204 protein-coding genes, 2 tRNA genes, 3 pseudogenes and 1 other annotated feature (1 of these 210 cut by a window edge) are annotated in these 230,686 nt (G+C 55.2%); of the genes and pseudogenes, 96 read left to right on the forward strand and 113 right to left on the reverse strand.

Features of this window, described 5'->3' with window-relative positions:
* The 3 genes from IBT47_RS04215 to hrpA all read right to left on the reverse strand — a co-directional run.
* A partial coding sequence (locus tag IBT47_RS04215) for a filamentous hemagglutinin N-terminal domain-containing protein (RefSeq protein ID WP_200559427.1) occupies positions 1-7,521 on the reverse strand: 7,521 nt, incomplete at its 3' end.
* Between the two features lie 14 nt (positions 7,522-7,535).
* Positions 7,536-9,215: a ShlB/FhaC/HecB family hemolysin secretion/activation protein gene (locus IBT47_RS04220; RefSeq protein ID WP_200559799.1), complete on the reverse strand. Its 1,680-nt coding sequence runs from the start codon at positions 9,213-9,215 to the stop codon at positions 7,536-7,538.
* A 271-nt stretch (positions 9,216-9,486) separates the two neighbouring features.
* Positions 9,487-13,386: an ATP-dependent RNA helicase HrpA gene (gene hrpA / locus IBT47_RS04225; RefSeq protein WP_200559429.1), complete on the reverse strand. Its 3,900-nt coding sequence runs from the start codon at positions 13,384-13,386 to the stop codon at positions 9,487-9,489.
* Positions 13,387-13,617: 231 nt separating this feature from the next.
* Between hrpA and IBT47_RS04230 the strand changes: the two genes are divergently transcribed.
* Positions 13,618-14,223: an FMN-dependent NADH-azoreductase gene (locus IBT47_RS04230; RefSeq protein ID WP_105594672.1), complete on the forward strand. Its 606-nt coding sequence runs from the start codon at positions 13,618-13,620 to the stop codon at positions 14,221-14,223.
* A 111-nt stretch (positions 14,224-14,334) separates the two neighbouring features.
* On the opposite strand, the gene IBT47_RS04235 is transcribed toward IBT47_RS04230, so the two are convergent.
* Genes IBT47_RS04235 through IBT47_RS04245 form a run of 3 tightly spaced genes read right to left on the reverse strand, consistent with a single transcriptional unit; the run spans position 14,335 to position 17,480 of the window.
* Entirely contained in the window at positions 14,335-14,664 is a 330-nt protein-coding gene (locus IBT47_RS04235; protein WP_105594673.1) for a YdbL family protein, read from the reverse strand.
* A 10-nt stretch (positions 14,665-14,674) separates the two neighbouring features.
* Positions 14,675-14,866: a YnbE family lipoprotein gene (locus tag IBT47_RS04240; RefSeq protein WP_105594674.1), complete on the reverse strand. Its 192-nt coding sequence runs from the start codon at positions 14,864-14,866 to the stop codon at positions 14,675-14,677.
* The gene (locus IBT47_RS04245; RefSeq protein WP_200559431.1) at positions 14,850-17,480 is read right to left on the reverse strand and encodes a YdbH family protein; all 2,631 of its coding nucleotides are present in this window, start codon (positions 17,478-17,480) and stop codon (positions 14,850-14,852) included. The genes IBT47_RS04240 and IBT47_RS04245 overlap by 17 nt, the downstream gene beginning before the upstream one ends.
* 193 nt (positions 17,481-17,673) lie before the next feature.
* Here IBT47_RS04245 and IBT47_RS04250 point away from each other — a divergent pair, with 193 nt between their 5' ends.
* The gene (locus tag IBT47_RS04250) at positions 17,674-18,660 is read left to right on the forward strand and encodes a 2-hydroxyacid dehydrogenase (protein WP_200559434.1); all 987 of its coding nucleotides are present in this window, start codon (positions 17,674-17,676) and stop codon (positions 18,658-18,660) included.
* Positions 18,661-18,695: 35 nt separating this feature from the next.
* Here IBT47_RS04250 and IBT47_RS04255 read toward each other — a convergent pair whose 3' ends face one another.
* Entirely contained in the window at positions 18,696-18,962 is a 267-nt protein-coding gene (locus IBT47_RS04255) for a DUF333 domain-containing protein (protein ID WP_105594738.1), read from the reverse strand.
* Positions 18,963-19,148: 186 nt separating this feature from the next.
* On the opposite strand from IBT47_RS04255, the gene IBT47_RS04260 reads away from it, so the two are divergent.
* Both IBT47_RS04260 and IBT47_RS04265 read left to right on the forward strand, forming a co-directional pair.
* Positions 19,149-19,805, forward strand: a complete 657-nt coding sequence (locus IBT47_RS04260; RefSeq protein WP_200559436.1) for an MgtC/SapB family protein — start codon at positions 19,149-19,151, stop codon at positions 19,803-19,805.
* Positions 19,806-19,907: 102 nt separating this feature from the next.
* Positions 19,908-20,195 carry a putative quinol monooxygenase gene (locus IBT47_RS04265; RefSeq protein ID WP_200559439.1) on the forward strand — a complete coding sequence of 96 codons (288 nt, stop codon included), beginning with the start codon at positions 19,908-19,910 and terminating at the stop codon, positions 20,193-20,195.
* 77 nt (positions 20,196-20,272) lie between these two features.
* On the opposite strand, the gene dbpA is transcribed toward IBT47_RS04265, so the two are convergent.
* Together dbpA and IBT47_RS04275 are read right to left on the reverse strand one after the other, a co-directional pair.
* Positions 20,273-21,652 carry an ATP-dependent RNA helicase DbpA gene (gene dbpA / locus IBT47_RS04270; RefSeq protein ID WP_200559441.1) on the reverse strand — a complete coding sequence of 460 codons (1,380 nt, stop codon included), beginning with the start codon at positions 21,650-21,652 and terminating at the stop codon, positions 20,273-20,275.
* Entirely contained in the window at positions 21,606-21,863 is a 258-nt protein-coding gene (locus IBT47_RS04275; protein ID WP_200559443.1) for a hypothetical protein, read from the reverse strand. The genes dbpA and IBT47_RS04275 overlap by 47 nt, the downstream gene beginning before the upstream one ends.
* Before the next feature lie 52 nt (positions 21,864-21,915).
* Here IBT47_RS04275 and ttcA point away from each other — a divergent pair, with 52 nt between their 5' ends.
* Entirely contained in the window at positions 21,916-22,845 is a 930-nt protein-coding gene (gene ttcA / locus IBT47_RS04280) for a tRNA 2-thiocytidine(32) synthetase TtcA (RefSeq protein ID WP_200559452.1), read from the forward strand.
* 23 nt (positions 22,846-22,868) lie between these two features.
* Entirely contained in the window at positions 22,869-23,564 is a 696-nt protein-coding gene (locus IBT47_RS04285; RefSeq protein ID WP_200559454.1) for a YafY family protein, read from the forward strand.
* Positions 23,565-23,571: 7 nt separating this feature from the next.
* On the opposite strand, the gene IBT47_RS04290 is transcribed toward IBT47_RS04285, so the two are convergent.
* From IBT47_RS04290 to IBT47_RS26960, 3 genes are all read right to left on the reverse strand, one after another.
* Positions 23,572-23,718, reverse strand: a complete 147-nt coding sequence (locus tag IBT47_RS04290) for a hypothetical protein (protein ID WP_200543658.1) — start codon at positions 23,716-23,718, stop codon at positions 23,572-23,574.
* A gap of 275 nt (positions 23,719-23,993) precedes the next feature.
* On the reverse strand, positions 23,994-24,977 hold the full coding sequence (zntB, locus tag IBT47_RS04295; RefSeq protein ID WP_200559457.1) for a zinc transporter ZntB: 984 nt from the start codon (positions 24,975-24,977) through the stop codon (positions 23,994-23,996).
* On the reverse strand, positions 24,958-25,194 hold the full coding sequence (locus tag IBT47_RS26960) for a hypothetical protein (protein WP_172606654.1): 237 nt from the start codon (positions 25,192-25,194) through the stop codon (positions 24,958-24,960). Before IBT47_RS26960 ends, zntB begins: the two co-directional genes overlap by 20 nt.
* A 47-nt stretch (positions 25,195-25,241) precedes the next feature.
* Between IBT47_RS26960 and IBT47_RS04300 the strand changes: the two genes are divergently transcribed.
* Together IBT47_RS04300 and IBT47_RS04305 are read left to right on the forward strand one after the other, a co-directional pair.
* Positions 25,242-26,636: an amidase gene (locus IBT47_RS04300; RefSeq protein ID WP_200559459.1), complete on the forward strand. Its 1,395-nt coding sequence runs from the start codon at positions 25,242-25,244 to the stop codon at positions 26,634-26,636.
* Positions 26,637-26,748: 112 nt separating this feature from the next.
* On the forward strand, positions 26,749-27,696 hold the full coding sequence (locus tag IBT47_RS04305) for a helix-turn-helix domain-containing protein (protein WP_200559461.1): 948 nt from the start codon (positions 26,749-26,751) through the stop codon (positions 27,694-27,696).
* On the opposite strand, the gene IBT47_RS04310 is transcribed toward IBT47_RS04305, so the two are convergent.
* From IBT47_RS04310 to IBT47_RS04335, 6 genes are all read right to left on the reverse strand, one after another.
* Entirely contained in the window at positions 27,697-28,284 is a 588-nt protein-coding gene (locus IBT47_RS04310) for an ANTAR domain-containing response regulator (protein WP_200559463.1), read from the reverse strand.
* A 148-nt stretch (positions 28,285-28,432) separates the two neighbouring features.
* Complete coding sequence (locus IBT47_RS04315; protein WP_200559465.1) at positions 28,433-29,137, reverse strand: ABC transporter ATP-binding protein; 705 nt, start codon at positions 29,135-29,137, stop codon at positions 28,433-28,435.
* A complete protein-coding gene (locus IBT47_RS04320) occupies positions 29,130-29,855 on the reverse strand; it encodes an ATP-binding cassette domain-containing protein (RefSeq protein WP_200559473.1) in 726 nt (241 codons plus the stop codon). The genes IBT47_RS04315 and IBT47_RS04320 overlap by 8 nt, the downstream gene beginning before the upstream one ends.
* Positions 29,852-30,883, reverse strand: a complete 1,032-nt coding sequence (locus IBT47_RS04325; RefSeq protein WP_105594687.1) for a branched-chain amino acid ABC transporter permease — start codon at positions 30,881-30,883, stop codon at positions 29,852-29,854. The genes IBT47_RS04320 and IBT47_RS04325 overlap by 4 nt, the downstream gene beginning before the upstream one ends.
* Entirely contained in the window at positions 30,883-31,752 is an 870-nt protein-coding gene (locus IBT47_RS04330; RefSeq protein WP_200543670.1) for a branched-chain amino acid ABC transporter permease, read from the reverse strand. The genes IBT47_RS04325 and IBT47_RS04330 overlap by 1 nt, the downstream gene beginning before the upstream one ends.
* An 11-nt stretch (positions 31,753-31,763) precedes the next feature.
* On the reverse strand, positions 31,764-33,005 hold the full coding sequence (locus IBT47_RS04335; protein WP_200559482.1) for an ABC transporter substrate-binding protein: 1,242 nt from the start codon (positions 33,003-33,005) through the stop codon (positions 31,764-31,766).
* Between the two features lie 725 nt (positions 33,006-33,730).
* Here IBT47_RS04335 and bglF point away from each other — a divergent pair.
* The 3 genes from bglF (at position 33,731) to IBT47_RS04350 (ending at position 38,511) form a co-directional block, all read left to right on the forward strand.
* A complete protein-coding gene (gene bglF, locus IBT47_RS04340; RefSeq protein WP_200559484.1) occupies positions 33,731-35,608 on the forward strand; it encodes a PTS beta-glucoside transporter subunit IIABC in 1,878 nt (625 codons plus the stop codon).
* A gap of 21 nt (positions 35,609-35,629) precedes the next feature.
* Entirely contained in the window at positions 35,630-37,024 is a 1,395-nt protein-coding gene (locus tag IBT47_RS04345) for a glycoside hydrolase family 1 protein (protein WP_200559486.1), read from the forward strand.
* A 179-nt stretch (positions 37,025-37,203) separates the two neighbouring features.
* Complete coding sequence (locus tag IBT47_RS04350) at positions 37,204-38,511, forward strand: carbohydrate porin (RefSeq protein WP_234471727.1); 1,308 nt, start codon at positions 37,204-37,206, stop codon at positions 38,509-38,511.
* 78 nt (positions 38,512-38,589) lie between these two features.
* Here IBT47_RS04350 and licT read toward each other — a convergent pair whose 3' ends face one another.
* Together licT and IBT47_RS04360 are read right to left on the reverse strand one after the other, a co-directional pair.
* Positions 38,590-39,456, reverse strand: a complete 867-nt coding sequence (licT, locus tag IBT47_RS04355) for a BglG family transcription antiterminator LicT (protein ID WP_200543680.1) — start codon at positions 39,454-39,456, stop codon at positions 38,590-38,592.
* 161 nt (positions 39,457-39,617) lie between these two features.
* Positions 39,618-41,237 carry an ABC transporter substrate-binding protein gene (locus IBT47_RS04360; RefSeq protein ID WP_200559490.1) on the reverse strand — a complete coding sequence of 540 codons (1,620 nt, stop codon included), beginning with the start codon at positions 41,235-41,237 and terminating at the stop codon, positions 39,618-39,620.
* A 207-nt stretch (positions 41,238-41,444) separates the two neighbouring features.
* Between IBT47_RS04360 and mpaA the strand changes: the two genes are divergently transcribed.
* On the forward strand, positions 41,445-42,152 hold the full coding sequence (mpaA, locus tag IBT47_RS04365) for a murein tripeptide amidase MpaA (RefSeq protein ID WP_200559492.1): 708 nt from the start codon (positions 41,445-41,447) through the stop codon (positions 42,150-42,152).
* Here mpaA and ycjG read toward each other — a convergent pair.
* A complete protein-coding gene (ycjG, locus tag IBT47_RS04370; RefSeq protein ID WP_200559495.1) occupies positions 42,132-43,115 on the reverse strand; it encodes an L-Ala-D/L-Glu epimerase in 984 nt (327 codons plus the stop codon). The genes mpaA and ycjG overlap by 21 nt on opposite strands.
* A 118-nt stretch (positions 43,116-43,233) precedes the next feature.
* Between ycjG and tpx the strand changes: the two genes are divergently transcribed.
* Positions 43,234-43,737 (forward strand): thiol peroxidase, encoded by a 504-nt coding sequence (gene tpx / locus IBT47_RS04375; protein ID WP_200543691.1) that lies wholly within the window; start codon positions 43,234-43,236, stop codon positions 43,735-43,737.
* A gap of 47 nt (positions 43,738-43,784) precedes the next feature.
* On the opposite strand, the gene tyrR is transcribed toward tpx, so the two are convergent.
* The 7 genes from tyrR to pspA all read right to left on the reverse strand — a co-directional run bounded on the left by tyrR (position 43,785) and on the right by pspA (position 49,499).
* Complete coding sequence (tyrR, locus tag IBT47_RS04380) at positions 43,785-45,350, reverse strand: transcriptional regulator TyrR (protein WP_105594707.1); 1,566 nt, start codon at positions 45,348-45,350, stop codon at positions 43,785-43,787.
* 113 nt (positions 45,351-45,463) lie between these two features.
* Positions 45,464-46,519 carry a YcjF family protein gene (locus tag IBT47_RS04385; protein ID WP_200559497.1) on the reverse strand — a complete coding sequence of 352 codons (1,056 nt, stop codon included), beginning with the start codon at positions 46,517-46,519 and terminating at the stop codon, positions 45,464-45,466.
* On the reverse strand, positions 46,516-47,913 hold the full coding sequence (locus IBT47_RS04390) for a YcjX family protein (RefSeq protein ID WP_200559499.1): 1,398 nt from the start codon (positions 47,911-47,913) through the stop codon (positions 46,516-46,518). The genes IBT47_RS04385 and IBT47_RS04390 overlap by 4 nt, the downstream gene beginning before the upstream one ends.
* A gap of 53 nt (positions 47,914-47,966) precedes the next feature.
* Positions 47,967-48,197, reverse strand: coding sequence for a phage shock protein PspD (gene pspD, locus IBT47_RS04395; RefSeq protein ID WP_200559501.1), 231 nt, complete (start codon positions 48,195-48,197; stop codon positions 47,967-47,969).
* Positions 48,198-48,223: 26 nt separating this feature from the next.
* On the reverse strand, positions 48,224-48,574 hold the full coding sequence (gene pspC / locus IBT47_RS04400) for an envelope stress response membrane protein PspC (protein WP_200559512.1): 351 nt from the start codon (positions 48,572-48,574) through the stop codon (positions 48,224-48,226).
* A complete protein-coding gene (pspB, locus tag IBT47_RS04405) occupies positions 48,571-48,798 on the reverse strand; it encodes an envelope stress response membrane protein PspB (protein ID WP_105594712.1) in 228 nt (75 codons plus the stop codon). Before pspB ends, pspC begins: the two co-directional genes overlap by 4 nt.
* A 35-nt stretch (positions 48,799-48,833) precedes the next feature.
* The gene (gene pspA, locus IBT47_RS04410) at positions 48,834-49,499 is read right to left on the reverse strand and encodes a phage shock protein PspA (protein ID WP_200559521.1); all 666 of its coding nucleotides are present in this window, start codon (positions 49,497-49,499) and stop codon (positions 48,834-48,836) included.
* A gap of 187 nt (positions 49,500-49,686) precedes the next feature.
* On the opposite strand from pspA, the gene pspF reads away from it, so the two are divergent.
* The 9 genes from pspF to IBT47_RS04455 all read left to right on the forward strand — a co-directional run bounded on the left by pspF (position 49,687) and on the right by IBT47_RS04455 (position 58,970).
* The gene (pspF, locus tag IBT47_RS04415) at positions 49,687-50,676 is read left to right on the forward strand and encodes a phage shock protein operon transcriptional activator (RefSeq protein ID WP_234471708.1); all 990 of its coding nucleotides are present in this window, start codon (positions 49,687-49,689) and stop codon (positions 50,674-50,676) included.
* Positions 50,677-50,981: 305 nt separating this feature from the next.
* Positions 50,982-52,610 (forward strand): ABC transporter substrate-binding protein SapA, encoded by a 1,629-nt coding sequence (gene sapA, locus IBT47_RS04420; RefSeq protein WP_200559523.1) that lies wholly within the window; start codon positions 50,982-50,984, stop codon positions 52,608-52,610.
* Complete coding sequence (gene sapB / locus IBT47_RS04425; RefSeq protein WP_200559525.1) at positions 52,607-53,572, forward strand: putrescine export ABC transporter permease SapB; 966 nt, start codon at positions 52,607-52,609, stop codon at positions 53,570-53,572. The genes sapA and sapB overlap by 4 nt, the downstream gene beginning before the upstream one ends.
* Positions 53,573-53,862: 290 nt before the next feature.
* Positions 53,863-54,144: a hypothetical protein gene (locus IBT47_RS04430; protein WP_200559527.1), complete on the forward strand. Its 282-nt coding sequence runs from the start codon at positions 53,863-53,865 to the stop codon at positions 54,142-54,144.
* Positions 54,145-54,278: 134 nt separating this feature from the next.
* On the forward strand, positions 54,279-54,482 hold the full coding sequence (locus tag IBT47_RS04435) for a hypothetical protein (protein ID WP_200559528.1): 204 nt from the start codon (positions 54,279-54,281) through the stop codon (positions 54,480-54,482).
* Positions 54,483-54,906: 424 nt separating this feature from the next.
* Positions 54,907-55,797 (forward strand): putrescine export ABC transporter permease SapC, encoded by an 891-nt coding sequence (sapC, locus tag IBT47_RS04440; protein ID WP_105594717.1) that lies wholly within the window; start codon positions 54,907-54,909, stop codon positions 55,795-55,797.
* A complete protein-coding gene (gene sapD / locus IBT47_RS04445; protein ID WP_200559532.1) occupies positions 55,797-56,789 on the forward strand; it encodes a putrescine export ABC transporter ATP-binding protein SapD in 993 nt (330 codons plus the stop codon). Before sapC ends, sapD begins: the two co-directional genes overlap by 1 nt.
* A complete protein-coding gene (sapF, locus tag IBT47_RS04450) occupies positions 56,789-57,595 on the forward strand; it encodes a putrescine export ABC transporter ATP-binding protein SapF (RefSeq protein WP_200559534.1) in 807 nt (268 codons plus the stop codon). The genes sapD and sapF overlap by 1 nt, the downstream gene beginning before the upstream one ends.
* Before the next feature lie 229 nt (positions 57,596-57,824).
* The gene (locus IBT47_RS04455; protein ID WP_200559536.1) at positions 57,825-58,970 is read left to right on the forward strand and encodes an oxidoreductase; all 1,146 of its coding nucleotides are present in this window, start codon (positions 57,825-57,827) and stop codon (positions 58,968-58,970) included.
* 148 nt (positions 58,971-59,118) lie between these two features.
* On the opposite strand, the gene IBT47_RS04460 is transcribed toward IBT47_RS04455, so the two are convergent.
* Together IBT47_RS04460 and IBT47_RS04465 are read right to left on the reverse strand one after the other, a co-directional pair.
* On the reverse strand, positions 59,119-60,015 hold the full coding sequence (locus tag IBT47_RS04460) for a LysR family transcriptional regulator (protein WP_200559801.1): 897 nt from the start codon (positions 60,013-60,015) through the stop codon (positions 59,119-59,121).
* Positions 60,016-60,118: 103 nt separating this feature from the next.
* The gene (locus IBT47_RS04465) at positions 60,119-61,708 is read right to left on the reverse strand and encodes a PTS transporter subunit EIIC (protein WP_200559539.1); all 1,590 of its coding nucleotides are present in this window, start codon (positions 61,706-61,708) and stop codon (positions 60,119-60,121) included.
* A 241-nt stretch (positions 61,709-61,949) separates the two neighbouring features.
* Between IBT47_RS04465 and IBT47_RS04470 the strand changes: the two genes are divergently transcribed.
* The 4 genes from IBT47_RS04470 (at position 61,950) to pdeR (ending at position 70,814) form a co-directional block, all read left to right on the forward strand.
* Complete coding sequence (locus tag IBT47_RS04470) at positions 61,950-64,256, forward strand: FdhF/YdeP family oxidoreductase (protein ID WP_200559541.1); 2,307 nt, start codon at positions 61,950-61,952, stop codon at positions 64,254-64,256.
* 109 nt (positions 64,257-64,365) lie between these two features.
* Positions 64,366-66,315, forward strand: a complete 1,950-nt coding sequence (locus IBT47_RS04475) for an exoribonuclease II (protein ID WP_200559544.1) — start codon at positions 64,366-64,368, stop codon at positions 66,313-66,315.
* Between the two features lie 177 nt (positions 66,316-66,492).
* Positions 66,493-68,574, forward strand: a complete 2,082-nt coding sequence (locus tag IBT47_RS04480; RefSeq protein WP_200559546.1) for a carbon starvation CstA family protein — start codon at positions 66,493-66,495, stop codon at positions 68,572-68,574.
* Between the two features lie 254 nt (positions 68,575-68,828).
* Positions 68,829-70,814, forward strand: coding sequence for a cyclic di-GMP phosphodiesterase (pdeR, locus tag IBT47_RS04485; protein ID WP_200559548.1), 1,986 nt, complete (start codon positions 68,829-68,831; stop codon positions 70,812-70,814).
* Between the two features lie 19 nt (positions 70,815-70,833).
* On the opposite strand, the gene IBT47_RS04490 is transcribed toward pdeR, so the two are convergent.
* Positions 70,834-71,703 carry a crotonase/enoyl-CoA hydratase family protein gene (locus IBT47_RS04490; protein ID WP_105594726.1) on the reverse strand — a complete coding sequence of 290 codons (870 nt, stop codon included), beginning with the start codon at positions 71,701-71,703 and terminating at the stop codon, positions 70,834-70,836.
* 176 nt (positions 71,704-71,879) lie between these two features.
* Positions 71,880-72,578, reverse strand: coding sequence for an L-ribulose-5-phosphate 4-epimerase (araD, locus tag IBT47_RS04495; RefSeq protein WP_200559559.1), 699 nt, complete (start codon positions 72,576-72,578; stop codon positions 71,880-71,882).
* A gap of 316 nt (positions 72,579-72,894) precedes the next feature.
* Between araD and osmB the strand changes: the two genes are divergently transcribed.
* The gene (gene osmB / locus IBT47_RS04500) at positions 72,895-73,110 is read left to right on the forward strand and encodes an osmotically-inducible lipoprotein OsmB (protein WP_200559561.1); all 216 of its coding nucleotides are present in this window, start codon (positions 72,895-72,897) and stop codon (positions 73,108-73,110) included.
* A gap of 169 nt (positions 73,111-73,279) precedes the next feature.
* On the opposite strand, the gene yciH is transcribed toward osmB, so the two are convergent.
* The 5 genes from yciH to pgpB form a co-directional block, all read right to left on the reverse strand.
* The gene (gene yciH / locus IBT47_RS04505) at positions 73,280-73,606 is read right to left on the reverse strand and encodes a stress response translation initiation inhibitor YciH (RefSeq protein WP_200559564.1); all 327 of its coding nucleotides are present in this window, start codon (positions 73,604-73,606) and stop codon (positions 73,280-73,282) included.
* Positions 73,606-74,322, reverse strand: coding sequence for an orotidine-5'-phosphate decarboxylase (gene pyrF / locus IBT47_RS04510; RefSeq protein WP_200543729.1), 717 nt, complete (start codon positions 74,320-74,322; stop codon positions 73,606-73,608). Before pyrF ends, yciH begins: the two co-directional genes overlap by 1 nt.
* A gap of 302 nt (positions 74,323-74,624) precedes the next feature.
* Positions 74,625-75,794 carry a lipopolysaccharide assembly protein LapB gene (lapB, locus tag IBT47_RS04515; RefSeq protein WP_105594731.1) on the reverse strand — a complete coding sequence of 390 codons (1,170 nt, stop codon included), beginning with the start codon at positions 75,792-75,794 and terminating at the stop codon, positions 74,625-74,627.
* A gap of 6 nt (positions 75,795-75,800) precedes the next feature.
* Positions 75,801-76,109 carry a LapA family protein gene (locus IBT47_RS04520; RefSeq protein WP_200559566.1) on the reverse strand — a complete coding sequence of 103 codons (309 nt, stop codon included), beginning with the start codon at positions 76,107-76,109 and terminating at the stop codon, positions 75,801-75,803.
* 171 nt (positions 76,110-76,280) lie between these two features.
* The gene (gene pgpB, locus IBT47_RS04525; protein WP_200559568.1) at positions 76,281-77,042 is read right to left on the reverse strand and encodes a phosphatidylglycerophosphatase B; all 762 of its coding nucleotides are present in this window, start codon (positions 77,040-77,042) and stop codon (positions 76,281-76,283) included.
* Positions 77,043-77,271: 229 nt separating this feature from the next.
* Here pgpB and ribA point away from each other — a divergent pair, with 229 nt between their 5' ends.
* The gene (gene ribA, locus IBT47_RS04530; RefSeq protein WP_105594734.1) at positions 77,272-77,862 is read left to right on the forward strand and encodes a GTP cyclohydrolase II; all 591 of its coding nucleotides are present in this window, start codon (positions 77,272-77,274) and stop codon (positions 77,860-77,862) included.
* Positions 77,863-77,969: 107 nt separating this feature from the next.
* Here the strand turns inward: ribA and acnA are convergent, their stop codons facing one another.
* From acnA to topA, 5 genes are all read right to left on the reverse strand, one after another.
* Positions 77,970-80,654 carry an aconitate hydratase AcnA gene (acnA, locus tag IBT47_RS04535; RefSeq protein ID WP_200559570.1) on the reverse strand — a complete coding sequence of 895 codons (2,685 nt, stop codon included), beginning with the start codon at positions 80,652-80,654 and terminating at the stop codon, positions 77,970-77,972.
* Between the two features lie 488 nt (positions 80,655-81,142).
* Positions 81,143-81,310 carry a hypothetical protein gene (locus tag IBT47_RS04540; protein ID WP_200559572.1) on the reverse strand — a complete coding sequence of 56 codons (168 nt, stop codon included), beginning with the start codon at positions 81,308-81,310 and terminating at the stop codon, positions 81,143-81,145.
* Positions 81,311-81,312: 2 nt separating this feature from the next.
* Complete coding sequence (locus IBT47_RS04545) at positions 81,313-81,477, reverse strand: YmiA family putative membrane protein (protein ID WP_105595190.1); 165 nt, start codon at positions 81,475-81,477, stop codon at positions 81,313-81,315.
* Positions 81,478-81,967: 490 nt separating this feature from the next.
* Positions 81,968-82,942 carry an HTH-type transcriptional regulator CysB gene (cysB, locus tag IBT47_RS04550; protein ID WP_105595191.1) on the reverse strand — a complete coding sequence of 325 codons (975 nt, stop codon included), beginning with the start codon at positions 82,940-82,942 and terminating at the stop codon, positions 81,968-81,970.
* 262 nt (positions 82,943-83,204) lie between these two features.
* Complete coding sequence (topA, locus tag IBT47_RS04555; RefSeq protein WP_200559574.1) at positions 83,205-85,802, reverse strand: type I DNA topoisomerase; 2,598 nt, start codon at positions 85,800-85,802, stop codon at positions 83,205-83,207.
* A 398-nt stretch (positions 85,803-86,200) separates the two neighbouring features.
* On the opposite strand from topA, the gene IBT47_RS04560 reads away from it, so the two are divergent.
* The gene (locus tag IBT47_RS04560) at positions 86,201-86,452 is read left to right on the forward strand and encodes a DUF2498 family protein (RefSeq protein ID WP_200559576.1); all 252 of its coding nucleotides are present in this window, start codon (positions 86,201-86,203) and stop codon (positions 86,450-86,452) included.
* 30 nt (positions 86,453-86,482) lie between these two features.
* Here the strand turns inward: IBT47_RS04560 and sohB are convergent, their stop codons facing one another.
* Positions 86,483-87,532 carry a protease SohB gene (gene sohB / locus IBT47_RS04565; protein ID WP_200559588.1) on the reverse strand — a complete coding sequence of 350 codons (1,050 nt, stop codon included), beginning with the start codon at positions 87,530-87,532 and terminating at the stop codon, positions 86,483-86,485.
* Positions 87,533-87,754: 222 nt separating this feature from the next.
* Here sohB and IBT47_RS04570 point away from each other — a divergent pair, with 222 nt between their 5' ends.
* Complete coding sequence (locus tag IBT47_RS04570) at positions 87,755-88,516, forward strand: YciK family oxidoreductase (protein ID WP_200559590.1); 762 nt, start codon at positions 87,755-87,757, stop codon at positions 88,514-88,516.
* Positions 88,516-89,106, forward strand: a complete 591-nt coding sequence (gene cobO / locus IBT47_RS04575; protein ID WP_200559592.1) for a cob(I)yrinic acid a,c-diamide adenosyltransferase — start codon at positions 88,516-88,518, stop codon at positions 89,104-89,106. Before IBT47_RS04570 ends, cobO begins: the two co-directional genes overlap by 1 nt.
* Before the next feature lie 51 nt (positions 89,107-89,157).
* Here cobO and rluB read toward each other — a convergent pair whose 3' ends face one another.
* Complete coding sequence (rluB, locus tag IBT47_RS04580; protein WP_105595197.1) at positions 89,158-90,057, reverse strand: 23S rRNA pseudouridine(2605) synthase RluB; 900 nt, start codon at positions 90,055-90,057, stop codon at positions 89,158-89,160.
* Positions 90,058-90,762: 705 nt separating this feature from the next.
* On the opposite strand from rluB, the gene IBT47_RS04585 reads away from it, so the two are divergent.
* Positions 90,763-91,389, forward strand: coding sequence for a serine protease (locus IBT47_RS04585; protein WP_105595198.1), 627 nt, complete (start codon positions 90,763-90,765; stop codon positions 91,387-91,389).
* Between the two features lie 49 nt (positions 91,390-91,438).
* Here IBT47_RS04585 and IBT47_RS04590 read toward each other — a convergent pair whose 3' ends face one another.
* Positions 91,439-92,059 carry an L-threonylcarbamoyladenylate synthase gene (locus IBT47_RS04590; RefSeq protein ID WP_200543754.1) on the reverse strand — a complete coding sequence of 207 codons (621 nt, stop codon included), beginning with the start codon at positions 92,057-92,059 and terminating at the stop codon, positions 91,439-91,441.
* Between the two features lie 52 nt (positions 92,060-92,111).
* The gene (locus IBT47_RS04595; RefSeq protein ID WP_234471709.1) at positions 92,112-92,990 is read right to left on the reverse strand and encodes a PHP domain-containing protein; all 879 of its coding nucleotides are present in this window, start codon (positions 92,988-92,990) and stop codon (positions 92,112-92,114) included.
* Between the two features lie 156 nt (positions 92,991-93,146).
* Positions 93,147-93,245 (forward strand) — a sequence feature (Trp leader region).
* Between the two features lie 23 nt (positions 93,246-93,268).
* Here IBT47_RS04595 and IBT47_RS04600 point away from each other — a divergent pair.
* The 6 genes and pseudogenes from IBT47_RS04600 (at position 93,269) to IBT47_RS04630 (ending at position 100,336) form a co-directional block, all read left to right on the forward strand.
* Positions 93,269-94,831 carry an anthranilate synthase component 1 gene (locus IBT47_RS04600; protein WP_105595201.1) on the forward strand — a complete coding sequence of 521 codons (1,563 nt, stop codon included), beginning with the start codon at positions 93,269-93,271 and terminating at the stop codon, positions 94,829-94,831.
* Positions 94,831-96,423, forward strand: a pseudogene (trpD, locus tag IBT47_RS26965) (bifunctional anthranilate synthase glutamate amidotransferase component TrpG/anthranilate phosphoribosyltransferase TrpD). Before IBT47_RS04600 ends, trpD begins: the two are co-directional and overlap by 1 nt.
* A gap of 2 nt (positions 96,424-96,425) precedes the next feature.
* Positions 96,426-97,790 (forward strand): bifunctional indole-3-glycerol-phosphate synthase TrpC/phosphoribosylanthranilate isomerase TrpF, encoded by a 1,365-nt coding sequence (trpCF, locus tag IBT47_RS04615; protein WP_200559602.1) that lies wholly within the window; start codon positions 96,426-96,428, stop codon positions 97,788-97,790.
* Between the two features lie 83 nt (positions 97,791-97,873).
* Positions 97,874-99,064 (forward strand): tryptophan synthase subunit beta, encoded by a 1,191-nt coding sequence (trpB, locus tag IBT47_RS04620; RefSeq protein WP_200543762.1) that lies wholly within the window; start codon positions 97,874-97,876, stop codon positions 99,062-99,064.
* Entirely contained in the window at positions 99,064-99,870 is an 807-nt protein-coding gene (gene trpA, locus IBT47_RS04625) for a tryptophan synthase subunit alpha (protein ID WP_200559603.1), read from the forward strand. Before trpB ends, trpA begins: the two co-directional genes overlap by 1 nt.
* Positions 99,871-100,021: 151 nt before the next feature.
* Positions 100,022-100,336, forward strand: coding sequence for a BON domain-containing protein (locus IBT47_RS04630; RefSeq protein ID WP_200559604.1), 315 nt, complete (start codon positions 100,022-100,024; stop codon positions 100,334-100,336).
* Positions 100,337-100,388: 52 nt separating this feature from the next.
* On the opposite strand, the gene ompW is transcribed toward IBT47_RS04630, so the two are convergent.
* The gene (gene ompW, locus IBT47_RS04635; RefSeq protein WP_200559605.1) at positions 100,389-101,021 is read right to left on the reverse strand and encodes an outer membrane protein OmpW; all 633 of its coding nucleotides are present in this window, start codon (positions 101,019-101,021) and stop codon (positions 100,389-100,391) included.
* Between the two features lie 275 nt (positions 101,022-101,296).
* Here ompW and IBT47_RS04640 point away from each other — a divergent pair, with 275 nt between their 5' ends.
* From IBT47_RS04640 to yciA, 4 genes are all read left to right on the forward strand, one after another.
* Positions 101,297-101,716, forward strand: coding sequence for a YkgJ family cysteine cluster protein (locus tag IBT47_RS04640; protein ID WP_200543770.1), 420 nt, complete (start codon positions 101,297-101,299; stop codon positions 101,714-101,716).
* 23 nt (positions 101,717-101,739) lie between these two features.
* Complete coding sequence (locus IBT47_RS04645; protein WP_200559606.1) at positions 101,740-102,477, forward strand: YciC family protein; 738 nt, start codon at positions 101,740-101,742, stop codon at positions 102,475-102,477.
* A 74-nt stretch (positions 102,478-102,551) separates the two neighbouring features.
* Entirely contained in the window at positions 102,552-103,091 is a 540-nt protein-coding gene (locus tag IBT47_RS04650) for a septation protein A (RefSeq protein ID WP_200559607.1), read from the forward strand.
* 13 nt (positions 103,092-103,104) lie between these two features.
* A complete protein-coding gene (gene yciA / locus IBT47_RS04655) occupies positions 103,105-103,527 on the forward strand; it encodes an acyl-CoA thioester hydrolase YciA (protein ID WP_105595212.1) in 423 nt (140 codons plus the stop codon).
* 92 nt (positions 103,528-103,619) lie between these two features.
* Here yciA and tonB read toward each other — a convergent pair whose 3' ends face one another.
* Positions 103,620-104,342, reverse strand: coding sequence for a TonB system transport protein TonB (gene tonB / locus IBT47_RS04660; protein ID WP_105595213.1), 723 nt, complete (start codon positions 104,340-104,342; stop codon positions 103,620-103,622).
* A 205-nt stretch (positions 104,343-104,547) separates the two neighbouring features.
* Here tonB and IBT47_RS04665 point away from each other — a divergent pair, with 205 nt between their 5' ends.
* Both IBT47_RS04665 and dsbG read left to right on the forward strand, forming a co-directional pair.
* Positions 104,548-104,844, forward strand: a complete 297-nt coding sequence (locus IBT47_RS04665) for a YciI family protein (RefSeq protein WP_105595214.1) — start codon at positions 104,548-104,550, stop codon at positions 104,842-104,844.
* 158 nt (positions 104,845-105,002) lie between these two features.
* Positions 105,003-105,761, forward strand: a pseudogene (dsbG, locus tag IBT47_RS04670) (thiol:disulfide interchange protein DsbG).
* A 191-nt stretch (positions 105,762-105,952) separates the two neighbouring features.
* Here dsbG and IBT47_RS04675 read toward each other — a convergent pair.
* Positions 105,953-106,126: a YciY family protein gene (locus tag IBT47_RS04675; protein ID WP_146114199.1), complete on the reverse strand. Its 174-nt coding sequence runs from the start codon at positions 106,124-106,126 to the stop codon at positions 105,953-105,955.
* A gap of 184 nt (positions 106,127-106,310) precedes the next feature.
* Between IBT47_RS04675 and cls the strand changes: the two genes are divergently transcribed.
* Both cls and IBT47_RS04685 read left to right on the forward strand, forming a co-directional pair.
* Positions 106,311-107,771, forward strand: coding sequence for a cardiolipin synthase (cls, locus tag IBT47_RS04680; protein ID WP_105595216.1), 1,461 nt, complete (start codon positions 106,311-106,313; stop codon positions 107,769-107,771).
* A gap of 51 nt (positions 107,772-107,822) precedes the next feature.
* Positions 107,823-108,146: an HI1450 family dsDNA-mimic protein gene (locus tag IBT47_RS04685; protein ID WP_105595217.1), complete on the forward strand. Its 324-nt coding sequence runs from the start codon at positions 107,823-107,825 to the stop codon at positions 108,144-108,146.
* 19 nt (positions 108,147-108,165) lie between these two features.
* Here the strand turns inward: IBT47_RS04685 and IBT47_RS04690 are convergent, their stop codons facing one another.
* From IBT47_RS04690 to IBT47_RS04720, 7 genes are all read right to left on the reverse strand, one after another.
* A complete protein-coding gene (locus tag IBT47_RS04690; RefSeq protein ID WP_200559608.1) occupies positions 108,166-109,026 on the reverse strand; it encodes an ion transporter in 861 nt (286 codons plus the stop codon).
* 136 nt (positions 109,027-109,162) lie between these two features.
* Positions 109,163-110,164 (reverse strand): murein tripeptide/oligopeptide ABC transporter ATP binding protein OppF, encoded by a 1,002-nt coding sequence (gene oppF, locus IBT47_RS04695; protein WP_200543792.1) that lies wholly within the window; start codon positions 110,162-110,164, stop codon positions 109,163-109,165.
* Positions 110,161-111,177 (reverse strand): ABC transporter ATP-binding protein, encoded by a 1,017-nt coding sequence (locus IBT47_RS04700; protein WP_200559609.1) that lies wholly within the window; start codon positions 111,175-111,177, stop codon positions 110,161-110,163. Before IBT47_RS04700 ends, oppF begins: the two co-directional genes overlap by 4 nt.
* 10 nt (positions 111,178-111,187) lie before the next feature.
* Positions 111,188-112,096: an oligopeptide ABC transporter permease OppC gene (oppC, locus tag IBT47_RS04705; RefSeq protein WP_200559610.1), complete on the reverse strand. Its 909-nt coding sequence runs from the start codon at positions 112,094-112,096 to the stop codon at positions 111,188-111,190.
* A 13-nt stretch (positions 112,097-112,109) separates the two neighbouring features.
* Positions 112,110-113,030: an oligopeptide ABC transporter permease OppB gene (gene oppB / locus IBT47_RS04710; protein ID WP_105595222.1), complete on the reverse strand. Its 921-nt coding sequence runs from the start codon at positions 113,028-113,030 to the stop codon at positions 112,110-112,112.
* Between the two features lie 85 nt (positions 113,031-113,115).
* A complete protein-coding gene (gene oppA, locus IBT47_RS04715; protein ID WP_200543796.1) occupies positions 113,116-114,756 on the reverse strand; it encodes an oligopeptide ABC transporter substrate-binding protein OppA in 1,641 nt (546 codons plus the stop codon).
* Positions 114,757-115,584: 828 nt separating this feature from the next.
* A complete protein-coding gene (locus tag IBT47_RS04720) occupies positions 115,585-116,232 on the reverse strand; it encodes a YchE family NAAT transporter (protein WP_105595224.1) in 648 nt (215 codons plus the stop codon).
* A gap of 473 nt (positions 116,233-116,705) precedes the next feature.
* On the opposite strand from IBT47_RS04720, the gene adhE reads away from it, so the two are divergent.
* Entirely contained in the window at positions 116,706-119,384 is a 2,679-nt protein-coding gene (gene adhE, locus IBT47_RS04725) for a bifunctional acetaldehyde-CoA/alcohol dehydrogenase (RefSeq protein ID WP_200559611.1), read from the forward strand.
* Between the two features lie 158 nt (positions 119,385-119,542).
* On the opposite strand, the gene IBT47_RS04730 is transcribed toward adhE, so the two are convergent.
* Complete coding sequence (locus IBT47_RS04730; protein ID WP_200559612.1) at positions 119,543-120,166, reverse strand: thymidine kinase; 624 nt, start codon at positions 120,164-120,166, stop codon at positions 119,543-119,545.
* Positions 120,167-120,464: 298 nt separating this feature from the next.
* On the opposite strand from IBT47_RS04730, the gene hns reads away from it, so the two are divergent.
* Positions 120,465-120,872: a histone-like nucleoid-structuring protein H-NS gene (gene hns / locus IBT47_RS04735; protein ID WP_105595227.1), complete on the forward strand. Its 408-nt coding sequence runs from the start codon at positions 120,465-120,467 to the stop codon at positions 120,870-120,872.
* A gap of 116 nt (positions 120,873-120,988) precedes the next feature.
* Here the strand turns inward: hns and IBT47_RS04740 are convergent, their stop codons facing one another.
* From IBT47_RS04740 to rssA, 5 genes are all read right to left on the reverse strand, one after another.
* The gene (locus tag IBT47_RS04740) at positions 120,989-121,996 is read right to left on the reverse strand and encodes an NAD-dependent epimerase (protein ID WP_200559613.1); all 1,008 of its coding nucleotides are present in this window, start codon (positions 121,994-121,996) and stop codon (positions 120,989-120,991) included.
* A gap of 14 nt (positions 121,997-122,010) precedes the next feature.
* Entirely contained in the window at positions 122,011-123,351 is a 1,341-nt protein-coding gene (locus IBT47_RS04745; protein WP_200543804.1) for a UDP-glucose/GDP-mannose dehydrogenase family protein, read from the reverse strand.
* A gap of 24 nt (positions 123,352-123,375) precedes the next feature.
* Complete coding sequence (galU, locus tag IBT47_RS04750; protein ID WP_105595230.1) at positions 123,376-124,284, reverse strand: UTP--glucose-1-phosphate uridylyltransferase GalU; 909 nt, start codon at positions 124,282-124,284, stop codon at positions 123,376-123,378.
* 193 nt (positions 124,285-124,477) lie between these two features.
* Positions 124,478-125,491, reverse strand: a complete 1,014-nt coding sequence (gene rssB / locus IBT47_RS04755) for a two-component system response regulator RssB (protein ID WP_105595231.1) — start codon at positions 125,489-125,491, stop codon at positions 124,478-124,480.
* A gap of 95 nt (positions 125,492-125,586) precedes the next feature.
* On the reverse strand, positions 125,587-126,492 hold the full coding sequence (gene rssA / locus IBT47_RS04760) for a patatin-like phospholipase RssA (RefSeq protein WP_105595232.1): 906 nt from the start codon (positions 126,490-126,492) through the stop codon (positions 125,587-125,589).
* 174 nt (positions 126,493-126,666) lie between these two features.
* Here rssA and IBT47_RS04765 point away from each other — a divergent pair, with 174 nt between their 5' ends.
* The 6 genes from IBT47_RS04765 (at position 126,667) to IBT47_RS04790 (ending at position 129,812) form a co-directional block, all read left to right on the forward strand.
* A complete protein-coding gene (locus IBT47_RS04765) occupies positions 126,667-127,128 on the forward strand; it encodes a YchJ family protein (RefSeq protein WP_200559614.1) in 462 nt (153 codons plus the stop codon).
* Between the two features lie 39 nt (positions 127,129-127,167).
* Entirely contained in the window at positions 127,168-128,016 is an 849-nt protein-coding gene (purU, locus tag IBT47_RS04770) for a formyltetrahydrofolate deformylase (RefSeq protein WP_105595234.1), read from the forward strand.
* Positions 128,017-128,160: 144 nt separating this feature from the next.
* Positions 128,161-128,245, forward strand: a tRNA-Tyr gene (locus tag IBT47_RS04775).
* A gap of 117 nt (positions 128,246-128,362) precedes the next feature.
* A tRNA-Tyr gene (locus IBT47_RS04780) sits at positions 128,363-128,447 on the forward strand.
* A gap of 163 nt (positions 128,448-128,610) precedes the next feature.
* Positions 128,611-129,417 carry an exodeoxyribonuclease III gene (xthA, locus tag IBT47_RS04785; RefSeq protein WP_200559615.1) on the forward strand — a complete coding sequence of 269 codons (807 nt, stop codon included), beginning with the start codon at positions 128,611-128,613 and terminating at the stop codon, positions 129,415-129,417.
* Positions 129,417-129,812 carry a pyrimidine (deoxy)nucleoside triphosphate diphosphatase gene (locus tag IBT47_RS04790; protein WP_200559616.1) on the forward strand — a complete coding sequence of 132 codons (396 nt, stop codon included), beginning with the start codon at positions 129,417-129,419 and terminating at the stop codon, positions 129,810-129,812. The genes xthA and IBT47_RS04790 overlap by 1 nt, the downstream gene beginning before the upstream one ends.
* A 74-nt stretch (positions 129,813-129,886) precedes the next feature.
* Here IBT47_RS04790 and IBT47_RS04795 read toward each other — a convergent pair whose 3' ends face one another.
* The 3 genes from IBT47_RS04795 to IBT47_RS04805 form a co-directional block, all read right to left on the reverse strand.
* Complete coding sequence (locus IBT47_RS04795; RefSeq protein WP_200559617.1) at positions 129,887-131,848, reverse strand: DNA topoisomerase III; 1,962 nt, start codon at positions 131,846-131,848, stop codon at positions 129,887-129,889.
* An 18-nt stretch (positions 131,849-131,866) separates the two neighbouring features.
* Complete coding sequence (selD, locus tag IBT47_RS04800) at positions 131,867-132,913, reverse strand: selenide, water dikinase SelD (protein WP_105595238.1); 1,047 nt, start codon at positions 132,911-132,913, stop codon at positions 131,867-131,869.
* A gap of 153 nt (positions 132,914-133,066) precedes the next feature.
* On the reverse strand, positions 133,067-133,618 hold the full coding sequence (locus IBT47_RS04805; RefSeq protein WP_200559618.1) for an NAD(P)H nitroreductase: 552 nt from the start codon (positions 133,616-133,618) through the stop codon (positions 133,067-133,069).
* 191 nt (positions 133,619-133,809) lie between these two features.
* On the opposite strand from IBT47_RS04805, the gene sppA reads away from it, so the two are divergent.
* From sppA to pncA, 3 genes are all read left to right on the forward strand, one after another.
* Entirely contained in the window at positions 133,810-135,672 is a 1,863-nt protein-coding gene (gene sppA, locus IBT47_RS04810) for a signal peptide peptidase SppA (RefSeq protein ID WP_200559619.1), read from the forward strand.
* A 90-nt stretch (positions 135,673-135,762) separates the two neighbouring features.
* Complete coding sequence (gene ansA, locus IBT47_RS04815; protein ID WP_200559620.1) at positions 135,763-136,776, forward strand: asparaginase; 1,014 nt, start codon at positions 135,763-135,765, stop codon at positions 136,774-136,776.
* A 14-nt stretch (positions 136,777-136,790) separates the two neighbouring features.
* Complete coding sequence (pncA, locus tag IBT47_RS04820) at positions 136,791-137,405, forward strand: bifunctional nicotinamidase/pyrazinamidase (protein WP_200559621.1); 615 nt, start codon at positions 136,791-136,793, stop codon at positions 137,403-137,405.
* 73 nt (positions 137,406-137,478) lie between these two features.
* On the opposite strand, the gene IBT47_RS04825 is transcribed toward pncA, so the two are convergent.
* On the reverse strand, positions 137,479-137,757 hold the full coding sequence (locus tag IBT47_RS04825) for a YeaC family protein (RefSeq protein ID WP_123329494.1): 279 nt from the start codon (positions 137,755-137,757) through the stop codon (positions 137,479-137,481).
* A gap of 10 nt (positions 137,758-137,767) precedes the next feature.
* Positions 137,768-138,178, reverse strand: coding sequence for a peptide-methionine (R)-S-oxide reductase MsrB (gene msrB, locus IBT47_RS04830; protein ID WP_200543827.1), 411 nt, complete (start codon positions 138,176-138,178; stop codon positions 137,768-137,770).
* 341 nt (positions 138,179-138,519) lie between these two features.
* Between msrB and gapA the strand changes: the two genes are divergently transcribed.
* Both gapA and IBT47_RS04840 read left to right on the forward strand, forming a co-directional pair.
* Positions 138,520-139,515 (forward strand): glyceraldehyde-3-phosphate dehydrogenase, encoded by a 996-nt coding sequence (gene gapA, locus IBT47_RS04835; RefSeq protein ID WP_172606669.1) that lies wholly within the window; start codon positions 138,520-138,522, stop codon positions 139,513-139,515.
* Between the two features lie 80 nt (positions 139,516-139,595).
* On the forward strand, positions 139,596-140,468 hold the full coding sequence (locus tag IBT47_RS04840) for a D-hexose-6-phosphate mutarotase (RefSeq protein WP_200559622.1): 873 nt from the start codon (positions 139,596-139,598) through the stop codon (positions 140,466-140,468).
* Between the two features lie 72 nt (positions 140,469-140,540).
* Here IBT47_RS04840 and IBT47_RS04845 read toward each other — a convergent pair whose 3' ends face one another.
* Positions 140,541-141,392 (reverse strand): aldo/keto reductase, encoded by an 852-nt coding sequence (locus IBT47_RS04845; protein WP_200559623.1) that lies wholly within the window; start codon positions 141,390-141,392, stop codon positions 140,541-140,543.
* 81 nt (positions 141,393-141,473) lie between these two features.
* Entirely contained in the window at positions 141,474-142,223 is a 750-nt protein-coding gene (locus IBT47_RS04850) for a MipA/OmpV family protein (RefSeq protein ID WP_105595248.1), read from the reverse strand.
* A 433-nt stretch (positions 142,224-142,656) separates the two neighbouring features.
* Here IBT47_RS04850 and yeaG point away from each other — a divergent pair, with 433 nt between their 5' ends.
* The 4 genes from yeaG to IBT47_RS04870 all read left to right on the forward strand — a co-directional run bounded on the left by yeaG (position 142,657) and on the right by IBT47_RS04870 (position 149,279).
* Positions 142,657-144,591: a protein kinase YeaG gene (yeaG, locus tag IBT47_RS04855; protein WP_105595249.1), complete on the forward strand. Its 1,935-nt coding sequence runs from the start codon at positions 142,657-142,659 to the stop codon at positions 144,589-144,591.
* A gap of 126 nt (positions 144,592-144,717) precedes the next feature.
* Positions 144,718-145,998 carry a YeaH/YhbH family protein gene (locus tag IBT47_RS04860; RefSeq protein ID WP_200559624.1) on the forward strand — a complete coding sequence of 427 codons (1,281 nt, stop codon included), beginning with the start codon at positions 144,718-144,720 and terminating at the stop codon, positions 145,996-145,998.
* A 252-nt stretch (positions 145,999-146,250) separates the two neighbouring features.
* Entirely contained in the window at positions 146,251-147,978 is a 1,728-nt protein-coding gene (locus IBT47_RS04865) for a potassium/proton antiporter (RefSeq protein WP_200559625.1), read from the forward strand.
* Positions 147,979-148,088: 110 nt separating this feature from the next.
* Positions 148,089-149,279, forward strand: coding sequence for a multidrug effflux MFS transporter (locus IBT47_RS04870; protein WP_200559626.1), 1,191 nt, complete (start codon positions 148,089-148,091; stop codon positions 149,277-149,279).
* Between the two features lie 10 nt (positions 149,280-149,289).
* Here the strand turns inward: IBT47_RS04870 and dadX are convergent, their stop codons facing one another.
* Together dadX and IBT47_RS04880 are read right to left on the reverse strand one after the other, a co-directional pair.
* On the reverse strand, positions 149,290-150,360 hold the full coding sequence (dadX, locus tag IBT47_RS04875) for a catabolic alanine racemase DadX (protein ID WP_200543841.1): 1,071 nt from the start codon (positions 150,358-150,360) through the stop codon (positions 149,290-149,292).
* Positions 150,361-150,390: 30 nt separating this feature from the next.
* A complete protein-coding gene (locus tag IBT47_RS04880) occupies positions 150,391-151,692 on the reverse strand; it encodes a D-amino acid dehydrogenase (protein WP_200559627.1) in 1,302 nt (433 codons plus the stop codon).
* 524 nt (positions 151,693-152,216) lie between these two features.
* On the opposite strand from IBT47_RS04880, the gene IBT47_RS04885 reads away from it, so the two are divergent.
* The gene (locus IBT47_RS04885; protein WP_105595255.1) at positions 152,217-153,755 is read left to right on the forward strand and encodes a SpoVR family protein; all 1,539 of its coding nucleotides are present in this window, start codon (positions 152,217-152,219) and stop codon (positions 153,753-153,755) included.
* 83 nt (positions 153,756-153,838) lie between these two features.
* Here the strand turns inward: IBT47_RS04885 and fadR are convergent, their stop codons facing one another.
* Positions 153,839-154,558 (reverse strand): fatty acid metabolism transcriptional regulator FadR, encoded by a 720-nt coding sequence (gene fadR, locus IBT47_RS04890; RefSeq protein WP_105595266.1) that lies wholly within the window; start codon positions 154,556-154,558, stop codon positions 153,839-153,841.
* 312 nt (positions 154,559-154,870) lie between these two features.
* Between fadR and dsbB the strand changes: the two genes are divergently transcribed.
* Complete coding sequence (gene dsbB / locus IBT47_RS04895) at positions 154,871-155,401, forward strand: disulfide bond formation protein DsbB (protein WP_105595256.1); 531 nt, start codon at positions 154,871-154,873, stop codon at positions 155,399-155,401.
* 55 nt (positions 155,402-155,456) lie between these two features.
* On the opposite strand, the gene IBT47_RS04900 is transcribed toward dsbB, so the two are convergent.
* From IBT47_RS04900 to IBT47_RS04915, 4 genes are all read right to left on the reverse strand, one after another.
* On the reverse strand, positions 155,457-155,906 hold the full coding sequence (locus tag IBT47_RS04900) for a YcgN family cysteine cluster protein (protein WP_105595257.1): 450 nt from the start codon (positions 155,904-155,906) through the stop codon (positions 155,457-155,459).
* 63 nt (positions 155,907-155,969) lie between these two features.
* A complete protein-coding gene (locus IBT47_RS04905; RefSeq protein ID WP_200559628.1) occupies positions 155,970-156,629 on the reverse strand; it encodes a fumarylacetoacetate hydrolase family protein in 660 nt (219 codons plus the stop codon).
* A 57-nt stretch (positions 156,630-156,686) separates the two neighbouring features.
* Complete coding sequence (locus IBT47_RS04910; protein WP_200559629.1) at positions 156,687-157,724, reverse strand: lytic murein transglycosylase; 1,038 nt, start codon at positions 157,722-157,724, stop codon at positions 156,687-156,689.
* An 83-nt stretch (positions 157,725-157,807) separates the two neighbouring features.
* Entirely contained in the window at positions 157,808-158,083 is a 276-nt protein-coding gene (locus tag IBT47_RS04915) for a YcgL domain-containing protein (RefSeq protein ID WP_200559630.1), read from the reverse strand.
* A 157-nt stretch (positions 158,084-158,240) separates the two neighbouring features.
* Between IBT47_RS04915 and minC the strand changes: the two genes are divergently transcribed.
* The 3 genes from minC to minE are packed head-to-tail and all read left to right on the forward strand — an operon-like array spanning position 158,241 to position 160,087.
* Positions 158,241-158,960, forward strand: coding sequence for a septum site-determining protein MinC (gene minC / locus IBT47_RS04920; RefSeq protein WP_200559631.1), 720 nt, complete (start codon positions 158,241-158,243; stop codon positions 158,958-158,960).
* A 41-nt stretch (positions 158,961-159,001) separates the two neighbouring features.
* Positions 159,002-159,814: a septum site-determining protein MinD gene (gene minD / locus IBT47_RS04925; RefSeq protein WP_105595262.1), complete on the forward strand. Its 813-nt coding sequence runs from the start codon at positions 159,002-159,004 to the stop codon at positions 159,812-159,814.
* Between the two features lie 3 nt (positions 159,815-159,817).
* A complete protein-coding gene (minE, locus tag IBT47_RS04930) occupies positions 159,818-160,087 on the forward strand; it encodes a cell division topological specificity factor MinE (RefSeq protein WP_105595263.1) in 270 nt (89 codons plus the stop codon).
* Between the two features lie 55 nt (positions 160,088-160,142).
* Here the strand turns inward: minE and rnd are convergent, their stop codons facing one another.
* The 5 genes from rnd to IBT47_RS04955 form a co-directional block, all read right to left on the reverse strand.
* Positions 160,143-161,252: a ribonuclease D gene (rnd, locus tag IBT47_RS04935; protein WP_200559632.1), complete on the reverse strand. Its 1,110-nt coding sequence runs from the start codon at positions 161,250-161,252 to the stop codon at positions 160,143-160,145.
* Positions 161,253-161,422: 170 nt separating this feature from the next.
* Positions 161,423-163,111 carry a long-chain-fatty-acid--CoA ligase FadD gene (gene fadD / locus IBT47_RS04940; RefSeq protein ID WP_200543860.1) on the reverse strand — a complete coding sequence of 563 codons (1,689 nt, stop codon included), beginning with the start codon at positions 163,109-163,111 and terminating at the stop codon, positions 161,423-161,425.
* A 216-nt stretch (positions 163,112-163,327) separates the two neighbouring features.
* The gene (locus IBT47_RS04945; RefSeq protein WP_105594141.1) at positions 163,328-163,924 is read right to left on the reverse strand and encodes a Slp family lipoprotein; all 597 of its coding nucleotides are present in this window, start codon (positions 163,922-163,924) and stop codon (positions 163,328-163,330) included.
* 57 nt (positions 163,925-163,981) lie between these two features.
* Positions 163,982-164,683 carry a tRNA (adenosine(37)-N6)-threonylcarbamoyltransferase complex dimerization subunit type 1 TsaB gene (tsaB, locus tag IBT47_RS04950; protein ID WP_200559633.1) on the reverse strand — a complete coding sequence of 234 codons (702 nt, stop codon included), beginning with the start codon at positions 164,681-164,683 and terminating at the stop codon, positions 163,982-163,984.
* 69 nt (positions 164,684-164,752) lie between these two features.
* Positions 164,753-166,651 carry an ATP-dependent DNA helicase gene (locus IBT47_RS04955; RefSeq protein ID WP_105594143.1) on the reverse strand — a complete coding sequence of 633 codons (1,899 nt, stop codon included), beginning with the start codon at positions 166,649-166,651 and terminating at the stop codon, positions 164,753-164,755.
* Between the two features lie 172 nt (positions 166,652-166,823).
* On the opposite strand from IBT47_RS04955, the gene IBT47_RS04960 reads away from it, so the two are divergent.
* A complete protein-coding gene (locus tag IBT47_RS04960; RefSeq protein ID WP_105594147.1) occupies positions 166,824-167,168 on the forward strand; it encodes a RidA family protein in 345 nt (114 codons plus the stop codon).
* 35 nt (positions 167,169-167,203) lie between these two features.
* Here IBT47_RS04960 and IBT47_RS04965 read toward each other — a convergent pair whose 3' ends face one another.
* Positions 167,204-167,440: a YoaH family protein gene (locus tag IBT47_RS04965; RefSeq protein ID WP_105594148.1), complete on the reverse strand. Its 237-nt coding sequence runs from the start codon at positions 167,438-167,440 to the stop codon at positions 167,204-167,206.
* Between the two features lie 116 nt (positions 167,441-167,556).
* Here IBT47_RS04965 and pabB point away from each other — a divergent pair, with 116 nt between their 5' ends.
* The 4 genes from pabB (at position 167,557) to IBT47_RS04985 (ending at position 172,911) form a co-directional block, all read left to right on the forward strand.
* A complete protein-coding gene (pabB, locus tag IBT47_RS04970) occupies positions 167,557-168,927 on the forward strand; it encodes an aminodeoxychorismate synthase component 1 (protein WP_200559634.1) in 1,371 nt (456 codons plus the stop codon).
* Complete coding sequence (locus tag IBT47_RS04975; RefSeq protein ID WP_105594150.1) at positions 168,914-169,501, forward strand: CoA pyrophosphatase; 588 nt, start codon at positions 168,914-168,916, stop codon at positions 169,499-169,501. The genes pabB and IBT47_RS04975 overlap by 14 nt, the downstream gene beginning before the upstream one ends.
* Positions 169,502-169,671: 170 nt before the next feature.
* The gene (gene sdaA / locus IBT47_RS04980; protein ID WP_200543871.1) at positions 169,672-171,036 is read left to right on the forward strand and encodes an L-serine ammonia-lyase; all 1,365 of its coding nucleotides are present in this window, start codon (positions 169,672-169,674) and stop codon (positions 171,034-171,036) included.
* A 312-nt stretch (positions 171,037-171,348) separates the two neighbouring features.
* Complete coding sequence (locus tag IBT47_RS04985) at positions 171,349-172,911, forward strand: EAL domain-containing protein (RefSeq protein ID WP_200559635.1); 1,563 nt, start codon at positions 171,349-171,351, stop codon at positions 172,909-172,911.
* A 31-nt stretch (positions 172,912-172,942) separates the two neighbouring features.
* Here IBT47_RS04985 and IBT47_RS04990 read toward each other — a convergent pair whose 3' ends face one another.
* The gene (locus IBT47_RS04990) at positions 172,943-174,508 is read right to left on the reverse strand and encodes a TerC family protein (protein ID WP_200559636.1); all 1,566 of its coding nucleotides are present in this window, start codon (positions 174,506-174,508) and stop codon (positions 172,943-172,945) included.
* A gap of 570 nt (positions 174,509-175,078) precedes the next feature.
* Between IBT47_RS04990 and manX the strand changes: the two genes are divergently transcribed.
* The 4 genes from manX to IBT47_RS05010 all read left to right on the forward strand — a co-directional run bounded on the left by manX (position 175,079) and on the right by IBT47_RS05010 (position 178,278).
* Positions 175,079-176,038: a PTS mannose transporter subunit IIAB gene (gene manX, locus IBT47_RS04995; RefSeq protein WP_200559637.1), complete on the forward strand. Its 960-nt coding sequence runs from the start codon at positions 175,079-175,081 to the stop codon at positions 176,036-176,038.
* A 56-nt stretch (positions 176,039-176,094) separates the two neighbouring features.
* Positions 176,095-176,895 (forward strand): PTS mannose/fructose/sorbose transporter subunit IIC, encoded by an 801-nt coding sequence (locus tag IBT47_RS05000; RefSeq protein ID WP_200559638.1) that lies wholly within the window; start codon positions 176,095-176,097, stop codon positions 176,893-176,895.
* Positions 176,896-176,910: 15 nt separating this feature from the next.
* Positions 176,911-177,753 (forward strand): PTS mannose transporter subunit IID, encoded by an 843-nt coding sequence (locus IBT47_RS05005; RefSeq protein WP_105594156.1) that lies wholly within the window; start codon positions 176,911-176,913, stop codon positions 177,751-177,753.
* 66 nt (positions 177,754-177,819) lie between these two features.
* A complete protein-coding gene (locus tag IBT47_RS05010) occupies positions 177,820-178,278 on the forward strand; it encodes a DUF986 family protein (RefSeq protein ID WP_105594157.1) in 459 nt (152 codons plus the stop codon).
* On the opposite strand, the gene rlmA is transcribed toward IBT47_RS05010, so the two are convergent.
* From rlmA to IBT47_RS05035, 5 genes and pseudogenes are all read right to left on the reverse strand, one after another.
* Positions 178,259-179,113, reverse strand: coding sequence for a 23S rRNA (guanine(745)-N(1))-methyltransferase (rlmA, locus tag IBT47_RS05015; RefSeq protein ID WP_200559639.1), 855 nt, complete (start codon positions 179,111-179,113; stop codon positions 178,259-178,261). The two genes, IBT47_RS05010 and rlmA, sit on opposite strands and share 20 nt — an antisense overlap.
* A 167-nt stretch (positions 179,114-179,280) precedes the next feature.
* Positions 179,281-179,490 carry a transcription antiterminator/RNA stability regulator CspE gene (cspE, locus tag IBT47_RS05020; RefSeq protein ID WP_001062678.1) on the reverse strand — a complete coding sequence of 70 codons (210 nt, stop codon included), beginning with the start codon at positions 179,488-179,490 and terminating at the stop codon, positions 179,281-179,283.
* Positions 179,477-179,646, reverse strand: a pseudogene (locus IBT47_RS05025) (DUF2627 domain-containing protein). The gene cspE and the pseudogene IBT47_RS05025 overlap by 14 nt, the downstream one beginning before the upstream one ends.
* Before the next feature lie 517 nt (positions 179,647-180,163).
* Positions 180,164-181,168 carry an MBL fold metallo-hydrolase gene (locus tag IBT47_RS05030; RefSeq protein ID WP_200559640.1) on the reverse strand — a complete coding sequence of 335 codons (1,005 nt, stop codon included), beginning with the start codon at positions 181,166-181,168 and terminating at the stop codon, positions 180,164-180,166.
* Positions 181,169-181,192: 24 nt separating this feature from the next.
* Complete coding sequence (locus IBT47_RS05035; protein WP_200559641.1) at positions 181,193-181,468, reverse strand: YebO family protein; 276 nt, start codon at positions 181,466-181,468, stop codon at positions 181,193-181,195.
* Between the two features lie 238 nt (positions 181,469-181,706).
* Between IBT47_RS05035 and IBT47_RS05040 the strand changes: the two genes are divergently transcribed.
* Positions 181,707-181,943: a YobH family protein gene (locus tag IBT47_RS05040; RefSeq protein ID WP_200543887.1), complete on the forward strand. Its 237-nt coding sequence runs from the start codon at positions 181,707-181,709 to the stop codon at positions 181,941-181,943.
* A 49-nt stretch (positions 181,944-181,992) separates the two neighbouring features.
* Here IBT47_RS05040 and kdgR read toward each other — a convergent pair whose 3' ends face one another.
* Positions 181,993-182,784 carry a DNA-binding transcriptional regulator KdgR gene (gene kdgR, locus IBT47_RS05045; protein WP_200559642.1) on the reverse strand — a complete coding sequence of 264 codons (792 nt, stop codon included), beginning with the start codon at positions 182,782-182,784 and terminating at the stop codon, positions 181,993-181,995.
* 188 nt (positions 182,785-182,972) lie between these two features.
* Between kdgR and IBT47_RS05050 the strand changes: the two genes are divergently transcribed.
* Positions 182,973-184,352, forward strand: coding sequence for an MFS transporter (locus tag IBT47_RS05050; RefSeq protein ID WP_200559643.1), 1,380 nt, complete (start codon positions 182,973-182,975; stop codon positions 184,350-184,352).
* 191 nt (positions 184,353-184,543) lie between these two features.
* On the opposite strand, the gene htpX is transcribed toward IBT47_RS05050, so the two are convergent.
* The 4 genes from htpX to IBT47_RS05070 form a co-directional block, all read right to left on the reverse strand.
* A complete protein-coding gene (gene htpX / locus IBT47_RS05055; protein WP_105594163.1) occupies positions 184,544-185,425 on the reverse strand; it encodes a protease HtpX in 882 nt (293 codons plus the stop codon).
* A 213-nt stretch (positions 185,426-185,638) separates the two neighbouring features.
* Positions 185,639-187,684, reverse strand: coding sequence for a carboxy terminal-processing peptidase (gene prc / locus IBT47_RS05060; RefSeq protein ID WP_200559644.1), 2,046 nt, complete (start codon positions 187,682-187,684; stop codon positions 185,639-185,641).
* 19 nt (positions 187,685-187,703) lie between these two features.
* Positions 187,704-188,408, reverse strand: a complete 705-nt coding sequence (proQ, locus tag IBT47_RS05065; protein ID WP_105594165.1) for an RNA chaperone ProQ — start codon at positions 188,406-188,408, stop codon at positions 187,704-187,706.
* A 96-nt stretch (positions 188,409-188,504) separates the two neighbouring features.
* Positions 188,505-189,005, reverse strand: a complete 501-nt coding sequence (locus IBT47_RS05070) for a GAF domain-containing protein (protein WP_200559645.1) — start codon at positions 189,003-189,005, stop codon at positions 188,505-188,507.
* Positions 189,006-189,214: 209 nt separating this feature from the next.
* Between IBT47_RS05070 and yebS the strand changes: the two genes are divergently transcribed.
* The 3 genes from yebS to rsmF all read left to right on the forward strand — a co-directional run bounded on the left by yebS (position 189,215) and on the right by rsmF (position 194,615).
* The gene (gene yebS / locus IBT47_RS05075) at positions 189,215-190,459 is read left to right on the forward strand and encodes a membrane integrity lipid transport subunit YebS (protein WP_105594167.1); all 1,245 of its coding nucleotides are present in this window, start codon (positions 189,215-189,217) and stop codon (positions 190,457-190,459) included.
* Positions 190,428-193,061, forward strand: coding sequence for a PqiB family protein (locus tag IBT47_RS05080; protein ID WP_200559646.1), 2,634 nt, complete (start codon positions 190,428-190,430; stop codon positions 193,059-193,061). The genes yebS and IBT47_RS05080 overlap by 32 nt, the downstream gene beginning before the upstream one ends.
* Positions 193,062-193,178: 117 nt before the next feature.
* Positions 193,179-194,615 (forward strand): 16S rRNA (cytosine(1407)-C(5))-methyltransferase RsmF, encoded by a 1,437-nt coding sequence (gene rsmF, locus IBT47_RS05085; protein ID WP_200559647.1) that lies wholly within the window; start codon positions 193,179-193,181, stop codon positions 194,613-194,615.
* A 246-nt stretch (positions 194,616-194,861) separates the two neighbouring features.
* Here rsmF and IBT47_RS05090 read toward each other — a convergent pair whose 3' ends face one another.
* On the reverse strand, positions 194,862-195,155 hold the full coding sequence (locus tag IBT47_RS05090; protein WP_105594170.1) for a hypothetical protein: 294 nt from the start codon (positions 195,153-195,155) through the stop codon (positions 194,862-194,864).
* 237 nt (positions 195,156-195,392) lie between these two features.
* Here IBT47_RS05090 and IBT47_RS05095 point away from each other — a divergent pair, with 237 nt between their 5' ends.
* A complete protein-coding gene (locus IBT47_RS05095) occupies positions 195,393-196,187 on the forward strand; it encodes a fused MFS/spermidine synthase (protein ID WP_200559648.1) in 795 nt (264 codons plus the stop codon).
* Between the two features lie 99 nt (positions 196,188-196,286).
* Complete coding sequence (locus IBT47_RS05100; RefSeq protein ID WP_105594172.1) at positions 196,287-197,402, forward strand: AI-2E family transporter; 1,116 nt, start codon at positions 196,287-196,289, stop codon at positions 197,400-197,402.
* 39 nt (positions 197,403-197,441) lie between these two features.
* Here IBT47_RS05100 and IBT47_RS05105 read toward each other — a convergent pair whose 3' ends face one another.
* A complete protein-coding gene (locus tag IBT47_RS05105) occupies positions 197,442-197,825 on the reverse strand; it encodes a bleomycin resistance protein (protein WP_200559649.1) in 384 nt (127 codons plus the stop codon).
* 505 nt (positions 197,826-198,330) lie between these two features.
* Here IBT47_RS05105 and IBT47_RS05110 point away from each other — a divergent pair.
* On the forward strand, positions 198,331-199,167 hold the full coding sequence (locus IBT47_RS05110; protein ID WP_200559650.1) for a hypothetical protein: 837 nt from the start codon (positions 198,331-198,333) through the stop codon (positions 199,165-199,167).
* A gap of 317 nt (positions 199,168-199,484) precedes the next feature.
* Here IBT47_RS05110 and IBT47_RS05115 read toward each other — a convergent pair whose 3' ends face one another.
* From IBT47_RS05115 to IBT47_RS05125, 3 genes are all read right to left on the reverse strand, one after another.
* On the reverse strand, positions 199,485-200,690 hold the full coding sequence (locus IBT47_RS05115; protein ID WP_200559651.1) for an MFS transporter: 1,206 nt from the start codon (positions 200,688-200,690) through the stop codon (positions 199,485-199,487).
* Positions 200,680-201,723, reverse strand: a complete 1,044-nt coding sequence (locus tag IBT47_RS05120; protein WP_200559652.1) for an alcohol dehydrogenase catalytic domain-containing protein — start codon at positions 201,721-201,723, stop codon at positions 200,680-200,682. Before IBT47_RS05120 ends, IBT47_RS05115 begins: the two co-directional genes overlap by 11 nt.
* Before the next feature lie 155 nt (positions 201,724-201,878).
* On the reverse strand, positions 201,879-202,655 hold the full coding sequence (locus IBT47_RS05125) for an SDR family NAD(P)-dependent oxidoreductase (RefSeq protein WP_200559653.1): 777 nt from the start codon (positions 202,653-202,655) through the stop codon (positions 201,879-201,881).
* 176 nt (positions 202,656-202,831) lie between these two features.
* On the opposite strand from IBT47_RS05125, the gene IBT47_RS05130 reads away from it, so the two are divergent.
* Both IBT47_RS05130 and IBT47_RS05135 read left to right on the forward strand, forming a co-directional pair.
* Complete coding sequence (locus IBT47_RS05130; protein ID WP_200559802.1) at positions 202,832-203,746, forward strand: LysR substrate-binding domain-containing protein; 915 nt, start codon at positions 202,832-202,834, stop codon at positions 203,744-203,746.
* A gap of 218 nt (positions 203,747-203,964) precedes the next feature.
* Positions 203,965-205,107, forward strand: a complete 1,143-nt coding sequence (locus IBT47_RS05135) for an FAD-dependent oxidoreductase (protein ID WP_200559654.1) — start codon at positions 203,965-203,967, stop codon at positions 205,105-205,107.
* A gap of 340 nt (positions 205,108-205,447) precedes the next feature.
* Here IBT47_RS05135 and IBT47_RS05140 read toward each other — a convergent pair whose 3' ends face one another.
* Positions 205,448-205,783, reverse strand: a complete 336-nt coding sequence (locus IBT47_RS05140) for a YebY family protein (RefSeq protein WP_105594242.1) — start codon at positions 205,781-205,783, stop codon at positions 205,448-205,450.
* Positions 205,784-205,838: 55 nt separating this feature from the next.
* A complete protein-coding gene (gene copD / locus IBT47_RS05145; protein ID WP_200559655.1) occupies positions 205,839-206,717 on the reverse strand; it encodes a copper homeostasis membrane protein CopD in 879 nt (292 codons plus the stop codon).
* 189 nt (positions 206,718-206,906) lie between these two features.
* On the opposite strand from copD, the gene IBT47_RS05150 reads away from it, so the two are divergent.
* From IBT47_RS05150 to exoX, 3 genes are all read left to right on the forward strand, one after another.
* Entirely contained in the window at positions 206,907-207,137 is a 231-nt protein-coding gene (locus IBT47_RS05150) for a DNA polymerase III subunit theta (protein ID WP_200559656.1), read from the forward strand.
* Between the two features lie 79 nt (positions 207,138-207,216).
* On the forward strand, positions 207,217-207,975 hold the full coding sequence (locus IBT47_RS05155) for a carbon-nitrogen hydrolase family protein (RefSeq protein ID WP_200559657.1): 759 nt from the start codon (positions 207,217-207,219) through the stop codon (positions 207,973-207,975).
* A gap of 12 nt (positions 207,976-207,987) precedes the next feature.
* Positions 207,988-208,653 (forward strand): exodeoxyribonuclease X, encoded by a 666-nt coding sequence (gene exoX / locus IBT47_RS05160; RefSeq protein WP_200559658.1) that lies wholly within the window; start codon positions 207,988-207,990, stop codon positions 208,651-208,653.
* Here exoX and IBT47_RS05165 read toward each other — a convergent pair.
* Together IBT47_RS05165 and IBT47_RS05170 are read right to left on the reverse strand one after the other, a co-directional pair.
* Positions 208,650-210,713, reverse strand: a complete 2,064-nt coding sequence (locus IBT47_RS05165; RefSeq protein ID WP_200559659.1) for a S9 family peptidase — start codon at positions 210,711-210,713, stop codon at positions 208,650-208,652. The two genes, exoX and IBT47_RS05165, sit on opposite strands and share 4 nt — an antisense overlap.
* Before the next feature lie 118 nt (positions 210,714-210,831).
* Positions 210,832-211,128, reverse strand: coding sequence for a YebG family protein (locus IBT47_RS05170; protein WP_200559660.1), 297 nt, complete (start codon positions 211,126-211,128; stop codon positions 210,832-210,834).
* Positions 211,129-211,266: 138 nt separating this feature from the next.
* Between IBT47_RS05170 and purT the strand changes: the two genes are divergently transcribed.
* A complete protein-coding gene (gene purT, locus IBT47_RS05175) occupies positions 211,267-212,445 on the forward strand; it encodes a formate-dependent phosphoribosylglycinamide formyltransferase (RefSeq protein WP_200559661.1) in 1,179 nt (392 codons plus the stop codon).
* Between the two features lie 1,245 nt (positions 212,446-213,690).
* Here the strand turns inward: purT and IBT47_RS05180 are convergent.
* Both IBT47_RS05180 and zwf read right to left on the reverse strand, forming a co-directional pair.
* Positions 213,691-214,329: a bifunctional 4-hydroxy-2-oxoglutarate aldolase/2-dehydro-3-deoxy-phosphogluconate aldolase gene (locus tag IBT47_RS05180; protein ID WP_105594251.1), complete on the reverse strand. Its 639-nt coding sequence runs from the start codon at positions 214,327-214,329 to the stop codon at positions 213,691-213,693.
* Between the two features lie 245 nt (positions 214,330-214,574).
* A complete protein-coding gene (gene zwf, locus IBT47_RS05185; protein ID WP_105594252.1) occupies positions 214,575-216,050 on the reverse strand; it encodes a glucose-6-phosphate dehydrogenase in 1,476 nt (491 codons plus the stop codon).
* A 387-nt stretch (positions 216,051-216,437) separates the two neighbouring features.
* Here zwf and IBT47_RS05190 point away from each other — a divergent pair, with 387 nt between their 5' ends.
* From IBT47_RS05190 to IBT47_RS05200, 3 genes are all read left to right on the forward strand, one after another.
* A complete protein-coding gene (locus IBT47_RS05190; protein ID WP_105594253.1) occupies positions 216,438-217,304 on the forward strand; it encodes a MurR/RpiR family transcriptional regulator in 867 nt (288 codons plus the stop codon).
* A 121-nt stretch (positions 217,305-217,425) separates the two neighbouring features.
* Positions 217,426-218,868 (forward strand): pyruvate kinase, encoded by a 1,443-nt coding sequence (pyk, locus tag IBT47_RS05195; RefSeq protein WP_200544012.1) that lies wholly within the window; start codon positions 217,426-217,428, stop codon positions 218,866-218,868.
* Positions 218,869-218,975: 107 nt separating this feature from the next.
* Positions 218,976-220,208 (forward strand): MFS transporter, encoded by a 1,233-nt coding sequence (locus tag IBT47_RS05200; RefSeq protein ID WP_200559662.1) that lies wholly within the window; start codon positions 218,976-218,978, stop codon positions 220,206-220,208.
* A 126-nt stretch (positions 220,209-220,334) separates the two neighbouring features.
* On the opposite strand, the gene lpxM is transcribed toward IBT47_RS05200, so the two are convergent.
* The 3 genes from lpxM to znuA all read right to left on the reverse strand — a co-directional run bounded on the left by lpxM (position 220,335) and on the right by znuA (position 223,775).
* Positions 220,335-221,306, reverse strand: a complete 972-nt coding sequence (gene lpxM, locus IBT47_RS05205; RefSeq protein WP_200559663.1) for a lauroyl-Kdo(2)-lipid IV(A) myristoyltransferase — start codon at positions 221,304-221,306, stop codon at positions 220,335-220,337.
* Positions 221,307-221,489: 183 nt separating this feature from the next.
* Positions 221,490-222,815 (reverse strand): murein DD-endopeptidase MepM, encoded by a 1,326-nt coding sequence (gene mepM, locus IBT47_RS05210; RefSeq protein WP_200559664.1) that lies wholly within the window; start codon positions 222,813-222,815, stop codon positions 221,490-221,492.
* Positions 222,816-222,827: 12 nt separating this feature from the next.
* Positions 222,828-223,775, reverse strand: coding sequence for a zinc ABC transporter substrate-binding protein ZnuA (gene znuA, locus IBT47_RS05215; RefSeq protein WP_200559665.1), 948 nt, complete (start codon positions 223,773-223,775; stop codon positions 222,828-222,830).
* A gap of 76 nt (positions 223,776-223,851) precedes the next feature.
* On the opposite strand from znuA, the gene znuC reads away from it, so the two are divergent.
* Together znuC and znuB are read left to right on the forward strand one after the other, a co-directional pair.
* Positions 223,852-224,610 (forward strand): zinc ABC transporter ATP-binding protein ZnuC, encoded by a 759-nt coding sequence (gene znuC, locus IBT47_RS05220; protein ID WP_105594258.1) that lies wholly within the window; start codon positions 223,852-223,854, stop codon positions 224,608-224,610.
* A complete protein-coding gene (znuB, locus tag IBT47_RS05225; RefSeq protein WP_200559666.1) occupies positions 224,603-225,388 on the forward strand; it encodes a zinc ABC transporter permease subunit ZnuB in 786 nt (261 codons plus the stop codon). The genes znuC and znuB overlap by 8 nt, the downstream gene beginning before the upstream one ends.
* A gap of 131 nt (positions 225,389-225,519) precedes the next feature.
* Here znuB and ruvB read toward each other — a convergent pair whose 3' ends face one another.
* The 6 genes from ruvB to aspS form a co-directional block, all read right to left on the reverse strand.
* Positions 225,520-226,524, reverse strand: a complete 1,005-nt coding sequence (gene ruvB, locus IBT47_RS05230; RefSeq protein ID WP_105594260.1) for a Holliday junction branch migration DNA helicase RuvB — start codon at positions 226,522-226,524, stop codon at positions 225,520-225,522.
* Between the two features lie 8 nt (positions 226,525-226,532).
* The gene (gene ruvA, locus IBT47_RS05235) at positions 226,533-227,147 is read right to left on the reverse strand and encodes a Holliday junction branch migration protein RuvA (protein ID WP_200544026.1); all 615 of its coding nucleotides are present in this window, start codon (positions 227,145-227,147) and stop codon (positions 226,533-226,535) included.
* 83 nt (positions 227,148-227,230) lie between these two features.
* Positions 227,231-227,755 (reverse strand): crossover junction endodeoxyribonuclease RuvC, encoded by a 525-nt coding sequence (ruvC, locus tag IBT47_RS05240; protein WP_105594262.1) that lies wholly within the window; start codon positions 227,753-227,755, stop codon positions 227,231-227,233.
* 64 nt (positions 227,756-227,819) lie between these two features.
* A complete protein-coding gene (locus tag IBT47_RS05245; protein WP_105594263.1) occupies positions 227,820-228,563 on the reverse strand; it encodes a YebC/PmpR family DNA-binding transcriptional regulator in 744 nt (247 codons plus the stop codon).
* A 178-nt stretch (positions 228,564-228,741) separates the two neighbouring features.
* Complete coding sequence (gene nudB, locus IBT47_RS05250) at positions 228,742-229,176, reverse strand: dihydroneopterin triphosphate diphosphatase (protein WP_200559667.1); 435 nt, start codon at positions 229,174-229,176, stop codon at positions 228,742-228,744.
* Positions 229,176-230,686: the 3' portion of an aspartate--tRNA ligase gene (gene aspS / locus IBT47_RS05255; protein WP_200559668.1), read on the reverse strand. 271 nt of this gene lie beyond the right edge of the window; 1,511 of the gene's 1,782 nt are visible here — the last part of the coding sequence; its start codon lies off the right edge, out of view; its stop codon occupies positions 229,176-229,178. The genes nudB and aspS overlap by 1 nt, the downstream gene beginning before the upstream one ends.

Raw genomic sequence — 230,686 nt, forward strand, 5'->3', positions numbered from 1 at the left:
GAAGGATTTGCCGCTGCTGAGCAGCGCCCGGTACTGGCTTTCATCGTCGCTGTAGCCGGAAAGATAGCGCTGGCCGGTGGCCTTCATCACCTGATCCCGCACCAGCGACTGCTCGTAGAAACCGTCCCCCAGCCGCTTTTGCAGCTGGTCCTGGCTGTAGAAGGCACTGCTGCTCAGCGCCTGTTTACCGTCGGTGAAGCGCGGATCGGTTTCAACCAGGTAATGGCTGTCAGAGCCGGGATGCAGGCTGAACAGGCTGTTATCCGGCAGTTTCACCGGCCCGGTCACGCTGCGCAGCACCCAGTTATCCTTCGAAGGAGACGTCACCGGCAGCCCGCTGTGCGTATCATCAATCTGAGCGCCGTCCTGCGTGCTGCCGGTATTGCCCGCCGAGGTGGCCGTCAGGTCCGCCGCGCCGGTGAGCGCGGCATCCGTCATGCCGTCCGCGGTTTTCCGCATTTGCAGATCGGCAGCGCCGCTGCCGTCGGAAAGGGCATCCGACACGGGTTTCAGCTGCGTATCCCCGGACGGCCCGGACGGCAGCGGCACTTCGCTCACCAGCGTCTGCTGCCCAAGCCGAGCCAGAGTTTCAGCGCCGTTCAGCCCCGATGCCTGCCCGCCCGCACCGGATGTTGACTGCTGTTGGGCGATCGTCCGGCCTTCACCCGCTCCCTGCCCCTGTTGCTGAACGGTCAGATGCAGCGGCAGATCCGTTTCCTGCACCGGTGCCTGATAAACGCCTTGCCCCTCAAAGTGGGTCTGCTTGTGACTCTTGCGTTTACCCGCTCTGACCACCACGCCGTCTTTGGTGATTTCCTGCCGGACGGTGGTTTCATCATTATCGACGCTGCCGTTAATCAGCAGATCCTGCCCGGCCACCACCTGGCTGTCTTTATTGTGCAGATCGCCGTTCAGCGTTAAATCGCCGCCGCTGCGGATCACCGCGCTGTCCTGACCGCTGACCTGCTGCTCTTTTACGCTCTGGGTGTAGGAGAAAATATCGAATCGACGCCCGTCACCGGACACGCCCGGCAGATTAAAGCGGATGATATCCTTATCGTTATCCTGCCAGAGGTAGATGTACTGCGGCTTTCCGTCAACGTCGACGGTGATGCGATTACCCTGTTCATCCAGCGCGTAGCTGCGCCCGTCCTGGTCGAAGTCAAAGGCAACGGGGCTGGTTTCATCCTGGTTGAATTCAACCAGATACCCTTTGAAGCTGTAGTGCTGGCCGTCCGTCCTGCCGCAGCCCTCGGTCCATTTTTCCCCGGTGCACAGCTCAACTTCCAGCACGTTCGGGGTAACGGAGACGGTTTTCAGATCGCTGCTGACCGTTAAGTGGATGTCACGGTTTTCCGTCTTCGCGGCGTCAATGCGCAGATCGCCCATCGCCTCAATGGTGGCGCTCAGGTTCTCAACCTGCGATGCCTGGTCGGTCAGTTCGCCCGCAGCGTTCAGCCTGCCGCCAATGCTCAGCCCGCCGTTACTGTAGATCAGGCCGTGATCCTGATTACTCAGCCGATCGGTGGCGATTGTCAGATCGTCGCGGGCGGCAATCGTCGCAGCCGTTTCTCCGGACTTATCATTCAGCAGCGTGCGCGCATCAATCACCAGCCGGTCGCCGTACAGTCGCCCCGTTCCGGTGTTATGCAGCGTGTCGGTGCGCAACAGCACATCGCCACCGTCGATCAGCCCCTGATTGAGGATGCCGGAAGCATTGATATGGGTCGTGCCCGCATTGATGTCGCCGCTCTGCTGATTGTTCAGCTGTCCGGTGGTCAGCGTCAGCTGCTTGCCCGCGCTCAGCGCGCCGCTGTTGCTCAGTGCGTTGCCGTGGGTATTGAAAGTCAGATCGTCACCCGCGGCCAGCGTCCCGCTCTGGTTTACAGCGGAAGTGATATCCAGGCCAAGACTGCCGCCGCTGACGATCCTCCCGGCACCGTCAAACGCCCCAAGCCACAGGCTGGCGTCGCCGTTGGCAACGATGTCGCCGCCCGCGTTGCTCAGCACCAGTTTTGATCCCGGCTGGCCCACTTTCAGGCTGTTCTGCGACGAAATCAGGCCGTTCTGGTTATTAAGCTGCTCGCGCACGCTGGCCTGCAACGTATCGCCCGCACGCAGGGCACCGTCCTGATTGTTGAGGCTGCCGACGCTCAGCGTCAGATCCTGCGCCTCAATGCCCTGTTTGCTGCCGCGCGTGTGCTGATTGTCAATCTGGCTGGCGCTCAGGTTCAGCGCCTGGCCGGCTTTGATCAGCCCCTGTTGGTTTTGTACGTTCTGCCGGACCGCCAGCTGCGCATCCCCGGCGGCAAACAGCAGGCCATCGGTGTTGTCCAGCGAATCCACGCTGGCCGTCAGATCCGCGCCCGAAAGCATCTGGCCGTGCTGATTATCAACGCGGCTCCCCTGCACAGACAGGCCAGCGCCACCCTGGATCAGGCCCTGCTGATTACTCAGGCTGCCGCTGTTGATGGCAAGCGATCCGTCGGCCAGCAGTTTTCCCTGCTGGTTATGCAGATCGGCACCGTGCGTATCCAGGCTGAGGTCGCCGCCGGACTGGATCGCGCCATTCTGATTATCCAGCGCGCCGCTGGCGATCTTGCTGCCTTCAGCGCTGCCGATAGCACCCGCGCGGTTATTCAGGCTCCTGAGGTTAAGATCCAGCAGTTTCCCGGCAATCAGCCCGGCCTGGTTGATCACATCGCCCGCGATCAGATTCAGCGCACCGCCGCTGCGTAGCCCGGTTTTCTCACCGTTAGTGTAGCTGTTGTCGAGCTGCTGACCGTGGGTATCAATACGCAGGCCATCGCTGCCCTGAATTAATCCCGCCTGGTTAGTTAACCGCTGGCTGCTCAGATCGAGGGAATCCGCCAGCAGCACCCCTTTGCGGTTATCGATATCGCCGCTGTTCAAGGTCAGCGCCCCGCTGGCGACAATGCTGCCCAGCTGGTTGTCCACCGAGCCAGCGATCGTCAGCAGCCCGTCTCCCTGAGTGGACTGAATGGTTCCGCGCGCGTTGGTCAGGCTGAGCGTATCAAGTGACAGATCGCCGCTGCTTTGCAGCGTTCCGTCGCTATTGTCCAGGTTCTGCCCGCCGTGAACCGTCAGCGTTTCGTCAACGGCGGTCACTGTCCCCTGCTGATTATTCAGCCCGTCGGCGCTCAGCGTCACGTTTTTACGGGCGGCAATGTGGCCCTGCTGATTGTTCAGGTTCTGTGCGGTGCTGACCGTCAGCGATTCGTTTGCCGAGAGGATTGATGCCTCACGGTTGTCGAGGCTGGTGCTGCTAATCTGTACCGGTCCCGCGGCCTCCAGCGATCCCCGCTGGTTATCGATCGCGCCGTTAACCTTAACCTCGAGCGCGCCGTTTTTACTGCTGACGGCACCGTCCTGGTTGCTCAGCGATGCAGCGTGCAGCTCGGTCGCCCCGCCGCTGACAATCTGCCCCTGCGCATTATTCAGCTCGTTGCTTACGGTAATCTGATTTTTCCCGGCCACGGCCAGCACTTTACCGCTGCGGTTATCCAGCGATGCGCCGGTAAGCGTGACGCTATTTCCGCTTTGCAGCACGCCGTGCTGGTTATCAATCCCCGCATCCAGCCGGGCATTCAGCGCACCGTCCACGCTGGTGATGGTCCCTTCACGGTTGTCCAGCGATTGAGCGCCAATCTGCACATCCTTCTGCGCCGCCAGGCTGCCGAGCCGATTGTTCAGGGTTCCGGCTGAGAGGGTTAACGATCCGCTGGTTGATACCATCTGGCCGTTACCGTTATCAATGTTGCCAGCGTTGAGCAGCAGATCGTCTTTCGCCAGCAGCTTACCCTGCTGGTTAGTTAACACGTTCTGCACCTTAACACTGGCGCTGCTACCCGCCGCCAGCAGAGAACCGCTGGTGTTATTGAGCGCGGCGGCCGTAACGTGCAGGCCCTGGCTGCTCTGCATCGTGCCTTGCTGATTATCGAGGGCCTGGCTCAGCGATATTGTCAGGTCACCGTCTCCGGCGCTAATCAGCCCCTGGCCGTTACCGAGCGTGGTTCCGCTCAGGCTCAGCGCATGAAGGCTGTCGATCTCCCCGGCAAGGTTGTTCCACGCCAGACCCTGGCCTGTGAACGTATCGCCGCTGATTAAACCGTTATGGTTATCCACGTTGCCAGCGCTCAGCGTCAACGCACCGCCAGCGCGAATTCCGCCGGTTTCGGTGAGCGTATCAGTGTTAATCAGCGCCCCGCCGTGGGTGTTAATATCCAGTGCCTCGCTGGCCTGGATCAGACCGCCTGCGTTGTTTATCTCTCGGGTGGAAATCTGCATCGCGTCACCGGCCAGAAGCTGGCCCTGGCTGTTTTTTACGCTCGCGGCATCCAGGGTTAAGCGCTGGCTGCTTTCAATATCGCCGCCCTCGTTATTAATCTGGCCCGCCGCATTCAGGGAGCTGTCTCCGTTGGTAGCAGCAATAACCCCGTTCTGGTTATCAACCGATCCGGCATGCAGTTCCAGCGAGGTGCCTGCCAGCAGGTTTCCCGCCAGGTTACTCAGCGCGCCGCTGAGCTGGCCGATAATCTGCGCCGTGGCAGACAGCACGGTGCCGCCGTTGTTATCAAGCGAGGCGGCCTGAAGAGTCAGCGCCTGCTGGCTTTGCAGCGTACCCAGCCGGTTGATCAGCTGGCCGGACAGCGCCAGCGATGCCGCCCCGTTATCGGCACTCACCATACCCTGCGTATTATTCAGCGAGCTGCCTTTCAGGTTCAGCCGGTCGCTGGCCGCCAGTACACCCGACTGGTTATCGATATGAGCGGCGGAGAGATCCAGGCTCTGCGCCTGTAGCTTGCCCTGCCGGTTATTGAGGTCGCCGGTGTTAAGCGCCAGCGCCTTTCCGCTGAGAATACCCAGCCCGTCGGCGTTAGTTTGCGCGTTAATCAGCTCGCCGCCGCGCAGATCGAGGCGGATAGCTCCCGGTGTGGCGATGCGTCCGGCGGTGTTATCCAGCGAGGAAGCCGCCAGCGTCAGCTCACTTCCCCCTTCCAGAGTTCCGCCGCGATTGTCCAGCGCGCCCGAGAGGTCCAGCTTACCCTCGCCGGAAACGGCACCGATCGCGCCCTGCTGGTTGTTAAGATCGGCAGCCTGTATCGCCAGCTGCTGCGCAATAAATTTACCGCTGCGGTTATCTACGCTGCCGCTGAAATCCCCCTGAAGCCTGCCGTCGGCCGCCAGCACTCTGCCGTCCTGGTTAGCCAGCTGCGCCGCGCTGAGGTGCAGATTTTTCGCGCTTTGCAGGTTTCCGCCACGGTTGTCGATCTCCCCGCTGACGGACAGATTCGCATCACCGTTATCGGCGCTGATAAAGCCCTGCTGGCTGTCCAGTGAACCGGCGGTAATATTGAGCGACTGAAGCGCTTCCAGCGTGCCTTCGCGGTTGTTCAGCACGTCCGCGCGGACGTCAAGATGCTCGCCAAGCAGCGTTCCTGAAGCGTTGTTAAGATTACCGGTCGCCACCCGCAGCGCGTTGTTGCTGGCAATGCGACCCTGGCTATTGTCCAGGCTGGCCGCACGCAGATCGATGGCTCCCGCACTCTCAATCACGCCCTCGCGAGCGTGAAGATCGCCGGTCGCCTTTATCTGCATCTCGCCCTTACCGGTTTGCAGTAGCTGGCCGTTCTGTATCGACAGCGACGTTCCCTGTACGCGAACCTGCCGCCCCTGCGTCAGACCGCCGTCCAGCAGGATCTGCTGGCCGCCAATCGTCAGATCCTTAGCGGCAAGAATTTTGCCCTGCGCGCCGCTGATATCATCGCTTTGGATCGCAACACTGCCGTTTTCGGAGCCCAGCTCGCCACCGGTATTGTCCAGAGAATGGCTGCTGAGGGAAAAGTCCCCGGCGCTGGCCAGCGTGCCGCCACGGTTATCTATCCGCTGGCTGTTCAACGCCAGGCCCCGATCGCCGCGTGAAATCAGCGTTCCGCCCGTGTTATCGATCTTTTCAGCCGCATGGATGTTCAGCTGGTCCGCAGCGATAGCGCTCCGCCGCGTGGTTAAGGTATGCGCCGTACTCAGCGTGGCCTGCCGTGCGTCAATCAACGTATCGTCAGCGTTGATATCCCCTTCACGGGCGGTCACGGTAACCGTTGCTGCCCGGCTCTGACTACCGGAGAGATCCACTTCGCGACCGGAGGCGATAAAGCCGTCGTGGCTCAGATGTGTGCCGTGGCTGGCAAGACGCTGTTCCGCCTTGACCGTCAACTGCCCGGTGCGCGTTGCTTTTCCGCTGCTGTCGACTCCTGCCCCCATCGCACTGCCTGCATCCGCTTCTATACTGCGGGCCGTCACGGTGGCGTTACCACCCGCCGTCAGCGCCGATCCGGCCTGGCTGTGCAGCCTTCCGCCGCTGTCCAGTCGCAGATGACCGTCGGCACTCAGCGCCCCCTTATTCGTCACATCGCCCTGGCTGGCAATCTGCAGGTTGCTGCCGGTCGAGATATGCCCCTGGTTATCGAGCTGGGATGCTTTCAGCGCCAGATCCTGCTGCGCATAAAGCGTGCCGCTGTTGGAGATTTTCCCATGCGCATTGAGCGTGAATTTTCCCTGCATCGCGCCGATTTCTCCGGCGTTGCGCACCCCCACGCCGCGCTCGGTTCCCACCAGCGTGATGCGCCTGCCGTACATGCCGCCCAGCGATGAGGTATCCACCGCAAACTGCGGCCGCCCTTCAGGATCGTCAGCTTTCACTACCACGACGTTGCCGTTGGCATCCGTCTGATTGCGGCCGGTGGTCACCTGCAGATCGCCGGTCTGTAATCGGGCGTTCACCTCCACCGCGCGGGCAATCAGATGGGTATAATCCTGACGGCTGCCGTCCATACCGCCGCCGCTGATGATGATCCGCCCGCGATCGACGTCATAGCCCGCCACCTGGCCGTTTTTCACCTGTACGCGCCCGGCCGCCAGGGTGTTGTGCCCGGCGTTAATAAAACCGCATCCGCTACAGGTAATCCCCGCCGGGTTAGCGATAATCACATCCGCTTTCTTGCCCGCCACCTCAACAAAACCGTGGAGCTGGCTGGGGTTCATACTGTTGACTTCGTTGAGGATAACTTTGGCCGATCCCTTCGCCAGCCACGGGTTACCCGCTACCTGACCGGCCAGCTGGGTCTGGGTGCTGTGCTGGCTGTTATTTAAAATCGCCCCCCGCTCGCCAACGTCAAACTGGCTGTATTTATTGTGGGAAAGCCCCTGGCCGTTAGGGGTTTGAATGTTGATCTGCGGCAGACCGTTGCCGGTTTGCAGTACGGTTGGTCGCTGCCCGCCGGGCGCGCCGCGATCGGCGGTAATCGTGCCAGCCTGCGCGGCGCTGACCAGCCCCCCGGCCAGCCATAACGCCACGGTAAGAGGCCGCAGAACGGCCACGCAGGAAGCAATGCCGCCCGGGCCTCGAGCCGAATCGCCAGCGCGGCAGCGGGCCAGTTCGGAAACGACCATCAGCATGCGACGGGCGCGATTAAAAATGATGCGGTAACAGTGTTTGTTCATGATTCATCCCTGTATCAATACTGCCAGCTGACGCTGAAGCCAAAGGTCACCGAGTCGGTTTTAAAACCCTGTGGCTTATAGATCGGTATGCCGCTGAAGGCGTCATAGCTTGCGCCCAATAAGTCGAGGTTGCCCCGCAGGCCCGCCACGCCGCCCGCCAGCTGGTGCCCCAGCAGCGTGGAACCGTCGCTGCGCCCGCTCACTTCGCCGTAGTCTGCGCCGAGATAAAACTCCTGCTGCGGCAGCGGTGTACGCCATGCCAGCGTATTTTGTACATACCAGCCACGACTGGCGCTGAGGGTGCGTTCACCGTCAAAGCCGCGCACCGTCCAGCGGTTACCGATAGCGATTTGATCGGGCGAGGTCAGCGGGGTGGAGCTGGCCTGCTGCAGGTAGTTAACCTGATAAGAAAAGTTTTGATTTCCCAACGTAAACGGCCAGTTCAGGCCCGCCGTCAGGGTGAAAATTTTACTTTTTTCGGTAGCATCGTAGCCGTCTTCATATTGCTCTTCATAAGCGGGCAGCGCGCCAAACCAGCGGGTGCCGCGCTGGAAGCTGACGCCGCCGTCAACGGTCACGTCGCCAAAGTAATGACGATGATCGAGCCCGAGCAGCCAAGCGCTGGTGCGCCGACGCTGAACCTCAATTTCGGTACGATCGATGTAGTTACGGATCTCGCGAACCAGCACGCTGCCGCGCATCGTCGTTTTGCCGCTGGCGTTGCGCTGAATAACCCGGCTCAGGCCAACGTTCAGGTTTTTACTCTTACCCGAATAGCGAATGTCGCCATTGAACCCCGCCACGTTTTGCACGTAGTTGTACTGCCCGGCGTTGACCTCAAACAGCCAGTAGCCCAGCGGCAGCGAGTAGTGGCCGTTAATATTTTTGCTCTGTTCGTGGCTTTTGAAGCCGAGATCGTGGCTGGCGGAAACATACAGCAGATCGCTGAGGGCGAACGGATTATCCAGCGCCAGCATGGCACCGCCCTGATAGCGCCCGGTGCTCTTCGTGCCGGAGTCATCGGCCCACAGATTAACCCGCCAGATTTTGCTCTGCTGTCGGCTGATGATCACATCGCTTTCGCCGGGATTATCGCCGGGGACAATCTCCATATTGTCCTGCACCGTCGGCAGGCGCTGCTGATTCTCCAGCCCCTGCTCGATATCGCGCAGATCCAGCAGTGCGCCTTCGCGGGCGGGAATAGAGGTATAGAGCACGGCGCGTTTATCGGAACCGTCGGCATAGCGAATATGGCGAATCATGCCCGGCACAAGGGCAACGATTAGTGTTCCGCTGCTGAGTTCCTGCTCGGGGATCAGCACCCGCGATGTTACCCAGCCGCGATCGACCAGCCGGTTTTGCAGCCGGCTCATCAGCTGGTTGATGCCCATCACGCCGAGGCAGTGTCCTTTTGCACCGTCAGCCACCCGCTGTGCCGGAAACCAGTGTGGAAAGGCCTCTTTGCCCATCAGCTGAACGTGGTTGATCGGAAAACAGGGCGTTTCCTGCGGAAACGGACCTTCGGCATCGGGCTGCGGCTGTTCAGTCAGGGTAATATCCGGCGCATCCGGGGTTAACTGCGCCTCTTTCGCCGACTGCTGGGTTTTAATGTGCTGCTGCTGCTGATCGATAAACGGGGCAGCCTGAGCGGTGAAGTGAAAACAGGTAATTACAGAAAGCGTCGCCAGAATAATATGGCGACACCGGGGGGCATTTGCGATCCTTGCCAAAAGTTACAGCTCCATTAAGTACAAACAAACTTAAACAAATATTAATGTATTTAGGTTTGTGAAGCCTGTACGGAGCGCAAAATATCCATAAAATCGTAATTTATCTATAAGCCATACAACTGAATAGTACTCGTTTTCATCAGCCGTCTCGTGCTCGGTCATACGGCGCAAAGCATGATTAAACCCGGCAAACGTTTCGAGAGCGATCGCCGGAACGACCGCTCTCTTTTTATGGCTAAATGACCAGCTGTTCCATCGCCTGGGTAATCCGCTTTTCCGAAACGGGATACGGCGTGCCCAGCTGCTGCGCAAAGAAGCTGACGCGCAGTTCTTCAGTCATCCAGCGAATATCCTGCACGTCGTCATCGTCGCGTCGCTGCGGCGGCAGTTTGTTGAACCAGGTGTTCCACGCCTGCTCAACGTTCTGCACCTTGATCATCCTGGCGCGGTCGCTGTGGGGGTCCACCGCCAGCTTCTCCATGCGCCGTTCAATCGCCTGCAAATAGCGCAGCGTGTCCGCCAGCTTTTTCCAGCCGTTGCCGGTGACAAAGCCGCGATACACCAGCCCGCCCATCTGCGCTTTGATATCGGAAAGCGCCAGCGCCATAGTCATATCTACGCGCCCTTTCAGCCGTTTATTGATGTTGAACACCGCAGTGAGGATCTGCTCGACCATTTTGGCGATCTCCACCACCGTGTCGTTCAGCTCGGCGCGCACCACATCGTGCAGCCGGGTATAGCCAGATTCCTGCCAGCTCGGGCCGCCGTGTTCGGCAATCAGTTTATCAATGCCGCAGGCGATGCAGTCGTCAATCAGATCCAGCACCTTGCCGTACGGGTTAAAGTACAGCCCCAGCTTGGCCTTGTTCGGCAGCTTCTCGTGCAGGTATTTGATTGGCGAAGGCACGTTCAGCAGCAGCAGGCGGCGCTGGCCGCGCCACATCGCTTTCTGCTGTTCATGCTGCGAGTCAAACAGCCGGATGGCCACGCTGTCTTTTTCATCCACCAGCGCCGGCCAGGCTTTCACGCTGTAGCTGCCGCGCTTCTGCTCGAAGTGGTCCGGCAAATCGCCGAAGCTCCAGATATGCAGACCGCTCTGCTCAAGGCCGTCGTCGGCCACCTGCGATAGCGTTTCCTGCACCTTGCCCTTCAGCTGCAGCTTCAGCGCATCGAGGTCTTTGCCTTCCGCCAGCTTACGGTTATTTTCATCGATCACCCGGAAGGTGATTTTAAGATGATCGGGCACCTGATCCCACTGCCAGGCTTCGCGGTCCACCGTCACGCCGGACATACGGCGGAATTCGCGCTCCAGCGATTCCAGCAGCGGCAGCACCAGCGGTTCAGCGCGGCCGAGGAAGGCTTCGGCGTAGTTTGGCGCGGGAACAAAGTTACGGCGTAACGGCTTCGGCAGGGATTTGATCAGCGCGATAACCAGCTCGCGGCGGATGCCGGGGATCTGCCACTCAAAGCCTTTTTCTTCCACCTGATTCAGCAGCGGCAGCGGCACGTGGACGGTCACGCCGTCAGCATCCGCGCCCGGTTCAAACTGGTAGCTGAGCTTGAGTTTCAGGTTGCCCTGATGCCAGAAGTTCGGGTAATCCAGTTTGCTGACGTTTTCCGCACCCTGGCGGATAAGCATCTCTTTGGCGAAGTTCAGCCGTTCCGGCTCCGTGCGGCTGGCATTTTTCCACCAGCTGTCGAAATGGCGGGCGGATACCACGTCGTGAGGAATGCGCTGGTCGTAGAACTCGAACAGGATCTCGTCATCCACCAGAATATCGCGGCGGCGGGATTTATGTTCCAGCTCCTCCACTTCTTCACGCAGTTTAAGGTTGGCCTTGAAGAAGCCGTGGCGCGTCTGCCAGTCGCCCTCCACCAGCGCATGGCGGATAAATAGTTCGCGCGACAGCACCGGGTCAATCTGGCTGTAGTTCACCTTGCGCGCCGCGACGATCGGCAGGCCGTACAGCGTCACTTTCTCCATCGCCATCACCGCGCCCTGCGCTTTCTCCCAGTGCGGCTCGCTGTAGCTGCGCTTCAGCAAATGCTGCGCAAGCGGTTCAATCCATTCCGGCTCTATGCGCGCAGCAATACGCCCCCACAGGCGGCTGGTTTCCACCAGTTCGGCGACAATCGTCCACTTCGGCGGTTTTTTAAACAGCCCGGAACCGGGGAAGATGGCAAAGCGGGCATTGCGCGCGCCGGTGTACTCCTGCTTGTCGCTGTCTTTCTGGCCGATATGCGACAGCAGGCCGGTCAGCAGCGCGGTATGTACCTCGCGGAACGGGGCCGGTTCGCTATTTACCGGCAGTCCCTGTTCACGCACCACCTGGCGCAGCTGGGTATAGATATCCTGCCACTCGCGCACGCGCAGATAGTTAAGATAGTCCAGCTTGCACTGGCGGCGGAACTGGCTGGATGACAGCGCTTTCTGCTGCTCCTGAAGATAGTTCCACAGATTAACAAAGGCGTTGAAATCCGACTCTTTGTCAGCAAATCGCTGGTGTTTCTCGTCCGATGCCTGCTTTTTCTCGGCCGGACGCTCGCGCGGGTCCTGAATCGACAGCGCGGAGGTAATAATCATCGCCTCGCGCACGCAGCCGTATTTCTGCGCTTCCAGCACCATTTTTGCCAGGCGCGGGTCTACCGGCAGCTGAGCCAGCGATCGGCCGGATGAGGTCAGTTTATAGTGCTGGTTATCATCCAGGGTAATCGCACCCAGCTCTTCCAGCAGGCGCACGCCGTCCTGAATATTGCGCTGGTCCGGTGCTTCCACAAACGGGAAGGCGGCAATATCTCCCAGCCCGAGCGAGGTCATCTGCAGAATGACCGAGGCCAGGTTGGTGCGCAGGATTTCCGGGTCGGTAAACTGTGGGCGACTGAGGAAATCATCTTCGGAGTACAGACGAATACAGATCCCCTCAGAAACGCGGCCGCAGCGCCCTTTACGCTGGTTGGCTGACGCCTGCGATACCGGTTCAATCGGCAGGCGCTGCACCTTGGTGCGGAAGCTGTAGCGGCTGATGCGCGCGGTGCCCGGGTCGATCACGTATTTGATGCCCGGCACGGTCAGCGAGGTTTCCGCCACGTTGGTGGCCAGCACGATGCGCCGCCCGACGTGCGACTGGAAGACGCGGTTCTGCTCGGCATTCGACAGTCGCGCGTAGAGCGGCAGCACCTCGGTATGCGGCAGATCGCGCTTCATCAGCGCGTCGGCGGTGTCGCGAATTTCACGCTCGCCGCTCATAAAGATCAGAATATCGCCACGGCTCTCCTGACCCAGTTCATCCACCGCGTCGAAGATTGCCTGTAGCTGGTCGCGGTCGGTATCGTCGGCATCTTCCACCACCGGGCGATAGCGCACTTCTACCGGATAGGTGCGGCCCGAGACTTCAATCACCGGCGCATTGTTGAAATGGCGCGAGAAACGCTGCGGATCGATGGTCGCCGAGGTGATGATGACTTTCAGATCGGGGCGCTTTGGCAGCAGCTCGCGCAGGTAGCCGAGCAGGAAATCGATGTTCAGGCTGCGTTCGTGGGCTTCATCGATAATGATTGTGTCGTACTGCATCAGCAGACGGTCCTGCTGGATTTCCGCCAGCAGGATACCGTCGGTCATCAGCTTCACCTGGGTGGTGTCACCGACCTGATCGTTAAAACGAACTTTGTAGCCCACGCAGCCGCCCAGCGAGGTTTCCAGCTCGGCGGCAATACGGTCGGCAACGGTGCGCGCGGCCAGGCGGCGCGGCTGGGTGTGGCCGATCAGGCCGCGAATGCCACGGCCCAGCTCCATGCAGATTTTCGGCAGCTGGGTGGTTTTCCCCGAGCCGGTTTCACCGGCGACAATCACCACCTGGTTATCGCGGATGGCATTGGCGATGTCCTGCTTCTTCTGGCTGACCGGCAGATTTTCAGGGTAGTTAATGGTCGGTACGGCGGCGCGGCGCTGGGCAATTCGCAGCTCGGCGGCGGTAAAATCCTGGTTTAGCTCTTCGGTAATCGCCTGAAGTGCGGCCGGGCTTTTAACTTTTTTTGCCCCGTGCAGACGACGCTGCAGGCGCTGGCTGTCGCGCAGCATCAGCGAGTCCAGGCGCGGCCAGAACGCGGTCAGGGCAGATTGTGGTGTATCAGACATAGGTCAAACTCACTTTGTTGCGCGGTTAACCGACAACATGGATGTATTGTGATAAAAAATTTTGCGTATAGTAGCACAGACAAGAACTTAGCGTTTTACCTGCGCGGCTATCCTTATTCAATATTTTCGAACATAGATAACAAAAACTCGCACTTACACTCATCGGCATATCGCAGTAGAGTGTTTCACATCAGGCGGACAGCATTCCGCGACTCAACAGGAAATGAAGACATGAGCAAAGTACTCGTTTTGAAATCAAGCATCCTCGCCGGTTATTCTCAGTCAGGCCAACTGGCCGATCATCTGGTTTCAGAGTGGAAAGCCGCTCATCCTGGTGATGAAGTCACCATCCGCGATTTAGCTGCAAACCCAATTCCGGTGCTGGACGGTGAGCTGGTTGGCGCACTGCGCCCTTCCGACGCTGAACTGACTGCCCGTCAGCAGGACGCGCTGGCGCTGTCCAACGAGCTGATTGAAGAACTGCAGGCGCACGACACCATCGTTATCGCTGCACCAATGTACAACTTCAACATCCCAACTCAGCTGAAAAACTACTTCGACCTGGTTGCCCGTGCAGGCATCACTTTCCGCTACACCGAAAACGGTCCTGAAGGCCTGGTGAAAGGTAAAAAAGTGGTTGTTCTGACCAGCCGCGGCGGCATCCATAAAGATACCCCGAACGATCTGCTGACGCCGTACCTGACCATCTTCCTGGGCTTCCTGGGGATGACCGACGTGCAGTTCGTGTTCGCTGAAGGTATCGGTTACGGTCCGGAAGTGGCACAGAAAGCCGCTAACGATGCAAAAGACGCTATCTCTAAAATCGTTGCAGCCTGATTTTAATCACCGGTGGCAAATCGCTGCCGGAGCGTAATAACAACGCGATGCCCGCTGCATCGCGTTTTTTTTAGGCCATAGCAATACTTTTCGCTACGGTCATACTTTTCGCTACGGCTGTTTTTTCAGCCACTGGCCGTTGATCCCGCGCACGTACTCACCCGGTTTTGCCCGCGTCACCAGTTTTTGTCCGGCGATTCTGGCCACCTCGGCCGCCGTCATATTATTCTGCTCCGCCAGCAGCTGATACTGCCTGCTGCGGCCTTCGTTGATCTGTTTTACCAGCGCCTGAGTTTCCGCATCAGTCTGTCTGGGGGCAATATAGCCGTTAAGCGTTTCGCCCACCCGGCCCTGCTGCCTCGCTTCGTCAAGCGTCAGCGCCATGGCACCGGAAGATATCATCAGACAGCCCAGCAGGAGTGCTCTGTTCAGCAGTTTCATTGTTTTATCCTCAGAACAGGCCGCTCTGGTTTTTTAACAGCGCTTCCACGTCTTTATCGACCTTGATATGGATCTCGTGCTCGATTTTAACGTTCATATTGATGGTGATCGGTTCTTTCGGCGCCGCCACTTCAATGCGCGGAATACATCCGCACAGCAACAGCATCGCGCCAGCCATCTGCAGGCTATTCAGGGCTTTCATCACGTTTTTCCTTCTGCGACGGCAGGGTGGCGTTATCTTCCACCCAGGATTGCAGGTTATCGCCAAAGCGCAGGCTGCGCCAGAGTTGAAACAGGTTTTCCCGCTGGGAATAATTCAGCGTAACGCGCTGATCGCGGTCGCTAAATCGACTGGTGCCGTCGACTTTTGCCGTCAGGCTCATCCAGCCAAGGTTATCAAGGTCGAGCGTCGCCCAACTGCGCGAAATTTCCATATAGCGCAGCCAGTCGATGGCCGCACCGGCAGCAATATTATTGCTGCTGATGGCATCGGCCATATCTTTATCCATGCGTACGGTCAGAGACCCGCTGTTGGCGATCCAGCCGTCCTTCACCAGCCACTGGCTGTTATTAAGGAACAGCGGCAGCTCGCCGTTGATATGGCCGGACAGCGCAATCTGCTTGAGCTTCATCGCCGTAATCAGCTGCGACAGTGCAAGATGCTGCACGCGGATTTTCGCCGCCTCGGTCTGCGGCATCTGTAAACGGTCAAGGCTCAGCGTACCGCCCAGCATATCCAGGCTGACATTGCTCAGGCTCAGCGGCTCCGCTTCGCTCCACGGATACCAGCCGCGCAGATCCGCAGTAACATTCTGCATGGCAAACTGGTTTTTGATCTCGCCGATGCGCAGCGAAACCGGGCCGTGGGTGCCAAAGTACCAGCGGTGGGATTGCAGACGGAACGGCAGCGAGAAATCCACGCCGTTGAATTCATTATCCGGCAGCAGCGCGCGGCCGTTTCGCACCAGCCAGTGGCCACCGGCTTCCAGTCCCTGATCGGCCGCGGCTGAAAATGCCACCTGCGCCTTCAGCGTGCCGCTCTGGATCGACAGTTTGAGGTCCGGGCTGAGCAGCGGCTGAAAGACCCGAAGCGACTGTTCCGGCCACCAGGCCTGGCCGCGCAGGCGTTCGCCGTCCCAGCGCCCACGTACCTGAACCGGACCGATTTTTTGCGCCTGGAGTGCACCGTTAAACAGAAACGCGGCCGGATCGCGGCCCTTTACCACCAGGGTTAACGTTGAGGGCGGCAGATAGCCCCCGGCGCTGAAGCGGGTTTCGCGCGCTTTTAGCGCCAGCTCGCCGTCGAAGGATGGATTCTGCTCATCGCGCTGCCAGCTGACGGGTTTCACCAGCGTCAGGCGCGGCGCAGCCATGTTCACGCTGCCGTAGCTGATGCGATCGAAGCCGGTGGAAAGCGTGGAGAGTTCGATCAGCGAATCCTGCCAGCGCCCGGTGCCGGTCACGTCCCACTTTGCCGCCAGCGGCTTCAGCCGCCCGTCGCCCCAGTAGCGCCAGCGCCATTCACCTTTATCCGGCCAGAAATCGCTGGCCCGCCCGTCAAGATGCAGACGGAAATTGCCCATCTGCACGTCGTGCGCACTTAGTATCGCCTGCAGACGACCGTCGATCCCCGCTGAAGAGATCTTCACCCCGGCCAGCGGCCAGCGGGCCTCATCGACTTCCAGCGTCGATAGCAGGCGGCCTTTCATCCGCAGCAGCGCGCCGGGCAGCATTGCCAGCTGCGGATCGGCCAGCGGCCCGCGAAGTTCGCCCACCAGGCTGGCGTAAAACTGCAGCGCATCGAGTTTGCTTTCGCCGTAAAGGCGCAGCGGCAGGCTGCTTTCCTGCCAGCCAAGATGCCCCGGCCCCACCGACAGCACCACGTTGCCTTTGCCGCCGCGCCCCGAGGTCAGCAGGTTCAGGCGGCCGTTAAGCTGAGTGGCGGTCAGCCCCTCCTGCCAGTTTTCGGCCAGCAGCGAAACCCCGCCGGAAAGCGGCTGGGTGCCCCACGGCCAGCTCCAGCTGCCCTGCTGTATCTGAATATTCTGCGGAGTGATCTGCCATGGCAGGTCCAGCAGCGGCTGCGGCTGATTTGCTGCACTGACCCGCAGCGTGCCGCTCTGCTGCTGCCAGTCAAGCTGCACATTCAGCGGCTCCGCAATGCCGTCCAGCGCCAGATTGCCATGCAGCACGCCGCTTTGCGGCAGCGCATCAGGAATGCGCGGCAGCGTCAGCGTACCGTCAAGCGTGACCGGCTGAGCGATACCCGGTGCCAGTACGGTCAGGGTTTTTAGCGTCAGCTGCTGCTGCCGCAGTTCAGCCTCAAGAGAGAGATTGTCACCTTTATAGTGCAGCTGCTGGCTGTCGGGTTCGAAATCAAGCTGGAGCTGCCCCGCCCACTGCGGCCAGGGTTTGAGGGTCAGCTGGCGGATGGTCACGCTGGCACCGGGCAGCATCTGCTGCCATTCGGCCAGCGTGCGGGGAGCATCTTGGCTGTCACTGGCCGGGAGTTTGGCCGCGCACTTGCTGTCGATAATCACGCTGTCTGCGTTGGCCAACCAGCGCTGATGGCGGTAGGTGAGCGAGACGTTTTTCACCGCCGCCAGTTCGCAGTCGCCGATAGTGTAGTGGACGCCGGGCAGGTTAAGCGCACCGTGCTGCCAGCGCGGTCCGCCATCAATGGAAATGAAGGTATCATTCGGCAGCCACAGCCCTACCAGCCTCGGTAGCCACTGCGTTACCGTGAGTAAAAGTCCTGTCAGCAGCAGGATCGCTGCCAGCAGCGCGGCAAGCGCGCGTTTCCAGCCCCTGTTCATGGCAGCAAAATCCTGTTCGGTCCGTGATTATCAACGAAATGATGGCACGGAATCGCTTCATCGTGAAGTTTTTCACCGTTTTACGGTGGATTCGATGCTTTTTACAGCAGTAGCCACCATCAGGTTCTCGCTCGCTGAGAATAGTTGATAAACTGCAGCTATTCATTCTGCAGCGGTAAAAGGAACTATAACGATGAAACTTGCGGTGTACAGCACCAAACAGTATGACCGGAAATACCTGGAACAGGTGAATCAGGATTTCGGTTTCGAACTGGAATTTTTCGACTTCCTGCTGACCGAACGTACCGCGAAGAACGCCACGGGATGTGACGGCGTGTGTATTTTCGTCAACGACGACGGCAGCCGTAAGGTGCTGGAAGAGCTGGCGGAACTGGGGGTAAAGTTTGTTGCGCTGCGCTGCGCCGGGTTTAACAACGTCGATCTTGATGCGGCAAAAGAGCTGGGAATGCAGGTGGTTCGCGTGCCGGCCTATTCGCCTGAAGCGGTAGCTGAGCATGCCGTCGGCATGATGATGACGCTGAACCGCCGCATTCACCGCGCGTATCAGCGCACCCGCGATGCCAACTTTTCGCTGGAAGGCCTGATCGGTTTTAACATGCATGGCCGTACCGCTGGCGTCATCGGCACCGGTAAGATCGGCATCGCCACCCTGCGCATCCTGAAGGGTTTCGGCATGCGCCTGCTGGTTTCCGATCCCTATCCTAATCCACTGGCGCTGGAGCTGGGTGCGGAATATGTGGATGTGAAAACGCTGTTTGCCCAGTCGGACGTGATCAGCCTGCACTGCCCGCTGACCCCGGAGAATCATCATTTGCTCAACGAGAGTGCCTTCGCTCAGATGAAAGATGGCGTGATGATTATTAATACCAGCCGCGGCGGCCTGATCGATTCGCAGGCAGCAATCGACGCGCTGAAAAAGCAGAAGATTGGCGCACTGGGGATGGATGTTTACGAGAACGAGCGGGATTTATTCTTTGAGGATAAGTCGAACGACGTGATTCAGGACGACGTTTTCCGCCGTCTGTCAGCCTGCCACAACGTGCTGTTTACGGGCCATCAGGCGTTTCTGACCGCCGAAGCGCTGACCAGCATCGCACAGACCACGCTGCAGAATCTGCGGCAGCTGGAAAAAGGCGAGCCCTGCGCTAACCAGCTCTGATCCGCCTATTGCCCCCGCTGTCGATAAGCGGGGGTTTACCGCGCGCAGGTGCCGTTAAGTAATGCACTTTCGCCGCAGCGACGGCCGTTCGCCAGCTGACACATTCCTACCGAAGATCCATCCAGCTGACGTGAAAGCGCCAGCGTTCCTCCTGCATTTTCACAATTACTCGCTGCCAGATCGGCCATCTGTACTCTTGCCGGGACGTGAGCGGCGGTTGCCTGCTGCGGCGGTTCGTTGTCGCTGCTACAGGCCGACAGCACCAGCGTTGCCGCTGCAAGCAAAAAAGTGGCTGCTTTCATTGTGTAAACTCCGATCGGTGAAGGGTCAAAGGCGCCAGCCAGCATATGCCAGGTTTTGCGACAGGTCGATAGCTGTCATCCAATTTTACAAAATCAAAATTGATAAAATATCAATACCCTCAGGTCTTAATTTACAATCGATAAGAAAAAATCAAGGAAAATCTCTACAATACAGGAGGATAGATAGTGGTCTTCGACTTATTACTGCGCATCGCGCTTGCCGGTGCGCTTGGCGGTCTGATCGGTATGGAGCGGCAGCTGCGCTCGAAAGAAGCCGGGCTGCGCACCCACGTGCTGGTGGGGATTGGCAGCGCGATGTTTATGATCGTGTCTAAATATGGCTTTAGCGATATCCTGGGAGCCTCGCATATTGAGCTGGACCCCAGCAGGATCGCTGCTCAGGTCGTCAGCGGCATGGGTTTCCTTGGTGCCGGTACTATCATCATTCAAAAACAGATGGTCAAGGGGCTGACCACCGCCGCCGGGCTGTGGGTCACGGCGGCTATCGGGCTGGTTGTCGGAAGCGGCATGTATGAGATCGGCATTTACGGCACCCTGCTGGCACTGGTGGTGCTGGAAACCTTCCGCCGCATCAGCTACCGGTTTATCGGCCGTAATCTTACCCTAATCTTCCAGCTCAAGCCGAAAAGCGTGCCGCTTGTGCTGATTGCCCTACAGCGTCGGGAAGTACGCACCGGCAAAGTCATCCTCGCCCACCGCGATGGCGAAACCGGACTGTGTGAAATGATGGTGGATGTGACATTGTCACGAAAGGTGGCACCGGAAAAAATGTATGACGTACTGCTGGAGATAAACGGCGTGCAGTCGCTGGAAATTCATTAGCCATAAATGCTCATGGCAAAAAAAGCCGAAACGGTTACTCTTACAGCCAGGCCTGTTTGTGTCTGGCCCTGCGCCAGCAACGTTTTTTAAATGGAGATTATAATGTCTGAGAAATCCGTACTGATTATCGCCACATTTTCCGCTAAGCCGGGCAAAGGCGATGCGCTGTTTGACGTGCTGAACCCCTGTGTGGCCCCGAGCCGCCTTGAGGCCGGTAACGTGCATTACGATCTGTACCGCAGCGTAGAAAACCCGGATTCGTTCCTGTTCCACGAAACGTGGAAAAGCCATGCGGCTATCGAAGAACATGAAAAGCAGCCGCATTTCCAGAACCTGATTGCCGGCGTTGAATCCCTGCTCGCCGCGCCGCCGGTGATTACCAAAATTTAATCGCCCTTTCGATCGGATAAAAAAACGGCCCCCGGATTTCACCCCGGGGGCCGTTTTGTTTTGTGCGGCTGACGGCTTTACTTGACGATGCGGGCGCGGCAGGTTTTCCCTTTAATTTTCACCTGCGTAAGCTGCTGCATCACCTTGCGCACCAGCTCCTGACGAATTGCCACGTAGGCAAGCGTAGGTGCGATATCAATTTTACCCACCTGATCGCCGCTCAGCCCGCCGTCACCGGTCAGCGCCCCCAGGATATCCCCCGGACGGATCTTGGCTTTACGCCCGCCGTCAAGGCTGATGGTGGTCATCTCCGCGCGCAGCGGTTTTGGTGCCACGGACTTCAGCTCGCTGACGTTACGCCACGCCAGGCGCTGCTGCAGGAAATCTTCCAGCGCGTGGGCGCGCTGCATTTCATCCGGCGCAACGAAGCTGACCGCACAGCCCTCTGCGCCTGCGCGAGCAGTACGACCAATGCGGTGGACGTGAACTTCCGGATCGAACGACAGCTGGTAGTTCACCACCATCGCCAGCGATTTGATATCCAGCCCGCGCGCCGCAACGTCGGTCGCCACCAGCACCCGGCAGCTGCCGTTGGCAAAGCGCACCAGAACGCGATCGCGTTCGGCCTGTTCCAGATCGCCGTGCAGCGCCAGCGCGCTGATCTGCGCATCTCCCAGCGAGGCGGCAATGTCATCACATTCGCGTTTAGTGTTGCAGAACACCACGCAGGAGGCGGGCTGGCGATCGCTGAGCAAACCGATTAGCGCGCTCATTTTTTCACGCGCGCTGGTTTCATAGAAAGTCTGCTCAATGGACGGCAGATCGGAAACGTCGCCGGTTTCCACCGTCAGCGGATCGCGCTGCACGCGCTGGCTGATGCGGGCGATGTCCTCAGGCCAGGTGGCGGAGAACAGCAGTGTCTGGCGCTGCTGAGGGCAGTAGCTGATTATCGCATCGATATCATCGCGGAAGCCCATCTCCAGCATACGGTCGGCCTCGTCCAGCACCAGCGTAGCCACGCCGTCCAGCTTAAGGGTTTCACGCTTGAGGTGCTCCAGGATACGCCCCGGCGTACCGACGACCACATGCGGTGCATGCACCAGCGAATCGCGCTGCGCGTTCATCGGCTGGCCACCGCACAGCGTCAGGATTTTGATATTGGCGGTAAAACGCGCCAGTCGGCGCAGCTCTTTCGACACCTGATCAGCCAGTTCACGCGTCGGGCACAGCACCAGCGACTGAGTGACATACTGGCTGACGTCCAGCCGGTGCATCACGCCAAGGCCAAACGCGGCGGTTTTGCCGCTGCCGGTTTTTGCCTGCGCGCGTACGTCACGCCCTTCCAGGATCGCCGGCAGCGATGCGGCCTGTACCGGCGTCATGGCCAGATAGCCAAGTTCATTAAGGTTTTCAATCTGGCTGGCGGGCAGCAGGTTCAGGGTAGAAAAAGCAGTCACGGGTATAATCTCTGATAAATCGGGCGGGAATTTTGCCGCTGATTGTAGCAGATAATCCGCTGGAAACGTTACTTTCAGGGGCAAGACGGCGCAGCGGCAGGGTTTGAGGCTTCGCACAGTTATTGTTGCGTAAAGTTTGTACAATACACATGTAAAACAAGCTGGCATTCGTCGTCGGAATCCGTACCATAGCACGCCAGTCAGTTTTCATGCCGGGCCTGCCGATGTTCTCGCCCACTTCTGCAATACGAGATAGCTAATAAATGCAACCGAATCCGGAAACCAGTAAAAAAGAGCAATACAACCTCAACAAGCTGCAGAAGCGTCTGCGCCGTAACGTCGGCCAGGCGATTGCTGACTTTAATATGATCGAAGAGGGTGACCGGATTATGGTGTGCCTTTCCGGCGGCAAGGACAGCTACACCATGCTGGAAATTCTGCGCAACCTGCAGCAGAGCGCGCCGGTTTCCTTCTCGCTGGTGGCGGTGAACCTCGATCAAAAACAGCCGGGTTTCCCGGGGCATATTCTGCCGGAATACCTGGAAGCCCAGGGCGTGGAATATAAGATCGTCGAAGAAGACACTTACGCCATCGTTAAAGATAAGATCCCGGAAGGCAAAACCACCTGCTCGCTCTGCTCCCGTCTGCGCCGCGGCATTCTGTACCGCACGGCGACTGAACTGGGCTGCACCAAGATCGCGCTGGGACATCACCGTGACGATATCGTGCAGACGCTGTTCCTCAATATGTTCTACGGCGGGAAAATGAAAGGCATGCCGCCGAAGCTGATGAGCGACGACGGTAAGCATATCGTGATCCGCCCGCTGGCCTACTGCCGCGAGAAGGACATTGAGCGTTTCGCCATCGCCCGCGAATATCCGATCATTCCGTGCAACCTGTGCGGTTCACAGCCTAACCTGCAGCGTCAGGTGATTGGCGATATGCTGCGCGACTGGGATAAACGCTATCCTGGCCGCATCGAAACCCTGTTCAGCGCCATGCAGAACGTGGTGCCTTCGCATCTTGCTGATACCGAACTGTTCGATTTCAAAGGCATCGTCCACGGCAGCGAAGTTGTTGGCGGTGGCGATCTGGCCTTCGATCGCGAAACCCTACCGATGCAGCCCGCCGGCTGGCAGCCGGAAGATGAAGACGACGCGCCCGTTCGTCTTGATATCCTTCAGGTCGGCTAAGCTCAACGTTTCACGGGGGAAGTGTGTCGCGATCGCAACGCCTGCTGGATCTGCTGCAGCTACTGCGCAATCACCGCTTCCCCGTTCCCGGCGCTCAGCTCGCCGCCACGCTCGGCATCAGCCTGCGTACGCTCTACCGTGATATCGCCACCCTGCAACAGCAGGGAGCCGATATCACCGGAGAGCCGGGCATGGGCTACGTGCTGAAACCGGGATTTACCCTGCCCCCGCTGATGTTTAGCGAAGAAGAAATTGAGGCGCTGGTGCTGGGTTCGCGCTGGGTTGCCAGCCGCACCGACACCGGGCTGAGCCAGTCGGCCAAAAGCGCACTGAGCAAAATAGCCGCCGTGCTGCCTGAAGACCTGCGCCACAGCCTCGACAGTAACGGTCTGATGGCCGCGCCCTCCGCTAGTCCGCTTGCTGAAAGCGTGGATTTTGTCTCCATCCGGCGGGCAATCAGGCACGAACTGACGGCGACCCTCACCTATCGCGACGGCAAAGATCAATCTTCCCGCCGCGTTATCTGGCCGTTCCTGCTGGGCTATTTCGATAACCTGCATATTCTCGGCGCGTGGTGCGAGCTGCGCGGCGACTTCCGCCATTTCCGCACCGACCGCATTATCTCCCTGGAATTAAACGCAACCCGCTATCCCCGCCGCCGTGCCGCGCTGATCAAGCAGTGGCGCGAGCAGCAGTTCCCGGACAGGCCCGCTCAATAGTCAGACGTTAATAATGCGCAGGTGGATCGATAATCGGATCGGGGTCGACCGGCGGCGGATCGGGCATTGGCTGCGGCGTGGGTATCGGCCCGGGAACGGGTACGGGATCGCTCAGTGGTTCAGAACCACGAATAGCATCAGGCTGCTTAGTCATTTTGCTGTCCCCTCTGTTTTCAACGCGTGAACGTTAAGCGTAGGACATCCTGGCGGGCTGGCAAACGGGCAAAAAAAAGCCGGCTCGGAGCCGGCGTCGTACGAATTAAATGTGCTATGCATTAATTCTAAAAATGAAGTAAGACAATTATGGAGCGCAACGCCCATCGCTTGACGTTGCATTCACCTGCGGAAGAGATTTTGCCCTTAACATCGCCGCCAGTTATTGACGTCGATCAGTTTTAAACGCCTTTATGCTACAAAAATTTGCTCTCTTCACAGCCATTTACGTCGCCGTAACCACCACGCAACACCGAGCACCAGTACGGCTAACAACAGACAAAACAGGCCAAAGCCAAATCGCCAGCTGCCGCCCGGAATGCCGCCAAGGTTTACGCCGAACAGCCCGGTCAGGAACGTGGTCGGCAGGAACACCACCGCCATCAGCGACATGGTATAGGTGCGGCGGTTCATTGCTTCGGCCATCACCGAGCTGATTTCATCGGACAGCACCCCGGTTCGCGCCACGCTGGCATCCAGATCGTCCAGCCCGCGCCCCAGTCGGTCGGCAATATCCTGCATGCGGCGGCGGTCGTCATCGCTCATCCACGGCAGCCGCTCGCTGGCCAGCCGCGAGAACACATCACGCTGCGGGGCCATATAGCGGCGCATAATAATCAATTGTTTGCGGATTAAAGCCAGCTCACCGCGCGGCGGCACCTGCTGGTCGACAACGGCATCCTCCAGCTCGATAATTTTATCGTGCAGATCCTCGATAAACTCGCTGGTGTGGTCGGTCAGGGAGTCGCAAACGTCCACCAGCCAGCTGCCGCCGTTATGCGGACCGTTGCCGTTTTGCAGATCGGTCAGCACTTCATCAATGGCAAACACCTTCCGCCGCCGGGTTGAAACAATCAGCCTGTCGTTGATAAACACGCGTATCACCACCAGCTGGTCGGGCCGCGATTCGCTGTTCAGATTGACGCTGCGCAGGGTGATCATCGTACCGTCGCCCAGACGGCTGACGCGCGGCCGCATACTGTCGCCGCCGAGCGCATCGCGCACGTTGTCCGGCAGCAGCGGCGTGGTGGTCAACCATTCGGCGCTTTCGGGATGGGTGTAATTCAGGTGCAACCAGCATGGATGGTCACACGTAAGTACTTCACTGTCGGCAATCGGGATCATCCCGCCATGGCCATCCAGCTGACACGAGATAATCGCATCCGATACCTGTAAGGATTTACCTGCTATAGCGTCCACCTTTTGCCCCGCTTTCAACATAATCAATACGATACAGTCTAGCGCGCGGGCCAGCAGTTGCAAAATGTTGCACGCTGAGACAATGGTTAGAAAACATGACAGCAGCAACGTTTTGTGCGATCGGCTCAGGCGTCGCCGCGCTGGCACTTCTGGCACACCCTCTGTCCGCCTTAGCATAGCCAGCTTTGTCGCCCTGATTTACGTTGGTGATCAGCATATTGTCTGCTTTCGCAGGCATCATTCCCTTCAGGAGACCAGGCCACGATGAAAAACCTGCATTATAAAAGCTTGCTGGAAACAGGCCGACTGATTCAGTCGAAAGAGATTGCTTCCGTTGAAGTGACCACCGCTCTGCTGGATCGCATTGCCTCGCTGGATGCCGATTTGCACAGTTACTTTTACGTGATGCGCGACAGTGCCCTGCAACAGGCGGCAGAAGCCGATCGTGAAATCGCGCAGGGGATCATCCGCGGCCCGCTGCACGGCGTGCCCATCGCGCTGAAGGATCTGATCTGGACCAAAGATGCCCCCACCAGCCACGGCATGCTGATCCACCAGTCGCATTATCCCACGGAGGATTCCTCCATCGTCACGCGTTTCCGCGCCGCCGGGGCGGTGATCCTCGGTAAACTGAAACAAACCGAAAGCGCCTTTGCCGATCATCACCCGGAGGTTGTTCGCCCGGTTAACCCGTGGGGTTCCGCGCTGTGGACCGGCGTCTCTTCCAGCGGTTCCGGCGTTGCCACTGCGGCCGGACTGTGTTTTGGTGCAATCGGCACCGATACCGGCGGTTCGATCCGCTTCCCCTCCAATGCCAACGGTCTGACCGGTATTAAGCCAACCTGGGGGCGCGTCACCCGGCACGGTGCTTTCGAGCTGGCCGCCTCCCTCGACCATATCGGCCCGATGGCGCGATCCGCCGCCGATGCCGCGGCCATGCTGCAGGCGATTGCCGGTCGCGATGAGCAGGACCCCACCTCCAGCATCGAGCCGGTGCCAGACTACCTTGCTCTGATGACGCGCGGCATAGGCAAAATGCGCATCGGTCTGGATAAAAACTGGGCGCTGGAGAAAGTGGATGAGGATACGCGCCGGGTGCTGCAGGAGGCTATCGCCACGCTGAGCGACCTTGGCGCAACCTTCGTGGATATTACCATGCCGGATACCGAGCAGGCGGCCGAAGAGTGGAGCCCGCTGTGTGCGGTGGAAACGGCCTTCGCGCATCAGCAGACCTATCCCTCGCAAAAAGATCAATACGGGCCAGGACTGGCGGGCCTGCTGGATCTTGGCCACAGCGTCACCGCCCTGGAATTCCAGCGGCTGCTGCTGAACCGCGCTGCACTGCGCGGCGCGATTTCTGCCCTGTTCGGCCAGGTTGATCTGATTATCGCCCCCGCCACCGCCTATGCCGGTTTAACCTGGGATACCATGACCCGCTTTGGGACTGACAAAGCACTGTTTAATGGCGTGCTGCGCTATACCAGTGCATTCGATTCCAGCGGGCATCCGACGATTACGCTGCCCGGCGGCAAAACCGCTGCCGGTGCGCCGATCGGCTTCCAGCTGGTTGCCGCGCATTTTGATGAAGTCAGTATGATTCAGGCTGCCTGGGCGTATCAGCAGGTGACCGACTGGCATCAGCAGCACCCCGCGCTGTAACCCCCATCCTTTACCGCCCCTGCGTCAGGGGCGGTACTCCGGCAGGAATGGTCTGGAGTTTGCATGTTTTCTGCTGATTTCACCTTTTACGCCACGTCCGGGGGATCTGACGATGAGAGAAAATTTCACCACGGAGAATTTAGAGAACCGGCACCGCTTCGACGCCTGGCGCGATGCCGTTTGTTCTCGCCTGATCAAGGCAGAGGCAAAGCAGGTGCAGGCGGGCATGTTTTCCGGCCGCTTCAGTTACGGCATGCTGGGCCAGCTCGATATCGCCAATCACGTTTCGCAGGCGTCGATGATGTGGCAGAGAACGCCCGAATGCATTCGCCGCCACCCGAACCCCGATTTTTATCTCGGCTATATTTGCGAAGGCAGCGGCCGCCTGCGGCAGAATAACAATGAAACGCAGGTCAGCGCCGGGGATATGGTGATCTACGACGCCAGCTCGCCGTTCCATTTCGCCATGGAAAACGTGTCGATGAACATCATCCATCTGCCGCGCCATCTGATTGAAAAAGAAGCCCCGGCGATTGCGGCGATGTCCGGGACCTCGCTGGATCTCTCCCGACCGGGCATGGTCGCGCTCAGGCATATGATTGATGAGGCCTTCCGTTTTAATGCCGCCGAAGAAGGCAGCTGCCTGACCGAGCAGTTCGCCAATACGCTGTTTACCGTGATTTCCGTCGGCCTGAATCTGCAAAAAAGCGACGAGGGATTAAAACCCACTCTCTATTCCCGCGTGATGAACTATCTGCGCCAGCATTTGCAGGATCACGATCTGTCCGTGGCGCAGATCGCCAATGCCCATCATGTTTCTCCGCGCACCCTTAGCCGGGTATTTGCGGCCAACGGCACCACGCCAATGAACTGCGTCTGGCACGAGCGCCTGCTGGCCTGCCATAAAGCGCTGGCGGAAGGCAAAGCGCGAAACATCACCCAGGTGGCGCTCGATCACGGCTTCAGCGATATGTCCCATTTCAGCCTCGCCTTTCGCAAGGCCTTTGGCTATACGCCAAGCAGCCTGCTGCATCCGGCCAGTGGCCAGCCCGGCAGCTGATTATTTTTGCAGGCTATTGAGCACCCGTTCCGCAGTAAATTCCAGACTGCTGCGGGTGTTCATCGCCTCTTTACGCATAAAGCCGTAGGCCCCCGACTCATCCAGCCCGAAGGTTTGCATCAGCACGCCTTTCGCCTGCGCCAGACAATCCTGCCGTGTCCTGGCCTGCTGTTGCTTTTGCAGCCGTTCGCGCAGCGTCTGCTGTTCCTGCGCCGCACGCAGCCTTGCAACGATCTGAATAATCAGTGAGAACGGATCGGCCTCGCGCGCTGAAATCGCATCCGGCTCCAGTGCCAACAGCAGCGGAAACAGCTGCCCGTCGTGGCAGTCGGCCAGGGCAAGCACCGGGGTGTGTACGCTGCGGTAGTGCCGAAACAGCGGTGCGATCGATGCCTGCTGGTGGCGATCGACAGCAATAATCGCCAGGTCAGCTTCAGGAGGAAGGCTCGCAGGGATCGGCCAGTCGTGCCGCACGTGGCAGCCAAGCTGAGTCAGCGAGGTACAAAAGGCCCGCATACCCTGAGTATGAGGATGGAAAAGATGCAGCCGAACGCCGGAAAGCGCGGCAAGTAAGGATTGCTCAATCATGAATCGCCCTGTCTTGTCCGGGATAGTGATGCTTCACAATAAGCAACCCGACAGGCCAGCGCTTTGTTTGCTCTGCCTGCCGCTGTGTCGTTTGGGACAGCGGCAGGCTGCCGATCAGCCAGAAGGATGGCCACCGGCAGCAGCCGACTCAGGCATTAAACCCCAGATATTGTTCCGCTACCCGGGCGCTGGGCGTGGTTGCCGGGTCGATCTGGCGAACGATTTGCCCCTTTTCAATCACGTGAATACGATCGGAAAGCGCGTAGAGGAACTCGATGTCCTGCTCAACCAGGATAATCGAGATATCCATTTCATGGCGCAGCCGCTGGAACGTGTCGATAATTTCTTCGCAGATATTCGGCTGTATCCCTTCCGTCGGTTCGTCCAGCAGCACCAGCTGCGGCCTGCCGCACAGGCAGCGGGCAAGCGCCAGCAGCTGCTGTTCACCGCCTGACAGTGCGCCGCCCGGCTGTGCCAGCAGCCGCTTCAGGCGCGGGAAAATATCCAGCATCTGCCCGATGGTCTCTTCAGCCCGCGAGAACTGCTTAACGCATCCCATACGCAGATTTTCCTCTACCGTCAGCTGCGGAAAGATTTGCCGCCCCTGCGGAACGAAGCCGATGCCCGCCGCCGCCCGCTGATGCGGCTGGTAGCCGGTAATATCGATACCGTTTAGCGCGATGGTGCCCTGCCAGGCGGGCAGCTCCCCCATGATGGTGCGCAGCAGCGTGGTTTTACCCATACCGTTGCGACCCAGCACGCCGGTAAAGGATTTGGCACCGATAAACAGCTCGGACAGGTGCAGCACCGGAATTTTATTGTAGCCGGAGACCGTTTGTTTCATTTCAAGCATGTTTAATCTCCAGATTGCCAAGGTAGGCTTCTTTGACGCGCGCATCCTGAGTGACCTGGCTGAAGGTGCCTTCGGCCAGCACTTCCCCTTGATTAAACACCGTCACCTGCTGCGCGATCATGCCGATAAAATCCATATCATGCTCAACCACCACCACCGTACTCTGCTGGTTAATCCGCTGTATCAGCGCGGCGGTTTTACGCACTTCATGGTGGGTCATTCCGGCGGCGGGCTCATCCAGCAGCACCAGCTGCGGGCGCGAAATCAGGATCATCCCCAGCTCCACCCACTGGCGCTGGCCGTGGGCCATTTCGGAGAGGATGTCATTCTGCCTATCGCTGAGGCCGATATCCTCCAGCACCCGATCGACTTCGCCCGCGACCGCCGCTTTATCCATTTTGTTCGCGGCGGCGAGCCACAGGTTTTCCGCCACGCTCAACCCTTCAAACACGCTGGGGACCTGAGTTTTGATGCCGATACCCAGCCGGGCGATTTCCCACGGCCGTTTACCGGAAATGATCCGATCGCGATAGCGGCATTCCCCGCGCGTGGGCGTCACCTGGCCGCTGAGCATTTTAAAAAAGGTGCTTTTCCCCGCGCCGTTAGGGCCGATCAGGCAGCGCAGTTCACCCTCGTTCAGGGTGAAGTCCACGGCTTTTACCGCATGAACACCACCAAAGCTGACGCCCATTTGGTGCGTCTGAAGTAATACGGTCATGGTTTCACCTCTTTCACCTGTACGGAGGAAGCCGGTGCGGCAGGCCGACGCTTGCGCCGCCAGATCCGCTGCAGGCCGGGCAGAATGCCGCCGGGAATTAACAGCACGAACAGGGCAAGGATCACGCCAAGGACCAGATTGACATCAACCGTTTGCTGCGCGCCCAGCCGGGTTACCATCCACTGCAGCAGCATGCAGCTGATCACCGGGCCGAGCAGTGTTCCGCGGCCGCCGACGATCACCCAGATAATGATCTGCGCTGACTGGCTGATGCTGAACACGCCGGGGCTGACAAACGCGCCCCAGTTAACGTACAGACACCCTGCCAGCCCCGCCACGGCGGCACCGATGGCAAAGGTCACCAGCTTGTGGGCCGGAACGTTATAGCCCAGCAGGCCCGCCCGCTGTTCGTTTTCGCGGATCGCGACCACCGTTTTGCCAAAGCGACTGAGCAGTACGAATTTCAACAGCGCGTAGCACAGCGCCAGGCAGGCTGCGGTGACGATAAACAACGCTTCCGGGGACAAGATAGCGTCCGGCTGGAACGGGACGTTAAGCGTCGGCACCGAGGGAATGCCGTTAAAGCCGCCCAGCAGCGCCTCGCCGATATGATATTCACTGCCCGACGTGGAGTTGACCCAGTTGAACAGCACCAGGCTTACCGCCAGAGTGATCGCCCCCAGATAAACGTCGCTGACGCCGCCGTAAAAAATCACATAGCCCAGCAGCACGGAGAACAGCGTTGGCAACAGCACGGCCATCACCACCGCCCAGGTGGAATCCCCCCAGTTGATGGCGCAGACCGCATAGGTATAGGCCCCGATGCCGAAGAACGCCGCCTGACCGAAACACAGAATGCCGCCGTATCCCCAGATAAAGGCCAGGCTTAGCGACAGCAGCCCCATCACCAGAAACACGGTGAGGGACAGCAAAGTGTAAAGCTCAATCACTCCCGACAGCCAGAACGCGACCAGCACCACCAGCAGCGCGGTCACCACGATCTGTAGCTTTTCAGCAAGCATTTTCATTACAGCGATCTCCTGAAGAAACGGCCGGTGATGCCCTGCGGCAGCAGGCGCAGCAGCACAATGGCACTAAGCAGTAGCGCTACGGCACCAAACACCGGCGTGGAGAGGTAGGTCACCAGCTGCGAAATGGTGCCAAACAGCGTGGAAGAGGAGAGCGTACCGGCAATAATCGCGCTACCGCCCCCAATCACGGTGATAAACGCTTTGGCGATAAAGCTGACGCCGATGGTTGGGATCACCCCGGTGATCGGTGCCAGCAACGCGCCGCCCAGCCCCGAGAGTGCCGCGCCCAGGCCAAAGGTCAGGCTGTAGATTTTTCCCGGATTACTGCCCAGCGCGGCGGCCATCCGCGCGTTTTGCATGGTGGCTCGGGCGCAGAGCCCGAGGGTGGTAAACCGCAGCAGCAGCCAGAGGGCACCAATCAGGCACAGCGCGAAAAGAATGATAAACAGCGAATAGCCGCTGGTGGTGTAGCTGCCCACGCTCACCGCCGGCAGCGGTGCACTGATCCCCAACGTCGTGTTACCGAATGCCATTGTCGCCGCACCAATCAGCGCCAGGCTCAGCCCCCAGGTGGCCAGCATGGTATCGATCATCCGGCCATAAAGATGGCGGATGATAATGCGCTCGATGACGATACCGAAGATGCCTACCGTCAGGGGCGCAACCACCAGCATGGACAGCCAGATCGGAACGCCAAGGTGGTTGGTGGCCAGAATCGCGCTGTAGCCGCCGAGCATCATAAATTCGCCGTGGGCCATATTGACGATTTTCATCATGCCAAACACCACCGCCAGCCCCAGGCTCATCACCACCAGCACGGCAATGGCATTGAGAACCTCAATGCCGTAGATAATCAACAAATCCATAGCCGTTCTCCTTACAACTCAATCTGATACTGCCTGGTGTCACGCGGATTTTTCTTCAAGTCGCACACCATGGCGGTATCGACCGGCGCCTGGCGCGTAAAGGTCTCCAGAATCTTCATCTGATGATTTTCCACTTCGGCAATATGCACATCCAGCGTGCAGTGATGGGTCACCGGATCGACGATCAGCTGGCCACTCGGCGAAGTTAATGAAATGCCGGATTCCAGCGCTTCAATCACCTTCATGCGGTCGATATCCCCGGCCTTTCTCACCCCTTCCGCCCAGATCAGCATGCCCTGGTAGGCCCCCATCGCCAGATCGCTGATGTACGGCACGCTGCTGCCGTAGCGGGCCTGGAATTTTTCTACAAAGGCTTTGTTTTCCGGCGTTGGAATTTCCTGCATATAGTTGGCGCAGACCAGAATGCCGTTGCTTTCCTCCGGCGACAGAATGATATGTTCGTTGCCGCCGCCAAACACGGTAGAAGCAATCGGGATCTTGCCGCTCATGCCCGAGGCGTGCCACTGGCGGTAGAATGAGATATGGGCCCCGCCGACCAGCGCAGACCAGACCATATCCGGTTTGGCGCTCTGGATTTTTGAAATGGCGGCACCGAAATCCGTGACGTCCAGCGGGAAGAACTCCACGGCAACGGTTTCACCGTCGTTTTCTTTAACGAATTTTTTCACCCACGCCGAGACGATCTGCCCGTAGTTGTAATCCGCGGCGAGGATATAGACTTTTTTCCCCCACTTTTTCATCGCGTAGGGCACCAGTTTTTCCACGGTTTGCGCAGGCGTTGAGGCGGAAGAGAAATAGTTGCGGTCGCAGACGCCGCCCTCATACTGCGCGGGATAGAAGTAAAGAGAACGGAAACGGTCCAGTACCGGGCGGATCACTTCACGAGAAGCGGAGGTAATGCCGCCGTGGACCACCGCAACTTTATCTTTTAATGCCGCCTGCTGGGCATACTGCGCATAAAGCTGCATGTTGGACTGCGCATCGTAATTAATGATCTGTACCGGACGCCCCAGTAATCCGCCTGCCGCGTTAATTTCTTCGGCCGCAAGATTAATGGCATCCGACATCGGTTTACCGTAGATATCAAGACCGCCGGACAGGTCCAGAATACTGGCGACTTTAATCGCCTCTTTCCCGTCAGCCGCCAGGCTGAATTTTGGCGCAATGCCTGCTGCCATGCCCAACGCAGATAATGCAGATCCCTGAATAAATGAACGACGACTAATAGCCATAGCACCCTCGAAGTGAAGTAGTTATGTTAATAAGAAGATTTCCGGGTTACGGACAGAAGCAATCAGAGACACGCAGACGGCGCTGTCTGCACAGATTTGAAAGGCGGGCCACATCTTTGGGGCCGATTGTATCAAGCAATTAGCGGGCCATCTTTTTACGTTTCATGACAAACTCAGCTATTCTGCGGCTGGATCTCTCCTGAAAATAAATTATTTAACTGCGGAATTAAAAATGCGCACCAATAAATAACAACCGGCACCAAATCGGTGCATGAATATCGCTATCAATGGGTTTTCATACTGGCACTTATAACAAAGCATGTGGCTCAGACAACAAAGAAAATATCATCACCACACCAGATAAAAAGAATGGAACTGTTTTAACCCCTGCCATTTTTATCAACGAAGTTTATTCGTTTATATTAATAAAATAACTCAATGACGCTGCCGCCTGGTGTTCGTCAGCATCGCAGGTTGACCAACAACGGCTCAGACTGGAAAAAGGTGAGCCCGCTCACGAAATCCAGTTTTTGCCGTTTCCCCCCCTTGTCAGCCTGCCGTAACTGAGGAACTATTTGCGTCAACAAATCAGGATTGCTACTGAATTTCAGGCAAAACCTAAACAGCTTTTCATGGACCGTGGTCCGTCTGAAGCTGTTTAGGTTTTTTTTTGGCCTGAATTCAGTAACGGCCCGTTGACAAGATGTCAGAACCAGGAGCATACGATGAAGTACCAGGCGTTATCAGAAGAGATCCTGCAAGGGGTTGGCGGCAAGGCAAATATCAGTTCGGTGATACATTGCGCAACCCGCCTGCGTTTTAAACTGAAGGACAGCAGTAAAGCCGATACCGCCGGGCTGAAGAACAACCCGGGCGTGATTATGGTGGTGGAAAGCGGTGGACAGTATCAGGTGGTGATCGGCAATCACGTAGGTGATGTCCATCAGGCGCTGCTGTCCGTAGCGGGCCTGGGCGACGGCAGCGACACCAGCGGCGACGGGGAGAAAGGCTCGCTGTTTGCCCGCTTAACTGACGTCATCTCCGGCATTTTCACTCCGTTTATCGGCGTGATGGCCGCCTCCGGTATCCTGAAGGGGTTACTCTCCCTGGCGCTGGCGCTGAACCTGATTAGCGAAGACGCGGGCCTGTATAAAATCCTGTTTGTCGCCAGCGATGCCCTGTTCTACTTCCTGCCGGTGGTGCTGGGTTACTGCGCGGGCAAGAAGTTCGGCGGCAACGCCTTCACCACCATGGTTATCGGTGCTGCGCTGGTGCATCCGCTGATGCTGGCGGCCTTTAATGCCGAACAGGGCGGTGCCGCGCCGCTGCATGTTTTCGGCGTGCCGGTGATTCTGATCAACTACAGCTCTTCGGTGATCCCGATTATATTTGCCGCCTGGCTTTCCTGCCTGGTGGAGCGCACGGTACACAGCCGCCTGCCGGGTGCAATTCGTAACTTCACCACCCCGCTGCTGTGCCTGGTTATCACCATTCCGTTGACCTTTATGGTCATTGGCCCGGCGGCAACCTGGCTGAGCCATCTGCTTGCCGACGGCTATCTGGCGATCTATCAGTTCAGTCCAACCTTTGCCGGCGCCTTTATCGGTGCGTTCTGGCAGGTCTGCGTGATCTTCGGCCTGCACTGGAGCCTGGTGCCCATCATGATCAACAACCTCAGCGTGATTGGTTCAGATACCCTGCTGCCGCTGCTGATGCCCGCCGTACTCGGCCAGGCCGGTGCCACGCTCGGCGTGATGCTGCGTACTCGTGATGCCAAAACCAAAGGAATTGCGGCCTCCGCCTTCAGCGCCAGCCTGTTTGGTATTACTGAGCCAGCGGTCTACGGCATCACCCTGCCGAACCGCCGTCCGTTTATTTTCGGCTGCATCGGCGGCGCACTGGGTGCAGCGGTGCTGGGCTTCTGGCACACCACTTCTTATTCATTCGGTATGCCGTCAATTTTCACCTTCAGCCAGGTGGTGCCGAAAACCGGTTTTGACGCCAGCGTGATGGCCTCATTTGCCGGTGCCATCATTGCTCTGGTCTTTGCCGCCGTCGCGACCTGGCTGTTTGGCCTGCCTGCCGCGAAGGCAGAAGAGGCTCCGGCCCCGGCACCGCAGGCAGTAGTCAATCCCGATCTACTGGCAAAAACCCAGCTCGCCAGCCCGATGACCGGTGCAGTGGTCGCGCTGGAGCAGGTGCCGGATGAAACCTTCGCCAGCGGCCTGCTGGGCAAAGGAGTGGGTATTCAGCCTACGGTGGGCCGCGTGCTGTCACCGGTTAACGGCACCGTTGCCTCGCTGTTCCGCACCCGTCATGCGATTGGCCTTGAGGCCGATAACGGTGCGGAAGTGCTGATCCACGTGGGCATCGACACGGTAAAACTTGACGGCCTGCACTTTACCGCACACGTCAGCCAGGACGACCGGGTAAGCGTCGGCGATCTGCTGCTGGAGTTTGATATCGACGCGATCCGCGCCGCCGGATATGACCTGACCACGCCGGTGCTGGTCAGCAACAGTGATGACTATATCGACGTTCTGGTTGCCAGCCAGCAAAGCGAAGTGACCGCAGGCGATCCCCTGCTGGCGCTGATTAAATAATTTTTCACAAGGAGAACCATCATGACTCAACGTTTCCCACAAGATTTCCTCTGGGGCGGCGCGGTTGCCGCTAACCAGGTTGAAGGTGCCTGGCAGACCGACGGTAAAGGCCTGTCGACTTCGGATCTTCAGCCACAGGGTATTTTCGGCGAGCGCGTGGAACGCCAGGCTGGCGACTCAGGCATTAAAGATGTGGCCATCGACTTCTATCACCGCTATCCGGAAGACATCAAACTGTTCGCCGAGATGGGCTTCACCGTCCTGCGCACGTCGATCGCCTGGACCCGTATCTTCCCGGAAGGCGACGAGTCGCAGCCGAACGAAGCCGGACTGGCCTATTATGATCGTCTGTTTGACGAGATGGCGAAATACAATATTCAGCCTCTGGTGACACTGTCACACTACGAGATGCCGTACGGCCTGATCAAAAAGTACGGCGGCTGGGGCAGCCGTACTACCATCGCCTGCTTCGTGAAGTATGCGGAAACGGTGTTCGAGCGCTTTAAGCACAAGGTTAAGCACTGGCTGACCTTCAACGAAATCAATATGTCGCTGCATGCGCCGTTTACCGGCGTCGGTCTGCCGGAAGAGAGCAACAAGCAGGCGGTGTATCAGGCTATCCACCATCAGCTGGTGGCCAGCGCGCTGGCGGTTAAAGCCTGCCATCAGATCGTCCCGGAAGGGAAAATCGGTAACATGCTGCTGGGCGCGATGCTCTATCCGCTGACGCCAAACCCGGCTGACGTGATGGAAACGCTACAGCAGAACCGCGACTGGCTGTTCTTCGGCGATGTGCAGACCCGCGGCTACTACCCGTCGTATATGACCCGCTTCTTCCGCGAAAACGGCATTACGCTGGATATTACCGAGCAGGACAAAATCGACCTGCGCCAGCCGGTCGATTTTATCTCCTTCAGCTACTACATGACCGGCTGCGTCACCACCGACGAAGAGCTGAACCAGAAAGAGCGTGGAAACATTCTCAATATGGTGCCGAACCCGCATCTGGCGAGTTCCGAATGGGGCTGGCAGATCGACCCGGAAGGACTGCGCTATCTGCTCAACGTGCTGTACGACCGTTATCAGAAGCCGCTGTTTATCGTTGAAAACGGCCTGGGCGCCCGCGATACCGTGGAAGCCGACGGCTCTATCAACGATGACTACCGCATCGCCTACCTTAACGATCACCTGGTTCAGGTGCGCGAAGCGATCAATGACGGCGTAGAAGTGCTGGGCTACACCTGCTGGGGGCCTATCGACCTGGTCAGCGCCTCAAAAGCCGAGTTCTCCAAGCGCTACGGTTTTATCTATGTTGACCGCGATGATCAGGGTAACGGCACCCTCACCCGCACCCGTAAGAAAAGTTTCTTCTGGTATCAGGACGTGATTAAAACTCACGGCGAATCACTGAAATAAACTATCCGGGCAGTGACGCTGCCCGATTAATTAACGCCCCATAAAAAACTGTTCCGCAATAACGGGAACAGGGGGCGTTGTCGTGCCCTAACCCTTCAGAATGAATATAAAAAATGAACAATATCTCTCTGTGTTTAAATAATAAGAACCGCCTGGCGCTGATCGCGCTCGCCGTTGGGATGAGTGCTTCAGCCGCGTACGCGCAGGAGTGGAACGGCACCGCGCTGGGTTTCCAGGCCCCGCAGGAAGGGCTGCTGGGCGATATGCTGGGGATTCGCCCTATTCTGGAAGAGAACGGCTTCCATTATAATTTAGGTTATTTAAGCCAGGTCTCCTATAACGCCGGTGGCGGATATAATCACGATAAGCATGCCGCTTATATCGACCAGTTCTCTTTAACTTTCGCTCAGGATTTAGAAAAGCTGACCGGTATTCCCGATGCTAAAATTGAAGGAAATATCGTTAATCGTAACCACAACGACAGCCTGACCAATAAGCGCTTAAAAGACGACCGGGTTAATTTCAACGATATTTCACAGGAAAGCTACGGCGGCCAGTCCATTACCCGTCTGGGCTGGCTGACCTTCTCGCGTACCTTTGACGATCGCCGCCTGCAGTGGCGTATCGGTATGATGAATAAAAACCAGGACTTCGACCAGATTATCCCCTGCGACTTCCAGCTGCTGTCGCAGTGCGGCGGTAAATCCGCTAACTCGATGACCTGGTATAACTGGAATGCCCACTACTGGGGAACCACCCTGCAATATAAGCTGACCGACGAGCTGACAATCAAGGGGGGCATCATGGAACAGAACCCTGACGCCACCGCCCGCAGTCACGCGTGGAGCTGGTCAACCAAAGGCAGCAAGGGGATGCTGCTGCCGCTTGAACTGGAGCTGAAAACCCACGTCAACGACCTGCCGGGGATCTATAACGTCGGCGTGCTGTTTACCAATGCGAAGCAGTACGATCTGTCCGAAGGGAAATCGCAGTCGCGCGGTGCCGATGACCCGGAAGGCTACCGCAGCTATAACCGCACGTGGTTCCTCTACACCGGCTTTAATCAGCAGCTGACCCGCCACGCCGATGACGCCACGCGCGGGCTGAGCACCTCATGGAGTCTCGGCCTGAGCGACCAGCGCAGCAACTACATGCATGCCACGCTGGCCGGTTCCCTGCGCTATCACGGTCTGTTCGACGCGCGCCCGGATGACTGGATTGGTTTTGGTGCCAGCTATATCAAAATGAGCGATCACTATCGCGACAATCAGCAGGCGTTGAACGACATTCAGGGCGTGGATGACTACGGCAACCCGCTGTATAGCCCGCTCCCTGGCCACTCGGTGAACGCCGAGCTGTACTACCGTCTGCGCGTGACCTCCTGGCTGGAGCTGCAGCCCGCACTGCAGTACTGGCATCGCCCCGGCGGCCTGAAAGAAACTCAGGATGCGTGGGTCACCGGGCTGAAAACGGTGGTCACCTTCTGATCGACCCGGTCCGTATCTGAGACATAAAAAAGGGTGCTGGTATGATTGCCAGCACCCTTTTTCGTTTCGCCGCTTGTATCAGGCTTCGTCGTCGCTCTCACCCAGCGCCAGCGTCTCTTTGCGCACCCGTTCAATATGAATGGTCAGGAACATGCGCTCCTCACTGCCCAGCTTGTACTGGTAGTTTTTAATGATGTGGCGATCGATTTTATCCACGCACTTATACGCCTGCGGATAGCGATCGCGAACCACGTCGTGCAGCGATTCATCGTCACTGTAAACGCCCTGCTTGCCGAGCATACGCTGGGAGAAAAATTTCAGATGGGTGACAAAGCGGTTGTAGCTGAGAGAGTCGGTTTGGTAGTCCAGCTGCAGCTGGTATTTCACAATGTGCAGGATCTCCTGCATAAATTTGGTGATATGCATCACCGCCGGCATTTCGCTGTCCAGCTGAGCGTTAACCAGATGTAGCGCTATAAAACCCGCTTCATCGTCGCTCATCCTTACCTTCAGGCGCTTTTCAATAATATCCAGCGCGGCCAGGCCGATGCCGTACTCCTTCGGATACAGGCTGCGGATCTCCCACTGCAGCACGTTGCGGATGGGCAGATTCTGCTGATGGCGGACCAGCGCAAAATGAATATGATCGGTCAACGCAATCGCCACCTGCCCTTCATGCAGCGCGGTCCCCAGCTGCTGACGCGCCAGTGCGATCACGCATTCGCTGGTGATGACCACTTCAATGGGGATTTCGGACAGCAGTTCACTTAAACGCCCGGTCAGCTCGCGGCTTTTCAGGGCGAAGGTTTTCTCCACCAGCTGCGGGTCCAGTTCGTCGTTCGCGCGTTTTTTAAACGCCAGACCGCGCCCCATCACCACCTGTTCATTGCCGTGTTCGTCGTGAACGATAACCACGTTATTATTTAACACTTTCGCTATTTTCATTTCCCGGCCCGAAAACAAAAAAACCTGACCGCCGGAAAATCCGACAATCAGGTTTTGCCTGTATGATTACAGTAACAATCCAATCCCGCTACGATAATGGATAGATTACGACTCACAAGTTCCTGGCTACCGAATTGTGATACAACTCCCGATTTAGCGGATCAGTGCTTCAGAATATACATCGTGCGGCTGTAGGCGACGTCTTCCGGGTTGGTAATCGGATAACCCTTCACGTACGGTTTAATCAGTCGTCCGTTGGTGTACTGATAAATCGGTGCAATCGGCGCACGTTCGGCAATCATCTGCTCGGCGCGGTTATAGTCGTCGTTGCGTGCTTTCGCGCTGGTTTCCCGGCTGGCTTTATCCATCAGCGCATCATATTCCGGGCTTTTAAAGCGGGCGATATTGCCGCTGTGCGCCGAGGTCAGCAGGCTGAGGAAGGTAGACGGCTCGTTATAGTCGCCAACCCAGGAGGCGCGGATAATATCGAAGTTACCGCTGTTGCGGCTGTCGATGTAGGTTTTCCACTCCTGGTTTTGCAGCTTAACGTTAACGCCCAGGTTCTTCTTCCACATCGACGCTACGGCAATAGCGATTTTCTGGTGCGTTTCCGATGAGTTATACAGCAGGGTCAGGTCCAGCGGTTTCGACGGCCCGTAACCCGCCGCCGCCAGCAGAGATTTTGCCTGCGCATTGAGATCCGCCTGGCTGTGCTGCTGCAGGAAGCTTTCCTTCGGCGTAAACCCGGCGGTCACGTCCGGCGTGAAGTGCCAGGCCGGTTTTTCCCCGGTGCCCAGTACCTTTTCAGCGATGATTTTGCGATCGATACTCCACGAAAGCGCCTGACGCACGCGGACGTCGGCGGTCGGCCCCTTCTGGGTATTAAAGGCATAATAGTAGGTACCCAACTGATCCGGGGTATACACCTCGCCCGGCAGCTGTTTTTTCAGCAGGCCATACAGCTCTTTCGGGAAGGATTCGGTGATATCGATATCCCCGGCGCGATAGCGTTTGGTGGCGCTCGACTCCTCGCTGATCGGCACAAAGGTGACCTTATTCAGCACCGAGTGAGCGTTGTCCCAGTAGTTCGGATTACGCACCAGAACCAGCTTTTCATTTACCACCCGGCTTTCCAGCTGATACGCGCCGTTGCCGACCAGGTTGCCGGGGCGAGTCCATTGATCGCCAAACTGCTCCACGACTTTTTTCGGTACAGGGAACAGGCTGAAGTTGGCGGTCAGGCTGACAAAGTACGGCACCGGTTTATCCAGCGTCACTTTCAGGTGAGTAGCATCGGTTGCCGTCACCCCCAGTTTGTCCGGCGTCATGGTGCCTTTGACGATAGCACCGGCATTTTCAATGCCCGCCAGCTCGGCAAACCACGCAAAGGTTGAGGTATTTTTCGGGTCAACCAACCGCTGCCAGCTGTAGACAAAATCGTCGGCGGTAACCGGATCGCCGTTGGACCAGCGGGCGTCCTTACGCAGGGTGAAAATCCAGGTTTTGTTATCGTTGCTTTGCCAGCCGGTGGCGACGCCGGGGATGATTTTGCCGCTGGCATCCTGATTAGTCAGCCCTTCAAACAGATCGCGGATCACCGGGATTTCAGGCAGTCCCACGGCCTTGACCGGGTCCAGCGACGCCGGTTCATCTTTAATATGGCGCACAATTTCCTGGCTGGCCGCCAGCTGGGTCCCGGGCGGCACGTCGGCAGCGCGCGCGGCAGAGGAGATACACAGCGCCAGAACGGCGAGCGCGGGAACGGAAAAAGCCTTCTTCATAAAGACATCCTTAGCTGTCAGCAGCAGACGATAAGCGGCAGGTCTGAAATATTGCAGAAACTGTAGCGCAGTTTGTCGTGGAACAGGCATATTTTTCAACGGGCTGTGTCAAAAGCCTCACTTTTTTCTTTTACTGCCTGCCACCCACTCTCTGCTACGCTGATTTGAGTATAGTGTCAGCATGACGCCTTTTTTCTGGAGCCAATTATGTCGTTACTTCACCCCCGCCCGCTGCGTGGTCGCCTGGATACCAACGGAAAACAATACGGACAGTCGCTGCTCGGCGCGCCTCTGCTGTGGTTTCCTGCCCCGGCCGCCGATGAGGAGAGCGGGTTAATTCTTGCTGGCACCCACGGTGACGAAACCGCCGCCGTGGTCACCCTTTCCTGCGCCATGCGTTCTTTGCAGGACCAGCATCGCCGCCATCACGTGGTGCTGGCGGTGAATCCGGACGGCTGCCAGCTGGGGCTACGCGCCAATGCCAATGGCGTTGACCTTAACCGAAATTTCCCGGCGGCCAACTGGCAAAATGGCGACACGGTTTATCGCTGGAACAGCGCGGCGGAGGAACGGGACGTACTGCTATCCACCGGAGATCGCGCCGGTTCAGAACCTGAAACTCAGGCGCTGTGCCAGCTCATCCATCAGTTGAAGCCACAGTGGATCGTCACCTTCCACGAACCGCTCGCCTGCATTGAAGATCCGCATGAAAGCCCGCTGGGGCACTGGCTGGCGGAACAGACCGAACTGCCGCTGGTGACCAGCGTCGGCTATGCCACCCCCGGTTCGTTTGGCAGCTGGTGCGCCGACCTTAACCTGCCCTGCATTACCGCCGAACTGCCGCCGATTTCAGCCGATGAAGCCACCGAACGTTATCTGGCGGCGATGGTGGCGCTACTTCGCTGGCACCGCTGACAGCGTGATGCGCCCGCAGCTGAACGGCAGCGCGGGCTCTGCATCCACCGCCAGCCACGTCGGGCCGTCGAGATCGACAAATCGCGCCCCGGGGGCCAGCGGCAGCGCGGCACGAATGGCGCGTGAGGTACAGAGCATGCAGCCGAGCATAATATCAAAGCCCTGCTGGCGCGCATCCGCCGCCAGCGCCAGCGCTTCGGTCAGGCCCCCGGTTTTGTCCAGCTTGATATTGACCATCTCATAGCGGCCGCGCAGCCCCGGAAGATCCTGCCGCGTATGGCAGCTCTCATCGGCGCAAATCGGCAGCGGATGAATAAAGTTTTCCAGCGCAGCGTCTTCACCTGCGGGCAGCGGCTGCTCCAGCATCGCCACGCCGAGATCGGCCAGCAGCTGGCAGCGCGCAGCCAGGCCTTCGGCATGCCAGGACTCATTGGCGTCAATAATCAGCGTGGCCTGAGGCACCGCGGCGCGAATGGCGACCAGGCGCTCGGCAATCAGATGATTATCCAGTTTGATTTTTAACAGCCTTGCCCCGTTTTGCCACAGGGCAAGCGCGCTGCTGGCCATCATTTCCGGCACGTCGATGCTGACGGTCTGCGCCATATCGATGACCTGCGGTTCCGGCTCGGCGGTCAGCTGCCACAGACTGCGCTGGGTGAGCTGTGATTCCAGCTGCCACAGCGCGCTGTCGACGGCGTTGCGCGCCGCGCCTGCGGGCAGCACCTGCTGAAGCTGTTCGCGGGTCATACCCTGCTCAATCTGCGGTATGATGCCGCTAATCAGCGCCAGCACCGATGCTTCGCTCTCGCCGTAGCGCGTATAGGGGGAACACTCACCCTGCACCCTGACGCCCTGCTCTTCCAGTTCAACGACCACCACCCCCACTTCATTGCGGGTGCCGCGGGCGATCACAAACGGCGTATGCAACGGCCAGCTTTCCGGGTACACCTTCACTGCTCTCATGCTCATGTCCTTATATGCCCTGGGCTTTTAATTTTGTTATCGTTTTTTACTGTCTCATAGCTTCAGCATGACATACACTGAAAGCGTTTAAACACCATTAACATTAAAAGGATAGTCTATGTCTCAGACCGTACATTTTCAGGGTAACCCGGTTTCCGTTGACGGCCAAATCCCTGGTCCAGGCCAGAGCGCGAAACCCTTTACCCTGGTCGCGAAAGACCTTGCCGATGTCTCTCTTTCGCAGTACGCAGGTAAACGTAAGGTGCTGAATATCTTCCCAAGTATTGATACCGGCGTTTGCGCGGCGTCAGTGCGTAAATTCAACCAGCTGGCTAACGACCTGGACAACACCGTGGTGCTGTGCATTTCTGCCGATCTGCCGTTCGCTCAGTCCCGCTTCTGCGGTTCTGACGGCCTGAGCAACGTGGTGACTCTGTCCACCCTGCGCGGCGGCGAGTTCAAGAAAGACTACGGCGTGGCAATTGCTGAAGGTCCGCTGGCCGGTCTGACTGCCCGTGCGGTAGTGGTGCTGGATGAGCAGGACAACGTGCTGTACAGCGAGCTGGTGAATGAAATCACCACCGAACCAGACTACGATGCGGCGCTGGCTGCACTGAAGTAACTGTGTTGCAGGCCAGCCGTCCGGCTGGCCTTCTTGTTGTTCCCCGACTACTCGCTGTCCGTTTTCTTCTGACTCAGGCCATATTCACGCAGTTTATTAGCAATCGCGGTATGCGATACGCCCAGCCTTTTCGCCAGCTTGCGCGTGCTGGGATAGGAGAGATAAAGACGGGTCAGCACCGAGCGTTCAAAGCGGCTGGTAATTTCATCCAGCGAGCCTTCAATCGCATCATCACCCAGCGGCATTTCCATCGCATATTCCGGCAGCGCAATATCCTGTGGTCGCAGTTCATAGCCCTCCAGCTGGGCCAGTGCGCGGTACAGCGCATTTTTCAGCTGACGCACATTTCCCGGCCAGGTATAACGCGTCAGGAACCCGTTCAGCTGCGGCGACAGCTTCGGCCTTGCCATGCCCTGTTCATCGGCAAAGCGGGCAACGAACATTTCAGTCAGCGGCAGGATATCCTGCGGGCGGTCGCGCAGCGGCGGCAGATTCAGCGTCAGCACGTTCAGCCGGTAAAACAGATCTTCACGGAATTCCCCGCGCTGAACCAGCTCCATCAGGTTACGCTGGGTGGCGCAGATCACCCGCACATCCACGTGTACCTCATGTTCTTCGCCCACGCGGCGGAAGGTGCCGTCGTTCAGGAAGCGCAGCAGTTTGGTTTGCATACGCGGCGACATTTCACCGATCTCATCCAACAGCACCGAACCGCCGCTGGCCTGCTCGAAGAAGCCTTTTTTCCCTTCCAGCGCGTTTGGATAGGCGCCGGCCGCGTGACCAAACAGTTCGCTTTCAGCCACATCATCCGGCAGCGACGCGCAGTTCAGCGCCAGGAACGGCTTTTTACCGCGAGCGCTGCGCAGATGGCAGGCGCGGGCCAGCATATCCTTACCGGTGCCGGTATCGCCAACAATCAGCAGCGGTGCGTCCAGCATCGCCAGCTTGCGCGCCTGATCGATGACCTGGCGCATTTTGCTGCTGACGGCAACAATATGCTGGAATTCGCTGTCATCGTTCACCGCCAGGTTTTGCAGCTGCTGCCCCATGCGTGCTGTCGATTTCAGCAGAACCACCGCACCGGCAGGCGTGGTGGCATTATTTTCATCGTCACGGGCATAGATAGGCGTCACTTCCATCAGGAAGTCTCGCCCCTGTAGCACGACATGGTGCGCCTGCGCCTCAATGCGCTCACTTTCCAGCCAGCGCTGGAAGTTAAAGCCGGGGATAAGTGCACCCGCGCTGTAATTACGCATTTTCTCTTCATTGAGATCGAATAATGACTGCGCCGCCGGGTTTGCCAGTTCAACCTTGCTTTTTAAATCAATGGAGAATACCGGCTCGGGCAGAGCAACAAGCAGCGCGCTCAGCGCTCGATGCTCGCGCTCGGAAGGCAGAAATGCGACCGTACGTACGTCGGTTACACTTGGAATGCGGCGGATTTCCGCCATCAGCTGACTGAACTGTTCAAAGCTGATGGTGGAAAAATTCAGGTAGATGCGGCCAATAGCGGCAATTTCGATACCGCGTAGATCGATGCTGCGTTCTACCAGCAGATCCAGCAGTTCACGGGTCAGACCAATTCGGTCCTGGCAAAATACTTCGAGACGCATGGATGTAAACCCTTATTGTTGCGGTGTCTGGCACTGTCACAATAATACGCTATCCCGCGGCCACTCAGAAGCATTCTGTCAGGAAAAGTTGACAGCGACTGTAATCAGCCGTGTCATTTTTCGCGATCGGGCGACCGCTTCAGGCTTTCTTTTAGCTGGCCTATCAGTTCACGGCGGAAATCGCCCAGGCGCGGCTTATCATCTTCCAGCCAGGGCAGCGGGCGGCAAAGCTCCATGGCTTTAATGCCGAGGCGCGCGGTCAGCAGCCCCGCACCGATGCTCTGTGCGGCACGCGCCGAAAGCCGGGCCGCCAGATCCTGCGACATCCAGTCCATACCCACTTCCCGCACCAGCTCCGATGCCCCGGCGAATGCAATATTCAGCAGCACCAGTTTAAACAGGCGCAGACGACTGAAATAACCCAGCTCAATGCCGTACAGCTGGGCGATGCGGTTCACCAGCCGCAGATTGCGCCAGGCAATAAAGGCCATATCCACCAGTGCCAGCGGGCTGACGGCAATCATCAGCGTCGATTCAGCGGCGCAGCGGCTGATTTCTCGCCGCGCCTGGCGATCCAGCTGCGGCTGCACCAGCCGGGCATAGAGCGCCACCACTTCACTATCGTTATGTGTTTCGTGCAGCGAGGCCTGCCAGCGCTGTAACGCCGGGTTGCCAGTGTCCAGCCCGGCCTGCTGTGCCAGCTTTTCGCAGAAAGCGCGACCTTTACCCATGCCGCGGCTGTGCAGCAATTCGCGGCCGATATCGCGCTCGGTCGCCCGCTCGCGCAGGCGGTAAAGCCGACGCCACTCCACGATGAGCGAACCGGCACCGGCGGCGACAATCAGCCCGCCAGCCACGCTGCCACCGAGGGCAATCCAGTCCTGCGCAATCCACGCCTGATGGGTCCACTGCACGCCCTGCGCCACCACGCTGATACCAAACAGGCCCAGCCCGGCGGTAACCATTTTACGCCACAGGCTGCGTTTTGGCCGCAGCGCGGCTTCCACCGCCAGCTCGCCAGCGCTCTCTTCCTGCACGTCAACTTCCGGCTCAACGGCAATAAACCGATCCTGCTGTTCAGCAAATTCCTGCTGCTGCCGCAGGACCGTCGCCTGCTCTTTGGCCAGCGGTTCAGCAAAATCCATGCGCGGTTTAATCGGTGTATTCATCGCAGCTTATCTCCCAGTAAAAATTCCAGCGCGGCATCCATACGGATATGTGGCAGCGGTCTGTCGATATCCAGCGCCTGCGGACGGAACTGCTCAAAATGAAAACCCTGCTGCTGCCAGAAGGCGTTGCCGGGAAGACGGGGCGGTACTTCGCCCGGATAGACGGTTAACGGAACACCGTCGGTCAGCCGGTGACCGCGTAATGCCGGGATGCTTTCGCCCTGATGCTCAACGTAGCCGCTCTGCGTCGCCTGCACCGAGGCCAGGCCCACGCAGTCCATGGTGATACCTTCAAACGCCGCGTTTTGCCAGGCGTCCTGCACCAGCTGCTGCAACAGCGACACCAGGTTGGCGTGCTGATCGGCGGTAACGTGATCGGACTTGGTGGCGGCGAACAGCAGCTTATCAATCACCGGGGAGAACATCCGGCGGAACAGCGTGCGCTGGCCGTAGGAGAAGCTTTGCATCAGTTGAGTCAGCGCCAGGCGCATGTCGTTAAACGCCTGCGGGCCGCTGTTCAGGGGCTGTAAACAGTCAACCAGCACAATCTGGCGGTCAAAGCGCAGAAAGTGATTTTTGTAGAAATCCTTTACCACGTGCTGGCAGTAGTACTGATAACGCGCGCGCAGCATGCCAATGTTGCTGGCGGCATCCGCCTGCGCCAGTCGGGTTTCACCGCCCTCTGCGACTTCCGGCCAGGGGAAAAACTGTAGCGCAGGGGCACCGGCCATTTCGCCGGGCAGCACAAAGCGGCCGGGCTGAATAAAGTGCAGCCCTTCCTGCTTGCAGCGCTGAAGATATTCGGTCCACGCTGCGGCGATCTCCGCCAGCCGGTTTTCGTCCGCCGGGGCCAGCGGGTCCAAACCGCTGCACAGCTGCTGCCATTTCTGCGACCACAAGGCACGGTCACCCTGTAACAGCCCGGTCATCTGCCGTGACCAGCTAAGGTAATCCTGCGCCAGCATCGGCAGATCGAGCAGCCATTCGCCGGGATAGTCGACGATTTCAAGGTACAGCGTGGAGGCATCGGTAAAATGGCGCAGCAGCGAATCGCGCGAGCGGTAGCGCAGCGCCAGTCGCATTTCGCTGACCCCGCGCGTTGGCGTCGGCCAGTCCGGCGGCGTACCGTGCAGCTGCGCCAGCCCTTCATCATAGGTAAAGCGGGGAATGCCCAGATCGCGCTGCGGCACGCGCTTCACGCCCAGCAGCCGCTGCTCGCGCACGGCGGTAAACAGCGGCAATCGGGCGTCGGTATTCACATTCAGAAGCTGGTTAACCAGCGAGGTGATAAAAGCGGTTTTACCGCTGCGGCTCAGGCCGGTAACGGCGAGGCGCAGATGGCGATCCACGCCGCGATTCACCAGCGACATCAATTCATTTTGCAGTCGTTTCATCAGGGGCCAGCTTACCTCAGGTGTTTGATTGTCCTTAGTTTAACACACTGGCGCTAGCGGGCCGGTTTCACCCATTTTGCTACAGCTCCCCGCATCACGCGGCGGAGCAGCGGTTCCAGCGCCCACGCCAGTAGAATTTTCAGCGGTTTACGCGCCACGGATTTTACCGCCCAGCCGCTCAGGCCTGCCGGGCCGTAGGTGATGGCGCTAATCAGAATAAATTTCCCCGCCTTTTTAAGCGTGGGTGCGGCCTGATGACGCAGGGTCGATTTCCCGTGACGCATAGTTTTCTCCACGTGAGTAGACACGATCAAAGCTGGCTGAAGCGGCTGCGCACGGTAAAGGTTTCTGACGTGACGTAGCGCTCCACCTCACGCAGCTGCTGCTCGCCGCCGCGCAGTTCGCGGCTAAGCTCATCCAGCAGCTGAGAGGCATTCAGCGGCGGCTGGTTGTCCAGTTCGCTCTGCGGCATTTCATCCAGCACCAGAGCCAGCGCGGCATAGGCCACCAGGGTAAAGACAAACAGCCCGAGGAACATCGACAACATCACAATCACCCGTACCAGCCGCACCGGAATATCCAGATAGTTGGCAATCCCGGCGCAGACGCCCTTCAGTTTGCCCTGCTGCGGAATACGGTAAAGCTTATGGCGGTGGTTCATGGCTGCCTCCAGTTCGGATGCTCGGCGTCGAGAATCGCTTCCAGCGCCTGAATGCGCTCACGCATTTTTTTCGCATCGCCGGTCAGCTGTTGCAGTCGTTGCAGATCGCCCTGCGACAAATCGCCGCCGCGGTTTTGCCGGTTGCTGTAGTGCAGCCACAGCCAGATCGGCGCGACGAACAGCACAAAAATAGTTAACGGTATGGCAAGAAATAACGCGCTCATTGATTCTCCTTAATACAGGCCCGTTGACGGTTGGCTTACTCGCTGCGGTTCATTTTAACTTTCAGGGCCGCAAGCTGCTGGCTGATTTCATCGTCCGCCTGTAGTTCAGCGAACTGCTGGTCGAGGGTTTTCTTTTTACCAAAGCTGTGGCTTTCGGCTTCCGCTTCCATATGGTCGATGCGGCGTTCGAACGACTCAAAGCGCGCCATCGCTTCATCAATTTTACCGCTGTCCAGCTGGCGACGAACGTCGCGAGAAGAAGAGGCCGCCTGATGACGCAGGGTCAACGCCTGCTGGCGCGCGCGGGTTTCATTCAGTTTGTTTTCCAGTTCACCAATCTCGCCTTTCATGCGGGTCAGGCTCTCTTCCACCTGGCTGGATTCCTGATTCAGCACGGCGATCAGGTCGGTGAGTTTTTGCTTCTCAATCAGCGCGGCGCGCGCCAGATCTTCTTTATCTTTGCTCAGTGCCAGCTCGGCTTTATCCTGCCATTCCGCCTGCTGGGTTTCCGCCTGGTCAATGCGGCGCAGCAGCTGTTTCTTTTCGGCCAGCGCCCGCGCAGAGGTGGTACGCACTTCCACCAGCGTATCTTCCATTTCCTGAATCATCAGGCGAACCAGCTTCTGTGGATCTTCGGCCTTTTCCAGCAGCGCGTTAATGTTGGCGTTCACGATGTCGGCGAAACGAGAAAAAATTCCCATAATAAAATCCTCTTCAATAAGATCCCGGCGTCTGCCGTTTAAACACGTTGATCGTGCGGTACGGGGATATACTATTCAAAAGGCGTGCCAGTTTTTATGTTATTGATTTTTAATGCCCAGGCGTATTTACAGTCGACAGGCTAAACTTTAGATTGGTTAATCTCGCTAAATTCTGGTGAATTTCATTATGAGCGATCGTTCCGATACCCTGCTGGGTGAGTCAAACAACTTTCTGGAAGTGCTGGAGCAGGTGTCCAGACTCGCACCGCTGAATAAACCGGTGCTGGTGGTGGGTGAACGCGGTACGGGGAAAGAGCTGATAGCCAGCCGCCTGCACTATCTGTCAGCCCGCTGGCAGGGGCCATTTATTTCACTGAACTGTGCGGCGCTGAATGAAAATCTGCTGGACTCCGAACTGTTTGGCCACGAGGCCGGTGCGTTTACCGGCGCGCAGAAGCGCCATCTGGGACGCTTTGAGCGCGCCGACGGCGGCACGCTGTTTCTGGATGAACTGGCGACGGCACCAATGCTGGTGCAGGAAAAACTGCTGCGGGTAATTGAATACGGCCATCTTGAGCGCGTTGGCGGCAGTCAGCCGCTTCAGGTCAGCGTGAGGCTGGTGTGCGCAACCAACGACGATCTGCCGCAGCTGGCGCAGGAAGGCAAGTTCCGCGCCGACCTGCTTGACCGGCTGGCGTTTGACGTCGTGCAGCTACCGCCGCTGCGCGAGCGCCGCAGCGATATTCTGGTGATGGCGCAGCACTTCGCTATGCAGATGTGCCGCGAACTCGGCCTGCCGCTGTTCCCCGGTTTTTCCTCCGGCGCGCAGCAGGAGCTGCTGGCTTACGGCTGGCCCGGCAACGTACGCGAGCTGAAAAACGTAGTGGAGCGTTCGGTGTATCGCCATGCGGACAGCGAACGGCTGCTGGATAGCATCATTATCAACCCGTTCAGTAAAACAACGCCGGTGGATCAGGTTGCAGCGAGCGAAGGCGATACCCTGCCCGACCTGCCTTTTGACCTGCGTCACTGGCAGCTGCGCCAGGAGCGCGCGCTGGTTGAAAAAAGTCTGGCTCAGGCGCGGTTTAACCAGCGCCGGGCGGCAGAGCTGCTGGGGGTCAGCTACCATCAGCTGCGTGCAATGCTGAAGAAGCACGCTATCAGCGGGGATGAATAACGGACAAAAAAAAGCCCACTCAAGGTGGGCTGAAAAATACTGGAAGCAATGTGAGCAATGTCGTGCTCTTCTCCGGTAGAGCCACCGGTGAAGCGCAGGGCAATAATAATCATTCTCACTTCTTTCTGTAAAGCACTTTGTTGAGAATTTTTCTCATTACCGCAGTGATATTGGGTGTATTTTGAACACCCCTGATAACAGTATGCTCTTTTGCTGGCGAATTAGCCGTCAGTTATCCTGTCGGCCTGTAGCCTTACGGCGAGAGTGCGGTACACTCTGCTTATGCCTTAAATATCAGACGAATTATGCGCAAACTATTTTCCACCCTCTTACTCAGCCTCGGCGTTTTCAGTGCCCAGGCGTGGTCGGCAACGCCCGGCGATATCCGCCAGAGCGGGTTTGTCTACTGCGTTAACGGCGTTATGAACACCTTTAATCCGCAGATGGCCAGCGGCGGGCTGGTGGTGGATACGCTGGCCGCGCAGTTTTACGACCGCCTGCTGGATGTTGACCCTTATACCTATCGGCTCATCCCCGAGCTGGCCGAAAGCTGGGAAGTGCTGGATAACGGCGCGACCTATCGCTTCCACCTGCGCCAGAAGGTCGACTTCCAGAAAACCGCGTGGTTTACGCCGACAAGGCCGATGAACGCCGATGATGTGGTCTTCAGTTTCGATCGTGTGTTCAATCGCCAGCACCCCTGGCACAACGTTAACGGCGGCAGCTATCCCTACTTCGACAGTCTGCAATTTTCCGACGCGGTACAAAGCGTAAAGAAACTGGATAAAAATACCGTTGAGATCCGCCTGAACAGCCCGGATGCTTCGTTTCTGTGGCATCTCGCCACCCACTATGCACCCGTCCTTTCGGCGGAATACGCCGATAAGCTGACCAAAAGCGACCGCCAGGAGCAGATGGACCGCGAGCCGGTCGGCACCGGGCCGTTTATGCTCAGCGAGTATCGCGCCGGGCAGTACATTCGCCTGCAGCGTAACGAAAATTACTGGAAAGGCACCCCGCGCATGTCGCAGGTGGTGATCGATCTCGGCGCTGGCGGCACCGGGCGTCTGTCCAAGCTGCTGACCGGCGAGTGTGATGTACTGGCCTATCCCGCCGCCAGCCAGCTGTCCATTCTGCGTGACGATCCGCGTCTGCGCCTGACGCTGCGCCCGGGGATGAATACCGCCTATCTGGCCTTTAATACCCGCAAGCCGCCGCTCGATCGCCCTGAAGTGCGCCAGGCGCTGGCGCTGGGAATTAATAATGAACGCCTGATGGAGTCGATTTTTTACGGTACGGCGGAAACCGCAGCCTCGATTTTGCCGCGCGCCTCCTGGGCCTACGACACCGATGCACGCATTACCCCCTACAACCCGCAAAAAGCCCGCGAAGAGCTGAAAGCGTTGGGGATCGAAAATCTGCATCTCAATCTGTGGGTGCCTTCCGCATCGCAGGCGTGGAACCCCAGCCCGATGAAAACCGCGGAACTGCTCCAGGCCGATCTGGCGCAGATCGGCGTGCGGGTCACCATTGTTCAGGTTGATGGCCGCTTCCAGGAAGCCCGCCTGATGGAGATGAACCACGATCTGACCCTCACAGGCTGGTCTACCGACAGTAACGATCCCGACAGCTTCTTCCGGCCGCTGCTGAGCTGTGCGGCTATCGCATCGCAAACCAACTACGCTCACTGGTGTAATCCTGAGTTCGACGATTTGGTGCACCGGGCGCTGCTTTCCCAGCAGCTCGCCACCCGTATCGACTACTACGATCGCGCCCAGGCGCTGCTGGCAAAAGAGCTGCCGGTGCTGCCGCTGGCCTATTCACTCCGCCTGCAAGCCTATCGTTATGATATTAAAGGACTGGTACTCAGTCCGTTTGGCAATGCGTCATTCGCCGGCGTCCATCGCGACAACGGTGAGGAGACTTCACCGTGATAATTTATACGCTGCGCCGGCTGGTGCTGTTTATTGTAACTCTGTTTATGCTGACGCTGATCGGCTTCAGCCTGAGCTATTTTACCCCCCATGCGCCGCTACAGGGCGCGTCGCTGATCGATGCCTGGACCTTCTGGTTTAAAGGTATTCTGCATCTGGATTTTGGCGTTTCCAGCATTAACGGCCAGTCGATTAACCAGCAGCTGCGCGAGGTGTTTCCCGCCACGCTGGAACTGTGTTTTATGGCTTTTGCACTAGCCATGCTGATAGGTATCCCGTTGGGTATTGTTGCCGGTGTGATGCGTAACAAATGGCAGGACAAGCTGTTGAGCGCCCTTGCGCTGCTGGGTTTCTCCCTGCCGGTATTCTGGCTGGCGCTGTTGCTGACGCTGTTTTTCTCGCTCAATCTCGGCTGGCTGCCGGTGTCCGGGCGTTTCGATCTGCTTTACCCGGTGAAAAATATTACCGGCTTCGCGCTGATTGATGCGTTTCTTTCGGATTCACCATGGCGACATGAGATGATTATCAGCGCCCTCACCCATATGATCCTGCCGGTTGCCGCACTGTCAGTTGCTCCCACCACCGAGGTGATCCGCCTGCTGCGCATCAGTACCCGCGAAGTGATGGAGCAGAACTACGTTAAGGCAGCCGCCACGCGCGGGCTGTCGCTGTTCACCATTATTCGCCGCCACGTATTGCATAACGCCGTACCGCCGGTGATCCCGCGTCTCGGGCTGCAGTTCTCTACGATGCTGACGCTGGCGATGATCACCGAGATGGTCTTCAGCTGGCCTGGCCTGGGCCGCTGGCTGATTAACGCCATTCGCCAGCAGGATTACGCGGCGATTTCTGCCGGGGTGATGGTGGTTGGCGCACTGGTGATTGCGGTGAACGTGCTGGCGGATATCCTTGGTGCGATGACCAACCCGCTGAAGCATAAGGAATGGTATGCCCTGAGGTAGTAGATTGGTTCCGAGCTATTTCTCATGGAATAAGAGGGAATAAACTTCATCGGCGGGTTCAATTCCCGCCAGCCTACGATCCCTCAGAAAGCTACATCTAATTTTACAGCGAGCCATTAAGTGTGTAGAACTTGATATACTCTACGCTGGATTGAACAACCGTACTAACAATAAAAACACACTCACCTCCACTAATTAAAATAAAAATTTTCAGCACAACGGGAATAGTCGCGAAACCGATTTACCTATACTAATAGTATGATGACTTAAGCGCGCTACAGGAGAGTAGAATGAAATGGAAAAAAATTTATTTACCAGGCATTATTGCGCTGACGGGTCTATCTGTTCATGCGACCCCGATGAACATAGAAAAAAAGCTAGCCTCGGTTGAGGTTTTCTCTATGGGCTTCAATGGATTCATAGCAAAAAAAATGCCAGAGCAACTTATTTATGAGGAGGCTCTTGAAAACAAAAACTCCGATTCAATATTTAAAAAAGTAATAGAAAACCCTGACTCAACGCCTGAGAGCAAGGCTTATGCAGCCTGTGGACTTTGGAAAAAAACCTATTGAATGATATCAACCCCGATGAAATACTCATGAAAAAAATGGTGACAGTATTAAGGGGGGATATACTACAAAGGGAAAGTTTAGGCAGCATAATTCATAGTATAAAAACCCATGGATGTCATTAAAGGAGAGTCAATATGGAAATATTAAATACTCAATCAAGCGAAAAAGTGTCTGGTGGAATGAACTGGCAAGGTGGCCGGGAGTCAACGAATGTTGTAGATCTTCGCGGAAAAAAAATGGGCACATGGATCGATGCAGCAAACAGCTGCTGGAAACCGGGAACACCCTCCAGCATTATGTATCCAGGAGGGATTTATATTCCTAACTTCAGATTTTAATAACGTGACCTAAATTAAAATCATTATTGAATCCCGCTAATATAGGCGAAATTCAATAACTAATCGTTTAAAATCTTCCTTTGCGCTGACATTTAGCCATTCATTTCCTGAAGCCCATGCTTTCGTTGTTAGCGAACTCTGTCGCAAACAGGCCGATAAGCAGGAGCATCGCAGTCATCTGTTTATCCGCTTCGCGTCTTGTCGGGTCTTCTTACCGCACCGCGGATTTCTGGAGGAATAACGTCCCGTCCCTTGCTTGTGACACTGTAATAGACGGATAATCATCTATGCTGAAATGTACGGGTTTACTCTGCAATAGAATGTCACCAGAATGGGTGTGCCTTAAGCGTGATTTCAACGTAAGATGATGATATGAAAATAGAGTTTAATTTAACTTCGCGCAAAAAAACGCCAGCGGATACTCATGCCCGCCGATAATATCTACGCCGAGAAGCGCCCACCCAGCCCGCTGCGCCACACGTGGCGGCTGTTCTATCACGACACCACGGCGATGATTGGCCTGTACAGTTTTGGTGCCGTACTGCTGCTGTGCATCTTTGGCAATCTGATTGCGCCTTACGGCATCGACCAACAGTTCCTCGGCTATCAGCTGCTGCCGCCGTCCTGGTCGCGCTACGGCGACGTCTCCTTCTTCCTCGGCACCGACGATTTGGGCCGTGATTTGCTCAGCCGCATGCTGAGCGGCGCGGCACCCACCGTGGGATCGGCGATTGTCATTACCCTGGCCGCCGCAGTGTGCGCCATGCTGCTTGGGGTACTGGCGGGGTTAACGCACGGACTGCGTTCGGCGGTGATGAACCACGTGCTGGATACCCTGCTCTCCATACCTTCACTGCTGTTGGCGATCATCGTCGTCGCGTTTATGGGACCAAGGCTGGAACATGCCATGCTGGCGGTGTTTCTGGCGATCCTGCCGAGGCTGGTACGCGCTATTTACAGCGCGGTTCACGATGAGCTGGAAAAAGAGTACGTGGTGGCATCCCGGCTCGACGGAGCCAGCAACCTGGATATTCTGTGGCACGCGATTTTACCGAATATTCTTGCGCTGCTGGTGAGCGAGTTTACCCGCGCGCTGTCGATGGCCATCCTTGATATTGCTGCACTGGGCTTTCTCGACCTCGGCGCACAGCTGCCTTCGCCGGAATGGGGAGCAATGCTGGGGGATTCCCTCGAATTGATTTATGTTGCACCCTGGACCGTGATGTTACCCGGCGCAGCGATTATGCTTTGTGTACTGATCGTCAACCTGTTGGGTGACGGCGTGCGCCGGGCCATCGTTGCGGGAGTCGAATAATGCCGCTGCTCGATATTCGAAATCTGACCATTGAGTTTATGACCGCCGACGGCCCGGTCAAGGCGGTCGACCGCGTCAGCATTACGCTGACCGAAGGAGAAATTCGCGGGCTGGTCGGCGAATCAGGTTCGGGTAAAAGCCTGATCGCCAAGGCTATCTGCGGCGTGACCAAGGATAACTGGCGCATTACCGCGGACCGTATGCGCTTTGATGATATCGATCTGCTGCATCTTTCCCCCCGCGAGCGACGTAAAATCGTTGGCCAGAATGTGTCGATGATTTTTCAGGAGCCGCAGTCCTGCCTCGATCCGTCTGAAAGCATCGGCAGACAGCTCAAGCAGGCAATACCCGGTTCAACATGGAAAGGACGCTGGTACCAGCGTTTTCGCTGGCGTCACTACAGGGCGATTGAGCTGCTGCACCGGGTCGGTATTAAAGATCATAAAGATATTATGCGCAGCTTCCCCTACGAGCTGACCGACGGCGAGTGTCAGAAGGTGATGATCGCCATCGCGCTTGCCAACCAGCCGCGCCTGCTGATTGCCGACGAACCCACTAACGCCATGGAGCCAACCACCCAGGCGCAGATTTTCCGCCTGCTCTCCAGGTTGAATCAGAATAACAACACCACCATTCTGCTCATCAGCCACGATCTGCAGATGCTGAGCCACTGGGCCGATAAGATTAACGTGATGTACTGTGGTCAGACGGTGGAGACGGCGGTCAGCGAAGAGCTGATTAGCGCTCCCCACCATCCTTATACGCAGGCGCTGATCCGCGCGATGCCGGACTTTGGCCGCTCGCTACCGCACAAAAGCCGGTTGAATACACTGCCGGGTGCCATTCCGTCGCTGGAGCATCTGCCGATTGGCTGCCGTCTTGGCCCGCGCTGCCCCTACGCGCAGCGCACCTGTATTGAAACGCCACGGCTGAGCGGCTCAAAGAATCATCTGTACGCCTGCCACTTCCCGCTGAATACGGAGCAACAGTAATGGACGAAACGCTACTGGAAGTGCGCAACCTCAGTAAAACCTACCGCTATCGCACCGGGCTGTTTCGCCGACAGCACGTTGAGGCAGTGAAAGACGTCAGCTTTACCGTGCGCGAGGGACAGACGCTGGCGGTTATCGGTGAAAACGGGTCGGGTAAGTCAACGCTGGCTAAAATGCTGAGCGGGATGATTGAACCCTCCTCCGGCGAAATGATGATTGACGATCATGCCTTGGAGTACGGCGATTACGGCTATCGCAGCCAGCGTATTCGCATGATATTCCAGGACCCGTCTAACTCGCTGAATCCTCGTCAGCGCATCAGCCAGATTCTGGATTTGCCCCTGCGGCTCAATACCGAACTGAATGCCGAAGAGCGGGAGAAGCGAATTATTGCCACGCTGCGTCAGGTCGGTCTGCTGCGCGATCACGCCGCCTACTACCCGCATATGCTGGCCCCGGGACAGAAGCAGCGTATCGGCCTGGCCCGCGCGTTGATCCTCCAGCCCCGGGTGATTATTGCCGATGAGGCGCTGGCCTCGCTGGATATGTCGATGCGTTCGCAGTTGATTAATCTGATGCTGGAACTGCAGGACCGGCATCGCATCGCCTACATCTATGTAACTCAGCACCTCGGCATGATGAAACACATCAGCGATCAGGTACTGGTGATGCATCAGGGTGAAGTGGTTGAGCGCGGCAGCACCGCCGACGTGCTGGCCTGCCCGCTGCATGAACTGACTAAGCGTCTTATCACCAGCCATTTTGGTGAGCCGCTGACCGCTGACGCCTGGCGCAAAGATCGTTAAGTCTTCATCTTCCCTTTCATAAAAGACGTTTCGGACGCGCGCGGTGGGCCTGCCGCGCCGCTCCGGTGTCCCTGCTGTTTCTAAGCCCTTATATCTTCCAGCTATTTAATAGCACCGATCATTATTTTGCTCGCCATAGCGCTTACGTCAGGATATTCATGCCCTTCAGATCGGCGGTGTGTTTGACCTTAACGGCACCGACGGTCAGTTAACTTGAAAAGGAATGACCATGGAACAACGCCGTTTTCCCGGCAACAGCCACTGGTATCATGAAACCCAGACCAGTCTGCCCGCTCAGCGTAGCGCGCTGGTGCCTGAGGCCGCCGATATTACAGACCGTTTTTTACTTGGTCTGACCCAGCAGGCGGAAGGAGAATTAAAGACTATCGTGCAGCGCGCGCAGCCGCTGCATCTGGCGTCGCGCGATCTGTATCAGCTGCTGTTTCCGAGCCAGCTGTCCACCAGCCTGACGCATACCCTGACGCTGTACGATCGCATCAGCACCGCGCTGACCGTCGCGCAGGTGACGGGCATTCAGCGCCTGTGCAACCACTATGCGGCGCGCCTGAATCCGCTGCCTGGGCCGGATTCATCACGCGAAAGCAATCGTCGCTTAACGCAGATCACCGAATACGCCCGTCAGCTTGCCGGACAGCCGACGCTGATTGACTCTGCGGCGCTTCAGCGTCTTGATGAGGTGGGATTAACCGCACCCGACATCATTACCTTCAGCCAGATTATCGGCTTCGTCAGCTACCAGGCGCGGGTCGTGGCGGGTATTCACGCGCTGATGGCGCTGCCGGTACGCTGGATGCCGGGTGTTAGCGTGCCGCCCGATGCGGCTTTGCTTCCGTCCGGAGCATGGCAGCCCGCGCTAACGCCGCTGGAACCGCGCTACGCTGCCGCCGATCAGCTGGAAGCGCTGACATTCTGTCTACCGTTGATTAAGCCTGAAAGCTTTGTCTGGCTGCTGGCGCAGGATGGCGATGTGCTGAACGGCTGGGGACATCTGCTCTCTGCGCTGGAAAAACAGGACGCGTCGGACGATACCGCCCTTGCCGCCGCGGTCACCGCACGTATCAACGGCAGCAGCATTTGCTTTGCTCACTATCCTGCAGGAGAACTGCGCGATGCGCTGTGGGAAAATGTAGACCAGGCATTAAGCATCGCCACTGAGCGGCAGAAAGCGATCATTCTGCTGGCCGCCCAGCTGACGCGCGTTCCCGAACGTTTTAGCGCGGCGCATTTGCAGCCGCTGCGCGAGGCCGGTTTATCGACCGCCGGGATTTTCGATGTGATCCTGAGCGTGGCCGCCGCCGCCTGGTCAAACCGCCTGATGCAGAGCCTGGGCACGGTTAGCGTTGAGAATCATTGATATCTCAGAGGATTGATGCAGGTCTGATGGCGATCGTTGTGTTCAACCCCAGATGCCGCAGACCTGATATCCGTACCGAAGTTCAGCAGGAGACATTTCCGGGCTGATAGCACGCTGAAATCCAGTAAGCGATGTTACCGGTCTGCGTTCAGCTGACCAGCAGGTGCCGGACTTCATCAAAGAAGTGCTGCGCCAGCGGCGTGGCGCGCCCCGGCTCAGCGATGACCACCGCACCGTGGCGCGACATCGGCGGCATCAGCAGCGGACGTCGGCACAGTTCACCAGTACTTTCCGGGATCAGATGCCCGACCGGGGAAATCAGGCAGCCCAGCCCCACCTGCACACCCTGAATTAACTGGAAGATAGAGGTTGTTTCCATTACCACACGCAGATTCAGCCCCGCAGCAAGGAAATGGCTGTCCAGATAGCGGCGGAAATAGCGCGTACGGTCGGCCAGACACAGCGGCAGCGAAACCACATCGTCCAGAACCAGCGGCGTATCCCCCGCCAACTGAGGGAAATGCTGCGGATGCCAGATAACCTCAACGCCGCGATCGTCGAGCATCTCCGCCTGGAAGTGCAGTTCACGCAGTGTAGCCAGCTCAAAGAAACCGATGCCGACATCCACCGTGTGGCTGTTCAGCGCTTCCAGCAGCTGGTCGGCGCTAAGCACCGCGATGCGATAATCCAGCTGGGGATAACGATCGGATACCGCCTTCAGCAGCTGCGGCAGGGAAATACTGCACTGCGGCACCACGCCGATGCGCAGCGTACCGCTGACACCGTGCTTCAGCGATTCCACTTCCAGCTTCAGCCCCTGATAAACCGAAACGATTTCCCGCGCCCACGAGAGCACACGCTCGCCCTCTGGCGTAAAACCGTCAAAATTATTGCTGCGGTTGATCAGCGAAAGACCCAGCTCGCGCTCCAGATTTTTCAGGCGCATTGAAAGGGTCGGCTGGCTGACAAAACTGGCCTCGGCAGCGCGGCCAAAGTGGCGTTCGCGCTCCAGATTACAGAGGTAAATTAACTGCTTAATGTCTATTTTTTCTATTCCACAAAGAGTTAAGACTAAATATTATTCGAAATTATAACGAGCTCATATTCCAGGTACAAACACAACCGTTCCGGTTAATGATGCCTGAGTTTCAGGCGATGCCCAGCGCGCTCTTCACCTCTCCGGCGATTTTCTCCACCTGCGGGCCATAGATCACCTGCACATCCGTATCGCTGACGCGGTTCACGCCGTTGGCCCCGGTGCTCATCAGCGTGGCATCCACCACCTCTTTCATCGTTTTTACCCGAACGCGCAGGCGGGTAAAGCAGCAGTCTACATCCTCAATATTTTCCGCACCGCCCAGACCGCTGATAATCACTTTGATCCGCTCTGCGGCTTCCACCTGCGGCGTCGCGTCCTCTTCTTCCGTTTCGCGTCCCGGGGTTTCTACCCGCATGCGCTGAATAATAAAGCGGAAGCTGTAGTAATAGACCGGTATGTAAATCAGCCCCAGCGCGATGCTCCACCACCAGGCGGTTTTTTCGCCGCCGAGGATACCGAACACCACCAGGTCGATCGCCCCGCCCTGCACGTTGCCAATCATCAGATGAAATAGCGACATCAGCATAAACGACAGGCCGCTGAGCAGCGCATGCAGGATGTAGAGCACCGGTGAAACGAAGATAAAGCAGAACTCCAGCGGCTCGGTGATGCCGGTGGTGAAGGATGTCAGCGCGGCGGCCAGCATCAGCGCCTTGACGCGCTGCTTATGTTCAGGTCGTGCCGCATGGTAAATCGCCAGCGCGGCGGCGGGCAGGCCAAACATCATTACTGGGATTTTGCCCTGGGCAAGAAAACGCGTAGCTTCCCGCACCGTTTCATCGGGCACGCTGCCGGGATGGGTCAGCGAGGCGTTAAAGATATTCAACGCTCCCACCAGCGTCTGGCCGTCAACGGTGGCAATGCCGCCAATCGGCGTAAAACGCACGGTTTCGTTCAGGATGTGGTGCAGCCCGGTCGGGATCAGCAAGCGCTCGCTGGTGCCGTAAAGAAACGCGCCGTACTGGCCGCTTTTACCAATCAGTTCGCCGACCCATGCAATGCCAAGTCCAATGGTTGGCCAGATCGCCGCCAGCAGTACGCCCACCAGAGGCAGCACCAGCACAGTGACAATCGGCACAAAGCGCCGCCCGCCGAAGAAGCTGATGGCAGTGGGCAACTGAACGGTGTAGCAGCGATTATGGATGACGGCGGTCAGCAGCCCGGCAATCACCCCGCCCAGCACGCTCATGTTGTAGGTGAAAATGCCCAGCATCTGGATATATTCCGCCGCCGTCATCATCGCCTGAGTCTGGTCCATGCCCTGCGCCTGAAGCGCCTGGGCGGTCGTGGTGGCAGCGGTCAGCCCCTTCGCCGCCAGCGTGGCGCTGACGCCAACGTGCATCGTAATAAAGCCAATCGTCGCGGCAAACGCCGCTGTGGGTTTTTCCGCTTTAGCCAACCCAATCGCGCTGGCAACGGCAAACAACAGTGGCAGGTTAGCGAACAGCGCACCGGCCACCTTACGGATAAAACCGATAATCAGCTGCGGCACCTGCATCGCGGCAAACGCTTCACCGGTAATCGCCGGATTCTGCATTGCCGCCGCCACGCCAAGGAAAATCCCGGCGGCGGCAATGACCGAAATCGGCATCATCAGCGCTTTACCAAAGGCATGAACGCTGCTGGCAAACTTTTTCATCTGGCCTCTCCCGCCCGGCTTGGTGAACGCTAAGTATTAGACGACAGCGGAGGGATCGCCGTACCACAGGGGAAAACGTCAGGCTATTTTTTGAACAGCGTCACAGTTTTAACAATTCCGCGATAAATACTAACTATCGCTCCATCGCTGCAATCAATTAGACAATTCCCACACTGGCTATCACACTTATGCAAAAGGAGTCATAACTTCTTAACATCATTTCAACATAAGCCTGCATATCATGAAATTTAAAGAAGCGATTAAACCCTACCAGGCCGCGGCCGGTGGTTGGGGTTCCCTGGAAGCGACCACCCGTTTTGTCTTCGACAGCAAACAAGTATTAAAAAACATGCGCAACCTGATGCGTATGAACAAGGCAAAAGGCTTCGACTGCCCCGGCTGTGCCTGGGGCGATGATAATAAAAGTACCTTCAGCTTCTGCGAAAACGGGGCCAAAGCGGTCACCTGGGAAGCCACCCGCCGCAATATTGGTGCCGACTTCTTTGCGCAGTACAGCGTGAGCGCCCTCTATCAGCAAAGCGACTACTTCCTGGAGTATCAGGGTCGCCTGACCGAGCCCCTGCGCTATAACCGCCAGACCGACCGCTACGAGCCAATTAGCTGGGACGATGCGTTTGCCCTGATCGCCCGCCACATCAAGGCGATGGACAATCCGCACCAGATGGAGCTTTACACCTCTGGCCGCGCCAGCAATGAAGCGTCCTGGCTTTACCAGCTGTTTGGCCGCCTGAATGGCAGCAACAACTTCCCCGACTGTTCCAATATGTGCCACGAGGCCAGCGGCAGCGGCCTGAAGCGCAGTATCGGTGTCGGTAAAGGTACGATTCGCCTTGATGACTTCGATCATGCCGATGCGATTTTCGTCTTTGGCCAGAACCCGGGTACCAACCATCCGCGTATGCTGCACAGCCTGCGCCACGCCGCCGATCACGGCGCTAAAATTGTCACCTTCAATACCCTGCGCGAGCGTGGGCTGGAGCGTTTTGCCGACCCGCAAAAACCGCTGGAAGTGGTGACCAGCATGGCCGGACAGATCAGTTCTACTTACTATCAGCCGAATCTGGGCGGGGATATGGCCGCCGTTCGCGGTATGGTGAAAGTACTGGCGGAAAATCACCGCACGCTGGTTGCCGCCGGTGAAAAAGGCCTGTTTGACGAAGCGTTTATCAATGCAAAAACCGAAGGCGTTGAGGCCTATCTGGCCGAAGTGGATGCCACCGAATGGTCGCAGATCGTCCAGCAGTCCGGCCTTAGCGAGCAGCAAATCCGCGAAGCGGCGGCGATTTATCAGAGCGCCGACCGGGTGATTTGTACCTGGGCGATGGGTATCACTCAGCACAAACACTCCGTGGATACGGTGCGTGAAATCGTTAACCTGCAGCTGCTGTTTGGTCAGCTGGGTAAAAAGGGTGCGGGCCTTTGCCCGGTGCGCGGACACAGTAACGTGCAGGGCAACCGCACAATGGGCATTGACGAGAAGCCGCCTAAGGCATTCCTCGACAGTCTGGGCCAGCATTTCGGCTTCGAGCCACCGCGTGAAATCGGCCACAACACCGTTGAAGCGCTGGAAGCGATGTTGCGCGATGAAATCAAGGTACTGATCGCCCTGGGCGGTAACCTGGCGGCCGCTGCGCCGGATAGCCCGCGTACCGAAGAAGCGCTGCGCCGCTGTGGCCTGACCGTGCAGATCAGTACTAAGCTCAACCGCAGCCACCTCTGCCCGGGTGCAGTAGACGCACTGATCCTGCCTACGCTGGGCCGTACCGAACAGGATATTCAGGCTACCGGTCCACAGTTTATTACCGTGGAAGACTCGTTCAGCATGGTGCATGCCTCAGAAGGCGTGGGCAAGCCGATTGCCGATACCCAGCGTTCTGAAACCTGGATTGTCGCCGGTATCGCCAACGCGGTGCTGGGCAACGAGAAGGTCGACTGGCTGGGTCTGGCGGCGGATTACAATCTGATCCGCGACCATATCGCTGCCACCATACCGGGCTTCGCGGATTTCAATGCGAAATGCGATATCAAGGGCGGCTTCTATCTCGGTAACGCCGCGGCGGAACTGCGGTTTAATACCCTGCATGAGAAGGCGCAGTTCAGCAACGCGGCGCTGCCCGTCTCCCTGTTCCCTGAGCTGGATGACGAGGTGCCGTTCACGCTGCAAACTCTGCGTTCGCACGATCAGTACAACACCACTATTTACGGTCTGGACGATCGTTACCGTGGCGTTTACGGCCAGCGCGAGGTGCTGTTTATCAATGCGCAGGATATGGAAAAACTGGGCTTTGCCGCTGGTGATAATGTCGACATTGAAACCGTGTGGAACGACGGCATTACCCGTAAAGTTCATGGCTTCAAACTGGTGCCGTACAACATTCCTGCCGGGAATCTGGCCGCCTACTATCCGGAAACTAACCCGCTGGTGCCATTATCCAGCTTCGGTGATATCAGCGGAACGCCAACCTCGAAGTCGGTGCCGGTGAAAATTTCTCTGTCACCTATCAAGCACGAATTGCGGATTGCGTAAGTGCGGGGGCGGCCGGAAAATGGCCGCCCTTTTCATACCGGACTTGCCGCGAGGCGGTTAATCGCGTAAAACTGTCTGCCGCTCTTAGGCCACGAAAACTGTTGAAATTATGTTCCAGGATAACCCGCTGCTCGCGCAGCTTAAAGAGAAACTCCACTCCCAGACACCTCGCGTTGAGGGTGTGGTAAAAGGTACGGAAAAAGGCTTTGGCTTCCTGGAAGTCGATGCTCAGAAAAGCTACTTTATTCCGCCGCCGTTCATGAAAAAAGTGATGCACGGTGACCGCGTTTCAGCGGTATTGCAAACCGATAAAGATCGCGAAGTAGCCGATCCGGAAACCCTGATCGAGCCGTTCCTCACCCGTTTTGTTGGCCGGGTGCAGCGGAAGGACAAAGACGACCGTCTGTCCATTATTCCCGATCATCCTCTGCTCAAGGATGCTATCCAGTGTCGCGCCGATCGTAGCGTGAAACATGATTTCCAGAACGGCGACTGGGCAGTGGCCGAGATGCGCCGCCACCCGCTGAAAGGCGACCGCACTTTCTACGCCGAGCTGACCGAATTTATCACCACCGGTGATGACCATCTCGCCCCGTGGTGGGTGACACTGTCACGCCACAATCTGGAGCGTGAAGCGCCGGATGTCGCCACGCCGGAAGAGATGCTGGATGAAAAGCTGGAGCGTGAAGATCTCACCGCCCTGAATTTCGTCACCATCGACAGTGCCAGCACCGAAGATATGGACGATGCGCTGTACGTGGAAGAAACCAGCGATGGCGAACTGCTGCTGACCATTGCCATTGCCGATCCGACGGCCTATGTGCTGCCGGGCAGCAAGCTGGATAAAATCGCCGCCGAACGTTCGTTCACTAACTATCTGCCGGGCTTCAATATCCCGATGCTGCCGCGCCAGCTGTCGGACGATATCTGCTCGCTGCGCCCGAACGAACGCCGCCCGGTGCTGGCCTGCCGCGTGAAAATTGCCGCAGACGGTACGCCTGCCAGCGACATTCAGTTCTTCGCCGCCTGGATCGAATCCAAAGCCAAGCTGGCTTACGATAACGTTTCCGACTGGCTGGAAAACGACGGTGCCGGTGAATGGCAGCCGGATAGCGAAGCGATTGCTCAGCAGATCCGTCTGCTGCATCGTCTGTGCCTGGCACGCAGCGAATGGCGTCAGAGCCATGCGCTGGTGTTCAAAGATCGCCCTGACTTCCGCTTCCTGCTGGGTGAAAAAGGCGAAGTGCTAGATATCATCGCTGAACATCGCCGCATCGCTAACCGCATCGTTGAAGAATCCATGATTCTGGCCAATATCTGTGCTGCGACCGTGCTGCGCGATAATTTGGGCTTCGGCGTCTACAACGTGCATTTAGGCTTCGACCTGGTTAACGCCGAGCAGGCCGCTGCGGTGCTGGCCAACCACGGCATTACCGCCGACCCTGCGGCGATTGCCACACTGGAAGGCTTCCGCGAGCTGCGTCGTGAGCTGGATGCTCAGCCTACCCAGTTCCTCGACAGCCGTATTCGCCGCTTCCAGTCGTTTGCCGAAGTCAGCATTGAACCCGGCCCGCACTTCGGCCTGGGCCTTGAGGCATACGCAACCTGGACTTCGCCAATCCGTAAGTTCGGCGATATGATCAACCATCGCCTGCTGAAAGCGATTATTAAAGGTGAAGCGGCTGAACGCCCTGCTGATGAGCTGACGGTGAAAATGGCCGAACGCCGCCGCCAGAACCGCATGGCAGAACGCGATGTTGGCGACTGGCTCTACTCGCGTTTCCTGCAAAAAGCGGTGGGAACCGACCAGCGCTTCAGCGCCGAGATTATCGACGTCTCGCGTGGCGGCATGCGCGTTCGACTGCTGGACAACGGCGCGGTCGCTTTTATCCCGGCTCCGTTTATTCACGCTGTGCGTGACGAGCTGGTGTGCAGCAATGAAAACGGCTCCGTGATGATCAAAGGCGAAGTAGCTTATCGCGTTACCGACGTTATTGAGGTCACCATCGCCGAAGTGCGCATGGAAACCCGCAGCGTGGTGGCTCGCCCGGCAGCATAAAACTCAATGCGGGATAACGACTCAGGTTATCCCGCATTATTTCTCTCTACTTCCCTGCGTAAAAAATCCCCGACAGTTCACACTTCCTGACTGATTACCTTCCTATTACATTTCATTACACTATTTTTAACTTGCTGATTCCTTCTCCCCTTTGCGGTTCTTACAAGGAGTAATGTGATGAAAAACGTCAAGGCAAGTTTGATCTGGATTGCCGTGGCCATCGTTGGTGCCTGCGCGTTTGCGATGCTGGCATTGAACCGAGGCGAACCGGTTAACGCACTGTGGCTGGTGGTGGCCGCCGTTGCCTGCTACAGCATTGCTTATCGATTCTACAGTCTGTTTATTGCCCGCAATATTTTTGAGCTGGACGATCGGCGTATGACGCCCGCCGAGCGTAAAAATGACGGTCTGGACTACGTTCCCACCAACAAATGGGTGCTCTTCGGGCATCACTTTGCCGCTATCGCCGGTGCCGGGCCGCTGGTCGGACCGATCCTTGCCGCCCAGATGGGCTTCCTGCCCGGAACACTGTGGATTCTGATTGGCGTAATGCTGGCCGGTGCAGTACAGGACTTCCTGATTCTGTTTATCTCCACACGCCGCGACGGACGCTCACTGGGGGAAATGGCCCGCCAGGAACTGGGCGCTTTTGCCGGGGTGATCACCATGCTCGGTGCGCTTGGCGTGATGATTATTATTCTTTCCGCGCTGGCGCTGGTGGTAGTGAAAGCGCTAACTAACAGTCCGTGGGGCATGTTCTCCATCGCCGCCACCCTGCCGATTGCCCTGTTCATGGGTGTGTACATGCGCTTTATCCGCCCCGGTCATATCGCCGAGGTGTCGCTGATCGGCTTCGTGCTAATGATGGCCGCGATTATTTACGGCGGTGATATCGCCCTGCATCCTTTCTGGGGGCCGTTCTTTACCCTGAAAGGCACCACCCTGACGCTGGTGCTGGTGATCTATGGCTTCGTGGCTTCAGTATTGCCGGTGTGGTTGCTGCTGGCACCGCGCGATTATCTGTCTACTTTCCTGAAAATCGGGGTGATCGTCGGTCTGGCGGTGGGTATTGTCTTTGCCATGCCGGAAATGAAAATGCCTGCGGTGACGCGTTTTATTGACGGCAGCGGGCCGGTGTTCTCCGGCGGACTGTTCCCGTTCCTGTTTATTACCATTGCCTGCGGTGCCATTTCAGGCTTCCACGCGCTGGTTTCGAGTGGCACAACGCCGAAACTGGTGGAGCGCGAAAGCCATATTCGTATGCTCGGCTACGGCGCAATGCTGATGGAATCCTTTGTCGCCATTATGGCGCTGATCTGCGCTTCGGTGCTGGACCCGGGTATCTATTTTGCAATGAATGCCCCGGCGGCACTGATTGGCACCACGGTAGAAAGCGCCGCGCAGGCGATTAACGGCTGGGGCTTTGTCATCACGCCGGAGGTGCTGACCGCGATTGCCCGCGACGTAGGGGAAACCTCGATTCTTTCTCGCGCAGGTGGCGCTCCGACTTTTGCCGTTGGCATGGCGCATATCATCACCGAGGTATTTAACAGTCGGGCGATGATGGCCTTCTGGTATCACTTTGCCATTCTCTTTGAAGCGCTGTTTATCCTGACGGCGGTTGATGCCGGTACTCGTGCCTGCCGGTTTATGGTGCAGGATCTGGCGGGTACCGCTATCCCGGCGCTGGCGAATAACCGTTCCTGGTTCGGCAATATTATCGGCACGGCGGTGGCCGTTTCCGGCTGGGGCTTCTTCGTCTACCAGGGCGTTATCGATCCATTGGGCGGGATTAATACCCTGTGGCCGCTGTTCGGCATCGGCAACCAGATGCTGGCGTCGATGGCGCTGATTCTGGGTACCGTGGTGCTGTTTAAGATGAAAAAACAGCGCTACGCCTGGGTGACTATTTTGCCGACCGCCTGGCTGTTCGTCACCTCAATGACGGCCGGATGGCAGAAAATCTTCCACGAAAAACCGTCGATTGGTTTCCTCGCCCAGGCGAAGAAATTCTCCACCGGTATCGATCAGGGCGTGGTGATTGCCCCGGCAAAAAGCATCGCGGATATGCAGACCATCGTAATGAGTAACCAGATTAACGCAGCGCTATGCGGCTTCTTTATGCTGGTTGCTGTCACTATGTTGATTTCGTCTTTCTTCGTGATCTGCCGCGCTCTGCAAAGCAGCCAGCCAACCACGCACGAAAGCGAGATTGTTCTGCGTGGTGAAATGGCACAGAGTACGGTGAATCGTTTCTGACTTTAGCGGCCAAAACGCTGTCCATGCCCGGCATTTGTTACATTATTTTTCTTAGGGCATGTTACACAATCCAACTATTGCGTTATTGTTACTAATGAGTCTCCCCGATCGAACGGTCGGGGAGATTTTTTATTTATCCTGATTTAATCAGTCTGGATTAATTGCTATTGTGTCTCGGGATTCTGCAACCGGCTAATACTGTTGCTAAAATAAGAAGATACCATCTGCACTGCATCACCAAGGAGAAAGAATAAATGACCGATGAACAGGGGCAAACGCTGCTATACGCCTGGTTTGGCACCAGTAGCCCTTATTGGCATTTACGCTCCGACAGCGATGCACTGCACTTCGCTCAGGAAGAGAATGGCGAAACCAATATCGCCGTACCGCTGAATGCCGCACAGGCCAGAATGGTTCGCGAGATGACGGTGGTCACGTCCAGCATTAACCTCACGCTGTCGCTTTACGGCACCCCGATCTCAATGCATCTGGTTGGCCGTAAAACCAGCCTGACTGACTGGGCAGGTACCGCTTCAGCCTGGGGAGATACCTCCGCAGTTGCGCGTGACTTAGCCTTAGGACTTTCTTTTGCCGAGCAGGTGGTTTCGGAAGCCAACTCGGTGATCGTTATCCTCGATCAGCACGGTAATATTCAGCGCTTTAACCGCCTGAGCGAAGAGTATACCGGCCTGAAAGAGCAGGAAGTGATTGGTCGCAATGTGTACCAGCTGTTTATGACTCGACAGGAAGCGGCCTCCTCCCGTCGCAATATCAGCACCTTCTTCCGTGAAGGCAGTTCGTATGAAGTTGAACGCTGGATCAAAACGAAAATGGGACAGCGTCTGTTCCTGTTCCGCAATAAATTTGTCCACAGCGGCAGCGGTAAAAATGAAATTTATCTGATCTGTTCGGGCACGGATATTACTGAAGAGCGCCGCGCTCAGGAACGGCTGAGGGTGCTGGCTAATACCGATACGATTACCGGTCTGCCCAACCGTGCCGCAATTAATGATCGCATCGCCGAGGTACTGGAAACCCGCGACACCGAGCAGGTCGGCGTTGTTTATCTGGATCTGGATAACTTCAAAAAAGTTAACGATGCTTACGGACATATGTTTGGCGATCAGCTGTTGCAGGCCGTGTCGCTGGCGATCCTCAGCTGCCTGGAGAAAAATCAAACGCTGGCACGCCTCGGCGGTGATGAGTTTATCGTGCTGGCAGAAGATACGTCTCAGGCCGCGCTGGAAGCGATGGCCTCCCGCATTATCGACCGGCTGAAGCAGACCTTCCGTATCGGTCTGATTGAGGTGTATTCCGGCTGTTCAATCGGTATCGCCATTGCCCCACAGCACGGCGAGGATCGCGACAGCCTGATCCGCAACGCCGACACGGCGATGTATACAGCGAAAGAAAACGGTCGCGGCCAGTTCAGCGTATTCTCTACCGAAATGAACCAGCGGGTGTTTGAATACCTCTGGCTGGACACGAACCTGCGCAAGGCGCTGGAACTGAGCCAGTTGGTCATTCACTATCAGCCAAAGCTGGACGTTGACGGCACCGTCAGCAGCGTTGAGGCGCTGGTCCGCTGGCTATCTCCGGAACGCGGCCTGCTTCGCCCCGATCGTTTTATCTCCTACGCCGAGGAATCGGGGTTAATTGTTCCGCTGGGCCGCTGGGTGATGCTGACCGTGCTGGAACAGATCCTCGAATGGCGCAAACGCGGGATTTTCCTGCGTGTGGCGGTCAACGTTTCCGCACGGCAGCTCATCGATCAGAGTATTTATACCGACCTCAAGCTGGCGCTGGATGAAGCCGGGCTGGAAAGCTGTCCGATTGATATCGAACTGACCGAAAGTTGCCTGATGGAAAATGAAAGCCAGGCACTGGTGCTGATGGGCGAATTCCAGCAGTTAGGTGCATCGGTGCATCTTGATGACTTCGGCACCGGCTATTCTTCGCTGTCGCAGCTGGCGCGCGTGCCGATTGATGCCATTAAACTCGATCAGAGCTTTATTCGTAACGTCGACGAAAAAGCCGTTTCGCAATCGCTGGTACGGGCCATTGTTGCCGTTGCCCGGGCGCTGGATTTGCAGGTGATTGCCGAAGGAATTGAAACCGAGGAAGAAGAGGCGTTCGCACTGGCCTGCGGCGTTGACGTGCGCCAGGGCTATCTGTACGCGAAGCCAATGCCCGTTGATGAGCTTGAGCACTGGCTTGCGCACTACCTTGTTAAAGCCTGATTATGGTTGATAAACGCACTTAACCCGCTTTCAGCAAGGTTTGAGCACTGTGACGATTTTGTAAGTTAACCAGACGTTCCATATAGGCAATATCCTTAGGTTCCAGGCTGAAGGCGAAATCAACCCAGTCTTCCGTGATGTCCATCAGTTCGGCGCGGGTCAGCTGAAGCACGCGCTGGCGTGCTTTCAGCATTGCCCGCACGCCGTTCAGCTTCGGCCGCAGCGTATCAATAAAGGTACGCGTACTGTGGTAAGCCTCGTCCGGCTGGAACAGACGGTCAACCAGCCCGCGCGTTTCAAACCACTCTGCGGTGTGTGATTCACCTTCGCAAATCAGTTCTTCTGCCAGCTTCATACCTGCCCGGCGGGCAACCAGCGAGTAGCCGCCCATCCCGGGGAACAGGTTAAAAGCAATTTCAGGGAAGCCCATCCGCGCGGTGTTCTGCGCCAGAATAAAGTGATGCGCCAGCGCTGCTTCAAATCCGCCCCCCAGCGCACTGCCCTCAACCATCGCAATGGTTACCGCACCGGTATCAAATCCTCTTGCCGCCGCGTGAATGCAGTCCACACAGGCACGGGCATAAGCCCGCAGGGCCTCACGGCGGCCGTTTTTGATCGACTCCACAAAGAAGCTGAGATCGCCTCCGGCATTAAACATGCCGGGGACCAGTGAGCCGGTAACCCAAAAATCGATAGCCAGCCCCGACCGCTGTGCCGCATAGCTGAGATTCATGATCTCCTCTATCAGCTGGTGGTTGAAGCTCGGGCGCGGCTGCGCACGCAGCAGCATCCACATGGTCCGGCGCTCCTCCTCATAGTATGCGGAGAGCTGGGTCATCTGTCCGGCTTCACTGAACAGTCTGCAGGTAGTCTGGTTTACAACGGTCATATTATTATCCTCGATTAGTCATGCGTTCAGTACGCAGCTCCAGCCTAATCGACAGGATGTTTACACTAAATGGCTGTTTGATTATTAAAGCAAATTAGTAAATTTTCAGACAAAAAGTGACAATAAACACCCGGATAAAATAGCCGCCGATGGTAAGAAACTCCCGACGTTAAAAATCACTTCTGGCCGTAGTAGGCTCCGGCACCGTGCTTACGCAAATAGTGTTTATCCAGCAGGGTTTGCTGCATCACCGGCAGCTCGGGCGCAAGTTGTTGACTGAAGATGCCCATATAGGCCACTTCTTCCAGCACAACGGCACTGTGTACGGCATCGTCTGCGCTTTTACCCCAGCAGAAAGGACCGTGCGAGTTAACCAATACGGCGGGTATAGCCAGCGGATCGATTTCCCGGTCGCGCAGGGTTTCAATAATGACCTGCCCGGTTTCCCACTCGTACCGTTCTTTGATTTCAGCATCGGTCATCTTGCGTGTGCAGGGGACGGCACCGTAGAAGTCATCGGCATGCGTCGTACCCCAGGCAGGAATGTCCCGGCCGGCCTGTGCCCAGATTGTAGCGTGGCGGGAATGTGTATGGACAATTCCACCGATATCTGGCCAGGCCAGATACAAAGCGCGGTGAGTATCGGTGTCTGAAGATGGCCGTTTAGTACCTTCAACCACCCTGCCGCTTTCCAGCTCCACCACCACCATATCGTCACGCTGCATCTGCTCGTAGCTCACCCCGGAAGGTTTAATCACCACCAGTCCCTGCTGGCGATCGATGGCACTGACGTTGCCCCAGGTGAACGTAACCAGGCCGTAGTGCGGTAGCGCGAGATTGGCTTCCAGTACCTGCTGTTTCAGTTGTTCAAGCATCGTTGACTCTCCGATTAGATCCGTGAGTCATTGTCGGCGCAGGCGATAAATGCGGGTATGGAGACAATAGCTGGATAAAGGCAGTTTCCGGCTGTCCACGGCGTTCTGTGCAGCCGGTCCGCGGAAATATTCGGAATTTTTACCTGGGCAGTACAGCAGTAGCTTCTAAAATTAAGACAGATAGCAAGCTGTAGTGAGAGTCAGCTCACTAACTATTAGCAGGAACGCCGGAATAATCGACAGTTCCAGGCCGAAAATCCGGGTATCCACTATACTTGATCGGGTAATCAGTCGCTGCAATTGAGGAGTACTCACTATGACAAACACTGCAAAACGCATTACCGCTGCGATGCTGGCGGCAACACTGGTTCTTTCCCTCAGTGCCTGTTCAAACTGGTCTAAACGCGATCGCAACACGGCAATCGGTGCCGGTGCTGGTGCGATTGGCGGATCGATACTGACTAACGGTAGCGGACTCGGCACCGTAGGTGGCGCGGCCGTCGGCGGTATTATCGGGCATCAGATCGACTAAATTAGTTTGCTCGCGATATCTCTGGTTGCCGCAGCGATAAGAAGAAACAGATGAGGCCGCTTTTGCGGCCTCTGGTTTGCTGAAACAGCATCTTACTTAAACAGGGCTTTTTGCTTCGAAGCACCGACAGAAACTGGGTCAGTACATGTCCGGCATAAAAGGCCGGGCATCAGCCTCCGGCGAGTTTAACCTTATGGCCTTTGGCCTCCAGCAGCGTTTTCAGCAAATCGCGCTTGTCGCCCTGAATTTCAATCACGCCGTCTTTTACCGCACCGCCGCAGCCGCATTTTTTCTTCAGCTCGGCAGCCAGCTTTTCCAGCTCCGCATCGTCCATATCAATCCCCGAGATCAGGCACACGCCCTTCCCCTTACGGCCGCTTGTCTGACGCTGGATGCGAACGATACCGTCACCTTTAGGGCGCTGCGGTTTCTCTTTAACTTCGTCGATGCGGCCACTGGCGGTTGAATAGACCAGCCTGCTGTTATCGTCTGCCATTATGCCTCCCGGATTGAGGTAAGAATGTCTTGCAGCGTCGCCGCCGGATTAGCCGACTGGGTAATAGGACGCCCGATCACCATATAATCAACGCCGGCCTGTGCCGCCTGCTGCGGAGTCATAATGCGGCGCTGGTCACCTACATCGCTGCCAGCCGGTCGTATTCCCGGAGTAACTAACTTAAATTCCTGGCCAATAACCTGCTTAAAGCGGCTGGCTTCCTGCGCTGAACACACCACGCCATCCAGCCCGCACTGATGTGTCAGCCGCGCCAGGCGTTCGGCCTGATCGGCAGGAGATAACTCGATCCCCAGACCGCGGAGGTCGTCCGCATCCATGCTGGTCAGCACGGTGACGGCGATCAGCAGAGGGGCGTCTTTACCAAACGGCACCAGCGCCTCGCGGGCCGCGTTCATCATCCGTGCTCCGCCGCTGGCGTGGACATTCACCATCCACACGCCCAAATCAGCCGCTGCCGCCACCGCATGTGCCGTGGTGTTCGGAATATCATGGAACTTGAGGTCAAGGAAAACGTCGAAACCGCGCTGCTGCAAATCACGCACCAGCTGCGGGCCGAACAGGGTAAACATCTCTTTCCCTACTTTCAGGCGGCAGCTGCCGGGTTCAATCTGGTCGACAAAAGCCAGTGCAAGGTCGCGATCGGCATAATCTAACGCTACCACAATCGGTGAGCCGGTAAGCTGAGGTGAATGCATCAATAAACCCTCTTTAGGTGGAGCACCGCATGGCGCAAACAGAATAGTCACAGGAATTCAGCCGGGCACCACAGGCCGTTAGCTGAAAACGGAAAGCCGAAACGGCAGGCATTTTACCTGCGGATGGCGCAAATTCACAGTTAACCCGTTGAGAATTATTAGCGATGAGCGGTGGATGTCCATTTCCCCCTGCCAGGCATTGCACCTGAAGTGCTGCTGGCATCGTACAGTTTAAAGAGCAATCAGTATGTTGTAACTAAGTCGAAACAGAAAAGGACAATAAATCGGCGCAGATACCGGGATTATTGTCCGTCCAGACCACGAATCGGCTTTACCGAAGACCAGGCGCGGCACGACGGGCAGTGCCAGTAAAGCGCATGGGCGGTAAAACCGCATTTGTGGCAGCGATAGCGCGGCTTGGTGCGAATTTGCTCGCCCACCATATCGCGCAGCACCATCAGGCTCTCTTTCGCCCTGCCGTCTTCGGCTTCCTGCAGGTTGAAGTCCATAAGCCGGTGGAATACGCGCATGGTAGGATGCCGCTGTAGCTGGCGGGTGATATAGGTCTGCGCCACGTCAGCCCCTTCATCGCGGTCCAGAATACCGGCAAGGTAGAGTTCGGCGGCCGCACCCGTATTCTCCTCCACGCAGCGCTTGAGATAATCGCTCCATGCCTTTGGCTGGTTAAGGTGTTCGAAGCAGGTTTCCAACATTTCCAGCGTCTCGCTGACCAGTTCCCGATCCTGTTCAATAACGCGCTGCAGGTGCATTACGGCTTTGGCATAATCGCCTTTCGCCATAAAAATCCGCCCCATCATAATAGAGATGCGGGCACTGTTACGATCGGCGGCTTCGCCCTTCTTCAGCAGGTTCATTGCACGATCAAGATCGTCACTGCCCATGGCCTGCAAAGCCAGTTCGCAGTAGAAATGGGCGATTTCCATTTTCTTCTGCTCTTTACCCAGCTTCACCAGCCGCTCCGCGACTTCGATCGCATTCGGCCAGTCGCTGGTGGACTGATGAATAATCAGCAGCTGCTGTAGCGCGCCAATGCGAAAATCGGTTTCTTCAACCAGTTGCCCGAACATCTGTTCAGCACGATCGTACAGCCCGGCCACCATGTAATCGCGCCCCAACTGCTGGATTGCAAGCAGCCGCTGATCGTAAGTCAGAGAAGCACTTTCCATCAGGGCCTGGTGGATGCGGATGGCGCGGTCTACTTCACCACGGGAACGGAACAGGTTGCCCAGCGTCAGGTGAGCCTCAACCGTACCGCTGTCTTCTTTAAGCATGTCAAGAAACAGGTCGACGGCTTTGTCCTGTTGATTCGAAAGCAGGAAGTTCACCCCGGCCACGTAATCGCGTGACAGGCGGCTTGCTTCCTGTTGCTTATCCTGTTGCGCACTTCTGCGCCCCATATACCAGCCGTAGGCGGCGGCTACGGGGAGTAACAGAAACAGCAGTTCCAACATAAATGATTATTCCTTGACGGCTGGCGTTCTTGACGCCGTCCCGGCAGCATCCGTCTGCCCGATCTGATGCTGCAATCGCTTAAGCTTACGCTGGCTGTTAACCAGTGCAACGCGAACACGTAGCCAAAACAGACCACATATTGCCCACCCCAGCAGGAAGCCCACGGCAAACAGTGAAGCCAGCAGTGTAGAGATACGGAATTCACCCTGCGCCAGCAGATAGTTGAAGGTGACGACCTGATCGTTGTGCGCACCCAAAGTGACTGAAATGACGAAGATCGCCAGAACCACTAAAAAAATCAGCAAATATTTCACAGTTCATCCCGTAATCTGATGTTAATCAGATGAATTATGCCAAAAAAAACGCCCTGATGCTTGTGTTGATACTCGTAGATTTCAGGCGCCGCACTAATTCCCTGCCCCCATCACGCCATTATGCAAAGTCGTTGATAGTTATGGGGGCAAAAAACTGACTTACAATCGACATCACTCATTTTCTCGCTGGTTGATTTCCTGCTGTTCCTGCGGCAGCACGCTCAGCGGACCGCAGAAGCGCTGGGCGAGCCACGTTGCCAGAGTAATAAACAGCCAGCTTAACAACGTAGATACGATAAGATCCTGCGGCCAGTGCATTCCCAGCATTAGTCGGCTGCCCATCACCAGCGAGGCCCAGCATAGCAGCAGTATAATTGTGGCATAACGCCGACGCGGCCACAGCAATCCTACACCAAGCAGCGCCCAGCTGGCAGCAAACATGGTGTGTCCTGAAGGGAATGAAAATCCGGTTTCAAACGCCCAGTGCCGTTTCAGCCAGCCGGGCAGCTGCGTATTATCTTCTACCGCCTCTTCGACCAGGTGACTGCGCTGTTTGCGTTTTAATTCATAAAAGTACTCATTACTGACACCCTCGGCTTTTTCCAGCCACAAGACGTATGGGCGAGGCTCCTGCACCCGATCTTTAATCAGGCTTTTGGTGTACTGGCCGACGAGGATAGTACCGACCAGAATGGCCAGCAAAAATATCGCCGGTTTGAAGCGGAAACGTAAACACCAGAGGAACCAGCCGCACAACACCACGCTGGTAATAACGCCCCACGGACGGGTGACCGTCTCGGTAAACCAGAACAGGATCAGATATCCCCAGCCCATTTCACCAGGCTGCCACTGCCAGCCGGAAAGCGCGACCAGCACGGGCATTGTCAACAACAGAAGCATCCCGATCGTGGTTCGTCTGAGAATTTCAGGCATCTTTCTTCCTTAAAAAGTTCGGTTATTTCTCTGGATTGATATAACAATAGTAATAAAAATAATAACATATAGATTGCGACGGTGATAATTGTGCGTTATCACTGGATAGCTCAAACATGTTAACCTTCGCACCGCGGGTTATGGCAAAATAGCACGTATTGTTAGCCGTCAGGCAACTGACACTGCGCCATCTGATGATAGCGTACACCTGAAGTTTCTGGAGAGTCACATGCAGCTTAAACGGGTGGCAGAAGCCAATCTGCCCACGCCCTGGGGCGATTTCCTCATGGTCGGTTTTGAAGAACTGGCAACCGGGCACGATCATGTTGCGCTGGTTTATGGTGATGTTTCTAACAGCGAACCGGTACTGGCGCGCGTTCATTCCGAATGCCTTACCGGTGATGCGTTGTTCAGCCTGCGCTGCGATTGCGGTTTCCAGCTGGAAGCGGCGCTGACGCACATCGCCGAGCAGGGCCGCGGGATCCTGCTTTATCACCGGCAGGAAGGACGCGGCATTGGGCTGCTGAATAAAATTCGCGCCTACGCGTTGCAGGACAAAGGCTATGACACGGTAGAAGCCAACCATCAGTTGGGATTTGCCGCCGATGAGCGCGACTTTACCCTGTGTGCAGATATGTTCAAACTGCTGGGCGTTGACGAGGTGCGTTTGCTGACCAACAACCCGCGTAAGGTGGAGATTCTTACTGAAGCGGGGATCAATATCGTTGAACGCGTTCCGCTGATTGTGGGCCGTAATCCGAATAATGCGCACTACCTCGATACCAAAGCCGAAAAAATGGGCCATCTGCTGTCGAAGTAATACCGGGTACGGAGTGCATTGCTGCTGAAGACGTAAAAAGCCGCTACTTTTGATAGCGGCTTTTTTCTTTTCCCGACAGTCGATATGGTCTGGCGGACTGCGGACAGTCAGTCGCGAAGCATATTACGGATCACGTAATGCAGAATGCCGTCATTCTGGTAGTAGGTCAGCTCGTTGCCGGTATCAATACGGCAGCGTGTATCCAGAACGTCTTTACTGCCGTCAGATCGCGTTAGCGTCACTTTTACCGTCGTTCCCGGTTTCAACTGCTGGAGATCCGCAACATCGATCAGCTCATCGCCGGTGAGTTTCAATGTTTTCCGGGTGACGCCCTGCGGGAACTCAAGCGGCAGAATCCCCATTCCGATCAGATTGGAACGATGGATGCGTTCAAATGACTCGGCAATCACTACCCGAACGCCCTGCAAACGCGGCCCCTTCGCCGCCCAGTCGCGGCTGGAGCCGGAACCGTACTCTTTCCCGGCAATGATGGCCAGCGGGATGCCTTCTTCCCGGTAACGCATTGCCGCGTCGTAAATCGCCAGTTGTTCATTGCTGGGAATGTGCCGTGTAATCCCCCCTTCCACTCCCGGCACCATTTCGTTGCGGATGCGAATGTTCGCGAAGGTTCCACGCATCATCACTTCATGATTGCCGCGCCGCGAGCCGTAGGAGTTGAAGTCGGTGCGTTCAACACCGTGATCCAACAGATAACGCCCCGCCGGACTTTCGGCCTTGATGCTGCCCGCGGGAGAGATATGGTCGGTGGTGACCGAATCGCCGAGCATCGCCAGAATACGAGCGCCTTTGATATCCTCTACCGGCTCCGGTTCTTTTGCCATCGTGTCAAAAAACGGTGAAAGACGGATATAGGTCGAGTCGTTATCCCACGAATAGGTTGCCGCCTCGCTGACCTGAATTTGCTGCCACTCAGGCGTCCCGGCAAACACTTCGGCATACTCTTTATGGAACATTTCGGTCGACACCATCTGCACCGCAGCGGCTATTTCTTCCGGCGACGGCCAGATATCCTTCAGATAAATCGGCCTGCCGCTGGCATCTTCACCGAGCGGATCGGTTTGCAGGTTCAATTTCATATTGCCGGACAGCGCATAGGCCACCACCAGCGGCGGTGACGCCAGCCAGTTGGTTTTCACATACGGATGGATACGTCCTTCAAAGTTACGGTTACCCGACAGAACGGCACCGACGGTCAGATCGCCCTGACGGATGGCAGTTTCAATCTCATCCGGTAACGGTCCTGAGTTACCGATACAGGTCGTACAGCCGTAACCCACCAGGTTGAATCCCAGGCGATCGAGGTAAGGCGTAAGACCTGCGGTAGCGAGGTAGTCAGATACCACTTTCGATCCCGGCGCCAGCGAGGCTTTGACCCAGGGTTTGCGCTGCAGTCCAAGCGCGGCGGCCTTTTTCGCCAGCAGTCCGGCGGCCATCAGCACGCTGGGGTTCGAGGTATTGGTGCAGGAGGTGATAGCGGCTATCACCACCGCCCCATCCTCCAGCTGATACTGCTGTCCACTGCGGGCGTCGCGATAGCTAACAGCCTGACGATCTTTCTGCGCGTGATTAACTTCCAGCTCGTTGCTCGCACGGAAGGCAGCAGGAACATCGCCCAGCGCCACACGGTCCTGAGGGCGTTTAGGACCTGCCAGACTTGATTCCACCTCCCCCATATCCAGCGAGAGGCTGCTGGTAAACACCGGTTCGTCACCGGGGTGCCGCCACATCCCCTGCGCGCGGGCATAGGCTTCCACCAGCGCCACCTGCTGGTCGCTGCGCCCGGTCAGCCGCATGTACTCCAGCGTTACGCCATCAACCGGGAAAAAGCCGCAGGTTGCACCGTATTCCGGTGCCATATTGGCAATGGTCGCACGGTCTGCCAGCGGCAGATCCTTCAGGCCGTCGCCGTAGAACTCAACGAACTTGCCCACCACGCCGTGCTTACGCAGCATCTGAGTGACGGTGAGAACCAGATCGGTGGCGGTGATCCCGGGTTTCAACTTGCCGGTCAGCTTGAATCCGACCACATCCGGGATCAGCATGGAAACGGGCTGCCCCAGCATCGCAGCTTCGGCTTCTATACCGCCTACACCCCAGCCCAGCACGCCAAGAGCGTTAATCATGGTGGTGTGGGAATCCGTGCCGACCAGCGTATCGGGAAACGCGACCTCCCTGCCATGTTGCTCCTCATGCCAGACGGACTTGCCAAGATACTCAAGATTCACCTGGTGGCATATCCCGGTCCCCGGTGGCACCACACTAAAGCGATTGAAGGCTTTCTGCCCCCAGCGCAGGAAAACGTAGCGCTCGTGGTTGCGCTCCATTTCCAGTTGCACATTCTCTTCGAAAGCGTCGTCATCGCCAAAGCGGTCGACGGTAACGGAATGGTCGATCACCAGATCGACGGGCGAAAGCGGGTTAACCTTCGCCACATCGCCCCCCAGACGCTTCACCGCTTCACGCATCGCGGCCAGGTCCACCACCGCCGGTACGCCGGTAAAGTCCTGCATCAGAACACGAGCTGGCCGATAGGCAATTTCTCGATCGGCATGGGCGTCCTTCAGCCAGTCAGCAATGGCCTGGATATCTTCCTCGGTGACAGAGTCGCCATCCTGCCAGCGCAGAAGATTCTCCAGCAGGACCTTCATGGATTTAGGCAGACGATCGATATCGCCCAGTTGAGCGGCGGCTTTTACCAGGCTGAAGATGTGATACGTCTGGCCGTCAACGTTCAGCGTATCCTGGCTGATTTCACGTAGGGTGTTCGACATTGCTCCTCCTTTATTATTGTGTTTGCTCTACCTGCCGCATAACCGGACTCAATGCAGGGTTAACTTTAAAGATAGTACAAAAAGGAGGTAACATTTTGATAACAACACAAAATGCCAAACTGAAAAACGTAAAACACCCCGCCAACACTGTCAGCAGGGCTTCAAATTAATCACTCAGGTTATTTATATTCATGCGATTATTCTGCATCAGCATGCTAACAGGCACGGTATTATGATAAGAATTCATAATTCGAATTAAATACTAATTGCGGATAATCTCGGTGAAATTATTGAGCTGTATTCATCTTTGTTGATAACGGTATATCACGTTATCGTTTACCGAAAACAGCATCTATTTACCATGAGGAAAAATAATTCCCATAGTCATTACATTTCACGTTAATTGTTTACCAGAAGTAACTATTGATAATTAGAATCAGGCAGAAAAGCAGAAGCCGGATATGAAAATTTTCATTACCCGGCTTGATTTATTTGGCTTTTCCATCTTCAATTATAGATTGGATAAATTTCAGCTGCATCTCATTCAGACACCAGGCTGCGGGAATAATCACCTGAGAAATCTTATCATCATTGCCGAAATCGTCATCGAGTTCGGCAATGCTACTGCTGTCCAGCTTGCCATTCAGGAGCTGCATAGTTAGTTCCAAAGGTTCCAGACCATTGTAACGACCAGTACCCAAAACAGGAAAGAGCCCGCGAAGAGCGCCAGCCAGGCGTTACGCTTGAGGTTATCGCTGCCGCTATGCTCAGCATCCTGTGACTCGTGACCGAAATTGGACCGTACAGATAATCTAGTAGCCATAATTGATACTCACTCTCATTAACACAATGTTTCAACCAGTAATTGGCACGAATCCTAATCAGCCGGTTGCCCAAGATCCAGTCATTTTCATTAAACTAAACGCTTAAAAACATTAGTAAGTCACTGAAGAACATTAATAAGGTGTTTTAAGTTAATCATTCAGCATAAAAACTTTATCACTCTGATATGTCCCCGGCGTTCAGCTCGGCGCTGTCAGATATCAGAGTCCCCTTTACCTGGCTAACCAACGCAATCCTCTGCTCGTTGGCGTTGGATATATTATGGGAATAGTCTTAATTTTTCGCAAAGATTCACGACGAAAAATGTGTACTATTTCTCACTTCATCAATAACAATGGGAGAACATGTGATAGAGATTTCATTTATTGCAAAGAAAGGAAAGAAACTAACGATGGCAGTGAAAGGCGGGAGCTTTCATTAAGTTCAGACCCGTTACAATCTGAACTTAAGATAATTAGAAACAAATGTAATTATTTAGCGGGTAATTTAATATCTTTAAACATCGCTTCAATATCTTCATTGGAACGCAGTCCAACGGCGGTATCGACCACATCACGCGTCAGATGCGGGGCAAAACGTTGTATAAAGTCATACATATAGCTGCGCAGGAAGGTACTGCGACGGAAGCCGATCTTCGTCGTGCTGTAGGTGAACACGTCCGTCGCTTCAATTCGCACCAGATCGGGGTCGGATACCGGGTCTACGGCCATGCTGGCAATAACGCCTACCCCCAGCCCCAGACGCACATAAGTTTTGATCACGTCGGCATCGGTCGCGGTGAAAACGATACGCGGCGTCAGACCTGCGCGGTTAAATGCCGTATCCAGTTCGGAGCGCCCGGTGAAGCCAAAGGTGTAGGTGACCAGCGGATACTCAGCCAACTCTTCAATCGACACTTTCGATTTACCGGCCAATGGATGATCCGGTGTGACCACGATTGCACGATTCCAGTGATAGCACGGCAGCATGATCAGATCGTCGTAAAGGTGTAGCGCCTCGGTGGCAATGGCAAAATCCGCATTGCCCTTAGATACGGCTTCAGCAATCTGAGTCGGCGACCCCTGGTGCATATGTAACGAAACGCGGGGATAGCGTTCAATAAAGCCTTTGATCACATTGGGCAATGCGTAACGTGCCTGTGTGTGGGTGGTGGCAACGTACAGTGAACCTTTATCCGGCCAGGTATGCTCGCCGGCAACCGATTTAATCGCATCGACTTTTGACAGGACTTCGCGGGCAATACGGATGATTTCCTGCCCGGCGGGTGTCACCTGAGTCAGGTGCTTACCGCTTCGGGCAAAGATTTGAATGCCCAGTTCATCCTCCAGCATACGAACCTGCTTACTGATGCCGGGTTGAGAGGTGTACAGCCCTTCGGCCGTTGAAGAGACATTGAGGTTGTGGTTAACCACCTCAACGATGTACCGCAGCTGCTGCAATTTCATTTTTCATTCCGTCCAGGGTCTGAAGCAACGTGCCGAAAACCCTACAGAAGAAGACACCAGAAATCTGGTCAGCGTCAGGTTAGCGGTCTAATGCGATTTAATAATAAGAAGAGGGATATCTATAACAACTATATCAAAAATGTGGGATATGTATAGCGTCAGCAGGGAAACATTCATCAACAATCGGTTAGATTATCAGCAAAGTGACCATTCAGGGACAAACCGCAACGGCCTGCCCCTGAATGGGAGAAATCAGCGTGGATTACTTCTTGCTAACTTCCCATTTTCCATCAACGAAGAAGGCCGACCAGCCGGTAGCTTTGCCGTCTTTTTCTGTGCTGACGTACTGCTGTTTGGTTTTACGGCTGAAGCGAACGACGGCCTTGTTGCCTTCCTCATCCGTCGCTGGCGCATCGGCCAGATAGCGCAGCTTTTCAGGCAGACGGTCGCGGAAACGCTGCAGCTCTTCAACCTGAGGCGCACGGGTTTCGCGCGATTTAGGGAAGGTGTTGGCTGCAAGGAATACGCCCGCCGCACCATCGCGCAGAACGAAGTACGCATCTGATTTTTCGCACGGCAGCTCCGGCAGTGGAACCGGATCTTCCTTCGGCGGCGCAACTTCACCATTACGCAGAATTTTACGCGTGTTCTTACAGTCGTCATTGGTACAGGCCATGTACTTACCGAAGCGCCCCATTTTCAGGTGCATTTCGGAACCACATTTCTCGCACTCCACGATCGGGCCATCATAGCCTTTGATGCGGAATTCGCCCTGTTCAATTTCGTAACCGTCACACTCCGGGTTGCTACCGCAAACGTGCAGCTTACGCTGATTATCAATCAGATAGCTGTCCATCGCCGTGCCGCATTTCTGGCAGCGGCGACGCGCACGCAGCGCGTTAGTTTCCGCATCGTCACCCTCAAGAATATTTAACACTTCATTCTCAGGGATCAAATTAATGGTCTGCTTGCAGCGCTCTTTCGGCGGCAGAGCATAGCCGGAACAACCGAGGAACACGCCTGTGCTGGCAGTACGGATACCCATCTGGCGCGAACAGGTCGGGCACTCGATCGAAGTCAGCACCATCTGGTTGGGCTGCATGCCGCCCTCTTCCGGGTCCTTTTCCGCCTGCTCGAGCTGCTGGCTGAACTCACCGAAGAATTTATCCAGAACGGCCTTCCACTGCGCCTCGTTATTCGCCACCTTGTCGAGGTTATCTTCCATGTTGGCGGTGAAATCATAGTTCATCAGTTCGCGGAAGTTCTCTTCCAGACGATCGGTAACGATTTCTCCCATCTTCTCTGCATAGAAACGACGGCTTTCCACTTTAACGTAGCCGCGATCCTGAATGGTTGAGATGATCGATGCGTAGGTAGAAGGACGACCAATACCACGCTTTTCCAACTCGCGCACCAGCGAGGCTTCGCTGAAACGTGCCGGTGGTTTGGTGAAGTGCTGGCTTGGCGTCAGCTGCTGCAGGTTCAGCTCGCTACCTACGTCTACCGGAGGCAGGGTGCGATCTTCATCGCCCTTGCGCAGCGCCGGCATCACCCGGGTCCAGCCGTCGAAACGAAGCGTACGGCCCTTAGCTTTCAGTTTGAAATCGCCCGCCGCTACGGTCAGGGTGGTAGAGTCATACTGTGCAGGCATCATCTGACAGGCAACGAACTGACGCCAGATCAGCTGGTACAGTTTCTGCGCATCCGCTTCCATGTCTTTCAGCTGTTCAGACTGAATGTTCACGTCGGAAGGACGAATCGCTTCGTGCGCCTCCTGCGAGTTGTCTTTGCTGGTATAAACGACAGGAGCTTTTGGCAGATACTTCGCGCCAAATTCTTTTTCGATATAGCCGCAAACCATGCTTACCGCATCCTGACTCAGATTCGTCGAGTCGGTACGCATATAGGTGATGTGACCCGCTTCATACAGGCGCTGAGCCATCATCATGGTTTTTTTAACACCGAAACCAAGACGAGTACTTGCCGCCTGCTGTAGCGTTGAGGTGATAAACGGTGCGCCGGGTTTACTGCTGGTTGGTTTGTCTTCACGATCGGCAACAACATAGCGCGCTTTTTCCAGAAGGCTGACAGCCGCCTGAGTTTGCTCACCGTTTACCGGACGGAAGGGTTTGTCACCCTGATGCGTGACCTGCATCGGCAGATCTGCACCTTTCGGCGTGGTCAGCGCGGCATTCAGTTCCCAGTACTCTTCCGGAACGAAGGCTTTAATTTCACGTTCACGCTCCACCACCAGACGCACGGCAACGGACTGAACGCGGCCAGCAGACAGGCCACGAGCGACTTTCTTCCACAGCAGTGGTGACACCATATAACCCACCACGCGGTCCATAAAGCGCCGCGCCTGCTGGGCATTTACCCGGTCAATGTTCAGTTCGCCAGGCTTTTCAAACGCCTGACGAATTGCATTCTTGGTAATTTCGTTAAAGACCACGCGGCTATAGCGTGAATCATCGCCACCGATCACTTCCCGCAGGTGCCATGCAATGGCCTCCCCTTCGCGGTCAAGGTCCGTTGCGAGATAGATATGGTCAGCGTTCTGCGCCAGTGATTTCAGTTCAGCAACCACTTTTTCCTTGCCTGGCAGGATTTGATAATTTGCCTCCCAGCCGTGATAAGGATCGACGCCCATGCGGTTTACCAACGCCGCCTTTTCGTCTTTTTTGACCTTCTTCGCTGTTTTACTGGTTGTAGAGTCAGCGCTCTTTTTAACCGTTGATCCACTCGTCGGCAAATCGCGGATATGACCGACGCTGGATTTAACCACGTAGTCATTGCCGAGATATTTATTGATTGTTTTGGCTTTTGCCGGGGACTCAACTATTACGAGAGCTTTTCCCATAGTTACCTTTACCTGATTAAAACATCCGAGAGTAAGTAGTGCCGTCCAGGCCTGCGCTGCACATTGAAGATAGAGCTATCGGGAGAATGATACCGATCCCGGATAACTTTTTATCAATTTTCGTGCCATTACAAGTCTTTTAACACATTGATAAACGGTACTATTTACTACCTGTTAAGCGAATCTCTAACAAAGCGTAAACTCGCTTTTACGCCCGGAACCCGAAACGCCCACACTCTACCTGATAAAATCTGTTACGCAACTTAATTAGCATCAAGCACAGATTTCCGCCAGAAAAGGCTGTAAAAAGAGACAGTTTTCTATACCACCACCATGATTGCGGATTTATCAGCCAAGCGTACAATACCCCGCAGCGGAATCACTATAAAGGAGGGAATATGGATCTGGACCAGCAAACTATCGATCGCAGCAGCCTGCTGGCAATCGCCAATCAGATGATTGCCGAGCACAAAGACTTTTTTGACGGCATGGCTACAACGGGCGTTGAGCAAAAGGGTGAAGTGCTGATTTTTAGCGGTGACTACTTCCTTGATGAACAGGGCCTGCCTGGTCCCCGCAGTACTGCAGTATTTAATGTGTTCAAATTTTTAGCGGTCGAGCTTTCGCCGAAATACCGACTCGACGAATAGCGCCCGCCTGAACGGGCGCTGTCTGACGAATTACAGCAGGGGTTTTTCGCCGCGCTGCCAGAGGCGGAGCAGCAGACGTTCAGCGCTGGCCATCGCACTTTGTGTAAAACGATCCATCATGCGTTTACGCTGAGCAAAACGCACGCCGATGACCTGGCGCTTCTCGATGTGTTCCAGCAGCAGATCGTCACTGGTACCAATGGCATCAACCAGCCCTTTCTCCAGTGCCTGGCTGCCGTACCAGTGTTCACCCGTGGCCACGCTGTCAATATCCAGCGACGGGCGCATCTGATGAACAAAATCCTTGAACAGCTGATGGGTTTCGTTGAGATCCTGGCGGAATTTTTCGCGACCGGCGTCGGTATTTTCCCCCAGCATGGTCAGCGTCCGCTTATATTCCCCGGCGGTATGCAGTTCAAGGTCAATATCATTGCGCTTCAGCAGTCGGTTAAAGTTAGGGATCTGCGCCACTACGCCAATCGAACCGATAATCGAAAACGGCGCGGCGACGATACGTTCCGCCACGCAGGCCATCATGTAACCGCCGCTGGCCGCCACTTTATCGACAGCAACGGTCAGGGGGATTCCCTTGTCGCGCAGGCGCTGCAGCTGCGATGCCGCCAGGCCATAACCGTGTACCACGCCGCCGGGGCTCTCCAGGCGCAGAAGCACTTCATCGCCGCTTCGTGCCACGGCAACCACCGCAGAGATCTCTTCGCGCAAAGAGGTGACTTCTCCGGCGTCCATACTGCCTTTGAAATCGATCACAAACAGCGTCGGTTTACTTTCCGTCTTCAGACCGCCCTGTTTTATCTGCTGCTTAGCCAGCTTGTGCTTCAGTTTTTCTGCCTTTTTTCGTTCCTTGATCCACTGCTTCTGCTGCTCTGGCTCTACCTTAGCCAGTTGCATATCGTCACGCATTTCGCGGTAACGGTCGCTCAGATGCGTCAACCGGAGCTGGCCGGTCTGGCTTCGCTTGCGGGCTGCAAGATTGGCAATAACCAATGCAATGGCGGCAATAGCCACCACTACGGTGACGGTTTTCGCTAAAAAGAGTCCATAATAAGAGAGTAGTTCCACTCAATCCGCCTTAATTAACATTGTATTAGTGTTGTTCCAGTGTAACCGACTCTCGACGATTGGTCGCCTGCAACCCGGTAACATGGCATTAACGGGCAGGTCCCAGGATTGCACTCGCCTCATTTTTCAGGCATAAAGCATTTAATTCTATGTTCTGCAAGAACTTACGCTGGCCCTACTGCCGGCGACGCTGCGGACACTTCATCGCCAGAGGATTCTACCGTGCATTATCAACCGAAAAGCGATCTGCTCAACAACCGAATTATTGTGGTAACCGGTGCCAATACCGGCATCGGTCGCGAAGCCGCTCTCACTTACGCCCGCTATGGCGCACAGGTCCTCCTGTTGGGCCGTAATACAGAACAGCTCCAGCAGGTTTGCGATGAGATTAATCAGCATAGCCGACAGACTGCTTACTGGTTCCCGTTAGATTTGGAAACGGCAACGCCGGAAAGCTGCCAACATTTGGCTGAGGATATTGCGCGCGTGGTGCCGCGACTGGACGGCGTGCTGCATAACGCCGGGCTACTCGGCGAAGTGGTGCCGATGACCGAACAAAACCCGGCCGTCTGGCAGCAGGTGATGCGAGTCAATATTGACGGCACCTTTTTCCTGACTCAGGCGTTGATCCCGCTGCTGCTGAAATCCGCGTCGGCTTCACTGGTGTTCACTTCATCCAGCGTCGGCCGCCAGGGCCGTGCCGGATGGGGGGCTTATTCCGTCTCTAAATTCGCCACCGAGGGTATGATGCAGGTTCTGGCGGAAGAGTACGACAGCCGCCAGCTGCGCGTTAACTGTATCAACCCGGGTGGAACCCGCACCCGCATGCGCGCCAGCGCCTTCCCGCAGGAAGATGCGATGAAGCTGAAAACGCCTGCCGATATTATGCCGTTGTATTTGTGGCTGATGGGCGACGACAGCAAGCGTAAAACCGGCATCAGCTTTGACGCCCAGCCGGGGCGGAAACCAGGGGCGGCAGAATAATGTCGGAAGAGCGCCACCAGCAGCGCCAGCAGCGGCTGAAAGAACAGGTCGATGCGCGGATTGCCGCCGCCACGGAAACCCGTGGCATCCTGATGGTCTTCACCGGCAACGGCAAAGGGAAAACCACTGCCGCTTTCGGTACAGCCACTCGCGCCGTCGGGCATCAGAAACGCGTCGGCGTGATCCAGTTTATTAAAGGTGAATGGCCTAACGGCGAGCGTAATCTTCTTGAGCCACACGGCGTTGAATTTCAGGTCATGGCGACCGGATTCACCTGGGACACGCAAAACCGCGCCACCGACACGGAGGCCTGTCTGAAGGTCTGGCAGCATGGCAAGCGAATGTTGCAGGATGCCACGTTAGATCTGGTGGTTCTGGATGAGTTGACCTATATGGTCAGCTTTGATTACCTGCCTCTCCAGGAGGTGATTGATGCACTACAGCAACGCCCTGCTCATCAGAGCGTCATTATTACCGGGCGAGGCTGCCACCGCGAACTGCTGGAGCTGGCGGATACGGTCAGTGAAATGCGCCCGGTTAAACATGCATTTGATGCCGGAATTCAGGCTCAGCAGGGCATTGACTGGTAAATATAGTGCATAAAAAAAGGGCCCTCAGGCCCTTTTTATTTGCAAGACAGCTTACGGCTTGCCCTGCTGACGTTTTGAACCCGGACGACGGCTGCCGCCCGGCTTCGCCGCTTTAGTGGTAGTTGTATGGCGTTTCACCGCACGACGAATTTGATTCGCCTTAGTGCGGCGGCGATCTTTCTCAACCGGCACTTTACTGACGGTTTCCGCTTCCAGACCAACCAGCTCACGCAGATAGTTGGTTGGCTGCAGATCCAACTCGGTATAACCGCCGCGCGGCAGACCTTTCGGCAGATCGATATCGCCGTAGCGGACGCGGATCAGACGGCTAACCTGCACACCTACCGCTTCCCACAGGCGACGAACCTCACGGTTGCGTCCTTCCGTCAGGGTAACGTTGTACCACTGGTTAATACCTTCACCACCGGTAAATTTCAGGGTCTTAAACGCTGCCGGACCGTCTTCCAGCTGCACACCACGGCTCAGCTGTTTGATTTTCTCGTCATCCACCTGGCCGAAAACGCGTACCGCATATTCACGCTCAACTTCGCGGCTCGGGTGCATCAGGCGGTTTGCCAGCTCACCGTCAGTGGTGAACAGCAGCAGGCCGCAGGTGTTTACATCCAGACGGCCGACGGCAATCCAGCGCGCGCCACGCAGCTTAGGCAGACGATCGAACACCGTCGGTCGGCCTTCCGGATCGCTGCGGGTACACAGCTCGCCTTCAGGCTTGTAGTAGGCCAGAACGCGGCAAACTTCAGTAATGGATTCACTGACCGGCACAACGTGCCCGTCAATACGAATTTTCAGGGAACTGCTTGGCTCAACGCGGTCACCCAGCGTGGCCAGCTTGCCGTCAACGCTGACGCGTCCGGCGGAGATCATGGTTTCGATTTCACGACGGGAACCGTGCCCGGCGCGTGCTAAAACTTTCTGTAACTTCTCGCTCATGGAGCTGCCTCTTTGTCGCCTTCCCAGGCGTCATGGTGAAAACAAAATTTCTTTTATTTTCAATAACTTATATTTAAATTCGGAGGATATTATACAGACTTTTACCCCCGCTGTAACCTGTTTGTTAGCAGGATGATGCCCTAATTTTAGCCTGGCTGAGCGGGAATTGCAGAAACGATCGCTCGCCATATTAAAAAATTTATTTACCGGCACGCGATAAAGCTAAATCCCTTCATATAAAGATAAATAAAAAACAGTATTCAGGGGTTTTCCCTCCTCTGAGATCTTATTTTCCTGCGGCACCACCCTTAAATTAAGTCATTTTTAACCGCCGGAACAATAACGCTCAATCGCACAAAAAATTTAATATTTATCACTTTAAAAACATGAACATATAAATAAAAATGCATTCAATAAATAATTAAAAACAGCCTTAATACAATGTTTGTTATTAGAGGCCATTGTTTTAAGAAATAATAATTACCCTTCAAAACACTTCACCGAATAAGATTTTTCCAGGAAACAAGCAGGCAGGACCGTGATTTTCGTTTATCTCATCCTTGTTTTCCCTCCCTCGCAGAAATGATAGCGCGCTGACGTCGTTATTTCGTTTGTTATTAATCCGTCGGGTCATCACCCGGCACAGGACCACCCATGTCTTTAACGCGTAAAGGCGATAAACGACGTGGCTGACATGTGAATAAAATGGATATTAAAAAGTGTCTGCTGGCGCTGTCGCTGCTGGCGTTAACCGGTTGCTCCGTGGGTAGCTACAGCTACAGTCGCGAAGCGATGAAGCGGGTCGATATGAATTTTGTCGGCATCCCCACCATTCTTGGCGTCGGTGCGCTTGGTACCAGCATTCCGATTACGCCGGAATACAGCCTTACGGCAGCCCACGTGGCGCGCTGGACAATGCATCGGGTGAAGGCTTATCACCCTTACTGCGATCTGGCGATCATCCATCATAAAAATAACATGAAGAAGCTACCGGAGTTTCGCACCACCAAAGTGGGCGAACCAGTACGGATGTATGGTTACAGCTTCTTCTCAGCCATGCCGGTTGAATCATCCGGCAACAATCTGGCGATCACAGCAATCCGCAACGGCTGGAATAAAAAGCCCTGCGTAGCCATGGCATCGAACGCCGGGGCCGTTCAGGGCATGTCAGGGGGTGCGGTTTATCACAGTGATGACAGCATTGGCGGCGTGCTGGTCGGTTACAGCAGCGAAGTTAAAAACACCGCAACGCAGGAGACGAAATTGAAAGACGTGTCTCTCTATATCCCCTATCAGGTATTCCAGAAGTGGCTGGAGGAATCAACATCTTAACGCCTCCCGGAGAGAGGCAGGACAGGATTAACATCCTGCCTCTATGCTGCTAAAGGAATGGCTGAATATCACCCACACCTTCACGAACAACCACCGGTGAATCATCGGTCAGATCAATCACGGTTGTCGGCTGCTGTCCCAGGTAGCCACCGTGAATAATTAAATCGACCAGTTTGCCAATTTCATCCTGAATGGCTTCCGGGTCCGACTCGGTAAAATCATTGCCCGGGAGCATGAGCGAGGTCGACATCATCGGCTCGTTCAGCGCTTCCAGCAGGGCCAGCGCAATCGGATTCGACGGTACGCGCAGGCCGATGGTTTTACGTTTTTCACTCATCAGGCGGCGCGGAACTTCTTTCGTCGCCTTGAGGATAAAGGTGTAGTTGCCCGGCGTGTTGTTTTTGATTAGCCGAAACGCGGTGTTGTCGACGTGCGCATAGGTCGACAGTTCGGACAGATCGCGGCACATCAGGGTGAAGTTATGGTTGCCATCGAGTTGGCGAATGCGGCAGATACGCTCCATCGCATTCTTATCTTCCAGCTTACAGCCCAGCGCATAGCCGGAATCCGTTGGATAGACGATCACGCTGCCTTTATTCAACATCTCTACCGCCTGCTTGATCAGTCGCGGCTGTGGATTATCCGGGTGAATATAGAAAAACTGACTCATAGAAACCTCTTATCCGTACATCAGCAATGACATTGACGTCGCCTGCTTCAGGCTATTGCTTCACGATTTCTGGAAAACGCTGCCACACGGCATCAACACCGCCGGGTAGCCATAATTTTTTTCCCAACTCAATCCACGCGCAGGGCTGATGAAAATCAGACCCCTGCGATCCCGCCAGTTGATACTCCTGCGCGTATCGCGCCAGCAGCGTTCGTTCCTGCGGAGCCTGCTGACACTGCGCGACCTCCATCGCTTCACCGCCCTGTTCGCTGAAGTGGGCAATCAGGCGTTTCAGCCACTTGGCAGACAGCCCGTAGCGGCCCGGATGGGCCAGTACCGCACGACCACCAGAATCATGAATCGCATCAACGGCTTGTTTAATTGTACACCACTGCGGCGGAACGTAGCCGGTTTTACCGCGAGCCAGATAGTTTTTAAACACCTTCTGCATCGTGTCGGCTTTACCGGCGGCGATGAGAAAACGGGCAAAATGTCCGCGCGTCACCGCGCCGCCCTGCGCCAGCTCAAGGGCGGCTTCCAGTGCACCGGGTATCCCGGCTTTTTCAAGGCGCTCAGCGATCATCCGCGCACGCGCCATCCGTCGTTCACCCTGTTCTGCCAGGAAGGCCACCAGTCCCGGATGGGTGATATCCACCCCAAGGCCAACAATATGGATCTCATGGTTCTCCCACAGCGACGACACCTCAACGCCCGCAATCAGCTGCAGCGGCAGCTGATGACGCTCAATAGCCTCACGCGCGGGCTGAACGCCGTCGGTGGTGTCATGGTCGGTGACGGCCAGCACGCCGACGCGATGTTCTACCGCGCGCAGCACCAGCTGCTCCGGGGTAAGTAACCCGTCAGATGCGGTGGTGTGACTGTGAAGATCGAAGATAGGAAAAGAACTGATTGGTGTGGCTGCTACTGTCAAAACGGCTCCGGCATTGGCGGGAATATCGCAGCATGATAACGTCATTCCTTGCTAAGGGAAAAAGAGTATTGACTTTTTTTCCGTGTTCCAGTTAACTAGTACGCAAGTTCACGAGCATAAGGTATCTGTATCATGTCATATTCACTCTCTCTGATGACTGGTTGGTGGCGCACTTCTCCCTGAACGGGCGATGTCGTCGTGCACGGTTACTACGTTGTGCAGATACTCAGGCCCGCTAAATGCGGGCTTTTTTTTGAGCAAAAAACAGAGATCAAACCATGTCGAATGCCAAACCTACAGTGAAGTTGATTACCGGCAATGCGCCCTACCGCGAAGATCCGGCCGCCGTCTTCCACCAGCTCTGCGGCGCACGCTCCGAAACGCTGCTGCTGGAATCAGCGGATGTTGACAGCAAGCGTAACCTGAAAAGCCTGCTGATTGTCGACAGCGCCCTGCGCATCAGCGCGCTGGATAAGACCGTGCAGATTCAGGCTCTGTCTGAAAACGGCCGCGCCCTGCTGACGCTGTTGGATGCGGCTCTGCCTTCATCAGTGCAGAATCACGTTCGCCCCGATGGCCGTGAACTGGTCTTCCCGCATAATACCGAAATTCAGGATGAAGACTCCAACCTGCGCGCCCTGTCGGTGTTCGATGCCCTGCGCCTGATCCCGCAGCTGATCAACGTCCCGGCAGAAAATCGTGAAGCCATGCTGCTCGGCGGGCTGTTCGCCTACGATCTGGTCGCCGGCTTCGAATCGCTGCCGGCATTGAAGAACGAGCAGCGCTGCCCGGACTATTGCTTCTACCTGGCCGAGACGCTGCTGGTGATTGACCATCAGCAACAAACCGCTCGCCTGCAGGCCAGCCTGTTTACCTCTTCTCCAGCCGAATTCATTCGCCTGCAGAGCCGCATCGAACAGTTGCACAGCCAGATGCTTCAGCCAGCACCGGCACTTCCTGTGCAGACCGTTGACGGCATGGCGCTGAGCGTCAGCCAGAGCGATGAAGACTACTGCCAGGTGGTTCGCCAGATGCAGGAAGCCATTCGTATCGGCGAGATTTTCCAGGTCGTGCCGTCACGCCGCTTCTCGCTGCCGTGCCCTTCACCACTGGCCGCCTACGATACGCTGAAAAACAGCAACCCCAGCCCGTATATGTTCTTTATGCAGGATCGCGATTTCAGCCTGTTCGGCGCATCACCGGAAAGCTCACTGAAGTACGACGCGGAAAGCCGCCAGATTGAAATCTATCCGATTGCCGGTACGCGCCCGCGCGGCCGCCACGCAGACGGTTCACTGGATCGCGATCTCGACAGCCGCATTGAGCTGGAAATGCGTACCGACCACAAAGAGCTGGCCGAACATCTGATGCTGGTAGACCTGGCTCGTAACGATCTGGCACGCATCTGCGAACCCGGCAGCCGCTACGTGGCGGATTTGACCAAAGTGGACCGTTACACCTTCGTGATGCATCTGGTTTCTCGCGTCGTCGGCAAACTGCGTGGCGATATTGATGTGCTGCACGCCTACCGCGCCTGCATGAATATGGGCACCCTGAGCGGCGCGCCGAAAGTACGTGCCATGCAGCTGATTGCTAAAGCCGAGGGCACCCGTCGCGGCAGCTACGGCGGCGCGGTCGGCTACTTCACCGCCAGCGGCGACCTGGATACTTGCATTGTTATCCGCTCCGCGTGGGTGGAAGACGGCGTTGCTACCGTGCAGGCCGGTGCCGGTGTGGTTCTGGACTCGAACCCGCAGGCGGAAGCTGACGAAAGCCGTAATAAAGCCCGCGCCGTTCTGCGTGCGATTGCCACCGCTCACCACTGCCAGGAGATTTTCTGATGGCCGATATTCTGCTGCTCGATAACTTCGACTCCTTTACTTATAACCTCGTCGATCAGTTACGCACCTTTGGCCATCACGTGGTGGTTTATCGTAACAACGTTCCTGCCGCCACGCTGATTGCGCGCCTGCAGGAGATGGAAAACCCGGTATTGATGCTGTCACCCGGCCCTGGCGCACCGTCTGAAGCGGGCTGCATGCCGGAACTGCTGCAACAGCTGCGCGGACGCCTGCCGATCATCGGCATCTGTCTGGGCCACCAGGCGATTGTGGAAGCTTACGGCGGCCACGTCGGCCAGGCCGGTGAGATCCTGCATGGCAAAGCCTCGGCGATTACCCACGATAACGAAGGTATGTTCGCCGGTCTGAGCAACCCGCTGCCGGTGGCCCGCTACCACTCGCTGGTGGGCAGCAATATTCCTGACGGACTGACGGTTAACGCCACCTTTAATGGCATGGTGATGGCCGTTCGCGACGACGCCCAGCGCGTCTGCGGCTTCCAGTTCCACCCTGAATCCATTCTCACCACCCAGGGGGCTCGCCTGCTGGAACAAACCCTTGCATGGGCGCTGGCGTAACCGAGGAGAAGCCTAATGAACACTATTCTGGAAAAATTATTTCAGGCCGAGATCCTGACTCAGGCGGAGAGCCACCAGCTGTTTTCCGCGATTATCACCGGACAGCTGGAACCGACCCAGCTGGCAGGCGCGCTGATTGCGATGAAGGTTCGCGGCGAGCATCCGCAGGAAATCGCCGGGGCGGCGACCGCCCTGCTGGAAGATGCCAAACCGTTCCCGCGCCCGGACTATGACTTTGCCGATATCGTCGGCACCGGCGGCGACGGCAGCAACAGTATCAATATCTCGACCGCCAGCGCCTTCGTGGCCGCAGCCTGTGGATTGAAGGTGGCCAAACACGGCAACCGCAGCGTATCAAGTAAGTCGGGTTCCTCCGATCTGCTGGCCGCGTTCGGCATCAGTCTGGATTTGCCTGCGCAACAGGCGCGCCAGGCGCTGGATGAACTTAACGTCTGCTTCCTGTTTGCACCGCAGTATCACAGCGGATTCCGCCACGCGATGCCGGTACGCCAGCAGCTGAAAACCCGCACCATCTTCAACGTGCTTGGTCCGCTGATTAACCCGGCGCGGCCTCCGCTGGCGGTGATCGGCGTATACAGCCCGGAGCTGGTGCTGCCGATTGCTCAGGCGCTGAAAGTATTAGGCTATCGCCGTGCGGCGGTGGTGCACGGCGGCGGCATGGATGAAGTGGCGCTGCACAGCGTCACCCACGTAGCCGAACTGCGTGAGGGTGAAATCACCAGCTACCAGCTGACCCCGGATGACTTTGGCCTGAGCTATCATCCGCAGGAGGCGCTGGCCGGGGGTTCCCCGGAAGAAAACCGTGACATTCTGGCGCGTTTACTCCAGGGTAAAGGCGAGCTGGCTCATGAAGAAGCCGTGGCGGCCAATGTCGCCCTGTTACTGAAGATTTTTGGCCATGAAGATTTGCGACAGAACGCTCAGCAGGCGCTGGAAACCATCCGCAGCGGCCAGGCTTATAAACATGTGGTCGCACTGGCAGCAAGAGGATAATCATGCAGCAGGAAACCGTACTGAATAAGATTGTCGCGGACAAAGCCATCTGGCTTGCCGCCCGTCAGCAGCAGCAGCCGCTGGCCTCATTCCAGAATGATATCGTTCCGTCTACCCGCAGCTTTTATGATGCGCTGAGCGGCACGCGCACGGTGTTCATTCTCGAATGTAAGAAAGCATCGCCATCTAAAGGTCTGATCCGCGATGATTTCGACCCGGCCACCATCGCCGGGATTTATAAAGACTATGCCTCCGCCATTTCGGTGCTGACCGACGAGAAGTATTTCCAGGGCAGCTTTGATTTCCTGCCGATCGTCAGTTCGGTCGTGACCCAGCCGGTACTGTGCAAAGATTTTATTATCGACCCATACCAGATTTACCTGGCCCGTTACCATCAGGCAGATGCCATTTTACTGATGCTTTCGGTGGTCAGCGATGAGCAGTACCGCCAGCTTTCCGCCGTGGCACACAGTCTGAATATGGGCGTGCTGACCGAAGTGATCAGCGATGAAGAGCTTGAGCGCGCCACCGCCCTGGGGGCGAAAGTGGTGGGAATTAACAACCGCGACCTGCGCGATCTCTCCATTGACCTCGACCGCACCCGCCGCCTGGCGCCGAAAGTGGCGCACGGCGTGACGGTTATCAGCGAATCCGGAATTAACAGCTATGCCCAGGTGCGCGAGCTGAGCCATTTCGCTAACGGCTTCCTGATTGGCTCTGCGCTGATGGAAGAGGCCGATCTGGCCGCAGCGGTGCGTCGGGTGATTATCGGTGATAATAAAGTGTGCGGTCTGACCCGGCCGCAGGACGCGCAGAGCGCGCTGGCAGCGGGGGCGATTTACGGTGGACTCATTTTTGCTGAAGGCTCACCGCGCAAAGTAGACCTCACCGTTGCGCGATCGGTGATTGCCGCTGCCGCACTGAAGTATGTTGGCGTGTTCCGCAATCAGGCAGTGAGTGACGTTGTCACTACCGCCGGTGAGCTGGGGCTGGCAGCGGTGCAGCTGCACGGTGACGAAGATCGTCAGTACGTCAGCCAGCTGCGCGACGCGCTGCCTGCAGAAGTGCAGATCTGGAAGGCATTCAGCATTCGCGACAGCCTGCCGCAGCGCGACTGGCAGCACGTTGATCGCTACGTGTTCGATCACGGTAACGGCGGCAGCGGTCAGTCATTCGACTGGTCACTGCTGCAGGGCCAGACGCTGAAAAACGTGCTGCTGGCCGGTGGACTGAGTGCTGATAACAGCGTTGAAGCTTCCCGCCTCGGCTGCGCCGGTCTGGACTTCAACTCCGGGGTAGAAAGCGCCCCCGGTATTAAAGATGCCGATAAAATCGCCTCGGTGTTTCAGACGCTGAAAGCCTACTGAAATAGCGAAATACTCAGGCTGGCACAATCATTTTCGTCGGGCGCGATCCACGCCCGCGCTGAGAGAGAATAAAGAGACGCGATATGACCAAATTAAATCCCTATTTTGGCGAGTTTGGCGGCATGTATGTGCCGCAGATCCTGATGCCCGCACTGCGACAGCTGGAAGACGCTTTTATCAGCGCCCAGAGCGACCCGGAATTCCAGGCTGAATTTACCGGCCTGCTGAAAAACTATGCCGGTCGCCCTACCGCGCTGACGCTGTGTAACAACCTGACCAAAGGTACGAAAACTCGCCTGTACCTGAAGCGCGAAGACCTGCTGCACGGCGGCGCGCACAAAACCAACCAGGTACTGGGCCAGGCTCTGCTGGCCAAACGCATGGGTAAAAAAGAGATTATCGCTGAAACCGGTGCCGGGCAGCACGGCGTAGCCTCGGCGCTGGCCAGTGCACTGCTCGGCCTGAAGTGCCGCATCTACATGGGCGCAAAAGACATTGAGCGCCAGTCGCCGAACGTGTTCCGTATGCGTCTGATGGGTGCAGAAGTGATCCCGGTGCACAGCGGTTCGTCGACGCTGAAAGATGCCTGTAACGAGGCGCTGCGCGACTGGTCCGGCAGCTATGAAACCGCTCACTATATGTTGGGCACCGCGGCCGGTCCGCATCCGTTCCCGACTATCGTTCGCGAGTTCCAGCGCATGATTGGTGAAGAAACCAAAGCGCAGATCCTGGAGCAGGAAGGTCGCCTGCCGGATGCAGTGATTGCCTGCGTCGGCGGCGGTTCGAATGCGATTGGGATGTTTGCCGACTTTATTGATGAAACCAGCGTGGGTCTGATCGGCGTGGAACCGGCCGGGCACGGCATTGAATCCGGCGAGCACGGTGCGCCGCTGAAGCATGGCCGCGTCGGCATCTATTTCGGCATGAAAGCTCCAATGATGCAAACCGAAGACGGGCAGATTGAGGAGTCATACTCCATTTCTGCCGGGCTGGATTTCCCATCCGTCGGGCCTCAGCATGCCTATCTGAACAGCATTGGTCGCGCGGATTATGTTTCGATTACCGATGACGAAGCGCTGGAGGCTTTCCAGGCCCTCTGCCGTAATGAAGGGATTATCCCGGCTCTGGAATCCTCACACGCCCTCGCCCATGCGTTAAAAATGATCCGCGAGAATCCGGAAAAAGAGCAGCTGCTGGTGGTCAACCTCTCCGGCCGTGGCGATAAAGACATATTCACCGTACATGACATTTTCAGCGCCAGGGGAGAAATCTGATGGAACGTTACGATCGTTGTTTTAAGCGCCTGGCAGAACGTAAAGAAGGTGCGTTTGTTCCCTTCGTCACGCTGGGCGATCCTAACCCGGAGCTGTCGCTGCAAATTATTGATGCCCTGGTTGCAGGCGGTGCGGATGCGCTTGAGCTGGGTATCCCGTTCTCCGATCCGCTGGCCGACGGCCCGACGATTCAGAACGCTACCCTGCGTGCCTTTGCCGCAGGCGTGACGCCTGCGCAGTGTTTTGAGATGCTGGCGGCCATCCGTCAGAAATACCCGGAACTGCCGATCGGCCTGCTGATGTATGCCAACCTGGTATTTTCCAACGGCATCGATAACTTCTATGCCCGCTGCCAGGAAGTGGGCGTTGATTCAGTACTGGTCGCGGATGTACCGATTGAAGAATCTGCGCCGTTCCGCCAGTCCGCCATGCGTCACAACGTCGCGCCGATCTTTATCTGCCCGCCAAACGCTGAAGACGATCTGCTGCGTGAAATCGCTTCACACGGCCGGGGCTATACCTACCTGCTATCCCGCGCCGGAGTCACCGGTTCTGAAACCCGTGCGAATCTGCCGCTGAAGCATTTGATCGACAAGCTGAAAGAGTATCATGCTGCCCCGCCGCTGCAGGGGTTTGGTATTTCAGAAGCGTCGCAGGTTGAGGAAGCGATTAGCGCAGGAGCTGCCGGGGCGATTTCTGGTTCAGCTATCGTCAAAATTATCGAACAGCACCACAAAAACCCGTCGGTGATGCTGACCGAACTGACCGCATTTGTCAGTAAACTGAAAGCCGGAACGCGCCAGTAATCCTTTCCTGAAACGGTGCCTTATCTCACGGATAAGGCATTATTTCCTTTCTATTTTTAACATTCTGAACTTGCAGAAACATCATCCTTACCTAAGAATTAGTTATCGCCGCCTTTTCAGCGGTTTAAAAACCTGGACAGGGAGAAATGCAATGAAGCTGTTTAAAATGTTATCAGGAATGATCGCCGCTGCCGTGGTTGCACTCAGCATCACCGCATGCGCACCGACCGCAACGCAGGAAGGAACCGGTGGCTATATTGACGATACGGTGATTACCACCAAAGTAAAAGCAGAGCTGCTGCACGATCAGTCGCTGAAATCCACCGCTATCGGCGTGGAAACCTTCAAAGGGCGTGTACAGCTGAGTGGCTTTATCAGCTCGCCGCAGATGGCAAACCGGGCGGTTGAAATCACACGAGGCGTGGCCGGTGTGAAATCGGTAGTGAATAACCTGCAAATTAAGTAAGAGTTAAGACAAAAAAAGGCGCGAGATTCGCGCCTTTTTTCGTTGAGCGGGCTTAGAAGCGGTAGCCTGCGCCAAAGAAGAACACAAACGGATTCACGTGAGTGTCAATGCTCTGACGATCTTCACCGGCGTTGAAGCGTACTTTGGTATTGATGTCGATATACCACAGTGAGGCGTTAAGCATCCAGTCCGGAGTCAGCTGGTAGTCGAGGCCAACCTGACCAGCAACGCCCCAGGTATTTTTCACGCTAAGATTGCTCAGACCCGCATCGCGACCGGTCTGGTTGAAATCGGTGTTGTAAAACATCGTGTAGTTCACACCCACGCCGGCATAAGGCTGCCATTTGCTGGTGTTACCCATAAAGTACCACTGTGCCATCAGCGTTGGCGGCAGCTGGTGCACGGTCGCCAGCGTGCCGGTGGCACGCAACCCGACTTTGTGACGGAACGGCGTTGCACCGAGAAGCTCAATACCAATATGGTCAGTAGCCATATAGGTAAAGGTCAGCCCCAGCTGCGTGTTGTTGTTAATGTCGAATTCGCCAAGGCCCAGGACGTTATCGGAACCGCCTGTAGGCCGCACGGTGGCGGAACCCGCGCGCATAAAGAAATCCCCTGCTTCATGTGCCAATGCGGCGACCGGTAACAAGGTGACGACAGCCAGCGCTAATGCTCTCAGTTTCATGACCACTCCTTTTAAATTTAAAATCGTATGTAAACATCTGTATCCTACTGCGAGGACTTGTGCGATATCAGGACACATATTTACGCTGATTTACTGGAAAGATCATGCGAATCATTTTTTTCATTCTTCTTATAAAACAATGGCTTGATTTAGATCAATTTCCTGCAGTTTCGGCATCCGAAAAATCCGATTGACCATTTTTTTTGGAAGCCTTAATTTTCTATTCTCCTTCAATGTGATTTTGGTTCGAAGCCTCAGGAGGGGCGGGCAATCAGATGAGCGATACTCTTAATCCTTGCGTCAGTTGCGGCGCGTGCTGCGGTACGTTTCGCGTTTCCTTTTACTGGTCAGAAGCTGAAGACGGCGGCGGCGTGGTGCCGGTTGATCTGACCGAACCCCTCAACCTTTTTATGCGCAATATGCGCGGTACCAACGATCGTGCTCCACGCTGTGTGGCTTTACAGGGCGAGATTGGCAGCTGTGTCTCCTGCGGTATTTATGAGCAGCGGCCAACACCCTGCCGGGAGTTTGATATGTCCGGTGAAAATGGCATTTATAACGAAGCCTGTGACCGTGCGCGGGCGAAATATGGCCTGCCGCCCCTGTTTACCCCGGTAAAACCTTCTTTAATCGAAAGTTATGTCAATCTGAGTGCCAGCACCCTACAGGAACATGTACAATCTCCCGGTCTATAAAATCGGCTTTTCAAGGAGTTTACATGTCTATCACGGCGGCTTCGCTATACCGTGACACGGGGAATTTTTTCCGCCATCAGATCCTGACCATTGTGCTGATGGCACTGCTGACCTCGTTTATTTCCGTGCTGATAGGTCACGGGCTGACGCCGGATGCCGATCAGATGTCGATCCTGAATGATGGTGCAGCCGGTTCAGCCACCAGCCTGATGGAGATGGTGCAGAATATGTCGCCGGAGCAGCAGCAGGTTCTGCTGCGGGCTTCTGCGGCAGGAACGTTTGCAGCGCTGATTGGCAATACCCTGCTACTGGGTGGAATGCTGAGTCTGATTCCGATGGCATCTGCCGGCCAGCACGTCAGCGCCCTGCGCGCTATTGGTGCGTCCGCGCCGAAGCTGCTGTCGCTGCTGCTGCTGACGTTCTTAATGACGTTGATTATCCAGCTGGGCTTTATGGTGCTGGTGGTGCCGGGTGTATTGCTGGCAGTGACGCTTTCACTGTCGCCGATGCTGCTGGTGAATGAGAAGGTTGGCGTGTTTGGCGCCATGCGCGGCAGTATGCGCCTGGCCTGGGGACATATGAAGCTGGTCGCTCCGGCGGTGCTTTTATGGATCGTTGCCAAGCTGATCGTGCTGCTGATGGCATCATCCATGACCGTGCTGCCAGCAAACGTCGCCTCGGTGCTGCTAAACGGGTTGAGCAACCTGGTTTCAGCGCTGTTGATTATTTACCTGTCCCGCTTATATATGTTGTTACGCTAATTAACCATGAATGCCTCGACAGAGGCATTCACTGGATGATTTCATTACGTACTGGTCTGATACTGGAAGCCGCTATGAAGCAGTTACTCGACTTTCTTCCCCTCGTGGTCTTTTTCGTCTTTTATAAACTGTACGATATTTTTGTCGCCTCCGGCGCGCTGATCGTCGCCTCCGCCATCGCCCTGGCCGCAGGCTGGGTTATCTACCGCAAAGTAGAGAAAATGAGCCTGGTGACCTTTGCGCTTGTGGCGGTGTTCGGCACCTTAACGATTGCCCTGCATAATCCTGACTTCATCAAATGGAAAGTGACGATTATCTACGGTCTGTTCACCCTCGCCCTGCTGTTCAGCCAGTGGTTTATGGAAAAACCGTTAATCCAGAGAATGCTGGGCAAAGAGATCCAGCTGCCTGCATTCGCGTGGCGTCGTCTGAATATTGCCTGGGCGCTGTTCTTCTTCGTCTGCGGTCTGGCAAATATCTACGTTGCCTTCTGGCTTTCCCAGGACACCTGGATGAACTTCAAAGTGTTTGGCCTGAGTGCGTTGACCCTGCTGTTTACCCTGCTGAGCGGCATCTATATCTACCGTCTGATGCCGCAGCAGGAAGAAAAATAACGGAAGCAAAACAATGAGCGAACAACAACGTGTGCCGCAGGGCGAGATGGTGCTGCGTACCCTCGCTATGCCTGCGGATACTAACGCCAACGGCGATATTTTCGGTGGCTGGCTGATGTCTCAGATGGACATGGGTGGTGCTATTCTGGCGAAGGAGATCGCCGAAGGTCGCGTGGTAACGGTACGTGCAGACGGAATGACCTTTTTAAAACCGGTAGCCGTGGGTGATGTGGTGAGCTGCCACGCCCGCTGCATCCGTACCGGCACCAGTTCCATCACCATAAACATCGAAGTGTGGATTAAAAAGGTCTCTTCAGAGCCGATTGGTCAGCGCTACTGCACCACTGAAGCGGTATTTATCTACGTTGCGGTTGATCCGGAAGGTAAACCTCGGCCACTTCCTGCAGATAAAATCAACTTCACCGCAGAAGGCTGATTTTATCTCCTGCCCTCCCGGAGCGGGTCTGAACTGGCTCACTTCTCGGTAGTGGATTTAACTTAATAAAAAAAGGGCTTTCGCCCTTTTTTTTATTCGATGCTACTGCCGCCGTCGATTTTGAACACGATGTTCATGGTAACATCTTTACCCGGCTTGTTCGGCTCATAGCGCCATCTGCGCATCGCCTGTTTGACTTCACGCTCAAACATGTTGCGCGGCTCGGCGGAAAGAATACGCACGTTGTCGACCTGACCTGAACTGTCAACGTCAAACTGTACGCGAACGCGCCCTTCTACACGCAGGGCAAAGGCACGCTGCGGATAGGCCGGCTTGCTCTGGTTTAGCGCGCGTGGACCGCTGGAAACGGCCGTAGACGGTGCCTGAGACAGCTTCGGCGCAGTGGACGGCTTAGGCGGCTGCGGATTGGTTACCGGCTGAGCCTGGCGCGTCTCCTGTGGCTTAACCTCTTTCTTCGGCTTCACCACCTCTTTCTTCACCGGCTTCGGTTTAGGTTTCGGCTTTGGTTCCGGTTTAGGAATCGGCACCGGTTCAGGAATCGGCGGCTCCGGTACGGGTTCTGGCTCCGGTTCTGGCTCCGGTTCCGGCTCAACCTGCGGCGGCACCGGTTCAGGTTCGGGCTGCACTTCCGGTGCGACCAGCGAGACACTGATAGGCTGAGACGCTTTTGGCATATCAACCACCTGGTGAAATGAAGCGTAAAGCAGAGCTGCGATAACCGAGCCGTGCAGTACAACTGAAATCAGCAGAGGCAAAGGAGCGCGGCGTGGTAGTGATGTAGTCAGCGTCGTCATAATCTTTCTGGTCAAAATGTGAAGCACCGAGTTTAAATGCAAATAGCAATCAGTTTCAACAACCTCTCACGGCTTATCCGCGATTTCCCGCTTATAGTTTAACAAACTGACCTTTATCAAGGGCGAATTATCTTTTAATTGCACAAAAGTTAACGATCACTTAACGTGATGCCCGAATCTCAATTCCCGACAGGAGTGCTTAAAGGTGCTTTATGTAATTTACGCTGAAGATCACGCGGATTCTCTGGAAAAACGCACGGCGGTTCGCCCTGCCCACCTCGCTCGTTTGCAGCTTTTACGTGATGAAGGACGTTTGATCGTTGCCGGTCCGATGCCGGCTGTAGACAGTAATGAACCCGGCGTGGCTGGCTTTACCGGCTCAACGGTGATTGCCGAGTTTCCTTCGCTGGAAGCGGCTCAGTCCTGGGCTCAGGATGACCCTTACATCGCCGCCGGCGTGTATAAGCAGGTCGCCGTTAAGCCATTCAAAAAAGTGTTCTAAAACAACAATACGTTTTTAAATTCAGTTTATTACATTTACACCAGTGGGCAGTTCAACTTAAACGGTACACAAAAAAGTACACAAAGTTTTCTGCTCATTCCTCTTCCATTCTGGCAGCCATTCTCTCCCCAACAAAATTCCCTACGACGAGGCGATCGATGAAATCTACTTTGTTACTTGCCGCCTGCCTGCTTCCTGGCCTGGCTTATTCTGCGGAAGCCCTGCCGCCGGTGGTCAAAACCTTCAGCGATCAGCAGGGCATTAAAATCGTTAAAAAAATCGATGCGCCAGGCGGTCTGCAGGGCTGGGTGGGCCAGTATCAGGATATGGGCGTGTCGCTGTTTCTGACGCCCGACGGTAAGCACGTTATTTCCGGTTACCTGTATGACGACAAGGGGAAAAACCTCAGCGAAGGCTATTTCCAGCAGGCGATCTACGTTCCTATGGGCCGCGAGATGTGGAAAACGCTGAACGCGGCGCATCCGATCAAAGAAGGACCGGATTCCGCAGCCAGAAAGGTGATTGTTTTCGCCGATCCGTTCTGCCCTTACTGTAAGCAGTTCTGGTCTGCGGCTCAGCCGTGGGTGGATGCCGGTAAGGTGCAGCTGAATACGCTGCTGGTGGCGTTCCTCAACCCGCAGAGCGGCAGATATGCTACGGCAATACTCAACGCAGCGGACCCGGTACAGGCGTGGAAGGAGTACGAGCTGTCCGGTGGTAAAAAGCTGCCGAAGTTTGACGGTGCCACACCGCGTGAGACGTTTAATTTGCTCCAGCGACATCAGAAGCTGATGGACGATCTCGGTGCCAGCGCTACCCCGGCCATTTATTAGATGAATGATAAAAATGAGCTACAGCAGGTTGTGGGTATGCCTGATGAGAAACAGATGGCGGAGATGTTCGGGCCCAAACCCTGACGAGAGTGCGCGTTCGGGCAACCCGGGATAAGTCTGTGCCGGGTTGCCCGCTAAGCCGGAGGTGGGCCTGGCCTCACACGGTGTTCAACAGATGATGAACGGGAGAATCGCGCAAACGGCTTCACGCTGACAACCTGGCGTAAAGCATACCCCTATTGCCGGGATATGCTCTCTGGCAACAGGCCCCCCGGTCAGGGAATCTGGGTGATAAACAGAATTGAGCGACGCTGCTGCTGGCTCACCTGGTGACGGAAGGAGTGCATACGCCCGTAGCGGCGCGACTGCCCTTCTAACCAGCGCGCCCTGCGACGCTGAACCTGACGCATCATGCGCCAGCGCGCAACTTCATTTCTGCTCCGTTTCATTACACCCTCGGTCTGATATCTGTCGCTTCAAATGTAGCCAAAAATCTCGCGCAGTATTATAGACCTTTCTGCCCTGCTACCAGGTCCGATCTCTTTGCTGTTGAAAATTTCCTTAAAGGTTTCCAGAGCTGCCATCAACACGTAAACTTCCTCTTAACTCGAGCGTGAACAGGACTTCCACTTAATGACCACTTTTTACACCGTGATGAGCTGGCTGCTGGTTTTTGGATACTGGTTACTGATTGCCAGCGTCACGCTGCGCATTCTGATGAAGCGTCGCGCGGTGCCCTCTGCGATGGCATGGCTGCTGATTATTTATATCCTGCCGCTGGTCGGGATTATTGCCTACCTCTCATTTGGTGAACTGCATCTTGGCAAGCGCCGCGCTGAACGGGCACGAACCATGTGGCCATCAACCGCACGCTGGCTGAAAGAATTGAAGTCCAGTCAGCATATTTTCGCCGACAGCAACAGTGACGTTGCGCGATCGCTGTTTCAGCTGTGTGAAAATCGCCAGGGCATTGCCGGGGTAAAAGGCAATCAGCTTCAGCTGCTGACCAGCAGCGACGACACGATGAAGGCGCTGATCCGCGATATTCAGCTGGCCCGCCACAATATCGAGATGGTGTTTTATATCTGGCAGCCCGGCGGTATGGCGGATGAAGTGGCAGAATCACTGATGGCCGCCGCGCGACGTGGCGTACACTGCCGGCTGATGCTCGATTCCGCCGGCAGCGTGGCCTTTTTCCGCAGCCCGTGGGTGGCAATGATGCGCAACGCCGGGATCGATGTGGTGGAAGCGCTCAAGGTCAGCCTGCTGCGCGTATTCCTGCGCCGTATGGACCTGCGCCAGCATCGTAAAGTGGTGCTGATTGATAACTATATTGCCTATACCGGCAGCATGAACCTCGTCGATCCTCGCTTCTTTAAGCAGGATGCCGGGGTCGGTCAATGGGTGGACCTGATGGCGCGCATGGAGGGACCGGTGGCGACCACCATGGGCATCGTTTACTCCTGCGACTGGGAGATTGAAACCGGCAAGCGCATTCTGCCGCCGCCGCCGGACGGCAACATTATGCCGTTTGAGCAGGAGAGCGGCCACACCATACAGGTTGTCGCTTCCGGCCCCGGCTTCCCGGAGGATATGATCCACCAGGCGCTGCTGACCGCTATTTACTCGGCGCGGGAGCAGCTGGTGATGACCACGCCTTATCTGGTGCCCAGCGACGACCTGCTGCACGCCATCTGTACCGCCGCGTTTCGCGGGGTTGACGTCAGTATTATCGTTCCGCGCCACAACGATTCGATGCTGGTTGGCTGGGCGAGTCGTTCGTTCTTTAGCGAACTGCTGGAAGCGGGCGTTAAAATTTACCAGTTTGAAGGTGGGCTGCTGCATACCAAAAGCGTGCTGGTTGACGGTCAGCTAAGCCTGGTTGGCACGGTTAATCTGGATATGCGCAGCCTGTGGCTGAATTTTGAAATCACGCTGGTGATCGATGACGACGGTTTCGGCGGAGATCTGGCTCGCGTACAGGACGACTATATCGCCCGCTCCCGCCTGGTTGATGCCCAGCGCTGGTCGCGCCGTGCTTACTGGAAGCGTATCGTTGAACGACTGTTTTACTTCTTCAGTCCATTGCTGTAAAACGAGCGGAATTGAAATACGACATCGCCCGTCGGCGGAACAGGAAATAGTATGGATTTAAATAACCGTCTTACCGAAGATGAAACCCTGGAACAGGCTTATGATATTTTCCTTGAGCTGGCCGTGGATAATCTCGACCAGGCCGATGTGATTTTATTTAACCTGCAGTTTGAAGAACGCGGCGGCGCGGAGCTGTACGATCCTGCCGAAGACTGGGCTGAACACGTCGATTTTGACCTCAATCCTGACTTCTTCTCTGAGGTGGTGATCGGTCTTGGCGACGCTGATGGCGAACCGATTACTGACGTTTTCGCCCGAGTGCTGCTCTGCCGGGAGAAAGACCACAAGCTCTGCCACATTCTGTGGAAAGAGTAACACCGTCAAACGGCCCGATTTAATCGGGCTTTTTTTCGTCCCGATCTGCCGGCAGGTCCGAGCCACAGTTTTTGCAAAAATGCGCATCACTTTCATGCCCGGACTCCTTACAGTGCGAGCATATACGTTGTTTTCGCCGCCGCTGCATCACTTCGGTCATGTAAGAGCTCATCACCCCGGTCGGAATAGCGATCAGCGAGTAGCCCAGCAGGATCAATATCGATGAAACGATGCGGCCCAGTCCGGTATGCGGCGTGATATCCCCGTAGCCAACGGTGGTTAGCGTGACGGTCGCCCAGTAGAGCGAGACCGGCAGGCTGGTGAATCCGTGTTCAGGTCCTTCAATCACATACATCAGCCCACCAAACAGGCACAGCAGGATTATCAGCACGCCAAAAAACAGCATCAGCTTTTTACGTGCGCTGTACAGGCTGTCCCACATGACGCTGGCAGAGCCGATATAGCGCAGCAGTTTGATCAATCGCAACAGCCGCAGCACGCGAAGCAGGCGCAGGGCCATCATGTATTGCAGGGCGATTCCCGGCCATAAAAAGTAGATGTACAGCGGCAGCGCGGTAATCAAATCAACAACGCCAAAAAAACTGAACGCGTAGCGCAGCGGATGGCGTGAGGTTATCAGGCGCAGCAGATATTCGAGGCTAAAAATGGCGGTAAAGAGATACTCGAGCAGCATGAACAGTGAGATTTCAGCATCAGCCTTGACTATCACACCGGGTGTCCCGGACTCCACAAACACCAGTATCACGCTAATCAACGATGATAAAATCCAAAAACGTTCAGCGTAGTGACCGCTGCGGGTATGACTATCGAACAGCGCCGCATAAATTCGACCGCGCAGTCCCTGGCAGTAATCCGGCACACAACCTCCTGCAATCCTTTACGATGCGCTATTACTAGGGTCCTCCCGAGATAAGATCAAGCATTAAACCAGGGCGTAAAAAAAACCCGCATTGAAAGTTCAAAACGGGTTTTGATATGCAGAGGTCGGCGATCCCTTACATCGGATCAACCTTCAGACAGGACACCGCATGTCGGAAACTGCCCTCCAGCAGCGGCCGGGTTTGGGCACACTCCGGCCCGGCAATCGGACAGCGGGTGCGGAATACACAGCCCGAAGGCGGATTGATCGGCGACGGCAGCTCGCCGTCCAGCAGCTGGATGACTTTGTTTTTCTCCAGATCGGGATCGGGGATCGGCACGGCAGACATCAGCGCGCGAGTGTAGGGGTGCTGCGGATTCTGATAAACCTGGTCGTAAGTACCCAGCTCTACCGCGTGCCCTAAATACATCACCAGCACGCGATCGGAGATGTGTTTCACCACCGCCAGATCGTGAGCAATAAAGATCAGCGAAAGCCCCATTTCTCGCTGCAGCTGCTGCAGCAGGTTAACCACCTGTGCCTGAATTGATACATCCAGTGCCGATACCGGCTCGTCGCAGATTATCAGCTTCGGCTCAAGGATCAGCGCACGGGCAATACCGATACGCTGGCACTGACCGCCGGAGAACTCATGCGGGTAGCGGTTAATCAGGTTGGGCAGCAGCCCCACCTTCAGCATCATCGCCTTAACGCGATCCTTCACTTCCTGCCGCGCCATTTTCGGATGATAGGTGCGCAGCGGCTCAGCGATAATTTCGCCGATGGTCATGCGGGGATTCAGCGAGGCCAGCGGGTCCTGGAATATCATCTGAATGTCGCTGCGTGCTGCGCGCCATTCATCCGCCGTTTGCCCCAACAGGTCACGGCCCAGCCAGGCTACGCGGCCTTCGGTGGCTTTCACCAGCCCGATAATTGCCCGCGCCAGCGTCGATTTCCCGCAACCTGACTCACCCACCACGCCGAGGGTTTCCCCTTCGTACAGCCGTAAGCTGACGCCATCCACCGCCTTCAGCGTTTTTGGCGGCTGCCAGAACCATTGACGCCCATCTTTGATGTCGAAGTGCACCTTCAGATCGGCGATTTCCAGCAGGACTTTCTTTTCAGCAACCGTTGTCATACCAGCTCCTCCACCGGTTTGAAGCAGGCGCGCAGGCGCCCTTCACCAAATCCCGTCAGCGGCGGCGCAGTGCGGCAGATTTCCATCGCATGCGGGCAGCGAGGCTGGAACGGGCAGCCCTTCGGCAGGCGCAGCAGATTAGGTGGATTGCCAGGAATGGTCATCAGGGTATCGCCCTCTTCGCCATCGAGGCGCGGAACGGCATTCAGCAAACCAATCGAGTAAGGATGAGAAGGATGATAAAAGACATCGCGAGCGTTGCCGTATTCCATCGTGCGTCCGGCGTACATCACCAGTACCCGATCGCAGATCCCGGCCACCACCCCCAGATCGTGGGTGATCATAATAATCGCGGTATTAAACTCCCGCTTCAGCTCGTTTAACAGCGTCATGATCTGCGCCTGCACGGTCACATCCAGCGCGGTGGTTGGTTCATCTGCGATGAGCAGTTTTGGCCGGCACAGCAGCGCCATGGCAATCATCACGCGCTGGCGCATCCCACCGGAAAACTCATGCGGAAACATCTTCATACGCTTGCGCGCTTCCGGCATTTTTACCGCATCCAGCATCCGTACCGACTCTTCAAACGCCTGAGCGCTGCTCATGCCTTTATGCAGCTGTAACACTTCCATCAGCTGTTCACCCACGCGCATATACGGGTTCAGCGAGGTCATCGGGTCCTGAAATATCATCGCAATCTGCTCGGCGCGCAGCCGGTTCAGCTTCTTCTCCGGCAGATTGAGGATTTCATTACCGTCGAAGCGCGCCGATCCGCCGATCCGGCCATTGCTGGCCAGCAGCCCCATCAAGGCAAATGCGGTCTGCGATTTACCCGACCCGGACTCACCCACGATACCCAGCGTTTCTCCCGCGCGCAGCGAGAAATTAAGATCGTTGACCGCCGTAACATCGCCGTCCGGCGTGTTGAAGGTAACCCGAAGATCCTTAACGTCCAGCAGTGCCTCGCTCTGTCTGGCGGATGTTCTGACCGTTTCCAGTTCAATTACGCTCATAGTTATCTCCTTAGCGGTCTTTCGGGTCGAGGGCGTCACGCAGGCCATCGCCGATAAAGTTAAAACAGAACAGGGTGATCACCAGAAAACCGGCCGGATACAGCAGCAGCCACGGAGAAACCTCCATGGAGTTGGCACCGTCGCTCAGCAACGCGCCCCAGCTGCTCAGCGGTTCCTGGGTACCCAACCCGAGGAAGCTAAGGAACGATTCGAACAGGATCATGCTCGGCACCAGCAGCGAGGCGTACACCACCACCACGCCCAGCACGTTGGGGACGATATGACGCAATACAATATTCATGGTCGATACACCGCCGACCTGGGCTGCTTCAATAAACTCTTTGCGCTTCAGGCTGAGCGTCTGCCCGCGCACAATACGCGCCATATCCAGCCAGGAAACCATGCCGATAGCGACAAAGATCAGCAGAATATTCTGGCCGAACAGCGTCACCAGCAGGATCACGAAGAACATAAACGGGAAGGAGTTGAGGATTTCCAGCAGGCGCATCATTACCGAGTCGGTTTTTCCACCCAGGTAGCCCGCCAGCGTGCCGTAAAGCGTGCCGACCACCACCGCGACCAGCGCCGCGGCAATACCGACCATCAGAGAAATTCGCCCGCCGATAGCCACGCGTACCAGCAGATCGCGCCCCGAAGAGTCGGTACCAAAATAGTGGCCGCTGCTGAACTCCGGGGCCGCGGACATCATCGCCCAGTCGGTATCATCGTAGGTAAACTGCGACACCATGGGCGCGAAGGTGACGAACAGCGCGATCAGCACCAGCACAAACAGGCTGGCCACCGCCGCACGGTTATGAATAAATCGACGACGGGCATCCTGCCACAGGCTGCGCCCTTCGATTTCCAGCTTTTCAGTGAAATTTTCCAGAGCTTCGCTGTTTTTCTTACTTAAAATCATTTTCAGCCCCTGCTCAGTAACGAATTTTCGGATCGATAACGGCATACAGCACGTCAACGATCGCGTTAAACAGAATCGTCAGCGCGCCGACCAGAATAGTCAGGCTCAGTACCAGCGAATAGTCGCGGTTTAAGGCGCCGTTAACGAACAGCTGGCCGATACCCGGCAGACCGTAAATCGTTTCAATGACCATTGAACCGGTGATGATGCCGACAAACGCAGGGCCCAGGTATGAAAGTACCGGCAGCAGCGCGGGTTTGAGCGCGTGGCGCAGAATAATCCGACGCATCGGCAGGCCTTTGGCACGGGCCGTGCGAATAAAGTTTGAGTGGAGAACTTCAATCATCGACCCGCGGGTGATACGGGCGATGCTGGCGATATAGGCCAGCGACAGTGCGACCATCGGCAGGATCATATATTGCAGCGCCCCGCCGTTCCAGCCGCCTCCGGGCAGCCACTTCAGGGTTATTGAAAACAGCAGTACTAACAGCGGAGCCACCACGAAGCTGGGAATAACAATACCGGTCATCGCCACCCCCATCACCGCGTAATCCCATTTACTGTTCTGCTTCAGCGCCGCAATGACGCCCGCGGTCACGCCAAAGACCAGCGCCAGCAAAAATGCCGCAGCGCCCAGCTTGGCTGAAACCGGGAAGGAAGAGGCAACCAGATCGTTAACCGTGTAATCCTTATATTTAAAGGAAGGACCGAAATCGCCGTGCGCCAGCTGCTGAAGATAGTTGAGATACTGCTTCCACATCGGGTCGTTGAGGTGATATTTGGCTTCGATATTCGCCATGACTTCCGGTGTTAATGCGCGCTCGCCGGTAAACGGACTGCCGGGGGCAAGGCGCATCATAAAGAATGAGATGGTGATCAAAATAAACAGCGTTGGTATCGCTTCAAGGAAGCGACGGAAGATAAATTTTAACATTGCCCGTACCTGCTGGCTCTAAGCCGCAGAGGCGAACCTCTGCGGTGACATTGCTTTAAATGGGCAGCAGAACTGCCCGTCGTACTTAGTGTTTAATAATGTAGAGATCTTTATCGTGGCTGTTATCCAGCGGATCTTTGCCGGTGTAGCCGCCCACATAAGGCTTCACTAACCGCAGATTTTTATAGTAATAGACCGGAACAATAGCGGAGTCGGCATCGAGGATTTTTTCAGCCTGCGCGTAAACTTCGGCGCGTTTGCCCTCATCCCCGGCAGCCAGCGCCTGTGCCATCGCCTTATCGAACTCAGGATTCTTATAATGTGAGGTGTTGTTGCTGCTGTCCGACAGCATGGTATTCAGGAAGCTGGTTGGTTCATTATAGTCCGCGCACCAGGCCGCGCGCGCCACGTCGAAAGTGCCCTGATGGCGAGTATCCAGGAAGGTTTTCCACTCCTGGTTTTGCAGCTTCACGTTAACGCCCAGATTCTTCTTCCAGATGGATGCCGCAGCGATTGCCAGTTTTTTGTGCAGGTCGGAAGTGTTGTACAGCAGGTCAAAGGTCAGCGGCTTGTCGGCCGTGTAGCCCGCTTCGGCCAGCAGTTTCTTCGCTTCTTCATTACGTTTTTCCTGCGACCAGCCGAACCACTCAGGCGGCGTCAGCTTGATGCCATCGGTAAACGGCGGGGTGTAGCTGTAGGCCGGGTCTTCATCCTGCGCCTTCACTTTATTCACCATGATGTCGCGATCCAGGCCGAGTTTCAGTGCGGCACGTACGCGGGGATCGTTAAACGGTGGTTTCTGGTTGTTGATTTCGTAGTAGTAGGTGCAGAGGTACGGATCGGCATGAATTTCGCCCGGGATCTCTTTTTTCAGCTTCTGGTACAGTTCAATCGGCAGATAGTTGTAGGTCATATCGCTGCCGCCGCTGCGATAGCGGTTGGTATCGGTCACTTCGGAAGAGATCGGCAGGAAGGTAACCTGGTTCAGAATGGTATGGGCGTTATCCCAGTACTGCGGGTTACGTTCAACGACGATTCGCTCGTTAACCACCCACTCTTTCAGCTTGAAGGCGCCGTTGCCAACAAAGTTTGCGGGCTGGGTCCACTTATCACCAAATTTTTCTACCACCGGCTTATAAACCGGGGACATGGATGGGTGGATCAGCAGCTTGTAGAAATAAGGAACGGCATCGCTGAGGGTGACCTCCAGCGTATGATCGTCAATGGCTTTTACGCCCAGGGTGTCGGCAGGTTTTTTGCCGTCGATGATGTCATCAACATTAAGTAAATGACCGTATTGCAGGTAGCTGGCATAAGGTGAGGCAGTTTTCGGATCGGCCAGGCGCTGCCAGCTGTAGACGAAGTCCTGCGCGGTGACCGGCTCGCCGTTTGACCATTTGGCGTTATTGCGCAGGTGGAAGACCCACACTTTGCCACCCTCTTTGCTTTCCCATTTTTCCGCTACGCCGGGGATAATTTTGCCATCGGCGTCGTTAATCACCAGCCCTTCCAGCACGTCACGGTTAACGTTAGATTCCGGCACGCCTTCAATTTTGTGCGGGTCAAGGGATTGCAGTTCTGCGCCGTTACCGCGGATCAATTCCTGCTTGTCGGCCAGCTGCACGCCGGCGGGCACATTTGCCGCGAAGGCGGTACTGAGTGTCAGTGACCCCATAGCGGCCATGACACCCAGGGCGATAAGACTTTTCTTCGTGATGTTGGTCATTATTTACCTACTCCAGTTTTTAATATTACCTGCGGATCTTCGGCCCGCGGCGATAGCCCTGTATTCGGGAAACCTTGCCAAATGGCGGAACGACGCCTTTTGGTTTGTTGATAAATCAGTACTTCTTTCTGCTACCGCTTTGCGAAGCACTCCTGCGTTACCGCTCAGTCAGTCGGGCTGACGATCAGAACATCACATTGGCAATCTGCTGCTGTTCAGTTAAACCCTGCTGCCATCCCTCAAAGTTACGGCGTAATACACTGCACATCCGGTGCCAGTTTTTAACGTGTCACCTGAAAAATTATCAGAAGGGGTAAGTTTGCGCTAAAGCTAAATAGCAAAAATGTTAACCATTTCTACTTTATCATGATAAATCGCAGGGGTAATGAGTTATTACACATCAATAAATAATGAATAACTTACTGATTAATATAAACATATAATTAAAACAGACGCGAACGGGCGATAAACTGCACAATGCCTGTAAAAATCAATTTTATGTCGCAAAAAACCATCACTCCAGCAACAAATACTGCTATCAGTAACCAACTAAGCAGTACATACAACTGGATATGATAAAAATTTAAGGCAGATACAAATGTAATAAAAATCACACTTGTAATCGCAATACGTCGATGAAAATGCGTTTGCAGTAATTATATTAATAATTTGCACATCGATGTAAGCCAAATGAATAAATGCCGTAAAATGGGGCGCAAAAAAACGAAAATGCACCAAATTAGTGCATTTGTTTTATCTCACACGTAAAAAAAGCGCACAATGTGCGCCTTAATGTTTTTATTTCAGGATGAAATCATCTCAGACGATTCAGCTGGTTAAACCCGGGAACAGTGACCGGATACCGGTAACCACAAACTCAATGCCCAGCGCCATCAACAACAGCCCCATGATACGTGTGACCACGTTAATGCCGGTCTGGCCCAGTACACGGACCATGATCGGTGCAGCGCGGAATAACAGCCAACAGCAGAAGGCGAACAGCGCAATCGCCAGCGAGAAGCCCAGCAGATTCTGCCAACTGTGATAGCGGGTGCTCCAGACGATAGTGGAGCTGATCGCACCAGGCCCTGCCATCAGCGGCAGCGCCAGCGGTACTACGCCGATACTTTCCCGGTTGGCCGTTTCGGATTTCTCCTGCTTGTTCTGCTTATCTTCCCCCAGCTTACCGCTGATCATCGACATGGCGATGGTGACGACCAGGATGCCGCCCGCGATACGGAATGAATCAATGGAAATGCCGAAAATATGCAGTATACCGTCGCCTAAAAACAGCGCGGTCCACAGAATAATCGCTACGGAGACGTTGGCAGTAAGATTGGTTTTATTCCTTGCCGCAGCAACCTGATAACTCGTCATGCTGATAAACACCGGGATGATGCCGATGGGATTGACCAGCGCAAACAGGCCGACAAAGAATTTGATGTAACCTGACAGATCTAATAGTGCTGAATTCACCCTGCTCTCCTGTGGGCGTCATGATGGCGCTAATGTAATAGAATTCATCCGCACTGACCATCCTGCCTCTCGTGATAATCACCCGAAGTTTTCGCTTAAAACGGATAAATAAACTCGCTGTTACCGGAATGTTTAGAGCATTATTTCATTGTTAAATCTTGTCATAACTTAATGCGCATAAGTTGAGGAAAAGCACAATTCCACACAAGCTGAAAGGTGTCAGCTTGCAAGAAAGATGATCTAAATCATCATTTTTCTTAGCGACTCCCGTTATGCTCAATGTCATCAGAAGGAGCTGATAACGCACCGAAAGTGACAGTCTGTTTTAAGATGCATTGAGACTCTGTCAGTAAACCATTAGAACGTTTTTCGCATTATCGCAAGCCCGTGTCCGGCAGCAGCAGCGTCGATGACTATACTTGCAAGTTCTGACTTGTTTACTAATAGAGTTTAACTTCCTCAGGAGAGCATTTATGGCCGTTACTAATGTTGCTGAACTTAACGCACTGGTTGAACGTGTTAAAAAGGCACAGCGTGAATACGCCAATTTCACTCAAGAACAAGTAGACAAAATCTTCCGCGCTGCCGCTCTGGCCGCTGCCGATGCCCGAATTCCACTGGCTAAAATGGCCGTCGCGGAATCCGGTATGGGTATCGTTGAAGATAAGGTGATTAAAAACCACTTCGCTTCCGAATATATCTATAACGCCTACAAAGATGAAAAAACCTGCGGCGTTCTGGCCACCGACGACACCTTCGGCACCATCACCATCGCTGAACCTATCGGCATTATCTGTGGTATCGTTCCAACCACTAACCCTACTTCTACTGCGATTTTCAAAGCGCTGATTAGTCTGAAAACCCGCAACGGTATTATCTTCTCCCCGCATCCGCGCGCCAAAGACGCCACTAATAAAGCCGCCGATATCGTTCTGCAGGCCGCCATTGCCGCCGGTGCGCCGAAAGACATTATTGGCTGGATCGACGCACCTTCCGTCGACCTGTCAAACCAGCTGATGCATCACCCGGATATCAACCTGATTCTTGCTACCGGTGGTCCAGGCATGGTGAAAGCGGCCTACAGCTCTGGTAAACCCGCTATCGGCGTGGGTGCCGGTAATACACCGGTCGTGGTTGATGAAACGGCAGATATTAAACGTGCGGTTGCGTCAATTTTAATGTCAAAAACCTTCGATAACGGCGTGATCTGTGCATCTGAACAGTCGGTGATTGTCGTTGACAGCGTTTATGATGCGCTTCGCGAGCGGTTCGCCAGCCACGGCGGCTACCTGTTGCAGGGTAAAGAACTGAAGGCCGTGCAGGATATGATCCTGAAAAACGGCGCGCTTAACGCGGCTATCGTTGGTCAGCCAGCGGTAAAAATTGCCGAGATGGCTGGCTTAACCGTTCCGGCGAGTACCAAAATTCTGATTGGCGAAGTCAAACTGGTTGACGAGTCCGAACCGTTTGCCCACGAAAAACTGTCCCCTACGCTGGCTATGTACCGGGCCAAAGACTTTGCCGACGCGGTTGATAAAGCCGAGAAGCTGGTCGCGATGGGCGGTATCGGCCACACCTCCTGTCTGTACACCGACCAGGACAACCAGTCTGAGCGCGTCAATTACTTTGGCGACAAAATGAAAACCGCGCGTATTCTGATTAACACACCGGCTTCACAGGGTGGTATCGGTGACCTGTATAACTTCAAACTGGCACCGTCACTGACGCTGGGCTGTGGTTCATGGGGTGGTAACTCCATTTCTGAAAACGTCGGACCTAAACATCTGATTAACAAGAAAACCGTGGCCAAGCGAGCTGAAAATATGTTGTGGCATAAACTTCCTAAGTCTATCTACTTCCGCCGCGGTTCGCTGCCTATTGCCCTTGAAGAAGTGGCCACCGACGGCTACAAACGCGCGTTTATCGTTACCGACCGCTTCCTGTTCAACAACGGGTATGCCGACCAGATTATCCGCGTGCTGAAGTCACACGGCGTGGAAACCGACGTGTTCTTCGAAGTTGAAGCCGACCCAACGCTGAGCATCGTGCGTAAAGGCGCGGAGAAGATGAACTCCTTCAAACCTGACGTGATTATCGCGCTGGGCGGCGGTTCACCGATGGATGCAGCGAAGATTATGTGGGTGATGTACGAACATCCGGAAACCCACTTCGAAGAGCTGGCACTGCGCTTTATGGATATCCGTAAACGCATCTACAAGTTCCCGAAAATGGGCGTCAAAGCCAAAATGGTAGCGATCACCACCACATCGGGTACCGGTTCAGAAGTCACGCCGTTCGCCGTCGTAACCGACGATGCCACCGGCCAGAAATATCCACTGGCGGACTACGCCCTCACCCCGGATATGGCGATTGTTGATGCCAACCTGGTGATGGATATGCCGAAATCACTTTGTGCCTTCGGTGGACTGGATGCCGTGACCCACTCGCTGGAAGCGTATGTTTCCGTCATGGCGAACGAATTCTCCGACGGTCAGGCGCTGCAGGCACTGAAACTGCTGCAGGAAAACCTGCCTACCAGCTATCGTGACGGGGCCAAAAACCCGGTAGCGCGTGAGCGCGTTCACAACGCCGCCACTATCGCCGGTATCGCCTTCGCCAACGCCTTCCTTGGTGTCTGTCACTCAATGGCTCACAAGCTGGGCTCGGAGTTCCACATTCCACACGGTCTGGCCAATGCGCTGCTGATTTGTAATGTGATTCGCTATAACGCTAACGATAACCCAACCAAACAGACGGCCTTCAGCCAGTATGACCGTCCGCAGGCACGCCGCCGCTACGCGGAGATTGCCGACCATCTGGATCTCAGCGCAGCGGGCGACCGTACCGCGCAGAAAATTGAGAAGCTGCTGGCCTGGCTGGAAGAGATGAAAGCCGCCCTGGGCATTCCGAAGTCAATTCGCGAAGCTGGCGTTCAGGAAGCCGATTTCCTGGCGAAAGTGGATAAACTGGCTGAAGATGCTTTTGATGACCAGTGTACCGGCGCCAACCCGCGCTATCCGTTAATTGCTGAGCTGAAGCAGATTATGATGGATACATTCTACGGTCGCGCATTTACTGAGTCTGAGAATGCGGCAACCGAGGCCGTGCAGGAAACCGAAATCAAAAAGGTTGAAAAACGCGCAAAGAAGTAACAGCGCACTAGCGGATATAGTACTACAGTAAGAAACAATGCCGGTTACTTTACGTAACCGGCATTATTTTTAGCGTTCATAAATAGTTTGCCAGGCAGAACGGTTAGGTTGTCTTAACCTCGCCCAGGAATATTCTCAAGCCGGAAAATTAAGCGGATTTATCCTTCTGTGCCATGCTGATTACCAAAAATAGCACGAGAGGAACCGGTTTCCAGCGCTTCGTAGTAGTGCTTGCGGCAGACGGAAACATAACTTTCATTTCCGCCTACCTGTACCTGCGCCCCCTCTTTAAACGGCTTGCCTTGTTCATTCAGGCGCAGAACCATCCCGGCTTTTCTGCCACAGTGACAGACGGTTTTTAATTCCACCAGCTTATCAGCCCATGCCAGCAGGTACTGGCTGCCGCTAAACAATTCACCCTGAAAATCAGTACGTAACCCGTAGCAAAGCACGGGGATATCCAGCAGGTCGACAACGTCGGCCAGCTCTTTGACCTGAGCACGTGTAAGAAACTGGCTTTCATCGAGCAAGACACAGTGAACGGGTTCGAGAAGGCTTTCAGCCTTAATTTCACTAAATAGTGAAGTCTCGTTACTATAAAGTCTGGCCGGAGAAGAGAGGCCAATTCGTGAGCCAATCCGCCCCGTGCCGAAACGATTATCAAATTCAGCGGTATACACCATCGTACGCATTCCGCGCTCTTGATAATTATAAGAAGACTGCAACAAAGCCGTGGATTTACCGGCGTTCATCGCCGAATAATAGAAATAAAGTTGAGCCATCGGCCCTTACTCCGCAGGTCATAAATGATGCGCGAAGTGTAGCATAATCTTTGCGTTTTGATGGTAATAAGCTAATTATTATTAGGGGTTTAACTGCTATGTACGCCTGTTGGTTTGATAGCCGATATCGATTTTATTTCTGCCGCAATCGATAATCACCCGGCTTTTAAACTGTATAATATGTGTCTATTAGTTGTTTTCTATTCCTCAGACAATTAGCTATTGCAGTTCGCTATCGTCACTACTATTATTATCGGGCAAGAAGTATTCCTATCAATATAAATTAGAGAAGTGGACAATGAGCGAAGCACTTAAAATTCTGAACAACATCCGTACGCTGCGTGCGCAGGCAAGAGAATGCAGCCTGGAAACTCTGGAAGAAATGCTGGAGAAACTGGAAGTTGTGGTTAATGAGCGCCGCGATGAAGAAAATCAGGCGCAGGCCGAAGTTGAAGAACGCACTCGCAAACTGCAGCAATATCGCGATATGCTGATCGCTGACGGCATTGACCCGAACGAATTACTTTCCAGCCTTGCAGCGGCCAAAGCACCAGGTAAATCTAAGCGTGCGGCGCGCCCGGCGAAATATCAGTATGTTGAAGAGAACGGCGAAACGAAAACCTGGACCGGCCAAGGCCGCACCCCGGCAGTAATCAAGAAAGCAATCGAAGAACAAGGTAAGCAGCTGGACGATTTCCTGCTGTAATTTCTCTTAGAGTCCGCCTCTAATACGCACACAGTGTGTGCGTTTATTTAGTTTTATTTTTTATCACCAGGCATCAGTAAAAAAGGAAGCGTAAGCTTCCTTTTTTTTATTCATCATCAAACCTGATAAAAGTCTCTGTACCACGCGACAAAGCGCGCAACGCCCTCCGCCACTGCGGTCTGCGGCTTATAGCCGATTGCCTTGTACAGCGCGCTGGTATCCGCGCTGGTATCCAGTACATCACCCGGCTGCATCGGTAGCATGTTCTTCGTTGCCGTCTGCCCGAGCGCATTCTCCAGCGCTTTTATATAGTCCATTAACATCACAGGATGGCTGTTGCCGATATTGTAGACCCGATAAGGTGCTGAACTGCTGGCCGGGTTTCCTGTTTCAACCGTCCAGTTTTCATCGCGCTGGGGAATAATGTCCTGCAGGCGCAGGATAGATTCGGCAATATCGTCGATGTAGGTAAAGTCCCGACGCATTTCGCCATTATTATAAACGTCGATACTTTCACCCGCGAGAATAGCGCGAGTGAACTTAAACAACGCCATATCCGGGCGTCCCCAGGGGCCATAGACGGTAAAGAAACGCAGTCCGGTGGTAGGAATACCGTACAGATGAGAATAGGTATGGGACATCAGCTCATTGGCTTTTTTGGTTGCCGCATACAGCGATACAGGATGGTCAACGGAATCATCCGTAGAGAATGGCAGTTTACGATTCAGGCCATATACCGAGCTGGAAGAGGCATACAGTAAATGCTCAACCTGGTTATGGCGACAGCCTTCAAGAATATTTAAATGACCGATAAGATTCGCGTCTGCGTACGCCAGGGGATTTTCCAGTGAATAACGCACGCCGGCCTGGGCGGCAAGGTGAATTACGCGCTGGAAACGCTGCTCACGAAACAGACTGGCAATACCTTCCCTGTCGGCAAGATCAATTTTTATAAAGGTAAATTCGGGATGGTTGTTAACCAGTTCGAGGCGAGATTTTTTCAGATTAACATCGTAATAATCATTCAGGTTATCGATACCGATAACCTGGTGACCGGCATCAAGCAGGCGTTGAGTGACATGAAAGCCAATAAATCCTGCTGCGCCGGTAACCAGATATTTCATACTTGCCTCTTCAATTATGCAATGTTTAGAGATGCTCCGCGGCCGATTGCATAATAGACAAAACCGCGTTTGCTGATTCTTTCTGGATCATACAGGTTACGACCATCAAAAATCACGGCTTCTTTTAGGGCATCTTTAATCACATCAAAATCAGGTGCGCGGAAGTTCTGCCACTCGGTGCAGATGACCAGGCCATCGGCACCCTGCAACGCCGCTTCTTTGGTGCCCATCAGCTTCAGATCGCTGCGGTGACCGTAGATGCGCTGTGCTTCATCCATCGCTTCCGGGTCGAACGCCTGTACGGTCGCCCCTGCCTGCCACAGTGCTTCCATCAGCACGCGGCTTGACGCTTCACGCATATCATCGGTGTTAGGCTTAAATGACAGGCCCCACAGAGCGAAGGTTTTGCCCTCAAGGTTGTCACCGAAGTGATGCTTAATAAAGGTCGGCAGCTTGTTCTTCTGCGAATCGTTCACGTCTTCTACCGCCTGCAGCAGACGCGGCGTGTAGCCAATCTGCTCGGCAGTACGGATCAGCGCCTGAACATCTTTCGGGAAGCAGGAACCACCGTAGCCGCAGCCAGGATAGATAAAGGAGTAACCGATACGTGAATCAGAACCAATCCCCTGACGTACTTTCTCAACGTCTGCGCCCAGACGCTCGGCCAGGTTGGAGATTTCATTCATAAAGCTGATTTTGGTTGCCAGCATGCAGTTTGCCGCATACTTGGTCAGCTCAGCACTGCGAATATCCATCAGGATCATACGGTCATGGTTGCGGTTGAATGGCTCATAGAGCTCACGCAGCAGCTCAACAACTTCATCGTTGTCGGTACCAATAACAATACGCTCAGGACGCATACAGTCGTTGACTGCCGCACCCTCTTTCAGGAATTCCGGGTTAGACACGACATCAAAGGTCAGTTCAACACCGCGTCCTTTCAGCGTTTCTTCCATTACCTGACGCACGCGGTCGGCGGTGCCTACCGGTACGGTGGATTTATCCAGCACCACTTTGTGTGAAGTCATGTGCTGGGCGATAGTCCGCGCCACGGCAGTGACATACTTCAGGTCGGCAGAACCGTCTTCATCCGGCGGCGTTCCCACGGCGATAAACTGCATCACACCGTGATTCACCCCTTCCTCGGCGTTCGTGGAGAACTTCAGGCGACCGGCCTCATAGTTCTGCATCACCAGCGGAGTCAGCCCTGGCTCAAAAATTGGAATCTGACCTTTCTTAAGATTCTCGACCTTATTTGCGTCAACATCGATGCAGAGAACGTCATGTCCAACTTCTGCCAGAACAGCAGCCTGCACCAGTCCGACGTAACCGATACCAAATACGGTGACTTTCATTGTGTTGTCCCGGTTATAATGAAATTATTTTTTACTGCCTACGGTGCTTTCCAGCCACGCTTTGAAATCACTGCCCAGCGTGTTGTGGCGAACACCGTACTCAACGAAGGCCTGCATGTAACCCAGTTTGTTACCGCAGTCATGGCTGACGCCTTTCAGGTGATAGGCTTCAACGGTTTCTTTTTCCATCAGCATAGCGATAGAGTCGGTCAGCTGGATCTCATCACCGGCACCCGGAGGGGTTTTCGCCAGCAGCGGCCAGATGTCCGCAGACAGCACGTAACGACCCACTACCGCCAGATTAGACGGTGCCTGATCGGCTTTCGGCTTCTCAACCACGCCTACCATCGGCGCGCTCTCACCGGCTTTCAGTTCCGCACCTTTACAGTCAACAACACCGTAGGCGGTCACGTCAGCAACCGGTTCAACCATAATCTGGCTGTGGCCGGTTTCATCGAAGCGGCGGATCATATCGGCCAGGTTATCCTTAGACAGATCGGATTCGTACTCGTCCAGAATCACGTCCGGCAGGATCACTGCAACCGGTTCGTTGCCCACCACTGGCCATGCGCACATCACCGCATGTCCCAGACCTTTTGCCAGACCCTGACGAACCTGCATAATGGTCACGTGCGGTGGGCAAATTGACTGGATCTCTTCCAGCAGCTGGCGCTTAACGCGTTTTTCCAGCATGGCTTCCAATTCGAAGCTGGTGTCAAAGTGGTTTTCAATGGAGTTCTTAGAAGAGTGCGTAACCAGCACAATTTCATTAATTCCTGCCGCGATACACTCGTTAACGACATACTGAATTAACGGCTTATCAACCAGCGGCAGCATCTCTTTAGGGATCGCTTTGGTTGCTGGCAACATACGTGTTCCCAAACCTGCAACCGGGATTACCGCTTTTTTGACTTTAGAATTATGGGCAGACATCAAAATACCTCTCATTTAGGCCGTTCAAGTTATTACTTGATATGTCGAGTTTAAAAACAGAGTGAGTATACCAGTTAGACCCGCGTGGATTTATCCTGGTAAATTCATTTATGCAAAAATTAAGACTATTACCCAAGTGTAAAGCTTATCGATGCCTCTGTCTTGCCGGGCGAATAGAAAGGAGCGTGACTGGTTAATCCGTACTCAGCATTAATCTCAGCCGGCCACCAGCGCCCCACACCTGGCACTGCCAGGCATCACAACGCTGGCTGATTTGATTAAGATGTGTACTGCCCAGCGTACCGAGCGGTACGCCGTTACTGAGTTGAATTTGCTGGCTGTGGATACTGAGCGCGGCATTCAGTCCGGCGGAAACCAGAATCAGATTTTTCAGGTCGCGGTTATAATAACCAACCAGTAAAGGAAATTGTCCTTCCAGATTAACCTGTCGTAATAATTGATTAACCTGAGTAAGCAATCCGCTTAACTCCGGCAAGCGCTGAGACTGGCCGGACAATTGCTCCTGAAGCAGGCCATTAAATAATGCACGTAATAACAGTGCGGCCAGCACACCATTATCTCCGGCACGGGTCACATCCAGACAATAAAATGCCAGATCTTTCTCCGATAGTGCCGCCACATCAAGAACCAGCCCCGGCTGTTCGGCCATCGTCAGCTGCCGATAGTTTATGCGGCAGTGGGCAATGGTTTGCTGGACCGGCGGCTGCAGCTGCTGCAGGAGTTTAGCTGCGGCAGAAGGGTCACGGACCAGCGCATCCCAGTCCTGGAACAGCTGTTCATCTTCTTCGACTTTCGAGGAAAACATTGAGGGATAGAGGCACTCAAAAACCACTTCGCGCAGCCGGGCCAGATCTTTAACCGGCTTCAGCAACACATCCTGCACACCCAGCCGCAGTACTTTGGCAATATCTGACATGTTCTCCGTGGCGGAAATCACCAGAATTGGCAACGTCTGGCCTTTACTACGCAGTTGGCCAACCAGCGTCAGCCCATCCATATGCGGCATGGCAAGATCACAAATCATCATATCAGGCGTGCTGCGTTGCAGATGTTCCAGAGCCTGAACGCCGTCATCTGCCAGGCTTATCTGCGCGCCGAGTGAGCTGAGGAAGTTATCAAGCAGGGAGCGGAAAACAACTTCGTCCTCAACGATGAGAATGCGTTTTCCACTTAACGGTTTTTCCATTGTTCTCCCCAGCAAGACAGATACCTCAATAGTGGTCTATAAATCGCAGATTTGCCTCTCTGAAATGGCTATCTCCGCACGATAAATCGATTACGCTATTGTCTGTCGCGGACAAGTGGCAGTAATTCATCCATTTTCTTTTCTACTGACAATCTTCCTGCCTCAATGGCTTCATCAGCGCGATGAAAATCCAGCGTAGAAATTTGTGGGCAGAACGGCTGTAGCAGCACATCCGGCGGGTCGCCCGCCATACGGTTACGCTTCAGGCGATTCTCCAGCACCTGTATCGAGGTGGACATAATTTCCATCGCACTGGGTGAATGGTTAACTTTTCTCTGCACCAATCGCCCCAGCCCCTGACGCAGCCGCCCGCCCCAGCTGTGCGGCTGGCTTGCCTCGCTGCCCTCCGGCTGCGGCGTAACGGAAAACAGATCCTGCTGCATCAGATGTGCGTCATGCTGCAGATCGACAGCAATGACAATATCGGCCCCCAGCGCGCGGGTTAACGAAACAGGTACTGGATTCACCACAGCACCGTCAACCAGCCAGTAGCCATTCCAGGCAACCGGCGACAGCAGACCGGGCATACTGCAGGATGCTCTGACCGCCTGATGGAGGTCGCCTTCGGTCAGCCACAGCTCTCGTCCGGTACTCAAATTCGTGGTCACGGCGCCGAAAGGCAGGCTGCACTGTTCAATATTGTCATTGGCTATCAGTCGTTTAACGTGGCTAAACACTCGTTCCCCGCGCAGCAGGCCGCCGCGCTGCCACGAAAGATCCATCAGACGAATAACCTGCCAGTAGCTGAACGATCGCACCCAGGATTCCATCAGCGGCAGCCGTCGGCTGGCGTAGGCAGCCCCTACCAGCGCGCCAACGGAGCAGCCCGCGACGACATCAATACGAATACCAGCCCGTTCGAGTGCGTTAATCACTCCAATATGTGACCAACCCTTCGCCGCCCCTGAGCCCAGCGCCAGCCCGATTTTAATTTTTCTCATTCCACCTCTGGCAAGAATACCTGCATATACCTGCATCCGTTTTTATTGCCACACCCCGGCGATAAAGAGACTCAACGGGGAGCTCAGAACCATCAAAATGGCATCGCTGCCTCTGGTCGGTTACTATCAGCGCACAAATTCTGAATTAACCGTATTGAACGAGCTGGAGCCAACGTGTCTGAACCTTGTCCTTGCGGTAGCGGAATGCAGTATAGCTTATGTTGCGAATCGTATCTAAAAGGTGCGTCACTCCCTGCAACACCAGAAGTATTAATGCGTTCCCGCTACTGTGCCTACGTCAAACGTAATACCCGCTATTTGATCGATAGCTGGCATCCTTCCTGTCATGCGGAGCGTTTTGCAGAGAGCATCGAAGAGAGCTATGTCGCCACACAATGGCTTGGACTTAACGTCATCAGCAGTGAAATCACGGCTGATTGCGCTCAGGGATATGTCACGTTTTTTGCGCGCTTTACGGAAAATCAGCGCGAAAGCTTTATTCATGAACGTTCGCGCTTTCTTCGTGAGGAGCAACGCTGGTACTATATCGACGGAACCTTCCCGCCAATCGGGCGCAACGATCAGTGCCCCTGTGGCTCTGGCAAAAAATACAAGAAATGCTGCGGTCAGAACTGACCCTGATTTCCCTTTTGTATCGACAGGATTACCATCGTAATGCAAGCGCAAACACTGCAACGAAAAGTTTTACGCACCATCTGCCCGGATGCTAAAGGGCTGATCGCGAAAATTACCAACATCTGTTACAAACACGAACTGAATATCGTCCAGAACAATGAGTTCGTCGATCACCGTACCGGGCGCTTCTTTATGCGTACCGAACTGGAAGGCATCTTTAACGATACCACCCTGCTGGCCGATCTCGACAGCGCACTTCCTACCGGATCGGTACGCGAGTTGCAGCCAGCCGGTCGCCGCCGCATTGTTATTCTGGTGACTAAAGAAGCCCACTGCCTCGGCGATCTGCTGATGAAAAGCGCCTACGGCGGGCTGGATGTCGAAATCGCTGCCGTTATCGGCAACCACGAAACCCTGCGCACGCTGGTTGAACGCTTTGATGTGCCGTTCGCGCTGGTCAGCCACGAAGGACTGACGCGTGAAGAGCATGACAATAATATGGCAGCGGTCATCGATCGCTATCAGCCGGATTATGTGGTGCTGGCGAAATATATGCGTGTGCTGACTCCGGCGTTTGTTCAGCGTTATCCGAACCAGATTATCAACATTCACCACTCGTTCCTGCCGGCCTTTATTGGTGCCCGCCCTTATCACCAGGCCTATGAGCGCGGCGTGAAAATCATCGGCGCAACCGCACACTACGTGAACGATAACCTGGATGAAGGCCCAATCATCATGCAGGACGTAATCCACGTGGACCACACCTACACCGCTGAAGATATGATGCGCGCGGGTCGTGACGTAGAGAAAAATGCTTTGAGCCGTGCGCTGTATCAGGTGCTGGCACAGCGCGTATTTGTTTACGGCAACCGCACGATTATTTTGTGATGCCGATACTGCTGTTTTGCCTTACAAAACAGCAGTTCGGGTAAAAAATCGGCGAACGCGCTATTTTATGAATAACGGGGCTTTACAGCGTCAGTTCATTTGATATGATGCGCCCCGCTTAACAAGCACAGTAGCAAGGCCAGTGGTGGGGTTCCCGAGCGGCCAAAGGGAGCAGACTGTAAATCTGCCGTCATCGACTTCGAAGGTTCGAATCCTTCCCCCACCACCATTTCAACCACGTTTTCGGTTGAAGTCAGGCTTCATTCTTTCTGCGACTGCAGAAGTGATGAGAAAATGAAATTCGTTTTGTTTTCGTTGTACTGTGAATTGTTAACACGCTTCCCCTGGTGGGGTTCCCGAGCGGCCAAAGGGAGCAGACTGTAAATCTGCCGTCATCGACTTCGAAGGTTCGAATCCTTCCCCCACCACCATTTCGAACATCATCTCTCTCTTATCTTTTTTAGCTTCACAACCTGAATTTCAAATACTGTATTGGTTCGATTTTGCCGCACGTTTCATTTCGGCAACAGATGACATTTCTGCCAGACTTCTGCTACCATTCCGCCATCTTTTCGCCACGAAATGGCCCACGCTATGAAATTTGTCTCCTTTAATATCAACGGGCTACGCGCTCGCCCTCACCAGCTCGCCGCGATTGTTGAACAGCATCAACCGGACGTTATCGGCCTGCAGGAAACTAAGGTTCACGATGATATGTTTCCGCTGGAAGAGGTCGCAAAGCTCGGCTACAACGTGTTCTATCACGGCCAGAAGGGCCACTACGGCGTTGCCCTGCTCTGCAAAGCCGCGCCGGTTGCCGTCCGCCGTGGTTTCCCCGGCGATGATGAAGACGCACAGCGTCGTATTATTATGGCTGATATCGAAACTCCAGCGGGCCTGCTGACGGTCATTAACGGCTACTTCCCGCAGGGGGAAAGCCGCGACCATCCAATCAAGTTTCCGGCGAAGGAAAAATTCTACCGCGACCTGCAAAACTATCTGGAACAGAATCAAAGCCCGGCAAATCCGGTGCTGATCATGGGCGATATGAACATCAGCAGTAGCGATCTGGATATCGGCATTGGTGAAGACAACCGCAAGCGCTGGCTGCGCACCGGGAAATGTTCGTTCCTGCCGGAAGAACGTGAATGGATGGATCGTTTGATGAACTGGGGTCTGGTAGACACCTGGCGCGCGCAAAATAGCGAAGTTAACGACCGCTTCTCCTGGTTCGACTACCGTTCTAAAGGCTTCGATGACAATCGCGGTCTGCGCATTGATCTGCTGCTGGCCAGCCAAACACTGGCTGAACGCTGCACGGCAACCGGTATTGATTACGATATTCGCGGCATGGAAAAACCGTCCGACCACGCGCCGATTTGGGCGCAGTTCGCCTTCTGATGTCCAACACTAACGAGCTGGAAGTCGTAGCCGCAATGATTGTGCGAGACGGTATGCTCCTGCTGGCCCAACGTGGTCCGCAGGGGGACCAGTCCGGATTGTGGGAATTTCCCGGCGGCAAGGTTGACGCCGATGAAAGCCAGCCGCAGGCGCTAAAACGTGAGCTGATGGAAGAACTGGCGATCGATGCCGTCATTGGTGATTACATCGCCAGCGAAAGCCGGGTTGTTGGGGAACGCAAAATCAATCTCCATGCCTGGCTGGTGACAGATTTCACGGGTGAACCGACGGCACTCTGCCATCAGACCCTGGTCTGGGTGGAACCGCCGGAGGCATTCAGCTTTGCACTGGCTCCCGCTGATATCCCTCTACTTGAAGCATTTTTGCAGCGCTAAGCTTTACGGCCTGATTGCCTGATTGCCTGATGCGGGAGTTTATTATCAAAATCCCGCAACATCGTGCTCACGGATCAGACGCTATCGTTACCCGCATTCAGCTCTCCAGACCGCCCGGCACCCGCCTTTAACGAGGCAGCTTTACGACGCGGCTTCTTCGCCTGGCCTGACGAAGGTGCGGGCAGCCCGCGGAAGGCATGTGCCGCAGGCTGCTGGCGAGCCTGATGGATCAGCGAGTACAGCGTATCCACCAGCGGCTGCATAAAGTCCTGATAGCGGCACTGTTTTTCACTGATTTTCGTTAACGTGGATTCCCAGTGCGCGGTCATATCCGGGCGGGCGGCCATTTCAGGTAATGAGTGAATCAGCGCCCTTCCCGCCGGGCTGGAGTGAATATAGCGCCCTTTCTTGAACAGGAAGGTGCGCTTGAACAGCAGTTCGATAATACCCGCTCTCGTCGCTTCGGTGCCCAGACCGTCGGTGGCGCGCAGCACCTTCTTCAGATCTTTATCCTGCACAAAACGCGCGATTCCTGTCATTGCCGACAGCAGTGTGGCATCGGTAAAGGGGCGCGGTGGCTGCGTCTGTTTCTCTACCACTTCGCCGCGCTCGCACAGCAGCTCATCACCTTTCGCGACCACCGGCAGCGGCGTACCGTCGTTTTCTTCGTCACGCTCTTTGCTGCCCAGCAGCGCGCGCCAGCCGGCCTCCGCCAGGAAACGTGCTTTCGCAATAAATTTTCCTCCGGCGATATCCAGTTCAATCACGCATTTACGGTAAACCGCATCAGGACAGAACTGCATCAGATACTGGGTGGCAATCAAACGATAAATTCGCTGCTCGTTTTCATTCAGCGACACCCGACTGCTGCGCGCGGTCGGTACGATCGCGTGGTGGGCATCCACCTTTTTGTCATCCCAGCAGCGGTTACGAATATCGCTGTTAAAATCGGCGGGCGGTGTCAGATCCGGCTGATGGCTGTTAATCGCATTGAGGACTGCATGCCTGCCGGAGAAATGCTCATCAGGCAGATAGCGGCTGTCCGAACGTGGATAGGTAATCAGCTTGTGGGTTTCATACAGCCGCTGGCAGGTATCCAGCACCATCTGGGCACTCAGGCCAAACCGCTTACCGGCTTCAATTTGCAGGCTGGAAAGTGAAAACGGCAGCGGCGCGGTGTCATTTTCACGTTTGTCGTTATAGCTGGTAACCAGCGCTGGCTGACCACCGATGCGAGCGACCACGTGATCGGCCAGCGGGCGATGCAGCAGACGCCCTTCTTCATCCTGATACGGTTCGCAAGATTCACTGGGCTGCCACAGAGCAACGAAACGCTCATCCTGCGGAGTGACGATGTGCGCTTTCACTTCAAAGAAATCCTTCGGCACAAAGTTTTCAATCTCTTCATCTCGCCGCACTACCAGCCCCAGCACCGGGGTTTGTACCCGGCCGACCGACAGCACGCCGTCATAGCCCGCATTACGCCCCAGCAGCGTGTAGGCGCGGGTCATATTAATGCCGTAGAGCCAGTCAGCGCGCGAACGCGCCAGCGCCGAGACGCACAGCGGAATAAATTCCCGATTCTGCCGCAGTCGGCCAATGGAGCGCTCTACCGCCTGCGGATTAAGATCGTTAATCAGGCAGCGCTGCACGGCGGCACGTTTCTCCGCCGGTAGGGTCAGATAATCCAGTACTTCATCCACCAGCAGCTGACCTTCGCGGTCCGGGTCTCCGGCGTGAACCACTTCGCTGGCTTCACCGAGCAGCTTTTTTATCACGTTAAGCTGCTTCGCCACCGACGGGCGCGGCTGCAGCTGCCACTTTTCCGGCACAATGGGTAAATCAGCCAGCGACCAGCGGGCAAAGCGGCTGTTATAGCTGTCGGGCTGCGCCTGCTCTAACAGGTGCCCCACACACCAGGTGACAACCTGATCGTCACCGCAGGCGATGAAACCATCGCCACGGCGGTGAGGTTTCGGCAGGACATCCGCAATCGCGCGGGCAAGGCTGGGTTTTTCGGCAATAAACAGACGCATCCGGGACTCAATTCCTGCTCAGGGTTTAATTTCAATCATGGCTCGTCCGGTTTGAGCCTTTTTCAGTTCACCAATTGCGGTCAGTGAAACCGCATGTTTTTCTGCTGCGGCGTGCAGTGCAGCCTCCGCTTCGGGTAATACCGCCATCAGCAAGCCACCCGACGTTTGCGGATCGCACAACAGGCTGCGCTGTGTCTCGGTCATCTCACCGATCAGTTGCCCATAGCTGGCAAAATTGCGCGCCGTTCCCCCCGGCACACAGCCCAGCTCGATGTAGTCATCGACACCGGGCAGCCGCGGGATCGCGCTGAACTGCACGTCGGCCTGCAGGCCCGCGCCCTGACACATCTCGCCGAGATGGCCAAGCAGACCAAAACCGGTGACGTCGGTCATTGCGCAGACGCCGGGGATCCCTGCCGCTTCGGCACCCAGCAGGTTAAGCTGACACATCACCTCCGTCGCCAGTCCCTGATGCTCAGGGCGCAGTAGCGATTTCTTTTCGGCGGTGGTCAGTACGCCAATACCGAGCGGCTTACTGAGCCACAGGCGGCAGCCCGCCTGCGCCTCGCTGTTCTTTTTAACCTGGTGCGTCTCGACCACGCCGGTGACGGCAAGGCCGAAGATCGGCTCCGGGGCATCAATCGAGTGGCCACCGGCCAGGCTAATCCCGGCCTGCTCGCAGACGCTGCGACCGCCTTCAATCACCCGCCGCGCAACTTCCGGTGATAAAACGTTCACCGGCCAGCCCAGAATGGCAATCGCCATAATCGGTTTTCCGCCCATCGCCCAGATATCGCTGATTGCGTTAGTGGCGGCAATACGTCCGAAATCATAGGGGTCATCAACGATCGGCATAAAGAAATCGGTGGTGCTGACCACAGCCGTACCGTTGCCCAGATCGTACACGGCCGCATCATCCCGGGTTTCATTGCCAACCAGCAGATTAGGATCGCGTCGGAGCGGATGGTCGCTGTGCAGAATGGTATCTAAAACCTGGGGGGAGATTTTGCAGCCGCAGCCTGCACCATGGCTGTACTGCGTCAGGCGGATCGTATTCTGATTCATGAAGAAGGTCCCTTTTAGCTTCACCAGATATTATGGTAGCGGATCGGGCAGACGGGTGTAAGCCTGCCGACCTTAATCGCGGACCATTCGCTTATTATCCCGGCGAATTGCAGGGCCGCTCACAACCCTGACGGTAAAAAGGACCTGATTCAATCAGAAATAGCTGACAAACGGCGCGCTGTCGACCGGTAATACGGTGGTCGCCGCTTTCAGCTGCGGCGTGCCCAGATAGAGGAAGCCGACGATGGCATCCTGAGGACGGCAGCCGAAGGCCTGGCGGACAGATTCATCTTCGGTCCAGGCACCGCTTCGCCAGATACCGTTGAAGCCCTGAGCAGCGGCAGCCATCTGCATAGCCATCACTGCACAGCCCGCCGAAACAACCTGTTCCCAGCGCGGCACTTTGGGATGGTCGTCGCAACGGGCAACGACGGTGATAATCAGCGGTGCGCGATACGGGGCCTGTTTCGCTTTCTCAATCGCTTTATCATCCAGGCTGGCTTCACGTGACACTTTTTCCAGCAGCGCACTGAGGCGATCGCGCCCCTCATTTTCGACGATAATAAAGCGCCACGGCTGAAGCGTGCCGTGATCGGGCGCGCGCATACCGGCACGCAGAATATTGTCCAGTGCATCGCCCGCCGGAGCGGGATCGGCCAGGCGCGAGGCCGAGCGTCGATTAACCAGTAAGTCCAGAGCGTCCATAATTTCCTCCTGATGGGGGCGTAAAGTGGACTGAAACTAGCACAGGATGATGTTTTGTTACAGCATTGTCCTTTTTCCTGCTGACAATTCAGCCCCTGCTATTTAGGATGTTGAACGTTACTGTCCGTTAAGGGGCGCGTTAACTTTAACCCTGTACCCTGACGGGCATTTGTTGCGATTACGGAGAGTCTATGCGCATGTTGTGGCGAGCTATCGCTGGTATTTTTAAGTGGACGTGGCGGGGACTAAACTTTGTCCGCGAATTTATCCTCAATCTGTTTTTGATCCTGCTGATCCTGGTCGGTGCCGGGATCTGGTTCCAGATGAACAGCAGCTCTGCTCCGGCAGAAGTGAAGAAAGGTGCACTGATCGTCGATCTTAGCGGCGTGGTCGTGGATAAACCTTCCGTCAGCAACAAATTCAGTAAGCTGGGCCGCCAGCTGATCGGGGCCAGCAGCGATCGCCTGAAAGAGAATTCACTGTTTGACGTGGTGGATGCCATCCGTCAGGCAAAAGATGATAGCCGTATTACCGGTATTGTGCTGGATCTGCGCAGCTTTGCCGGCGGCGATCAGCCTTCACTACAGTACATCGGTAAGGCCCTGCGCGAGTTCCGCGACAGCGGCAAGCCGATCTTTGCAACGGGTGACAGCTACAGCCAGTCGCAGTACTACCTCGCCAGCTTCGCCAACAAAATTTATCTCTCTCCGCAGGGTACGGTCGACCTGCACGGCTTCGCGACCAACAGCCTGTACTATAAAACCCTGCTGGATAAGCTGAAGGTGAATTCCCATGTTTTCCGCGTCGGCACCTATAAATCGGCGGTCGAGCCTTTCCTGCGTGATGATATGTCACCGGCCGCTCGCGACGCCGACAGCCGCTGGGTAGGCGAACTGTGGCAAAACTACCTCAACACGCTGGCCGCTAATCGCCAGATTACCGCCGATCAGGTCTTCCCTGGCGCTCGCGGCGTGCTGGACGCTCTGCAAAAAGTCGGCGGCGATACCGCTCAATATGCCAAAGAGAGCAAACTGGTCGATGAGCTGGCGTCACCGTCAGCGGTGGATCAGCAGCTGGTGAAAACCTTCGGCTGGGATAAAGAGGCGAAGGACTACGTAGGGATCAGCATTTATGACTATCCGCTGAACAATACCGAAACCACAGAAAACAACAGCAAAGGAAATATTGCGGTTATCGTCGCCAACGGGGCGATAATGGACGGTGAAGAAACGCCGGGCAGCGTGGGCGGTGACACCACCGCCAATGAAATTCGCCAGGCACGTCTGGATGACAACATCAAAGCCATTGTGTTCCGCGTTAACAGTCCGGGCGGCAGCGTTACCGCGTCTGAAACCATCCGTGAAGAGCTGGCAGCAGCCAAGGCAGCGGGTAAACCGGTCGTGGTTTCCATGGGCGGCATGGCTGCGTCCGGCGGCTACTGGGTATCCACACCGGCCAACTATATTATCGCCAGCCCGAACACACTGACCGGCTCTATCGGCATCTTTGGCGTGATCAACACGGTGGAAAATTCGCTGGACAGCATTGGCGTTCACACCGACGGGGTTGCCACCTCACCGCTCGCCGATGTCACGCTGACCAAAGCGCTGCCGCCTGAAGTGCAGGAAATGATGCAGTTGAGCATTGAGTACGGCTACAAAAACTTCATCGGACTGGTGGCAAAATCACGTAACAAGACGCCTGAGCAGGTTGACCAAATCGCCCAGGGCCACGTCTGGACCGGCAGCGATGCCAAAGCCAACGGTCTGGTCGATGCGCTGGGTGATTTTGACGATGCCGTGGCTAAAGCCGCCGAACTGGCAAAAGTGAAGCAGCCGCAGCTGGACTGGTATCAGGAAGAGCCGGGGCTGCTGAATACATTGTTCAGTCAGATGGACGTTCGCGCCTCGCTGCCAGCGTCGCTGAAAGCGCTGCTACCGGCCCCGCTGCTTGACGTGGTTTCCGCCATGAAAAAACAGCCGGGTCTGATGGGCGATCTTAACGATCCACAAAATCGCTACGCGTTCTGCCTGAACTGTGGTGATGTGAAGTAGTTCACTAATCAGCCCGACCGTCACCGGTCGGGCTGCTTTTCCCCGGCTTTCCCCTTATACTGCGCGTTTTCGGCAAGTCTGAGTTTACCCATGCAAAAAAAATCGATTTATGTCGCCTATACCGGCGGAACCATCGGCATGCAGCGTTCTGAGCACGGCTACATTCCCGTCTCAGGCCACCTGCAAACCCAACTGGCGAACATGCCCGAGTTCCATCGTGCTGAGATGCCCGACTTCACCATCCACGAGTATCAGCCGCTGATTGACTCGTCGGACATGACACCGGAAGACTGGCAATCGATTGCTGACGACATTCAGAAGAACTACGATCGCTACGATGGCTTCGTCATCCTGCACGGAACCGACACCATGGCATTCACCGCTTCTGCGCTGTCGTTTATGCTGGAGAATCTGGCCAAGCCGGTGATTGTGACCGGGTCACAAATCCCGCTGGCGGAACTGCGTTCTGACGGGCAGCAGAATCTGCTCAACTCGCTGTTCGTTGCCGCTAACTACCCGATTAACGAAGTGGCGCTGTTCTTCAACAACACGCTGTATCGCGGCAACCGCACCACCAAAGCCCACGCCGACGGTTTCAGCGCCTTTGCCTCACCTAACCTTGCCCCCCTGCTGGAAGCCGGTATTCACATTCGCCGCCTGAATACCCCTCCCGCTCCGGCCGGGAAAGGTGAACTGATCGTTCACCCGATTACGCCGCAGCCGATCGGCGTGGTGACGATTTATCCCGGCATCTCCGCTGAAGTGGTGCGTAACTTCCTGCGTCAGCCGGTAAAAGCGCTGATCCTGCGTTCTTACGGCGTGGGTAACGCTCCGCAAAACAAAGAGTTCCTTGAAGAGCTGAAAGCCGCTTCCGATCGCGGTATTGTGGTGGTCAACCTCACGCAGTGCATGTCCGGCAAAGTGAATATGGACGGCTATGCCACCGGTAACGCTCTGGCGCACGCCGGTGTCATTAGCGGGGCCGACCTGACCGTAGAAGCGACGTTGACCAAACTGCACTATCTGCTCAGCCAGGATTTGACCAGCGATGAAATGCGGCAGCTGATGCAGCAGAACCTGCGCGGTGAGCTGACCGAGGACTAACCGGAGAGAAAAGCATGAGCGCACGTCAGGCACTGGTATTAATCGATTTACAAAATGACTTTTGCCCCGGTGGCGCACTGGCGGTGGCAGAGGGCGATGCGACGATAGCTGTGGCTAACCGACTGGCGGCGGAGTTTCGGCAGCGCGGTGAACCGGTTATTGCCACGTTTGACTGGCATCCTCTCGGCCACGGCAGCTTTGCTTCTACCTGCGGAAACAAACCCGGCAGCTGCGGGGAACTGGACGGTCTGCCGCAGGTCTGGTGGCCGGATCACTGCATTCAGCACAGTGCCGGAGCAGAGCTGCACCCGGCTCTGGAGCAGTCCGCTATTACACTGCGCGTCTACAAGGGTGAAAATCCACAGGTGGACAGCTACAGCGCCTTTTTCGATAACGGCCGACGCCAGGCAACTATTCTGGAAGGCTGGCTGAAGCAGGAAGGTATTACCTCGCTGACGATAATGGGGCTGGCAACCGACTACTGCGTCAAATACAGCGTGCTGGATGCCCTCTCGCTGGGCTTTGATGTCACGGTAGTAGCTGAGGGGTGTCGCGGCGTGAATTTGCAGCCAGATGACAGCGCTGAGGCGCTGAAAGCGATGCAAAATGCCGGTGCACTGATTCTGTAAGCCAAAAAATTTAGGCAGATGTGCTGAACGCACAACTGCCTATTCTTTGAACGAATTATTCTTGCAGGAATAATTACTGTAATTGGATCCGCGTCACGTCTTCATCGCTGATACCGAACTCTTCTTTCAGCTGTTTTTTACTCTTCATTACGATTTCCCCGCCCTTCGCTACGCTCATATGCTGGGGGTCGTCGTTATGCTTTGCCTGCCACAGCAGCACCAGCTGCAGGCTGTTTTCCTTCTGCTCCGGCGTCAGGGCAACACCGTCGGCCCATTTGCCGGTTTCAACCGCAGTTGCCAGGCGCTGATAAATTTCCGGAGTCATACCGGCAATGATTTCATCGAGTTCCATTACAGTTCCGTTAACCTTTGGTGATGTTACCGTCATCGTCCGTAAAACTCAGCGATGCGGAATTAACGCAGTAACGTTCGCCGGTTGGCTGTGGGCCGTCCGGGAACACATGGCCCAGGTGAGCGTCACAGCTGCCACAGCGAATCTCAATACGCTGCATTCCATGAGTATTATCATCAAGATAGCGAATGGCCTCGTCGCTGTAAGGCTCGTAAAAACTTGGCCAGCCGCAGCCTGAATCGTACTTAGACGTGGACAGAAACAGTGGAGCCTGACACACCAGGCAGTGATACAGACCTTGCTCTTTGTTATGCAACAGTTTACCCGAATACGGTGGCTCAGTACCACGCTGCTGGGTAACGTAACGCTGCATTTCGTTCAGTTCATTTTCGGGTGAAATAGGGGATTTCTCATTAGCCATGGTAGACTCTCTGGCAGTGTTATTATGAAGACTTCGCTTAGCATTCTAACAAATACTTAACAAGATCAGGTGAATTTTTCTCTCGCAGTGCGAGAGGAGAATCGTTCAGAGACATAATTGTGACTCAGATCACCTTTTACAATATGACCCCGTTTATATTCGGGTTAAGTGCCTTAAGATCACGGCTGTGTCGGCGTCAAGAAATGGACTTTTTTTTGAATAATTCCTGGTCATGAGTTTGACCTATAGCAATAATTGACACGATTCCGCTTGACGCCTGGTAAGCTTTTTGTAATTTTACTGCCAACCTTTTATTCACTATCAACTAGCTGGTGGAATATATGACTATCAAAGTAGGTATCAACGGTTTTGGCCGTATCGGTCGCATCGTTTTCCGTGCTGCTCAGGAACGTTCTGATGTAGAAATCGTTGCGATCAACGATCTGCTGGACGCAGAGTACATGGCTTACATGCTGAAGTATGACTCAACTCACGGTCGCTTCAACGGCACTGTAGAAGTCAAAGACGGTCAACTGGTTGTTAACGGTAAAACCATCCGTGTTACCGCTGAGCGCGATCCTGCTAACCTGAAATGGGACGAAGTAGGCGTTGACGTTGTTGCAGAAGCGACCGGTATCTTCCTGACCGACGAAACTGCACGTAAACACATCCAGGCTGGCGCCAAGAAAGTTGTACTGACTGGCCCATCTAAAGATGACACCCCAATGTTTGTTATGGGTGTAAACCACAAGTCTTACGCTGGCCAGGACATCGTTTCTAACGCTTCCTGTACCACTAACTGCCTGGCACCGCTGGCTAAAGTAATCAACGACAAGTTCGGTATCGTTGAAGCACTGATGACCACCGTGCACGCAACTACCGCAACTCAGAAAACCGTTGATGGCCCGTCTCACAAAGACTGGCGCGGCGGCCGCGGCGCAGCTCAGAACATCATCCCTTCATCTACCGGTGCTGCAAAAGCCGTAGGTAAAGTGATCCCTGAGCTGAACGGCAAACTGACCGGTATGGCGTTCCGCGTTCCTACCCCTAACGTTTCCGTCGTTGACCTGACTGCACGTCTGGCTAAGCCTGCTTCTTACAAAGAAATTTGTGATGCAATCAAAGCCGCGTCTGAAGGCGAACTGAAAGGCGTTCTGGGCTACACCGAAGACGAAGTGGTTTCTACCGATTTCAACGGTGAAAAACTGACTTCAGTATTCGATGCTAAAGCCGGTATCGCGCTGAGCGACACCTTTGTTAAACTGGTTTCCTGGTACGACAACGAAACTGGTTACTCTAACAAGGTACTGGACCTGGTTGCTCACATCGCCAAATAAGGCCTGTTGACACAGAACCAGAAAAGTAAGGGCGACTCAGGTCGCCCTTTTTTTATCTCTCAATTTCAGAAGGACCGCTCATGAACGAAAAACTCTTCTCGCTGCCGGTGCTTAACCAGATCTCCCCGTATATTACTCAGCGCCAGATTGGCGAACTGCCGGTAGTGGTCATCACCCACCCTAAGGTCCGCGCAGCCGTCACGCTGCAGGGGGCGCACCTGGTAGCATGGCAGCCTGCGGGTGAAAAGCCGGTTGTCTGGCTGAGTGAGAAAACGGCCTGGACCCCGGGTAAAGCTATCCGCGGCGGCGTACCAATCTGCTGGCCATGGTTTGGCCCGGCGGGTGAACCGGTGCATGGCTTTGCCCGTAATCTGCCGTGGAAGCTCTCGGCGCATGATGAAAACGAGCAGAGCGTGATGCTGACTTTCGTTCTGGAAAGCAACGAGCAGACCAAAAAGCTCTGGCCGCATGACTTTACCCTGTTCGCTCGTTTCCGCTTCAGCGATACCTGCGAAATTGAACTTGAGGCCCACGGTGATTTCGAGGCAACGGCAGCCCTGCACAGCTACTTTAACGTTGCCGATAATGCCTCGGTAACAGTCAGCGGTCTGGGGCCGGACTATATCGATCAGGTACTGAAGGGCGCTACCGGCCAGTTACCTGATGGCAAGCAAACCTACGAACAGCGCGTTGACCGTATTCATACCCAGCCTGCTGAGTGCAGCGTGCTGGAAGACCGTGCCGGCAAGCGGGTGATTGAAGTGCATCATCATTATCAAAGTGACGTTGTCACATGGAACCCGGGAGCTGAACTGTCGTGCAGCATGGGAGATATGGCAAACGAAGGCTATAAAACGATGGTGTGTGTGGAAACCGCGCGCATTTCCCGTCCGCTGATCAGTTCTGGCGAACAGCCCGCCCGGCTGGCAGTAACCTTACGTATTCAGAAGTAATCGGGTGCCTGTGCGACCGGTCAGCCCGGTCGCCTGCTGTGGCCATTAAGGCTATGACTGCCCTGCCATTGGCTACACAACATCCAGCGGCATTTTCGTCGACGGCGGAGGGAATGCCTGGTTAATCAGCATCAGATCTTCACTGCTCAGCGTCACCGCCAGCGCAGCCGCGTTTTCCTCTACGTGAGCAATCGAGCTGGCTTTCGGGATGGCGATAACCCCTTCTTTGCGTATTACCCACGCTAATAGCAGCTGCGCCACACTGATGCGCTTGCGTTGTGCAATCTCACTGAGTACCGGGTGCCCCATCAGCTCACGGCGCAGCCGCCCCGCCTGAGCTAGCGGGCAGTAGGCCATCACCGGCATTGCCAGCTGCTGGCACTGCGGCAGTAAATCATACTCAATGCCGCGTGAAGCGAGATGATAGAGCACCTGATTAGTTGCACAGTCTTCTCCCCCTTCCTCCTGCAACAGTTCACTGAGGTCGTCGGTATCGAAGTTGGATACGCCCCAGCGGCGTATTTTTCCCTGTTGCTGCAGGTTTTGCATCGCGCGCAGCGTCTCTTCCAGCGGAATATTGCCCCGCCAGTGAAGCAGATAGAGATCGAGATAATCGGTTTTCAGGCGTCGCAGGCTTCGTTCACAGGCTTCAACGGCATCCACTTCGCTGGCATTCCAGGGATAGACTTTTGAGACCAGCCAGGCGCGTTCCCTTCTCCCCACCAGCGCTTCGCCAACAATCTTCTCCGCACCGCCATCTGCGTACATTTCCGCCGTATCGATAAGCGTCAGGCCTGCATCAATTCCGCACTGTAGTGCGGCGATCTCCTGGTTGCGTAATGCAGGATCTTCGCCCATATACCAGGTCCCCTGCCCGATAGCTGGCAGGAGGGCTCCATCAGAAAAGGTTACTGTCCGACTCATCACTCTCTCCCTGCATCATTATTGCGCCCCGAAATAGCACAAAAGGGCGCAGAACGCCCTTCTTTAGTGCAAGCGGACGCATCAGAAGGTGTAGCTGATACCACTCCACAGCAGAACCTGAGAACTTTTGTCGACCATCGGGCTGTCTTTAATTTCATCACCCAGACGGACATAGCGCCCGGAAACGGTGGCGTTCCAGCTGTCGCTGATTTTCCAGCCACCGGTCAACTCCAGATACGGGCTCCAGCTGTCATCCGGATCGTAGCGATTAAGCCCACTGCGATCGGATTCAGCAGAAGAAATACCATAGTAGTATTTGTTCTGGTTAGAACTGTTCCATAGCGCACCAATACCCGGGGTCAGACTGAACTGGCCAAATTCGAAGCGGTAAAGATAAGTCAGGTCCCAGATAATGCCGTTACTGTTGTCGAGGACATCGCCCGCCAGCGTGGTACGTACGATACCCCAGTCAGCCGTATGGCGATAGGATACGCCCCCCATCAGCGTCATATGACGCTTGTTCAGCGATTTCATATCACCGTCGTCAGCATCGTCGGGGTCGTAGTTCTGCGGTGAACCCAACACCGTCAGCGACAGCTGATCCTGGCTGTCTTTCCACAGGTAATAACCTGCCTGCAGGGTGTTCAGATAGAAACTGTCACCGTCATAGTTAACGATCGGCACAGGATAGTATCGGTCCTGGCCGCTTTTATAGGGACTCTGGCTGTAAATTACGGAGGCGCCCAGCGTTAGCGGGTTAGCCTGTGCGACAGGGGCCGCAAAATACAGAGGTAAAAATGCAGCAAGCGCGGTAAGTTTGAAATGGTTCACAAATAAATCGTTCCGTAAATATAACAATCAGGCTGGTAAGTTTAACCGTGATATCAATACGTGATCATAAATTTACATAACTTGTAGCACTCATAATCAATTTTTAAGCACGAAATATCCGCTTCTTTAGCACCGGGTTATTTTTGACCCGCAGTACCCGGCGGGCCTGGAAAACGTGCTGCTTAGCGCTTTTCTAACTTTGTTATTGAAATTTCATCGAAAATGCTCGCTGCTTCAGGAAATTTTTTAATATGCGATCTACGCTTAATCGTAAGACCTAAATTTTAACGAGCAGAGTAACCAAAGAAGTGTGTTTCCCGATAAAAAAAGTCAGGTTGGCATAAGGGTTGCTGTACTCATTAATAAGTTCCTTCAGGGGCTATCGCGTTAGGCTCCTGGTACCTGTGCTAAAAACGAAAGGACGGGCATCGCTATGAATATATTCGATCACTATCGTCAGCGTTATGAAGCTGCCAAGGACGAAGAGTTCACACTGCAGGAATTTCTTACCATTTGTCGGCAGGATCGCAGTGCATACGCCAACGCGGCGGAACGATTGCTGATGGCAATCGGTGAACCCGTAATGGTCGACACCGCTCAGGAGCCTCGCCTTTCCCGGCTGTTCTCTAACCGTGTGATTGCTCGCTACCCGGCGTTTGAAGAGTTTTACGGTATGGAAGAAGCGATTGAACAAATCGTCTCCTACCTGAAACACGCCGCGCAGGGTCTGGAAGAGAAAAAACAGATCCTGTATCTGCTGGGGCCAGTTGGTGGCGGTAAATCCTCGCTTGCGGAACGCCTGAAATCGCTGATGCAGCGCGTGCCTATCTACGTGCTGAGCGCGGATGGTGAACGCAGCCCGGTTAACGATCATCCGCTGTGCCTGTTTAACCCGCAGGAGGACGCCAACATTCTTGATAAGGAGTACGGCGTTCCTCGTCGCTACCTGGGTACAATCATGTCGCCGTGGGCAGCGAAACGCCTGCATGAGTTTGGCGGAGATATCACCCGCTTCAAGGTCGTTAAGGTCTGGCCGTCAATTCTGGAACAGATTGCGATTGCCAAAACCGAACCGGGTGATGAAAACAACCAGGACATCTCCGCGCTGGTGGGTAAAGTGGATATCCGTAAGCTGGAGAATCACGCCCAGAACGATCCTGATGCCTATGGTTATTCCGGCGCGCTGTGCCGGGCGAACCAGGGGATCATGGAATTCGTTGAGATGTTCAAAGCGCCGATTAAAGTGCTGCACCCGCTGCTGACCGCTACGCAGGAGGGCAACTATAACGGAACCGAAGGCATCTCTGCCCTGCCGTTTAACGGTATTATTCTGGCGCACTCTAACGAATCTGAGTGGGTCACCTTCCGCAACAACAAGAACAACGAAGCGTTCCTCGACCGCGTGTACATCGTCAAGGTTCCATACTGCCTGCGGGTTTCCGAAGAGATTAAGATCTACGAGAAACTGCTGGTGAATAGCGAACTGACACATGCACCGTGCGCACCGGGCACGCTGGAAACACTGGCCCGTTTCTCGATCCTTTCGCGTCTGAAAGAGCCGGAAAACTCCAGCAGCTACTCGAAAATGCGGGTCTACGACGGTGAAAGCCTGAAAGATACCGATCCGAAAGCCAAGTCGTACCAGGAGTACCGTGATTACGCCGGTGTGGATGAGGGAATGAACGGGTTATCTACCCGCTTTGCCTTTAAAATCCTCTCCCGCGTGTTTAACTTCGACCATGTTGAAGTGGCGGCGAACCCGGTTCACCTGTTCTATGTTCTGGAACAGCAGATAGATCGCGAACAGTTCCCGCAGGAACAGGCTGAGAAGTACCTTGAGCACCTGAAAGGCTATCTGATCCCGAAATACGCCGAATTTATCGGCAAAGAGATCCAGACCGCCTACCTGGAATCTTACTCCGAGTACGGCCAGAATATTTTTGACCGCTACGTGACCTACGCTGATTTCTGGATACAGGATCAGGAATACCGTGACCCGGACACCGGACAGCTGTTCGATCGTGAATCACTGAACGCCGAGCTGGAAAAAATCGAGAAGCCCGCCGGGATCAGCAACCCGAAAGACTTCCGTAATGAAATCGTCAACTTCGTGCTGCGCGCCCGGGCACATAATAATGGCCGTAACCCGAACTGGACCAGCTATGAGAAGCTGCGTACCGTGATCGAGAAGAAAATGTTCTCTAACACGGAAGAGCTGCTGCCGGTCATTTCGTTTAACGCCAAAACATCCACCGATGAGCAGAAAAAACACGACGATTTCGTCGACCGCATGATGGAGAAAGGCTACACCCGTAAACAGGTTCGCCTGCTGTGCGAATGGTATCTGCGCGTAAGGAAGTCATCCTGACGTTTGCGTAAGTGCTTAACCCTTTGGGCCCGACAGAGATTGCTCTCCGGGCCCACAACGGCAGCAAAATCGCAACGAGTGCATCACACGGGTTAAGACCCGTCTGCAACGTAGTATGGGGGAGCTATGGCCTATTTTATCGATCGGCGTCTTAACGGCAAAAATAAGAGCGCGGTAAACCGCCAGCGCTTTTTGCGCCGCTATAAGTCGCAAATCAAACAGTCGATCTCCGAGGCCATCAACAAGCGTTCGGTTACCGACGTAGAAAGCGGTGAATCCGTCTCAATTCCCGTTGAAGATATCAACGAACCGGCTTTCCATCAGGGGCGCGGCGGCCTGCGTCACCGTGTACATCCAGGCAACGATCACTTTGTGCAGAACGACCGCGTTGAGCGCCCTCAGGGTGGCGGCGGTGGCAGCGGCAGTGGCCAGGGTAATGCCAGCCAGGACGGTGAGGGGCAGGATGAGTTCGTTTTCAATATCTCAAAAGATGAGTATCTTGATCTGCTATTCGAAGACCTTGCCCTGCCGAATCTGAAAAGGAATCAGCATCGTCAGCTCAATGAGTATAAAACCCATCGCGCCGGTTATACCGCCAACGGCGTTCCGGCCAATATCAGCGTCGTCCGTTCGCTGCAAAATTCTCTGGCACGCCGCACGGCGATGACCGCCAGCAAACGCCGCTCGCTGGCCGAACTGGAAGAAACGCTGAAAACAGTGGAGAACAGTGAACCGGCTCAACTGCTGGAAGAGGAACAACTGCGCAAGGAGATCGCCGAACTTCGCGCACGCATCAAGCGCGTGCCGTTTATCGATACCTTTGATTTACGCTACAAGAATTTCGAAAAGCGCCCTGAGCCTTCCAGCCAGGCGGTGATGTTCTGCCTGATGGACGTTTCAGGTTCAATGGATCAGGCCACTAAGGATATGGCAAAACGCTTTTATATTCTGCTGTATCTGTTCCTCAGCCGAACCTATAAAAACGTGGATGTGGTTTACATTCGACACCATACGCAGGCGAAAGAAGTCGATGAGCAGGAATTCTTCTATTCGCAGGAAACCGGCGGTACGATTGTTTCCAGCGCCTTAAAACTGATGGATGAGGTGGTCAAAGAGCGTTACGACCCGGCGCAGTGGAATATCTATGCCGCGCAGGCCTCCGATGGCGACAACTGGGCTGATGACTCCCCACTTTGTCATGAGCTGCTGGCAAAAAATATCCTGCCGGTGGTGCGTTACTACAGCTATATCGAGATCACCCGGCGTGCACATCAGACTCTGTGGCGCGAGTACGAGAATCTGCAAACCCGCTTCGACAACTTTGCTATTCAGCACATACGTGAACCCGAGGATATCTATCCGGTGTTCCGTGCCCTGTTCCAGAAGCAGGTTGAAGAAAATTACTAAACCCGTATGCGTCGGTAGCGCCCTGCTACCGGCGTAAAATCCCGGGGACGACTGTTCTTTTTGCCCGATTACGGCCTTAATGCGTGCCAGTCAGCAGAAAAATTCCCTTTAGCGCACTCAGCGGTATTCACCACAGCTGTTTTTACGCTATTTTATCCCCTGAATTCAATCGAGTGAGATCGATTCTAAATTTCTTGCTCTGTCACGCACACTCTGTAAAAAAGTATTTTAATCTGTTGGGAGAAACGCCTTTTGGAAGCCAGCGCGATTTACAATTTATTCATCATTGGTTCAGTGCTGGTTGCCGCAAGCATTCTGCTGAGTTCCTTTTCCTCCCGTCTGGGTATCCCTATTCTGGTTATCTTCCTCGCGCTCGGTATGCTGGCGGGCGTTGATGGCATCGGTGGCATTGTCTTTAACAATTATCCGGCGGCCTATCTGGTCAGTAACCTTGCTCTGGCAGTGATCCTGCTGGATGGCGGTATGCGTACCCAGGCCAGTTCATTTAAGGTGGCACTTGGCCCTGCACTGTCGCTGGCGACGGTGGGTGTGCTGATCACTGCCGGTCTGACCGGTATGGCCGCCGCCTGGCTGTTTGATTTAAATATGATGAACGGCTTCCTGATTGGGGCGATTATTGGCTCGACGGATGCGGCAGCGGTCTTTTCGCTGCTCGGCGGTAAAGGGCTCAATGAGCGCGTCAGCGCTACGCTGGAAATTGAATCAGGCAGCAACGACCCGATGGCGGTGTTTCTGACCATAACCCTGATTGATATGATCCTGAAGGGGCAGTCAGGGCTGGATATGATGTTCTTTGTGCATCTGATCCAGGAATTTGGTCTTGGCATTGCGCTGGGGATTGGCGGGGGTTGGGGCCTGCTACAGCTCATCAACCGTATTTCTCTACCGGCCGGAATGTACCCGCTACTGGCGCTAAGCGGCGGTATCCTGGTGTTTTCCCTGACCACCGCACTGGAAGGCAGCGGTATTTTGGCGGTGTATCTCTGCGGTTTTGTCCTCGGCAACCGGCCGATCCGCAGCCGCCACGGTATTCTGCAAACTTTTGACGGCATGGCATGGCTTAGCCAGATCGGTATGTTCCTGGTACTGGGTCTGCTGGTCAATCCGCTCGATCTCTGGCATATCGCCGTACCGGCAATGTTGCTGTCACTGTGGCTGATACTGTTGGCGCGCCCACTTTCGGTTTTAGTCGGACTGCTGCCGTTTCGCGGTTTTAATATCCGTGAACGCTTCTTTATCAGTTGGGTTGGGCTGCGTGGCGCGGTACCGATTATTCTTGCCGTCTTCCCGATGATGGCGGGTCTGCCCCACGCCTCGCTGTTCTTTAATATCGCCTTCTTTGTTGTGTTGGTATCGCTGATCGTTCAGGGAACCTCGCTGGGCTTTGCTGCCCGTAAAGCCAGGGTAATCGTACCGCCTACGGCTTCACCTGTTTCTCGAATCGGACTGGATATCCATCCTGAAAACCCGTGGGAGCACCTGGTTTATCAACTCAGCGCGGATAAATGGTGCGTCGGTGCCGCCCTGCGCGATCTGCATATGCCGCGGGAAACACGCATCGCCGCACTGTTTCGCAATAACCAACTGCTGCACCCGACGGGCAACACGCGCCTGCGCGAAGGGGATATTCTGTGTGTGATTGGGCGCGAGCGGGATCTGCCTGCATTGGGCAAACTGTTCAGCCAGTCACCGCCGGCCGATCTCGATCAGCGATTCTTCGGCGACTTTATTCTTCAGGCCGATGCGCGGTTGCAGGATGTTTCTGAAATCTACGGCATCGATCTGGATGAAGAGCATGACAGACAGCAAACGCTCGGGCAGCTGGTTTCCGACATCATTGGCGGTGCTCCGGTCGTAGGCGATCAGGTTGAGTGGAAAAATCTGATCTGGACCGTGGCGGAAAAAGAAGACAACACAATTATTAAAGTTGGGGTTCGCGTACAGCAGGATAAAGAGTAATTCTGCGGTGTAAGGAGATAAATCCCGGTCTCCTTACACTTTATGCTTTTCTTTTCCGTGGGTAATCTCTACCCTGTACGGCTTGCTTTAATTTGGATCTTACTTCTGCCATGCAAAAATTCACCCTGCTGTTGCTCAGCCTGGTTCTGCTCGCCCCGCTGGGCATCGATCTGTACCTGCCTACTCTGCCGGACATTGCCGTTGGATTAAATACCCCCGTGGCCAATATCCAGACCACAATCCCCCTGTTCCTGCTGGTGATGGGCCTTGGGCAGATTGTCGCCGGGCCGCTGGTCGATAATCTGGGGCGCAAACCTATTGCCATCATCGGCCTGCTGCTCTACGTTGCCGGTAGCGTACTGGCTGCCACCGCTGACGTCTGGCTGCAGTTCCTTGCCGCACGTATTATCCAGGGCTGCGCCGTGTGCTGTACGGCGGTGGTGGCCTTTAGCGGCGTACGCGATCGTCTGAACGGCGATGATGCCGCCCGCGCCTACGGTTTCCTTAACGGCGCGTTGAATATCGTTCCGGCGCTGGCCCCGCTACTGGGTGGTCTGCTGGCTGAAGCCTTTAACTGGCGCGCGCCGTTCTGGTTCCTGACCCTCTACGCACTGTTTATTGGCCTGCTGGTGGTGTTCTTCCTGCCGGAAACGCGCCCGGCAGATACACAAAAAGTGAAAGGGCTGCCGCTGCGCCAGTACTGGCAGATACTGCGTCAGCCGCGCTTCCTGGCCTTTGCTTTCGCTAACGCCGGTGCGCTGGGTATGGTGCTGACCTACGTTTCACTGGCACCTAACGTATTGATGACCGAAGGCCGCCTGTCTGCTCTGCAGTTCTCAATTGCGTTCGGTGCGAACGGCTTCTGGATTATGCTGGTTAGCGTGCTGGTCAATAAGGTGATTCGCAAGCTGGGCCGTCCGATCTGTCTGGCGATTGGCGCACTGGCAATGACCACGGGAGCCGTGATGCTGACAGCTGGCATGTGGTTGCTGCCCGATGCATGGCAGACGCACTGGGCGCTGTATATGCTGCCTGTTGCTGTGTCGGTTGCCGGTCTGGCCTTTACCGTGGGTCCGGCCACCAGCTATGCGCTGGAGCCTTACCAGCAGCAGGCCGGTGTGGCTTCCGCACTGGCGGGCTTTATTCAGATGGCTGGGGGATCGTCAGCGGGATTATTGATGATGGCTCTGCCTCTGGCAGAAAAATCAGCGCTGGCGCTGATGATGGTAGCGGGTGCGCTGCTGGCATTTATCGCCTGGCGCTTCAGTAAAACCGTGCGCGGCACGCTGACCGCGCTCTGATTTCAGACTATCACACCACAACAACCGGCACTCTCGGTGCGAGCGCACACATCAGCTCATACCCGACGGTGCCGGATGCCGCTGCAACATCATCTATCTTGACGTGATTACCCCACAGCTCCACCGCGCTACCGATACCGGCCTGCGGGCAAGGCGTTAAATCAACGGTAATCATATCCATGGAAACGCGGCCAACGATGCGGGTCATGACACCGTCAACCATCACCGGCGTACCGGTTGGTGATATGCGCGGATAGCCGTCAGCATAGCCGCAGGCAACCACACCAATGCGCTGTTCCTCACTGGCACGATACAGGCCGCCGTAACCTACCCGTGCCCCTGGCCCCAGCTGCTGCACGCCAATAATTTCACTGGTTAAAGTCATCACAGGCTTCAATCCGTTACCGGCGATGTCCTGCCACTGCCCGCTGGGTGACGCACCATAGAGAATAATACCAGGGCGAACCCAGTCGTGGTGAGTTTGCGGATGCCACAGTGTCGCGGCTGAGTTAGCGAGGCTGCGCGGGCAATCCAGCCCTTCAGCCGCCTGCTCAATGCGTTGCAGAGGCTCGGCAATGCCTTCCGCCGTTTCCGCTTCGGCGAAGTGCGCCATCAGCGTAATTTCACCCACGTTAGGCAGTGAACGCAGTTTCTGCCATGCGTTATGTACCTGCTCCGGCTGGAAGCCAAGCCGGTTCATACCGCTGTTCATCTTGAGGTAAATATCCAGCGGCGCGGAGAGTTTGGCCTTTGCCAGCGCCTGAATCTGCCAGTTACTGTGCACGCTGGTGGTCAGGCGATAGCGATCGAGTATGTCCAGATCCTCCGGGTGGAAAAATCCTTCCAGCAACAGGATAGGTTTCTTCCATCCGCGTTCGCGCAGCAGGATCGCCTCTTCAAGATCCAACAGCCCAAAACCATCGGTTTCCTGCAGGCTCTGCCAGACGCGCTCAATGCCGTGCCCGTAGGCATTGGCTTTAACCACTGACCACAGGCGCGAGCCGCCTGCAGCCTTGCGGGCAACGGCCAGGTTTTGCCGCAACGCGGCGGTATCGATCGTTGCGACAATCGGACGCGACATACTCTCTCCTTGAACTTTCAATACGGTAAGTTAACGGATACTGGCACCGTGTAATGAGCGGGCCGGCGTTGGCGTATAGCCCGGTAAATAGCGCATTACCGACAGATCTTCCGCCATAATTGCCGGCGTTTTACCCGTAATAATATCCGCCAGAAGCTGACCGGAGCCGCAGGCCATCGTCCAGCCCAGAGTACCATGACCGGTATTAAGATACAGGTTTTTCAATGGAGTACGACCCACGATCGGTGTGCCATCCGGGGTCATCGGGCGCAGCCCGCTCCAGAATGTTGCCTCGGCAACATTACCCCCGTGCGGGAACAGATCGCGTACAACCATTTCCAGGGTACCGCGGCGTGCCGGTAATAATTTCGTATTATAGCCAACTATTTCCGCCATTCCGCCGACGCGGATACGATTATCAAACCGTGTGATCGCCACCTTATAAGTCTCATCCAGCACGGTGGAAACCGGCGCGGCGCTCTCGTCGGTAATCGGTACGGTCAGCGAGTAGCCTTTCAGCGGATAGACCGGGATTTTGACGATGTCGTGCAGCAACGCGGTGGAGAACGATCCGAAAGCCACCACGTAGGCATCTGCGGTAATGATTTCCTCGCCGCACTTCACGCCGCGGATCTGGTTTCCTTCCTGCAGCAGTGCATCCACCTGCATGTTGAAACGGAAGTTCACCCCCGCTTCCGCCGCCATTTTGGCCAGACGCTGAGTAAAGAGCTGGCAGTCGCCGGTTTCATCATTCGGCAGGCGCAGACCGCCGGTGAGTTTATGCTGCGTGGTAGCCAGCGCAGGTTCGACCCGAGCCAAATCGGCGGCTTCCAGCAGTTCATAGGGCACGCCCGCGTCTTTCAGCACGGCAATATCCTTCGCCGCGCTCTCATACTGCTGCGCGGTACGGAACAGCTGTAACGTGCCGCCCTGGCGGCCTTCATACGCGATACCGGTGTCCTGACGCAGCGCTTTCAGGCAGTCACGGCTGTATTCGGACAGGCGGACCATACGGCTTTTATTCTGCTGGTAATGGCTCATGTCGCAGTTGCGCAGCATTTTCCACATCCACTCGAGCTGGAAGCGGCTGCCGTCAAGGCGAATCGCCAACGGCGCGTGGCGCTGAAACATCCATTTAACCGCTTTCAGCGGCACGCCCGGTGCTGCCCACGGTGCGGCATAGCCCGGAGATATCTGCCCGGCGTTGCCAGCACTGGTTTCCAGCGCCGCATCCGGCTGGCGATCGATAACCGTAACCTCGTGGCCCGCCTGCGCCAGGTACCACGCACTGGCCACGCCGACCACCCCACTACCGAGAATGACAACACGCATACCGAACCCCATCTGGCTTTCAAAAGAACATTACACTACATGAGAGCTTTTATTACCGAGTAAACCACCAGGAAAAGCACTCACTCTCCGCTGACAAATTTCACATATTTTTCACCCAGCCAGCGAATAAAAACAAGATATCACTACGAATACAGTCAAAAATCCTTCATTTTTCATAATTACAGCATCTTAAAAACAATTTTTGGAATAAAACGCCTGTTAACAGCACAAACCTTTCACATCATATCTTTTGGTTATAAACAGGATTTAATTCTGAAAAATAGTTACTTTTGGGCATTTCCCATCACAGAAAAATCTTTTTTTAAATCGCGCTCTATTTTCTGTCGAAGATTTCATTTGTTTTCACGAGAGGGATAAGAGACAGTGAACTATCATTGAGATATTGGCTTTTATTCCAGGCTTATCAACGCGACACGAATGCGGGGGTGAGTTGACATGAAAACGGACATTTTGTCGCTACGTGCTGTATCGCCAGAAACCGGTTTTATAAAAAGGGGTGCGCTATGACAACGATCTTTGACGTTCCAATTACGGACAGCAAACGACTCAATGATGGACCAGACTGGACGTTCGACCTGCTTGATGTATATCTGAAGGAGATCGATCGCGTTGCCAAATCCTACCGACTGGATACCTACCCTCATCAGATAGAGGTCATTACCTCAGAGCAGATGATGGATGCTTACTCCAGCGTGGGGATGCCAATCAACTATGCGCACTGGTCGTTCGGCAAAAAATTTATCGAAACCGAACAGCGCTACAAGCACGGTCAGCAGGGGCTGGCCTATGAAATTGTTATCAACTCTAACCCCTGCATCGCCTACCTGATGGAAGAGAACACCATGACCATGCAGGCGTTGGTGATGGCGCATGCCTGCTATGGTCACAACTCCTTCTTTAAAAATAACTATCTGTTCCGCAGCTGGACCGATGCCAGCTCCATTGTTGACTATCTGATTTTCGCCCGGAATTACATCAGCGAATGTGAAGAACGCTACGGGCTTGAACAGGTTGAGCGGCTGCTGGATTCCTGCCATGCGCTGATGAACTACGGCGTTGATCGCTACAAACGACCGCAAAAAATTTCGCTACAGGAAGAGAAAGCACGACAGAAGAGCCGCGAGGAGTATCTGCAAAGCCAGGTCAATATGCTGTGGCGTACCCTGCCGCGCCGTGAGCGCGAGGAAACACAGTATTCAGCCGCCCGCTATCCGTCTGAGCCGCAGGAAAATCTGCTGTACTTTATGGAGAAAAACGCGCCACTGCTGGAACCCTGGCAGCGTGAGTGCCTGCGCATCGTCAGAAAAGTCAGCCAGTACTTTTACCCGCAAAAGCAAACTCAGGTAATGAACGAAGGCTGGGCAACGTTCTGGCACTACACCATCCTGAATCATCTGTATGACGAAGGAAAAGTCTCTGAGCGCTTTATGCTGGAGTTTCTGCACAGCCATACTAACGTGGTGTATCAACCGCCGTATAACAGCCAGTGGTACAACGGTATTAACCCTTATGCACTGGGCTTTGCTATGTTCCAGGATATTCAGCGCATCTGCCAGCATCCGACCGAGGAGGACCGCTACTGGTTCCCGGATATTGCCGGTAAGGACTGGCTGGAAACCCTGCATTTTGCCATGCGCGAATTTAAGGACGAGAGTTTTATCAGCCAGTTCCTGTCACCTAAGGTGATGCGAGATTTCCGCCTGTTCACCGTACTGGATGACGATCGCAATAACTATCTGGAGATTGCCGCAATTCATGATGAGGCAGGCTATCGGGCCATTCGGCAGCAGCTTTCCGCACAGTACAATCTGAGCAATCTGGAACCTAACATTCAGGTTTACGATGTGGATCTGCGCGGTGACCGTTCGCTGACGCTGCGCTACGTGCCGCAGAATCGCGCTCCTCTGGATAAAAGCCGCCGCGAGGTTCTTAAGCACGTTCATCGGCTTTGGGGCTTTGACGTTACGCTTGAACAGCAGAATGAAGATGGTAGCACCGAAATTCTTGACCGCTGCCCACCGCGCCCGAGTACCCCGCTCTGACGACTTTTTTCTGACGAATGTCTAACTAAAAACGCCCCCGAAGAATAGATTTCATTCGGGGGCGTTTTATATTGAGCTGACCGTCAGCGGCGCGGCGGCGGCAGATCCGTCGGCATACTGACCTGCATAGCATGCCAGATTTCACCGCTGCGGCGGCCGTAGTCACGAACGATGTCGGCGATCTGTTCGTGCTCGTGAGAATGACAGATATGCAGCAGGTGCTGATAAAAATCCTGCGCTACGCGGCGGGCTTCGGGGTTAGAGAAATAGTGGCGTCCAACCCGGGTATATAGCCCTCTTAGCCCATTAAGTATTAAACCGTAGATCGGGTTACCGGAAGCAAAGGCAAGACCACGGAAGATACTGTAATCCAGCTCGGTGTAGGCTTCTGCGTGGTCGTCAATATCGCGGGCGGTTTCCAGCACTTCTTTCGCCTTTTCAGGATAACTGCGAATCGCCCGTCGAATAAAGATGGAGGAGATATCGGTACGCACGGAGAGCAGATTATCAATCAGCTGAGGCACGCTGTCATGATCAAGCCGGGCGAGCGTTTCAAGAATACTCAGTCCGGAGGTTTCCCAGAAGTTATTCACTCGCGTCGGTTTACCGTGCTGAATAGTCAGCCAGCCATCGCGGGCCAGACGCTGCAACACTTCACGAAGCGTGGTGCGCGTAACGCCAATTAACTCAGAGAGTTCACGTTCAGCAGGCAGTATCGAGCCAGGGGGAAAACGGTTATTCCAGATACTTTCTATTATATATTCTTCCGCGAAACCGGCAGGGCTCTGTGCCTTGATGACCATAAGCTTTTTGTTTCCATTGCGTTCATAACTGCAAAAATTCATCTCATCATACCAGAGGCCCCAGGCTACACATAGCTCATGGCAAGAGGAAAATGTCGATCGCCAGCAAAAAAATAAGCTTTATCCTGGTCTTTATACGGCGTTTATTCCCTTTTGTCCGTTCGGATTGAACACGTGTCTTCGCCAGCGTCTTTTTTCGTACCAATTTTAATTTAAGTCATTTTGCTGCCTAAATTTTTCTTGCCCCGAGGCTGGAATACGGCGGCATTTGGTTTACACTGCCGAATCAACGCTTACTACACGGATAGACTTATGTTGAGATACCTGAATCGCTGTTCATATGGCCGGGGTGCCTGGCTGTTAATGGCGTTTACTGCTTTTGCCCTCGAATTGACGGCGCTCTATTTTCAGCATGTGATGTTGCTTAAACCCTGCGTAATGTGCATTTACGAACGTTGCGCGCTGTTCGGTATTATGGGCGCCGGTCTCGTTGGCGCTATCGCACCAAAAACGCCGCTGCGCTGGGTGGCGATTCTGATCTGGCTGTACAGTGCGTGGGAAGGTGTTCGTCTGGCCTGGGAACACACCATGCTGCAGTTGCATCCGTCACCCTTCGTGACCTGCGACTTTGCGGCACGTTTCCCGTCCTGGCTACCGCTGGATAAATGGCTGCCTTCGGTATTCGTTGCCAGCGGCGACTGTGCAGAACGCTCATGGACGCTGCTGAATATGAGTATGCCGCAGTGGCTGGTAGGAATCTTTGCTGCCTATCTATTAGTGGCCGTACTGGTGCTAATTGCCCAGGCGTTTAAACCGAAAAAACGCGATTTGTTCTCGCGCTAAATGATAAGGCCAGCAAATATGCTGGCCTTATTCTCTTTACGCGACTGACTGATACTCAGTTGCCGTATCCACGTGGGCGATTGATGATGTGCTCTTCCCAGTCCACTACTTCACTTTCATGTACCGCAATATGGCGCACTGAGATCCTTGCAGCGTGCATTGCCGCACGCGATCCCTTCCGTAAAGGATGCCAGACCGGCAGCGTTTTGCCTTCTGCCAGCACGCGATAGGCGCAGCTTGGCGGCAGCCACGAAAAGGTCGGCAGATTATCACGCGTCAGCTTGATGCAGTCCTCTTCCAGCTCAAAACGGTGCTCATAGTTTCGGCACTGGCAGGTTTTGATGTTCAGCTGATTACAGGCGACATTGGTAAAGTAAATTTCATCCGTGTCGGCATCCTGCAGCTTGTTCAGGCAGCACTGACCACAGCCATCGCACAGGGATTCCCATTCCTCATCGCTCATCTGCTCCAGCGTTTTTTGCTGCCAGAAAGGGTTATCAGTCATGTCGGTGTCCGGTAAAAGTAAAAACCCGCACCTTATAAAGGGTTTGGGCTGAGTATGCAAGTTTTACAGTACTCGGGTAGCAATACCGTGGCCGCCGAGCGACAGTTCCAGCTTATCGCCAGAGACCATCGGCCCAACGCCTTCTGGCGTACCGGTCAGGATCACATCGCCAGCGCGCAGGGTGAAAAACTTGCTCATATAGGCAATCAGCGGCAGGATTTGGTGGATCATATCGGCGGTACTGCCGTGCTGGCGAACTTCGCCGTTGACGATCAGTTTAAGCTCAACGTTTTGCGGATCGGCAGTAAATTCATTGCGCGGGATGAAACCGGAGATTGGGCAAGAGTTATCAAACCCTTTCGCTTTCTCCCACGGCTGACCGGCCTTCTTACAGCCCGCCTGGACATCACGCAGGGTTAAATCCAGCGCTACGCCGTAGCCTGCAATGGCCTGAGCCACATGCTCTTCGCTGGCATGTTTTAACGTGGCACCAATCAGCACCGCCAGTTCCACTTCATGATGTACGGCACCGAGACCCTGCGGGATGGATAGCGGCTGACGGATATCGCACAGTGCGGTTTCCGGTTTGATAAACAGTACAGGTTCGGTCGGGGTCGCGCTGCCCATCTCTTTTATATGTTTGGCGTAGTTACTGCCAACGCAAACCACTTTATTGACCGGAAAATCTAACAATGCGCCTTGCCAGTTGTGATGCTGATACATGTTTTTCCCCTGCTTTGTTGAACGGCAGCCTCGACTATAAGCCGCGACCACCCCGTTTTACTGTGCGATAGCATCGGCCATCATGCCAATACTAATGGCAAAATAATAAGATCGATTCCAGTGCATTAGCGTACGGAAATTGTCATAAACCATAAATGAACGACCATCACCATCTTCAGGCGTGATGATCCACGCGCGTCCAGGTGCATTTCCCTGCGATGCCGCTTTGACGGTTACGCCAAGCTGCTGCCACTGTAGCGGCGTTTTCGCCTGTGCGTTTTTCAACCCGCTTAATTCGGTATCAAATCCCTGCGGCAGGGTGACTTCCGTTCCCCATCCCTGCCCGGCTTTCCAGCCTTCTTTCTGCAGATAGTTGGCGATGGAGGCAAACACGTCGTCAACGTTATTCCAGATATCTATTTTGCCGTCGCCGTCGCCGTCCTTACCGTAGTTCAGGAATGAACTGGGCATAAACTGGCTTTGCCCCATCGCACCCGCCCACGAACCCTTCAGCTCATCTGCTGTCATGCCCTGCTGCTGAATGATTTTCAGCGCGGCCATCAGCTCTTTTGTGAAGAACGCTTCACGACGTCCCTCAAAGGCTAAGGTAGCGAGTGCCGAAATCACGTCCTCTTTGCCCTGAATGGTGCCGAACTGGCTCTCCATTGCCCACAGCGCAACAATATACGAAGGCGAAACACCCGACGCTGCCGCAACGCTATCCAGCTGTGCGCGATACGCGGTGAGCCTGTCACGCCCCTTCTCAATTTTGCCCAGTGTCAGTACGCGGCTGAGATAATCGTTAAGCGTTACTTTATGTTCAAGCTGGCTGCGATCGGATTGTATCGCGCGGTCAACAAAATGAACGCCGGTGAAGGCGGTATCGATCGTCGCCTGATTGAACCCCTGCAGGCGAGCGGTGGCTTTAAGCTGTTCAACATAGCCGGGGAACTGTGCGGGATCGCGCCCCTGCTGTGACAGCGTAGCACTGCCCGAAGAAGATAATGCGCCAGGTGGGATTGCAGCATAACTTAAACTCATGCTGCTCGAAATAGACAACAAAGTTAACAGCGTGGTAAGGAGTGGCAATTTCATGCATGCATCCTTTAATCACTTCACCCGCGCCGGATTTAAATGCTCAACCCGGCGCGGGTGATATATTTACAGACGATTCCTAGTTAAACTTTTTTATGATTTTCCAGATGCATCTTCAGCAGACTTTCCGGTGGCGGCGGCATTTGTAAATAAAATCCTTCATCACGTAATGCAGCTTTAACTTTTTCGATATCAGCGCTTACCAGCTTCTTACTGCCGTCCAGCGGCAGCAGCATCGCCAGCTGCGGTTTGCCAAAGCCATTCATCAGAGCTTCAGGGACCCGGGAAAAATCGTCTTTTTTTTCGACATAAAGATAAGTCTGGTCGCGTTTAGTACTTCGATAGATCACACAAAACATATTTTTTACTCGAATTAACCTGGAAGGTAGCTTGCCTGGATATTACAGTAACTATAACATGCTTACAGAACTTCGGAATATTGTCCTGATTTGATTAACCAGCACAATGTGCGGCTATTTTAGACGGGATGATAAATAACAGGACTGAACGGGACAGATGCCACAATCGCCAATTGAGTTAAAGGGCAGCAGTTTTACACTTTCTGTCCTACATTTGCACCATACCGATCCTGCCACCGTCCGTAAGGCGCTGGCGGAAAAGGTCAGCCAGGCTCCGGCCTTTCTGAGAAATGCGCCCGTCGTTGTCAATGTCTCAGCGTTAACCCGCGATGTTAACTGGCGGCAGATGCAGCAGGCCATCGTGGGTTCAGGCCTGCATATCGTCGGCGTCAGTGGCTGTAAAGATGAACAGTTAAAGCGCGCGATTTCACGTTCAGGGCTGCCATTATTAACCGAAGGTAAAGAAAAAAAGCCTGCGGGTGATGTGCAACCCGAAGTTCCGGTTGTCGTACCCGCAGTTCCAGCCGCAGCGGCTGAGCCCTCGGTCGAGAGAACCCGGGTGATTTCCACGCCTGTTCGTTCCGGGCAACAAATCTATGCCAAAAACTGCGATCTCATCGTCACGAATAATGTCAGCGCGGGCGCCGAACTGATTGCGGATGGCAATATCCATATTTATGGCATGATGCGCGGCCGTGCCCTCGCCGGAGCCGGTGGCGACAAAGGCAGCCAGATTTTTTGCACTAATTTATCAGCGGAGCTGGTTTCCATAGGCGGTGTGTACTGGATTATGGACCAGATACCGAACGAGTTTTTCGGAAAAGCTTCTCGTCTTTGTCTCAAAGACGGTGAGCTGACCATTCAGACATTGAACTGAGCCATGCTCGCAAGCCCTTTCTTTTCTAAGGAAATTACTATATGGCACGCATAATTGTTGTTACATCGGGTAAAGGAGGCGTTGGTAAAACCACGTCCAGCGCGGCCATCGCTACCGGTTTAGCGCAAAAAGGAAAAAAGACGGTTGTTATCGACTTTGATATCGGCCTGCGTAACCTCGATTTGATAATGGGCTGTGAGCGCCGCGTTGTTTATGACTTCGTCAACGTGATCCAGGGTGATGCCACGCTGAATCAGGCGTTAATCAAAGATAAGCGCACCGACAATTTGTTTATTTTGCCCGCATCGCAAACCCGTGATAAAGACGCACTGACCCGCGAAGGCGTGGAAAAAGTGCTGAACGATCTCGCCGCTATGGAGTTCGACTTTGTCATTTGTGATTCACCGGCTGGGATTGAAACCGGCGCGCTGATGGCGCTCTATTTCGCTGATGAAGCGGTGATCACCACCAACCCGGAAGTATCTTCCGTGCGTGACTCCGACCGTATCCTCGGTATTCTGTCGTCGAAGTCTCGGCGGGCGGAAAATTCGCAGGATGCCATCAAAGAGCATTTACTGCTGACCCGCTACAACCCGGGCCGCGTGAGCCGTGGCGATATGCTGAGCATGGAAGACGTGCTGGAAATTCTGCGCATTCCTCTGGTCGGGGTCATCCCTGAGGATCAGTCCGTACTGCGCGCCTCAAACCAGGGCGAGCCTGTCATCCTCGATACCGAATCCGATGCAGGCAAAGCCTATGCTGATACCGTTGACCGCCTTCTTGGAGAAGAACGCCCCTTCCGCTTCATTGAAGAAGAGAAGAAGGGATTCCTGAAACGCCTGTTTGGGGGATAAACCATGGCCTTACTCGACTTCTTTTTATCCCGAAAAAAGAGCACTGCTAACATAGCCAAGGAACGGCTGCAGATTATCGTTGCAGAACGCAGAAGGGGGGACAGTGAACCCCAGTATCTGCCTCAGTTAAAAAAGGATCTTCTGGAAGTCATCTGCAAATACGTAAAAATCGATCCGGAGATGCTCAGCGTCAAGCTGGATCAAAAAGAAGGTGATATTTCCATTCTGGAGCTGAACGTTACGCTGCCTGAGTCGGAAGAAGCCGATAAATGATCCTCTCCGGCTCATAATCTTCCCCTGCGCAAAGGCAGGGGAAAATTGTTTGCCGTCAGTCCGCGTTAAGGATTTCGTTAATCCCCGCCTCCAGCAGCGTGCCCCGCCAGCCATCGATCAGCTCCGGTTTACGATCCCGCGGTTTGAGTTGCCAGGACCAGCTCAGCAATTGATTAATCTGACGGCGTGATGCCAGCAGCTCCTGGCTGACGCCATGCTGTTCCGCCGCACTGGCCACCAGCGCTTTAATCGCTTTGAACACCGACTTATAGCGCGGATGGTCAATCAGGTTGGCAACCGGCTCCGGCAGTTCGCTCTCGTCCAGCGCTTCGGCTTTCGCCACCATCGCCAGCAGCGCCCGTCCGTGGAAGCGGATCTCCTGCCCCGGCACGCCGAGATGTTCCAGCTCGCCCAGCGAGCCCGGCAGGTAGCGCGCAATTTTCCATAAATTCTCTTCACGCACCACAAAATTCACCGCCATATCCTTTTCGCGCGCCGTCTCCAGACGCCATGCGGCCATCAGACGTAACGCGGCCAGCTGGCGCGGCCGCAGCTGCCAGGCGTTGGTAATTTCACGATAAGCATCCTGCGGGTCGAGCTGTGTGGTACGGCGCTGGCACAGCAGGCGGCATTCATCCAGCGCAGCGGCCATCTGCCCGGCGGTTTCCGTTTCGGCCATCAACTTGTGTGCGATGGGAAGCAGATAGAAAACGTCAGCGGCAGCGTACTGGCACTGTTTCTCCGTCAGCGGGCGCGCCATCCAGTCGGTACGAGATTCGCTTTTGTCCAGGGCGATACCGGTAAAGGATTCAACGATAGTGGCAAAGCCGCAGGAAAGGGGACGACCGGAAAAGGCTGCAAGGATCTGAGTATCAATCATCGGGTCAGGAAGTTCGCCAAACTCATGCAGGAACACTTCCAGGTCTTCGCTCCCTGCATGCAGGAACTTGACGATTTCACGATCCTGCAACAGGTCACGGAACGGTTTCCAGTCTCCGATGGTCAGCGGATCGATTAGCGAAATCGTCTCACCGTCAAAAAGCTGAATCAGGCCCAGCCGGGGATAATAGGTGCGCGTGCGAACAAATTCGGTATCCAGCGCCAGTGCCGAAACCTGACGGGCACGCTGGCAAATCTCGGCCAGCGCTTCGTTGCTGGTAATCATGGTGTAATTCAAAATAACAGTCTCTTGTCGCAGGCAGCATCGCGGCCTGCCTGTGCAGGTGTTAGAAATAATAATGCCGGGTGCATCCCGGCATTTTTTCCCCGTCGCCCCGACCACAACGATGATGCAGCCGGATAGCAACGGAGTATCGATATCGCGCAGTCGTTCCCTCAGACTGCCGTTTTTTGCGCCGCCTTAATCGCTTCATCGCGCAGTTCCCGGCGCAGAATTTTTCCGACGTTGGTCTTCGGCAGCTCTTCACGGAACTCCACAATTTTCGGAACTTTATATCCCGTCAGATACTTTTTACAGTGCGCTATCAGCTCTTCTTTAGTCAGGGAAGCATCCTTCTTCACCACGCATATTTTCACCGACTCGCCGGCTACGTCGTTGGGAACGCCGATTGCGGCGGCTTCCCGCACTTTCGGATGCAGCATCAGCACATCTTCGATTTCATTGGGATAAACATTAAACCCGGAAACCAGAATCATGTCTTTTTTACGGTCAACGATGCGAAGAAAGCCTTCATGATCAACGGTAACAATATCGCCGCTGCGAAGCCATCCATTTTTTAAAACTTCATCCGTCGCGTCAGGGCGCTGCCAGTAGCCCAGCATCACCTGCGGTCCTTTAATGCACAGCTCACCCGGTTCACCCGGCGCGACCTCATTGCCCTCATCGTCAACCAGCTTCACATCGGTCGACGGCACCGGCAGGCCGATGCTGCCGTTGTGGCACTGGATATCGTACGGGTTGACCGAAACCAGCGGCGAGCACTCCGTCAGGCCGTAACCCTCCAGCAGATAGTGCCCGGTCAGTTTTTCCCAGCGCTCAGCAACGGACTTCTGTACAGCCATCCCGCCCCCTGCCGAAAGACTGAGGCTGGAGAAATCCAGCTTGTTGAAGCCTTCATCGTTCAGCAGCGCGTTGAACAGCGTGTTAACGCCGGTAATGGCGGTGAAGGGGTATTTTGCCAGCTCCTTAACCAGGCCCGGAATATCACGCGGGTTGGTGATCAGCAGGTTGGCACCGCCGAGATCGATAAACAGCAGGCAGTTAACCGTCAGCGCGAAGATATGGTACAGCGGCAGTGCCGTGACCACCGTCTCCTGCCCTTCTTTCAACAAAGAACCGTAGGTGGCACGGGTCTGTTCAAGGTTGGCCTGCATATTACGGTGGGTGAGCATAGCACCCTTCGCCACGCCGGTGGTACCACCGGTGTACTGCAGAAACGCCAGGTCATCATTAATGACGTCCGGCTTGGTGTAATCCAGACTCGCCCCGCGCTGCAGAGCCTGACGGAATGAAATCGCCCCAGGCAGATGATACTTGGGCACCATCTTTTTGATGTACTTCACCACGAAGTTAACCAGCGTGCCCTTTGCCGTTGACAGCTGATCGCCAAGCCGGGTGAGGATCACATGCTTAACCTGCGTTTTCGCGACAACTTTTTCCAGCGTGTGGGCAAAGTTGGAGACAATCACAATAGCGCTGGCACCGCTGTCATTCAGCTGATGTTCTAATTCTCGCGGGGTATAAAGCGGGTTAACGTTGACCACCGTCATTCCCGCTCGCAGTATGCCAAACAGGGCAATGGGATATTGCAGCAGGTTGGGCATCATCAGCGCCACACGGTCGCCTTTCTTCAGCCCCAGTTCCTGTTGCAGATAGGCGGCAAACGCCCGGCTGCGAATATCAAGCTGTCGGTAAGACAGGCTCTGCCCCATATTGATGAACGCCGTCTGTTCGGCATAGCGCAGTACCGCGTGTTCAAACAGGTCAATGAGGGAGCGGTAACGGTCCGCATTAATTTCTGCCGGAACATCGGCCGGATAACGGTTAAGCCAGACCTTTTGCAAGGAGTCACCTCGAAAATGAGTATTAGTAGTCATCGCAGCTCAGCCTCTGATTTCTGTTAACATTATTTTAACTCAGCGTACCAGTTTGCTCAGCTCTCCGTTTTGAGGTTGCGAAGCCCATCACTAAAAATTTCTCACCGGGAGAAAAGTAAACAAAAAAAAGGCATACCCGCTGAAACACAGCGGATATGCCGTGAAAATTTCGCTACAGCACGACTACTCGGTCAGGATTGTCTGAACCTGCGCCGGTGCCGGGGAGTAATAGCCCCAGGGCGGTGGGCCCCAGTATCCGCCGTGGCGACGACCATGACCGGGACCATACCAGATCCACGGGTCAATCGGCTGCGGTGCCGATACAACTTGCTGCACCATATGCCAACGCTGGTAACCTGTTACTTTCACTACAACAAAGTTGTAGTTAGCATCACCAATTTTGCCTTTTTCAATCCCGGCGATAGGCCCGACAACGGTGACCATTTGGTTATTGAAGTTAATCGGATCGACAAAGCCGTTGACGTCAGCGAACACGCGACCAATCGTCGCCGACCCTAAAATCGGTCGTGCTGTATCATCCAGACGCATTGCGGCAATCTCAAGACGGGTCATGCCGTTCTTGTTACTGACGCTAATCACTTTACCGCCGAAGCGCGATTCCTGCCCGACATAGAGCTGTGGCGCATTAAGCACTCGCACCAGATCCTGCTGCGGCATTGCCGACGTTCCCTTCACTGAATCAGGCACGGTCACGCAACCTGAAAGCAATAAGGACGTTAATAACAAACCACTCAACTGCCAAAAACGAGATTTACGCATAAGATTCTCCCAGGTACTGTTGATTTGACTGCACCGTGGCGAAATAGTTGCTGCGACTCACTCGCGGCCCGGTAATTTTTTCCATGTCACTTCATTACGCAAATAAGTCGGTTCTGCATGCTCCGGAGCGACAGTTTCCCCCGCTGCCAGCGCCTGCGAGGCAAGAATCAGCATGTCCTCAGCGGCAGGCAATTCCACCTCACTGACAGTTAACACCAGTTGGCTGTTTTCAGCCAGATCAGGCCATGCTTTCCAGCCGGTCCCCACACAGGACCATTCACCGCTTAACGCGGCCATACGTTCACTTGCCGCCTGAGGACTGAGCACGGCTTCGCTCTCTTCGCCATGCCAGATGCCCTGTTCATCGCGCTGGTACTCAGCCCAGTAAACTTCGCCCATGCGGGCATCAATGGCGGCCAGCACCCGCGTTGCGCCGTTCAGTCGCCAGGCGCCCTGCGCCATCGTTTTCAGCGTGGACACGCCAATCAGCGGCAGCTCCGCACCAAGCGACAGCCCCTGCGCAATGCCGATGCCGATGCGAACGCCGGTGAAACTTCCCGGCCCACGACCAAAAGCCAGGGCATCAAGATCCTTCAGCGCCACGCCACCCTGCTGCAGGATGTCCTGCACCATAGGGAGAATGCGCTGGGTATGTTCCCGCGGGCAGAGTTCAAAATGGGCCAGTCGTTGCTGGTTATTCAACAGGGCAACCGAGCAGGCTTCCGTGGCCGTATCAATGGCTAAAATTCGCGTGGACATTGCAACCTCAGGGATAAAAATTTCGGCGCGAATAATAGCACAAAGCGCGCCAAATTGATGACTGTCGCGTTATGGCTTGAGAAACGCCGCCGCCCGGCTGATATCTCGCGTACGCGGTGTAGGCGGTAAGCTGTTCAAAAACACCGCACCGTAGGGCCGCATCACCAGCCGATTATCACAAATCACCAGCACGCCGCGATCGTCAACGTCGCGGATCAGGCGGCCAACGCCCTGCTTTAGCGTGATAACGGCATCCGGAAGCTGTACCTGATCGAACGGGTCGCCGCCGCGCAGTTTGCAGTCTTCCATTCTCGCTTTAAGTAATGGATCGTCGGGCGAAGTGAACGGCAGCTTATCGATAATGACCAGCGACAGCGTATCGCCCCGCACATCAACCCCTTCCCAGAAGCTGCTGGTGGCAACCAGCAGCGCATTACCCGCGGCAATAAACTGCTTCAACAGCTGGCCTTTGCTGGTTTCCCCCTGAAGCAGTACCGGCAAAGTTAGCGTTGCGCGAAACTCCGCGGCCAGATCGCGCATCACCTGATGAGAGGTACAGAGGAAAAAGCAGCGGCCATTGTTGGCTTCGATCAGCGGACGCAGCATGCGCGCCAGCTGGCGAGCTCCACCGGGTTGATTAGGCGAAGGCAGATTACGCGGAACGCACAGCAGCGCCTGACGGGAATAGTCAAACGGGCTGTCGAGGATCAGCGTTTCGGCCTTTTCCACGCCCAGGCGCTCAACGAAATGGGTAACCTGTTCGTTCACCGCCAGCGTGGCAGAGGTGAAGATCCAACTGGCCGGGCGCTCTTCCATCACCTCGCGGAAACGATCCGAGACGGAAAGCGGCGTCAGAGCCAGGATAAAGTGGCGGGAGTTGCATTCATACCAGTAGCTGAAGCCAGGCTGCGAAACATCTTTCAGCCGTTTCAGCCTTCCACGATAGAGCGCCGCGCGCTCAAATGCCGCATCCAGCAGCGCCGAACGCCCCAGCGACAACTTCGCCACGTCATAACACAGCTCCAGCGCGTCATCGAGTAACAGCAGCGCTCGCTGCACATGGGGATCGCTAAGCAGCTCGCGCAGGTTGCCACGAAACCCCGGATCGCCTAAAGCCAGGCGAAAATCCTGCGCGCTTTGCGCCAGCCGGTCGGCTGACTTTTGCAGCTGCTGCACATCGCGGATCTCGGTACGGTAGGCAATGGTGATGTCTTTGGCCAGGTCCAGCAGCTGGCGGCTGGAGAGCTGCTGGCCGAAATACTGGCTGGCGATATCCGGCACCTGATGTGCCTCATCGAAGATCATGACGTCTGCTTCCGGGATCAGTTCGGCAAAACCGCTCTCTTTTACCACCATATCAGCCAGGAACAGGTGGTGGTTAACCACCACCACGTCAGCATCCATCGCCTTGCGGCGCGCCCTGACCACGAAGCAGTCTTTGTACTGCGGGCAGTCGCTGCCCAGACAGTTATCGTTAGTGCTGGTGACGAGCGGCCAGATGGTGCTGTCCTCCGCCACGCCGCCGCAGGTACTGATATCGCCATCAACGGTTTCGCTGGACCAGCCGCGCAGATGGACCAGATCGCTCATCGCCTGCACGGCGAGTTCCCCCCCGGCCATCGACTGCTGCTCAAGCCGTTCAAGGCACAGATAGTTAGAACGGCCTTTAAGCAACGCCAGCGTACCTTTGAATTTTAACGCCTTTGCCACCGTGGGTAGATCGCGGCTGTAGAGCTGATCCTGCAGGGCTTTCGAACCGGTGGAAACAATCACTTTCTTCCCGGAGCGCAGTGCGGGTGCCAGATAGGCATAGGTTTTGCCGGTGCCGGTACCGGCCTCAACGACCAGTTCACCGCGCATATCGATGGCTTTCGCCACCGCGGCGGCCATTACCCGCTGCGGTTCACGCGGTTTAAAACCGGGGATCGCCTGCGCCAGAGCGCCGTCCACTGCAAAATCGTCTGCCACAAATCCTCACTACCGGAGAGAAACTACTGTGATTATATCAGTATTAGGGGGGTGATACAAAAACCGGCCCCGTTGAGTTTGTGAGGATGCGTAATGCCTCACAGCAGGTGACTCCCGCAGTGGTTTATGCCAGGCTAGCGCCGGTTAATTTAATGTGCTAAAAGGAAAACTCATGACCATTGAACGTATCGATCCGGAACATCGTATGTCGGAAGCCGTCATCCATAATGACGTGGTGTACTACACCAGCGTGCCGGAAAATCTGGATGAGGATGCTGAGGCACAGACGGCGAATGCGCTGGCGGTAATCGATCGCATTCTGACGCGCGTAGGTTCGGACAAGAGCCGCATCCTGGATGCCACTATTTTCCTGGTCAATAAAGAAGATTTTGCCGCGATGAACCGCGCATGGGATGCGTGGGTGTCGCCTGGAAATGCCCCGGTTCGCTGTACCGTTCACGCCGGGCTGATGAATCCAAAATATCTGGTTGAAATCAAAGTCGTTGCGGCAAGATGAGTAGCGCCCCTGCCCTGGCGGCAGGGGGCTTTATATCAGTAATCTTCGTCTTCTTCTTCGTCGTCTTCATCATCCTGACTATCGGCATGATGCTCGTCGTCTTCATCGTCAAACATCACCGCAACGTGGCCGCCGGTGTGCGTGCTGCGGATTTCTTCCGCCACCATGGCAATGGCCTGGCCGCTGGTCAAACCTTCTGACATCAGCTGATGAATGCGTTCTACGGCCTGCTGCTGCTGTTCATGTGTCAGCGCGGGTAATCCTGTAAACATAGTGGCTCCTGAGTGCTCGTGCGGCGCGGATTATTTCACGAGTGACAAAGAGATGCCAGCGGCAGAAAAATATGCCAGGCTTGCACCCCTGTAACGGATCACCCTGCTGAAGAATTATGCTGCCTGTTCTACATTCACTGAAGTATACGCCGGATGCCGTCGAGCATCAGTTTGCCGCTCTGGCACATTTGCCCTGGGCAATGCTGCTGCATTCCGGCTTTGCCGATCACAGCGACAACCGCTTCGATATCCTGGTAGCCGATCCGTTCTGTACGCTGACAACACGCGGTGAGCAGACCGCCATCGATGAAAACGGCACGGTCAGCCATTCCGCTGAGGACCCGCTTACCCTGCTTGCTGCGAAACTGGGGCGTGCTGCTATGCAGGCCACACCGTGTGACGATTTGCCGTTCCAGGGCGGTGCACTCGGACTTTTCGGCTATGACCTTGGCCGCCGGTTCGAAACGCTTCCCGAGCTCGCCGAGAGTCAGTTAACCACACCGGATATGGCCGTTGGGATCTATGACTGGGCGCTGATCGCCGATCATCATCTGCAAAGGCTGACGCTGGTCGCTTACGGTGATATCAAGCAGCGCCTCGGCTGGCTTGAGGATCAACGCCCCGCAGCGGCAGAACCGTTCCGGCTGACCGGCGGCTGGCAGGCGAATATGTCGCGCGAAGAGTACGGTGAGAAATTCCGCCGGGTACAGCAGTGGCTGCTTTCCGGGGACTGCTACCAGGTGAATCTGGCACAGCGCTTCCAGGCCCGCTATCAGGGCAGCGAATGGCAGGCATTTGTCCGCCTTTGCCGCGCCAATCGCGCGCCGTTCAGCGCCTTTATTCGCCTGCCAGACAGCGCGATTCTCAGCCTGTCGCCCGAGCGTTTTATCCGTCTGCAGAATGGTGATATTCAGACCCGCCCGATAAAAGGCACGCTGCCGCGCCTTCCCGACGAACAGGCAGACCATGAACAGGCAATCAGGCTGGCCAACTCCCCGAAGGATCGAAGTGAAAATCTGATGATCGTTGATTTACTGCGCAATGATATTGGCCGGGTTGCGGTGCCGGGCAGTGTCAAGGTGCCCGAACTGTTTGTGGTGGAGCCGTTTCCGGCGGTGCATCATCTTGTGAGTACCATTACCGCGCGGTTGAAAGCGGGGCTGTCAGCCTGCGATCTGCTGCGTGCCAGCTTCCCTGGCGGTTCGATAACCGGGGCACCAAAAGTTCGCGCAATGGAAATTATCGAAGAGCTTGAACCACAGCGTCGTAACGCCTGGTGCGGCAGTATTGGCTACCTCAGCGCCTGTGGAAATATGGATACCAGCATCACTATCCGCACGCTGATTGCCGAACAGGGGAATCTCTACTGTGCAGCAGGTGGCGGTGTGGTAGCTGACAGTGACGAAGCCGCGGAGTACCAGGAAACCTTCGATAAGGTCAACCGTATTTTGCCCTGTCTGGAGGAGCCATTGAATGAGCAGCAGTAACCCTCACCTGCAACGCTTTTTGTCGCGTTTTATTCTGCAACCGCCGCCATCAGAAAATATAGCCCTGCCGCGCCGTCAGGCAGCAGTGCTGGTGCCGATCGTCGCTCATCCCAATCCGACCCTGCTGCTTACGCGACGTGCCGCCACGCTGCGTAAACACGCCGGTCAGGTTGCCTTCCCCGGCGGTATGCGTGATGCCGAGGATGAATCGCTGGTGATCACCGCACTACGCGAAGCCGAAGAGGAGGTCGCGATCCCGCCGAAGGCCGTTGAGGTGATAGGGGTACTGCCGCCGGTCACCAGCAGCACCGGATTTCAGGTCACGCCGGTGGTGGGCATTATCCAGCCCGGTCTTCGCTGGCAGCCTAACGAGGGGGAAGTTGAATCGGTGTTCGAAATGCCGCTGGAAGAAGCGCTGCGTCTGAGTCGCTATACCCCACTGGACGTGCATCGTCACGGGCTTCATCACCGCGTCTGGCTCTCCTGGTTTGATGACTATTTTATCTGGGGGATGACCGCCGGAATTATTCGCCGCCTGAGTCTTCAGGTGGAAAAAACCACACAAATCGACTAAAATACAGCCTCATATCGGTCTGAAATTCATCTTTGCCTTATTTTTAACTGCTTTTTTGCAGGATGACGATCCAAATCACTGCAAGGCGGCGGCTTTTCATTTATATTTCACCCAATTCATCTTATTTGTGAGCATCGTCCAGTGAGTAATCTTGTTAAGGAGCGTATAGCGTGATTAGCGTTTTCGACATGTTTAAGATCGGCATCGGCCCGTCGAGTTCCCATACGGTTGGTCCAATGAAAGCCGGCAAACAGTTTGTCGACGATCTGCTGGCCAGCCGCCAGCTATCCTCCGTTACTCGCATTGCGGTGGACGTCTACGGATCGCTGTCGCTGACCGGAAAAGGCCACCACACCGATATCGCCATTATCATGGGGCTGTCGGGTGCTTCACCGGAAAGCGTCGATATCGACAGTATTCCGGCGTTTATTCGTGATGTGGAAGATCGTCAGCGTCTGTTGCTGGCTAACGGTGCCCACGAAGTTGATTTCCCGCGCGAAGGCGGCATGGTGTTCCGCAGCGACAACCTGTCGCTGCACGAAAACGGTATGAGTATCCATGCTTATGCTGGCGATCTGAAAATCTACAGCAAAACCTACTACTCGGTGGGCGGCGGCTTTATCGTCGATGAAGAGAGCTTCGGCAAAACCGCGCTGAATGAAGTATCAGTACCCTACCCGTTTAACTCAGCGAAAGAGATGTTAAACCACTGCCAGCAGACCGGCCTTTCCCTCTCCGGAATGGTGCTGAAAAACGAACTGGCAATCCACTCCCGCGCGGACATCGAGCGCTATTTCTCCGATGTCTGGCAAACCATGCGCGACTGTATCGATCGTGGTCTGAATACCGAGGGCGTGCTGCCAGGTCCGCTGCGCGTTCCGCGCCGTGCCTCAGCGCTGCGCCGTCTGCTTGTTTCTTCCGACAAGCTTTCCAGCGATCCGATGAACGTCATCGACTGGGTGAATATGTTTGCCCTTGCGGTTAACGAAGAGAACGCTGCCGGTGGACGAGTGGTAACCGCACCCACCAACGGTGCCTGCGGTATCGTCCCTGCGGTGCTGGCCTATTACGATCATTTTATTGAGTCGGTCAGCCCGGATATCTTCACCCGCTACTTTATGGCCGCCGGGGCGATCGGCATTCTGTATAAGATGAACGCCTCGATTTCCGGTGCCGAAGTCGGCTGCCAGGGGGAAGTTGGCGTGGCCTGTTCCATGGCGGCAGCCGGTCTTGCCGAACTGCTGGGTGCAAGCCCGGAGCAGGTGTGCGTGGCGGCGGAAATTGGTATGGAACACAATCTGGGTCTGACCTGCGATCCGGTTGCCGGCCAGGTTCAGGTGCCGTGCATCGAGCGTAACGCCATCGCCTCGGTCAAAGCCATTAACTCTGCCCGCATGGCGATGCGCCGTACCAGCGAAGCGCGCGTGTCGCTGGATAAAGTGATCGAAACCATGTACGAAACCGGCAAAGACATGAATGCCAAGTATCGTGAGACCTCACGTGGCGGCCTGGCAATCAAAGTTCAGTGTGACTAATCAAATCTGACGTAAGTGTTTGAGAACCTGTCCTGATTCGCTTTTTCGTCAAGTGCCAAAATTAGTACCAAAATTAACTAAGCGCCATCTACCGGATGGCGCTTTTTCTTTCCTATACTTCAAAATAGTTTAGCTGGCGGCTATCCCCAGATTCAGGAAACGGCTAGAGTGTCTCGGCGCGTTCTGTGAGAGTAAGTTCCTGTTTTTGAGACATTCCGCTTTTCTCTTCAGTGCTAATAAACTAAATGTCTGTTTTGCCCATTAACGGTATTCAAACTCTGTATACGCGACTGGCTTATAGGATGGTTACTAATGCAAATGTCCCAGGAAGTATTAGGACAGTTCCGCCGCAAGCGATTGCTTATCGCGGCGGTCGTTGCAGCACTGGTGCTCATTCTGACCTTAACCTTCAGGTTTGTGGAAGAAAAGAACCGCATAGAACAGCAATCTCACAGCTTTGCTAATAACGCCATTCAGCGCTTTGACCGCATGTTTTCTCCTCTGGATGTTGCCGCCGATAACGCTCTTGCCTGGGTCGGTACCGACTGTGGACTTATCCGTTTTAAACTGATTGAGAAACTGGCTGTCCTGCAAACCGTCAGATCCATCCTGCTGGTCGATAACGATCGCATCTACTGCTCAAGTATCTTCGGCCCGTCAGATCTCGCCTTCAGCAGCAATTACCCCGAGCTTTTGGTCAAAAATCAGCGAATGCAGCTGGCGGTAGATGAACATTTGCTTAAGGGTTCACCGATCCTGCTGCTGTGGACGCCGAGTAATGAAGGCAACCGCGCAGGTGTTTTACAGGTCATTAATATTGAACTGATGACCAGCTATCTGCTGGAACCCACATTACCCTGGGTTGAGCGGGCGATACTGAACGTCGGCAGTCAGAGCCTTGAATACGGTAACCCGCTGATTGAACCGGCAATGCCTGCTGAAGATCAGGTGACCATCGTCGAATCCTCCCTGCGCTATCCTTATTCAATTACTCTTTTCGGACCCTCGCCTTCGCGGTTGGCGCTGATAACCGTGCCGTCACAGCTACCGCTGGCGCTGCTACTGAGCCTGCTGATGGGCTATATCGTCTGGCTGGCCACCGCAAATCGCATGAGTCTGTCCTGGCAGATTAGCTATGGCATTACCGCGCGGGAATTTATGGTTTACTGCCAGCCGCTGATCAATGCCCATAACGGCCAGTGCGACGGCATTGAAATGCTGCTGCGCTGGCACAATCCGCGCCAGGGATGGATACCGCCGGACGTTTTCATTCCGCTGGCCGAACGCCAGAACCTGATCGCTCCACTGACCCGATTTGTAATCAGTGAAACGGTCAGACATTTGCCCGACCTGCCGATGCGTTCCTCATTCCATATTGCGATAAACGTCGCCGCCAGCCACTTCCGCGAGCGGGCGATTATTGATGATTTACAACGCCTGTGGTGGCCGGCGAATCCCCAGCCACAGCTGGTGGTGGAACTGACCGAGCGCGATTCACTGCCGGTTGTCGACCAGCGGGTGGTTTCTCATCTGCATAAAGTCGGGGTTAAGCTGGCGATTGATGATTTTGGTACCGGGCACAGCTCACTGTCCTATCTAAAAACACTGAGCCCTGACGTGCTGAAAATCGACAAGGTCTTTACTGCGGCCATCGGCACCGATGCCATAAACGCCACGGTGACCGATATGGTGATTTCACTGGCCCAGCAGCTGAATATTGGACTGGTTGCCGAAGGTGTTGAAACGGCGGAACAGGCAGAGTATCTGCGCGAACGCGGAGTGGATGCATTGCAGGGTTATTACTATGCACGGCCGATGCCATTAGGGGATTTCCCGGCCTGGCTGGCTAATCACAAAGCGTTCTGCCCGGCATAAAAAAGGCCGGGTTTCCCCGGCCTGCTCAACGTTAACCTTCTTCTTCGTCGTGCTCGTTGCGTTCACGCGTCACGCGAACCAGATCAACGCGGTAATCTGTCGCTTCGATAATCTGGAAACGCAGCGGCGGCATCTCGAATACCTCACCCGCTTTTGGCAGCTGACCCTTCTGGGCAATCAGCAGACCCGCCAGCGAGGCGTGGTCATCTTCCGGACGAACCAGTTCCTGAGTATCGAACAGCTGCTGAAGCGAGTGCAGATCGGTGCCGCCCTTGACCAGCCAGCCGTCACCATCGGCGATAATATCCGGGGTTTCATCTTCATCCGGGAACTCACCGGCAATCGCTTCCAGCACGTCCAGCGGCGTCACCAGCCCCTGTACCACACCAAACTCGCTGGTGACCACGACAAAGCTGCCTTTGGCACGGCGCAACACGCTCAGCAGGTTGAGCGGGTCCAGCGTTTCCGGAATGATGATTGGTGGCGTTGCGGAGGCAAACGTGGCCACATCCACACCGTGGTCCAGCGCCACCAGCAGCTCTTTCGCCCTGACTACGCCAACAATTTCATCCAGTTCGCCGCGACATACCGGGAACAGGCTGTGTGGCGTATCCAACAGCTGCATGCGGATTTCGTCCAGCGGGCGTTCGATATCAACCCATGAAATGTCACCGCGCGGTGTCATAATGCTGCGAATGGAACGCGAGGCCAGAGTCAGAACGCCGTTGATCATATAGCGCTCTTCATCTTTAAATGCTTCCTGCGGCAGGATCGCTGCCACTTCACTGCTTTCGCTACCGCTGTTCTCAGTACTATTACGACGGCCACCCATCAGGCGCTGTATCGCCTCAGCGGTACGCTCACGCATCGGCCTTCTGGCCTGATGACGCATAAAGTTACGGCGGGCAATCTGGTTAAATAGCTCAATCAGAATCGAGAAGCCAATCGCCGCGTACAGATAGCCTTTCGGAATATGGAAACCAAAGCCTTCCGCCACCAGGCTGAGACCAATCATCAGCAGGAAGCTCAGACACAGCACTACCACCGTCGGGTGCGCGTTAACGAAGTTAGTTAACGGCTTGGAGGCCAGCAGCATCACGCCCATAGCGATAATGACCGCCGTCATCATCACCGCCAGGTTATTCACCATGCCCACGGCGGTAATCACCGCATCGAGGGAGAAGACGGCATCCAAAATAATGATCTGTACCACAACCGCCCAAAAACTGGCGTATCCCCGGTTTGCTCCATCATTATGTTCGCGATTTTCCAGCCGTTCATGCAGCTCCATCGTGGCCTTGAACAACAGGAACAGCCCACCGAACAGCAGAATCAAGTCACGCCCGGAGAAGCTAAACTCGCCGACGCTGAACAGCGGACGCGTCAGTGTGACCATCCACGAGATAAGCGACAGCAGGCCCAGACGCATAATGAGCGCCAGCGAAAGCCCGATCAGACGCGCTTTATCACGCTGCTTCGGCGGCAGCTTGTCGGCCAGAATGGCAATAAACACCAGGTTATCGATGCCCAGGACGATTTCAAGAACAACCAGCGTGAGCAGACCAGCCCAAATTGAGGGGTCTAAAAGAAATTCCATGACAGACTCCGGAAAAAGGAACGGGAAAACGCAGCAGACGTTCGGCTGAGCGTGCGGCAGAAATAACGACGAGTGGAAGCAGAGATGACGTCAGAAGACGTTGAAAGCGATACCGGATAGCCCGGCGGCATAATTAAGCAACTTCGGTGGCAGTCCATAGGGAGGGCTGAGGCCCGTTACTCCTGTATTAGAAAAGGATCACTACTCTAGCAGCAGAAACATGGGCGTCAAAATGGTTTCTTACACTTGGCTGGCATCCTTGCAGAACTTTACGCTTTGCTGACCGCGCGTATTTATCAATTACGGTCTAAATTACTGAGCAAGGTCACATAATTTATTTTTTCACGTACTAAAATAAATCGCGTTAACAGGTGTGTTAAGCGTGCCATTGCAAGTTTACCGGCACGAAGTAGAAAAATAAGTGTGACCTCTTTCATGCTGAATCACGCAAATACCTTAAGTATCCGACGTTGGCGAAGATTAAATTTCGGATAGTCATGGTATCGATCGGCTGAGCCTCGCGCGGCTTGAACTCCAGAGAGCCGTCGTCAACTGGATAAGGAGTAGCAAGTGACTATTGCTATCATCATCGGCACACACGGCTGGGCAGCGGAACAGCTGCTGAAAACGGCCGAAATGCTCCTGGGTGAGCAGGATAACGTCGGTTGGATCGACTTTGTCCCGGGGGAAAATGCAGAAACGTTAATCGAAAAGTATCAGGCGCGAATACACGACCTCGACGTGAGTCAGGGAGTGCTGTTCCTGGTTGATACCTGGGGCGGTAGCCCGTTTAACGCCGCCAGTCGTCTGGTGGTTGATAAAGAACATCACGAAGTCGTCGCCGGGGTGAATATCCCGATGCTGGTCGAAGTGCTGATGGCCCGCGATGACAATCCGTCCTTCGACGAGCTGGTAGCGCTGGCGGTTGAAACCGGCCGCGAAGGCGTCAAGGCGCTCAAAGCCAAACCACCTCAGGCAGCCCCGGCACCCACTGTTAAACCCCCAGCACCTCCGTCTGCCCCACTGAAACCCGGCGAACATATGGTAATTGGCCTGGCGCGCATTGATGACCGCCTGATTCACGGCCAGGTCGCCACCCGCTGGACCAAGGAAACCAACGTCACGCGTATTATCGTGGTCAGTGACGAAGTGGCCGCGGATAACGTGCGTAAAACGCTGCTGACTCAGGTTGCCCCTCCAGGCGTAACTGCACACGTGGTAGATGTTGCCAAGATGGTCCGCGTGTGGAACAACCCGAAATATGCCGGTGAGAAAGTGATGCTGCTGTTCACCAACCCGACCGATGTCGAAAGGCTGGTGGAAGACGGCGTTGGCATTACCAGCGTGAACATCGGCGGTATGGCGTTCCGCCAGGGGAAAACCCAGGTAAACAATGCCGTATCGGTTGATGCGAAAGATATCGAGGCGTTTAACAAACTCAACGCGCGCGGAATAGAACTGGAAGTGCGTAAAGTTTCCAGCGATCAGAAGCTGAAAATGATGGACCTGATCGCCCGTCTGAATCAGTAGCCCGTGGCCTGAAAGTTCAGGTTGAACTCCGTTCTGTATCTAAGAGGAGAAGTGTAATGGAGATTACCACGCTGCAAATTGTTCTGATATTTATCGTCGCCTGTATCGCGGGCATGGGCTCGATCCTCGATGAATTTCAGTTTCACCGGCCCCTTGTGGCCTGTACATTAATCGGTGCGGTTTTGGGTGATATCAAAACCGGGATCATCATCGGCGGTACGCTGGAGATGATCGCACTGGGCTGGATGAACATTGGTGCTGCGGTTGCACCGGATGCGGCTCTGGCTTCCATCATCTCAACTATCCTGGTCATTGCCGGTGGTCAAAGCGTCGGAGCCGGTATTGCACTGGCGATTCCGCTGGCTGCGGCAGGCCAGGTGCTGACCATTATCGTTCGTACCATCACCGTCGCCTTCCAGCACGCAGCGGATAAAGCCGCGGCAAAAGGCAATCTCACCGCCATATCCTGGATACACGTTTCGGCGCTGGTCCTGCAGGCAATGCGTATCGCCATTCCGGCATTGATTGTGGCGATTTCGGTCGGCACCAGCGTGGTCCACGACCTGCTGAACTCAATTCCTGAGGTGGTGACCAACGGCCTGAACATCGCCGGGGGCATGATCGTCGTTGTGGGTTACGCGATGGTGATTAACATGATGCGCGCGGGCTACCTGATGCCGTTCTTCTACCTTGGCTTCGTAACGGCCGCATTCACCAACTTCAACCTGGTGGCACTGGGCGTTATCGGCGTGGTCATGGCCATCCTGTATATCCAGCTGGCGCCAAAATATAACCGCGTTGCCGGTGCGCAGGCTGCGGGCCCGGTAAATAACGACCTTGATAACGAACTCGATTAAGGAAAGGTGAGAAAAATGGTTGAGACAACAACACAGAAGAAACTCACTCCCGGTGATATCCGCGGGGTGTTCTTACGCTCAAACCTGTTCCAGGGTTCGTGGAACTTCGAACGTATGCAGGCGCTGGGCTTCTGCTTCTCGATGGTGCCGGTGATTCGCCGCCTCTATCCCGAGAATAATGATGACCGCAAACAGGCGATTAAGCGCCATCTGGAATTCTTCAACACCCATCCATACGTGGCGGCTCCGGTGCTGGGCGTTACCATGGCGATGGAAGAGCAGCGAGCTAACGGCGCGCCGATTGACGATGCGGCTATCAACGGCATCAAAGTTGGCCTGATGGGACCGCTGGCGGGCGTCGGCGATCCGATTTTCTGGGGCACGGTTCGCCCGGTATTCGCGGCGCTCGGTGCAGGTATCGCCATGAGCGGCAGCCTGCTGGGTCCGGTACTTTTCTTTGTACTGTTTAACCTGGCTCGTCTGCTGGTGCGCTACTACGGTGTGGCCTACGGCTATCGCAAAGGGGTGGATATCGTCAGCGATATGGGCGGTGGCTTCCTGCAAAAACTGACGGAGGGCGCGTCGATACTCGGCCTGTTTGTCATGGGGGCGCTGGTTAACAAGTGGACGCATGTTAACGTGCCGCTGGTGGTGTCGCGAATCACCGATCAGACCGGTAAAACCACCGTCACCACGGTGCAGTCAATCCTCGACCAGCTGATGCCTGGACTGATCCCGCTGCTGCTGACCTTCGGCTGTATGTGGCTGCTTCGCCGTAAGGTGAACGCGCTGTGGATTATTATGGGCTTCTTTGTTATTGGTATCTTTGGCTACTGGGTTGGCCTGCTCGGCGTCTGAGCCTGACCTTCAGCACCATTAACTTCGAGGGCCAGCACAGTCTGGCCCTTTTTTTCGGACGGGATTATGCAACTGACTGATTACCTGATTTTGCTGTTTATTGTTCTGATTTTGCTCTATGCCATTTACGACGAGCTAATCATGCCGCGCCTGAATGGCCCAACGCAGCTGAAAATTCTGCTTCAGCGGCGCACCAAGCTCGACAGCGTAATATTCATCGGCCTGCTGGCTATCCTGCTGTATCAGAATTTACGCGTGCAGGGCCCTCAGCTGACAACGCTGCTGCTGATGGCGCTGGGTGCAATGGCGATATGGCTGTTTTGGGTCCGCGCGCCGAAGCTGCTGCTAAAGGAGCACGGATTCTTTTTTGCTAACGTTTTTATCACCTGGGACCGTATCAGCGCGATAAATTTGTCTGAGGATGGCGTGCTGGTGATTACGCTGGAAAATCGCCGCCTGCTGATCTATGTCCGCAAGCTGGACGATCTGGAGACAATCTACAAATTTATGCTGGAGAGTCGCTAACGGCGGTTTCCCCATCATCCTGCCGCTGCCACAGCCGCAGGGTGAAATCCGTCTCGCAGGCAAATTCAGTGGTGGTGGCAAGTATCCCCCACACTTCAGGCCGTGCCCGCCACGCAAACGGCGTCATTTGCAGCAGCGCTGCGGACTCTTCACTGTTTAGCATCATCGAATACCCCAGCGACTGCTCCTCGACAAGCGTAAACCCAGGCATCTCTTCCGGCGTGTTGTCATGCAGTTTCACATCCTGATAGATCAGTGCTTTAAACTGCATTAAGTGGCGCGGGCCTGGCGTCACGGTCAGCACGTATCCCTGCGGCTTAACGACTCTTGCCAGTTCAGCGGCTTTACAGGGCGCATAAATGCGCAGCACCGCATCAAACTGATTGTTACCGAACGGCAGACGGTGGCTGGACGCTACGCAGAACTCGACGTTACCATAGCGCTTAGCACCGTAGCGGACGGCAATTTTCGCCACATCCAACCCGTAGACCAGTGCCTGCTCGCGTTCTTCCTGCAGCCGGGTGGCGACTGCCTGCGTGTAATAGCCTTCGCCACAGCCAATATCCAGTACGCTCAGGGTGCTGTTCTGTAATGCGGCATCAAGCATATCGCACACGCGCTGTTGCAGCGGCTGGTAATGCCCCGCATCAAGGAAGTTACGCCTTGCCTGCATCATCTCAGCGCTGTCACCGGGCTGTTTCGAACGCTTGTGCTGCACCGGCAGCAGATTGATATACCCCTCTTTTGCCAGGTCGAACTGATGCTGGTTCTCGCAGCGCAAAACGCGTTGCTGAGCGAGTAAAGGCTGTTGGCAAAGGGGACACAGGTAGGACATAACAACTCTCCGCGATCAAGGACGGCGGCAGTGTACTTGAAAGTGTGCCGCAGCGGCAGCACTTCTTGCCGCAAACAAAAAAGCTCTGCCATTGCTGACAGAGCTTTAGTATTCAGATTTCAGACTGCACGACGCAATAGGGCGTTGGTGACAGTCTCAAATCGAAATCAGATAGCGGTAACGTTCACAGCAGCAGGGCCTTTCTGGCCGTCCTGAATTTCGAACTCAACGTTCTGGCCTTCAGCCAGAGTTTTGAAGCCGTTACCCTGGATTGCAGAGAAGTGTACGAACACATCTTTGCTGCCGTCAGCAGGAGTAATGAAACCAAAACCTTTAGACTCGTTGAACCACTTAACCTGACCTTTAATCTTTGCCATTTTGCAAATTCCTTAGAGTGTTTATTAGCCCGTAGGCCTGACGTACAGAAAAACCAGAGACATTACTGCATGAGGCATTAATTAAGGCTCGGCAAGGAAGCGGTATTCAACGTCAACGTCTTTACTCAGAACTTCTTTACTGAAGATGCCACACATAAACAGAACTGTACCTCGTTTTACTCAAATGCGTTTATCACATATCCGCTAATTAATGGCAAGTTATTTTTAGGCAAGCATTGATATGTCGCACACAATTGAAACAGCAAAGGAGCTAAATGTCACTTTTATGCCAGCATATGAGTCAATGCTGCGCATATTTTCATCCTCAGTAAACCCAGCGGCAGTATGGGCTTCAGCCACATAAAACGCTGCCAAATAGCGGGCATAATACGATAATAAACTGCAAGTATTACGTAATTATGGCAAAGTATTGTCAAATAAAATCTATGGGCCTCAATGACTTTTCCAACACAGCAGCCTTATGCCAACTGACAATGTACCACTTGTTTCATCCCGTAATTAGGCTGCACCAAAAACAGGAGATTCACGACAATCCTGCCCCATTTAAAGGCATTTCAACAAGTGTTTAAATTAACCTTATTTTTTCAATTTAATTACGCTATTAGACGTGCCTCTCATTATTAGCTATTACATATAGAAAAATACATTAGGATTAATCTTGACATATATTGTTGAGCAATACTCTGGAGCCTATTCGCCACGCCTGAAAACGCTCTTCCGTCAAGCCAGCTTGCGCTAATGCCTGCTGCAAAACCTGTGGCGGTTCATCCATTGATTCATCAGCCAGTTCAAATACGCCCCAGTGTATCGCTACAGTCTGCGGCTGCCCCATCGTCTGATAAAGTGAAACGGCCTGCTCGGGGTCCATGTGCTGCCCCCGCATGAACCATTTTGGTGCATAAGCCCCAATGGGCAACGCTGCCAGATTAAAGGGCCCCAGCCTGTTGGGGATCTCAAGCAGACGATCGGAGTATCCACTGTCGCCGCTGAACCAGAAGTTCAGTCGCGGGTGTGTCACCACCCAGCCACACCACAAAGAGCGGTTGCGGTCACGCAGCGAGCGCATACTCCAGTGGCGGGCGGGGACGGCATGGACGGTGACCTCTCCCAAACGGGTGCTTTGCCACCAGTCAAGCTCCTCAACGTGAGCTGCCCCAAGGCGAGTAAACCATTTCGCCAACCCCAGCGGCACCACAAATCGTACATCAGGAAAGCGACGAAGAATTTTTTTGATGGTCGGTCGATCAAGATGATCGTAATGGTTATGGGAAATCAGCACGCTATCCAGTGAGGGCAAATCATCAATCGCCAGCGCAGGGGGCGTTTTGCGCTGCGGCCCGGCAAACGGCAGCGGTGAAGCGCGCGACGAGAGTGCCGGATCGATCAGCGTATAGCGACCATCAAGGCGCAACAGCAAACAGGCATGCCCCAGCCACCATACGGCATCTTCGCTGCCGCTAAGATCGGCTGGCTGCCACCACAGGCGTGTAAACTGTTCATATCCCGCTGCCGGCGGCTTAGGCAAGCCCTGCGCCTTTCTCTCACGTCGCCAGCGTTGCAAGTCCCCCGGCTGTCGCAGTTCGGGTTCCGGATTACAAAAACCGTCGGGGGTATGGTGAGAAAGAGCAGGATCGTACCAGGGATTTTTCCAGGCCATTGCGTTCACCTTATTGCTGCAGAATTAACGCTCCGGGATCATACGGATAAAGTCTTTCTCGGCATCGTCTTCCGGTGCCTGCTCCGGCTGCGCCTTGTCTGCGGCATTCTCGGTGAGTTTGCGCAGCAGTGCGTTCTGGCGTTTCTGCTCTTCAAGTAACGCTTCCAGCAGCTGAATCTGCTGATTGGCTCGCACGCTGGCGCGATTGACAAAAAACCACACCACCAGACCGATGATAACCAGTGCCATGATCAGCGCGGTCGATGTCAGCCCCTGCACGTCATTTACCATTTCGTTCATACCAACCTCAAAACTGAATTTACGCCGCCGATTATCCGGCGACACTGCGGCTGTAGATTCTACCTGCTGCTACGCCAATTGATAGCTACCTCACAAAATTTACGCAGCCGCTGCGCAGAATAAGACGAGATGTTTCAGTATCCTCTTATCGCTTTGTGAGGCATGTCGCGGCATGCTGAATGAGCAGCGCCCTGATGTCCGGGCCAGGCTGCTGATAAACAACAATAAAGGGGATAGCATGAAAGTATTGACGCGACTCATTGCTCTACTGGTGATTATCTGGCTGGCCATGCTGGTTACCGGCTATGGCGTATTAACCGGCAGCAATAAGAACGTGGCGGGAATGGGCCTGCAGTGCCAGTATCTGACGGCGCGCGGCGTCGTGATTGCGCAGTATCTGCATACCGACAGCGGAATCATCGGCGTGACCGATTGCCCTCTGCTCAGAAAAAGTATCGAAGTCGTCGATAACTGAAATCAGACGGGCCGACCTGTCGTCGGCCCGCAACTTAACATACCGCAGCTTAAAATGGATAGTCGTGATAGCCCAGCTGGGAAGAAATCGTCTTAGCCGCCCGGTGCAGCATTGAGACATAGTGCTGCTTATTCTCTTCTGCAAAGCGAATCGTCGGGAAGGAGATGCTCAGCCCGGCGATAACCACGCCAAAGCGGTCAAAGACCGGCACAGCGATACAGCGAATCCCTTCTTCCTGCTCTTCATTATCTTCGCCAAAGCCCTGCGATCTGACGCGATCGAGTGCGGATAGCAGCTCATCCACCCCGTTCAGCGTCTTAGCCGTACTGAGAACGAACTCCACATCGGCGAGGATCTCGCGCACCTCATCATAATTTCGCCACGCCAGCAGCACTTTGCCGATGGCCGTGCTGTAGAGCGGATTGCGTCGGCCAATACGCGAGTACATCCGTAGATTGTAGAGCGAGTCAATCTTATGGATATAGACAATACTGTCCTCTTCCAGCGCGCCCAGGTGGATAGTTTCCCGGGTCAGGCGGGAAATCTCCCGCATCTGAATATCGGCGCTGCGGATCAGATCGACGTTTTGTAACGCTTTTGCGCCCAGCTCAAACAGCTTCAGCGTCAGAGCATATTTTTCCGATTCCCCTTCCTGCGACACATAGCCCAGCGTTTTCATGGTCTGCAAAAAGCGGTAAACGGTGCTTTTCGACATCATCACCCGCTGGGACAGTTCGGTAATACCGTTTTCCCGCTCTTCTCCCAGCGCCTGCAAAATACCAAACACTTTCATCACCGAAGAGACGGCATCCGGTTGCTTATCTGAATCGGTACTGGCCATTGCGCTTTACCTTTGTGTTTTATAAAAAATGGAACGCTATTTCCAGTATACGTACCGCCCCACGGTGCCGCAACGGCAGTCGCCGAGATGCCGACACATCCGGTGATAGTTTTCAGTCGTTTACCTCTGGCAAAAATCGCAAAAAGCATTAGCATGGTAATATTCACCTCTTACATTACTTCCTCTCTATGTCTGCAATTTCTGTTAACGACGGGCTTCCCGTTCCGCAGCGTTACGGTGCGATTTTGGCTATTGCACTGGGCATCACCGTCGCCGTGCTGGATGGTGCGATTGCCAACGTCGCACTGCCGACCATTGCTCGCGAACTTAATGCCAGCCCGGCAGAGTCAATCTGGATTGTGAACGCCTACCAGCTGGCAATCATTATCTCTCTGCTTTCACTGTCTTTTATCGGCGATATGATCGGCTATCGCCGCGTCTATCAGTGTGGTCTGGTGCTGTTTACCTGTACTTCCGTGTTTTGCGCGCTGTCCGACTCGCTAACCATGCTAACCATTGCACGCGTGCTACAGGGCTTCGGCGGCGCTGCGCTGATGAGCGTCAACACCGCGTTAATCCGCATTATTTATCCTCAGCGGCACCTGGGCCGCGGCATGGGCATCAACTCGCTTATTGTGGCGGTTTCCAGTGCGGCCGGTCCTACGGTAGCCGCTGCGATTCTTTCCGTCGCTTCGTGGCAGTGGCTGTTTCTGATTAACGTACCGGTCGGTATCGCCGCGTTATGCCTCGCCCTGCGCTTCCTGCCAGACAATCCGCAGAAATCCCAGGGCCAGCGCTTTGATATCCCCAGCGCGGTAATGAACGCCCTCACCTTTGGCCTGCTGATCTCGCTGCTGAGCGGCTTTGCCCAGGGGCAGAACGGCACGCTGTTGCTGGTTGAACTGGTGCTGTTGCTGATTATCGGCACGCTGTTTATTCGCCGTCAGCTGCGCCTGCCGTTCCCGCTGCTGCCGGTCGATCTGCTGCGCATCCCGATTTTTGCGCTGTCCCTCGGGACCTCTATCTGCTCGTTCTGCGCGCAGATGCTGGCAATGGTTTCGCTCCCGTTTTATCTGCAAAACGTGCTGGGCCGTAGTGAAGTGTCAACCGGACTGTTGCTGACGCCCTGGCCGCTGGCCACGATGGTGATGGCACCGATTGCCGGGCGGCTGATTGAACGGGTACACGCCGGTCTGCTCGGTGCAATTGGCCTGGCGATGTTTGCCAGCGGTCTGTTTGCGCTGGCGCTGCTGCCCAACGCGCCTGCGGATGCCGACGTGGTCTGGCGGATGATGCTGTGCGGAGCGGGCTTTGGGCTGTTCCAGTCGCCGAACAATCACACCATTATCTCTTCCGCGCCGCGCAACCGCAGCGGCGGAGCCAGTGGGATGCTCGGCACCGCTCGCCTGCTTGGGCAAACCAGCGGCGCGGCGCTGGTCGCGCTGATGTTTAATCTGTTCGCCAACCATGGAACGCATTTTTCCCTGCTGCTGGCAGGCAGCTTTGCCACCGTTGCCACGGTGGTCAGTGCACTGCGTATTCGTCAGCCGCGCAGTGTTCACGGATAAAACTTCGCGGACCCGATATCGGCGATCAAAAATGGCCAAACGACACGTCGTTTGGCCATAAAAAAAAGCCACTGTCGTATAAACTGCCCCCTGGTCGTTGGATGTCCAACTTTCAGAGAGCAGTACAATACAGACGGTGGCTTTTTTACTCACTTAGCAGCGCGACCGAAAGGGCCAGTGCTGCCGGAGAATTACTTCAGATATTCACCGGTGCGCAGTGCTTCAATACGCTTATCCAGCGGTGGATGCGACATAAACAGCTCGCTCAGCGACTTGGATTTGCCGTTGATGCAGAAGGCCATCATGCTACTGGCTTCCTGCGGCTCATAGCTGGTTTTCAGACGCTGTAGCGCAGCAATCATCTTCTCGCGGCCGGCCAGACGCGCCGCACCGGCATCGGCATGGAACTCACGGTGACGAGAGAACCACATGGTGATAATGCTGGCCGCAATACCGAACACCAGTTCCAGCACCATCGATACGGCAAAATAGACCAGCGGGTTACCGTTGCTGCTTTCTTCATTATCGCGATTCCCGGAGAGGAATCCGGCTGCAAGCTGGGCCAGAATGCGCGAGATAAAGATCACAAAGGTGTTCACGATGCCCTGGATCAGCGTCATGGTCACCATATCACCGTTGGCAATATGGCTCACTTCGTGGGCCAGAACCGCTTCGGCTTCATCGCGGCTCATGTTCTGCAACAGCCCGGTAGAAACCGCAACCAGCGATGCATCGCGGCGCGCGCCCGTGGCAAAGGCGTTAATGTCCGGCGCGTGGTAAACGGCAACCTGCGGCATGGCAATACCCACCTGCTGCGCCTGGTGGGCAATAGTGTCAATCAGCCAGCGTTCAGTTTCGTTGCGCGGCTGCTCAATCACTTCACCACCTACGGAACGAAGCGCAATCCATTTCGACATCAGCAATGAAACGAACGCACCGCCGAAGCCAAACAGACCCGCCATAATCATCAGGCCCATTACACTGCTTGACTGGATCCCTGTCAGGCTGAGGATCAGCCCGAAAACCACCATAACGCCCAGGTTGGTTAACAGGAAAAGAGCAATACGCATCATATGATTTAATCTTCCTCGGTTATTTACTCACTGTACACAGGGGTACAAAGGTGTATCGATATCGTAAGGTCAACGCAGCACATTTCAAGCCCCGTGCTCGGTTAAGTGTTTAAAAAAACATAACTTTACATTATTGGCGGGTTTTAAATGCAGTTACTGACGCAGAGTATACACGGATAAAAAAAGGCACAGCATTTGCTGTGCCTGTTGGTCTTAGTTGACCGCTGCCGGTGTGACCGCGGGCTGCTGTTTTTCCAGCTGGGCCAGGTCATTGGCAATTTTGACCGTTTCATCAAGATACGGGTCAGGTTCTTTATAGTCCTTAGGCAAATCGTCCAGCTTAGCCAGCGGTTTTTTACCTTCCGCTTTCAGTCTGGCGTTGATCCGCTCAAGGCGCAGTGCATCATCTTCACGGTTCTCTTTTTCGCGCTCGGCCAGATTAAGCGAAATAATATTACGCTTATCCTTGTTGGCATTGAAGCGCGCGATATCCTTGATGATGTACTGGAACTCAGCATCTTTCGCAATGCGGTCCTGGTGATCTTTCAGCAGCTGGGGTTCCAGCGGCTTCAGATCGCCAATTTTGGTGTAGGTTGCAGCATTCACGCTATCCCACGGCAGCGCGTTGTCCTCAAACTTCTCACCGGTCTCGATGGCTTCCACACCGGTAGGCATCAGCAGGTCAGGCGTCACACCTTTACGCTGCGTACTGCCGCCATTGATGCGGTAGAACTTCTGGATGGTGTACTGTACGGAACCCAGCGCTGGCCATTCAGGGCGCAGCATCTGATCGTAAATGCGATTCAGAGAGCGGTACTGCTGTACGGTGCCCTTACCGAAGGTCGGTTCGCCGACAATCAGTGCACGACCGTAGTCCTGCATTGCCGCAGCAAAGATTTCCGACGCAGAGGCACTGAAGCGGTCAACCAGCACCACCAGCGGCCCTTTGTAGTAGGTAATACCATCGTTATCGCTGTCTTCACGCACCTTGCCGTTATTGTCGCGAACCTGGACTACCGGGCCGCCTGGAATAAACAGACCAGAGAGTGACACCGCTTCGGTGAGTGCTCCGCCGCCATTGGTACGCAGATCAATCACGATGCTGTCAACGTTCTGCTTCTGCAGCTTTTGCAGCTGCACCTTCACGTCGTCGGTCAGGCCCACATAGAAGCCCGGAATATCCAGCACGCCGACTTTCTCTTTCCCGACGTTGTGCACGGACATTTTCACCGCACGGTCTTCAAGACGGATTTTCTCACGCGTCAGAGTGATGATTCGGGTTTTTGTCCCCTTACCTGCCGGCAGCACTTCCAGGCGAACTTTACTGCCCTTCGGTCCTTTGATCTGTGCGACAACGTCGTCCAGACGCCAGCCGATAACGTCCACGATCGGTTTACCCGGCTGACCTACGCCAACGATACGGTCGCCAACGGTGATCGCTTTACTTTTCGCCGCCGGGCCACCGGCCACCATGGAGTTTATTACCGTGTAATCATCGTCCATTTGCAGCACCGCACCGATACCTTCCAGAGAAAGGCTCATTTCAGTGTTGAACTGTTCGGTATTACGCGGGGAGAGATAGTTGGTGTGCGGATCGATTTCATGAGCAAAGGCGGTCATCGCCAGCTGGAAAACGTCTTCGCTGTTGCTTTGCGCCAGGCGACGCTCAGCAAACTGATAGCGCTTGGTGAGAACCTCACGGATCTCTTTATCATCTTTTCCGGTCAGCTTCAGGCTCAGCTCATCATATTTGACCTTGGCATCCCACAGCGCATTGAGTTCGTCAGTGGTTTTCGGCCATGCGGCCTTACTGCGGTCAATATCGATGGTGTCGTTACCGGTAAAGTTCATCGGCTTATTAAGCACCGACAAGGCATACTGATAACGCTCAAAGCGGCGTTTCTGGGTCAGATTATATAAATCGTAAAAGACAGAAAGCTGGCCGGTTTTTAATTCTTCGCCCAGTGTTGCTTTTTTATCCTCGTACTGTGCAATGTCAGACGCTAACAACACGTTGTGGCTGTAGTCGAGCAGGTTCAGATAGCGATCGAAGATTTTTGCTGAAAAATCTTTGTCGAGATCGAACTGACGATAATGTGAACGAGTAAAACGCGAAGTCACACGTTCGCTTACGGTAGCGTGTTGGGCTTCCTGATGCAGCTGAGGGATCTGATCGGCGCGGGTAATGTTATCCGCGGCGTAAAGGTTTCCTGCAAACAGCAGGCCTGCAATGATGGTGCTTTTAAAAAGAGTGTTCATGCCCTGATTAGCCTCCGTATCAGAACTGCAAGTGTTCTGCGCGTACTATCATTGCCAGGCCGGAAGCCAGCTGTACCCGAACGCCATCTTTGGTGATTTCAAGAATGGTCGCATCCATGGCATTTTTGCCTGCGGTAACTTTAATGCTCTGGCCAACTTGCAATGCTGAGGTGTCGGTAACGGGTTTGCTACGCGACGGCTGACGCTCTTCACGTACAGCAGCGGCTGCCGGAGCAGGAGCGCGGTCGGCCTGCGGGCGGGCAGGTTTGCTGCGCGGCTTGCGCGGCTGCTCACCTTCGGCTGCTGGCTTACGGGCAGGCTTGCGCGGACGACGGGGAGCGGCTTCTTCACCGGCTTCACGTTTTTTCGCCTGCTGCTGCTCGCGCTGTGCCTGAACGCGTGCTTTCGCTTCTTCAAGCTGTTTACGGGCATGTTCAACATGCTGCTCATCGAGCTGTCCACAGGCATTACCGTCCAGATCCACACGGTCGGCACCGGCTTTAATGCCGTACAGGTAACGCCAGCTGGAGGTATAAAGACGCAGTGCAGAACGAAGCTGAGTTTTGCTTAAACCCATTTCACCCTGAACGCGGTCAACTAAATCCTGAAAGATCCCAATCTTTAATGGGCGCGCTTCGCCTTCAGCGCTAAAGCACTGAGGGAAACGCTCTGCCAGAAAGGCAATTACTTCTTTAGTACTGTTCAACTTAGGTTGATTTTCCATGAAATTTCCTGATTACAACGGGTTTGCCAATCAGCGCAGGCATGAACAGGCGTCATTATAATGACCCCATCAACAATTGCTACGTGATCCAGCGCTTTAGGTGCGTTTCATGCGAATAAATTTTTCCACATCGGTGCCAGCCAGCACCTCGCATAGCCCGTCAGTTACGGCTTTAAGCCCTTTTTCATCCTCAATATCGAAACGGTTATACTCCACGCTATCGATATCTAACACGCCAATAACGCTACCGTTAACCACCAGAGGCAGCACAATTTCAGCATTGCTGGCGGCGTCACAGGCGATATGACCGGGGAAAAGATGCACATCATCAACGCGCTGCACGGCGTTTTCCGCTACCGCCGTTCCGCAAACGCCACGCCCCACGGGAATACGCACGCAGGCGATTTTTCCCTGGAAGGGACCCAGCACGAGGGTATTTTCTTCCGTTAACAGATAGAAACCGGCCCAGTTAACCCCATCAAGACGTTCAAACAGGAGTGCGCTACAGTTACCCATGGCGGCCAGAAAGCTGGTTTCACCCGTCAATAAGGCACGCATATCCCGGTTCAGGTCGGTATAGAATTCTGTTTTTGTCATTGTTTAACCATTATTAAATCTGTCGCGAAGCCCGCAGACGCTTCGTTGAATAAAATTGTGATAAATGCCAGCGAGACAGGATGATTCATGTCGTTAGTTAATATAACCTTAGAGTTGTATGAAGCGATCTGCACGATTCAAACGAGTCACGCGACTTGCCTAAATCTGCCCTGCACCTGCGCTGTTTGGGCCTAAGCACGACCAGGAATATGAAAATACACGCCATCAGTCATGCTCTGCCACAGGCACGTTATCAGCGATGTCCGCAATGCGATACCCTTTTTTCCTTACCAGATGTGAAATCCAGACAGTCCGCGCACTGCCCGTGCTGTAACGCTCGCATTCTGAACGGACGCGACTGGTCGATGACCCGACTGACGGCGATGGCAGTCACAATGATTCTACTGATGCCTTTTGCCTTCAGCGTACCGTTAATGACCGTCCACCTCTTAGGTACCAACATTCGCGCCAGCCTGCTGGGCGGCATCATGCAGATGGCACAGCAGGGTGACGTGATTACCGCCTCCATGGTCGCCTTCTGCACGATTGGCGCACCGGTGACGCTGGTAGTCTCAATCAGCTACCTCTACTTCGGAGAAAAGCTGGGGATGAACCTGCGCCCGGTCCTGCTGATGCTCGACAGACTCAAAGAGTGGGTGATGCTGGATATTTATCTGGTTGGCGTCGCCGTTGCTTCAATTAAAGTGCAGGACTATGCCTCGATCGATCCCGGCAGCGGGCTGGTGGCGTTTATTTCGCTGACCCTGCTCAGCCTGCTGACGCTGATCCACCTTAATGTAGAACAGCTGTGGCATCGTTTTTATCCGCAGCCGGTGCAGCATGCACCCCCGGCTTCGCTGCGCGTATGTCTGAGCTGCCACCATACCGGCGTGGCCGATGATCGAGGCCGCTGCCCTCGCTGCCATACGCCGCTGCCCTTTCGCCGCCACTTCAGCCTGCAAAAATCCTGGTCAGCCCTGATTGCATCGATTGTTTTGCTGATCCCCGCAAACCTGCTGCCGATTTCGATTATTTATCTGAACGGCGCACGTCAGGAGGACACCATTCTCTCGGGCATCATGTCGCTCGCATCGGGCAATATTCCCGTGGCGGCGGTGGTATTTATTGCCAGTATCCTCGTACCGTTTACCAAGGTTATCGTGCTGTTCAGCCTGCTGCTCAGTATCCATTTCAACTGCGAACAGGGGCTCAAAACCCGCATCCGCCTGCTGCGCGTGGTGAAGTGGGTTGGCCGCTGGTCGATGCTGGATTTATTCGTTATTTCACTGACCATGTCGCTGGTTAATCGTGACCAGCTTCTGGCTTTTACTATGGGACCGGCAGCCTTCTACTTTGGCTCGGCGGTTATACTGACTATTCTTGCCGTTGAGTGGCTTGATAGCCGTTTACTTTGGGATGCTCATGCAACAGGAAACGCCGACTACACCGACTAGCGCACGCGTCGTCAACCGGCGAAAAATTTCGCCGTTCTGGCTGCTGCCGTTTATTGCTTTACTGATAGCGGGCTGGCTGATCTGGACTAACTACCAGGAACGCGGAACCACGGTGACCATCGATTTTGCCACCGCTGACGGTATTGTTCCCGGCCGCACGCCGGTTCGCTACCAGGGCGTTGAAGTCGGTCTGGTGCAGGGGATCAGCATGACTGACGATCTGCGCACCATCAAAATCAAAGCCAGTATCAAAAGCGATATGCGGGATGCGCTGCGTGAAGATACCCAGTTCTGGCTGGTCACGCCGAAAGCCTCACTGGCAGGCGTATCCGGGCTGGATGCGCTGGTAGGCGGTAACTATATCGGCATGATGCCGGGCAAAGGCGAACCGCGGGAAAACTTCGTGGCGCTGGATACCCAGCCGAAGTATCGCGTTAACACCGGCGAAATGATGATCCACCTGCACGCGCCGGATCTCGGCTCACTGAACAGCGGGTCGCTGGTCTATTTCCGTAAAATCCCGGTAGGTCGTGTTTATGATTACAGCATCAATCCCGGCAATCACAACGTCACCATTGATGTACTTATTGAGCGCCGCTTCACTAATCTGGTGAAAAAAGACAGCCGTTTCTGGAACGTCTCCGGCGTGAAGGCCGATGTAGGGCTGAGTGGTGCAAAAGTCGAACTGGAAAGCGTGGCGGCGCTGGTTAACGGTGCGGTAGCCTTTGATTCGCCGGAATCCTCTGAGAATGCGAAGAGTGACGATAGCTACACCCTGTATCCTGACCTTGCGCACAGCCAGCGCGGCGTGGCGATTACCCTCGATCTGCCGGATGGTAAAAATCTGAAGGAAGGCAGCACTCCGCTGATCTATCAGGGTCTGGAGGTCGGCACGTTGACCAAACTCACCCTGCTTGACGGCGGTAAAGTTTCCGGTGAACTGACGCTGGACCCGTCGGTAACCGGGCTGATGCGCAGCGGAACCCGCATTGAGATGCACAGCCCGAAAATCAGTCTGAACGACAGTTCGTTAAGCAGTTTGCTGACCGGTAACACGCTGGAGCTGGTTCCCGGCGAAGGCGAACCGCAAAACCACTTTGTGGTGCTGCCGGACAATGAATCATTGTTGCAGCAGGCCAATACGCTGGTCCTGAAACTTAGTGCACCGGAGAGCTACGGCATTGATGCCGGGCAGCCGCTGATGCTACACGGCATGCGTATCGGCCAGGTACTAAGTCGTACCCTGACGGAAAAAGGCGTGAACTTCAGCCTCGCGGTGATGCCGGAATACCGGCAGCTGGTACACGGCGACAGCAAATTTATTATCAACAGCCGCCTGGACGTGAAGCTCGGCATTGACGGGATGGAAGTACTGGGTGCCAGCGCCCGCGAATGGGTTGACGGCGGAATTCGGCTCGATCCCGGCAGTAAAGGCGAGGTGAAAGAGGTCTATCCGCTTTACGCCAACAGTGAAAAAGCGCAGGAAGGTATTACCGGCGATCAACTGCCGACCACGCTAACACTGGTGGCCAACAGCCTGCCGGATATTCAGACAGGTTCCGTGGTGCTCTACCGTAAGTTCCAGGTGGGTGAGATTATTAACGTTACCCCGCGCGCCGATGCGTTTGACGTTAGTGTGCACATAAAACCGGAGTACCGCCGCCTGCTGACGCAGAACAGCGTGTTCTGGGCCGAAGGTGGCGCACGCGTGCAGCTGAACGGTAGCGGCCTGACCGTGCAGGCGTCGCCACTGAACCGGGCGCTGAAAGGGGCGATCAGTTTCGATAATCTCAGCGGAGCCGGCGCGGGCCTGACGCGCGGTGATAAACGCATTCTGTACGATTCAGAAACCGCTGCACGCGCGGTAGGCAGCCAGATCACTCTGCGAACCTACGATGCCAGCAAGCTGGCAGCAGGCATGCCGATCCGCTATCTGGGTATCACTATCGGCCAGCTGGAGTCTCTGGCGCTGGGTGCCGATAACAATCAGGTGATAGCTAAAGCAGTGCTGTATCCGGAATATGTCGAAAACTTTGCCCGCCTCGGCAGCCGCTTCTCGGTTGTTTCCCCGCAGATCTCTGCGGCAGGAGTCAACCATCTGGAAACGCTGTTACAGCCTTATATCAACGTCGACCCCGGTAAAGGCCGTGCGCAGCGGACTTTCGAACTGCAGGAGTCAACCATCACCGATGCGCGCTATCTCGATGGCCTTAACGTGGTGGTGGATGCGCCGGAAGGCGGTTCGCTCTCGGTCGGTACACCGGTACTGTTCCGCGGTATTGAAGTGGGTACCGTCACCGGAACGGCGCTGGGTAGCATGGCCGATCGCGTGCAGATCACCCTGCGCATCAGTAAGAAATACCAGCATCTGGTACGCAACAACTCGGTGTTCTGGCTGGCATCCGGCTATAACCTGAAGTTCGGACTGATTGGTGGCGTGGTGAAAACCGGTACCTTCCAGCAGTTTATTCAGGGCGGAATTGCTTTTGCCACCCCACCAACGGTTCCTCTTGCGCCTCGCGCAACCCCTGGCAAGCACTTTCTGCTGGAAGAGGAAGAGCCGAAGGACTGGCGGAAATGGGGCACCGCAATGCCGCAGTAAACGCAATATCGGGCAGCCCAGGCTGCCCGTTTTTTTAGAACCATTGACCTGCGTTTCTGGCACTCACAAGAAAAGTCTGTGTTAAACTGCGTCCACTTTTATTTAGTGGACCTGCCCGTGCCTGACTCTTCCCGCGTCTATTTTCCGCCTGCGTTTCTCAGCCTGATGCAGCAGATGCTGCCTGATCGTGCAGAATTCGACCAGTTTATTGCCATAAGCCAGCAGCCACTGCGCCGCAGTCTGCGTGTTAACACCCTGAAAATCAGCGTTGCGGATTTTCTCACGCTGGTTGCCCCGATGGCATGGTCGCTGACGCCGATCCCCTGGTGCCCTGAAGGCTTCTGGATTAGTCGTGACGACGGCGATGCACTGCCGCTGGGCAGTACAGCTGAACACCTTGCCGGGCTGTTTTATATTCAGGAAGCCAGCTCAATGCTGCCGGTAACGGCACTGTTCGACGGCTGCCCGACACCGCAGCGAGTGATGGACGTGGCCGCGGCACCGGGATCGAAAACCACTCAAATTGCCGCTCGCATGCATAACGGCGGTGCGATTCTGGCCAACGAATATTCGGCCAGTCGGGTGAAAGTGCTGCACGCCAATCTTAGCCGCTGTGGAATCAGCAACACGGCTATGACTCACTTTGATGGCCGCGTCTTTGGCGCGGCGCTGCCGGAATCGTTTGACGCTATCCTGCTGGACGCCCCCTGTTCGGGTGAAGGCGTGGTCCGCAAAGATGCCGACGCGCTGCGCAACTGGTCCGAAGCCAGCAACGCGGAGATCGCCGCCACTCAGCGTGAGCTGATTGACAGCGCCTTCCATGCGCTGCGCCCCGGAGGCACGCTGGTTTATTCCACCTGTACCCTGAATCAGGATGAGAATCAGCAGGTTATTGCCTGGCTACTGGCGCGTTATCCGGATGCGGTAGAGGTTGAGCCCCTCGACCAGCTGTTTGCCGGGGCGGAAAAAGCCGCTACCGCCGAAGGCTATCTGCACGTTTTTCCGCAGATCTTTGACAGCGAGGGATTCTTCGTTGCCCGCCTGCGTAAAACGACCAGTATCCCCGCCCTGCCGCAGCCGGGCTATAAACTCGGCAAGCTACCATTTAGCCCAATGAGCCGCGCCCAGCAGCAGGAAGTGGCCGCAGCGGCAGCGAAGTGCGGACTGCATTGGGATGAGCAATATACGCTGTGGCAGCGCGATAAAGAGATCTGGCTATTCCCGGTGGAGATTGAACCACTGCTGTCCCGCGTTCGCTTCTCTCGCATCGGCCTGAAGCTGGCGGAAACCTTCCCGAAAGGCTATCGCTGGCAGCATGAAGCGGCAATTGCGCTGGCAGACCCGTTGGCAGTCAATGCGGTTGAATTGAGCAGTGCCGAAGCTGAAGAGTGGTATCGCGGGCGCGATATCTACCCGGAACGCGATCTTCCGTCAGGAGAGCTGATTATCTGCCACCAGCGACAACCGATCGGCATTGCTAAAACCGTGGGATCGCGCATCAAAAATAACTATCCCCGCGATCTGGTACGCGACGGCAAACTGTTTAACACATAAAGCGATCTGGCCCGGTAACGGGCCATTTAAGGCACAAATTCATTAGTTTCGGAAAGTATTGAACTCCGGTTTAGACGATATGGTCTACATTGCTTCATTGACCTTATCGCTGCAGGGATTCAGCATCCATGAGAAACCGTTATCAGTTCTACTTTACGCTTGCCTTAATCACTATCGGCAGCCTGCTTATTATTGAAGTGCTGGCACGTCTGGTGCATCTGATCGTTGTCGGCTAACTTGTTTCGGCTACTTCATCGCCCGCGGATTTTTACGCAGAGATCCTGACCAGCTAAAGTCTTTCACTTCGCTCTCTTTTGCCGCCGACGGTTTACGCGGTTTTTTCACTTTGACCACCTGGGTACTTTCACGCACCACCCGCTCCTTCATTACCAGCCGCTTTGCCTCTTTCAGGATCTCTTTTTCTTCTTTCTTACTGGCGATATGACCGAGCTTCGCGGTGAGGGTCTTTACCCGTAGTTCAACCAGCACCTTCTCTTCTGCCGTGAACTGGTCGATCGAAATCTCTTTATCATTTTTCATCGTTTGAGCTCCTTGCCAGCGGCACCGCGAACGGATCTCCGCTGCGGTGGGGCAGCTTTTATCGTAAAGTGCGCACGCACAGCACACAAGCATCGATCGCGGAAAACGTCCCCCCGACCTTGCCTTGCTGATTGCGTGCCTGTGTTCATTCGCTGTGCTACCCTCGCGGTGCGCGCTCTGCCGCGGGGTGCATCCCCGGCAACAGCCATTATCGTCAACCGTGTAAAAGGAGTTCATATGACTGACGTGGAGCAGGCCAGCTCTGTTTCGATATTCCGTATTCGTGGCGATATTGTCGCCAGTACCCACGATGAACACGGGCAGATTACGGTGATCGAGAATAAAATTTACCGCATCCTCACCTTCGACCGCATGTGCGAACAGAGCAAAATGCAGAAGAACGAGCCGGCACTGCCAGTGCACAATTATATCCGTGCCATGCTGATGGCCGTGGCGTTGAAATCTCCGCAAAAAGCGCTGATCCTTGGACTGGGCGGCGGCTGTCTGCCAAGAGCGATCGCGGCCCGTGATGCCGCCTGCGCGATGGATATTGTTGAGCTTCGCCCTGCGGTGATCGACGTTGCGCGGCGGCACTTTTCCCTGCCGGAAGGCGAGCATATTCACTATCACGCCGTCGATGCCGACCAGTTTATCGCCTCGGCAGAAGAGCATCGCTATGATCTGATTTTCTCCGACCTGTACGCCGCCGATACGATGTCACCGCTGCAGGAGATGGAAACCTTCCTGCAGCACGCTAACCGCACGCTCAAAGCAGATGGCTGGCTGGTACTTAACTATCCACAGCGCCCTGCGGCCAACGGCCCGCTGCTTCAGGCACTACAACGGCAGTTTTCCACCCTGCTGCGCTGCGTGGTGCCCAGCGGCAACGTGGTGATTTATGCCAGCAATGTGACGTTTGACCTGCCTTTACGTGAACTGCAACGCATCGCTATTCGTGCGGGCAACGAGTTTGGCACTGATTTCTCCAGCCTCACCCCGAAACTGGCGGTTTTAAGCGGCAGGCAGCCCTAACGCGATCTCAGCCGTTTTTTTAGCTGTTTAGTTGCCGGTTTACCAATGCTGTGCCAGGTTTACCTCGTTAATCAGGACGTTAAACAAAGAGAACGAAGTATGATGATTAAAGGCATTGGTAAGGGATTCTTTATTTTGATCCTGGCAGTGACAACGCTGGGTTTCTTCCACATCCTGGGACCCTACTTTTCTGCAATTCTGTGGGCGGCGATTCTGGCGGTTATTTTCCATCCGCTGAAAACCCGCATCAGAAAACAGCTCAACGATAAAAACGGCATTTCGGCACTGATCACGCTGCTGATAATCTGCCTTATCGTCTTCATTCCGCTCGCCGTGGTGGCGTCTTCGCTGGCGGTGGAGTGCAACGCGCTGTATAACCGGCTGCAAAACAACCAGACCGAACTGGCTACGGTGGTCAGCGGTGTGGTCAATCACCTGCCGGAATGGGCGCGCCACTTCCTGGCGGAAAACGATCTGAATAATGCCGACCAGATCCAGCAGCAGCTGTCCGGTGCGGCAATGAAAGGCGGTCAGTTCTTCGCTGGCAGCATCATGCTGATTGGTAAGAGCACCTTTAGCTTTACCATCGGTTTTGGCGTGATGATGTACCTGCTGTTCTTCCTGCTGAAAGATGGTGCCTATCTGGTTGGATTGATTTTCACCGCTGTGCCATTGTCGGATCACGTGAAACATCATCTGTTTGTGAAGTTTGCTGCGGTATCTCGCGCCACGGTGAAAGGTACTGTCGTGGTTGCCGTCGTTCAGGGAGCGCTTGGCGGTATTGCATTTTACTTCGCCGATATCCAGGGCAGTATTCTTTGGGGATCGCTGATGGCTTTCCTGTCGCTGATCCCGGCGGTCGGTTCCGCGATCATCTGGCTGCCGGTAGTGCTCTTCTTCCTGTTCTCTGGTGCTGTAGTAAAAGGTCTGGTGCTGGCCTTCTTCTTCGTGGTGGTGATTGGGATGATCGATAACATCCTGCGCCCACTGCTGGTTGGCAAAGACACCAAAATGCCGGACTACCTGATCCTGATCACCACACTCGGCGGCATGGAAATATACGGTATCAACGGCTTTGTGATTGGCCCATTGATTGCCGCACTGTTTATTGCCAGCTGGAACCTGTTCTCCGGTAAAGAACATCGGGGCAATACCGAAGAGATCGACCCGGAATTTATTGAAGAAGGCCTTAGTCAGTCTGAAAAGAGTGAATAACGCTGGCATCGCCGGGCCAACTATCATGGCCCGGCTTTTTTATGCCTGTTGGGCGGCCTTCTTCTCATTCTCGATCAGCCTGATCAACGTACCGTCGGGATCGACTAGCGCGCCCATCTTCAGCCCCCACGGTTGCATTTTTGGCGGATGGATACGCGGGAAGTCAGTGCATTTTTCCGGAATCCCTGCCGCCTGCAACAGGCGATAAAACGCCTCAACATCATCCAGCCGTAGACAACAGCTGAACCAGCTGCTGTAAGGGTCCAGCTCGGGATGCGGGAAAAACTCCAGCACCACGCTACCGGAAACCATAATCATCCAGTGCTCATCCTGCCAGGTGGTAGTAAAACCCAGTGCGGCATAAAACTGCTGAGTGGCGCTGAAACTGCGCGAAGGCAGATTGGGGGTGGCATGGTCGGTCATGGCGGCGGCTCCGAAGCAAAACGAACAGACTGGCTTTTTTGCACATTATTGCAGGTAAAGGCCGCTTTTTCTGCCGGACTCACGGCTTTATTGCGTCAGGAAGGGGCGTGATTTCTGTCAGGCATTCGCATTTAAAGCGTCGGACAGGAGAGTCACATATCCCCCTCTCTGAACTGGCAGCGCTGGCTACCACGGTCATAAACGCTTTTTTTCCTATGAGAAGCGACTTTTACCTGTTTTTTTATTCGCCAGGTCCAGTGAAAAATGTAGAGCAAAGTCCCCTCTTTAAAAGCCGAATCCCTTCAGCCACGCTCATGATTCAATACTGAAATGTCATGTTATTCAATCCTAAGACATTAGGTCTGATGGGTGATACTAAGGTTTTTTTTGTAACTTAATGGGATAGTTTCTGATTGGTACTATGCAGTTCATTGATCATTATTTACACTAAATTGAATTAATGTGTACTTTCATTACAAATCACTAAAAAATGTAAAGGTGAAAAATGAATACGCCTAATTCTCTGTTAACACTTTGTTTTATTTGTCTGATTACCACAGCCTGCACAACACAAAAAGCATTAAAGGAAACTAAACGTCAGTTCGATAATGGCGAATATGGCTGGGCGTTATATACCGGAACCGTGGGCGTTACCGTGGCGGCGATTGCTGACGTTTTCACCCTCGGCGGCACCAGCGATGTCAACACCGGAACCAGCGCGCTCTCTTCCGCCGCCAACACCGCCGCACCAAACTCAAGCGCGGCAAAAGCACTGTCATCAATGGCCTCAGCAGCACCGACGACTTCCTCGTTCAGCGGTCAATCGGGCGCAACGCCAACGGCACAGGCATCCGACAGCGCAGCACTACCGCCTGTTGATGTCAGCACGTTTAATACCAAAGACTACCTGCCGAAAAATGGCCAGTGCGCGAAGAACCTCTCCTACCTCAGCGATCGCCTGCCTGCCGTTGATAATCCCAACATTTCGCAAATCCGTCAGGAGGTGCTGAAAGGGGATATGCTTGAGATTATGCGTAACATTAATAAAGAGGGGAAAACGCCGGACGAAGGTATACAACTCTCACTCCAGCAGGCCGAAGCCTACGACAAATCAGGCAGCAATGCCCTGCAAACCGCAGAACAGACCGATGGACAGGGTATTACCGCCGCGCAGTTTGCACAGCAGATAAAGGCGGGAACGTTGAAAATTGACGTTTGCGACGGTATCCGCAACTCCTCACTTTGCGCGGCGACGATCTACGCCTATGGCGCTATCGGCTCGCGCGCTGCTGCGGCCAACCTGCAGTGCTACAAGCGAACTAATCAGTGGCCGAAGGCGTAGCTGTATCGCTTTTATCCACTGTTCTTATGTTTAATTTCCGTGCAACCTGGGCTGCTTTCAGGCTCGTGATCTGAACCATGATGAATTTCAGGGGATAACGCCCCTGCCGGTTTAATTGTGATTTCACGCACCTCCGTGATTGCCGGAGTGATCAACACTGCTCAATGCTCTTTGACGCTGCTCCGTGAGCGAATAATGGATAGTGTTAAAACACAGGTCGGCATCGGTGGACATGCCAAAAGCATGTTCACCGATTTTGAACTTTAGAGACGTTTTACATCAACAGAAATCACTTCAGACCAACAGGGTAACCTTCATCATAACGTTAATTCATCACGACTTTTTGCCTGCGGATCGGTCACAATGCCTAAAAAGGCAAAGCCAACAGGAATAAGTGAACCCCACAATACGGCGTTCCAACCGTAAAGACTGAGCAGCGCACCAGAAGAAAACGATCCTACAATCATCACGCCAAATACCACAAAATCGTTCAGAGACTGCACCTGAGTTTTTTCTTCGGGTCGGTGATATTCAATAATTTTCGCCGATGCGCCGGTAAAGCCAAAATTCCAGCCAAGCCCCAGTAAAATCAGCGATAGCCAGTAATGGAAGATGTCGGTACCACTGAGCCCGGCCAGGACAGAGCATGCAGTGATAAACAGTCCCGTGGCGGCGATACGCATGGCACCAAAGCGATTAATTAATTTGCCGGTGAAAAATCCTGGTCCGTACATGGCAATAACATGCCACTGGATGCCGAGATTGGACGCCTGCTGGGAAATCCCGTGCATATGCATCGAAAGCGGCGCGGCGGTCATCAGGAAATTCATCACCATATAGGTTACCGCTCCGCTAAATACGGTTCTGGCGAAGCCCGGCTGACGGACAATTTCGCGTAAAGGCCGCCCACCCGATTTTACTGTGCTGGCGGGTTCTGTTGTCTTTACACCTTTAAGTACGAACGCGGAGATGACGGCCACAAGAGCCTGAGCGAGGAACGTGACGGCAAAAGTATGCGGCGGCCAGAGATGCATCGTACCGGAAACCAGCATAGGGCCAACCACGCCAGCTATAACTCCGCCTCCCATCACCAGCGACAGTGCCCTGGCCCGCCGTTCCGGCGCAACGCCGTCCGTTGCGGCAAACCGAAAGCTGAGTGCAACGGCCGCATATGCCCCGCCCATAAATGCGGCAATGCAGAACAGCGAAAACGAGCCAATCACCACGCCCAGAGCAGCGGTCAGGCCGGTAATGACGCCCGCCCCGGTACCGGCCATAAAGGCTGCCCTGCGGCCTTTTTTTCGTGCCAGTGAACCTAACGGCAGAATACAGGCCGCCATTCCCAGAACAAACATGGTGATGGGCAGCGTCGCCAGCGAACTACTGGGGGCTATTGCGTTGCCAACAATGGCTCCTGTGGCATAAAAAACCACGGAATTAGCACCGGCGAGAGCCTGTGCTGCCGACAGGCGGATGATATTATTATTCTGCTCTGCAACTGGCAGGGCGTGTTCAGTGGTCATGTGATGAATTATCCTGATTCATGGTGAGCACTATCCGGTAGCGCGCCAGCCCCTGCTTCAGTCTGCTAAGCGCCTCATTTGCCCTCTCAAATGGCAACTGCTCAGTAACAGGCAACGTATGAAAGAGGTGACTGAATTGCAGAGCGCGTTCGGTTTGTAGCGGTGTGCTGACAAAAGATCCTGTCAGGGTGCGTTCAGCGCCAATCATCATGCCAGGCGTGACCTGCAGCGGCGATTGCCCGCTTCCAAGCAGGATCGCTTTTCCACGGGGTGCCAGGCTGGACACAAGCGCCGAAACCGCTTCTGAGTTCGGAATCGTTGCCACAATGAAATCCACCCCACCGTCAGTTTTCAGGCGTTCTGATACGTTTTCCTTGAGGGTATCGATGAAGTGATGCGCACCCAGCTGCAATGCCGCATGTTCTTTTTCACTACCGCGCGCAACCACAGTGACCTCGAAACCCATTTTTCGTGCGTATTGAACGGCCATGTGGCCAAGGCCCCCCATCCCGACCACAGCCACTTTGTCGCCTGCTCTGGCGCCAGAGTTACGTAGCGCGTTAAAGGTGGCAGTACCGGCGCAGAGAATCGGGGCAGCATGTATGGAGGAGAGCGCTGAGGGTATAGCTATCAGCGCGGTATGCCGCATGACAACATACTCTGCGTAGCCGCCATCGCAGCTGAGACCGGGCGTCAGCTGATTTTCGCAGAGATGAAAAAGCCCGCTGCGGCAGGGGCTGCAATGTTGGCAGTATCCGCCCAAACGCCCGATCCCGACTCGCTGACCGGTTTGCCAGATATCGGGTACCTTCTTCCCTTTTCGCACAATGTAGCCGACGATTTCATGTCCCGGTATACGGCCGGGTTGCCCCTTCTGCGGCGCTTTTTCCGCGTCCCGAAGATCGGCACCGCAGACTCCGCAAGCTTCAATTTTGATGAGCACGTCATCCGGACCAGGGGCAGGTATCGGCCGCTCTGTCATTTCCAGCACACCGGGGGCAACAACCTGCATAGCGCGATATGTTTCATTCATAAATTGCACCGGTAAATGGGGGATTATCAGATTGCAGGGGCGATAAAGAAATGAGACACCGTGTTGCAGGTCACGACTGGAGTAACCACTTCCGCGCTCTCTTTATCACCCGGCAAACTTTTTAGCCACGCGGATTAATTCGTGTGGCGTAGTCATCAGGCGTTACGGCCAGCCATTACGCCGCCATCAATATCCCAGATAGCGCCGGTAACCCAGCCAGTCTTGTCGGAAAGCAGAAAGGCTACCGTTTCCGCGATATCGACAGGGGTACCCACTCGACCGATCGGATGGAAACTGTCGAAGCTGGTCATCACATCCTTAACGTCGTCTTTAGGAATGAAGCCTTCGTAAATCGGCGTATGAACAACGGCAGGAGAAACAGCATTCACGCGGATCCCTTTTTCACCCAGCTCAATGGCCAGGTTTTTGGTCAGCGCGTGGAGACCAGCTTTCGCCATTGAGTAAGCTGAAGACGGTGTGGCACCGATGGCCTGCTGCGCCCACATGGAGCCAATATTAACGATAGAACCTTTGATACCGGCCTCGATCATATTGCGCACCACGTCGCGGGTAATAATGAAAGTGGCGCGGTTAATGCTCATATACATGTCATAGTCTGATGCTTCATGCTCGGTGAACGGTTTAGGGAAAAACACGCCAGCCGCATTGACCAGCAGGCTGATATCTTTGTGTTCAGCGTTAATGGTGTTCACCACGTGCTGCATACCTTCGTCTTTCATCAGGTCGGCAACGATGATGGAAACCTGGCCGTCTGCAGCCAACGCATGGCGGGCCTGCTCGGCTTTCTCATGACGATTGCCAACCAGCACAACGCTGCCACCGTTTTGTAGGATCCGCTTTGCCGTTTCAAAGCCCATACCGCTGGTACCGCCAACCACCAAGAGTTTTTTTCCGGCAAAAGATGCGTTCATTACTAACCTCTGTACATTCATCTGATTGTCATTGATGAAAAGCCGCGCTCCTCATCGTGTGAAACCAGAATGCCACCCTGCCCCTCTGTTGACGACTGAGAAGAAATTGCGATACGGGAAAGAAAATCTTTCTCGCTGGCGTATACTGAAGAAACCAATGAAGCGGAATGAATACAATGCGATCGCTAAACCGACTTAAATGGCTGCACGCTTTTGAAGCCACCGCAAGGCATGGCAGCTTTACCGGCGCGGCACAGGAACTGGGCGTCACCCCTGCTGCCGTAGGCCAACTGGTCCGTTCGCTGGAAGACTGGGTCGGGCATCCGCTTCTTCATCGCAGCCGTTCAGGGAAAGAGCGGTTGACGCTGGTTGATGAAGCGCAGAATGCGCTGCAGGACATCACACAGGGGCTGGACAAACTTGAAACCGGCTTAAGCAAGCTTCGTGGTCGCCGGTCTCGATCGGTTGTGGTGGTTACGGCCTCCCAGGTTCTGATGATGAACTGGTTGATGGATCGTCTGAACCGGTTCTCGGAAGCGCACGAGAACATCGATCTACGGCTTAACGTCACCGAGAAACTGATGGACGTATCGCACGGTGAGGCGGATATCGGCATTCGCTGCGGGCAAGGCGACTGGCCTGGGGTAAATAAAACCTGGCTAATGGATGAGGAAGCCGTGCTGGTCTGCAGTCCGCGTCTGGTACCACCTGAGAAAATGGCCTGCGCCGAATGGCTCGCCGCTCAAAAGCTCATCCACGATGACACGCCACATCCCGGCGCAGGTTTTCCGTCCTGGGATAATGTACTGATGGCGGTCGGTGCACCCGAACCGCTGGAAAACGGGCTGCATATTAACTCCACCTCAGCGGTGATCCTGTCAGCGCTGAGCGGCAGAGGCGTGGCCATCGTTCGCTACGCTCTGGTTAAACAGCTTATCGAAACAGGGCAACTGGTCCAACTGCATCCCGATCACCGCTGGTCACTTACATGGTCCTATTACCTGGTCACGCCACAGCAAAACGTTCTGCGTGATGAAGTAAAAGTGTTCCGCGACTGGCTTCTTCAGGACGTCGTTTCAGGCGATTCGTGATCTGCCGTCTCAGGGATTAAGCTATCCCGTTAATCGCCCCCGGAGCGCCACGCTTTATTTCCTCGCAGAATAGCGACATAGAATTTCTTCTCTGATCTGCAAGATTATCTGATTTGTTGTAGCTGTCGGTCGAGCTGATAATCACTCTCAATGAATGTTACGCATTTTTATCTGCAAACGGGGCACCTCAGCTCCATAACCCTGACCGGAACAGCTTAATGAAAGACAGCGTTGTTATTATTGGCGCAGGTGTAAGCGGCCTGTATGCCGCCACACTGCTCGAAAAAGCTGGGGTGGATTATGTGATTCTGGAAGCCCGTGACCGAACCGGCGGACGCGTACTCTCAGGCCAGCAATTATCGACCCCTCCCGTCGGGATTCATGTCGATATGGGAGCAACGTGGTTCTGGCCGGACATTCAACCAGAGCTGGCTCAGCTGATCGAACAACTGCATATCCCGGTAATTTCACAGGCGCGCCCCGGCGACATGCTCTACGAACGCCGGTCAAATTCGACTCCAGAACGTTATCCTGCTTATGAAACTTCACCCGCATCCTTCAGGCTGGAGGGCGGAATGCAGTCGCTGACGGCGGCGCTGGTAAATAAAATTCCGCTTCATAAGGTTAAAACAGGCCATCAGGTTATTGCCATTTCGGACACCGGTAAGGAAATCCAGGTCCTGACACGGTCAGAAAGCCGCGATAATTCACCATTTTCCTGTAAGCATGTTTTCCTCGCGCTGCCATCCGCCCTGGCAGCAAAAATAGCGTTCAGGCCAATGCTGCCAGAGACGGTACTTTCAAACTGGCGAAGGATTCCGACGTGGATGGCGCGACACGCGAAATATGCCGCCGTATACAAAAAGGATTTTTTACATACGCAGCATCTTTCCGGCGATGCCAGCAGTCAAATCGGGCCGATGGTAGAAATTCACGACGTATCAGAGCCGAAATCCCATAAAACAGCGATTTTTGGCTTTATCGGCATGCCAGCAAAATCAAGATGGAACGTCTCTGAATCTGTACTCAAGCGGCTATGCCGCGAGCAGCTTGTGCGTTTATTCGGTCAGGATGCGGCAGAACCCGAAGCGGAATACCTGAAAGACTGGGCAGCCGACCCGTTCACTGCAACAGAATTTGATCTTCTGCAGGAAACTGGATACACGGTGCCTGAACAGCTCCCTGCACGCGGAGAGTGGTCGGGTAAATTAACGGGGATCGCCAGCGAATGGTCTGTGCCGTTCTCGGGTTATCTTGCTGGTGCAATGGATTCTTCGTCAAAGGGAGTCCAGCGCTGGCTTAAGCAAGAATCATTCAGTGAAATTGGTTTGCCGCCTCTACGAACCCCAGACATGTTTTAGTAAAGCAACTGCGTCTGGTTCTATGGCGCATCAGTCATGGCGGCTGGTTTTGAATTAGTGAAGCAATCGCAAAAAAAGACCGAAGACGATTCCTGTCTTCGGTCCAGGGAAATGGCTCTTCTCAGAGCCGTGCGCTAAAAGTTGGCATTAATGCAGGCTTGTTGCCTGACTCTTAAAAGATAGACGAAATGCAGGGGATTGCCAGACCGCATGTTGCAAAGTAGTTACGGATTGTTAGCATTGTGATCAACGTGGCAGAAACGGCGGCTTCCCGCGGAATACGCGGGCTGATGCGGAGATAAGGGATGCGCCAGGGCTGTGCCAGCGCATCCATCAGATATCAGTTACAGAGCTTCTCGGCGCGGGCAATAATCGGTGCCAGGCTTTTTTTATGCCCCGGGTTGGCCGGATCGTCAGCCAGCATCTTATCGATGGGAACACCCTTAATGCGACCGGCTTTAATACTCTCTTCCGCCGCCGCATTGAGCGGGTACTGCACCAGCGTACCGTCGTTAATCGCTAACAGCACGTTGCCTTTTTCGCAGCTGAGCATCATCTCTTCACGCGTGAAAGGCCAGTTGTCTTTACCCATATCGAAACGGCTGACGGTTTCAATCCCGGCCAGCGCACTGGTGCTGACGCTCAATACAGCAAACATTAATGCCAGTTTTTTCATGACTTTTCATACCTTCAAACAGTGCTTATAACAGTACATCGTCGGTGGCTGCCGCTCAGGCAGGTTCCAGGGTGGCAAACAGGCTGACTGAGAGCAACGCCAGCGCCGCCAACGCTACTTCCACCAGCGTGGCGATGACGAAATTATGCTGAGCCCCCTCTCCACTGCGCTGAAAGCGCGGCACCAGCCAGTAGCGGTTAAACAGCGCGATGGCGACCATCGCGGCAACCAGTAGCGTTTTCAGCAACAGCAGCTGGCTATAAAGCCGGAAACTGACAAGTGGCCATCCCAGCAGCAGCAGAGCGGCAAACACGCCGCTGATAATCGCCAGCGCCACGGCAAGATGGCCGTAGCGCGAATAGCGCATCATGGTTTTAATTGCCTCGTAGCGCCAGGTAGCATTGCGAGCTTCTCGCATCAACAGCGCCACCGGCCACAGACCACCCGCCCAGAATGCTGCGGCCAGCAAATGCACGATCTGGTTGCCGCGCTGTAGTGCACCCAGCCAACCGTCAAGGATCGCAGCGTGGCCGACAAATGCCAGTCCAGCAAGCTGCAGTAGCGCACATAGCAACATCATTTGCTGACGAAGTCTGCCCTGCAACAACAGCGTCAGGCAGCCGAGCATTGCCAGCACGCACTGCAACTGCCAGACACGGCCAAATCCGGTTTGTAACACGGCAGCCCAAACGTCGGCATTGATCATATCTCGCCAGCCATCACCCATCAGCCCGGTTTGGGCACTCAGCAGCAGTAGCGTGGTGAATAGCGTCAGCCAGCAGGATATCTGTATCAGCGGACGGAAGCGGTCGCTGAGACGCGCACGGTATCGTGCCGGCGCTAAAAGCGTGGTAAAGATCCCCGCTCCCGCCAGCGACATCAGCGCGCCAAAATGCAGCCAGCGGCAGAAAATATAGAAGCCGGTTAGCGACATATTACTTCAGGCTGTTGTTACGCATCGTGCTCAATCATCCTTGCGAGTAGCGGCGTCGGGCGACCAGAGGCCGAAAGAATACCCCGCCTGAATAGCAGTGTCGAGGTGATAACGACTATCGATTAGCCGGTAAACTTGCTAATCCGTGCCTTCTGCATTATTTTTGCGGCAAACTGTCTGGAGAACACCATGAGCACTAACCTGGCCACGCTGCCGCAGGAAGAAAAAGATAAAATCAACGTCGATCTGGCTGCCGCCGGGGTGGCGTTTAAAGAACGCTATAATATGCCGGTGATTGCCGAAATGGTCGAACGTGAACAGCCGGAGACTCTGCGTGACTGGTTCCGCCAGCGGCTGGCGCACTATCGCCAGCTGTCACTTTCCCTTTCGCGGCTGCCGTACGAACCCAAGCAAAAATAAGGGCTTGTCATTTTGCCGGGCATCGGTTGAGATAATCAGCAAAGCATTACTGCACCTAATCTCAACCATGGGAGTCATTATGTCCGGCTGGAACGTTGCTGCTGCACAGTCAGGGTCCCGCCCTGGCGATATCACCTGGAATATCCAACATCACCTTAAGTTTGTCCGCCTTGCTGCCTCCCGGCACGTTGATTTACTGATGTTTCCCGAACTGTCACTCACCGGTTATGAACTGCCGCTGATGGCAGAACTGGCCCTGTCCCTCGACGATCCCCGACTGCAGGTTTTTGCCGAGGCCGCCGTAGAATATCAGATGGGTATCAGCATCGGGCTGCCGCTGAACGGTGAAAATAACGTACGGCTGTCGGCGGCAACGTTCCTGCCCGACGGCACCCGTTTCGCCTACAGCAAACGCAATCTGTATGGTGAAGAAAAGCAGATTTTTGTTCCGGGCGCGGCCGTGCCGATGTTTGGCCATCAGCGCCACAACGTGGTGATGGCGATTTGCGCCGACATCAGCGTAGAGAAATTTGCCCAGGATGCCGCGCGCCAGGGTGCCGATCTCTATGCGACCAGCGTACTGGTGTCCGAGCAGGGCTATCAGCAGGACTGTGATTATCTTGCGCGCTGGTCGCGGGACTACAGGATGGCGGTGATGATGGCCAATCACGCCTGGCCGACAGGTGGCTATCAAAGCGCAGGAAAAAGCGCCTTCTGGGGGCCGGACGGACGTCAGGTAGTACAAGGCGGGAGCGGAGAACAGCTGATTATTGCCCGCCGCAGCGGTAATCATTGGCAGGGGGAGGTTCATCCGTTACCCTGCACCTCGGTTCTGTAAACGGGAGAGAGTATGTTACGTGTAATTGACACGGAAACCTGCGGCCTGCAGGGTGGTATTGTCGAAGTGGCATCGGTGGATGTGGTCGATGGACAGATCATAAATCCGATGAGCGATCTGATCTCCCCGGATCGGCCTATCAGCCGGCAGGCGATGGCTATTCATCGGATCACCGAAGAGATGGTGCTCGGTAAACCCACTATTGAGCAGGCGGTGGGGCGTTATCAGGGCAGCGCGTACTATGTGGCGCACAATGCCAGCTTCGATCGCCGGATGCTGCCGGAAATGCACGGCGAGTGGATTTGCACCATGACGCTTGCCCGTCGCCTGTGGCCCGGCCTCAAGTACGGCAATCAGGCGCTGCGCGATGCGCTGAATCTTGAGGTGATTACCCCACCCGGTCTGCATGCGCACCGGGCGCTGTACGACTGCTACATCACCGCTGTGCTGCTGATTCATATTATGGATGCCAGCGGCTGGGACGCTGCGGAAATGGTCCGCAGGATGCAGACGAAAGGACTGGAAAGCACCTTCCCGTTCGGTAAGTATCGCGGTCAGGCCATTGAGTCCGTGGCAAAGAAAGATCCGGGATATCTGCACTGGATGCTGAAAAACATCCCGGACCTGAAGCCCAATCTGCGTATTACCATGCAGCGGGCCTTAGGCATAGATGATTAGTGAGCAGAGTTGCTGGTGAGCGTGCCGTTCGCCAGCCCAATCAGAAACGCATACTCCAGCGCCACTTCTTCCCACACTTTATAACGGCCTGATTTGCCGCCGTGACCGGCATCCATATCGGTATGCAGCACCAGCAGATTCGAATCGGTTTTCAGCTCGCGCAGCTTAGCCACCCATTTAGCCGGTTCCCAGTACTGTACCTGAGAGTCGTGCAGGCCGGTCGTGACCAGCAAATGCGGATAATCCTGCGCAATAACCTGATCGTACGGGCTGTACTGCTTAATATAGCGATAATACTGCTCGTCGTTGGGGTTACCCCACTCATCATACTCACCGGTGGTCAGCGGGATACTCTCGTCCAGCATGGTGGTTACCACATCAACAAAAGGCACCTGCGCTACCACCCCGTGGAAGCGTTCCGGCACCATGTTGATCACCGCACCCATCAGCAAGCCACCGGCGCTGCCGCCCATGGCGTAGAGCTTAGCCGGATCGCCATAGCCTTTTTCCACCAGCGCATCGGTGATATCAATAAAGTCGTGGAAGGTGTTCATCTTATTCAGCAGGCGGCCATCATCGTACCACTGCTGACCCATTTCACCGCCGCCGCGAATGTGTGTTAAGGCGAAGACGAAGCCACGGTCCAGCAGACTGAGCCGGCTGGCGCTGAAATCCGGGTCCATGCTGCTGCCGTAAGAACCATAGCCGTAGACCAGCAGCGGGTTGCTGCCGGGGCGATAGCTGTCCTTGCGATACACCAGCGATACCGGCACATCAACTCCGTCACGCACGGTGACCCAATGGCGTTCACTGCGATAATGACCGGCATCAAACCCTTTTACCGCCGTCTGCTTCAGTACCTGACGCTCGCCGCTGTCCATATCCAGTTCGTACAGCGTGTCTGGCGTGGTCATTGAGGAATAGCCGTAGCGCAATTTGCTGGTCTCCGGCTCCGGGTTATGGCCAAGCCAGGTCACATAGGTTGGATCGTCAAAGGCAATCGCCCGTTCTTCCCCACTCTGCCAGTTAATCTGCCGCAGACGGGTGAGTCCGCGCTGACGCTCTTCCACTACCAGCCAGTCGCGGAACAGCGAGTAGCCTTCCAGCACGATATCCGCACGCGGTGCAATAATCGCCTGCCAGCTGTTTTCATCAACGGTGTCGGTGCGATAGAGGCCGAAGTTTTTACCGTCGCGATTCGATCGCAGGTAAAACTGCTGCTGATAGTGATCGACGCTGTATTCGTGATCTTTACGGCGCGGACTGAACATCACCGGTTTGGCATCCGGCACATTCGCATCCAGCAACAGGATTTCACTGGTGGTGCTGCTGTTGAGTGAAATAGCAATAAACTGCTCGGAGGTGGTCTTATACAGGCCGACATAGAAGGTGTCGTCCAGCTCCTCGTAGACCAACCGATCGCTTTCCTGCGCGGTGCCCAGCGTATGCCGCCAGACCTGGTAAGGTAGCAGCGTCTTCGGATGCTTGCGCACGTAGTAGAGCGTTTGCGAGTCATTCGCCCAGGTCATGCCGGCAGTCACACCTTCCAGCACATCGTCAAAGCTGCGCTCATCCTGCAGGTGGCGGAAATGAATGCTGTAGATGCGGCGAGAGAGAAAATCTTCAGCCAGAGCCAGGATCTGGTTATCACGGGTAATCGCCAGGCTGCCAAGTGCATAAAACTCACTTTCCGCCGCGCGCTGGTTGGCATCGACCAGCGTTTCCCACTGTTCGGGGTTGGCGGTTTCCGCAGGCTGACGGCTGTAAATGGCGTACTCGTTGCCCTCTTCATAGCGGCTCTGGTAGCGATAGCCATTTTTTACGTAGGGAACCGACTGGTCGCGCGGAGGAATGCGATCGATGATCTCCTGCAGCAGTTCCGCCTGCAACGCCTTTTGCGGTTCCAGCAAGCTGTCGCCGTACTCATTTTCTGCTTTGAGCCACGCGATAATTTCCGGATCTTCCCGTTGGTCATCGCGCAGCCAATAATAGTTGTCGCAGCGCGTGTCACCGTGCTGAGTCATCACATGAGGGACTTTCTTTGCTTTAGGTGGTGTCATGATATTTTCACGGTTGCTGTGCCTGCCTGTAAGACTGGCAGCAAGATGCCTGATTGCCAATAGCCGAAGGCACAACCGGTGTAAAATTAGCCACCACCTTTTACGCTACGCCCGGAAATCACACCGCGCGCAGTTTGCTATCGCCTTCTTCTGATTCAAGCTCACCGGCGTTAGACTCTTCCGGCATTTTACCGGTGCGCAGAATGTGCTGCAGTGCATCTTTGTTTTCTGCCAGATACAGGCCCAGCGCTTCACCCTGCTGCTCATCAAGCGCCAGCGGACTGGTGGTCAGCCATTCAGAAAAAACTTCGGCCATATCGAGCATTTTGTCGTAGGCATCGGCTTCTTTTTTGCTGGCAAACGTCATCTTTTCCTCACCTTTTCTGACGACTACGTATTGAATTTCAACAGCCATAATTTTCTTCTCGCTATACTGTGTTTATATACAGCCTATCACTGAAGCGGATTTGACTCAAGTTTAGCGTTCAGGATGAATACGCAAACGTTTTCGTTTATACTGCGCGCGTTTTTTCCATTCAATCAGGTAGAGATTATGACGACTCTTGGAACCGCGCTGCGCCCACAGGCGACTCGCGTAATGCTGTTAGGATCAGGTGAACTGGGTAAGGAAGTGGCGCTGGAATGTCAGCGTCTTGGCGTGGAAGTGATCGCCGTTGACCGCTACGCCGATGCCCCTGCCATGCACGTTGCCCACCGCAGCCATGTGATCAATATGCTGGACGGTGCCGCGCTGGCTGCCTTGATAGCCCAGGAAAAACCGGACTTCGTCGTGCCGGAAATCGAAGCCATCGCCACCGACATGCTGGTTGAACTGGAAAAACAGGGCCAGCACGTTGTCCCCACCGCGCGTGCGGCAAAGCTGACCATGAACCGCGAAGGCATTCGTCGCCTCGCCGCCGAAGAGCTGTCGTTACCGACTTCCACCTACCGCTTCGCCGACAGCCGTGAAGCCTTCTTTGCCGCCGCCGATGAAATTGGCTTCCCGTGCATCGTTAAGCCAGTAATGAGTTCCTCCGGCAAAGGCCAGAGCTTTATCCGCGAAGCTTCGCAGCTGGAAGCAGCCTGGGAATATGCCCAGCAGGGTGGCCGCGCCGGTGCGGGCCGCGTGATTGTTGAAGGCGTGGTGAAATTCGATTTTGAAATCACGCTGCTGACCATCAGCGCCGTTGACGGCGTTCATTTCTGTGCTCCAATCGGTCACCGTCAGGAAGATGGCGATTACCGTGAGTCCTGGCAGCCGCAGCAGATGAGCGATTTGGCTCTACAGCGCGCGCAGGACATCGCCCGCAAAGTGGTTGAAGCCCTCGGCGGACGCGGCCTGTTTGGCGTTGAGCTGTTTGTTTGCGGCGATGAAGTGGTGTTCAGCGAGGTTTCCCCTCGCCCGCACGATACCGGGATGGTGACGCTGATTTCTCAGGACGTTTCCGAGTTTGCCCTGCACGTTCGCGCGTTCCTCGGCCTGCCGGTTGGGGGTATTCGTCAGTACGGTCCGTCGGCCTCTGCCGTTATTCTGCCGCAGCTGGATAGTGATAACGTTCAGTTTGGTAATTTGCAGGCGGCTGTCGGTGCCGGTTTGCAGGTTCGTCTGTTCGGTAAGCCGGAGATCCGCGGTCAGCGCCGTCTGGGCGTGGCACTGGCGACCGGTACGGATATTGATGACGCGGTACAGCGTGCGGTTGCTGCGGCGGCGAGCGTCAAGGTTAGCGGGTAATTCAACGTTACTTGCGTTGGATGGGACAGTGGTGTTAACGCTGGCTGATAGTCCCCCGCTCTGGCGGCTTGTATTGTCTGGAACAACGGTGTTCGCTCTGGCTGGTGGTTCCCCCGCTCGGGCGGGTCCTCGCGCCACGCTTTGCGTGGTGCCATCACTTCGTTCCTCAGCCTCTCGGACCAGCACAGACGGGCGTCCTGCCCGGCTGTGCTTTTCGGTCGCGTCCATGCGACCAAATCCTGGCTTCCTCTCTACGTTCTGCGCTGCGGATTGCCCGTTCGGGGGAACCACCAGCCCGCTTTTAGATCTGGTGACTTCTGGATGAGAAAACAAATACCTATATCTTAATCTTCTGAGACTGAGCCCCGTTATGGCTGTAAAGCTTCTTAGTGCTCTCTTACCAACTCTCCCTGTTGCTTATAAATCATTCGAAGTCTGCCCTTCAAAAGCTTGAATCTGCATCCGCTAGCAATCTATCTGGTTCCGTTGGCTCAACAATTGATAACCTGAAGCAGATCGCAAGCTCTATGTAAGAAGGGGGCATCCTCTGCACAAACCGGACAATCCACAGCGCTGAGGTGAAGACAGCGGGACCGGGGACGCTAACAGGACGTTAGCGTCAGGGCTGGCGCGGGCAGGACGCCCGCTCCAGACCGGCCCGAAAGTCACGCTGCCGGAGCCGAAGGCATCACGCACAGCATGACGCGAGGACGCCCGACTTGCGCAGAGGATGCGCCCCGAACTCCAATGCCGCGGCTACAGCCACAGCGTTATAGCCAACAATAGGACTTTAATCTTCCCCCAAGAAGACCTGGTTTAACCTGACTCAATCAGCCAGCTAAGCACTTAATTATATTGAAGCTAACCGCAAGCACTTTGTAAGAAGGGACGCATCCTCTGCGCAAACCGGGCAATCCACAGCGCTGAGACGAAGACAGCGGGACCGGGGACGCTAACAGGACGTTAGCGTCAGGGCTGGCGCGGGCAGGACGTCCGCTCCAGACCGGCCCGAAAGTCACGCTGCCGGAGCCGAAGGCATCACGCACAGCGTGACGCGAGGACGCCCGACTTGCGCAGAGGATGCGCACCGAACACCAATGCCACAGCCACAGCCACAGCCACAGCCACAGCCAAATAACATTTTGGCAGCCCATAAAAAAACCGCCATCCCAAAGAGACAGCGGCCTTAAATTCTTAAACCGTGGTCAGATAAACGGCTCGCTTACCGCCACTAACCGTCACGCATTAGCGCGCGCCAGCTACCGCTTCCTGCGCCAGACGCGTAATACGATCGTAATCACCCGCCTCCAGCGCATCGGCAGGGACCAGCCATGAACCGCCAATACACAGCACGCTTTTCAGCGCCAGATAGTCACGGTAGTTCGCCGGAGAAATCCCCCCGGTCGGGCAGAAACGCACCTGCGGGAACGGCCCACCAATTGCCTGTAGCGCTTTCACGCCGCCGTTGGCTTCGGCCGGGAAGAACTTAAACTCGCGCAGGCCGTAATCCAGACCGGTCATCAGTTCAGAAACGGTGCTGATGCCCGGAATCAACGGCACCGGGCCGTCGACAGCGGCACGCAGCAGCGGCTCGGTCAGCCCCGGGCTGATAACAAACTGCGCACCGGCATCGGTGACTTCTTTCAGCTGCTGGGCGTTGAGCACCGTACCTGCACCCACAATGGCTTCAGGAACTTCTCTCACCATCGCTTTCAGCGCATCAAGTGCACACGGGGTACGCAGGGTCACTTCCAGCACGCGCACGCCACCGGCAACCAGCGCTTTAGCCATCGGCACCGCATGTTCGAGTTTGTTAACGACAATCACCGGGACAACCGGGCCGGTGGTCAGGATCTGTTCTGCGCTTGTTTTCCAGTTACTCATCAACAACCTTCTCCTGTCTGGCATGCTTTCCCTGTTTGAGATAGCAGGCAAATATTATGCGGTGGTTCCGAAACGGTGACTTACCTTACAACAGTGCGGGAGTATCGTCTATCGCTCTTCGGCATTTTTGAAACACAGGTTCAAAAATATTTTTAATATTGTGTCATTTTCAAAATATCAGGCAAAAAAAACGGCCCACACTTTTCAGTGAAGGCCGCTTATCTGCGAGATGACGTCAGAAAATCTTACTCGATTTCATTCCAGGAACGGCCATCACGCGTGATCATCGCCACGGAAGCAACCGGTCCCCATGTCCCCGCCTGATACGGCTTAGGTGCGTCTTTATCCGCAGCCCAGGCATCCATGATGGAGTCAACCCATTTCCAGGCCTCTTCCACTTCATCACGGCGCACAAACAGCGCCTGAATACCGCGCATGGTTTCTAACAGCAGGCGCTCATAGGCATCCGCCAGATGCGACTGGTTAAAGGTTTCAGAGAAGCTCAGGTCCAGCTGGGTGGTTTGCAGATTGTGCTTATGATCCAGGCCCGGAACTTTGTTCAGGATCTCGATTTCCACACCCTCATCCGGCTGCAGGCGAATAGTCAGTTTGTTCTGCGGCAGTTCAGGCCAGGTATCTTTAAACAGATTCAGCGCAGGGTTTTTGAAGTACACCACTACTTCGGAGCACTTGGTCGGCAGACGCTTACCGGTACGCAGGTAGAACGGAACGCCGGCCCAGCGCCAGTCGTCAATATCCACGCGAATGGAAACGAAGGTTTCAGTGCTGCTCTGCTTGTTCGCGCCCTCTTCTTCCAGGTAGCCAGGCACTTTTTTGCCCTGTACGAAACCGGCAGTGTACTGACCACGCACGGTCTTCTCACGCACGTTAGTCTGATCGATGCGGCGCAGGGAGCGCAGAACTTTCACTTTCTCATCGCGGATACGGTCAGCGGACAGATCGGCAGGCGGTGACATGGCGATCATGGTCAGAACCTGCAGCAGGTGGTTCTGGATCATATCGCGCATCTGGCCCGCTTTATCGAAGTAGCCCCAACGGCCTTCGATACCCACTTCTTCCGACACGGTGATCTGCACGCTGTCGATAGTACGGTTATCCCAGTTGGACGCAAACAGGGAGTTGGCGAAGCGCAGAGCCAGCAGGTTAAGAACCGTTTCTTTACCCAGATAGTGGTCGATGCGGAAGACCTGGCTTTCTTCGAAATATTCGCCAACCTGGTCGTTGATCTCCTGAGAGGTCACCAGCGAGGTACCCAACGGTTTTTCCATGACCACGCGAGCAGGCTTGGCGTTAAGTTTCGCCTGGCCCAGGCCCTGACAGATTGCGCCGAAGGTGCTTGGCGGCATAGCGAAGTAGTTGATGGTCACGCGTTTTTTCTGGTCAAGCATTTTGCCCAGACGCGGGAAATGGCTGCTGTCATTAACATCCAGGTTGCAGAAATCAAGTCGGCTACTGAGTTTATCCCACAGCGCTTCGTCAATTTTTTCCTTCATGAAGGTTTCCAGCGCTTCACGCACCACTTTGGTATAGGCAGCTTTGTCCCATTCCGCACGGCCTACGCCGATGATGCGTGATTCTTCATGGATCTGGCCCGCTTTTTCTAACTGGTACAGAGAGGGCAACAGTTTCCGGCGCGCCAGGTCGCCTTTGGCGCCGAAAATCACCAGATCGCATGCCTGGGCTGTTTGTGTAACCGCCATTTCATTCTCCTCGTTGCAGGATTAGACTGTCCATGTAGGTTCCGTAGTTGGACAGATCTTATTGTAATTTTATTTCAACACACTGTACTTCGTTTGCCCGGCCCGCGTAAACCAGGTGAGGTAACTCTGGCACAATGTATTCAATTCGATGGTTAAATAACTGGCAAAAACGGTCGATCTGCGTCTAAGCTTTGCGTAATAAACCATCAGTTCTGATGTTGTTATTACCAATCTGAAAACCTGACACAGCTCAAACTATGGTAAAAAATGTAAAGTTTTCTCATCATGCTACTGCCGTCTCTGCCGTAGCGCATTGTATATTCTCTACAAAATGACATCGATTTCTCCTTTGATTGAAATCGTCAGAATGTATGAGTGGTTAGTCCTATGAATATGCTGGAAAAAATTCAATCCTGCCTGGAAAATTTAAGCAAATCCGAGCGCAAAGTTGCCGTCGTTATCCTTGATTCCCCGACTACCGCGATGCATTCCAGTATTGCACTGCTGGCAAAAGCAGCAGGCGTTAGCGAACCTACCGTAAACCGCTTCTGCCATCGACTGAATACCAAAGGCTTCCCGGACTTTAAGCTCCAGCTGGCGCAAAGTCTGGCCAACGGTACGCCGTATGTCAGCCGCAATGTCGAACAGGAAGATAGCGTAGAGTCCTATTCCGGTAAAATTTTCGAGTCGGCGATGGCCGGGCTGGATCGGGTAAAACAGAGCCTGGATACCAGCGCCGTCAATCGTGCCGTCGATCTACTGACCCAGTCAAAGAAAATCGCCTTTTTTGGTTTGGGTGCCTCGGCAGCCGTGGCGCATGACGCAATGAATAAATTTTTTCGCTTCAATGTGCCAGTGATCTATTCCGATGATATTGTGATGCAGCGCATGAGCTGTATGAACAGCAACGAGGGAGATGTGATGGTACTGATCTCCCATACCGGGCGCACAAAATCAATGGTTGAGCTGGCGAGGCTGGCGCGGGAAAATGATGCTACGGTCGTGGCGATTACCTCGCCAGACTCCCCGCTGGCGCGTGAAGCGACGCTGGCGCTGACCCTAGATGTACCGGAAGACACCGATATTTATATGCCGATGGTTTCACGCCTCGCGCAGCTGACGCTGATCGATGTGCTGGCCACCGGTTTTACCCTGCGGCGCGGCGCGAAGTTTCGCGATAATCTGAAGCGGGTTAAGGATGCACTGAAAGAGTCGCGTCTGGAAAAGGAAGGCCAGGTTAACATCAGTCATTAGCAGTTTTACTTAGTAACGACGATGAAGGTTCGGGATTATCCGTTCCTTATCATATACCCAGAGATAAAACCTGGTAGTGCTTGCACTTGCAACACCACACTAAAAGTCAACGGAGTTATACATGTCAAGACGTCTCAGAAGAACCAAGATTGTAACCACACTGGGGCCTGCCACGGATCGCGATAATAACCTTGAAAAGATCATTGCAGCAGGCGCCAATGTCGTTCGTCTGAACTTCTCACATGGCACAGCGGAAGATCACCAGAAACGCGCAGACAGCGTTCGCGCTATTGCCGCTAAACTGGGCCGTCACGTTGCCATCCTGGGTGACCTGCAGGGACCAAAAATCCGCGTATCTACGTTTAAAGAAGGCAAAGTCTTCCTGAATATCGGTGAGCGCTTCCTGCTGGATGCCAGCCTGGGTAAAGGTGAAGGCGATAAAGAAAAAGTCGGCATCGATTACAAAGGCCTGCCTGCTGACGTGGTACCTGGCGATATCCTGCTGCTGGACGACGGCCGCGTACAGCTGAAAGTGCTGGAAGTTCAGGGAATGAAAGTCTTCACCGAGGTGACCGTCGGTGGCCCGCTTTCCAACAATAAAGGCATTAACAAGCTGGGCGGCGGTCTGTCAGCCGAAGCGCTGACCGAAAAAGACAAAGCCGACATCCTGACAGCGGCACAGATCCGCGTGGATTACCTGGCAGTCTCCTTCCCTCGCTGTGGCGAAGACCTGAACTACGCTCGTCGCCTGGCGCGCGAAGCAGGCTGTGAGGCGAAAATCGTCTCTAAAGTTGAGCGTGCTGAAGCCGTTGCAACTCAGGAAGCCATGGATGACATCATCCTCGCTTCCGACGTCGTGATGGTGGCAAGGGGCGATCTGGGCGTTGAGATTGGCGATCCGGAGCTGGTCGGTATTCAGAAAGCGCTGATCAGCCGCGCTCGCCAGCTGAACCGTTCCGTGATCACCGCCACCCAGATGATGGAATCGATGATCACCAACCCAATGCCGACCCGTGCAGAGGTCATGGACGTCGCGAACGCCGTGCTGGACGGCACCGATGCGGTGATGCTGTCGGCGGAAACCGCTGCGGGCCAGTACCCGGCTGAAACGGTAACGGCGATGGCGAAAGTGTGCCTGGGCGCAGAAAAAGTGCCAAGCATCAACGTCTCTAAGCACCGTCTGGACGTGCAGTTCGATAACATCGAAGAAGCGATCGCCATGTCTGCGATGTACGCCGCTAACCACCTGCAGGGCGTTACGGCGATTATTACCATGACCGAGTCCGGCCGTACCGCGCTGATGACCTCGCGCATTACTTCCGGTCTGCCAATCTTCGCCATGTCTCGCCACGAAAGTACCCTGAATCTGACCGCTCTGTATCGCGGCGTGACCCCGGTGTTCTTCGACAGCCACAACGACGGCGTGGCGGCAGCGCACGACGCAATCAACCTGCTGCGCGAGAAAGGTTTCCTGGTGTCCGGCGACCTGGTTATCGTTACCCAGGGCGACGTGATGAGCACCACCGGCACCACCAACACCAGCCGCGTGCTGCGCGTAGAGTAATTCCCCGCTCGCTATTGATGAATGTAATGGGCCAGGCAACTGGCCCTTTTTTATTCGCAAACCGCTCAGGCGGTTTTCGCATTTTCAACTTACTGGAAGGAGCCAGCATGGCGTCATTTACGCCTCTGTCGAGTCTGACCCCGCGGTACTTGATTTTTCCTCTGTCGCTGGTGCTGTTTGAATTCGCCACCTATATCGCTCATGACATGATCCAGCCGGGTATGCTGCTGGTCACCGAAGAATTTGGCGTCGGTCCGGAATGGGTCTCCGCGTCGTTAACCGCCTATCTTATTGGCGGCATTATGCTGCAGTGGCTGCTTGGTCCGCTGTCGGATAAATTTGGCCGCCGTCCGGTGATCCTCGGCGGCGTAGCGTTCTTTATGCTGACCTGTATGGCCACGCACTGGGTGCAGAGCATCGAGCAGTTTGTGCTACTGCGATTCCTGCAGGGCACCAGCCTGTGCTTCATCGGCGCCGTAGGCTATGCAGCCATCCAGGAAGCCTTCGATGAAGCGCTGAGCGTTAAAATGATGGCGCTGATGGCCAACGTTGCCCTGCTGGCTCCGCTGGCTGGTCCGCTGGCAGGGGCGGCATTTCTTGAATTCAGCGACTGGCGCACCATGTTCTGGCTGTTTGGCGCGCTGACGGCACTCGCTTTGGTAGGATTATGGCTGACGATGCCGGAAACCTCCGGCAACCCGCAGATGTCACTGTCGCTGCCATCGCTGGCGAAGGGCTATGCGGTACTGGTGAAAGACCGCCAGGTGATGAGCGGTTCACTGGCTATCGGCCTGGTCACTATTCCCTGCCTGGCCTGGGTGGCGCTGTCGCCGGTTATCCTGATCCACGACGAGGGGCTGACGCGGATGGATTACGCGCTGCTACAGCTGCCGGTATTTATAGCGATGATTATCGGCAACCTGACGCTGGGCAAGCTGGCATCACGCCTGCCGATCGATAAGCCGCTGCGGCTGGGTGCCTGGCCTATTCTGCTGGGGTTAGCGATTTCCACCATTGCCACGCTGATCGATAACCACAGTTATCTGTGGCTGACCGCCGGTTTAAGTATTTATGGATTCGGCACCGGGCTGGTTAATGCCGGTTTATACCGACTGACGCTGTTCTCCAACGAGTCAGGTAAAGGCAGCGTGGCGGCGATGCTCGGCATGGTCAGCATTCTGGTGTTCGCGCTGGGCATTGAGCTGGCGAAATTTGCCTACTTCAGCGACGGGTCGCGGGCGTTCAGCCTGGTGAATCTGGCCTGTGGCGTTATCTGGTTCCTGCTGGTGCGCGCCTTCCTGCGCGAGTGGCAGCGCCGCTCCACGTTGATCGCGCACTAATTCACCACCTTTAGTGCAGCCCGCCGCTTAAAGCCTGCGGGCTGGCGTATAAAAAAAGCCGCGCCTCATAGAGGATTGCGGCTTTTTTATGCCAGTCGCGGCCGGGATTCAAACGCAGCCAGGGCGCTATTTCTTTGGATAAAGTTCCTGGCGATCGTAAGGTTCAGTCTCACCCGGTCTGCGGGTTTTCAGCAGCTTAAGAATCCAGGTGTACTGCTCCGGATTCGGGCGAACAAAAATTTCCACTTCCTCATTCATACGCCGCGCCAGCGTGACATCGTCCGCATCCAGCAGATCGTCCATTGGCGGACGCAGATGAATGGTCAGACTGTGGCTTTTGCTGTCATACACGGGAAACAGCGGCACCACTTTCGCACGACACACCTTCATCAGGCGACCAACGGCAGGCAGCGTGGCTTTGTAAGTCGCGAAGAAGTCGACGAACTCACTGTGCTCCGCGCCGTGATCCTGATCCGGCAGGTAATAACCCCAGTAGCCCTGCCGAACCGAGCTGATAAACGGTTTGATCCCGTCGTTGCGCGCGTGCATACGGCCACCAAAACGGCGGCGCACGCGATTCCACACGTAATCCATCACCGGGTTACGCTGATTGTGGAACATCGCAGCCATCTTCTGCCCTTCCGAAGCCAGCACCATCGCCGGGATATCCACCGCCCAGCCGTGCGGCACAAGGAAAATCACATTCTGCTGTGCTTCTCGCAGCTGGTCGATCAGCTCGCGGCCGTGCCAGTGAACACGCGGCTGAACCTTATGCGGGCGTAGCGCCAGCTCAGCCATCATCACCATCGATTGCGGTGCGGTCGCGAACATCTCATCAATTATTTTCTCCCGCTCTTCCTCCGGAACCTCCGGCAGGCAGTAAAGCAGGTTAATCTGCGCACGGCGGCGTGCGCTGCGGGCCAGTTTACCGGCCATGCGGCCAAGCGATCCCAGAACCGGATCGCGTAAACGAGGAGGAACTAAAGCAATAGCAGCAAAGGCACCTACCGCCAGCCAGCTGCCCCAGTAGCGAGGATGTAAAAAGGATTTCTTAAAAACGGGAATAAATTCAACGTGACTTTTTTTTATGTTTTCCATGCACCGGCCTCTACAATAACGGGCTAATGATAGTGCTGGCAGGTAATTTTGCAATGCATTAACCTGGATTTTTCCGGTAAACGGCCAGTATTTAGACCAGTTTCACCCGGATTTCGTGCACTCTGGTAATAAAAAAGCCGACGGACTGAGTGCTCCATCGGCTCTGTTATCAGCGGCAGCGAATTACTTGAATCGCAGCTGCGGTACGACTTCCCGGACCTGAGCCAGATAGTCGCTGCGCTCTTTACCGGCCAGGCCTTCCATCCGCGGCAGCTTAGCCGTTAATGGGTTAACCGCCTGGTTGTTGATCCAGATTTCATAATGCAGGTGCGGGCCGGTTGAACGGCCGGTACTGCCGGAAAGCGCAATGCGATCGCCACGTTTAACTTTCTGACCCGGTTTGACCAGCAGTTTCTTCAGGTGCATATAGCGGGTCATATACTGGCGGCCGTGACGAATCGCGACGTAGTTGCCAGCCCCACCGCTGCGCTTGGCGACGATAACTTCACCATCACCCACCGCCAGTACCGGTGTACCCAGCGGGATAGCGAAGTCGACACCTTTATGCGGCGCAACACGCCCGGTCACCGGGTTCAGGCGACGCGGGTTGAAGTTAGAAGAAACGCGATACTGCTTAACGGTTGGGAAGCGCATAAAGCCACGCGCCAGCCCGGAGCCACTGCGATCGTAAAACTTACCATCTTCGGCGCGGATGGCGTAATAATCTTTGTCGCCGCTGCGCATGCGCACACCCAGCAGCTGGCTTTGCTCGCTCTTGCCGTCCAGCATTTCGCGGGACATCAGCACAGAGAACTGGTCGCCCTTGCGCAACTTGCGGAAATCCATCTGCCACTGTAGCGACTTGATCACCGCACTGATTTCAGCGCTGGTTAATCCGGCTGCTTTGGCGCTGGTCACGAAACTACCGTTGACTTCGCCACTCAGAACGTTGTTTTTCCATTCCCCTTTCTGCATTTCAGACGAGGATTTAAAACTATCGCCTGAGCGATCGTACGTTCGGGTTTCACGGCGGGAGACTTCCCAGGTCAGACGCTGCAGCTGCCCGTCATCGGTCAGCGTCCATGAAAGCTGCTGACCAATTTGCAGGTTGCGCAGGTCTTTATCGCTTTTCACCAGCTGCGTAATATCCGACATATCAATGCCGTACTGGTTAAGAACGCTGCTGAGGGTGTCGCCGGTGGAGACCACGTAATCATGCGTCCCGGCTTCATCCGGTACGTCCTGATCGATCTCATCTTTTGGCGTGTCATCATCCGGAGAAGGGGTGTCCTGGTCGATCGGTTCACTGGCTTCAGGAAGCAGCGTACGCAGTTCGTTTTTATCCAGTTCGATTGTTTTAACAATCGGGCTTTCACTACCGGGATGATAAATGTAAGGCCGCCAGACGGTGACGGCCAGTGTAACTACGGTAAGTGACCCCAGCATGATGCGGTGAGGTCGGGGTAAGTTGTTGAACGCCATGGCGACAGCGCGGGCTATCTGCTGCAATTAGGTCTTCCTCTATTCTCCTTTCAGGCAGCTCGTATACTGGCTGGACAGCTGTGAGAGGAATTTCACATAGCTGTCTCGTGCTGGAGTGATGTCAGTACCGAGAGGATCGAGGGTGCCCGAACGCACGCTGGTTCCTCTGGCAACCGCATCGATCACGGCTGGCCTGAATTGTGGTTCAGCAAAGACGCATGTGGCCTTCTGCTCAACCAACTGTGTTCGTATTTGATGTAAACGCTGCGCGCCAGGTTGGATCTCAGGATTTACGGTAAAATGACCCAATGGAGTCAGTCCGTAGTGTTTTTCAAAGTATGTGTAAGCATCGTGAAAAACGAAATATCCTTTCCCTTTGACCGGGGCCAGCTGATTACCAATTTTCGCATCGACAGACGCCAATTCTGACTCAAAATGCTGCAGGTTGGCGTCTAGTTTGTCCTTGCTTTGCGGCATAAGTTCCAATAATTTTGCATGAATTGCAACCGCAGTTTTTTTCGCAATCTCCGGTGACATCCACAGGTGCATATTGTACTCGCCGTGATGATGGTGATCGTGGTCATCAGCCGCGCCGTGAGCATGCTCTTCATGCTCCTCTTCTTCGTCTTCCCCGCCTTTCAGCAGCAGCGCGTGTACACCCTCAATGCGGTCCATTTCCAGGTTCTTTTGCGGCGGTAATCCGGCCGCCATTTTAGCCATAAAGGCTTCCATTTCAGGGCCAACCCAAACCACTAAATCCGCGCCCTGCAAGCGTTTTATATCCGATGGACGTAATGCATAATCATGCTCTGATGCACCATCCGGTAGCAGAATTTCTACAGGTGTGACACCATCTGCAATCGCGGACGCAATAAAGCCGACTGGCTTAACGGAAGCCACAACGGCAGCCTGTGCAGGAAACGCGAAAGTGGCAGCAGCGCCGACGCCGGCAAGTGCTGCAAAGAGACGTGATTTTTTATGTAACATAATGATTCAATCCATCGTGATAAGCTGATGGGCTGTGATATTATAACATTATAGAACTTCTGCAACCGTAATCGACATGTCATCCTTGATCTCCCTTGAAAATGTAGCTGTGAACTTTGGTCAACGCCGGGTACTTTCCGATGTGTCGCTGAAGCTGGAACCCGGTCGCATTCTGACCCTGCTGGGCCCTAACGGCGCAGGCAAGTCAACGCTGGTACGAGTGGTGCTCGGCCTGATCGCGCCTACGTCCGGTGCGGTAAACAAACCTGCGGATCTGCGCATCGGCTACGTGCCGCAAAAAATTCATCTTGATGTTACTCTGCCGCTGACGGTCGACCGCTTTATGCGCCTGCGCCCTGGGGTAAAGCGTGAAGACATTTTGCCCGCGTTAAAACGCGTACAGGCTTCGCATCTGCTGAACTATCCGCTGCAAAAGCTTTCCGGTGGTGAAACGCAGCGCGTGCTGCTGGCCAGGGCACTGCTCAATCAACCTCAGCTGCTGGTGCTGGATGAGCCGACCCAGGGCGTGGATGTCAACGGTCAGGTGGCGCTGTACGATCTCATTGACCAGCTGCGTCGCGAGCTGAACTGCGGCGTACTGATGGTGTCCCACGATTTGCATCTGGTGATGGCCAAGACCGATGAAGTACTGTGCCTTAACCACCATATCTGCTGCTCCGGCACCCCCGAAGCCGTTTCAAAGCACCCGGAATTTATCTCCATGTTTGGCCCGCGCGGCGCTGAACAGTTGGCTATCTATCGGCACCACCATAATCATCGTCACGACTTAAAGGGACGAATCATTTTACGTAAGGGACCCGGTCGTCATGATTGAACTGTTGTTACCCGGCTGGCTGGCGGGGATTTTACTGGCGCTGGCGGCAGGGCCGCTTGGCTCGTTTGTCGTCTGGCGCCGCATGTCTTATTTCGGCGATACCCTGGCGCACGCTTCTCTGCTCGGCGTAGCTTTTGGCCTGCTGCTCAATGTCAGTCCGTTTTATGCCGTAATCGCAGTGACGCTGATCCTGTCGCTGGTGCTGGTCTGGCTGGAACGGCGGCCGCATCTGGCGATCGATACCCTGCTGGGCATTATGGCGCACAGCGCGCTGTCTCTTGGTATGGTGGTCGTCAGCCTGATGTCTGACGTGCGCGTGGATCTGATGGCCTATCTGTTTGGCGATCTGCTGGCGGTGACCCCGATAGATTTATGGACCATTGCCATCGGCGTGGCGATAGTGCTGATTGTACTGGCCTGGCAGTGGCGTGCCCTGCTGTCGATGACCATCAGCCCGGAAATGGCCCAGGTCGATGGCGTCAACATTCAGCGCAGTAAGCTAATCCTGATGCTGGTGACCGCGCTAACCATCGGCGTGGCGATGAAGTTTGTCGGTGCGCTGATTATCACCTCGCTGCTGATTATTCCTGCCGCAACGGCTCGCCGTTTCGCTCGTTCGCCGGAACAGATGGCTGCGTTTGCCATTGTGGTCGGGATGCTGGCGGTCACCGTCGGGCTGACCTTCTCAGCGTTTTACGATACGCCTGCCGGTCCGTCGGTAGTACTGGGTGCGGCGGCGATGTTTATCCTGAGCATGGTAAAAAAACCGGCGGTCTGATTATCCGCCGAAGGTGTCTCGCAGTCCTCAAATCCCGCCTGTACAGCCTTAAAAAAAAACAGCCCCGGAATGGATGATATTCAGGGGCTGTTGCGATCTGTGCGCAGGCGAGCCTGCATCAGACAGTTTTCTCAGGCTTCGCGGTCAATGCCGAAATGCTTATAGGCGTGCTGAGTGGCCATTCGGCCGCGTGGGGTGCGTTGAATAAAGCCCTGTTGGATCAGATAGGGTTCCAACACGTCCTCAATGGTTTCACGCTCTTCACCAATGGCGGCGGCCAGGTTATCCAGCCCGACCGGCCCCCCGGTAAATTTATCGATAATCGCCAGCAGCAATTTACGGTCCATATAGTCAAAGCCTTCGCTGTCCACGCTCAGCATATCCAGCGCGCGGGCAGAGACTTCACCGGTCATCTCACCGTCGGCTTTCACTTCGGCGAAGTCGCGCACGCGGCGCAGCAGGCGGTTAGCAATACGCGGCGTGCCTCGCGCACGGCGGGCGATCTCCAGCGCACCTTCGGCGCTGAGCGGCAGCCCAAGACAGGCCGCGCTGCGGCTGACAATGTGCTGCAGATCCTCAACGCGATAAAATTCCAGGCGCTGAACGATACCGAAGCGATCGCGCAGGGGCGACGTCAGCGATCCCGCGCGGGTTGTTGCGCCGATCAGGGTAAAGGGCGGCAGATCCAGCTTGATCGAACGTGCGGCCGGGCCCTCGCCAATCATAATATCCAGCTGATAGTCTTCCATCGCCGGATACAGCACCTCTTCCACCACCGGAGACAGGCGATGGATCTCATCGATAAATAGCACGTCATGCGGTTCAAGGTTGGTCAGCATCGCGGCCAGATCGCCCGCCTTTTCCAGCACCGGGCCGGAAGTGGTGCGCAGATTCACGCCCATCTCATTGGCAACGATATTGGCGAGTGTGGTTTTACCCAGCCCCGGCGGGCCGAAGATCAGCAGATGATCGAGCGCATCGCCGCGCATCTTCGCGGCCTTGATGAAAATCTCCATCTGCTCGCGCACGACCGGCTGCCCGACATACTCTTCAAGCAGCTTGGGACGGATAGCGCGGTCAATGACCTCTTCTTCGGTGATAACCCCGGCGGAGACCAGGCGATCGGCTTCAATCATGCTCTACCTCAAATAGCTGCGCGCAGCGCTTCGCGGATCAGGGTTTCGCAGTCAGCATCGGGTTTGCCCACTTTGCTGACCATGCGGCTGGCTTCCTGAGGTTTATACCCCAGCGCCACCAGCGCAGCAACCGCTTCGCCCTCTGCATCATTGACCGCCGCGCTCTGCACCTCGCTGGTCAGCGCAAACGGCGCATCGGTAGCGAACAGATCGCCGTGCATACCCTTGAAGCGGTCCTTCATCTCGACAACCAGACGCTCGGCGGTTTTCTTGCCGACGCCGGGCAGTTTCACCAGTGCGGCAATCTCTTCACGCTCAACGGCAGTGACAAACTGCTGCGCCGACATGCCCGAAAGAATGGCCAGCGCCAGTTTTGGCCCCACGCCGTTGACTTTAATCAGTTCACGAAACAGCGCGCGTTCCTGCTTGCTGTTAAAACCGAACAGCAGCTGGGCATCTTCACGCACCACAAAATGGGTAAAGATAATCGCTTCATGATTCAGTTCAGGAAGCTCATAAAAACAGGTCATTGGCATTTGCACTTCATAGCCAACTCCGCTGGCTTCAATCAGCACCACAGGTGGCTGTTTTTCCAGAATGATGCCTCTCAGACGACCTATCACATTAGCTTCCTTCAGATAAGAATGGTGGGGATGAGTACCAGGATGAATGTTATAGCATAAAAAAGGCTGGATGAATATCCAGCCTAGGAGCGCAGTCTACCGCGTGCCAGGGTGAGCTTTCCTTCTGCAATTCGCGCAACGTTTTGGCTCAAATGGCAGTGGGTAATGGCTATGGCTAACGCATCGGCCGCATCGGCCTGCGGGTTCGCGGGCAGTTTCAGCAGCGTGCGCACCATGTGCTGCACCTGGCTTTTTTCGGCACTGCCGATGCCGACCACGGTCTGCTTGACCTGGCGGGCGGCATATTCAAACACCGGCAGATCGTGATTCACCGCGGCGACAATAGCCACCCCGCGCGCCTGGCCCAGCTTCAACGCCGAGTCGGCATTTTTCGCCATAAACACCTGTTCAATGGCGAAATAGTCCGGCTGAAACTGAGTAATGATTTCACTCACACCCGCGTAAATCAGCTTCAGGCGCGGCGGCAGATCGGTGGAGCTGGTGCGAATACAGCCGCTGCCCAGATAGGTAATCTGCCGCCCAACCTGACGAACCACACCATAACCCGTAACGCGCGAACCGGGGTCGATACCCAGTATAACCGTCATATCGCGTTCTCCGGGTTGATGGTGTTTTTACGATAACTCACAGCATACAGGATGCAGTGAGAAATCATAAGGTCGCCGCAACCTCATCAGAGATTTCACCGTTATGGTAAACTTCCTGAACATCGTCGCAGTCTTCCAGCATGTCGATTAGACGCAGCAGCTTCGGTGCAGTTTCCGCATCCAGCTCGGCCTTGGTCGATGGGATCATGGTGACTTCCGCACCTTCCGATTTCAGGCCGGTGGCATCCAGCGCATCTTTAACCTGACCCAGTACTTCCCAGGCGGTGAAGACGTCAATCGCGCCGTCATCGTAGGTCACTACGTCGTCAGCACCGGCTTCCAGCGCCGCGTCCATTACCGCATCTTCTTCCAGACCCGGAGCGTAAGAGATCACCCCTTTCTTGGTGAACAGATAGGCTACGGAGCCATCGGTCCCCAGGTTACCGCCAGTTTTGGTGAAGGCGTGACGCACTTCTGAAACGGTACGGTTACGGTTATCACTCAGGCACTCAACCATCACCGCGCTGCCGCCAGGACCGTAACCTTCATAAATGATGGTTTCCATGTTGCTGTCGTCATCGCCGCCCACGCCGCGAGCAATCGCACGGTTCATGGTGTCGCGCGTCATGTTGTTTGCCAGCGCCTTATCCATCGCAGCACGCAGACGCGGGTTAGAGCCTGCATCACCGCCGCCCAGTTTGGCAGCCGTCACCAGCTCACGAATAATTTTGGTGAAGATTTTACCGCGTTTAGCATCCTGAGCAGCCTTGCGGTGCTTGGTATTCGCCCACTTACTATGTCCTGCCATTTTACTCGTGTCTCCAAATTAACACCGGACAGGCTATCTTGCTGGCGATTTTCTCCCCCGGCAGTGCTCGCAATGCTCACGTACATCAGTACGCTCCGCTTTCTGCGCGCTGGCGGTGAAGAAACTCGCTGCGCCGATAACGCCTGAACGTTTGGTTAAGTTCAAAATATAAAAAAAATTAGACTACAAATTCTTCAATTGCCTGGCGATTACTCCAGGACTTAGTGAGCGCAGCCGCTTCGGCCGCATCCAGCCAGCGAAAAGCCAGATGTTCGCTCAACACAATGTCTCTTTCCGTCGGCAGCGCCAGGGTAAACCAGTGTTCCCGGTTATGGGTGGTCCCCGGCGCGTAGCGGTGGCGAAAGTGCGCAAAGATTTCGAATTCTATATGACGCTGGCAATCCACTAATGTGAACTGCCCGGCGTTAATAACAATTCCCGTCTCTTCCCACACTTCCCGCCGCGCGGTGTCTGCCAGGCTTTCGCCCGAATCCTGGCTGCCGGTGACCGACTGCCAGAAATCCACATCATCGCGCCGCTGCAGCATCAGCACCCGTCCGGTGTCCTGCGCATAAATCACCACCAGCACCGAAACCGGATGCTTAAACGTCATTATTCGCTCTCAGCCGGTTTTTCTTTTTTCACCACGTCAATGCCCAACTCGGCGAGTGACGCCGGGTTAGCGAAGCTTGGCGCTTCGGTCATCAGACAGGCCGCTGCAGTGGTTTTCGGGAAGGCGATAACATCACGGATATTTTCGGTGCCGGTCAGCAGCATAGTCAGGCGATCGAGGCCGAAAGCCAGACCGGCATGCGGTGGCGTACCGAACTTCAGGGCGTCCAGCAGGAAGCCAAACTTCTCGCGCTGTTCCTGCTCGGTAATACCCAGAATGCCAAACACGGTCTGCTGCATCTGACCATTGTGGATACGCACGGAACCGCCGCCCACTTCGTAACCGTTGATCACCATATCGTAGGCGTTGGCGATGGCCGTTTCCGGTGCCGTTTTCAGCTCGTCCGGGGTCATCTCTTTCGGCGCGGTGAACGGGTGGTGCATCGCGCTCAGGCCGCCCTCGCCGTCCTCTTCGAACATTGGGAAGTCAATAACCCACAGCGGTTTCCACGCGGCTTCATCGGTAATGTTCAGGTCGCGGCCCAGCTTCAGGCGCAGCGCACCCAGCGCATCAGTGACCACTTTGGCACTGTCGGCACCGAAGAAGATCATATCGCCGTCGGCGGCCTGAGTACGATCCAGAATGGCTTCAACGATCTCAGCGGTCAGGAACTTAGCAACCGGGCTGGTAATACCTTCCAGACCTTTAGCACGTTCGTTGACCTTGAAGTAGGCCAGGCCTTTCGCGCCGTAGATTTCAATAAACTTGCCGTATTCATCAATCTGTTTGCGGCTCAGCTGAGCGCCGCCCGGCACGCGCAGTGCGGCAACGCGGCCTTTGGCATCGTTAGCCGGGCCGGAGAAGACTTTGAACTCCACGTCTTTCAGCAGGTCAGCAACGTCCACCAGCTCCATCGGGTTGCGCAGATCGGGCTTATCGGAACCGTAGCGACGCATCGCTTCCGCGAAGGTCATCTGCGGGAATTCACCCAAATCAACGGACTTCACGTCCTGCCACATATCACGAACCAGACGCTCCATGATCTCACGCACCTGCGGCGCGGTCATAAAGGAGGTTTCGACGTCGATCTGGGTAAATTCCGGCTGACGGTCAGCGCGCAGGTCTTCATCACGGAAGCATTTCACGATCTGATAGTAGCGGTCGAAACCGGACATCATCAGCAGCTGTTTAAACAGCTGCGGGGACTGCGGCAGCGCGTAGAATTTACCTTTATGCACGCGGCTCGGCACCAGATAGTCACGCGCGCCTTCCGGCGTGGCTTTGGTCAGCATCGGCGTTTCAATATCCAGGAAGCCGTGGTCGTCCATAAAGCGGCGAACGAAGCTGGTGATCTTCGCGCGGGTTTTCAGGCGGTTTGCCATATCCGGGCGGCGCAGATCCAGATAGCGATACTTCAGGCGCGCTTCTTCGCTGTTAGTCTGGTTGGAATCCAGCGGCAGCGGCTCAGAACGGTTGATGATGGTCAGATCGGTGGCGAAGACTTCGATCT

It is taken from the genome of Erwinia sp. S43, assembly GCF_016624745.1.
Classification (GTDB): domain Bacteria; phylum Pseudomonadota; class Gammaproteobacteria; order Enterobacterales; family Enterobacteriaceae; genus Erwinia; species Erwinia coffeiphila.

Excerpts from the sequence above, each read along its gene's own strand:
- hrpA (WP_200559429.1), bottom strand. The coding sequence starts at position 13,386 with ATGTCTGATACACCACAATCTGCCCTGACCGCGTTCTGGCCGCGCCTG.
- IBT47_RS04230 (WP_105594672.1), top strand. The coding sequence starts at position 13,618 with ATGAGCAAAGTACTCGTTTTGAAATCAAGCATCCTCGCCGGTTATTCT.
- IBT47_RS04235 (WP_105594673.1), bottom strand. The coding sequence starts at position 14,664 with ATGAAACTGCTGAACAGAGCACTCCTGCTGGGCTGTCTGATGATATCT.
- IBT47_RS04240 (WP_105594674.1), bottom strand. The coding sequence starts at position 14,866 with ATGAAAGCCCTGAATAGCCTGCAGATGGCTGGCGCGATGCTGTTGCTG.
- IBT47_RS04245 (WP_200559431.1), bottom strand. The coding sequence starts at position 17,480 with ATGAACAGGGGCTGGAAACGCGCGCTTGCCGCGCTGCTGGCAGCGATC.
- IBT47_RS04250 (WP_200559434.1), top strand. The coding sequence starts at position 17,674 with ATGAAACTTGCGGTGTACAGCACCAAACAGTATGACCGGAAATACCTG.
- IBT47_RS04255 (WP_105594738.1), bottom strand. The coding sequence starts at position 18,962 with ATGAAAGCAGCCACTTTTTTGCTTGCAGCGGCAACGCTGGTGCTGTCG.
- IBT47_RS04265 (WP_200559439.1), top strand. The coding sequence starts at position 19,908 with ATGTCTGAGAAATCCGTACTGATTATCGCCACATTTTCCGCTAAGCCG.
- IBT47_RS04275 (WP_200559443.1), bottom strand. The coding sequence starts at position 21,863 with ATGAAAACTGACTGGCGTGCTATGGTACGGATTCCGACGACGAATGCC.
- ttcA (WP_200559452.1), top strand. The coding sequence starts at position 21,916 with ATGCAACCGAATCCGGAAACCAGTAAAAAAGAGCAATACAACCTCAAC.
- IBT47_RS04290 (WP_200543658.1), bottom strand. The coding sequence starts at position 23,718 with ATGACTAAGCAGCCTGATGCTATTCGTGGTTCTGAACCACTGAGCGAT.
- IBT47_RS26960 (WP_172606654.1), bottom strand. The coding sequence starts at position 25,194 with ATGCTGATCACCAACGTAAATCAGGGCGACAAAGCTGGCTATGCTAAG.
- IBT47_RS04300 (WP_200559459.1), top strand. The coding sequence starts at position 25,242 with ATGAAAAACCTGCATTATAAAAGCTTGCTGGAAACAGGCCGACTGATT.
- IBT47_RS04305 (WP_200559461.1), top strand. The coding sequence starts at position 26,749 with ATGAGAGAAAATTTCACCACGGAGAATTTAGAGAACCGGCACCGCTTC.
- IBT47_RS04310 (WP_200559463.1), bottom strand. The coding sequence starts at position 28,284 with ATGATTGAGCAATCCTTACTTGCCGCGCTTTCCGGCGTTCGGCTGCAT.
- IBT47_RS04315 (WP_200559465.1), bottom strand. The coding sequence starts at position 29,137 with ATGCTTGAAATGAAACAAACGGTCTCCGGCTACAATAAAATTCCGGTG.
- IBT47_RS04320 (WP_200559473.1), bottom strand. The coding sequence starts at position 29,855 with ATGACCGTATTACTTCAGACGCACCAAATGGGCGTCAGCTTTGGTGGT.
- IBT47_RS04325 (WP_105594687.1), bottom strand. The coding sequence starts at position 30,883 with ATGAAAATGCTTGCTGAAAAGCTACAGATCGTGGTGACCGCGCTGCTG.
- IBT47_RS04330 (WP_200543670.1), bottom strand. The coding sequence starts at position 31,752 with ATGGATTTGTTGATTATCTACGGCATTGAGGTTCTCAATGCCATTGCC.
- IBT47_RS04335 (WP_200559482.1), bottom strand. The coding sequence starts at position 33,005 with ATGGCTATTAGTCGTCGTTCATTTATTCAGGGATCTGCATTATCTGCG.
- bglF (WP_200559484.1), top strand. The coding sequence starts at position 33,731 with ATGAAGTACCAGGCGTTATCAGAAGAGATCCTGCAAGGGGTTGGCGGC.
- IBT47_RS04345 (WP_200559486.1), top strand. The coding sequence starts at position 35,630 with ATGACTCAACGTTTCCCACAAGATTTCCTCTGGGGCGGCGCGGTTGCC.
- IBT47_RS04350 (WP_234471727.1), top strand. The coding sequence starts at position 37,204 with ATGAGTGCTTCAGCCGCGTACGCGCAGGAGTGGAACGGCACCGCGCTG.
- licT (WP_200543680.1), bottom strand. The coding sequence starts at position 39,456 with ATGAAAATAGCGAAAGTGTTAAATAATAACGTGGTTATCGTTCACGAC.
- IBT47_RS04360 (WP_200559490.1), bottom strand. The coding sequence starts at position 41,237 with ATGAAGAAGGCTTTTTCCGTTCCCGCGCTCGCCGTTCTGGCGCTGTGT.
- mpaA (WP_200559492.1), top strand. The coding sequence starts at position 41,445 with ATGTCGTTACTTCACCCCCGCCCGCTGCGTGGTCGCCTGGATACCAAC.
- ycjG (WP_200559495.1), bottom strand. The coding sequence starts at position 43,115 with ATGAGAGCAGTGAAGGTGTACCCGGAAAGCTGGCCGTTGCATACGCCG.
- tpx (WP_200543691.1), top strand. The coding sequence starts at position 43,234 with ATGTCTCAGACCGTACATTTTCAGGGTAACCCGGTTTCCGTTGACGGC.
- tyrR (WP_105594707.1), bottom strand. The coding sequence starts at position 45,350 with ATGCGTCTCGAAGTATTTTGCCAGGACCGAATTGGTCTGACCCGTGAA.
- IBT47_RS04385 (WP_200559497.1), bottom strand. The coding sequence starts at position 46,519 with ATGAATACACCGATTAAACCGCGCATGGATTTTGCTGAACCGCTGGCC.
- IBT47_RS04390 (WP_200559499.1), bottom strand. The coding sequence starts at position 47,913 with ATGAAACGACTGCAAAATGAATTGATGTCGCTGGTGAATCGCGGCGTG.
- pspD (WP_200559501.1), bottom strand. The coding sequence starts at position 48,197 with ATGCGTCACGGGAAATCGACCCTGCGTCATCAGGCCGCACCCACGCTT.
- pspC (WP_200559512.1), bottom strand. The coding sequence starts at position 48,574 with ATGAACCACCGCCATAAGCTTTACCGTATTCCGCAGCAGGGCAAACTG.
- pspB (WP_105594712.1), bottom strand. The coding sequence starts at position 48,798 with ATGAGCGCGTTATTTCTTGCCATACCGTTAACTATTTTTGTGCTGTTC.
- pspA (WP_200559521.1), bottom strand. The coding sequence starts at position 49,499 with ATGGGAATTTTTTCTCGTTTCGCCGACATCGTGAACGCCAACATTAAC.
- pspF (WP_234471708.1), top strand. The coding sequence starts at position 49,687 with ATGAGCGATCGTTCCGATACCCTGCTGGGTGAGTCAAACAACTTTCTG.
- sapA (WP_200559523.1), top strand. The coding sequence starts at position 50,982 with ATGCGCAAACTATTTTCCACCCTCTTACTCAGCCTCGGCGTTTTCAGT.
- IBT47_RS04430 (WP_200559527.1), top strand. The coding sequence starts at position 53,863 with ATGAAATGGAAAAAAATTTATTTACCAGGCATTATTGCGCTGACGGGT.
- IBT47_RS04435 (WP_200559528.1), top strand. The coding sequence starts at position 54,279 with ATGGAAATATTAAATACTCAATCAAGCGAAAAAGTGTCTGGTGGAATG.
- sapC (WP_105594717.1), top strand. The coding sequence starts at position 54,907 with ATGCCCGCCGATAATATCTACGCCGAGAAGCGCCCACCCAGCCCGCTG.
- sapD (WP_200559532.1), top strand. The coding sequence starts at position 55,797 with ATGCCGCTGCTCGATATTCGAAATCTGACCATTGAGTTTATGACCGCC.
- sapF (WP_200559534.1), top strand. The coding sequence starts at position 56,789 with ATGGACGAAACGCTACTGGAAGTGCGCAACCTCAGTAAAACCTACCGC.
- IBT47_RS04455 (WP_200559536.1), top strand. The coding sequence starts at position 57,825 with ATGGAACAACGCCGTTTTCCCGGCAACAGCCACTGGTATCATGAAACC.
- IBT47_RS04465 (WP_200559539.1), bottom strand. The coding sequence starts at position 61,708 with ATGAAAAAGTTTGCCAGCAGCGTTCATGCCTTTGGTAAAGCGCTGATG.
- IBT47_RS04470 (WP_200559541.1), top strand. The coding sequence starts at position 61,950 with ATGAAATTTAAAGAAGCGATTAAACCCTACCAGGCCGCGGCCGGTGGT.
- IBT47_RS04475 (WP_200559544.1), top strand. The coding sequence starts at position 64,366 with ATGTTCCAGGATAACCCGCTGCTCGCGCAGCTTAAAGAGAAACTCCAC.
- IBT47_RS04480 (WP_200559546.1), top strand. The coding sequence starts at position 66,493 with ATGAAAAACGTCAAGGCAAGTTTGATCTGGATTGCCGTGGCCATCGTT.
- pdeR (WP_200559548.1), top strand. The coding sequence starts at position 68,829 with ATGACCGATGAACAGGGGCAAACGCTGCTATACGCCTGGTTTGGCACC.
- IBT47_RS04490 (WP_105594726.1), bottom strand. The coding sequence starts at position 71,703 with ATGACCGTTGTAAACCAGACTACCTGCAGACTGTTCAGTGAAGCCGGA.
- araD (WP_200559559.1), bottom strand. The coding sequence starts at position 72,578 with ATGCTTGAACAACTGAAACAGCAGGTACTGGAAGCCAATCTCGCGCTA.
- osmB (WP_200559561.1), top strand. The coding sequence starts at position 72,895 with ATGACAAACACTGCAAAACGCATTACCGCTGCGATGCTGGCGGCAACA.
- yciH (WP_200559564.1), bottom strand. The coding sequence starts at position 73,606 with ATGGCAGACGATAACAGCAGGCTGGTCTATTCAACCGCCAGTGGCCGC.
- pyrF (WP_200543729.1), bottom strand. The coding sequence starts at position 74,322 with ATGCATTCACCTCAGCTTACCGGCTCACCGATTGTGGTAGCGTTAGAT.
- lapB (WP_105594731.1), bottom strand. The coding sequence starts at position 75,794 with ATGTTGGAACTGCTGTTTCTGTTACTCCCCGTAGCCGCCGCCTACGGC.
- pgpB (WP_200559568.1), bottom strand. The coding sequence starts at position 77,042 with ATGCCTGAAATTCTCAGACGAACCACGATCGGGATGCTTCTGTTGTTG.
- ribA (WP_105594734.1), top strand. The coding sequence starts at position 77,272 with ATGCAGCTTAAACGGGTGGCAGAAGCCAATCTGCCCACGCCCTGGGGC.
- acnA (WP_200559570.1), bottom strand. The coding sequence starts at position 80,654 with ATGTCGAACACCCTACGTGAAATCAGCCAGGATACGCTGAACGTTGAC.
- IBT47_RS04540 (WP_200559572.1), bottom strand. The coding sequence starts at position 81,310 with ATGCAGCTCCTGAATGGCAAGCTGGACAGCAGTAGCATTGCCGAACTC.
- IBT47_RS04545 (WP_105595190.1), bottom strand. The coding sequence starts at position 81,477 with ATGGCTACTAGATTATCTGTACGGTCCAATTTCGGTCACGAGTCACAG.
- cysB (WP_105595191.1), bottom strand. The coding sequence starts at position 82,942 with ATGAAATTGCAGCAGCTGCGGTACATCGTTGAGGTGGTTAACCACAAC.
- topA (WP_200559574.1), bottom strand. The coding sequence starts at position 85,802 with ATGGGAAAAGCTCTCGTAATAGTTGAGTCCCCGGCAAAAGCCAAAACA.
- IBT47_RS04560 (WP_200559576.1), top strand. The coding sequence starts at position 86,201 with ATGGATCTGGACCAGCAAACTATCGATCGCAGCAGCCTGCTGGCAATC.
- cobO (WP_200559592.1), top strand. The coding sequence starts at position 88,516 with ATGTCGGAAGAGCGCCACCAGCAGCGCCAGCAGCGGCTGAAAGAACAG.
- rluB (WP_105595197.1), bottom strand. The coding sequence starts at position 90,057 with ATGAGCGAGAAGTTACAGAAAGTTTTAGCACGCGCCGGGCACGGTTCC.
- IBT47_RS04585 (WP_105595198.1), top strand. The coding sequence starts at position 90,763 with ATGGATATTAAAAAGTGTCTGCTGGCGCTGTCGCTGCTGGCGTTAACC.
- IBT47_RS04590 (WP_200543754.1), bottom strand. The coding sequence starts at position 92,059 with ATGAGTCAGTTTTTCTATATTCACCCGGATAATCCACAGCCGCGACTG.
- IBT47_RS04600 (WP_105595201.1), top strand. The coding sequence starts at position 93,269 with ATGTCGAATGCCAAACCTACAGTGAAGTTGATTACCGGCAATGCGCCC.
- trpCF (WP_200559602.1), top strand. The coding sequence starts at position 96,426 with ATGCAGCAGGAAACCGTACTGAATAAGATTGTCGCGGACAAAGCCATC.
- trpB (WP_200543762.1), top strand. The coding sequence starts at position 97,874 with ATGACCAAATTAAATCCCTATTTTGGCGAGTTTGGCGGCATGTATGTG.
- trpA (WP_200559603.1), top strand. The coding sequence starts at position 99,064 with ATGGAACGTTACGATCGTTGTTTTAAGCGCCTGGCAGAACGTAAAGAA.
- IBT47_RS04630 (WP_200559604.1), top strand. The coding sequence starts at position 100,022 with ATGAAGCTGTTTAAAATGTTATCAGGAATGATCGCCGCTGCCGTGGTT.
- ompW (WP_200559605.1), bottom strand. The coding sequence starts at position 101,021 with ATGAAACTGAGAGCATTAGCGCTGGCTGTCGTCACCTTGTTACCGGTC.
- IBT47_RS04640 (WP_200543770.1), top strand. The coding sequence starts at position 101,297 with ATGAGCGATACTCTTAATCCTTGCGTCAGTTGCGGCGCGTGCTGCGGT.
- IBT47_RS04645 (WP_200559606.1), top strand. The coding sequence starts at position 101,740 with ATGTCTATCACGGCGGCTTCGCTATACCGTGACACGGGGAATTTTTTC.
- IBT47_RS04650 (WP_200559607.1), top strand. The coding sequence starts at position 102,552 with ATGAAGCAGTTACTCGACTTTCTTCCCCTCGTGGTCTTTTTCGTCTTT.
- yciA (WP_105595212.1), top strand. The coding sequence starts at position 103,105 with ATGAGCGAACAACAACGTGTGCCGCAGGGCGAGATGGTGCTGCGTACC.
- tonB (WP_105595213.1), bottom strand. The coding sequence starts at position 104,342 with ATGACGACGCTGACTACATCACTACCACGCCGCGCTCCTTTGCCTCTG.
- IBT47_RS04675 (WP_146114199.1), bottom strand. The coding sequence starts at position 106,126 with ATGAAACGGAGCAGAAATGAAGTTGCGCGCTGGCGCATGATGCGTCAG.
- cls (WP_105595216.1), top strand. The coding sequence starts at position 106,311 with ATGACCACTTTTTACACCGTGATGAGCTGGCTGCTGGTTTTTGGATAC.
- IBT47_RS04685 (WP_105595217.1), top strand. The coding sequence starts at position 107,823 with ATGGATTTAAATAACCGTCTTACCGAAGATGAAACCCTGGAACAGGCT.
- oppF (WP_200543792.1), bottom strand. The coding sequence starts at position 110,164 with ATGACAACGGTTGCTGAAAAGAAAGTCCTGCTGGAAATCGCCGATCTG.
- IBT47_RS04700 (WP_200559609.1), bottom strand. The coding sequence starts at position 111,177 with ATGAGCGTAATTGAACTGGAAACGGTCAGAACATCCGCCAGACAGAGC.
- oppC (WP_200559610.1), bottom strand. The coding sequence starts at position 112,096 with ATGATTTTAAGTAAGAAAAACAGCGAAGCTCTGGAAAATTTCACTGAA.
- oppB (WP_105595222.1), bottom strand. The coding sequence starts at position 113,030 with ATGTTAAAATTTATCTTCCGTCGCTTCCTTGAAGCGATACCAACGCTG.
- oppA (WP_200543796.1), bottom strand. The coding sequence starts at position 114,756 with ATGACCAACATCACGAAGAAAAGTCTTATCGCCCTGGGTGTCATGGCC.
- adhE (WP_200559611.1), top strand. The coding sequence starts at position 116,706 with ATGGCCGTTACTAATGTTGCTGAACTTAACGCACTGGTTGAACGTGTT.
- IBT47_RS04730 (WP_200559612.1), bottom strand. The coding sequence starts at position 120,166 with ATGGCTCAACTTTATTTCTATTATTCGGCGATGAACGCCGGTAAATCC.
- hns (WP_105595227.1), top strand. The coding sequence starts at position 120,465 with ATGAGCGAAGCACTTAAAATTCTGAACAACATCCGTACGCTGCGTGCG.
- IBT47_RS04740 (WP_200559613.1), bottom strand. The coding sequence starts at position 121,996 with ATGAAATATCTGGTTACCGGCGCAGCAGGATTTATTGGCTTTCATGTC.
- IBT47_RS04745 (WP_200543804.1), bottom strand. The coding sequence starts at position 123,351 with ATGAAAGTCACCGTATTTGGTATCGGTTACGTCGGACTGGTGCAGGCT.
- galU (WP_105595230.1), bottom strand. The coding sequence starts at position 124,284 with ATGTCTGCCCATAATTCTAAAGTCAAAAAAGCGGTAATCCCGGTTGCA.
- rssB (WP_105595231.1), bottom strand. The coding sequence starts at position 125,491 with ATGGAAAAACCGTTAAGTGGAAAACGCATTCTCATCGTTGAGGACGAA.
- rssA (WP_105595232.1), bottom strand. The coding sequence starts at position 126,492 with ATGAGAAAAATTAAAATCGGGCTGGCGCTGGGCTCAGGGGCGGCGAAG.
- purU (WP_105595234.1), top strand. The coding sequence starts at position 127,168 with ATGCAAGCGCAAACACTGCAACGAAAAGTTTTACGCACCATCTGCCCG.
- xthA (WP_200559615.1), top strand. The coding sequence starts at position 128,611 with ATGAAATTTGTCTCCTTTAATATCAACGGGCTACGCGCTCGCCCTCAC.
- IBT47_RS04790 (WP_200559616.1), top strand. The coding sequence starts at position 129,417 with ATGTCCAACACTAACGAGCTGGAAGTCGTAGCCGCAATGATTGTGCGA.
- IBT47_RS04795 (WP_200559617.1), bottom strand. The coding sequence starts at position 131,848 with ATGCGTCTGTTTATTGCCGAAAAACCCAGCCTTGCCCGCGCGATTGCG.
- selD (WP_105595238.1), bottom strand. The coding sequence starts at position 132,913 with ATGAATCAGAATACGATCCGCCTGACGCAGTACAGCCATGGTGCAGGC.
- IBT47_RS04805 (WP_200559618.1), bottom strand. The coding sequence starts at position 133,618 with ATGGACGCTCTGGACTTACTGGTTAATCGACGCTCGGCCTCGCGCCTG.
- sppA (WP_200559619.1), top strand. The coding sequence starts at position 133,810 with ATGCGCATGTTGTGGCGAGCTATCGCTGGTATTTTTAAGTGGACGTGG.
- ansA (WP_200559620.1), top strand. The coding sequence starts at position 135,763 with ATGCAAAAAAAATCGATTTATGTCGCCTATACCGGCGGAACCATCGGC.
- pncA (WP_200559621.1), top strand. The coding sequence starts at position 136,791 with ATGAGCGCACGTCAGGCACTGGTATTAATCGATTTACAAAATGACTTT.
- IBT47_RS04825 (WP_123329494.1), bottom strand. The coding sequence starts at position 137,757 with ATGGAACTCGATGAAATCATTGCCGGTATGACTCCGGAAATTTATCAG.
- msrB (WP_200543827.1), bottom strand. The coding sequence starts at position 138,178 with ATGGCTAATGAGAAATCCCCTATTTCACCCGAAAATGAACTGAACGAA.
- gapA (WP_172606669.1), top strand. The coding sequence starts at position 138,520 with ATGACTATCAAAGTAGGTATCAACGGTTTTGGCCGTATCGGTCGCATC.
- IBT47_RS04840 (WP_200559622.1), top strand. The coding sequence starts at position 139,596 with ATGAACGAAAAACTCTTCTCGCTGCCGGTGCTTAACCAGATCTCCCCG.
- IBT47_RS04845 (WP_200559623.1), bottom strand. The coding sequence starts at position 141,392 with ATGAGTCGGACAGTAACCTTTTCTGATGGAGCCCTCCTGCCAGCTATC.
- yeaG (WP_105595249.1), top strand. The coding sequence starts at position 142,657 with ATGAATATATTCGATCACTATCGTCAGCGTTATGAAGCTGCCAAGGAC.
- IBT47_RS04860 (WP_200559624.1), top strand. The coding sequence starts at position 144,718 with ATGGCCTATTTTATCGATCGGCGTCTTAACGGCAAAAATAAGAGCGCG.
- IBT47_RS04870 (WP_200559626.1), top strand. The coding sequence starts at position 148,089 with ATGCAAAAATTCACCCTGCTGTTGCTCAGCCTGGTTCTGCTCGCCCCG.
- dadX (WP_200543841.1), bottom strand. The coding sequence starts at position 150,360 with ATGTCGCGTCCGATTGTCGCAACGATCGATACCGCCGCGTTGCGGCAA.
- IBT47_RS04880 (WP_200559627.1), bottom strand. The coding sequence starts at position 151,692 with ATGCGTGTTGTCATTCTCGGTAGTGGGGTGGTCGGCGTGGCCAGTGCG.
- IBT47_RS04885 (WP_105595255.1), top strand. The coding sequence starts at position 152,217 with ATGACAACGATCTTTGACGTTCCAATTACGGACAGCAAACGACTCAAT.
- fadR (WP_105595266.1), bottom strand. The coding sequence starts at position 154,558 with ATGGTCATCAAGGCACAGAGCCCTGCCGGTTTCGCGGAAGAATATATA.
- dsbB (WP_105595256.1), top strand. The coding sequence starts at position 154,871 with ATGTTGAGATACCTGAATCGCTGTTCATATGGCCGGGGTGCCTGGCTG.
- IBT47_RS04900 (WP_105595257.1), bottom strand. The coding sequence starts at position 155,906 with ATGACTGATAACCCTTTCTGGCAGCAAAAAACGCTGGAGCAGATGAGC.
- IBT47_RS04905 (WP_200559628.1), bottom strand. The coding sequence starts at position 156,629 with ATGTATCAGCATCACAACTGGCAAGGCGCATTGTTAGATTTTCCGGTC.
- IBT47_RS04910 (WP_200559629.1), bottom strand. The coding sequence starts at position 157,724 with ATGAAATTGCCACTCCTTACCACGCTGTTAACTTTGTTGTCTATTTCG.
- IBT47_RS04915 (WP_200559630.1), bottom strand. The coding sequence starts at position 158,083 with ATGTTTTGTGTGATCTATCGAAGTACTAAACGCGACCAGACTTATCTT.
- minC (WP_200559631.1), top strand. The coding sequence starts at position 158,241 with ATGCCACAATCGCCAATTGAGTTAAAGGGCAGCAGTTTTACACTTTCT.
- minD (WP_105595262.1), top strand. The coding sequence starts at position 159,002 with ATGGCACGCATAATTGTTGTTACATCGGGTAAAGGAGGCGTTGGTAAA.
- minE (WP_105595263.1), top strand. The coding sequence starts at position 159,818 with ATGGCCTTACTCGACTTCTTTTTATCCCGAAAAAAGAGCACTGCTAAC.
- rnd (WP_200559632.1), bottom strand. The coding sequence starts at position 161,252 with ATGATTACCAGCAACGAAGCGCTGGCCGAGATTTGCCAGCGTGCCCGT.
- IBT47_RS04945 (WP_105594141.1), bottom strand. The coding sequence starts at position 163,924 with ATGCGTAAATCTCGTTTTTGGCAGTTGAGTGGTTTGTTATTAACGTCC.
- tsaB (WP_200559633.1), bottom strand. The coding sequence starts at position 164,683 with ATGTCCACGCGAATTTTAGCCATTGATACGGCCACGGAAGCCTGCTCG.
- IBT47_RS04960 (WP_105594147.1), top strand. The coding sequence starts at position 166,824 with ATGACCATTGAACGTATCGATCCGGAACATCGTATGTCGGAAGCCGTC.
- IBT47_RS04965 (WP_105594148.1), bottom strand. The coding sequence starts at position 167,440 with ATGTTTACAGGATTACCCGCGCTGACACATGAACAGCAGCAGCAGGCC.
- pabB (WP_200559634.1), top strand. The coding sequence starts at position 167,557 with ATGCTGCCTGTTCTACATTCACTGAAGTATACGCCGGATGCCGTCGAG.
- IBT47_RS04975 (WP_105594150.1), top strand. The coding sequence starts at position 168,914 with ATGAGCAGCAGTAACCCTCACCTGCAACGCTTTTTGTCGCGTTTTATT.
- IBT47_RS04985 (WP_200559635.1), top strand. The coding sequence starts at position 171,349 with ATGCAAATGTCCCAGGAAGTATTAGGACAGTTCCGCCGCAAGCGATTG.
- IBT47_RS04990 (WP_200559636.1), bottom strand. The coding sequence starts at position 174,508 with ATGGAATTTCTTTTAGACCCCTCAATTTGGGCTGGTCTGCTCACGCTG.
- IBT47_RS05000 (WP_200559638.1), top strand. The coding sequence starts at position 176,095 with ATGGAGATTACCACGCTGCAAATTGTTCTGATATTTATCGTCGCCTGT.
- IBT47_RS05005 (WP_105594156.1), top strand. The coding sequence starts at position 176,911 with ATGGTTGAGACAACAACACAGAAGAAACTCACTCCCGGTGATATCCGC.
- IBT47_RS05010 (WP_105594157.1), top strand. The coding sequence starts at position 177,820 with ATGCAACTGACTGATTACCTGATTTTGCTGTTTATTGTTCTGATTTTG.
- rlmA (WP_200559639.1), bottom strand. The coding sequence starts at position 179,113 with ATGTCCTACCTGTGTCCCCTTTGCCAACAGCCTTTACTCGCTCAGCAA.
- cspE (WP_001062678.1), bottom strand. The coding sequence starts at position 179,490 with ATGGCAAAGATTAAAGGTCAGGTTAAGTGGTTCAACGAGTCTAAAGGT.
- IBT47_RS05030 (WP_200559640.1), bottom strand. The coding sequence starts at position 181,168 with ATGGCCTGGAAAAATCCCTGGTACGATCCTGCTCTTTCTCACCATACC.
- IBT47_RS05035 (WP_200559641.1), bottom strand. The coding sequence starts at position 181,468 with ATGAACGAAATGGTAAATGACGTGCAGGGGCTGACATCGACCGCGCTG.
- IBT47_RS05040 (WP_200543887.1), top strand. The coding sequence starts at position 181,707 with ATGAAAGTATTGACGCGACTCATTGCTCTACTGGTGATTATCTGGCTG.
- kdgR (WP_200559642.1), bottom strand. The coding sequence starts at position 182,784 with ATGGCCAGTACCGATTCAGATAAGCAACCGGATGCCGTCTCTTCGGTG.
- IBT47_RS05050 (WP_200559643.1), top strand. The coding sequence starts at position 182,973 with ATGTCTGCAATTTCTGTTAACGACGGGCTTCCCGTTCCGCAGCGTTAC.
- htpX (WP_105594163.1), bottom strand. The coding sequence starts at position 185,425 with ATGATGCGTATTGCTCTTTTCCTGTTAACCAACCTGGGCGTTATGGTG.
- prc (WP_200559644.1), bottom strand. The coding sequence starts at position 187,684 with ATGAACACTCTTTTTAAAAGCACCATCATTGCAGGCCTGCTGTTTGCA.
- proQ (WP_105594165.1), bottom strand. The coding sequence starts at position 188,408 with ATGGAAAATCAACCTAAGTTGAACAGTACTAAAGAAGTAATTGCCTTT.
- IBT47_RS05070 (WP_200559645.1), bottom strand. The coding sequence starts at position 189,005 with ATGACAAAAACAGAATTCTATACCGACCTGAACCGGGATATGCGTGCC.
- yebS (WP_105594167.1), top strand. The coding sequence starts at position 189,215 with ATGAAAATACACGCCATCAGTCATGCTCTGCCACAGGCACGTTATCAG.
- IBT47_RS05080 (WP_200559646.1), top strand. The coding sequence starts at position 190,428 with ATGCAACAGGAAACGCCGACTACACCGACTAGCGCACGCGTCGTCAAC.
- IBT47_RS05090 (WP_105594170.1), bottom strand. The coding sequence starts at position 195,155 with ATGAAAAATGATAAAGAGATTTCGATCGACCAGTTCACGGCAGAAGAG.
- IBT47_RS05095 (WP_200559648.1), top strand. The coding sequence starts at position 195,393 with ATGACTGACGTGGAGCAGGCCAGCTCTGTTTCGATATTCCGTATTCGT.
- IBT47_RS05100 (WP_105594172.1), top strand. The coding sequence starts at position 196,287 with ATGATGATTAAAGGCATTGGTAAGGGATTCTTTATTTTGATCCTGGCA.
- IBT47_RS05105 (WP_200559649.1), bottom strand. The coding sequence starts at position 197,825 with ATGACCGACCATGCCACCCCCAATCTGCCTTCGCGCAGTTTCAGCGCC.
- IBT47_RS05110 (WP_200559650.1), top strand. The coding sequence starts at position 198,331 with ATGAATACGCCTAATTCTCTGTTAACACTTTGTTTTATTTGTCTGATT.
- IBT47_RS05115 (WP_200559651.1), bottom strand. The coding sequence starts at position 200,690 with ATGACCACTGAACACGCCCTGCCAGTTGCAGAGCAGAATAATAATATC.
- IBT47_RS05120 (WP_200559652.1), bottom strand. The coding sequence starts at position 201,723 with ATGAATGAAACATATCGCGCTATGCAGGTTGTTGCCCCCGGTGTGCTG.
- IBT47_RS05125 (WP_200559653.1), bottom strand. The coding sequence starts at position 202,655 with ATGAACGCATCTTTTGCCGGAAAAAAACTCTTGGTGGTTGGCGGTACC.
- IBT47_RS05130 (WP_200559802.1), top strand. The coding sequence starts at position 202,832 with ATGCGATCGCTAAACCGACTTAAATGGCTGCACGCTTTTGAAGCCACC.
- IBT47_RS05135 (WP_200559654.1), top strand. The coding sequence starts at position 203,965 with ATGAAAGACAGCGTTGTTATTATTGGCGCAGGTGTAAGCGGCCTGTAT.
- IBT47_RS05140 (WP_105594242.1), bottom strand. The coding sequence starts at position 205,783 with ATGAAAAAACTGGCATTAATGTTTGCTGTATTGAGCGTCAGCACCAGT.
- copD (WP_200559655.1), bottom strand. The coding sequence starts at position 206,717 with ATGTCGCTAACCGGCTTCTATATTTTCTGCCGCTGGCTGCATTTTGGC.
- IBT47_RS05150 (WP_200559656.1), top strand. The coding sequence starts at position 206,907 with ATGAGCACTAACCTGGCCACGCTGCCGCAGGAAGAAAAAGATAAAATC.
- IBT47_RS05155 (WP_200559657.1), top strand. The coding sequence starts at position 207,217 with ATGTCCGGCTGGAACGTTGCTGCTGCACAGTCAGGGTCCCGCCCTGGC.
- exoX (WP_200559658.1), top strand. The coding sequence starts at position 207,988 with ATGTTACGTGTAATTGACACGGAAACCTGCGGCCTGCAGGGTGGTATT.
- IBT47_RS05165 (WP_200559659.1), bottom strand. The coding sequence starts at position 210,713 with ATGACACCACCTAAAGCAAAGAAAGTCCCTCATGTGATGACTCAGCAC.
- IBT47_RS05170 (WP_200559660.1), bottom strand. The coding sequence starts at position 211,128 with ATGGCTGTTGAAATTCAATACGTAGTCGTCAGAAAAGGTGAGGAAAAG.
- purT (WP_200559661.1), top strand. The coding sequence starts at position 211,267 with ATGACGACTCTTGGAACCGCGCTGCGCCCACAGGCGACTCGCGTAATG.
- IBT47_RS05180 (WP_105594251.1), bottom strand. The coding sequence starts at position 214,329 with ATGAGTAACTGGAAAACAAGCGCAGAACAGATCCTGACCACCGGCCCG.
- zwf (WP_105594252.1), bottom strand. The coding sequence starts at position 216,050 with ATGGCGGTTACACAAACAGCCCAGGCATGCGATCTGGTGATTTTCGGC.
- IBT47_RS05190 (WP_105594253.1), top strand. The coding sequence starts at position 216,438 with ATGAATATGCTGGAAAAAATTCAATCCTGCCTGGAAAATTTAAGCAAA.
- pyk (WP_200544012.1), top strand. The coding sequence starts at position 217,426 with ATGTCAAGACGTCTCAGAAGAACCAAGATTGTAACCACACTGGGGCCT.
- IBT47_RS05200 (WP_200559662.1), top strand. The coding sequence starts at position 218,976 with ATGGCGTCATTTACGCCTCTGTCGAGTCTGACCCCGCGGTACTTGATT.
- lpxM (WP_200559663.1), bottom strand. The coding sequence starts at position 221,306 with ATGGAAAACATAAAAAAAAGTCACGTTGAATTTATTCCCGTTTTTAAG.
- znuA (WP_200559665.1), bottom strand. The coding sequence starts at position 223,775 with ATGTTACATAAAAAATCACGTCTCTTTGCAGCACTTGCCGGCGTCGGC.
- znuC (WP_105594258.1), top strand. The coding sequence starts at position 223,852 with ATGTCATCCTTGATCTCCCTTGAAAATGTAGCTGTGAACTTTGGTCAA.
- znuB (WP_200559666.1), top strand. The coding sequence starts at position 224,603 with ATGATTGAACTGTTGTTACCCGGCTGGCTGGCGGGGATTTTACTGGCG.
- ruvB (WP_105594260.1), bottom strand. The coding sequence starts at position 226,524 with ATGATTGAAGCCGATCGCCTGGTCTCCGCCGGGGTTATCACCGAAGAA.
- ruvC (WP_105594262.1), bottom strand. The coding sequence starts at position 227,755 with ATGACGGTTATACTGGGTATCGACCCCGGTTCGCGCGTTACGGGTTAT.
- IBT47_RS05245 (WP_105594263.1), bottom strand. The coding sequence starts at position 228,563 with ATGGCAGGACATAGTAAGTGGGCGAATACCAAGCACCGCAAGGCTGCT.
- nudB (WP_200559667.1), bottom strand. The coding sequence starts at position 229,176 with ATGACGTTTAAGCATCCGGTTTCGGTGCTGGTGGTGATTTATGCGCAG.